Genomic DNA, 170066 nt, shown 5'->3' with positions numbered 1-170066 from the left:
GGCTGGCCGCTCAAACGCGCCGCCCACCGCGTCGCAGACCGCCCATGTGTTCCGGCCGTCACCATCGTTGGCGCCACCAAACCCAAACGGGTCAAGCGGACACCAAAGCCCTAAGTTACCGGTATTGGGTTTAACCTAGGGGTTGCAGGAGCCTAACGGCAAGGGGTGCAGGGGGAGTTGGGGGCATTTGCGGTGCAGGAGCGGGATGATCCGGAGACCGTCGGGCGGCGGGTGCAGCACCTGCGCACGGAACGGGGGCTGACACAGCGGCAGTTGGCGGAGCCCGCTTACACGCCCGCCTATATCTCCACCCTGGAGGCGGGACGGGTGCGTGCCTCCGACGACGCGCTGCGGCACATCGCCGGGCGGCTCGGGGTCGCCTTCGAGGAGCTGGCCATCGGGCGGCCCGCACACCTCGCCACCGATCTGCGGCTGCGGCTCACCGAGGCGCAGCGCACCCTGGCCACCGGGGCGGCCGAGGAGGCGGCGGCGCAGTACGCCGCCCTGTTCGCGGAGGCAGAGGCGCACGCACTCCCGCCGGAGCAGGCCACCGCGCTGCTCGGGCTCGGTGAGTGCGCGCTGGACACCGGAGACCTGGCCGAGGCCCGGGGGCACTTCGAGCGGGCCGAGGAGCGGATGGCGGGCGAACCGCTGCCGGTCCGGGTGCCCGCGCTGCGCGGGCGGGCCGTCTCGCACTACCTCGCGGGTGAACTCCGGTACGCCGTCTACCTGCTGGAGTCCACGCTCGACGAGCTCAACCGCGGCGGTCTGCACGACCCCGACGCCCTGCTGCTCCTGTACGCCAGCGTCATCGGCCCCTACATGGACATGGGCGCCCATGCCCGCGCCGCCCAGGCCGCCGAGTTCGCGCTGGCCCTCGCCCCGCAGGTCGCCGACCCCGCCCTGATCGCCCGGATGCACCGCTCCGTCGCCCGCACGCTGCTCGCCGAGGGCCGGGTCGCCGAGGCCGACGCCTCGCTGGCCAAGGCGGCCGAGCTGTACCGCCAGCTGCAACTGCGCACCGAACTCGCCAACTGCCACTGGATGCGCGGATACGTGTACGCCCAGGACGGTGAACTGGACCGGGCCGAGGGCGAGTTGCGGGAGGCCATGGCCATGCTGTCGGCCACCCGCGCCGCCCTCTACAGCAGCCAGGTCGCCGTCGAACTCGCCGACGTGCTGCACCGGCGCGGAAAGTCGGACGAGGCCGCCGAGCTGCTGCACGGGGTGCTGGGGGACCTGTCCTCCGAGCGCGGCGCCGTGCACTCCGCCGCCGCGCACCGGCTGCTCGGCATCATCGCCGAGGACGCCCGGGAGACGGAGGCGGCCGAGGAGCACTACGTCCGCGCCCTGAGCCTGCTGGAGCGGGCGGGGGCCGCCGGCGACCTCGCCGACCTGTGCCGGCTGCTCGGCGATCTGCTGCGCCGTACCGGGCGCGTGGAGGCCGCGCTGGACGCGTACCGGACGGGACTCGGACACCGGACGGCCCCCGGCACCACGACCCTCGGCCCCGCGCCCGCGCAGCCTCCTCTGTGAGCCTCCCGGGACCGTTTCGGACACGGCGTGGCGGGTAGTCGGTAGGCCCTTCCGACGGGAGCGTCGCCCGCCCGGGTGCTTCGGGTTGTGCCGATGCTGAAGGAGGCGGTGGAAGTGCAGCGGGTCGACGAGGCGATCGTCGAGCGGCTGCGGGGCGTCGCGCCCCGGGCCGTGCCCGGGCGGGTGTGCGCCCTGGCGGTGGAGCTGCTGCCGGTCACCGGCGCGAGCGTGTCGCTGTGCGTCGGGGGGCTGCCCGTCCGGATCGGGGCGAGCGACGAGGTGGCGGCGGACATGGCCGAGCTGCAGGCCACGCTGGGTGACGGCCCGTGCCTGTACGCCGCCGGGATCGCCGCGCCCGTGCTCGCCCGCGATCTCACGGCCCTCCCGGCCCTGCTGCGCTGGCCGGTCTTTTCCCACCAGGCGACGGCCGCCGGGGTCCGGGCGGTCACGTCTATACCGCTGGGCATCGAGCCGGTCTGCGTCGGCACCCTCGACCTGTACGGCGCCGAGCCCGGCGACGTGGACGGCGGCGATCTGCACACCGCCCTGGTCCTCGCGGGCGTGCTGACCGCCGCTCTCCTCGCCCTGCCCCGCGCGGACGAGGACACCGAGCCGTCCGGCAGGGGCGGGCTGAGCGGCCTCACGGGGGAACACGACCAGATCCACCGGGCGGTCGGCATGATCATGGCCCAGCTCCGGGTCCCCGCGGACGAGGCGCTCGACCGGCTGCGCGGGTACGCGTTCGCGCGCGGCCGCACCGTGCTCGACGTGGCGCACGACCTGGTCGGGCACCGCGGGAGCCTGGACGTGGAGTGAGCGCGGGGTGAGCGCGGGGTCAGGCCTGCGCCCGTCCCTGTTCCCGCACCTGGGCGAGACGCCGGCTGCCGAGTTCGAGGGCCTGGCCGACGGCGTCGGACGGCGGGGTGCCGAGAGCGCCCTCGGTGAGGACGATCGCGTCGTCGCCGACCCGCACGACCGCGACGTCCACGGTGAGGGTGGCGGGCTCGCCGTCGTCGCCGACGGTCTCCCCGGTCAGCGTCACCCGCAGACCCTGCCGGTCGTCCCCGACCTGCGGCAGCTCGGCCGCGTAGACCCGGACGGTCTCGGGCCCCGCGCTGGTGGTGGCCGCCGCGAACTGTGCGCACGTCTGGGGCAGCGTCTTCAGCCAGGCCAGCGTGCGGTCCAGGTCGGCCCGTCGGTCGGCGGCCACCTGGTAGCGCAGCTGGGCCTGGTCGTCGCCGTCGTCGAGGGCGGTCACGGCGTACGCCCCCGGCGACTGCCCGAGCAGCTCGTCGGCGTACAGGGCGTCGAGCAGCTGCTGGCATGCCGGGGCCGTGGTGCCCGCCTTCAGCAGCGCGTCCCGCCAGGTCGCGGCCCCCTGGGTCGGGCCCCACGGCACCCCCAGATCCGCCTCCGTGATCAGAGCCGCCCTCGCCTGGGCCGCCGTGAGCGCGGGGTCGGGGGACGGGGAGAGCTGTCCGGCGGCGGAGGCGGCGGGGACCGCCCGCCGCGCCGACTTCTCGTGCTGGCCTGCCAGACAGCCGGAGGCCGTGACCAGCACACCGACGGTGAACACGGAGGCGGCGAGGCGACGGGCCGGGCGGACTGACATGACGGGGCCTCCTGAGCGTGCCGGGGACCGGGTACGTGTGTGATCTCACGGCACCACCCCGCGGCCCCCGCCACCAGCGCGACGAGCCGTCCGGGTGAGGCGCGGCGTCCCGCGCTGAAAATCGATCGACCGTACGTCCGCGCCCTGTTAGCTTCGGCCCATGCAGCGCGCCCTGTCGTACCCCTTCCGCACGACGACGCCGGAGAGTGTCCCGGCGCGCTGACAGCTGACCCAGTCCGAAGCCCCGGGGCGAGTGCCCCGGGGCTTCGTCGTGTCACGGGGTGTTCGCCTCCCTCACCGAGGAGACCACCGTGCACGACCACCGCCGGCTCGGCCGAGAGCTCGATCTGTTCGACACCGACCCGCTGATGGGCGCCGGGCTGCCCTACTGGCTGCCCGACGGCGCCGTCGTACGCCACACCCTGGAGGAGTACGTCCGCGACGCGGAACGCGCGGCCGGGTACCGGCACGTGTACTCGCCCGTGCTCGGGAAACGCGAGCTGTACGAGATCTCCGGGCACTGGGACCACTACAGCGACGACATGTTCCCGCCGATGGAGCTGGGCTCCGAGCAGGTCGTCCTGCGCCCCAGCCTCTGCCCCCACCACGCCCTGATCTACCGCTCCCGCTCCCACAGCTACCGCGAACTGCCCCTGCGCATCGCCGAGCTGGGCGGCATGTACCGGTCCGAGCTGTCCGGCGTGCTCGGCGGCCTCACCCGTGTCCGCGCGATCCAGCTCAACGACGCGCACATCTTCTGCACCCTGGACCAGGCGGTCCAGGAGGCCCGCGCCGCCCTGGAGCTGATCGCCCGCGCCCACGCCGACCTCGGCATCCGCGCCGCCCGGTACCGGCTCTCCCTGCCCGGTGAGGGCGGCAAGTACGTCGCCGACCCGGCGCTGTGGCAGCGGGCCACCGCACTGCTGAAGGAGGTCCTGGCCGAGTCCGGCGTGGACTACGAGGAGGCGGCGGGCGAGGCCGCCTTCTACGGCCCCAAGATCGACGTGCAGATCGCCGACCCCGCGGGCCGCGAATCCACCCTCTCCACCGTCCAGATCGACTTCCACCAGCCCGAGCGCTTCGACCTGCACTACATCGGGCCCGACGGGGCGAGGCACCGGCCGGTGATGGTGCACCGCAGCGTCATCGGCAGCGTCGAGCGTGCCGTCGCACACCTCGTCGAGGAGCACGGCGGGGCCTTTCCGGCCTGGCTGGCGCCCGTGCAACTGGTGGTGCTGCCGGTCGCGGACGAGCAGTACGCGCGCGCCGAGGCCGTGGTGCGGGACGCCGTCGCGCGGGGGCTGCGGGCCGAGCTCGCCGGGCCCGTGCAGGGCAGCCTCGGCGCCCGGATCCGGGCGGCGCGTCTGGTGCCGTACCAGGCCGTGATCGGCGCGCGGGAGGCGGACGGCGGCGAGGCGGCCGTACGGCTGAGGGACGGCCGCCGGCCGGGAACCCTGCCCGTCGCCGGGCTCCTGGACCGGATCACCGCCCGGGTCGCGGCCCGCGGGACCGCGCTCTGGGACTGAGCCGAGGCCCGCGGAACCGCGCTGCGGGACTGAACCCCGCATAGGGTCGGGGCGAGGCAAGAGGCACGAGGGACCAGAGAAGGAGCCCCCGCCGTGACCGACCGGACGACCATCCCCGTGATCATCGACTGCGACACCGGCGTCGACGACGCCCTGGCCCTGCTGTTCGCCGTCCGTCACCCAGGCCTCGACCTGCGCGCCGTCACCTGCGTCGCCGGGAACACGGACGTCGACGGGGTGGTCCGCAACACCCTGACCGTCCTGGAGCAGGCGGGCGCCGGTGACATCCCCGTCGCCCGCGGGGCCGGGCGGCCGCTGATCGAACCGGCCCGCTCGGCCCGGCATGTGCACGGGGAGGACGGGATGGGCGACCTCGGGCTGCCCGCGCCCACCCGGACCGCGGCCGACGTGGACGCGGTGACCCTGCTGCGCCGCGAGATCCTCGCCTCGCCGCGCCCGGTGACCCTGATCCCGACCGCGCCCCTGACGAACATCGCGCTGCTCCTGCGCACCCACCCGGAGGTGACCCGCAACATCGAGCGGATCGTGTTCATGGGTGGCGCGGTGGCCACCGGGAACGCCACGCCGGTCGCCGAGTTCAACGTCTGGCACGACCCGGAGGCCGCCGCGATCCTGCTCACCGCGGGGGTGCCGATCACCATGTACGGGCTGGACGTGTTCACCCGGGTCGTGGTCCCGGGGGCACAGGTGCGGCGGCTGCGGGCGAGCGCGGAACCGGGCAGCCGGCTCGCCGGTGAACTGCTGGCCCACCGTCCCTCCGCCCCCGACCCGGACGGCGACGACCCGGCGGGCGGGCTCGGTGACGCGGGCGCCGTGTGCGCGGTCGCCGACCCGGCCGGCATCGCCACCCGTCTGCTCCCGGTCGAGGTCTCCCTCGCCCCCGGCCCGACCCGCGGCCAGACCATCGTCGACCGCCGGCCGCGCCCCGGGGAGTCCGAGATCCACGACGGCGTACGCGAACAGGCCCTGGTGGACGTGGCGTTGGACGTGGACGTGGAGCGCTACGTGAAGCTGTACCTGGCGACCGTGGAGCGGACCTAGCGGCCGGTCACACCGTGCCGCCGAAGAACACCCGCACCTCCCGGACGAGGCCGTCCCGCACCGTGATCGCCTCGACGTTGCGGTGCCGGGCGCCGGTCTTCAGCTCGTACTCGTAGTGGGCGAAGACCAGTTCGTCGTCGGCCGGGACGACGTGCAGCAGCCGCTGTTCCCTGAGCCGGCCCGGCCGTCGGGAAGCACCGGTCGAAGAACGCGGCCTTGTCGATGTGGTCGTCCTGCGGGCTGGTGAAGGTGAAGTCGTCGGCGCAGAGGGGCAGGGCCGCGGCGCGGTCCTGTGCGAGATAGTGCCGGAACGCGGCCTCGACGACGTCTTTCGGACTGCCGGTCATACGGCCACCGTACGGCCGAACGCCCCGGAGCGGGGGTCTTAGGTGCGTTCGTCGCCGGGGTCGGACCGTTGCCCGTTGACTGCCCATGAGCGTGTTCTGGCGTGGGCGCCGGCTAGCCCACGGTGGGGCTGGGGCTGGGGGTGGCTCCGCCGCCACCGCCGCCACCGGAGAGACCGTCGATGTTCACCGGGGTGGACGTGGCGTTCGGCGGCGGGGTGAGCACGACCTCCGGCTGTCCGGCGGGCGGGGGCGGCGGGGTCAGGTCGGAGTCGGGCAGCTTGGGCGGGGTGGTCTGGTTGAAGAGGGTCTGGTCGAAGTCGACCAGGCCGGTTTTCTCCATCACCGTGATGTGGTCGAGCACGGTGTCGTTGGCCTGGTCGGCCAGGGCGCGCACGAGCGTGTTCTTGGTGGTGGACCGGATCTTCGCCACCGTGTTGAAGATCGAGCCGTGCGTCATCCGCAGGATGTTGGCGAAGTCGGAGTCGAACTTCTTGCCGCTGTCGGACTTCAGCTGGTTGACGAAGCCCTCCTGCTGCGGACTCGCGATGTTGGGCAGCGTGATGTTCAGCATGGGCGCGATCTTGCGGCAGGTGGTGTCGAGCGCGGCGTGCCCGTCGACCAGGTGCTGGCTCGCGGTGATGACCGCCTTCGTGGTGCCCTTCTGCAGCCCGATCTGACCGACCGGGTACTCCCACAGACCGGCCGCGCGCACCTTGACCACGAAGTCCCGGTCGCCCTCGGTCAACGGCCCCCACTGCGTCTGGGCGATGACACGGTCCGGCGAACTGGAGACCTTGCTCACCCCCAGCATGCTCGGGTAGACGAGCGCCACGAGGGTCAGGCTCAGGGCACCGCCCACGAAGAGAGTTCCCGTCGCGTTCCGCGAAAAGCGCACCATGCCTCCTGCCGGTCGTGGATCCCCACCAGCAGTACGGACGACGAAGGGCTTGGACTCTTTTGATTTGGTAAAAACTGAGCCCCCCGGTGTGACCTGGCCGCGGTTGACGGAATGTTGACTCCTCTGCGGGAGAGTCCTGGTGAACTCCCGCCCTAGATTCCCCGCATGCCCCCACAACCTCCCCCGAGAGTTCCCGCCTCTCTTCCCGTCCTCCCCTATCGCAAGCCCACCAAGGGCCGTGACTACTGGGTGCTGGACGACGTGCTGCCCGATGCGGATGCCGTGCGGGAGCGGTGTCTCGGCAAGGACGACTGGGTCCAGGGGTATCCGTACACCTCGGAGACCTGGCCGGGACTGCGCACCATGCCCGGGCTCGAACCCGCCGAACTGGGCCGGGTGGAGCGGCTGGTGAAGCAGGCCACCGGGGCCAAGGAGCTGTGGGTGCAGCAGGCGCCCGGCGGCGGGACCCTCAATCACAACTGCGTGCAGGTGGTGGGAGAAGGGGAGAGCGAGCCCCGGCCCCACACCGACTCGCGTGCGCTGTGCCGGTATGCCGCCGTGCTGTATCTCAACCCCGGTGTGCCCAAGGACTGCGGGACCAGTTTCTACCGGCAGTCGCTGCCCGGCGGACGCCTCGGCGGGAACGTCGTCCAGGCCCCGCACAACAACCTCGTGGAGGCCCTGGGGACGCGGTTCGTCGCGCCCGACGCCTTCGAGGAGGACGTACGGGTGCCGCACAAGTACAACCGGCTGCTCCTCTACAACGCCAACCTCGTGCACAGCGCCACCGGTTACTCGGGCAGGACGCTGGAGGAGAAGCGGATGACCGCCGTCTTCTTCTGGATGGCCTGACCGGACGGTCCGGGTCGGGCGGTCGGGGCGGTCAGTAGCGCAGGGCCGTCCCCACCTCCGGCTTCACCTCGCCCGAGAGGTTGTGCGTGCTGCGGGCCGTCCCCGTCCCCGTCTTGCCCGCCGCCACGTCGCCGATGGTGACGACCACCGTGTCGAGGAGATTGCCGCCCGAGTCCTTGAAACTGACCTGGACGGCGAAGGACTTCGTGGAGTCCGCCGTGTTGTTCGCCGTGACTTCCACCGTGGTGCGGCCGTCGGAGGCGGTGGCGGGCGTGCCGAGCTTCACTTCGTCCTTGGCGTTGACACCGTTCTTCACCTCGCCGAGCCGCCGCCGGGCCTCCGCCGACGCCGACGCGACCACGTCCGAGCCCTTCGAGGCGAGGGAGGACGCGGCCGACGCCGCCTTGCTGACGGCGGCCGACGCGGCCTTGCTCGCGGTGGACGACGCGTTGCCGCCTTCGGAGCAGCCGCTCAGTGCCGTGCCCAACGCCGCCGCCAGCACCAGCGCCGCAACCGTTCGATAACCCGCCATCACGTACGCCTCCATCGGTGTCACTCGGCCAGGCTGTCCCTCCCAGTCAAGATCCGGATCCACGCCACCGCACGTCGACGTCAGCCGTACGGCGCAACACGTCTACTGGTTCGGCCTCACCGGCGGGGCCGGAGGTTCAGCAGCGTCGTCCAGTTCCTGTTCCCGCCGTACTCGCCCGTCCTCACCCGGTTCGGGTGAGGCCATGACGTATCTGCCGTGCGCAGGCTGAGGGCAGCAGAGAGCCGCGGCCGGGTGACGGCCCGGGGCGGCGGGAAACCCGGAGGGAAGACGTGGACACGGTGTACCTCGCGTACGACTATCCGCTGCTGAGCGCGTTCTGGACGATGCTGTGGTTCGTCCTGCTGGTGATGTGGTTCGTCCTGCTCTTCAAGGTGATCGTGGACGTGTTCCGGGACGACTCCCTGAGCGGCTGGGCGAAGGCGGGCTGGCTGGTGTTCGCCATCGTGCTGCCCTTCCTCGGCGTCCTGGTCTACGTCATCGCCCGCGGCAAGGGCATGGGGCAGCGCGAACTCGCGGAGGCACGCAATCGGCAGGCGGCCTTCGACTCGTACGTCCGTGAGACGACGGCCCCGCAGGGCCGCCCGAGCAGCTCGGAGGAGCTCGCCAAACTGTCCGAGCTGCGCAACCACGGTGACATCACGGAGGACGAGTTCCGCCGGGCGAAGGAAATGGTGCTGAGCGGCCAGTCCCCGAGATGAAACGCACGTGAGCGGCGGCCGGAACACCGGATGGGCTCGGCTGGCACTGTTCGCCCTGGCGGCCGGCGTGCTGGTGCCACTGCTGGCGGCCGGGCTGAAGAGCGTGCTGTGGGCGCTGGCCGGCCTCGCCGGGCTGGCCCTCACCGCCGCCGGCCTGTGGTGGGCCCTCGCGCACACCGGAGTCGTACGCGTCGCGGGGATGCTGCTGGCGGTGGCCGCCCCGCTCGCGGTCCTCGCCCTGTACGCCACGCACGGGCTGATCTGGGAGGCCGCCCTCTCCCTGGGCCTGTGGCTGCTGGCGGTCACGGCCGCGCGGATCGCCCTGACGCCCTCGGGAGCTGCTCCCGGACGCCACCGTGACGCGCGTCCCGCCGAGCCGCCGCGCAGTGCGTGGCTCCTGATGAACCCGAACTCCGGCGGCGGCAAGGTGGCCCGCTTCCACCTGGCCGAGCGGGCCCGGGCGGCCGGCGCCCGGGTCGTCCTGCTGGACCCCTCGCAGCACCCGGACGTGGCGGAGCTGGCCCAGCGCGCGGTGGCGGACGGCGCGGACCTGCTGGGAGTGGCCGGCGGGGACGGCACACAGGCCCTGGTGGCCGAGGTCGCGGCCCAGCACGATCTGCCCTTCATGGTGATTCCCGCCGGTACCCGCAACCACTTCGCCCTCGACCTCGGCCTCGACCGCGAGGATCCGGCGGCCTCCCTGGAGGCGCTGACCGACGGCGAGGAGCTCCGGGTGGACCTGGGGTTCGCCGCCGACCGGGTGTTCGTCAACAACGCCTCGTTCGGCACCTACGCGGCCGTGGTGAGCGAGCCCGCCTACCGGAACCGGAAGCTGCGGACGATCCTGCGGACCCTGCCCGACCTCCTCACCGGCGACGAGGCGCCCAGGCTGGGGATGCGGTCGGGGAAGCGGCACCTGGACGGGCTGCAGGCGCTGCTCGTCAGCAACAACCCGTACCGGCGTGCCGCCGACGCGTCCCGTCCGGGCCGCAGAGAAAGCCTGGACTCGGGGCTGCTGGGCGTGGTGTGCGTGCGGGTCGGCAGTACGGCTCAGGCGGCGCGGCTGGTGAGCGGTGCGCACTCGCCGGGCCTGACGCGGCTGACCGCTCGGGAAGTGGTGGTCGAGGCGACCACACCCACCGTCCCGGCCGGTGTCGACGGGGAGCACACCATGCTGCCCGCCCCCGTCGTGTGCCGCATCGTCCCCAGGGCGCTGCGGGTGCGGGTGCCGCGCCGTCGTCCCGGTGCGCCGGTGAGCAGGCCGACGGCCGACTGGCGGCGGGTGCTGCGGCTCGGGCTGCGGCCGGGATGCCGTATCTGAGCCGGGATGCCGTGTCCGAGCGGTGAGCGGGCCTCAGGCCGGTGCGGTGGTCCTGCCGACGCGCCTGGCCACCAACTTGCCCAGTTCCCACAGCACCAGCAGCACCAGCGGCGGCACCAGTGCCCAGCCGAACTGCCGCACGGTGATCTGTGTCGTCCCCAGCAGCCGCTGGAACCCGTCCATCTGGGTGACCAGCACCGCGAGCGCGAACTCCACGAGCATGGCCCAGTTCATCTGCTTGCTGTCGAAGCTCGCGGTGGTCAGGACGGTGTCCCTGTCGCTGCGGCACTCGAGCGCGGCCACGATCAGACAGAGCGCGAAGGAGGTGAACGCGATCGACTGCCCGACGGCGGTGCTGCCGTAGTGCGACTCGCCCAGCTTGATCAGGGCCAGCAACCCGACAGTGATCACCAGCCCGGACAGCCCGACCGTGATCATCACGCTCCTGGTGAGCACGGGCTCGCCGCGCGGCCGCGGCCGGCGCTCCATGAGCCCCGGGCTCTGCCGGTCGAAGCCGAGCGCGAAGCCGAAGGCTGCGTTGACGAAGAAGTGGATCCACAGCACCTGGGGCGGGGTGAAGGGCTCACCGGCGGCGATGTTGAACAGGGTCGCGCCGAGGAACGTCAGCACGAACACGACCAGGAGCACGAGGACGAAGCGGATGTACTTGGTGAGGTTGTCGTAGATCTTGCGGCCCTGCTCCACCGCGAACACGATCGTGGCGAAGTTGTCGTCCGCCAGCACCATCCGCCCGGCGTTCTTCGCCACCTCGGTGCCGGAACCCATGGCGATGCCGATGTCGGCCGCCTTGATGGCCGGGGCGTCGTTGACACCGTCCCCGGTCATGGCCACCACGTCGCCCTTCTTCTTGAGGGTGTCGGCGAGCAGCACCTTGTGCTCGGGGGCGACCCGGCCGACCACCCCGATGCCGTCGATCCGGGCGAGCCGCTCGCTCTCCGGCAGGGCGGCGAAGTCGGCGCCCAGCACGGCCTCGCCCTCGATACCGAGCTGCCGCGCGATGGCGGCGCCCGTGACGACGTCGTCCCCGGTCACCATCCGCACCCGGATGTGCGCGGCCTGCGCGTCGGCCACCGCGGCCCGCGACTCCTTGCGGGGCGGGTCGACCATGCCGACCAGGCTCGTCATCTGCAGTTCGGTGACATGGGCGAGCAGGTCGCCGTCGGGATCGAAGACGGCGGGGTCGAGGTCGCGGCGCGCGGCCGCCATCACCCGCAGGCCCTCGCCGCCCATGCGCTCGACATGCGTCTGGGCCCGCTGCCGCAGCTCCTCGTCCCACGGGACGCCCGTACCGTCCCGCAGCGCGGTGGCGGCCCGGGCCATGACCGCGGGCGCCGCGCCCTTCACGAAGCACCGCACGACCGGGCGGCCCGCCGCGTCCGTGGCCGGGTGGAAGGTGGCCATCAGCTTGTACGAGGGGTCGAACGGCAGCGTGGCCAGCCGGGGCTGCCGGGCCCGGGTGGCGTCGATGTCCAGCCCGGCCTTGTGGCCGAGCACCAGCAGGGCACCCTCGGTGGGGTCGCCGACCACCGCGCCGTCCACCAGCTCCGCGTCGCTGGCCATCACATACGGCAGGATCGCGTCGTCCAGGCCCGGGTTGCTGCCGACGGCGTGGTGGATCCTGCCCTCCAGGCCGTATCCGGTGCCGGAGACGGTGTAGCGGTCGCCGGGGTCGAGAACCTCGACGACCGTCATCTGGTTCATGGTGAGGGTGCCGGTCTTGTCGGAGTTGACCGCTGAGGTGAACCCCAGCGACTGCACCGACGGCAGGTCCTTCACGATCGCCTGACGCCGGGCCAGGTCGACCCCGCCGATCGACAGGATGGTCTGGGTCACCGTGGGCAGGGCCTCCGGAATGGCGGCGATGGCCAGCGAGACGGCGCTCACGAAGAGCGCGTCCCATGCCTCGCCGCGGCTGCGCCCCAGGACGAACATCACGATCATCGTCAGCCCGGCCGCCCCCGTGATCCACAGAGTGAGCCGGTTGAGCTCCCGGTCCAGCGGCGAGGCCTCGCGGGGCGTCGCCGACAGCATCCCGGAGATACGGCCGAGTTCGGTGCCGGCGCCGGTGGCCGTGACGATCACCGTTGCGCTGCCGTGGGTGACCGGCGTGTTCATGAACGCCATGTTCGTGCGGTCGCCTGGTGCCAGATCGCCGCCGGCCAGGGTCGCCGGGTCCTTGGCGGCGGGCACGCTCTCGCCCGTCAGCGCCGACTCGTCGATCTGCAGGGCGCTGGCCGCGACGATCCGGCCGTCGGCGGGGACCTCGTCCCCCGCGGCGAGGAGCACGACATCGCCGACGACGACCTCCTCGGCCGGGATCTCCGATTCCGTTCCGTCCCTGCGCACCCGGGCGGTCGCCTGCAGCATCGACTTGAGCGCGTTCATGGCGCTCTCGGCCTTGCCCTCCTGCCGCATGCCGACGACCGCGTTCAGGACCGTCAGCGCGACCAGCAGGATGCCCGTGTTCCACTCGGCGATCAGGAAGGACACCACGGCGGCGGCGACCAGGACCAGCTGCATGTAGCTGCGGTACTGGGCCAGACAGCGGCGCCAGCCCGGCAGGGGTTTCTCCTCCGGCAGCGCGTTCGGGCCGTTGTTCTCCAGGAGTTCGGCCGCCCGCGCCGAGGAGAGCCCCACGGCCGGATCCACACCGAACGCGGCGGCGACCTCTTCCGGCGGGCGTGCGTACCAGGCCCGGTCCTGTGCCGCCCCTTCGTGCGGGGCATCCGGCTGCGCGGTCATGGCGCGGGCCTCCTCTCAGCCCTTCTTGCCGGATCCCCCGGACGAGACCGAGGCGGCGTACGGGTCCGCGGCGGCGCCCTTGGGCGCCTCGCGCTCCAACTCCCGCTTCACCTGGGCGAGTTCCTGCCGGGTCTCATCGCTGACCTGCGGGTACCGGGGATCGATGCCGATCAGGGTGTGGGCCAGCACCGCGGCGGCGCAGACGCGCGCGAACCACTTGTGGTCGGCCGGTATGACGTACCAGGGGGCCCAGGGTGTGCTGGTGGCGGACAGCATCTCGGAGAACACCCGCTGGTAGTCGTCCCAGCGGGCCCGCTCCCGGGCGTCGGCGGGCGAGAACTTCCAGTTCCGCTCGGGAACGTCGATGCGTTTGAGGAAGCGGATGCGCTGTTCCTCCTTCGACAGGTTCAGGAACATCTTCACGACCCTGAAGCCGTTGTCGGAGAGATAGCGCTCCCAGTCGTTGATCTCCCGGTACCGCCGCTCCCACACGTCTCCGCGGCGGCCCGCCTCCGGCAGCTTCTGCCGGTGGAGGTTCTCGGGGTGCACCCGCACCACGAGGACCTCTTCGTAGTGGGAGCGGTTGAAGATCCCGATCTCTCCGCGCTGCGGCAGATGGCGGTTGTAGCGCCACAGATAGTCGTGGTCGAGCTCCTCGGCCGAGGGCACCTTGAAACTGGTGACGCGCACACCCTGTGGATTGACGCCGCTCATCACATGGCGGATCGTCCCGTCCTTGCCGGCCGCGTCGAGCGCCTGCAGGCACACGAGGACCCCGTAGGTGTCCTGGGCGGCCAGCCGCTGCTGGTAGTCGGAGAGCAGTTCGATGCCGTTGCGGAGCAGCTCGACGCCCTCCTTGTTCTTGCGGGCGCCCGCCGTCTTGTACCCCGGGTCGAAGTCCTCCGCCAGATGCACCTTGGTGCCGGGCACGACCCGCAGGGGCTCTATGAAGTCCGCGATGCGCTCGGCTCTCTCGTCGGCCATCGTCCACCGTCCCTTCCGCCACGCAGGCCCGGCGACACCGCGGCCGCGCACGGGCAGCGTCCCTCCGCCAGCGGCGGGCGGCCTCACCCGCGACGGGTGGTTCGGAGGCTTACGAAGGCGGGTCCGGCTTTGTCGGTCATGGGCATGCCTCCTGGATCCGGTGCGTTTCATGCGGCAGGATGCGCGGGTGAACGACCACATAGCGCAGTCCCCGCCACTCCCCGTCCTGCAGCCGGTCCGAGGTTCCGCCCGGGTCGCCGTTGCCGCTCTTCTGCTCGCCGGTGCCGCCTGGGTGGTCCGGGCGGCATGGGAGATCCGGCTCGCGGTGGCGGGGGAGCCCGCCTCGGGGCCGCCGGACCAGGGAGAGGGCAACCATCGCGCGCTGACGGCCCTGGAGGACTCGTACCACTTCGTCGGTACCGTCGGCGGGGCCGCCGCGCTGATCTGCGCCTTCGCATTCCTGTCGTGGCTGTGGCGGGTCCGGGACAACGCGCGGATCATCTCCGGCCGCCCGGCCCGCTACCTCGGGATCTGGGTCTATCTGGGCTGGATCATGCCCATCATGAATCTGTGGGTGCCCCGCGGACTGGTCGCGGACGTCTACGAGGGGAGCACCGGGGGCAAGCCGGCGCCGCTGGTCCTGAACGTCTGGTGGGTGCTGTGGCTCGTCGGCATGCTCAGCGGGGTCGGGCTGGTGTACGAGGATTCGAGGGACGAGGTCATCGAGCGGGCGTACACGGAGGTGTGGCCCCTGCTGGCGTCCGACGCGGCGGTGGTGGGCGCGGCCGTGGCCGCCGTGTTCGTCGTCCGTGCCGTGACCGCCGCACAGCTGGAGCGCGGGGCTTCGGACACCGCCACGCCGGTCGCGCCCGTCGCGGCGGCCCAGGAGGCGTGACCCCGGCTCGGCCTACGGGTGCGGGGTCCCCGTGAAGGCAGTACGGTCACGCGTCATGAGCACCATTGCCATCGTCGGGGCCGGTCCCGGACTGGGTGCGGCCGTCGCGCGCCGGTTCGGGCGTGAGGGGTACGGCGTCGCACTCGTCGCCCGCGACCGGGCCCGGCTGGACGCCCTCGCCGGGGAACTGGGCGCCGAGGGGGTCACCGCGCACGGGTTCGTCGCCGACGTGCGCGACCCGGAGGCGCTGATGGCGGCCCTCGCCGCGGCGGGCGAGGAGATCGGGCCGGTCGAGGTGCTGCAGTACAGCCCGGTGCCGCAGCGGGACTTCATGCTGCCGGTGCTGGAGACCACGCACCAGGATCTGCTCGGGCCGGTCGAGTTCTCGGTGTACGGGCCCGTCGTCGCCGTTCAGCAGGTGCTGCCCGGTATGCGGGCCCTGGGCCGCGGCACGATCCTGTTCGTCAACGGCGGCAGCGCCGTCGTCCCGCACCCGGACCGTGCGGGCACCTCGATCGCGTTCGCCGCCGAGAGTGCTTACGGCCATCTGCTGCACGACCGGCTCGCCGCGGAGGGCATCCACGTGGCCCAACTCGTCGTCCCCGGCTCGATCGTGCCTGGCCACCCGCGGAAGGACCCCGCCGTGCTCGCGGAGACCCTGTGGGGCATGCACCGGGACCGCCACGGCTTCCGTCACTACGCCGACGACCTCGACAGCTGACCCGACCGCCGCCTCCTCGATCACTTGTTCGACCCCTCCGAATTCCTCGCAGTGTCGGATATCGATTCGTGCGCAACGATGGTGGTAGATCCGGAATGCACCGGAATGCACCGGAGCGCACCCTCTGAAGGGGGTCGAGATGGCTGTTGAGATCCCTCCCCTGATAAAGCCCTCGCGGCTCAGGCGCCGCGGAGGCCTGCTGGGCGAGTGCCTGGCAGAGTTCCTGGGGACCTTCGTCCTCATTTCGTTCGGTTGCGGTGTCGTGGCGATGGCGGTCGCGGCGCTGCCCGGCTCGGGCCGTGCCGCGACGCCCACGACGATCTTCCTGGCGGCGGGTGACTGGCTGCTGATCACCTGGGGCTGGGCCCTGGCCGTGGTCTTCGGTATCTACGTGGCCGGCGGTGTCAGCGGAGCGCACATCAACCCGGCGGTGACGCTGGCGTTCGCCGTGCGCCGCAAGTTCCCCTGGATCAAGGTCCTCCCGTACTGGCTGGCGCAGGTCCTCGGCGCCCTCACCGGGGCGGCGCTGGTCTTCGGCGTCTACCACGACGCGATCAACGCGTACGACGCGGCCTCGAAGGATCCGCATGTGGGCGGGAAGACGCTCGCCACGTTCTCGATCTTCGCCACCTTCCCGGCGCCGTACTTCAACGGCGGCGTCTGGGGGCCGCTGTTCGACCAGATCGTCGGCACCGCCTTCCTGGTCATGTTCGTCGTGGCCGTCATCGACCTGCGCAACACGGCGGTGCAGGCGAATCTCGGCCCGCTGGTGATCGGCTTCGCCGTCGCCGCCGTCGGCATGTCCTACGGGGCGAACGCCGGATACGCCATCAACCCGGCCCGTGACTTCGGACCGCGTCTGCTCACCTGGTTCGCCGGATGGGACGGTTACGCCTTCCCGGGGGACGGAGCATGGTTCAGCAACTACTTCTGGATCCCCATAGTCGGGCCGCTGATCGGCGGCGTGATCGGGGTCCTGGTGTACGACCTCTTCATCAGCGACGTGCTGCACATCCGTGCGGAGCTGGGCGAACTTCCGGAGCCCGGCCGCACGCGTCCCACCATCGAGTGACGGCCCTGTGTGCGGGGTGACCGGTACTCCCGGCCGCCCCCGCTCACGTCCGGGCACGGCCGAGGGTCTCCCGGATCCGGCCGCCGTATTCGACCGGTAAGCGGTCGCGGGCCACATTTGCCGCATGCGCGTGGGTCGCCCGCGAGCTGCCGGTGTCGCGACCCGGCGGTCAGTCGGGTGAGGGTCATCCATGGCCCGGGCGCCATGGAGTCGCCGTATCCGTGCACGGCGGCCGGCTCGGTGCCGGCCCGGTGCGTCGCCGCCCGTGCCCGGGCGCCGCGGCCGCCGGGCCGTCGGGACTTCGCTTCCCCAGCCCTGCGGGCACCTTGACGAGCTGTACGGGAGCGCGCCCGCGCCGTACAGTCACACGGCTCTGTGCATGCCGGGATCAGCGGGGCCATCGCCCCCGACCGGTTGACGGCGCCCTCGCTCCGCCCCGGCCGGGAGCTCCGTACCGAGCTCAATCACCTGGTCGGCGGAATGCGCGTCTTCGCCGCGGCACCCTCCGGCACCGACGCCGGCGCCGCTCATCACGCCGACTGGCTGGGCGACGATTCCCCAGGGCGCCTTCACGGCCGCGGCCGCGCTCGACCGGACCGCCTGGCACCGGCCGGGCGCCCTCGACACCCCGGTCCGCCTCTCTTTCGGCACCCTGCCCGGCCCCACGGCGGCGCTCGTCCACCTCACCGAGCTCCTCGTCCACGGCGCCGACCTCGCCGTCGCCACCGGCCGCGAGGATCTGGTCGACCAACTCCCTTGCGAGGAACTCGGACGCTCCCGCCCACCGGCGGCTGCTCGCCTTCACCGGGCGCGACCTGGCGGCGTGAGGCCGCGCGACCGGGTACCAGAGCGACCCCAGTGACAGGTTCTGGTCAAAATCTGGCCAAGTGCCGGACCTTTCCTCCCTTGAGTGGTCGGGTCTCCTGCGACGGCTGCGTCAATGCCCCGCAAGGGAGGATCCGTTGTCATCACTCACCCGCCGGAGACGTCGGCTCACGATCTGTGCCATCACCGTCTCCGCCGCACTGGTGTCACTGCCCGCAAGCGCCGCACCCGGCAAGAACAGCACCCCCTTCGGCGCCCGCACCCTCGCCCGACTCGCCGCCGAACGAACGCATTCGGCGGGCGGCATCACCCACCAGGTGAAGGCCGCCGACGAGGACGACGGGAACGAGGCCGATGAGATAGCCGAGGGTGCCGACCAGTACGCCGAGGCTCGCACCTCGCCCGGCATCGTCGCGCCGGGCGCCTATGGAGCGGCCTGGAACAGTCTGGGCAAACTGCCCGGCACCGGCGGAGGCTGGCACCACGTCACCGACCTGCCCTACAACTCCGACGACCCCCGCTACCGCGACTTCGACTCCAACTCCAGCGGCGGGGCCGGCAATGTCACCGGCCGGATGGCCGCGATGGCCGCCGACGACGACGGGTACGTGTACGCCGGGAGCGCCGGCGGCGGTGTGTGGCGGTCGCACACCGGCGGCGGGCACTGGAAGCCCATCAGCGACCGGCTGTCCTCGCAGTCCACCGGCGCGCTCGCGCTCGACGGGGCCGGACGGCTGTGGCTGGGTACCGGCGAGGCGACGACCAACGCGGACGCCTACCTCGGCAGCGGCGTCTATGTCCTCTCCCACCCGCACCACGGGAGCTTCTCCATGCGCAGCCGGGTCGGCGGCGACGAACTGGAGAGCACCACCGTCCACGAGCTGCGCTTCGGCGCCGGCAAGGTGTGGGCGGCGACCAGCGAGGGCGTCTGGAGCCACTCCACCAAGAAGCTCACCGGCGCCTGGAAGCTGGAGTTCGCGCCCAACCCCGACTATCTGCCGGGCGGTTCGAAGGCGAGCGACCCCTCCGCGGCGTACAAGAACATCGCCAACGACATCGCGATCGACCCGAAGGACCCCACCAAGGTGGTCCTGGCCGTCGGCTGGCGCAGCGGTGACGACTACAACGGCTTCTACACCAAGGCGAACGGCGCCTGGACGCGGATCACCAGCGGCCTGGGCGACCTGCCCGCCGACGCGGACGGCGTCGGCAACGTCACCTTCGCCCGCTCCGCCGACGGCTCCCGCTACTACGCCGTCGACCAGTCGCCGGAGCAGCTCAACACCAACCCGGACAGCGGCCTGGAGGGCATCTTCGTCTCCAAGTCCGGTTCCCCGACCGGGCCTTGGACGAAGATCGCCGACTACAAGGGCCTCGCGGCCGACGGCTCGGCGCTCACCACCAGCGGCTACATGCCGGGCATCCAGGCCTGGTACAACCAGTTCCTCACCGTCGACCCGAGCGACCCGCAGCACGTGTACGCGGGCCTCGAGGAGGTCCACGAGACCAAGGACGGCGGCAGCACCTGGTCGGCGGTCGGCCCGTACTGGAACTTCGGTTTCCCCTGCTGGAGCATCGACCCCGCCAAGCAGACCGGTGACTGCAACCAGACCACCCACCCCGACCAGCACGGCGTCGCGATCGGCCGCTACCACGGCAAGAGCTTCGTGTACGTGGGCAACGACGGCGGCGTCTACCGGCGTCCGGTCGACGGCGCCCAGGACTCCTCCGGGCACGCCACTGACTGGACCTCGCTCAACGACGGCACCATCGACACCCTCCAGTACTACTCGGTGGGCATCGGCAAGGACCTGGCCTACGGCGGAGTCGCGGTCACCGGCGGACTGCAGGACAACGGCCAGTCCGTCCTGCGCGGCAACGACAAGGTGATGGGCTCCAACTTCGGCGGCGACGGCGGCGACACCCTCACCGACCCCGCCAACGGCTGCAACATCGCCGAGGAGTACGTCTACCTGGCCGTCCAGATCACCCAGAACTGCGCGGTGAACGACGGCAGTTGGACCAGCGACCCGAGCAGGGTCACGTCGTACAACGTCGCCCCGGCCGACAGCGCCACCAGCGAGGCCCGCTTCATCGCCCCGCTCGCGGCCGACATGAAGAACAGCTCGACCTGGATCGCGGGCGGCCGCCATGTGTGGGTGCAGACCCACGGCTACGCCATCCGCAGCGGCTCGGAGTGGACCAGCCTGCACGACCTCGGCGCCGGCCGCACCGCAACCGCCGTCGCGGCCTCGGGCGGCAAGGTGTACGTGGCCTGGTGCGGCCCCTGCAACAACCAGGGCTTCGCCCGTGGCATCGCCGTCGGCAACGAGGACGGCACCGGCTGGCACGACATCACCCTGCCGGTGGACGGGTCCGTGCCCAACCGCTACCTCAGCGGCTTCGCCGTCGACCCGAAGAACGCCGACCACGTGTACCTCGCGGTCAACGGCTTCTCCCGGCACTGGACCGAGGGACCCGGCGCCGGCGTCGGCCATGTCTTCGAGTCCAAGGACGGCGGCACCACCTGGAAGGACATCTCGGCGAACCTTCCCGACGTGCCGGCCAACTCCGCGGTCGTCACGCAGAACGGCGGCCTCGCCGTGGCCACCGACCTCGGTGTCGTCTACCGCGCGCCGGGCCGCACGACGTGGCAGCGCGTGGGCCGGCTCCCGGCCGTCGCCGTGCTCCAGCTGAAGCTGAGCCCGGACGGCGGCACGCTGTACGCGGCCACCCACGGCCGTGGCATCTACACCGTCAAGGTCCGCGACTGCGACTGACGCGAGGTGGAGGGGTGGTTCCGGACGCATCCCGGTTTCCGGGGGCCGGGGTCACCCCTCCCGCGGGTACGGCACCACGCTCAGGTCCAGCGTGAAGGCGACGGCCGGCGCGCCCGCCACGTCCGGTGCCTTCGCCGTGGCGGTGACCTTGGCCGTACCGCCCCGGGTGCCCGCGCAGCGCAGCGAGGCCCGGGCGGTGCCGTCCGGGTCCAGGTGCCATCCGGACGGCAGCACGAAGGCGGGCGCGGAGCTGTGTACGGCCGACCATCGCCTGTCGTCCGTACGGGGCTCGAGGACGAGGGACACCACGGTCCCGGGCCGTGCGCACAGCCTCCGTACGGGCGCGTCACCATGGGCGACGGTGACCTGGGTGTGCCCGGCGGCGCAGCCGCCCGCCGAGGCGGAGGGCGCGGCCGAGGGCGATGACGTGGCCGGGGTCCCGGACGCGGTCCCGGCCGGGGGCGCGGTCGTCCGGGTCGGCGCACCGGACGCCGGTGACGCCGTGCCGCTCCCCGTCCCGGAGGGCCCTGTGGAGGGTCCGCCTGACGATCCCCCGGAGGATCCCCCGCCCCCCGGCCCGCCGCACGCCGCCAAGACGATCACCCCGGCCACCCACCATGCCCCGGTCCACCACCGCATGCCCTTACCTCCCGGCCCGCTTCTCCGGACACCAGCATGCCCCCCGCGAGTGTGATGCAGTTCACGCTTGGACTAGTGTGGTTGGTGAGGGAAGTGATTCCGTTGTCCGTCGCCTGGGACGACATCGGCGGGCTCGTCGATGCCCACGAGCGTTTCCTGGCCGGTGAACGAGTGGACTCGGACGTCCGGAGCCCGGTCCTGGACTCCTGGAAGCGATGCAGGTCCGCGGGGCTCGAGCCGCACCGGCTGCTGCTCCCCTACACATCCGAGCTGGCACTGGACGACCCGCTGCTGCAGGCCGCCGACCCGGTGCTGCAGGACCTCGCCGACTCTCTGGCCGACGTGAGCATGACGGTCGTGCTGTGCGACGCGCAGGCCCGTCTGATCCGGCGCTACGGCGGTGACCCGTGGCTGCGCGCACGCCTCGACGAGGTGCACTTCGCCCCCGGGTTCGACGTCTCCGAGCAGGCCGCGGGCACCAACGGCGTGGGTACCGCGCTGGCCGAGCGGGGCCCGGTCTTCGTCGCGGGCCGTGAGCACTTCGCCGACTGCCTGCTGCCGTTCGCCTGCGCGGGCGCGCCCGTCCGGAACCCGCTCAGCGGCCATATCGAGGCGGTGCTCGACCTCACCTGTCTGCGCGGTGACGGCGACCCCGCCATGCTGGCGCTGGCGCGGGACGCCGCCCACGACATCGAGGCGCGGCTGCTCGGCCAGGCCGCCGAACGGGAACAGGCCCTGCTGACCGCCTACCGGCAGGCCGACGCGGGCGGACTGCCCCCGGCGGCCGAGCCCCCGCCCCCGTCGGCGCGGGGGGCCGGCCACAACGGTGGCGAGATCGGCCGGCTCGACCTCGCCGTGCTGCGGGAGAAGGCCGAGGAGCTCATCGCCTCTCCGCAGCACACCGTCGAGGAGGTCGAGCTCTCCGACGGCCGGACCGCCACCCTGCTGCGCCGTCAGGTCAGGGGAGCGACCGGCGAGACGGGCGCGGTCGTCGAGGCCCGGGTCGCCGGCGGCCCGCGGCTGCGCCATGTGGAGCCCAGGGCGCCCGCGCCGGCACCCCTGGCGGTCCCGGCGCGTTCCGCCGTGCGGGCCGTGGCTCCTGCCGTCGTGCCGCCGCTCGCTCCGGCGCCGCCGGTCCGGCCGGCACCCAGCCGGGGCACGGGGGACGAGGGCGGCACCGATGCCGACGGCTGGCTGCTGCTCCTCGGCGAGGCCGGCGTCGGCCGGCTCGCCGTCCTGGCCCGCCGGCGCCTGGAACTGCTGCACGACGCCGGCGTCCGGATCGGCACCACCCTGAACGTCACCCGCACCGCGGAGGAACTGGCGGAGGTCACGGTCCCCCGCTTCGCCGACTTCACCGCCGTGGACCTGCCGGACGCGGTGCTGCGCGGCGAGGAGCCGGGCCCCCTCGGCGCGGACGCCCCGCTGCGCCGGGTCGCCCTCGGCGCCCTGCACGAGGACTCCCATCTGTACGGCGTCGGCGACACGGTGCGCTACGTGCCGACCACCCCGCAGGCGCGCAGCCTGGAGACCCGCCAGTCCGTGCTCGAACCTGTCCTGGCCGCGGCCGGCGGCTGGATCGCCCAGGACCCGGCCCGGCTGGAGCTGGTGCTCGCCGCCGGGATCCACTCGCTCATCACCGTGCCGCTGCGGGCCCGTGGCACGACCCTCGGCGTGGTGAGCTTCTACCGCGCCGAGCGGCCCGCCCCCTTCGAGGACGACGATCTGTCCCTGGCCCAGGAACTGGCCGCCCGCGCGGCGATCTGCATCGACAACGCCCGCCGCTTCACCCGCGAGCACACCACCGCGCTCGCCCTGCAGCGCAGCCTGCTGCCCCGGGGGCGGCCCGAGCAGAGCGCCGTCGAGGTCGCCTACCGCTATCTGCCCGCGCAGGCCGGGGTGGGCGGCGACTGGTTCGACGTCATCCCGCTGTCCGGCGCCCGGGTGGCGCTGGTGGTCGGGGACGTGGTCGGCCACGGTCTGCACGCCGCCGCCACGATGGGCCGGCTGCGCACCGCCGTGCACAACTTCTGCTCCCTGGACCTGCCGCCGGACGACCTGCTCACCCACCTCGACGACCTGGCCGGCGGGCTGGACCGGGGCGAGGGCTGGGGCACGGCCGACAATGCCCCGGACTCCGGTATCGCGGGCGCGACCTGCCTGTTCGCCGTGTACGACCCGGTGTCCCGGCGGTGCACGCTCACCCGTGCCGGGCACCCGGTCCCCGCGGTCGTGGGACCCGACGGCACGGTGGACTTCGTCGACCTGCCTCCCGGACTTCCCCTCGGCCTGGGCGGGATGCCCTTCGAGACGGCCGAGCTGGAGCTGGCCGAGGGCAGCCAGCTGGTGCTCTACACCGACGGCCTGATCGAGGACCGCCGACGGGACGTCGACACCGGCCTGGACCAGCTCCGTACCGTCCTGGCCTGCGCCGGACGTCCGCCGGAGGACACCTGCGAGGCGGTGCTCGACGCGCTGCTCCCGGCCCGGCCTCGCGACGACGTGGCCCTGCTCGTCGCCCGCACACACGCGCTGGGCCCCGACCGGGTCGCCCAGTGGGACCTGCCCGCCGACCCGGCGGTCGTCTCCCGCGCCCGCGCCGCGGTCACCGATCAGCTCGCCGCGTGGGGCCTGGACGAACTGGCCTTCACCACCGAACTCGTGGCCAGCGAACTGGTCACCAACGTCATCCGGCACGCGACCGGCCCCGTCCGCCTACGGCTGATCCGTGACCGCGCCCTGATCTGCGAGGTCTTCGACGGCAGTGCCACGTCGCCGCGGCTGCGTCGGGCCAGGAGTGAGGACGAGGGTGGCCGCGGGTTGTTCCTGGTCGCCCGTCTCACGGAGCGGTGGGGGACCCGGTCGACGGCCGAGGGAAAGGTCATCTGGACCGAACAGCCGCTGCCGCGGGCGTCGGGTGGGCTCAGCGGTCGGTGGTGATCATTCGGAATCGGGTCCGGGCTCTGTCCGCCCACGGCTGATCCGTGACCGTGCCCTGATCTGCGAGGTCTTGGACGGAAGTGCCACGTCGCCGCGACCGCCCGGCGGGCTCAGCGGTCGGTGGTGAGGACCATTCGGAAGCGGGCCCGGCCCTCGTGCATCTTCGCGACCGCGGCCGCGGTTTCCTCCAGCGGTACCTCCTCGACCCAGGCCCGTACGCCGCTCTGGGCGGCGAAGCGCAGGGTGTCCTGGATGTCGACGGCGGCGCCGGAGGCGTGTGAGTAGACCTTGCGGGCGTTGTTCAGGAGCTGGAGGGGGCTGACGTCGAGGCGGTCGGGTGAGACGCCGACCATCACGAGTTCGCCGCGGCGGCCGAGCCCGTCGATGGTGGCGGACATGGCGTCGGCGTTGGTGACGGTGGCGAGGACCACCTTGGCCCCGCCGAGCGACTCCAGGGCCTGGGAGACGTCACCGGCGGTGCTGTCGACGTAGTGGGCGGCGCCGAGCTTGTGCGCCAGGTCCCGCTTCTCCTGGCCACGGGCGATGGCGACCGTGTCGAAGCCCATCTTCTGGGCGAACTGGACGCCCAGGTGACCAAGACCGCCCAGACCCAGAATCGCGACGACATCACCGGGGCGGGCGGCCGTGTTGCGCAGGGCGTTGAAGACGGTCACGCCCGCGCAGGCCAGCGGTGCGGCCTCGACGGCGGTCAGCTGGTCCGGGATCGCCGCGAGGGCGACGGCGGGCACGACGATGGAGTCGGCATAGCCGCCGGGGTAGGCGACGCCTGGGATCGACAGCCGGGGGCACAGGACGGCGTCGCCGTCGCGGCAGGCGTCGCAGTATCCGCAGCTGCCGCCGTACCAGCCCACCGCGACCCGGTCACCGACCTGCCATCCGGCCACTCCCTCGCCCACGGCGTCGATCCGCCCGGCGATCTCGTGACCGGGCGTCACCGGGAACGTGGTCCCGGGCAGCATGCCCGAGCTGATCAGCAGGTCGGAGTGGCACACACCGCACGCCTCGATGGTGATCCGCACGGACCCCGGTCCCGCCTCTCGCGGGGCGACCTCGACCATTTCCGGTGTGCCACCGGGCGTGGCCACCTGCGCGGCGCGCAGCGGGCCGGTGTAGGAAGTGCTGGACGCAGACATGATCTAACCCTTCGTCACGGCGCGGAGCCTGGTGCGGGCCGCCACACGTACCGGCTTCCTCGGCCTCGGGGCTCCTTCGGCCGCGAGCCGGCCCGGGCGGATTTCCGTGGTCTGCACGTCCGACGATAAGCAGCGGGCGGCCCCCTCGCACGCGCGCGTGCGAGGGGGCCGCTCACCCCCGGCGGGTGAGGCAGGCGCGCCACGGCAGCCGAACGATGGACGGGAAGGCCGGGACGGCGCCTGCCCGGGCGCGGCGGCTCGACCGAGGAGGCTCCGTGGACCGGTATCCGCCCATCGCAGAGCACGGAATGGTCGGCGATCTCCAGACGGCGGCCCTGGTGTCGTCCGGTGGAACCGTGGACTGGTGGTGCACACCGCGCTTCGACTCGCCCAGTGTCTTCGCCTCGCTCCTGGACAGCGAGCGCGGCGGTCACTGCCATCTCGCCGTCGACCTCCCGGAGGGGAACGGACTGACGGTGCGGCAGCTGTACCTGCCCGACACGGCGATCCTGGTCACCCGGTTCATGGCACCCGGAGGCGTCGGCGAGGTGGCCGACCTGATGACGCCGATCGAGTCCACGGCACCGACGGACCGGCACCGTCTGGTCAGGATCGCGCGCGTCGTCCGCGGCAGCCTGCCCTTCAGCTTCACCTGCCGGCCGCGCTTCGACTACGGACGTGCTCCGCACACGCTCACCCTGGACGACGACCGCGGCGCGGTCTTCCGCGGCCCGGGCACCGACCTGCATCTCCAGTCCACCACCGGGGTCGCCCTCCGGGCCGACGGGGACGACATCACCGCCCACTTCACCCTGTCGGCGGGGGAGGCGGCCGCCATGGTGCTGACCAGCACCGTGAGCGGCGGCAGCGTCCCGCCCCGGCCGTCCCTGGGCGGCATCGTCGACGAGGTCGAGGCCTGCCGGGCCTTCTGGCTGTCGTGGCTGCGGGCGTGCACGTACCGCGGACGCTGGCGCGACATGGTGAACCGCTCGGCGATCACGCTCAAACTGCTCACGTACGCGCCCACGGGGGCGCCCATCGCCGCGGCCACCATGGGGCTGCCCGAGCAGGTCGGCGGTGAACGCAACTGGGACTACCGCTACACCTGGGTCCGGGACGCCTCGCTCTCCGTACGGTCCCTGATCGACCTCGGCTTCGAGGAGGAGGCACAGGCCTTCCGCCGCTGGCTGCGCGACCGTATCGAAGCAGGCGGCACCGCCTCCGGCGATCCCCTGCAGATCATGTACCGGGTGGACGGCGACCCCCATCTGACCGAGGAGACCCTCGACCACCTGGAGGGCTACATGGGCTCCCGGCCGGTGCGGGCCGGCAACGCGGCGGCCGACCAGCTGCAGCTCGACATCTACGGCGAGGCCTCCGACGCCCTGGTGATCGGCCGGGACATGGGGGCGATCCGCGGCTGGCGGGCCATCAGCCGGGTGATGGACTGGCTCGCCGACAACTGGGACCGGCCCGATGAGGGCATCTGGGAAACCCGGGGCGGCCGACAGGACTTCACCTACAGCCGGCTGATGACCTGGGTCGCGTTCGACCGCTGCATCCACGCGGCCATCGCCACATCCCGCCCGGCCGACGTCCAACGCTGGACCGAGGCGCGCGACGAGGTCTTCGAGCAGATCGTGGAACGCGGCTGGCACGAGAAGCGGCAGGCCTTCGTGCAGCACTACGACACCGACGTGCTGGACGCCTCGCTCCTGCTCATGCCCCGGGTCGGCTTCATCTCCCCGCGGGATCCGGCCTGGCTCACCACCCTCGACGCCATGGGCGAGGAGCTGGTGAGCGACAGCCTGGTCTACCGCTACAACCCCGCCGCCTCGCCCGACGGGCTGCGGGGCTCCGAGGGGACCTTCAACCTGTGCAGCTTCTTCTACGTCGAGGCCCTGGCCCGGGCCGGCCGGCTCGCCCAGGCCCGGTACGCCTTCGACAAGATGCTCACCTACGCCAACCATGTCGGCCTGTTCGCGGAGGAGATCGGCCCCTCGGGCGAACAACTCGGCAACTTCCCGCAGGCGTTCACCCACCTCGCGCTGGTCACCGCCGCGATGGCGCTGGACGAGCAGCTGAGCGAGGCGGAGACACGGCCGGGAAGCCGTGACGACCTTCCGGTGGCGCAGGGCTTCGCGGTGCCGGTTGCGCCCACGGGCGGAGGTGGTACCGGTGGATGACACGGACCGGGCGAAACAGGCCTCGCCGGGGCAGCGCATTCTCGCCCCGCTGGCGCTGGCCCAGTTCATCTGCAGTTTCGCCGGCTCCAACATGAACGTGATGATCAACGACATCAGCAAGGACCTGGGCACCACCGTGCAGGGCGTGCAGGTGGCCATCACGATCTTCCTGCTGGTCATGGCGGCACTGATGATCCCCGGCGGCAAGCTGACCGACCGCTACGGCCGCAAGCGGTGCCTCCTGGTGGGCCTCGTCGTGTACGGGATCGGGGCACTGCTGAGCGCGGCCGCGCCGGGGCTGGGTGTCCTGATCCTCGGCAACTCGATCCTGGAGGGCGTCGGCACCGCCCTGCTCATCCCGCCCGTCTACATCCTCACCACGCTCCTCTACCCGGACCTGACCTCCCGTGCCCGCGCGTTCGGGGTGATCATGGCGCTGGGCGGCATCGGGGCGGCCGCCGGCCCGCTGATCGGCGGGCTCATCACCACGGGGATCAGCTGGCGGGCGGCCTTCGTGTTCCAGGCACTGGTCATCGTGGTGATCGTCGTCCTCAGCCGCCATATCAAGGACCCGCTGCCGCCCGACCCGACCCGGCCCTTCGACACCGGCGGGGCGGTGCTCTCCGCCGTGGGCCTGGTCCTGATCGTCATGGGCATCCTGGCCGCGGACAACAGCGTGTGGCTGATGCTGGGCCTGCTGGTCCTCGGCGCGCTCGTGCTGTGGTGGTTCTTCCGCTCCGTACGGGCCAAGGAGGAGGCGGGCGAGGAGCCGCTGCTGTCGCTGTCCCTGTTCCGCAACCGCACTTCCGACCTCGGGCTCGTCACCCAGAACGTCCAGTGGCTGCTGCTGATGGGCTCGTCGTTCACGGTGGCCGCCTACCTCCAGGTCGTCCGCGGCTACGACGCCATCCAGACCGGGGTCATCTTCACGGCGGCCACGCTCGGGCTGCTGGTCACGTCGCTGGCCGCCGAGCGCCTCGCGAAGCGGCGCCCGCAGCGGACGCTCATCATGACCGGCTTCGTCACCACCCTCGCCGGCATCGCCGTACTGATCGCCCTGGCCGGCAGCCTCACCAGCGCGTGGGCCTTCGCCCCCGGACTCCTCCTGATCGGCCTCGGCCTGGGCCTGATGCTGACGCCGTCGGTGAACGTCGTCCAGTCGAGCTTCCCCGAGGAGCAGCAGGGCGAGATCTCCGGTCTGTCCCGCAGCGTCTCCAACCTCGGCTCCTCCTTCGGCACGGCCATCGCCGGCACGATCCTGGTCTCCGGACTCACCAGCGGCGCCTACGCCGCCGCGATGATCGCCCTCGGGGTGGCCGGACTGGGCGGCCTCGCGGCGGCGGCCCTCCTGCCCAGGCCTCCCGACGCGCACGGCCCAGGAGGCCTGAAGGTCGCACCACCACGGGACACCACACCACCACGAAGCCGCGGGTGACGGCCGGGTCGCCGCGGGCCGCCGGGACGACGGTGGCTTCGACTCGCGGGACGCGGCACAAAAGGACAGACCCGGGTCGGTGACCCGGGCCTTCCTCTCGCAGCGGTGCTCGGCTACTTCGTGGCCGTCACCTGCAGGGGTGCGAGGTCCGGGCTCGGGATGGAGCGAGTGGTGGTCCCGGACAGTGGCTGGGCGGCGGGGGACACCGGCGCGACCCCCTTGTAGTACGGCGTGTAGACGTAGTGCGTGCCCACGCCGATGGCCGCGCCGATCTTGGGGATGAGGGAGGCGTCGACCGACGACGTCCCGCCGAAGACGGCCACGTGGTGCAGGCTCGACGACATCCACATCAGGTACCGCTTGGTGTCGTACGGCAGCGAGGTGGTGTCGGTCCACAGCAGCGGACCGTAGGTGGCCATCGCCGACGACGCGGAGACGCCGCCGCGCCAGCTGTTCGAGGCGGCCACCGCGGCGTCCGACGGCAGCGACCACCAGAACTGGGCGAGGCTCCTGGCGTTGGACTGCGGCGTGCCGCCCGCGACCCGGTAGTAGCGGTACGAGCTGGGCCAGTGCGGCATCTTGCGGGCCTGGTACGCCTTGGCCAGCGCCGACTCGGAGTCGGTCCCCACCGTGATGATTTTCGTCGTGCTCGGGCTGAACCTGTCCAGGTAGCCGTAGACCGACGAGGTCATGGTCGACCCCTCGGTCAGCAGGACGACCGCGGTCCCGGAACCGCCCAGGGAACCGGCGGCGGAGCTCGCCGCGAGGGCGTTGTGGTAGTCGGTGCCGGTCGCCAGGAAGATGTACTTCGGCGCGCTGGTGATCGCCTTGGCCACGGCCACCGAGGTGGAGTAGCGCGAGGTGCCGTACAGCCGCTTGGCGACGTAGCCGAGCGAGGTCACCTTGGAGGCCACCGAGCTGCTCAGCACCTTGGTGCCGCCGATCAGATAGACCGTCTTGCCCTTCGGCAGCGTGCGCTTGAGCTCGGTCTGCACCGAGGAGTCCAGAGCCGTGCCGGAAGTCATCAGCACCGGCCCGCGCTTCTTGCCGCCCAGTGAGGCCGCGGTGGTGGCGTAGGCCGAGTCGGACTTGCTGATGAGCACGGCCGAGTTGGCGTTCGTCAGACCGGGCGTGCTGGTGCCGACCTTGTTCCAGGTCCACTTGGACGCGGCGATGTTGGTGTCGTAGGTGTCGGCGCCCCAGATGCGGGAGATCGCGTTGTTCCGGATCGGCTGCCAGGCCACGTCCGTGCCGTCGGCCATGGGGACGCGCGTCTCCGTGCCGGTGCCGAGGTCGTGGATCCACACCTGCGGACCGCTGGGGCCGGTGTCCGCGCTGCCGGTGAAGTAGACGTCGTACGCGATCCGGTCGCCCTGCGGCGACCAGGCGGGCCGGTTGTGGTCGGTGGCGTCGGTGGTGAGCCGGGTCAGCCCGGTGCCGTCGGTCTTGACCGAGAAGAGCTGCTTGTGACCGTCGACGGACCGGGTGAACGCGACCGACTGTCCGTCGGGGGACATGCTCGGCTCACGCGCGTCGTCGGCCAGCTTCTTGAACGCCCCGGTGCGGCCGTTGTAGACCCAGACGGCCGGGGTGCCCGCGGCCCCGCAGCTGGTCCCCGTCCGGACGAAGGCGAGCATGCCGTTGACGGCGCCGCTCGGCTTCGAGTCGCAGCCGTCGACGTCGGTACCGAACAGCGCCTTGGGCGTGCGGGTGCCGTCGGCTGCGGTCACCCGGAGCCGGCCGGCGGCCGTGAAGACGATGTCCCCGCCGCCGTACCAGAAGGTCGGGTCGGCCGGATGCCAGCCGCTGCCCGAGGGCATGTTGATGTCGTTGCCGGTGGTCTCCGAGTCGGCCCAGGCCGTGCGGACCTGGTCGCCGTTCACGAACGCGATCTGGCTGCCGTCGGCGGACCAGGCGCCCTGCGATCCGGACGTGCTGAAGCTGTTCGACGAGGTCCCGTCGGTGTTGATCAGGTTCATCCAGCCGCCGCCGTCCGTGTACAGCAGCTTCCCGTCGGTGGCGGGCCAGCTGCCGGAGTCGGCCGCCGCCGGCCCCGGAACCGTGGCGAGGAGCCCCGCGGCGAGCGCGGTGGCGCCGGTGAGCGACGCAAGTCTGCGGCGCGTGCGCGTATTCAATGTGCCCCCACAAGTGAATGGAAGGCTGCCGGACCTCTCCCCCGAGGTGAATGGGCGGCATCGACGAGCCGTCCGCGCGGCAGCGGCGAAACATTAGTGCCAGGCCGTGGCGGGTGCGAAGGCGGGGTCGCCCGATTCACGGGGCGGCTGAATCGGCGCGATGCGGCGAGGAGACAGCGTGCGGCCCGGCACATACAGCGTCGCCATCCACGGCAGCGGGGCGTCCGGGTCGGCGTCCACCACCGGGGCGGTGAACGCCCCGCTCACCCTGCGGGCCGCCGTGACCTCCTGCCGGAACCGCGCACACGGTGACCGTCGTCGCGAAGCGGGCCGGCTATGCCAACGGGACGATGACGTCCAAGTCGGTGAGGGTGGGATGACCTCGACGTCCACGATGTTCTCCACCCCGTCCGACCCTCGCACGGCGGACTACGTGGAGGGCCGCTTCGGCTGAGTCGCTCGGGCGCGGGCGCTACTTGTGCTTCCCGCTGCCCTTGCCGCTGCTCGTCCCGCTGTTCCCGGCCGTGCTGTCCGTGCCGCCGGAGTTGCTGCCGGACGTGCCGTTGCCGGAGGCGCCGGTGTTGCCCGCCGTGCCGTTACCGGCGTCCGCGGAACCCTGGTGCGACTTGCCGGTGCCCGTCGTCCTGCCCGGCGCGCTCGTCGCCCGCGACAGCTGCTCGGCGCAGTACGAGGCGACCTTGGTCCTGCCGCCGGCGGCCGCGACGAGCCGTTGCCAGGCCGTCGCGTCCAGGGCCTTGCCGTGATCCTGGACCTGCTCGTAGGCCCGGCAGTGCGCTTCGGTGTCCTTGGCGGTGGCGGGGCGGTCCGTCCGCCCGTGGCCACCGGAGGAATTCGACGAGGCGGCACCACCCGGCCGGTCCGGGGCGACTGCCGACGGGTGCGCGGTCCCCCGGCCGGTACCGGCACCGTCCGTGGACGAGCCGACGGAGCCGATGGCCGCGACCGCGACACCGCCCAGGGTGAGGCTGGCGAACACCGCTCCGAACGTGATCCTCAGGGGGCGCCGGGCACGCCGTTCCTCGGGCAGCCGCCAGTCGTCCCGGCGCCGGGTACGGGCCCGGTGCGTGCCCCCGGCGCGGACGGCCCGGAAGGCGGCCAGGGCTCGCTGCTCGGCCTCGGGCTCGAGGACGTCCGCGCGGATGGCGGCGGCCAGCACCGATTCCAGCGTGGCGGAGTCGTACGCGTCCCACGACTCGGAGACGGCGCCGCCAGGGTGCACACGTCGACGGCCCGGAACTCCGTCGCCGCTCAGCCGTTCACCCATGTGCGTTTCCGTTCCTGTCCGACAGGTTTCGATCGTTCTGCGTACCGGGCCTGATGCCTGTCCGCTCGCCCGCTGTCGCCTTCGTTGTCATTTCGACTCCCCCAGCGTCCAGGCGGCCTCATCCGTCACACCCTCCACCGCCTCGCTGCCGACGCCCAGCTGGCGGGCTAGGCGTTTGAGGCCCCGGTGGGCGGCCGTGCGCACCGCTCCCGGGCGCTTGCCGAGCACGCGTGCGCTGGCGGGGCCGTCCAGACCGACGACGACCCGCAGGAGAACGGCTTCGGCCTGGTCCCGCGGCAGCCCCTGGACCAGTTCGAGGGCCCACTCGGTGGAGAGGGACTCCAGGGCCTGCTCGGACGTGCTGTGCCGGTCCGGCAGGTCGAGTACGTCCTGTTCGGTGCCGCCCGACCGGGGCCGTACCCGCTGTCGCCGCAGATGGTCCAGCGCCCGGTGCCGGGCGATCGTCGCGGTCCAGCCGCGGAACCCGGCGCCGTCGCCCTTGAAGCGTCCGATGTCGCGGGATATCTCCAGCCAGGCGTCGGAGGCCACGTCCTCCGCGTCGTCACCGACGAGACCGCGCAGATAGCCCAGCAGGCCCGGCTGCACGATCCGGTAGACGACCGTGAAAGCGGTCTCGTCACCGTCCTGGGCCCGCGCGACTGCCGCGCCCAGCTCCCCGTCGCGCTCCTGCGCGCGGCGGGGTTGGCGTACCTGGCCCAAGGCTGTCCTCGTTTGCACCGGTCCGTAGCGATTCCGCATCATCCGCCGCGCTCCGGTCGCATCGACGGCCCTATGGAGACCAGCGTCCGCCGTCACAGAAGTGTCACCACGCCTCAGGCGCCCCGCACGCCCGCACCGGACTTGAGGTGTTTTGCCCGTAACTGCACGGCCGAGGTGTAACAGTTCCGGCCGAGCGCGCTCTTTCCATGCGGACGACCTTGTCGGGTCGGCCAGGACAGGGGTACGGCTCGTGCAGTGGACGGACGAAAGCGGTGGAGCGTACGGCAGTGATCCGTACGGCGGCATCGGATACACGCATGCCCGCGGTCACGAGGGCGTCCGCACCACGATGCCTCCGGAGGCCGGCGAGTCGGCGCGGCCGGTCTTCGTCGATGCCTCGGGGCGCCGCCAGCGCCGCGCGCTCCGCGCCGCCCGGCTGCTGGTCATCCCGGCCGGCGGATACGTCGCCCTGCTGATCGGCGCGCTGCTGGGCGGCCCCAGCATCAGCTCTCCGTTCGTCCCGCAGTCGGACGCGCACCCGGACACGCCCCGGACGACCGCACCCGACCCCGCGTCCGCCACCGGACACTCCAAGGACAGTGCGACCGCCGCGGCGCGGAAGAACGCCGGCTCCGCGGCGCGGCAGACCCCCGGCCGGCCGGCAGCCTCGACCGCCCCCGCGGCCACCGCCGCCCCTTCCACCACCAACACCTCCTCGTCCCGGCCCGGCTCCAAGGCCAACCCCGCCTCCAAGGGACGCGCGCTCGGCTCGTCCCACAAGCCCGTGAAGTGATCCAAGGCCCTGACGTGACCGACCGAGGACGCCACAACGTTTCTGCTCACCGCCGCAGCCGCCGGATCACACCCCGCGCCCACTGGCTGCTGCTCAGCGTGCTCGTGGTGACTCTGTCCACGGCCCTTCTGCTGCAGGGTTACACCCACCACATGTTCGGGATCACGTCGGACGACGTGACCGGCCCCCGAGGCCGGAGCGAAACGGTGCCCGGCAGGGTGACCCACGGCGGCCCCGTGATCGCGAACGCCGCCACCTCCGCGCACACCGCCCGGATGAAGGCCGGCACCGTCGCCCTCACCTTCGACGACGGCCCCGATCCCGTCTGGACTCCGCGCATCCTGGACGTGCTGCGCCGCAACCATGTGCACGCGACTTTCTTCGTCGTCGGCACGGAGGTAGTGGACCACCCGGAGCTGGTCCGACGGATCGTCGCCGAGGGCCACCAGATCGGCATCCACACGTTCACGCATCCCGACCTGGCCCGGCTCGCCCCGTGGCAGCGCTCCCTGGAACTGCGCGAGACGCAACTGGCGGTGGCCGGTGCCGCCGGGGTCACCACCGCGCTGCTGAGACCGCCGTACTCATCGAAGAACGATGCGCTGGACGACGCCGACTGGTCCGTCCTCCAGCAGGCCGACGAGGCGGGCTATGTCACCGTGCTCTCCACCCAGGACGCCGAGGACTGGCAGCGGCCCGGAGCGGGCCGCATCCTCGCCAACGCGACCCCGCACGGCCACGCCGGGCAGGTCGTGCTGATGCACGACGGCGGCGGTGACCGGTCGCAGACCGTCGCGGCGCTCGGCGCCCTGATCCCACGGCTCAAGGCACAGGGCTTCCGTTTCGCGACGGTCGGCGCCGCGGTCGGCATGGCCGGACCCGTCCAGCCCGCCGGACTCGGCGACCGGTTGCAGGGCATGGCCCTCATCAAGGCGCTGCAGGCCGGCGACTGGGCCGTCTGGCTGCTGGGCGTGCTGATGTGCGTGGCCGGGGCGATCAGCGTGCTGCGCGCGGCGGTCGTGCTGGTCGCGGCCCGTCGGCACCGGCGGCTGAGGGCCAAGGGCGGCGGCCGGTCCTGGGGGCCGCCGGTGACCGAGCCGGTCAGTGTCATCGTCCCCGCCTACAACGAGAGCGCCGGGATCGAGGCGGCCGTACGCTCCCTGCTCGCCTCGGACCATCCGGTCGAGATCATCGTGGTCGACGACGGTTCGACCGACGGCACCGCCGACCTGGTGGAGTCGCTCCGCCTGCCGGTGCGGGTGATCCGCCAGCGGAACGCGGGCAAGCCGGCCGCACTCAACACCGGGCTCGCCGCCGCCTCCTTCGACCTGGTGGTCATGGTCGACGGCGACACGGTCTTCGAATCCGACACCGTCCGGACCCTCGTGCAGCCCTTCGCCGACCCCCGCGTGGGCGCCGTCTCGGGCAACGCCAAGGTCGTCAACCGCGGCGGCATGCTGGGCCGTTGGCAGCACATCGAGTACGTGGTCGGGTTCAACCTCGACCGCCGCCTGTTCGACCTCGCCGAATGCATGCCGACCGTACCCGGCGCCGTCGGCGCGTTCCGCCGCCGCGCGCTGCTCGGCCTCGGCGGCGTCAGCGACGTCACGCTCGCCGAGGACACCGACCTCACCATGGCGCTGTGCCGCGCCGGCTGGCGCGTGGTGTACGAGGAGGACGCGAGGGCCTGGACCGAGGCACCCGCGTCACTGAACGCCCTGTGGCGCCAGCGGTACCGCTGGTGCTACGGCACCCTCCAGGCGATGTGGAAGCACCGCGGCGCGCTCGTGCAGCGCGGCGCCGCCGGCAAACTGGGCCGCCGGGGCCTGGTCTATCTACTGCTCTTCCAGGTTCTGGTGCCGCTGCTCGCACCCGCCGTGGACGTCTTCGTCCTGTACGGCCTGCTCTTCCTCGACCCGGTTCCGATCATCGGGTTCTGGCTCGGCTTCCTGCTGCTGCAACTGCTGATGGGCCTGTACGCGTTCCGCCTGGACGGAGAACCCCCGAGGCCGCTGTGGAGCCTGCCGCTGCAGCAGTTCGTGTACCGCCAGCTGATGTACCTCGTGGTGATCCAGTCCGTCTTCACCGCCGTGTCCGGCTCACGGCTGCGCTGGCAGCGCATGGAGCGGTACGGAAGCTTGCAGGCCCCGGTGGGCACAGAGGCTCACCGGAGCGGTCTCACCCCGGAGGAGCCCGGTTTTGCGCAGCCGGTGCCGTACGGCGGCTACGCACAGCCGGCGCCGTACGCCGGCCATCCGCAGCCCGCACCGCACGACACCACCCAGTGGTACTGAAGGGACAGTGATCCGAGCCCATGAGCGGACACCGGCGACGACCGCCGCAGCGCTCCAACGCCGGCCACCGGGCCGCGGGTGAGCACGCGACGTCACGCGGCGCCCGGAGAAGGGCGCCCCAGAAGAAACGTTGGCTCGACTACCCGCGCCGCAGCAGGACGGGCCTGCGCCGCTGGCTGCCGTCGGTGCGCCAGGTGCTGGCGCTCTTCCTGCTCTTCTTCGGCGGCACCGCGGCGCTCGTCGGCTATGCCTACGCCACGGTCACCATCCCCGACCCCAACCCCACGACACTGCTGCAGAACAACGTCTACTACTGGTCGGACGGCACGGTCCTGGCGACCGACGGCAGCGTCAACCGCCAGAACGTCACCCTCGCGCAGGTGCCCGCGGCGGTGCAGTGGGACTTCATCGCCGCGGAGAACGCCTCCTTCTACACCGACCCGGGCATCGATCCGCAGGGCATCCTCCGCGCCGTCGTCCACATGGCCGGGGGCGGCTCCGTCCAGTCCGGTTCGACGATCACCCAGCAGTTCGTGAAGAACACCTACCTGGATCAGTCGCAGACGGTCTCGCGCAAGTTCAAGGAGCTGCTGATCTCCACCAAGATCGGCGCCTCCATGACCAAGCAGCAGATCCTCCAGGGGTATCTGAACAGCTGCTACTTCGGCCGTCAGGCCAACGGCATCCAGGCCGCGGCCCGCGTGTACTACAACCTCCCGGTGGAGAAGCTCGACGTGAGCCAGGGAGCCTTCCTGGCCGCGGCGGTCAACGAGCCGAGCCTCTTCCAGCACGCGGACTCCGATCCCGTGGCGAAACGGCAGGCGGAGGCACGCTGGTCCTGGGTGCTCGACCGGATGGTGGACACCGGCAGGCTGACAACGGCGCAGCGGGCACGGTACGCGGCCGCCGGATTCCCGATGCCCAGGAAGTGGGCGCCGGGCTCGGGGCTCACCGGCCAGACCGGCTATCTGGTCCAGCTGGCCAGGGCGTATGTCCAGCAGCACGACCCGACCGTCACCGACGGCAGCCTGAGCCGGGGCGGCTACCAGATCCACACCACCTTCGACCGGAAGAAGACGGCCGCACTGGAGCGCTCCGTCGCACGGACACGCCGGCAACGCCTCGACCCCGCCCACCGGTCGGTCGACCGGGACGTCCAGGTCGGTGCCGCATCGGTGGAACCCAGGACCGGCAGGATCCTCGCCGTGTACGGCGGCCCCGGCTTCGACCACTCCCACTTCTCGGACAACGCCGACACCTCCGGTGTCCCGGTGGGCTCGACGTTCAAGCCCGTCGTCCTTGCCGCCGCACTCCAGCACGGAGCAGTACTGCGACCCGGCACGTCCCCGGAGCCGATCACCCCGGCCAGCAAGTTCAACGGTGACGACGGCATCAAGATCAAGGACCAGCAGGGCAACTACATCACCGACGACAAAGACCCCACCGGCCTTCTCCACCAGCGCAACGACACTCCCGACCACTGGGGATACATCTCGTTGCGCAAGGCGATGGAGCAGTCGGTCAACACGCCGTACGTGCAACTGGGAGAGGACGTCGGCCACGAGAACGTGGCGAGCACGGCGCAGGCCCTGGGTCTGCGCCCGGCCAGCCTCGCGGCTCCCAGCGCCGGCTTCTACATCGGCACCTCGACACCGAGCGCCATTCGCATGGCGGGCGTCTATGCGACCTTCGCCGCCTCCGGTGAGCAGGCCGCCCCGTACTCGGTGACCAAGGTGACCCACAACGGCTCGGTCCTGCACGGCTTCACCGCCCCCGCCCCCGCACGGGCCCTGCCCACGGCAGTCGCCGACAACGTGACCGACGTACTCCGGGGCGTCGTGGCCCGTGGCACGGGCACCCGGGCCCAGGCTCTCGGCAGGACCGTGGCGGGCAAGACCGGAACCACCGACGACTACCGCTCGGCCTGGTTCATCGGCTACACCCCCCAACTCGCCACCTCCGTCGTCCTCTTCCGAGAGGACCCGAAACACCCGCAGCTGCTGTCCATGGCAGGCGTCGGCGGCCTGGAGAAGGTGTTCGGCGGGGACATCCCCACCGAGATCTGGACCCAGTACATGCACGAGGCCCTCACCGGCCTGCCCGACACGCCCTTCCCCGTTCCGGCCCCCCTCGGCCGCGGCACCGACGAGCCCGGCGCTGCCAAGCCGTCCCCGTCCGACCGCCACGACCACCAGGGTGACGAGAACGGCGGCAAGAAGGGGAGGCCCACGGCAGGCGCCACATCGGACGCCCCGCAACGACCCAAGTGCCATGGGCACCGGTGCCGTTGACGGCCCGGCGCGGTGGAACGGCCAGGACGGGGCGGGCAAGCTCGTCCCGACGGCGGGTGGAGAAGGGCGAGTCGAAGGACCAGGCCGTGTTCGAGACGATCGGCCAGGTGCTGGACTCGACGATCATGCCGCCCGCGAATGCCTCCGCTCTCCACAAGGCGGTCGAGGGGATTCCCGGCGTGACCGAGATCCCCGACGCCGTCGACGCCGCCGGCCGCCACGGCATCGGCATCGAGCGCGAGGACGCCTCCTCCGCGATCCGCAACGAGTGGATCTCCGACAAGGACACGCTCGCCCACCTCGCCGGCACAGCAGCGCGGGGGCCGCACTCCAGCTCCGGGCCGCACTCCAGCGCGTGGCCGCACTCCAGCGCGGGACCGCACTCCGGCGCAGGAACGCACTCCCGCGGCCGTCGCGAACGGCGAGAGCTAGGATCCCGGTCATGGCCCTGACCATGAACGACGTGGACCGGTTCGAGGCCTCCAGGCCCCGCCTGGAGGCCATCGCCTACCGCCTCCTCGGCTCCGCGAGCGAGGCCGAGGACGCCGTGCAGGAGACGTTCCTGCGCTGGCAGGGCGCCGACGTCGACCGCGTCGAGGTCCCCGAGGCGTGGCTGACGAAGGTGCTCACCAACCTGTGCCTCAACCAGCTCACCTCGGCCCGCGCGCGGCGGGAGACCTATGTGGGCCAATGGCTCCCCGAGCCGCTGCTCGCCGGAGACCCGATGCTCGGTCCGGCCGACACCGCCGAACAGCGCGAATCGGTCTCGTACGCGGTCCTCGCCCTGCTGGAGCGCCTCACCCCGAACGAGCGGGCGGTGTATGTGCTGCGGGAGGCCTTCGACTACCCGCACCGGGAGATCGCCGCGATCCTCGACCTCACCGAGGCCGCCAGCCAGCAGATCTTCCACCGCGCCAAGAAGCACGTCGCGGACGGCAAGGCCCGCACCGAGATCGACGAGGCCGCCGCCCGGCGGATCGTGGACGAGTTCCTCGCGGCAGCCACCAGCGGCCGGACCGAGCCGCTCGTACGGCTGCTCACCCAGGACGCCGTCTCCATCGGCGACGGCGGCGGGAAGGTCCCGGCCCGCGCCAAGGCGTTCGAAGGCGCGCTTGCGGTGGCCAAGTTCATGCGGGGCCTGTTCAAGCCCAGCAAGGCCAAGCGCGACCTGGCCGGCGGATCGCCCGAGGTCTACGCCACGACCGCCAACGGCGACCCCGCCGTGGTGGCGGTCCTCGGCGGCCGGGTCATCGGCGTCATGTGCCTGGAGATCACCCCCGAGGGCATCGCCGGGTTCCGCAACCAGGTCAACCCCGACAAGCTCGAGCGCGCGACCCGGCGCTGGGCGGCCGCCGACCACGGCGAGCCCCTGCTCAACGCCTTCTGACCCCGATGTGAGGTGCTTCACAACACGCATCTGTCAGGAAACGGCGGGCCGCCCGGTTCAGGAGGCGAATCCGCCCAAGACAGGAGCACGTCCATGCAGCACCGCATCATCGTCCTCGGAGCCGGATACACCGGAGCCACCGCCGCCGGGCGCCTCGCCAAGCGGCTGCACCGCGATGACGTCGCCATCACCCTCGTCAACGCGGAGCCCGACTTCGTCGAGCGCGTCCGGATGCACCAGCTCGCCACCGGCCAGGACCTCAAGCCCCGGCCCTTCAGCGAGATGTTCGCGGACACCGGCGTCGAACTGAAGACGGCGAAGGTCACCGGCGTCGACGCCGACCGCAGGACCGTCGCCGTCAGCGACGCCAACGGCGCCGAGGAACTGGAGTACGACACCCTCGTGTACGCCCTCGGCAGCGGCTGGAACGACCAGGCCGTCCCCGGCACCGCCGAGCACGCCCACGAGATCGCCGGCCGTCCCGGAGCGCTCCGGCTGCGCGAGCGCCTGGCCCGTCTGGACGCCGGAGCGCCCGTGGTCGTGGTCGGCGGCGGCCTCACCGGCCTGGAGGCCGCGACCGAGATCGCCGAGGCCCGCCCGGACCTCGACGTCGCCCTCGCCGCCCGCGGCGGCCTCGGCGACTGGCTCTCGCCCAAGGGTCGCCGGCACCTGCACAAGGTCTTCGACCGGCTCGGCATCACCGTGCACGAGCACGCCGCCGCCACCGCCGTCGAGGCCGACCGCGTCACCATCGCCGACGGCACGTCCATCCCGGCCGCGGTCACCGTGTGGACCACGGGCTTCGCCGTCCACCCGATCGCGAAGGCCACCACCCTGGAGGTCACCGACACGGGCCGGATCGTGGTCGACGGGACCATGCGCTCGGTCTCTCACCCCGACGTGTACGCCATCGGCGACGCGGCCCTGGTGGCGGGCCCCGGCGACAAGCCGCTGCGGATGTCGTGCGCCTCGGGCGTGCCCACCGCGTGGCAGGCCGCCGACGCCATCGCGGCGCGGCTGACCGGCGGGAAGCTCCCGAAGGTGCCGCTGCGCTACTTCAACCAGTGCATCTCGCTGGGGCGCAAGGAAGGCCTGATCCAGTACGTCACCGCCGACGACCGCGCCGTCCGGGCGGCCCTGACGGGACGCCTCGCCGCCGTCTACAAGGAGCTGGTCTGCAAGGGCGCGGCCTGGGGCGTCGCCAACCCGACCCTCATGCCGACCCGGCGCCGCCGTGTCGTACGGCAGCCGGTCCAGGCGGTCTCGGCGGTCGAGGCGACGGCCTGAGGCGCACGGCGAAACTGCTTCAGGAGAACAGCAGGCGCCAGGTCAGCGGTCCGGGGTGGCCGTCGGCGTCACCGCGCAGTTCCTTGCGTGACTTCTGGAAGTCCCGCACGTTCAGCCGGTCCGCCTCGCCCCAGTTCCTGCTCGGGCCGACCTTGTAGTGGTCGCCGAAGCCGCGCTTCACCAACTGCCTGCCGAGCTGCAGGACGTAGTCGTTCGAGGCCCCCTCGACGAAGTACTTGCGTCCCGGGAACGCGGGGACCTTCGGTTTGGTGGGTGTGGTCGGCTCCGGGGTGTCGTCGTCCAGGTCCAGGTCGGCCTTCGCGTCCTTGATCAGCCGGGAGAAGTCGATCGCTCCCGGGTCGCCATGGTCGTTCTCGGGCACGTGCATGTGCCCGCAGACGCCCTTGAAGTCCGTCCACCGGGCGCCCGTCATCCGCTGCCCGCCGCCCTTCCCGAACGATGTCGGGTACGCGGGCCACGCCTTCGGACCGGACAGCGGTACGCCGTGTTCCTCGTGCATCCAGGCCAGGAAGCGGGCGACACCCTGCAGGGCCCAGTCGGGCGCGTCCGGCCAGTTGATGTGCGCCCGTCCGGCGCCCTGCCACTTCGAGTGGGTCTTCGGATCGCACGTACCGACCAGCTCGACCTGGCACACGTTCAGGGTGTTCGTCTCGACGCCGCCCCGCAGATTGACCAGCGCCCGGGAGGAGGTCTCCACGTCGAAGTGCTGATACCACTTCAGCTTCCTGGCGGCGAGATCGGGGACCGCCGTCAGATTCGGCGCGCTGGCTCCGCCGTCGTAACCGGGCAGATCGGTGCTCTCCGTGGTGTGCAGGACGACGACGTTGACCTCCATCGGGTCCCCGCCGAAGTCGTCCTGATACCAGTTCGCCCGGCTCGCGCCGGGGTAACGCTGCGGTCCCGTCTTGGTGCTCATCACGGACTCCTGAGGTGAGTGTGTCGACCCGGGGGGAACAGGGCCGCCGGAGCAAGGGGCTCGCCGTCCGCGGATGCCGCGCCAGGCGCGCCGGGCCGGACGGAGAACGGGTGCTCGGCATGTCGGACGAGACGGGGCGGCCGTCTTCGACGAGCGGACGATCGAGCGGCGACCGACGCTGCCGGGGCCCCGGTTCAAGGGAGACATTGCCCTTCAGTAATTCGACGGGGCCGAGCACGCCGAATCGCATCGCGTGTCCGTGACGTGAGTTCAACTGGCGGGCCACCCCCGTTGCTCCGCTGTGGTCCGAATGCTGTCCGCGTCGGCCCATGACGATGCTCCTGCGAAGTGTGCCCTCCGCCCGGTCCGGAATGTGCGGGAATCCGACATCAAGGGTGCGTTCGACCGCGACCGGGCCGGGCGGGCCGGCCGGCCGAGAGGCAGCGGCGGCGAGCGCCTGAAAGAGAGTCGATTCCGGGCAACGGCCCGGCAATTACCGCGCGGCAAGCCGGAGTTGCGCGATCGGCCGACCGCCGGACGGACCTCGTTCCTCGGCGCGGTCGCCGATTCGGACGCCGAGATTCCACAAGGAACCCATGCGTAAATCGACGTCGGTTGCCGTCGGCGCCGTGATGGCATTCGCTGGTACCGCGACGGTGGTCAGCGGTTACGACACCGGCGGGCGCGTCTTCGGCACGCGCAGCGTCGCGACGATGCCGGCATGGTCGGACGGCCACAGCCCCGACGGCGTACGGTCGCTCTGCTCGTTCCCGACCAGGTGGATGTTCTTCACCTCGAAGTCGCCGCGGAACAGGACCAGATCAACGGCGAGAGATCGCCCACATCCAAGCAAGCACCCCCAAAAGAAAAATGACCAACGAGCTTGGCGATCAGGTCTTTCACCGCGTTGGTCGAACCCGAATTACATAGACGAGTGCATATAGAAATTTGATGAGTCCGGCGGAACGGGTACGGCCCCCGCCCCGAGCCCGGCCGTCAGGCGTCGAAGCGGCGGCGGGCGGTCTCGATGTGACCGAGGTACCGATGGGTCCAGTCGCACATTGCGTCGACGGTCGCGCGCAGGGCTCGGCCCGGCTCCGTGAGGGTGTACTCGACCCGCGGCGGCACGGTGGGGTGCACGCACCGCTCGACCAGCCCGTTGCGCTCCAGCATGCGCAGGTTCTGGGTGAGCATCTTGTGGCTGATGCCCTCGATCTCGTTGCGCAACTCGGTGAAGCGCAGGGTGCGTTCACCCACCGTTTCGATGATCAGAAGCGCCCACTTATTGGCGACGTCCGAGAAGATCTCCCGCGCCAGCGAGTCCGCGCGCGTCAGGTCTGCTTCGTCCTTGGGCGAGCCCTTGAACTGCTTGGTCACCACGAGGTTCCCCAGTCACCGAAAAGTGCGTTCTTCCATGTCAGCAGTCACTTTCCTACGGTTCCCCAGTAACCACAAGAGACCACGAGCGTCTTTGACGACAAGGAGGCAGGCAGTATGGCCATTACTCTGCTGAACCCCAGCGAATTGCCCAAGATCGACGTCTATCGGCAGGTGTCGATCGCATCCGGGTCGAAACTGGTCTTCATCGCCGGGCAGGTCGCCTGGGACGCCGAGGGGACCACGGTCGGGAAAGGCGACCTCGCCGCGCAGGTCGAGCGGTGCTACGTCAACATAGGCACGGCTCTGGCCGAAGCCGGCGGTTCCTTCGACGACGTGGCAAAGCTGACCGTCTACGTCGTCGACTGGACCCCCGACAAGATGCCCCTGCTCCTGGAGGGAATCTCCCGGGCAGCCGTGAAGCTGGGGGCCACCCCGGTCCCGCCGGCCACGTTGCTGGGCGTAGCGGCCCTGGACGTCCCCGACCACCTGGTCGAGATCGAAGCGACCGCGGTCCTCGACTGAACAGCTGCCGCAACGGCGAACTCGACCTGGCGCGGTTGTGGTGCAGCGGTGAGCCGGAATGCGGCCGAGGGGCGCGAGAGACCTGCCGGCGCCGGCCGCGCACCGAGCACGGCACCGCCGCGGGAGGGGGCGGCTGACTCCGGAGGGCTGCTTACGACATGACAGCGCTCGCGAGGGAGCGCAAGCTGGGAGGAGCGCAGGGGTGACTGGATGTTGCATCGCTCCTGCCCAAAACGTTCGCCGAGTTCGTCGGCGCCGAGAGAAGAAAGCTCGCTCATGCCGCAATCCATGCGCGCGCTCGTAGCCGCAGAGGTCGGCGAGCCGAAGGATGTCCTGCGGCTGGAATCCCGGCCGGTTCCCACGGCAGAAGCCGGCCAGGCGCTGATCCGTGTGAAGGCGACTCCGATTCACGCCAGCGATCTGCACGTGTTGCGTGGCCGCTACGGTTTCTCCCCCGATTTCCCCACTGTCGGGGGGCACATGGAATGCGTGGGTCGTATTGAGGCCCTGGGTCCGGATACCGAGGGACTGAAGATCGGCGAGCGCGTGGTGGTCGTTGCTGTCCCGGCGGTACCCGGGCCGCGTGTGGCCGGCACCTGGCAGGAATACCTTGTTGCCGATACACACAGGCTCCTTCCGGTCCCCCATCTTCTGAGCGACTCCAGCGCGTGTCAACTCGCTGTCAACCCGTTGACCGCGCTGCTCCTGGTGACTCGCGTACTCGACGTACAGCCGGGTGAATGGCTGTTGCAGACGGCCGCGGGCTCCACCGTCGGACGGCTCGTCATTCAGCTGGCCAGGCATCTGGGTATGCGCACGATCAATGTGGTGCGGCGGCGCGCTGCCGTTGAGGAGATCGAGGCGCTTGGTGGCGACGACGTCATTTGCACTGAGGACGAGGACCTGTTGCAGCGTGTGGCCGAGATTGCAGGACCGGCCGGCGTGCGCAAGGCCATCGACTGTGTCGCGGGCGACGTGGGCGCCCAGGTGTCCCAGGCATTGGCTCCGGCAGGAGAGGTCGTGGTCTACGGCGCGCTCTCCACCCATCGGCAGACTGCCCCGGCAGCGCTGACGATCCCGCTGCAAGCACGCTCGGTCATCTACGAGACCAAAGTGGTCCGTGGTTTCTGGCTGAACCGCTGGTTCGGCACTGCCTCACCTGCGGATGCGCTGCGCGCGCTGTCCGAGGTTCGCAGTCTCGTCGCTGACGAAGTGCTGAGCATCCCCCAAGGCCGGCCTTTCCCGCTCGAACGCTTCACTGAAGCCATCTCGTTCGCCGAAGCACCCGCTCATGGCGGCAAACCACTCTTCGTCTTCGAAGACGGCCGGGACGAAGACGACGAGTAGGACGCGGTATGTGGATTGCGGTCCTCGCAACGTGGGGTGGCTTTGCCGTTCGACGGCCAAAGCGCAGAGGGCGGACAGCGCAGCGGCAAGGGTGACCTCTGCTCGCATGCCCACCGAGCGGCGTCGTCGCGAAGGCACACCTCGACGGCGTGCACCGCTCTCCTGAATCTCACGGCTGGGCCGGCGGTATCAGCCCGGTTCAGCCGGCGTCCGGGGAGCCGCGGAACGCCCCGGCCAACACGGGGACCAGCCACCGCTCGATCTGCTCAGGGGGCTCGGCGGCCAGTTCGGTGCCCAGGGGCGCCAACACGAGCCAGTTCAGCAGGCCGGCCGCGCAGCGGATGCGGAAGTCCAGCTCCCGCTCGTCGGCCCCGGGAATCTCCGCCGGACGATGTGTCCCCCCGGGACTGCTGGAACTTCGCTGTCAGCCGGCCCCAGCCCTCAGGGGGGTCGATCCCGACGTGAGCCACCGTCCGCATGACCGCCTGGCACGGATGTGGCACGACCACCTGCTGGGTCGGCCGAGCTTCAACAAAGCTAGTAGCGGAAGCTGGCCTGAGCGCCTCTCACGTGGATGAGGAAGTCGTCGATCGGCTCGTTACCGTCGGCCGGCACCAAAGCCAGGTGCGAGCGTCCACCGCTCTCAGGGCTTGCTCAACCCTTGGTGAGTCGGGCTCCTCTGCCTCTATCGAGTGAGTCCACTCCTCAAGGATTGAGCGAGCGTCCTCCCATGCTGGCGTCCGGGTGAAGCGGCAGCGAAACCAAGGCTGGTCGATCCCGTCGAGCGTGAGTGCTCCGAGCAGAGTGTGCCCCTGCACGAGTTGCCAAGATCGATCGGTCATTGGTCCTCACCTCAAGAGCGATGCGTCGGCACAGTAGCGTGCCGACGCATCTGCTCGTGTGACCTTCTGATCCATAGGATCGGGCATTCCGTTCTGACAAGCGCTGACTGTCGCCTGCTCCGGTCGCCCAAGTTAACGATCACGGGCTTCCGTGTGCAGTCGTTGCCGTCAGTACTGCCGTCAACGCCAAGCACGATCGCCTCGCTGAGCTCTGCCACAACCCACTCACAGCCGCGCCACTCAGGCGCTCCTGAGATCGCGGCGAGGTTCCCCCGCCGGCATCAGGCCCTGCTGTGCCCTCTACTCACCCATAGTCTCTGTTCTGCCCCAAATCGGGTACAGGCTGGTTAGGGTAATCAGATGCGACGTTTACGGGGGTGTGCCGCTGCCTACTCCTCCTTGCCGCTGAACCACTCATGGCCTGTGATCAGTCCGATGATCTGCACAAGGCGAAGCGTCCAGAAGATCCCCGTAAGTGCGGACCCCATCACCGGCTTACAAGCCTTGACGGCCCGCGATCCAGCACGCTGCACCTTCGCTCGCGAGCCTTCCTTCCGTTCGAATGCCATTGGTGCACTCCCGTCACCGTCGCATCACCGCGGGCTGACACCCTTGGTGGAAGTCCTCTTCGACTTATCTGTATGCTCACGGGATTTTGACTCTGGAGCAATGCCACAGAATTGCAGCGGAATAATGCCCGTACGGCATAGGGGGAACTAGATGCCCGGAGTTGACTTTCGACAATTGCAATACTTCATCACTGTGGCAACATGCGGATCTTACGTCGAAGCAGCTCGACGGCTATACATGACACAACCGGCCCTATGGCGCCAAGTTAAGTCGCTCGAAAAGGAACTTGGAGTTCCGCTATTTGAGCGCGCCGGAAACAGGGTTTTCCTCACGACAGAGGGAGCCGTACTACTGAAACACGCGCAAGAAGCACTTCAGTCGGTAGATCGGTTCACATCGATGGCCGACAACCTAAGCAACAACTTGACAGGCGTGGTCCGATTTGGATGCTTCCCTGTCCATATCGACTATTTCTTAGCCCCTCTAATCGGCCGCTTCTTGACGGAAAACAAGCGAGTCAAAATGGAATTTTCCGGACTAGAAGAAGGGCGCAGGGCAGACGTCGCAAGGAATCTCTATGAAGAATTACGAGAAGGCCGAATAGACATTTCGATGGCCCCGGGACCAAGAGTGGACTTCGACGGTTTCAAGGTCTACCGAGTGCACATCGTCGCCCTGTTCCCGAAGGGTCATCCGCACTACGGATCTAAAGAGATACCCATCCGCAACCTGGCTGGAGAACCGCTGCTCACCACTCCCCGAGGCTATTTCACGAGAATGGAGCTAGAACGTGGCGCAACTAAGGCAGGTTTTCACTTAACGGTCACCGTTGAGAGCCCCAATTTGCGAGCCCTGCTCGCCCTTGGAAAGAACCGCGTAGGTGTTCCTGTTGTCGCGGAAGACAATGTTCCAATCGGTGACGACTACAGAGGGAGTGTAGTCGTTTCGCCGGATGGGCCGATTTTTACGGACGTGTGGCTCCACTGGCGCAAGCAGAGTTTGCCCACGCCAGCCTCACTCCTCACGGAATTAATCAGAGCTGAGGCCCAGCGATTTCAGTAACGCTGAGTCGCGCAGCCAGGGAGCAAATCACAAGTTCGCGCTGGCCGGCTTGTCAACGAACCAGGTCACTTTCCCGCCCTGCAACTCAATCTCCCTCGCGACTCTGGCCACTGGAAGATTGGAGATTTCTCCTTCACTTAGCGCCTTGCCAAGTGCGTCCGATTTTCCTGCACCAGACACAAGAATGTGGCATGCCTTGACACCTCCCATCGCCTTCAGTGTCAGAGTCGCACGCTGCGGCGGCGGCTTCGGCGAGTTATAGACACTCGCAACAAGCCTACCTGTCTCTTCGATCTCGTCGAGTCCAGGAAAGAGCGAGAGAGTGTGTCCATCTTCGCCCATACCGAGCCACAGGAGATCTAGCCTGGGAATTTCAGGAGATGCCTGAGGAAGGTCACGGATGAGTACCTCGTAATGGTCAGCCGCTTCTTGAGCAGATACGTCCCCCGCAGGCTTTAGCAAATTTTCATCAGCGAGGGGAAGGTGACGAAGCAGATCCCGTTCGGCCTGCCCCCAATTGGATTCACTATCGTCCAGAGCGACGCAGCGTTCATCACCCATACCAATATTGACACGTGACCAATCAACCGCATCGGCTTGGCCGGCGATCAGTTTGTAGGCGGCCCCAGGAGTCCTGCCGCCGGTGAGGATCCACGTCACGTTTTCATTCTCGTCCAGTCCTTCTTTGATCATCTGAAGTGCCCTCTGCGCTGCAGCTTTTGCCAGGGCCGTTGAGTCGTCAAAGGTCAGCAGTTCCATGATTCCTCCAGAGTGTTGGCTGATTTCTCCTCGCGCACATGGTAGCGAGCCGTGCGTTCAACCGCATCGGCACTTTAGGCAGAGTCTCTATGCTCCGGAGGCATAAGCTGGGACAGTCATAGGCTGATCCTGTGATGCTCTAGGTCAGGATAACGTTTCTTCAGCCCGCAGAGAAGGCTACCCAACACAGCCGCGTGAACTTTAGATCATGGATTCCAGACGCATGTCCACGGCTAGGTAGCCGATCATCACGACCAATGTTTTAACCTCACATTTGAAATAGTCCGGAACTGATGGGTCTGCTGCAGGTTTGGGTGACAGGTTCGGTCACGCGGCCTAGAGGGCCGGTGTGGTCATGACGGTCTCGTATTCGAGCGGGGTCAGTCGGCCGAGCGAGGCTTGTCGGCGGCGTCGGTGGTAGGTGCGTTCGGCCCAGGTCACGATCGCGATCCGCAGTTCCTGACGGGTGGCTCACGTCCGGTGGTCGAGGACGTCCTTCTGCAGCAGGCTGAAGAAGGACTCCACGGCCGCGTTGTCGCCTGCCACCCTGGCCCTTCCTGACGATCCGGCCATCCTGCGGCCGTCGAGGGATGGCCAGGATGCCGCCTATTTCGACTGAGTTCGATTCGCCCAGCCAACGGCAGCCAGCGTGATCAGGATGGCAATGCCTCGGCTGGCGAGCCGAGCTGAGCAAGAACCGCCGTCTTGGTGAAGTCTTGTGGCGAGCCTGGCTGAGCAAAGACCGGCCTCGGAAACAGGTTGGGTGGGAATCGCGTCGCCAGCTCTTGCTTCCAGTTGGTCCACGTGTTGGGAACCCGACTGACTTCCTCGGCAGTGAGAGTCCGGGGAGGCTGGCTGTGCAGGATCGACATGCGTGGGCCGTTCTCGTCCTGGGTCACGAGTACACGGGTCTCCAGAACGTTCGCCGCTGGAGTGAGCCCATGCCCGGTCAGCGTCATCAAGCTGGAGGCGAACCACCGGACCGTGGCTGTGTACCAGTCCTGACCGCCGATGCTGTGGGCAGTCATGTCCGAGGCGCCGTCGAAGGTGAGCGTGGGCGGGTCGAACCACCCCAACGCGGGACGGTCTTCCGTTGCGCTCGCACCGTCCCCGAGCGGGGTGTAGGCAAGACGAAGGTTCAGCCATCCCGTGTCGTCGCTGGGGTCGTACGCCGGCAGGTGGTCGAACGGAGCATTCGTGACTAGTTCTGGGTTGCTTCCGGGCCTGGCTGGCCGCCTTGAACCCGTAGAGAGAGTTGTCACTCAATGTGTGCTGGGGCAGTGTGCTGGGGCTCTGTGATGCGCTCTGCTTGTTGGTGTCCCGCCAGTCGTTTTGCACAACGGGAACCGCGCGGCGTCCGCCTCCTCTGCCCACGCGTCGTAGAACTCAGTGCATGTGACAGACCATTGACTGGTCTTGGCCATAGCTGTCGACTCTACGCGCGTTCTCATACCGGAGCAGGAGTCCTGCCCCTACGGGTCCTCCCTGGGAACATGGGGCTAACCCCCGCGGCTCCATCGTCGGCATGACGTTGCGTCACCCAGTAGTGGGCACCCTGTACTCACAACGAACACTCAGGGGAGGTGTCTCTGATGTCGGTTCTGTGTGCCGCATCCTCACAGCCAGAGACATCGGCAGCGCTCTCGTCAGGCGGTTACTGTCATGGGTCTGCCCGCGACTCTGTAAGTCGTTTTGTGGAGAGCTCACGTTCCATGTCGGGGACTTGGCTCACAGCCTGCTGCCCGCGAAAGGTCACTCATCCATGGCAAACGAACGTCTAGGGTCGCCTGTTTTGGACATCCGGATTGGTGGCCTGCGGCTCACCATTCAACGCGTTCCGATCGCTGCCATTCGCACGATCAGTGCCGTTGCTGCCTCTGCAGTGACGGTCTGGATCGCCCTCCGGTGAGCTAGAGAGCCACTGAACGCACTACTCAATGCCCGGGACCACAAGGCCTCGGGCATTGGTCTGCGTCAGTGACGGCCGTCGACGACGAACTGATCAGCCGCAACCCGTGCCGGGTCAAGGGGCAGGCAAGGAGTCCGCCGCTGAGCGACGCATCGCCACCGTGGCCCAAGTCGACGGCCTGGCCGACGCGATCGGCATCTGCTGGCGTCTCATGGTCTGCCCCGGCGCGTACGGTCCGATGCGTCCCGAGGAACTGGCCAGCCTGCACCGCCGGGACGTCGACTCCGACGGCCTCATGATCCGCGTCCGTGTTGCCGAGCCGGAGCGGACCAACGGTTAGCGTGCTCCTGGCGAGACCAAGTCCGATGCGGGTGTTCGCGTTGTCGTCCTTCCGGCCTTCGTCCACAAGGACGGTGGAGCCGCTCAGGCGTCCCCGCTCCCGCATTGGGAGGGCTGCCTGATGGCCGACAGCAAGGGCAGGCGCCGCCGCTTCGGCGCGATCAGACGACTTCCTTCCGGCCGCTATCAGGCGCGCTACCCGGGGCCTCACGGCGTGATGCGGTCGGCGCCGGAGACCTTCGAGACGATCGCTGATGCCGACGACTGGCTTGCCGAGAAGCAAACCGAGATCCGTCGGGGAGACTGGCGGGACCCGGAGGCCGGTGCCGTGAGCTTCCGTGCCTACGCCGGCAAGTGGGTGGAGGAGCGCGAACTGGCGCCGCTCTCGGACGACCTCTACCGCCATCTCCTCGACAAGCACCTGACTGCGTTTGCCGACCTGGACTTGGATGAGATCACGGCACCGCGAGTGCGCGAATGGCGGGCCGAGCGGCTGCGGGAGACCGGCGCCAAGACGGTCACTGCCAAGGCGTACCGCCTCCTCAAGGCCATCATGGAGACGGCTGTGGACGACGAGTTGATCCAGCGCAACCCGTGCCGGATCAAGGGCGCAGGTAAGGAGAAGGCAGCCGAGCGTCGAATCGCCACCGTTGCCCAGGTCGACGCGCTCGCCGCAGCAGTGGGGATGGGTGGCGGCTCATGGTCTACCTCGGTGCCTACGGCCCGCTGCGGCCGGAAGAGCTGGCCGGCCTCCGTCGACGGGACGTCGACCTCGACACCCTGCGGATCCGTGTTCGCCTCGCCGAGCCGGAGCGCATGAACAGCGGCGCGTCCAAGGCGACACCAAGAGCGAGGCCGGAACCCGGACTGTGATTCTTCCCGCCTTCCTCCACCGGGAGCTCCGCTGGCACCTGGAGTCGTACGCCGAGCCGGGACCCGACGGGCTGCTGTTCGTAGGGGAGAAGGGGGCTCCCTTCCGCCGCAGTACTTTCCGCCGGAGGTGGCCCAGGGCGCGTGAGGTCGTCGGCATGCCCGAGGGCTTCCGGTTCTACGACCTCCGCCACACCGGGCACACCCTGTCCACCCGGTCCGGGGCCACCTTGAAGGACACGACGGTCCGCGCCGGGCGGTCCTCCGAGTAGGCCGCGTTGATCTATCAGCACTCCGACGACGAGCGACAGGAAAAGGTCGCCGTCGGCCTCGACGCCACCGTCCGGAAGGCGCGGGCGGCTGCCGCGCAGAAGGGCCCTGCGCAGCGTTCTGGCACGAATCCGGCACGCGACGACTGATCACGATGGACAGCAAAAAGGCCCGGGTCTCTGACCTGGGCCTTCTCCATGGAGCGGGTGACGAGAATCGAACTCGCGCTCTCAGCTTGGGAAGCTGATGTTCTACCATTAAACTACACCCGCGTAAGACGCCGACGAAGTCGGGATCCGAACGCTCGCTCACTGTACCTCATCGCGGACCCCCGGTGCTCATGCCGTGGGGTCCGAGCGTGTTTCGAGGGGTGGATCCGGCTGCGGGGCACCGGAGTTGGGGCGTACCGTGGGGGCGTGGGAGGGGGTCTCGGCGAGGCCGGAGTGCCGCCTGGAGAGTCGTCTCTTTGATCCCGTAATGTGGCTTTTGTCGTCACGGCAGTAAGCCAGACGCGGCTCTTGGGGAAGGGACTCTAGGACTTGATGGAACGCACCGTCGTCCGCTGTGCCGATGGGCACGTGTTCAGCACCGCTTCGTTCCCGATGCAGCAGGCCGAGCGGCTCGGCCCCGGCCGGCTCCTCCGGTGTCCACGGTGTGCCCGGCTGCGCAGCGTCGTGCCTGTCGCTCTCGAGAAGCGGTAGTAGCTGCAGGGGGGGACGCCGCAGTCAGTCGCAGCGCGTAGTCATCGGCGCGCGGGGTCGTCACGATTGTCACGGCTCCGCGCGCCTTGCGTATCCTCTGGACGTGCTTCTCTCAGACAAGGACATCCGGGCCGAGATCGACGCCGGGCGGGTACGGATCGATCCCTACGACGAATCCATGGTGCAGCCGTCGAGCATCGACGTGCGGCTGGACCGTTACTTCCGGGTGTTCGAGAACCACCGGTACCCGCACATCGACCCCTCGGTCGAGCAGGCCGACCTCACGCGGCTCGTGGAGCCGGAGGGCGACGAGCCGTTCATCCTGCACCCCGGGGAGTTCGTGTTGGCCTCGACGTACGAGGTCGTCACGCTTCCCGACGATCTCGCCTCGCGGCTGGAGGGCAAGTCCTCCCTCGGGCGCCTCGGGCTCGTCACCCACTCGACCGCCGGGTTCATCGACCCCGGGTTCTCCGGGCACGTCACCCTCGAGCTGTCCAATCTCGCCACCCTGCCGATCAAGCTGTGGCCCGGAATGAAGATCGGGCAGCTGTGCATGTTCCGGCTGACCTCCCCGGCCGAGCACCCCTACGGCAGCGAGCGGTACGGCTCCCGCTACCAGGGGCAGCGCGGGCCCACCGCCTCGCGGTCCTTCCTCAACTTCCACCGGACGCAGGTGTGAGCGCGATGAGCGACGCGCGCGAGAACCTGACCTACGAGCGGTTCGGTGTGGCCGTCCGCGAGCTCGCCCAGACCATCGCAGACGACGGGTACGAGCCCGACATAGTGCTCTCCATCGCACGCGGAGGGGTCTTCGTCGCCGGCGGTCTCGCCTACGCCCTGGACTGCAAGAACCTGCACCTGGTGAACGTCGAGTTCTACACCGGTGTGGGGACCACGCTCGAGATGCCCGTCATGCTCGCGCCCGTCCCCAACGCCATCGACTTCTCCGACAAGAAGGTCCTGATCACCGACGACGTCGCCGACACCGGCAAGACGCTGAAGCTGGTGCGCGACTTCTGCCTCGACACCGTCGCCGAGGTGCGGTCCGCCGTGATCTACGAGAAGTCCCACTCCCTCGTGAAGTGCGAGTACGTGTGGAAGCGGACCGACAAGTGGATCAACTTCCCGTGGTCCGTGTTGCCTCCGTGCCGTAAGTCCGGCACGCCGATCACACCGTCGAAAGACGCGCTGTAACGCGCTGAAAAAGGCCTGTGCCTCGTGCTCGCCCGCGTATGAGGCTCTGATCACGTCATCGGATGGGAACGGGACCCGGCGTCCGGCGTCTCCTTCCGTGTGTCGCACGCGATCCGTGAATCGCGGAGTGCCGGCGTCGACACGTGTGAGGACCTGGACGGCCGTTGGGGGAACGCGGTGGAGCACAGGACGCTGGGGCAGCGGTACGAGCTGGTGGAGCAGCTTGGCCACGGTGGGATGGGCACGGTGTACCGGGCCGTCGACCACCGCCTGCGTCGTACCGTCGCGGTCAAGACGCTCTCCGCCGAGCTGGTGCTGCAGCCGCAGTTCCTCGCCCGGTTCCAGCGCGAGGCTCACGCGGCCGCCACGCTCAACCACCCCGGCGTGGCGACCGTGTACGACGTGGGCGAGGACGCGGTGGACGGCTTCACCGTGCCGTACCTGGTCATGGAGTACGTGGAGGGCCGGACCCTCGCCCAGGCACTGGCGGACGGACCGCTGCCGGCCGAGCAGGCGGTGGACGCGGCCGGGCAGGTGCTCGAGGCCCTGCGGCACAGCCACGGCCACGGCATAGTGCACCGGGACATCAAGCCGGCGAACGTCATGCTCACCCGGGCCGGGACGGCCAAAGTCCTCGACTTCGGAATCGCGAAGGCGCTCAGCGAGATGGCGACCCGACTGACCGGGACGGGCGTGGCGGTCGGTACGCCCGCCTATCTGGCGCCGGAGCAGATCGAAGGCCGCGACACGGACCACCGCACGGACCTGTACGCGGTGGGCTGCCTGCTGTACGAGTTGCTGACCGGCCGCCCTCCGTACACCGGGCAGTCGCCGTTCTCGGTGATGCACCAGCACCTGGTGCAGGAACCCGTTCCGCCGTCGCGGCTGCGCCCGGGACTGCCGCCAGGAGTGGACGCGGTCGTACTGCGGGCGCTGCGCAAGCGCCGGGAGGACCGGTTCGCCGACGCGGCGGAGATGAAGGCGGAGCTGGATCGGGCCGCGCGGACACCCACGGCGCCCACGATGCCGGCCCCGACCGCCATGGATCCCCGTGCTCAGGCGGACCAGCCCGAGCCGGCAGAGGCTCCGCGACCCGCCCGGTCCGCGACGCGGTCGGACGGGATCAGGTCCCTGGGGCGGGTGGTGTTCCAGCCCACGCCGGAGGGGATGGTCGCACTCCTCGGAAGCACCCTCGCGGTGGTGGTGTCGCGGTCCGAGATGATCGCCACTGAGCACTTCCCGCTGGTCGCGCTGCTCAGCGGCCTCGCGGGGTGTGTACTGCTGCTGTGGTCGGCCCGCCTGGCGTGTGCCGTGGCCTGGGCTCCGGTGGCGGAGGCCGTGGCGGTGTGGTCGGAGTTCTCCCGCGCCAATATGGGCTGGGAGACGCGGTACGTCGTCATCGCCCTGCTGCTGGGGCTCGTCGCCGGGTTCTGCCTGACCGCCGGCTACCGGGACGAGCGCACGGGCGGGTTCGCACTGATGGCGTTCTGGTTCACGGGGCTGACGTCGGTGTGGTACTTCCTCGACGACCTGCGCAAGATCGGCGTGTTCTACGTCCTGCTCCTCGGGGTCTGCCTCGTCCTCGGCGCCCAGACTCTGAAGACCCGTCTCGCCGATTCCCGCAGCCCCGCGGTCCCGGCCCCGGAGCCGGCCGCCCGCTGAGTCGGTCCCGGCCTCCGGGGCGCGCCGGATCTGCATCGACAAAGGGCCCCCGGCGGAAGCAACGCCGGGAGCCCTTCGGGTGTCTGTGGCCTGCTAGAACGTGCCGAGCTTCACGATCGACAGCAGTGCGATCAGCTGGATCGCCGATGCGCCCAGCGCCTTCGGCCACGGCAGGTCGTGGGAGCGGCTGACCATGAGGGTCAGGAGCGCGGCGGCCGCGACCCAGGTCGCCCAGCCCAGCAGCTGTACGAAGCCCGCGTCGCCGCCGAAGAACATCGCGACGACCAGGCGGGGGGCGTCCGTGATGGAGGTGATCAGCATGGACAGGCCCACCGTGGGCTGCCACGCCCCGTCGCCGCCGAGCTGGCGGGCCAGGGTGTGGGTGACCACGCCCAGGATGAACGCGCTCAGCACCATCGCGACCGCCGTCGTCAGGACGATGGGCACCGCGTTGGAGAGCGTGGCGCTGATCGCGTCCTTGCGGGCGCCGTCGAAGCCGAACACGGCGAGGAGGCCGTAGAGGAACGTCACGACGAGGGCGGGGCCCCACATCGTGTAGTCCCGCATCTGGAGGAAGGTCTGGTTGGGGGCGAACACGATCCCCCGCAGCAGCTCCTTCCAGTGCAGGCGCGGCCCGATCGGGCCGGCCGCGGCGGCCGAGCCCGCCCGGTAGGTCCCGCCCTGGTTGTACGGGTCGTCGACCGAGAACGCCTGGGTGTGGCCCGGGTTGTTGGCCGCGTAGGGGTCAGGGGCGCCGCCCTGGGCCGGGTAGCCGCCGTAGTCGTCGCCGAAGTACTCGGGCCCGTCGCCGGGCCGCCCGCCCGGGTAGCCGCCGTTCGCCTGCGGCCACTGGGCACCGCCGCCGTACTGCGGCCGCTGCCGCGGTTGGGGCTGCGGTGCCGACGGGTAGCCGTGCGACGGTCCCTGCGGCGCCCGTCCGCCGTGCGGTCCCTGCGGTCCCTGTTGTCCTTGCGGGGTGCGGTTGTCCCGGCCGCCGCGTCCGATCCTGAATCCAGCCACGTCTTCGAACGTACCTGTTCCTGAAGAGTGACGTGCCGGGCCCGCCCCTCCGGGTCCGGCTTTGCTGCCGAGCTGTGACATCCCCTAGGGGGTGTCGAGGGCATCCCGTAGGAGGGCTACTGGCCCATGGAGAAGCCCAGTTGTCGGCCTTCGTGACGCCGCCACGGAAGATCTGGACGTCCTTGGCGACGCTGCCGAAGGCCGGGTCGGCCCGGTGGTGGCCGGTGAAGTCGCCGATCGGCAGGGACATGCCGTAGCGGCCGTGGAGGGCGGTCGCGAGGCCGCTCGGGTGGCGGTGTGCGTCGGGGCGCTCCGGATGTCACCGGGCCGGGCCCCGGTGGTGCGGGGCCCGGCCGGCGGAGGGCGTACGGCCGGTCAGTCGGCGAACAGGGCGCCGAACTGGGGGGCGCCCGTCGTGGACACGCCGACCGAGCCCGGGGCGACGGTGTGGACGCCGGTCGTGACGATCTTCGTGCCGTTGGACGGCAGGTACATCACCTGGCCGTCGCCGCTGTTCTCGTACGAGCCCACCAGCAGGTCGGCCTTGCCGTCGCCGTTGACGTCGTCGAGCTTGACGTCCGCGCCGAACAGGTCGGCCTTCTCGTCGCTGCCCGGGACGCCCGCCGTGCTCTGGGCGAAGGCCTGAGCGCCGGAGGCGGTGTTCACTCCGGACGCCGAGCCGTACAGGACGGTGACCTGGCCGGTGTTGGAGACGCCGCCGATGTCCTCGTTCGGGGTGGAGACGACCAGGTCCTGGTAGCCGTCGCCGTTGACGTCGCCCAGGTCGAGGTCCCAGCCGAAGCCGTCGTCCTTCTCCGAGGTGCCGGGGACGCTGCCGGTGTCCTGGGTGATGCCGGTGGTGGTCGCCGGGCCGGAGGCGGAGCCGTAGGTGATGTTCACCTTTCCGCCCTTGGCGGAGTCCGGGATGGTGGTGCCGTTGTCGGTGGTGGCGTCCCAGGAGGCACCGCTGACGATGTCCCCGAAGCCGTCGCCGTTGATGTCGCCGATGCCGGTGACCATGCCGGTCTTGAGCTTCTTGGCGGAGGCGACGCTCAGGCCGTTCGCGGTGCCGGGCAGCCAGTAGTTGGTGTTCCAGCCGTGCGAGGTGGCCGTCTCGTAGCCGTCGACGATCAGGTCGGTGCGGCCGTCGCCGTTGACGTCACCGGCGGTCAGGCTCATCGGGCCGTACGGGAAGTCGTTGGTGCCCGAATGGATCGGCGGCTTGACGGTGGTCCGCCCGCCGGGCGTACCGCCGGTGCTGAAGCCGCCCTTGTAGACGTAGATGGTCGCGGCGGAGCTGCCGACGGCCAGGTCGGCCTTGCCGTCGCCGTCGAAGTCGCCGGCGGCCAGGTCCTTGCCCCAGTAGTCGTGGGAGCCGGTGGCCGGGTCGGGGACGTCGATCCCCTTGCCGGTGAGGCCGTTCGCGGAGCCCCAGAGGATGGCGAGGGCGCCGCCGTTGGTGTCGGTGCCGACCTTCTCGCTGGGGGAGCTCACGGCGAGGTCGTCGTAGCCGTCGCCGTTGAAGTCGGCGTAAGCCAGCTCCCCGCCGAACATGTCGCCGGCCTCCGCGGTGCCCGGGACGCCTGCGGTGTTCTGGCTGATGGTGGTGTGCTTGGCGTAGGTCACGCCGGAGGTGGTGCCGTAGAGCGCGACGACCTGGCCGGCGTTCTTGTGGCCGCCGACGTAGGCGGTGGCCGCCGAGGTGACCACGTCGCCGATGCCGTCGCCGTTGAAGTCGGCCTGCGCGACCTTGACGGAGTCCGCGGCCGTCGCGGTGGCGGCCGAGATCGAGAGCAGACCGCCCGTCAGCGCGGCCGCGGTGGCCGTCGCGAGGGCGAGTCGCAGGTGCGTGTGCATGCGGGGTCTCCTGCGGCATGCGGGGGATGCCTGGCGGGGCATCCGCAGTCGATGGTGTGCGGACCGTCCGCGTTCGCCTCGGGTGGTCCCGGGTTTCATGGGGCGGTCGCCGATCATGAGACCCGCGCCGACTGGCAAGGGTTGTACGGGAGTTCGGTAAATCTCTGCGACGGGTCGTGCCGGGTGGGGCGGCGGCTCGGGCGCGCTACGGCACCAGGAACTCCGAAGTCGAGAAGGTCACCGCGGGCTTCGCCGCCACGAGTCCCTTCTCCACCCCGCGGTAGACGGCCACCGTGTCCTCGGTCTCCCCCCGGTACGTCCGCACCACCAGGTCCGCCCGTCCGTCCCCGTCGAAGTCACCGGTCGTCAGGACGCGGGTGGTCCCGTCGGCGGGCGGGGCGATGGTGACCGTGCCCGACGCTGACAGCCCCTTCGTACGGCCCCGGAGAATGCGCAACCGCGAGCCGCTGGAGACCAGTTCGTCCCGGCCGTCGCCGTCGAAGTCGGCCGCGTCCAGCATCGAGCCGGGCGTGGCGAGGGTGGCGCGGGTGGCCGCCGGAAGGTCGTAGCGCAGGGACGTTTCCGCCATGCCGCCCACCGCCGCGTCCAGTGCCCTGCCCTGGCCGAAGCGGCCGAGGACGACATCGACGCCATTGGGGAGGACGGCACCGGTGCGGGTCGGTCCGTTCGGGCCGCCCAGGAGCAGGGCCGATTTGGCGGTGCCCTCCGCCGTACGGACGACCAGGTCGTCGTAGCCGTCCCGGTTGACGTCGGCGGAGGGGCCGACCGGGACCTCGCCCGGTGACGGAAGCGGCGCGGCTGCCGCGTGCGGGGTGCCCTTGCGGCTGAACGGGCCGCGCAGATACGACAGCCGGCCGCCCGACGCGTGCAGCACCAGGTCGGACTTGCGGTCCCCGTCGAAGTCGCCGCACACCGGCTGGTCGGGCCAGTCGTTGCCGAAGCGGGCGCGGGCGGGGACGGTGAGCTTCACGGCCCTGCCGGTCAGGCCGTTCGAAGACCCGAAGAGGATCTGCAGCGGCACCGGGGGCTGTCCCTGGCCGTCGTACGGCGGATCGGTGGACACGACCAGATCGGTGAACCCGTCGCCGTCCAGGTCGCAGCTCGCCTCCGCGTCGAAGACGGCGGGGAGTCGGCCCCTGGTCGGTGCGGCCTGCGTCTTCGGGCTGAGCAACTGCCGCGCGCCGGGCGTGAGTCCGTGCGCGCTGCCGTACACGATCCCGATGCCCGCGTCGTCGGCGTGGCTCTGCTCCTTGACCAGGTCGTCGAGGACCAGGTCGGGGTGGCCGTCGCCGTTGAAGTCGGCGGAGACCTTGCTGCCCTTGCCGTGCGGTACGGGGATCTTCGCCGGGGCGTCCGCGACGGTCACCGGGGTGTGCTCGGCGGTCCCCGTGTCCGCCGTGGGCCCACAGGCGGCCAGCAGCAGCCCCAGCCCGCCGATCACCGCGGTCACCGCCCCGGCTCTTCCACCCCTGCGCACACGCACCGTCCATCCCGTCAGCACCCTCGCAACGCCTGGGCAATGATGCACGCGTTCGAGACCGGGCGACACCCCGGCGCCCGCGCGGGAGACGGGAGTGCCCGGATCGGCTCACCTGTTCAACGCCGAGTCCACTCCCACGGGATGGCAGTTCCGGTGGCTGCTTGCTGGGCCGGCTCTGCCAGGCGCTCAGCGACGCGAGCCGTCGTCCTCACGCTCCCTGGATTGCCGGATGTAGGAGACTGCTCGCACTTGGTCCGGACTGCGGACCCCGGTGTTCAGAGGTGCCCTGTGCCCAGTGTGGTAAAAATCAACGTCCTCACCGTTCCCGCCGAGCAGCGGGAGACCCTGGAGAAGCGGTTCGCCTCGCGGGCCCACGCCGTGGAGAACTCCGACGGGTTCGAGTGGTTCGAACTTCTCCGCCCCGTCGAGGGCACCGACACCTACCTCGTCTACACCCGTTGGCGTGACGAGGAGTCGTTCCAGGCCTGGATGAAGGGGCCGATGAAGTCCGCGCACCAGGGCGGCGGCGAGGGCGGTGAGCGGCCGAGGCCCGCCGCCTCCGGGTCGACCCTGTGGTCCTTCGAGGTGGTGCAGCAGGCGGGGCCCAAGGGGGCCTAGCCGTAGAGCCGAGGCCGGGCTGCGCGCGGATGAACCCCTGTGCCTTGCGGGGGGGATTGGCAGTTCTGTGCCACGCTTTGGCGGCAGCCGCCTGCTTGACCGCGTACTTTGCAGAGCAGTTCGTGGCGCAGATCCGCCATTCATCGCCGGGGTGGGGGCGGTGAGGCGTGCGAGATGCCGACGCGCCTCTTCTGCCCACGTGCCCTCGGCCCACGTACACGACGGCGCCCCCTGTCCGTGTGGGTCAGGGGGCGCCGTCCGCCTTCCGGGGCCGTTACTTCACCGGCTCCGGCTCCGGCTCGTTCTCGGTCTCCGGCTCGCCCGCCGGGTCCACCGGTGTCCTGACGGAGTCGAGGAGGAGCTGGGCGACGTCCACGACCTGGATGGACTCCTTGGCCTTGCCGTCGTTCTTCTTGCCGTTGACCGAGTCGGTGAGCATCACGAGGCAGAAGGGGCAGGCCGTCGAGACGATGTCCGGGTTGAGGGAGAGGGCCTCGTCGACGCGCTCGTTGTTGATGCGCTTGCCGATCCGCTCCTCCATCCACATCCGGGCACCACCGGCGCCGCAGCAGAAGCCGCGCTCCTTGTGCCGGTGCATCTCCTCGTTGCGCAGGCCCGGGACCTTGCCGATGATCTCGCGCGGGGGCGTGTAGATCTTGTTGTGGCGGCCCAGGTAGCACGGGTCGTGGTAGGTGATGATGCCCTCGACCGGGGTGACCGGGATCAGCTTGCCCTCGTCCACCAGGTGCTGGAGCAGCTGGGTGTGGTGGATGACCTCGTAGTCGCCGCCGAGCTGCGGGTACTCGTTGCCCAGGGTGTTCAGGCAGTGCGGGCACGTGGCGACGATCTTCTTCGCCGACTTCGGCTTCTTCGACTCCGCGGTGACCTTGCCCTCGTCGTCCAGCTCCTCGCCGAACGCCGTGTTCAGGGCCATGACGTTCTCCATGCCGAGCTCCTGGAACAGGGGCTCGTTGCCGAGGCGGCGGGCGGAGTCACCGGTGCACTTCTCGTCGCCGCCCATGATCGCGAACTTCACGCCCGCGATGTGGAGCAGCTCGGCGAAGGCCTTCGTGGTCTTCTTGGCGCGGTCCTCGAGGGCGCCGGCGCAGCCGACCCAGTACAGGTACTCGACCTCGGAGAGGTCCTCGATGTCCTTGCCTACGACCGGGACCTCGAAGTCGACCTCCTTGGTCCACTCGAGGCGCTGCTTCTTGGCCAGGCCCCAGGGGTTGCCCTTCTTCTCCAGGTTCTTGAGCATCGTGCCCGCCTCGGAGGGGAAGGCGCTCTCGATCATGACCTGGTAGCGGCGCATGTCGACGATGTGGTCGATGTGCTCGATGTCCACGGGGCACTGCTCGACGCAGGCGCCGCAGGTGGTGCAGGACCACAGGACGTCCGGGTCGATGACGCCGTTCTCCTCGGCGGTGCCGATCAGCGGGCGCTCGGCCTCGGCCAGCGCGGACGCCGGGACGTCCTTCAGGGCTTCGGCCGAAGCCTTCTCCTCGCCCTCCATCGTCTTGCCGCCGCCGGCCAGCAGGTACGGCGCCTTGGCGTGCGCGTTGTCGCGCAGGGACATGATCAGGAGCTTGGGGGAGAGCGGCTTGCCGGTGTTCCAGGCGGGGCACTGCGACTGGCAGCGGCCGCACTCGGTGCAGGTGGAGAAGTCCAGCAGGCCCTTCCAGGAGAACTGCTCGACCTGGGAGACGCCGAAGACGTCGTCGTCACCGGGGTCGGTGAAGTCGATCGGCTTGCCGCCGGAGGTCATCGGCAGCAGTGCGCCGAGCGAGGTACCGCCGTCCGCGTTCCGCTTGAACCAGATGTTCGGGAAGGCGAGGAAGCGGTGCCAGGCGACACCCATGTCGGTCTTCAGGGCGACCGTGATCATCCAGATGAAGGAGGTCGCGATCTTCAGGCCCGCGAAGAAGTAGGTGAGGTTCTGGAGCGTGGAGACGTCCATGCCCTCCAGCCACGACACCACCGGGTACGAGATGAAGAACGAGGCCTCGTAGCCGTCGACGTGGTGCTGGGCGCCTTCCAGCGCGTGCAGCATGAAGATGCAGATGCCGACGATGAGGATGACGGCCTCGACGAAGTACGCCTGGCCGAAGTTGGAGCCGGCGAAGCGGGACTTGCGGCCCGGCCTGTTCGGCTTGCTCAGCTGACGGATCGCGATCAGGACCGCGATGCCGACCACCGTCATGGTGCCGATGAACTCGACATAGACGTTGTACGGCGCCCACTCGCCGATGACCGGCAGGATCCAGTCGGCCTGGAACAGCTGGCCGATGGCGTTGACGATCGTCAGCAGCAGGGAGAAGAAGCCCACCGCCACGAACCAGTGCGCAATACCGACGATGCCCCAGCGGTTCATCCTGGTATGGCCGAGGAACTCCTTGACCACGGTGAGGGTGCGCTGGACGGGCTCGTCGGTGCGCGTGCCCGCGGGCACGCTCTGGCCGAGCCGCATGAAGTTGTAGATCTGCAGGACGGCGCGGGCGAACAGGGCTACGCCGACCACGATCAGAACCAGCGACACGATGATCGCGGCGAGTTGCATTTCGGGGCTCCTCGGGCCTGCGAGGGACATTACTAAGCGGTAACTTATGCAGTCCGTTCGAGACTACCCGCATCCTTCCTCGCACTGTAGCCAGGAGCGAGGTGATCTGGGTCGCTGAGGGGAGCCTGAGCCGGACAGGCAATCCGATCGTGTTATTCATACCGAATTGCACCATTCACGCCTAATTTAGAGCCGTGCTCTACGGGATCCTCGCCGCCACCTCCGCCCTCCTGCTCACCGCCGTGCTCGCGGCGCTGCTCCGCGCGCCCGGCCTGCGGGCCGGGATCGTCGAGCGGAGGCAGCCGGATCCGGCGCGACGCCGGCGGCCCGTGCCCCTGCTCGGGGGTGTGGCCGTGCTGTCCGCCACCTGTCTCGTCGCCGGGGCGGGGCAGTGGACGCGGGTCGCGCCGCTGGGGGGCGGGGTCGGGAGGCTGCTGCTCGCGGGCGCGGGGGTCGCCCTGCTCGGGCTGGTCGCCGACGTGTGGCGGCTGCGGCCGCGGGTGCTCGCCGCGGGTACGGCGGTCGCCGCCGCCTGCGTCGTGCCGTACGACGAGACCGGTGTGCCCGCGGGCCTCCTGGCCGTGGGCTGGATCGTCCTCGTCGCCTTCGCCTTCCGGGCGCTGGACCACGCCGACGGGCTGGCCGGCACGGTCGGGGTGATCACCGCCTTCGGGGTCGGGGCCTGCGCCGCGGCCGAGGTGATGGACGGGCTGGCCGTGCTGCTCAGCGTGCTCGCCGCCGCCCTCACCGGGTTCCTCATGCACAACTGGCATCCCGCGCGGATCGGGCTGGGCGCGTGCGGATCGCTGTTCACGGGGTTCGTGCTCGCCTCCGCCGCCGTGTTCACCCGGGCCGGGCACGGACTCGGGGACAGCGCGGGTGTGCTGTTCTGCCTCACCGCCCTCGGTACGGCCGACCTCGCCCTGGTGGCCGTGTCGAGGCGCATGGCCCGGCGCTCGCTCCTCAGGAGCGGGCCCGACCATCTCGGCCACCGCTTGCGGCGCCTCGGGCTCACCCCGCCGGGAACCGTCGTCCTCCTCGGCATCGTCGCCTTCTCCGGGGTGCTGGTCGGGGTGCTCGCCCACACCGGCTGGGCCGGGGACGGTGCCGTCCTCTGGGTGGCCGGCGGGGCGCTCGTGGTCGTACTTCTACTCCTTCGAATCCCTGTCTATGGGGTCCGTCGTATGGCATCTTCGCAGGTCACACGGCAGTTGCGTGTAAGGAACGGATAAGAGTTGAGCCCCCATGGCTCAGGTCTGTTGACCCAGTGGCGACCCTCGTGCACACTTGAGTCCGTTCCACTCAAGTCAGCTGGAGGAAATCACCATGGCACGTGCGGTCGGCATCGACCTGGGCACGACTAACTCCGTCGTCAGCGTTCTGGAGGGCGGCGAGCCCACCGTCATCACCAACGCCGAGGGTGCCAGGACCACGCCGTCCGTCGTCGCCTTCGCCAAGAACGGCGAGGTGCTGGTCGGCGAGGTCGCCAAGCGCCAGGCGGTCACCAACGTGGACCGGACCATCCGTTCCGTCAAGCGCCACATGGGCACCGACTGGAAGATCCAGCTGGACGGGAAGGACTTCAACCCGCAGCAGATCTCCGCCTTCATCCTGCAGAAGCTGAAGCGCGACGCCGAGGCCTACCTGGGTGAGAAGGTGACCGACGCGGTCATCACCGTCCCGGCCTACTTCAACGACTCCGAGCGCCAGGCGACGAAGGAGGCCGGCGAGATCGCCGGTCTGAACGTCCTGCGCATCGTCAACGAGCCCACCGCGGCCGCGCTCGCGTACGGCCTCGACAAGGACGAGCAGATCATCCTGGTCTTCGACCTCGGTGGCGGCACGTTCGACGTCTCGCTGCTGGAGATCGGCGACGGTGTCGTCGAGGTCAAGGCCACCAACGGCGACAACCACCTCGGTGGTGACGACTGGGACCAGCGCATCGTCGACTACCTGGTCAAGCAGTTCGCGTCCGGCCACGGCGTGGACCTCGGCAAGGACAAGATGGCTCTGCAGCGTCTGCGCGAGGCTGCCGAGAAGGCGAAGATCGAGCTGTCCTCGTCCACCGAGACCTCGATCAACCTGCCCTACATCACCGCGTCCGCCGAGGGCCCGCTGCACCTGGACGAGAAGCTGACGCGCGCTCAGTTCCAGCAGCTGACCGCGGACCTGCTGGAGCGCTGCAAGACGCCGTTCCACAACGTCATCAAGGACGCCGGCATCTCCCTCGGCGAGATCGACCACGTCGTCCTCGTCGGTGGCTCCACCCGTATGCCCGCCGTCGCCGAGCTCGTCAAGGAGCTGACCGGCGGCAAGGAGGCCAACAAGGGCGTGAACCCGGACGAGGTCGTCGCCATCGGCGCCTCGCTCCAGGCCGGTGTCCTCAAGGGTGAGGTCAAGGACGTCCTGCTCCTCGACGTGACCCCGCTGTCCCTCGGTATCGAGACCAAGGGCGGCATCATGACCAAGCTCATCGAGCGCAACACCACGATCCCGACCAAGCGGTCCGAGATCTTCACGACGGCCGAGGACAACCAGCCGTCCGTGCAGATCCAGGTCTACCAGGGCGAGCGCGAGATCGCGGCCTACAACAAGAAGCTCGGCATGTTCGAGCTGACCGGTCTGCCGCCGGCGCCGCGTGGCGTCCCGCAGATCGAGGTCTCCTTCGACATCGACGCCAACGGCATCATGCACGTCACGGCGAAGGACCTCGGCACCGGCAAGGAGCAGAAGATGACCGTCACCGGCGGCTCCTCGCTCCCGAAGGACGAGGTCGACCGCATGCGTGAGGAGGCCGAGCGCTACGCGGAGGAGGACCACAAGCGCCGCGAGGCCGCCGAGACCCGCAACCAGGGCGAGCAGCTCGTCTACCAGACCGAGAAGTTCCTCAAGGACAACGAGGACAAGGTCCCGGGCGAGATCAAGACCGAGGTCGAGGCGTCCGTCGAGGAGCTGAAGACCGCGCTCAAGGGCGAGGACACCGCCGAGATCCGTACCGCCACGGAGAAGGTCGCGGCCGTCTCGCAGAAGCTGGGCCAGGCCATGTACGCCGACGCCCAGGCCGCGCAGGCCGCGGGCGGCGCGTCCGCCGGCGCCGGTGAGGCCCGCGCCGACGACGACGTCGTGGACGCCGAGATCGTCGACGACGAGCGCAAGGACGGTGCCGCGTGACGGAGGAGACCCCGGGCTTCGAGGAGAAGCCCGACGTCCCCTCCGGCGCCACCCCTGACGACGCCGAGCCGAAGGCCGCCTCCGAAGAGGGGGCGTCCCCGGCCGGGGACGCGAATCAGACAGCCGGCCTGGTGGCCCAGCTGGACCAGGTGCGCACGGCACTCAACGAGCGCACGCTGGACCTCCAGCGCCTTCAGGCCGAGTACCAGAACTACCGCCGCCGCGTCGATCGCGACCGGGTAGCGGTCCGGGAGATCGCCATCGCGAACCTCCTGACCGAACTGCTGCCCGTGCTCGACGACATCGGCCGCGCGCGGGAACACGGCGAGCTCGTCGGCGGATTCAAGTCCGTCGCCGAGTCGCTGGAGACCGTCGCGGCGAAGATGGGACTGCAGCAGTTCGGCAAGGAGGGCGAGCCCTTCGACCCGACGATCCACGAGGCCCTGATGCACTCGTACGCGCCGGACGTCACCGAGACGACGTGCGTGGCGATTCTGCAGCCCGGGTATCGCATCGGCGAGCGCACCATCCGCCCCGCGCGGGTGGCCGTCGCCGAGCCGCAGCCCGGCGCGCAGACGGTCAAGGCCGAAGGTGCCGACGAGGGCACGGCGGCCGACGACAAGGAGAACGGTGGCCCGGAGGAGGGCTGACGTAAACACTGAACGGAAGGAGGGACGTCGGGGATGAGCACCAAGGACTTCATCGAGAAGGACTACTACAAGGTCCTCGGCGTCCCCAAGGACGCCACCGAGGCCGAGATCAAGAAGGCGTACCGGAAGCTCGCCCGCGAGTTCCACCCGGACGCCAACAAGGGCAACGCCAGGGCGGAAGAGCGTTTCAAGGAGATCTCCGAGGCGAACGACGTCCTCGGTGACCCCAAGAAGCGCAAGGAGTACGACGAGGCACGCGCCCTCTTCGGCAACGGCGGCTTCCGCCCGGGGCCGGGCGCGGGCGGCGGCTCCTTCAACTTCGACCTGGGCGACCTCTTCGGAGGCGGAGGCGGCGGCGCCCAGAGCCAAGGGGGCTTCGGCGGAGGCTTCGGAGACGTCCTGGGGGGCCTGTTCAACCGGGGCGGCGGCGCGGGCACGCGCACCCAGCCCAGGCGCGGCCAGGACATCGAGTCCGAGGTCACGCTGAGCTTCACCGAGGCCATCGAGGGCGCCACGGTCCCGCTGCGGATGTCCTCGCAGGCCCCGTGCAAGGCCTGCTCCGGCACCGGCGACAAGAACGGCACACCGCGCGTGTGCCCGACCTGCGTCGGCACGGGCCAGGTCGCGCGGGGTTCGGGCGGCGGCTTCTCGCTCACCGACCCCTGCCCCGACTGCAAGGGCCGCGGTCTGATCGCCGAGCACCCCTGCATGGAGTGCAAGGGCAGTGGCCGCGCCAAGTCGTCCCGGACCATGCAGGTCCGCATCCCCGCGGGGGTGACCGACGGTCAGCGCATCCGGCTGCGCGGCAAGGGAGCTCCCGGCGAGCGGGGCGGCCCGGCGGGCGATCTGTATGTCGTCGTGCACGTGGGTGAGCACCCGGTCTTCGGCCGCAAGGGCGACAACCTCACGGTGACCGTCCCGGTGACGTTCACCGAGGCGGCGCTCGGCGGCGAGGTCCGGGTCCCGACCCTCGGCGGCCCCGCCGTCACCCTCAAGCTGCCTCCGGGCACGCCCAACGGCCGCACCATGCGGGCGCGGGGCAAGGGCGCGGTCCGCAAGGACGGCACCCGCGGGGACCTGCTGGTCACCGTCGAGGTGCGTGTTCCCCAGGACCTGTCGGGGAAGGCTCGTGACGCGCTCGAGGCGTATCGCGAGGCGACCGCGGGTGAGGACCCGCGGGCGGAGCTGTTCGAGGCCGCGAAGGGAGCTTGAGGGTGATGGACGGCCGTCGACGTAATCCGTATGAACTGACCGAGGAGACCCCGGTCTACGTCATCTCGGTGGCGGCCCAGCTCTCCGGACTCCACCCGCAGACGCTGCGCCAGTACGACCGCCTGGGTCTGGTCTCCCCGGACCGGACCGCCGGCCGGGGCCGCCGCTACTCGGCCCGTGACATCGAACTGCTCCGCCAGGTGCAGGCGCTGTCGCAGGACGAGGGCATCAACCTGGCCGGCATCAAGCGCATCATCGAACTGGAGAACCAGGTCGCCGCGCTCCAGTCCCACGTCGCGGAGCTGCAGTCGGCCCTGGACGGCGCGGCTGCCGCGATGCAGCAGCGCGAGGCCGCCGTCCACGCCTCCTACCGCCGGGACCTGGTCCCGTACCAGGAGGTCCAGCAGACCAGCGCGCTGGTGGTGTGGCGGCCGAAGCGGCAGCAGCAGGACTGACACCGACGCATGCGAAAGGGGCCCGGAGGATCTCCTCCGGGCCCCTTTCGCATGCGCATTTCCCGTGCGCTCAGAGCCAGGAGTCCCAGATGCCGTAGGCCCTCTGGTCCCGGATCTCCTCGTGGCCGGCCGGGTCGGTGTAGATCGCCCGGTAGTAGTACAGCCCGAGCCGGTCCTCGTGCACCGAGTGGTCCATGTGGAACTTCGGGTCGTCGACCTTGCCGGTGGCGAACAGGGTCCAGGAGTTCGTGGCCGGGTCCCAGCGCTCCCAGCGGTAGTCCGTGAAGTCACCGCACGGCTTGTCGTAGACGGTGACCCCGCAGCGGACGTACAGCTCCGGGTACTGGCTCTCGCGGACCTCGGTGCCCGTCCAGTCCGGCGGCCGGGTGTCGGGCAGGGTCACCGAGACGTCGGCGGTGTGGAAGGCGTCGACGTCGGTCTCGTGGACGAGACCGGTGCCGTCCGTGGCGGCCACCCGGTAGACATGGGTGGCGCCGTCGGGGACGGTCGGGCAGAGGATCTCGGTCTTCGCCAGCGATGTACCGGTCCAGCAGTTGGCCTCCCACACCGTCGCGCCGGTGTCCGGGTCGACGGCGCTCTGCCACACGTGATAGCCGGTCACGTCGTCGTCGGCGGGCGGCGTCCAGGTCAGACGGACACCGAGCGGGATCTGTTCGGCCGTCAGGTTCCCGACCGGGGCCGGGCGCTGGGTGTCCGGTGTGGTCGCGGTGGCGGCCGGACCGGGCCGCGACTCATGGCCGTACGGGTCGATCGTCACGACCGTGTAGTCGTACGTCGTCTCCGACGCGCCGGAGACGTCCCAGCAGACGCCGTTGATCTGCCTGCTCCCGGCGTACGCGGGGGCGTCGTCGCCGGTCCAGGTCCAGTACGTCTCGGGGTCCGTCGGCGGCAGGTCCTGCGAGCTGTTCGGCTTGCACCCGGTCACGACGCCGCTCGCGCCGGTCGCCTTGTCGGTGCGGACGATCCGGTAGGTGAGCAGCGGCCGGTCCTCGCCGAAGGTCCACGGGTCGGCGCTGCTCCACTCGACCATCACGCCCGCGCCGTACCGGTTCGCGGTGGTCCGGAACGCGGGGACGGCCTCCGGACGGTCGGCCATCGTCAGCGTGACCTCCACCGGGGCGGCCGCGTTGCCCGCCCGGTCCACCGAGCGCACCGCGTACCGGTAGGTGTCGGCGACCGCGAGCTGCCGGCGCGGGACGACGTCGGTGTCCATGGTGGTGCGGACGGCGGTGCCGGTCCCCGTGTCCGTGCCGGGCAGGGCGTCGAGGTAGCCGCCGGTCGCCGGGTCGTACTGGAGGACCTGGTACGAGGCGGCGCCGTCGACCGGGGACCACACCAGGTGGGGCACGCCCGAGCGGTACTCGACACGGGCGTCGGCGGCGGTCGCCGGCGGGGTCATGTCCGAGGTGGTGAACGTGGTGGCGGCCGAGTACACGGACCAGTTCCCGGCGGCGTCGCGGGCCCGGCCCCGGTAGGTGACCTTGCTGCCGTCCGCGCGGTACCCGGTGTCGCAGATCGCGCCCTTGGCGCCGGAGTACACGGTGGTCCAGGACTTGGTCACGGGGTCGAGCCGCTGCATCTCGTACCGGGCGATGTCGGCCGCGTTCTCGGCCGTGGTGACGAGCTCGGGGGCCGAGTAGGGCTGGTTGTCCGGGCAGATGTCCATCTCGACGAACGGCGCGGCCGGCGGGGTCCTGTCGACCGTGGTGACGGGCTGGTCGGCCGTACCCGCTGACTCGTTCCCGGCCTTGTCGTAGGCACGGACCTCGTAGTAGTACGTCGCGCCCGTCTTCGGCACGGTCGCGTCGGTGTACGAGGTGGAGGCGGTCGTCGCGAGCGGCCTGCTGCCGAAGGAGCCGCCCTTGAGCCGCCGGTGGACGCGGTAGCCGGCGAGGTCCAGCTCCTTGTTCTTCGCCCAGCCGATTTTCGCCTTGCCGGTGGCTCTGTCGTAAGTGACCGACATGCCCGTCGGGGTGAGGGGCTTGACCTTGTCGACGGTGGCGGAGGTGCGCGGGGTGTAGGCGAAGCTCACATCGGCGGCGCCGGTCACGTTGATGTAGTCGACGCGGAGGGTGTGCGGGCCCTTGGACAGGGTGAGCTTCAGCGACTTCTTCTGCGTCGTCGAGACGTTCTTCCAGAGGTTGATCTCGCGTTCGCCGTCGACGAAGACGCGGATGCCGTCCTGGGTGGCCGCGGTGAGTGTGAAGGGGCCCCCGGAGCCGAAGTCGCGTGTCACGGTCCAGCGGACGCCGAAGTGGTCCTTGGGCAGGCCGGAGGCGGGGGCGCCGGAGCCCCAGTTCTGGTTGATCGCGGAGTCGCAGTCGGTCTTCTTCGGCGTGCCGGAGAAGGCGGTGTTCGCGTAGAACGTCCGGGTGTACACCGGTGAGGCGCACGTCGTAGCGGCGGACGCGGGGGTGACGGAGACCGCGCTCAGCAGGGTGCCGACGGCGGAGAGCACGACAGCCGTGGCAGTCGAGCGTCTGGCTGGGTTCATTCGGTCCTCTGGTCGAATCGGAGGGCGGCGCACGGCCGCCGGTGATCACGACTCGCGAGGATTGGAGTTGGTTGTACTGATCTTTACCCTCCCGTGAACTTCCGTTGAGTGGAGGGTCCGTAAAGGGTGTTTGGAGGTGATTCCGCTGCACCTTCACAGGTGAAGCGGAGCGTGGTGTTGCGCACTCGTTAAGTAGTTCGCCTTGACGACGGGTGTTGCGGCCGCGTTGTCTTTTCAGACATCTGGGTCGCAAAGCAGCCCCACATCCGGAACGCACCTGAAGTGAGCCCCCGAATGCGTCGTATCGCCATATCTGTGGCAGCCTCCACGATGACCCTCTCGCTCGCCGGCTGCGGCGTGCTGAACGCTTCGGGGAGTTCGACCGACGCAAGCCCGACCAAGGGCAACGACCTCACGGTGGGGCTCCTGCTGCCGGAGACGGCGAACACGCGGTACGGGAAGTTCGACTACCCCATCATCAAGAACAAGGTCGCCGAGCTCACCAGGAAGCAGGGCAAGGTCGAGTACGCCAACGCGGGGGCGAGCGCCGGCAAGCAGTCTCAGCAGATGCAGCAGATGATCGCCGACAAGGTCGACGTCATCCTGCTCGACGCGGTCGACTCGCACGCCATCGCGGGCGATGTGAAGAAGGCGAAGGACGCGGGCATTCCGGTCATCGCGTACGACCGTCTCGCCGAGGGTCCGATCGACGCGTACATCTCCTTCGACAACGAGCTCGTCGGTGAGGTGCAGGCCCGTACCCTGCTGGACGCCCTGGGGTCGAACGTCGACACCTCGGACAAGGTCGTCATGGTGAACGGCTCGCTGACCGACCCGAACGCAAAGCAGTTCAAGCAGGGCGCGCTCTCCGAGCTGACCGGCAAGGTGACGATCGCGGAGACGTACGACACCAAGGACTGGAAGCCGGAGAACGCCACGGCCGAAATGACCGAGGCGATCAACAAGATCGGCAAGGGCAACATCGCCGCCGTCTACTCCGCCAACGACGGCATGGCGGCGGGTGTCATCAAGGCCCTCAAGGCCGCGGGCGTCACCGACATGCCGCCGATCACCGGCCAGGACGCCGAGCTGGACGGCGTGCAGCGGATCGTCGCCGGCGAGCAGTACATGACCGTCTACAAGTCCTACCCGGCCGAGGCCGAGAGCGCCGCCGAGATGGCCGTCGCCAAGGTCCAGGGCAGGGACATCCAGTTCGACGCCCTCACCCAGGACCGCGTCGACAGCCCGACCAACAAGGACATCCCCGCCCAGCTCGTCACCGTGACCGCCCTGACGAAGGAGAACATCAAGGACACGGTCATCGCGGACGGCATCTACAAGATCTCCGACATCTGCACCGCCAAGTACAAGGCGTCGTGCGCGACGATCGGCCTGAAGTAGCCGACGGGGTGTTCACGCCGGTGACCTGGACGCTCCGGAAGCCCGGGTAGCGACCGGGGCACAGGTCAATGCGGCCGAAAGCCAGGTGTTCACCCGCGAGGGTGGGGCGTCCACCAGGGCGTGCCCTTCGCCGGTTGCGCGCCCATCGGCCGGGCGCGCCGGGCGTGTCGAAGTCGGATGTGTGCCGGGCGGCGGCGCGAGGCCCCGTTGGGCGGCCGTGCGTTGTCCGCCGGGGCCCGGCAGGCGTCGTCATCGGTCCGGGGCGGATCGATTTCGGCCACGTGCATGCGTACCCCGCCATTTCAGCCGCCTCACGCGCCGTACGGCCGGCGCGGCGGCCCCGGCCGGACGGGGTGTCCGGGCCGAGGCTGTGTCAGGTGTTCGGGCGCCCGGTGGAAAGCGGGTACTCCGATGCGCCTGTGGCCATGGGTTCACCACCGTCAGCTTGTTGCAACGGGAGGGGAGGAGGCCAGGAGGAAAGGGGTGATAGCGGGGGTTTACGGCAGCCGTGGCGTGGAGAGCCGTGTTGCGGAGCCGCATCCGTCCGCGCATAGTTGCGCCACGGAAGTGGCAGCAAACCGGGGGTGGAATGGGCGATGGCCGGGCACGGAACGGAGGAGCATCCACACGGTGCCGACCGACTGTGCGAGGCCGGGGATCGCGTGTATTCCCGGGCCGTACGGCGGGGCCGCGTGTCGCGCACCGACGCCGAGCCGGTGCCCTGCCTCCTTGAGCTGGCCCTGCTGCACCCCGACCCCGACGACATGGACTGGCTGGTGCCGACCTCCCCGCAGGAGGTCATGACCCGGCTGCTGCGCGGGGTCTACGACGAGGTCAGGGACAGCCAGCGGCGGGTGGGTTCGGCGGTGGCGGCCGTCGAGTGGTACGCCGGTCTCGGGCGTCAGCTCCAGGCATCGGCGTCGCCCTCGACGGAGGGCACGGCGATCCGCGTGCTGGACGGGCTGTCCCGTATCCAGGCCGCGATGGACGAGGCGACCGAGGCCTGTACGACCGAGGTGCTGACGGTGCAGCCCGGCGGCATCCGGCGGGAGGCCGAGCTCACCGAGGGCCTGCACCGCGCGCTCGCGCTGCGCGGCCGGGGCGTGCGCATGCGCGACCTGTACACACATGTGGCCCGGCACGGCCAGGGCCTGCTCAACTACCTGGAGCTGATGGGCGACGCGGTCGAGGCCCGTACCCTGGACGAGGTCATCGACCGGCTGATCCTCTTCGACCGCACGGTCGCCTTCATCCCCGCGAACGCCGACCGCACGATGGCCCTGGAGCTGCGCCACCCGGCGGTGGTCGAGTACCTGGTGACGGTCTTCGAGCGGCTGTGGCGCCTCGCGGTCCCGCTGACGGCCGCGCTGCCGGACACCGGTATCGAGGGCATCTCGCACCGCGAGCAGTCCATCGCCGCGCTGCTGGCGGAGGGCCACCAGGACGCGGTGATCGCCGAGCGCCTGGGCATCAGTGTCCGGACGTGCCGGGCCCATATCGCCCGGCTGTCGGAGACGCTGGGGGCGGCGAGCCGTACCCAGCTGGGCGTGCGGATAGCGCAGGTGGGGCTGGACGGCCCGCCGCGCACCGCCGATGTGGCCGCGGTCGGCATTCCCGATCAGGAATCCCCGAGCGTGCGATGAGACGGCCGAGCCGGGCCCGGCTCTCGCTGCCGAGCGGCGCGGCGAGTCCGGCGATGTGGACGCGGGCGGTACGCACGTTCATGCCCACGGCCACAGCCGGTCGAAGGCCGTCGTGAAGAACCTGAGCAGCGCCGGGTGGCGCACTTTCGGGGCGAGCCGCCCGTCGTCGGCGGGCAGGATCGCCATCGTGCGGTCGATGATCCGCGCTCACCGGTGGCCGCCCTCGCCCGGGATCGAGGTGTCCTGCTTGAGGATGCCCGACTGGGCTATGAGGTAGCCGAGTTGGGCGCGGCTGCCGCTGCCCAGGGCCTGGGCCAGCTTGGCGATGTGTGCGCGGCAGGTGCGTACGTTCATGCCCAGCCGGCGGGCGATGGCCTCGTCGACATGGCCCTCCACCAGCAGTTTCGCGATGGAGTGCTGGATCTCGGTGATGCCGTGGGAGGCGACCTCGTAGGGCCCGCCCATGCTCAGCGGGACCGCGCGGCTCCACATGAACTCGAAGACCTTGATCAGATAACGGACCAGGCCCGGCTGCCGGAGTTCCAGCGCGACCTGCTGGTCCTCGCGTATGGGGATGAAGGCGACGCTCTCGTCGCAGATGATGAGCCGCTCCACGAGTTCGTCGATGGTGCGGTACTCCGCCTTGCCGTCGGCGAGATGGGACGCGTAGGCCAGCTTCTCCGGGCTGTAGCGGGCGGTGTGCTGGTACAGCGTGCGGATTCGGACGCCCCGTTCGATGAGCGGTCTGTCGCGCTCCAGCCCCCGCAGCACGCTGGCCTCGGAGACCCGGTCGCTCGGCTGGATCGTGAGCACTTCGCTCTGGCACTGCTCGGTGGCGAGATTGAGGGCCGCGTTGATACGGTCACCGCCCTCGAGGATGGTGAGCGAGTCGCTGGTCGCCATCACCTGTGTGCTCAGTGACATGAAAGGCTCGAACACGTCGGCGAGTTCGATCGACAGACGCCGGCGTTCTGTTATCTCGCGTTCGATCGGGTTGAGCCGGTGTGCCAGGGCGATCGCCGGGGGTACCGGGCGAAGCCAGTCGGCGTCGTCCGGATCCGGATGGAGCAGGGCGAACTCCATCAGGCAGGGGGCGTCCACGACATCGGACCGAGCGACGCGTCCCGTGCGCAGGGCGACGGCGTAAAGTCGGCGTCCCTCCTCGCACAGATCGGTCACCGAGTGGGGATGTATCGCTTTCGCCCGATTCGTTGCCAAATCTCCACCCCCCAGGGTCCTGAACATGCAGGAACATGATGCACCGATTGTGTGGCCACCACGTGCCCGAATGAGCCATCGTCGTACCTGACGGGGGAAAAGGGGACCTTCAAGTGAGGACGAAGCCGAACATGGGGAACAAAGTGCTTCGCTCGGTACTTGTCGCCGCTCTCTCCGTCATAGCGACTGCCGGAGTGTGGAGTGGCTACTCCGAGGCGAAGGGTGACGTCCGTGCTAACACCACGTGGCCGAGTGTCGTGGCGGATGCCGTGACCACGGGCGAAACCAATGGGCAGATCTCGATGACCGATGGAGCCGGGAGCTGAAGTGACCACTCCACCCGACGACCGATCCTTCCGCCGCGAAATGGCCACCGCCTACCGCTCCGGCTGGCACTTCATCGACCTGGTCACCGCCATCCCCCACAGCGGCGACTCGTTGATGGTGACCGTCTTCGGAGAGCCGGTCGTCGTCACGCGGGACGAGGACGAGGACGTACGGGCCTACCGATGCCTGCGCAAGCCCCGAGGTGCGCCGCAGCCGGTGCGATGCGCCATCCGGTACGGAATGATCTTTGTGAACCTGGACCAGCGGGATCACCGGCTGACCGAGCCGGAGGTCTCGGACGTAAGGACCATCTCGGCCACCCCCCGCAGTGCCTGACGCGATTCCCCCGTCGTAAAAGATCGCTCAGGTACTTCCCCCCGCAGCGGCGTCACCGTGACCTGAACACGGTGACGCCGCTGCAGTTTCCGGCGACATTTCAGGGTATGGGCGCGCTTCCACGGTGACCGAAACCCGCCGTGTGTCACCCCCGCCCCAGCGCCCGCTCCACCTCGATCTCGATGAGCACCCGGTTCGGGTTCGGCGACGGCGTTCTCTCGTAGCGCTCGGCATAGCGGCGCTCCGCCTCCGCGATCCGGTCCGGGTCGGTGCGCACGAAGGCCCGCCCCTCCAGCGTCGCCCAGCGGCGTCCGTCGACCTGGCAGACGGCGACCCGCGCACCGAGGGGATCTGCGGCGAGGACATGGGTCACCTTGGTGCTCGTCCGGTTCGTCAGTACCCGAGCCAGCCGCGCCCCGGGGTCGTATGTCACTCCGACGGGGACGACGTGCGGGCTGCCGTCCGGGCGGAGCGTCGTCAGCGTGCACAGGTGGCGCTCACGCCAGAAGGCGAGGTACGACGCGTTCGGGGCTACCGGGTCCACGGAGTATGTACTCATGGGCCCGGAAGCTAGCCCCTGAAGACCCCCCGCCCCCACCTTGAGTGGAATAGACTCAACTTTGTGTACGCTGGTTAAGTCAGCACTGGGAGAGGCCGACGAGCCGACGCCGAGGAGGAGAACGCGAACGTGGACGCCGAGCTGACCAACAGGAGCCGGGACGCGATCAACACGGCCACCAACAGGGCCGTGACCGAGGGGCATGCGGACCTGACGCCTGCCCACCTGCTGCTGGCGCTGCTGCAGGGTCAGGAGAACGAGAACATCACCGACCTGCTGGCCGCGGTCGACGCCGACCAGGCCGCCGTACGGTCCGGGGCGGAGAAGGCCCTCGCCGCGCTGCCCAGCGTGGCCGGATCCACCGTTGCGCCGCCGCAGCCCAACCGCGAGCTGCTCGCCGTCATCGCGAACGCGGCCGACACCGCGAAGGACCTCGGCGACGAGTACCTGTCCACCGAGCACCTGCTCATCGGCATCGCCGCGAAGGGTGGCGCGGCCGGCGAGGTGCTCTCCCGGCAGGGGGCCACACCGAAGAAGCTGCTGGACGCCTTCCAGAAGGCAAGGGGAGGACGCCGCGTGACCACCGCCGACCCGGAGGGGCAGTACAAGGCCCTGGAGAAGTTCGGCACCGACTTCACCGCCGCCGCGCGCGACGGCAAGCTCGACCCCGTCATCGGGCGGGACCAGGAGATCCGGCGGGTCGTGCAGGTGCTGTCCCGGCGGACCAAGAACAACCCGGTGCTGATCGGAGAGCCCGGCGTCGGCAAGACCGCCGTCGTGGAGGGGCTCGCCCAGCGGATCGTGAAGGGTGACGTCCCCGAGTCCCTCAAGGACAAGCGGCTCGTCGCGCTGGACCTCGGCGCCATGGTCGCCGGGGCCAAGTACCGCGGTGAGTTCGAGGAGCGCCTGAAGACCGTCCTCGCGGAGATCAAGGACTCCGACGGGCAGATCATCACCTTCATCGACGAGCTGCACACGGTGGTGGGCGCGGGCGCCGGCGGCGACTCCGCCATGGACGCGGGCAACATGCTCAAGCCCATGCTCGCCCGCGGTGAGCTGCGCATGGTCGGCGCCACGACCCTCGACGAGTACCGCGAGCGGATCGAGAAGGACCCGGCGCTGGAGCGGCGCTTCCAGCAGGTGCTGGTCGCCGAGCCGACCGTCGAGGACACCATCGCCATCCTGCGCGGGCTCAAGGGCCGGTACGAGGCGCACCACAAGGTGCAGATCGCGGACAGCGCGCTGGTGGCCGCGGCCACCCTGTCCGACCGGTACATCACCTCCCGCTTCCTGCCCGACAAGGCCATCGACCTGGTCGACGAGTCCGCCTCCCGGCTGCGCATGGAGATCGACTCGTCCCCGGTCGAGATCGACGAACTCCAGCGCGCCGTGGACCGGTTGAAGATGGAGGAACTGGCCCTCGACAAGGAGACCGACCCGGCCTCCCGCGAACGCCTGGAGAAGCTGCGCCGCGACCTCGCCGACAAGGAGGAGGAGTTGCGGGGCCTGACCGCCCGCTGGGAGAAGGAGAAGCAGTCCCTCAACCGGGTCGGCGAGCTGAAGGAGAAGCTCGACGATCTGCGCGGCCAGGCCGAACGGGCCCAGCGCGACGGCGACTTCGACACCGCCTCCAAGCTGCTGTACGGCGAGATCCCCGCCCTGGAGAAGGAACTGGAGGCCGCCTCGGAGGCCGAGGAGGAGGCCGCCAGGGACACGATGGTCAAGGACGAGGTCGGCTCCGACGACATCGCCGACGTCGTCGCGTCCTGGACCGGCATCCCGGCCGGCCGCCTCCTGGAGGGCGAGACGCAGAAACTGCTGCGCATGGAGGAGGAGATCGGCCGCCGGCTCATCGGCCAGAGCGAGGCCGTACGGGCCGTGTCGGACGCGGTGCGGCGCAGCCGTGCCGGTATCGCCGACCCGGACCGCCCCACCGGCTCCTTCCTCTTCCTCGGCCCGACCGGCGTCGGCAAGACCGAACTCGCCAAGGCGCTCGCGGACTTCCTCTTCGACGACGAGCGGGCGATGGTCCGCATCGACATGTCGGAGTACAGCGAGAAGCACAGCGTGGCCCGGCTGGTCGGCGCGCCCCCCGGCTATGTCGGCTACGAGGAGGGCGGCCAGCTCACCGAGGCCGTGCGCCGGCGCCCGTACAGCGTCGTGCTCCTCGACGAGGTGGAGAAGGCGCATCCCGAGGTCTTCGACATCCTGCTCCAGGTGCTGGACGACGGCCGTCTGACGGACGGTCAGGGGCGTACGGTCGACTTCCGCAACACCATCCTCGTCCTCACCTCCAACCTGGGCAGCCAGTACCTGGTCGACCCGGTCCTCGGGGAGGAGGAGAAGAAGGAACAGGTGCTGGAGACGGTCCGGACAGCCTTCAAGCCGGAGTTCCTCAACCGGCTCGACGACCTGGTGGTCTTCTCCGCGCTGGACAAGGAGGAGCTGGCCCGGATCGCCCGGCTGCAGATCGACCGGCTGGCCAAGCGGCTGGCCGAGCGGCGGCTCAGCCTGGAGGTCACGCCCGAGGCGCTGGCCTGGCTCGCCGACGAGGGCAACGACCCGGCGTACGGCGCCCGTCCGCTGCGCCGCCTCGTCCAGAGCGCCATCGGTGACCGCCTCGCCAAGGAGATCCTCTCCGGCGAGGTCAAGGACGGCGACACGGTCCGCGTGGACGCCTTCGGCGACGGGCTGATCGTCGGCCCGGCCACCGGCAAGACGCTCTGACGCCTGCGGCCGTGTGACACGGGCGGTGCGGCCCCGTGCCCCCGTGTCACACGGTGAACGCGGTGAAGTGCGCCCGCGCGGTCCGGTGGATCATGTCAGCCGTGGGCTGACAGGCCACGCCGGGGCTTGCCACCCCCCGCCCCGGATGAGGGAGGATGGCGGAATCCGCATGAAGGGAAAATCACGGTGACCATCGACCCGTCCTCGATTCCGAACTTCGGGGGCCAGCCCGAGCCGCAGCCCCAAGGACCGGCGGGCCCCGTCGTCCCGGATCAGGACCTCGTGAAGCAGCTCCTCGACCAGATGGAGCTCAAGTACGTCGTCGACGACGAGGGTGACCTCGCGGCGCCGTGGGAGCAGTTCCGTACGTACTTCATGTTCCGTGGGGAGGCCGAACAGGCGGTCTTCTCGGTGCGCACGTTCTACGACCGCCCCCACAAGATCGACGAGAAGCCCCAGCTGCTGGAGTCCATCGACGACTGGAACCGGCGGACGCTGTGGCCCAAGGTGTACAGCCACACCCACGACGACGGCACGGTCCGCCTCATCGGTGAGGCGCAGATGCTGATCGGCACCGGCGTCGACCTCAACCACTTCGTCTCGTCCACGGTCAGCTGGGTGCGGGCCGCGATCGAGTTCGACAAGTGGCTGGTCGAGCAGCTCGGCCTCGAGGAGGAGGTCAACGAGGCCGAGGAGCCCGGGGACGACGAGGAGTAGAACCCTCGGCAGCCGCGGAGCTACAGCGGGGTGTGGGCGATCACGACCAGATACGCCCCGTACACGAAGGAGAGCCCGGCCAGGGCGCAGACCACCACGGTCGCGTGCCAGGGCCGGGCTCTCGCCGTCCGTACCAGCGCCCGGGCCAGCGGCAGCAGCAGCGGGAAGGCGGGCAGCAGGAAGCGCGGCTTGGACTCGAAGAAGCCGGAGCCGCCGAGCGCGATGAGCAGCAGCACTCCGCTGTGGACGAGCAGCGGGAGCGGCGCGCGGTCGGCGATCAGCAGCGCGTACATCAGCACGGCCGCCGCCACGATCACCATGGTCATGGGGAAGACAAAGCGGTTGCCGTGCAGCAGCAGCTGGCGCACGAAGTGCAGCGACCCGTGCCCGAAGTCGAACCGGGACCCCCACAGCCGCTGCACCTCGAAATAGCCGCCGAGCAGATTCCCCCTGCGCCGGCCGACCCAGAGCACATACGCCGTCCACCCCAGCGGGGCCAGCGCGGCGCCCGTCCACAGCCTGTGGGAAACCCGGCCGCGGCGCCGGAAGGTCCGGTAGGCCTCGCAGACCGCCGCGGCCAGGACGGCGGCGGCGACCGCGAAACCGTTGGGCCGGGACAGCCCGGCCAGCGCCGCAAGGCTCCCCGCCCACAGCCAGCTCCCGCTCAGGACCGCGTACAGCGACCAGGCGGCGAAGGCGGTGAGCACCGGCTCGGTGTACGCCATCGACAGCACGACCGAGTGCGGGAGCAGCGCCCACAGCAGCACCAGTGCCGTGCCCACGGCCCGCCCGTACAGCCGCGCCCCGATCGCGTGGATCCCGCAGGCGGCGATCCCGGCCGCGGCCCACGACACGATCAGCCCGGCAGCGCCCCCGCTCAGCGGCGTCAGGGCCGTCATGACCCGCACCAGCGCCGGGTACAGCGGGAAGAACGCCAGGTCGCTGTGGATGACGGTGGGGTGGAAGTACAGGGTGCGGCCGTAGCCGTGCGCGGCGATGCCCAGGTACCAGAGCGAGTCCCAGGACCGGCCGAGCAGGGCGAGCGGCTGCCTGCCGGTGGCCCACGCGGCCACGGCGAGCACGGCCGTTCCGGCGAGCCGGGCGGCGAGGAACAGCCCGACGGCCACCGCGCTCGCCGCGCCGAGCGACAGCGCGGAGCCCGTGGACAGCCCGGGGCGCGCACGATGCAGCGTCTCGGGCTCGGTGACGGTGGGCGTTGCGACGGTGGTGGCGTGGGTCACACCCGCACATTGCAGGAGGAAACGGGCCGTCGCGACCGATGGGCGGCCGTGCGGGTGCGATTTCACGACGCCCGGCGTGGCTGCGTGACACGGGGCGGCGTGTCCGTCGCGCCCGCACGGCCGCGGGTCGGCGAGGATCGACGGTGACCGACACACCGACCGGAGCGAGGGGGAAGAGTGTTCAGCAAGAAGGAAACGCACATGGTCGTACTGAACGATCTGGACGAGGCGCGCGCCGCGATCCAGCGGGCACTGAACGACGCCACCGGGAGCGACACGGCAGCCGGGCTCCGGCGGGCCCTGGAGATAGTCGACGGGATCGGCGACGGCAGGGACCCGCGCGTGCGCTGGGCCGCCCAGGTGCTCGCCGAGGCCGAACTGGACCCCCGGGAACAGGAGGTCAAGGCCGTCAAGGCACTGCGCGAGGCCCTGCCGGGACTGAGCCTCATCGCGGCCGTGGACCTGCTCAAGCAGACCCAGGCCGCGGCCTGAGTCACAGGCGGCGCAGGCGCTCCACCGCCTCCCGCAGGACCTCTTCCCGCTTGCAGAAGGCGAAGCGGACGAAGGGGGCGCCCGCCTCCCGGTCGTCGTAGAAGACGGCGTTCGGGATGGCCACCACACCCGCGCGTTCGGGCAGGGCACGGCAGAAGGCGAAGCCGTCCTTCTCGCCGAGCGGGCGGATGTCGGTGGTGACGAAGTAGGTGCCGGCGGGCTTGAAGACCTCGAAGCCCGCCTGAGCCAGACCTGCCGCCAGCACGTCACGCCTGGCCAGCATGTCCGCGCGGAAACCGGTGAAGTACGCGTCGGGGAGCGCGAGGGCCTCGGCCACCGCGTACTGGAACGGGCCCGAGGCCACATACGTCAGGAACTGCTTCACCGAGCGCACGGCCGTCACCAGCGCCGGCGTGGCGGTCACCCAGCCGACCTTCCAGCCGGTGAAGGAGAACGTCTTCCCCGCCGAGCCGATCGTCACCGTCCGCTCGCGCATCCCGGGAAACGACGCGAGGGGCAGGTGCTCGGCGTCGTCGAAGACCAGGTGCTCGTAGACCTCGTCCGTCACCACCAGCAGGTTCCGCTCCACCGCCAGCTCCGCGATCGCGGCCAGCTCCTGGCGGGTGAGGACCGTGCCGGTGGGGTTGTGCGGGGTGTTGATCAGCAGTAGCCGGGTGCGGTCGGTCACGGCCGCGCGCAGCTCGTCGAGGTCGAGGCGGAAGCTTCCCCCCTGCTCGAGATGCGGGCGCAGGGTGACCGGGACACGGGTGCCGCCCGCCATGGCGATGCTGGCGGCGTAGGAGTCGTAGTACGGCTCGAACGCGATGACCTCGTCACCCGGTTCGAGCAGCGCGAGGAGGGCGGCGGCGATGGCCTCGGTGGCACCTGCCGTCACCAGGACCTCGGTGTCGGGGTCGTAGGACAGGCCGTAGCGGCGCCGCTGGTGCGCGGCGATCGCGGTGCGCAGTTCGGGGATGCCGGGACCGGGCGGGTACTGGTTGCCGTGGCCCTCGCGCAGGGCGCGTACGGCCGCCTCCCGGATCTCCTCGGGTCCGTCCGTGTCGGGAAAGCCCTGGCCCAGGTTGATCGCCCCGGTCTTCACCGCCAGGGCGGACATCTCGGCGAAGATCGTCGTCCCGAACTCGGCGAGCCGACGGTTGAGCAGCGGGCGTGCGCTGGAGGTCATGCCGGTCATCCTGCGCCGAAGCTCTGGAGTTCCTCAACTCACCTACGCCGACGGGCACCTGCGCAAGTGTCCGCTGCGCCGCCTCTGAGCAGGGGCGGCGCTGTTGTCGACTGTCGTCATCTGTCGACGTCGGCCACGCTCGGACGGCCCACAGACGGCCCACAGACGGCCCCAGGGATAACCCCGGGGCCGCCAGCGTGGCCCCTCGATGCGAACTATGGGCGTGGTGGTCGCTGAGGTCTCCTGGGCTGGCGGGGCACCTGGCTAGAGGCGAAGACGGTTGGCGCTGGTCGGTGGGGTTGCTGTATTCCGCTGATGTACTGCGACGGTCCAGGGGCACCGGCCGAGCAGTCCACGGGCGGACCTCGGGCCCAAGTTCGGTCAGTAGCTAGAACACGGCGATTCCGACCGGGCCGTTGCCGACGCCGATGGTCCTGACCACCCGGTTATTTCCGGTGTTGATCACCGACACTGCGTCGTCGGGGAAACGGGTCACGTAGGCGCGGTCGCGGGCCGGGTCCACCGCCACCTCACTCGGGTTGCTGACGGGGATGGTCGCGACCACCGTGTTCGTGATGGTGTTGATCACCGACACGGAGTCGCCAGCGAAGTTGGTCACGTAGGCGCGGGGGTTGCGCGGGTCCACCCCCACGCCGAACGGACCGTCGCCGACAGGGATGGGGGATCCGATCGTCTGGTCGCTGGTGGTGTCGATCACCGACACGTTGTCGTCGTCGGTGTTGGCCACGTAGGCGCGGGCGCGGGTGGTGTCCACCGCGATCCCTTCAGGGTCTCCGCCGACGGGGATGGTCGCGACCACCGTGTTCGTGTTGGTGTCGATCGCCGACACCGTGTTGTTCCCTTCGTTGGTCACGTAGGCGCGGGCGCGGGCCGGGTCCACCGCCACTTCGAGCGGGACGTTGAAACCGGGAATGGATGTGACCACCGTGTTCGTGTTGGTGTTGATCACCGACACGGTGTTGTCGAAGTCGTTGGCCACGTAGGCGCGGGCGCGGGTCCGGTCCACCGCAATCCCGAACGGGCCGTTGCCGACGGGGATGGGTGACCCGACCACCGTGTTCGTGGTGGTGTCGATCACCGACACGTTGTCGGAGTTGGCGTTGGTCACGTATGCGCGGGCACGAGGCACGTCCACCGCCACCTCGTACGGGTTGTCGCCGACGCCGATGGTCCCGACCACCCGGTTATTCTGGGTGTTGATCACCGACACGCTGTCATCGAGGCGGTTGACCACGTAGGCGGGGTCGCCATGCCCGTGTGAGTCCTGGTCTGCCGAGGCCTGCGGGGCGAGACCGGGCAGCAGGGCGGTGCACAGTGCCGCCAGGGCCCCAGCGACCCATACTCGCCGCGCAAGTCGTGCTGGCCTCGATCGCTTGTTGGGGCGTCGTTCGGGAACGTGGGTGCACTCGTCCCAGGTGCTCTGCATGCATAACTCCTGACTGGGCTGCCACCTCTGTTTCAGTGGCCACTGGTCGCATCCTCAAGTCAGTTCGGCGCCCAGTCGGGCAGGCTCGACGGAACGTGTAGCGAGGTCACCGGGATGGCTGGTGGGTGGTCGGGTGTCGTTGGCCTGCTGGTATTGGGCTCGTTCTGCAAGCTCTGAGGCGGGCACTCGGCCACGCGGTCGACGGAGTCTTAATGACCGAGTCAAGCGGGCTGGCTGCGGGATGAGCTCTAACGAGCCCAGTCGAAAGGCATCGGTGCGCCCTGGGGGATCACCCAGGGATGGGGATAGCAAGCCTGACAGCCAATGCAGCGCGCGACGAACGGACCGACCTCGGGGTTCGTGAGAACGCTGTAGTGGCTGGAGGGCTGAGCCGGGAGCATGTGCCCGTTCGCTGTCGTCTCCAAGCCGGGCCACTCCGGCGAGCATTGGCACGGGTGCTCTAGTGCAAACGAGTCGCCGTCGGGAGTCTCGGCGGTGCGCTTGAAGAGCTTGGCAAAGTTCTCGCGTATCGACACTGCGGCGACTCTTCTCCTTCACTGCGCCCGGCTCTCGGGCCCACGACAGTAACCGAGGCCGGTGGACCCTTGATGACTCGGTCAAGCTGCTGAGACGGCTGGTGTCCTCGCCGGTGGGGTGGCGGTGAAGGGGCGGTTGTCGCGCAGCAGGGCCCAGAGGACGTTGACGCGGCGGCGGGCGAGAGCGATGACGGCGGGGATGTGCTTGTGGCCCTGGGCTCGTTTCTTGAGGTAGTAGGTCCGGTTGGGGCCGTCGCGGATGATGCTGGTCTGCGCGGAGAGGTAGAACACTCTGCGCAGGCGGCGGCTGTAGCGCTGGGGTCGGCGGAGGTTGCCGGTGCGGCGTCCGGAGTCTTTGGCGACGGGGACCAGGCCGGCGGCGGAGGCGAGGTGACCGGCGTCGGGGTAGGAAGCCAGGTCACCCGCGGCGACAAGGAACTCTGCGCCGAGGATGGGACCGATCCCCGGCATCGACTCGATGACGGCGGCCTGCGGATGGGTGTGGAAGGCGTCGCTTATCTGCCGGTCGAGCTGCTTGAGCCGTTCGTCCAGGACCAGCACTTGCGCGGCGAGGTCTGCGGTGATGCCCGCGGCCGTGTCCTGGCCGGGCAGTTGGATGTGCTGGGCATGCGCGGCGGTGAGTGCGGTGGCGGCGACCGTTTCGGCGTGGCGCACGCCTCGTGCGGCGAGCCAGCGGGTCAGGCGGGCCTGGCCGCAGCGGCGTAGGGCGGCGGGGGTCTGGTAGCCGGTGAGCAGGACCAGGGCGCCCTTGTGGTCGGCGTAGTCGAAGGCCGCTTCCAGGGCAGGACTGATGCCGGTGAGCACGTCGTGGAGGCGGTTGAGCAGACGGACCCGGTCGGCGATCAAGTCGGAGCGGTGGGTCGTGAGCAGAGCCAGGTCAGCGGCCCGGTTCGTGGGCACCTCGACGGGGGCGAAGTCCCTCCTCAGAACCGGAGGCCCGCAGCTTCCCGCGTCCGGGGGTGTCCGCATGAGCGCCATAGCTTCGGTGTGGGATCTGCTGGACGCTGTGCCGTCCCGTCCGGCGTGCCCCGGCTGCGGCTGCCGCCTCCCGCTGTGGACGTGGGTGGAACGCCGGGACGGTGACGAACTCACCCATGACGGCCGCACTCCGTGCCCGGAAGGACTCTTCCGGTGGAAGACCGGGGCCGCCGGGTGACCGTGACCTTCCCCGTCCCCCCGGAGGCCGTGGCCGGTGCTGCGGCCTCCCTGGGCACCGACCCTCTGACCCTGGCCGACCTGCTGCGGGTCGCCAACGCGCCCGGCTTCGATCGCTGGCAAGAACAGATCAAGCGCACGGGCGGCTGCTCCAACCCCATCCGCCTGACGGGCCAGACCGTCACCCGCGACGCCAAGACCGGCGACGTTCTGTACTCGTACTCGACGGCGGACGAGCCGGGCGGATGCCTCCGCGTGGCCTGCGGCAACCGCCGTGCCTCGCGCTGCCCCTCCTGCGCCTGGACCTACGCCGGGGACGTCTACCACCTGATGCGCGCCGGGATCACCGGTGACCCCCGGATGGGCATATCCAGGGAGATTGGCCAGCATCCCGGCGTCTTCGCCACTCTGACGGCGCCCTCGTTCGGCCCGGTCCACAACCGCCCGGCCTCCGGCCGTTGCCGCTGCGGCGCCAGGCACGCCGAAGACGACCCGGCCCTGGGCACGGCGCTCGATCCGGCACGGTACGACTACGCCGGGCGGTGCTGTGGAACAACCACGCCGGAGACCTGTGGCGCCGGTTCACGATCTACCTGCGTCGTGAGGTCGCCGCCCGTGCGGGCCTGACCCAGTCGGCCATACGGGAGGTGTGTCGGGTCTCCTTCGGCAAGGTCGCCGAGTTCCAGAAGCGGGGCGCCGTGCACTTCCACGCGGTCATCCGCCTGGACGGTCCGGACGGGCCTGACCTCCCTCCGCCGGCCTGGGCCACGGTCGCGCTCCTGGACGATGCCATCAAGGCGGCTGCTGCCCGGGCCTCCGTTCCGCTCCCCGCGGCCGGGGACTTCCCGGCCCGCACGCTGCGGTGGGGATCCCAGGTCGACGTGCAGGCCATCGGCGGCCTGGAAGGCGTGGAACTGACCGACGGGGCGGTCGCCTCGTACGTGGCCAAGTACGCCACGAAGGCAGCGGAGACCACGGAGACAGTAGACCGCCGGATCGGGGAGCTCTCGGAACTCGACGGGCTGCCCCTGCCCGCGCACACGCGACGGCTGATCTGTGCAGGTCAGGGGCCTTTGCCTCGGTAGAACCCTCTGAAGTTCCTCAACTCTGCTTTGGCGGACAAGGCGGCCGGGCATCCCCGTGTCACGCGGCGGTCACACGGCGGCCGCGCGAGAGCGAGGCGCCCACGGGGGGCCGCTTCGGGGGAACGGAAGGAGGGTGACGCCATGGTCCTCGGCATCATCCTGGCGGTGGTCCTGGTCCTGTTCGTCGGGGCCATGGTGAAGGGATCGCGCACGGACCGGTACGGCAAGAGGTACCGGAGCGGCTCCCGCTCGTCGTCCTCGTCGTCGAACGACAGCGGCAGCTGGTGGGCTGCCGGGAGCGCGGACGGCGGCTCGTCCGGGGGGCACCACGGCGGCCACGGCGGCCACGGGGGCCACCACTCGTGCGGCGGCGGTCACTCCTCGTGCGGGGGCGGCTCGTCCTGTGGCGGGGGCGGCGGATGTGGCGGCGGGGGCGGATGCGGGGGAGGCAGCTGACACGGGGCAGCTGAGCTCCGGAGAACAGGGGGAACCGTATCCGGGCCGCACACCGAGCGCCCGCCGGGAGAAGGCATCCGGCGGGCGCTCCGGCGTATGCGCGGGGCGCCAGGCGCACTCTGTTGTTGAACAGTTGAGCTGTGGAGCCCCCTGAGGGATGGAAACCCCACGAAGTTGGGTAAAAACGCTGTGGCAGCGCCACAGTTCATGATTCCCTCTAAATCACCAACGCAGCCCCTCGGACGCCCTGCAGACGCCTTCTCCCCGGCTGGGCAGGCGGGACCCACCGGGCAGACGCGGCCGATCTCCCGGTACCGACCGAGGTGCGCCGGACCACACTCCCCTTTCTCTTTGCGTGCCAGCGGAGCCGATCCATGCTCACGACCCTGAACACCTCCTACACCGATACGCGCGCGGCCGACCTAGCCTGGGCCCTGGGGCGCGAGCCGCTCCCCGCCCTGGCCACACTCGACCTCGAACTGAGCGGCGCGCAGCTCCAGTTGAGACTCCTCGGAGCGTCCCACCAGGTACTTCTCGAGGAGAAGCAGGGGGGCTGTTCGGAGACGGTGGCGTGCATTCCGGGGTCCAGCACGCCCCTGCCGCTGGGCGTCGCCAAGCGGGTCGGCGACTGGGAGTACGAGTTCGCGGCCCGGGTGGAGGTGCTCTCGCCGGGCTCATTCGCGGGCCGCGCCCAGGAGTTGCTGGCCCTCGTCTCCGACCACCCGCACGGTCTGGCCGGCGTCTTCCCCGGCAGCCCGCACGCCTTCACGGCGCTGCTCGCCCAGCGGCACGAGGGTCAAGTGCACTGGCGTACTTGGCATGCGTATCCGCAGGACGGCCAGCTGGTCGCGACCCGGACGCGGGTGGGCGTAAGGGTGCCGGCGGCTCAACTCAGCTAGCGGGAAGGCCACCGGGGCGAACAGCGCGCAGACACAAACACCTTGCGTGTCAACGTGCTTCACTTCCACACGTGTGGGTGACGAAGCGTACCGAGCGTGTGACGTAACGTCGCAGAGTGATCGAACCGCAGGCGCCCGCCCCACCCGGCACACCGCCGCCCTGGGGCCCTCCCGTGCGGCTGCCCGTGCGGCCCGGGACCGGTCGGTTCCTCGTCCTCGCGTGCGTCTTCGTCTGCGCGGCCTGCGGACTCGTCTACGAACTCGAACTCGTCGCCCTCGCCTCGTACTTGATCGGCGACTCGGTCACCCAGGCATCCGTCGTCCTGTCCGTCATGGTCTTCGCGATGGGCATCGGCTCCCTCGCCGCGAAACGGCTGCGCTGGCACGCTGCCGCCGGATTCGGCGCCGTGGAGGCGGCGCTCGCGCTGATCGGCGGGTGCAGTGCGATGGCGCTGTACGCGGTCTTCGCCTGGACCGGCGGCTGGGGCGGCATGTGGGCCAACGGCCCCCGCTGTCTCCTGGTCGCCTTCTCCCTCGCCATCGGCCTGCTCATCGGCGCCGAAGTCCCGCTGCTGATGGAGCTGATCCAGCGCATCCGGCGCCAGGACGCGGGCGGCGCGGTGGCCGACCTGTTCGCCGCGGACTATGTCGGAGCGCTCGTCGGAGGACTGGCCTTTCCCTTCCTGCTCCTGCCGTTCCTGGGGCAGTTGACCGGCACCCTGCTCACCGGCGCGGTCAACGTCGTCGCGGGCGGTGCCCTGGTGCTCGGGCTGTTCCGCCGCGATCTCACCCGGCGCGCCCGCTGGCTGCTCCTGATCGCCAACGTCACCGTGCTCGGTGTCCTCGCCTCGGCCGCCGTACTCGTCGACGACTTCGAACGGGCGGCCCGGCACGCGGTGTACGGCAAGGACGTACGCGTCGCCCTGCAGACCGACGTCCAGGAAGTGGTCCTCACCGGCGGCACGCACGGCCGCCCGCTCGACCTCTTCCTGGACGGCCGGCTGCGGGTCGGCGGCCGCGACGAGCGCCGCTACCACGAGGCGCTGGTCCATCCCGCGATGTACGGCGCCCACGCGCGCGTGCTGATCCTCGGCGGCGGGGACGGGCTGGCCGTGCGGGAGGTGCTGCGCCACCGGGACGTGCGGCGGGTCGACGTCGTCGAGCTCGACGCGGGCCTCGTCCGGCTGGCCCGCCACGACCCGGGGCTGTCGCGCCTCAACGGGCACGCGTACGACGACGGACGCGTCCACGTCACCACCGCGGACGCGTTCTGCTGGCTGCGCGGGGCGCCCCGGGCGGCGTACGACGTCGTGATCGCCGATCTGCCCGACCCCGGCATCACCGCCAGCACGAAGCTGTACTCGCAGGAGTTCTACGGCCTGGCCCGGCGAGCCCTGGCACCCGGCGGCCGCCTTGTCGTGCACGCGGGCCCCGTCTCCGCCCGCCGCCAGGTCTTCTGGACGGTGAACGCCACGCTGCGAGCGGCCGGCTTCGCCACGGCCCCCTACCGGGTCCCCGGCCACGACTCCGGCTTCGCCGCGGGCCCCGACCGCTCGGCCGGCGCGTCCCGGTCCCCCCACGACTGGGGCTTCGTCCTGGCCGCCACCGGCCCCTCGGCCCCTCCCCTGCGCCTGGACCCGCACGGCCCCCGTCTCCGCACGCTCACCGCGAGGACCCTCGCGACGGATGCCGAGGAGGCGGCGCGTATGCGGCTCGGGGGGCTGCCCGCATCGACCCTGGTGCACCCGCGCTATTGAGCGGGGGCGGCAACCCCCGGTGACGGCGGCCCCAACGCCGGGTGACTCACCAGTGCAGGGGAGGGTACGTACCGCCCCCTCCTGGGTAGGCTTCGCCGACATGGAGCACGAGGTCTTCGTTCCGGTCCCGGTCGAGCGGCTGCGAGAGGCGCTCGCCGACCCCGTGCGGGTCGCCCGGGCGGTTCCCGGGCTCCAGCAGGACGCCGGCGCCGAGCCGGTCGCGGGCCGGCTGAAGGTACGCGTCGGCAGCCACTCCGTCACCTACCGAGGATCGGCCCGGGTCACCGCCAGGGACGACGGCTCGTACGCCGTCGAGGGCGAAGCCACCGAAGCCCGCGGTACCGGCTCCGTCAAACTCGCCCTCACCCTCCGCCTCCGGGACACGGACGGCGGCACCACCGTCACCGTCGACGGCACGGCCTCCGCGGACGGCCGCCTGGCGGAACTGCCGACGGAGCCGGTGACTTCGGCGGCGACCCGTCTGCTGAACCGCTTCATGGAGGGGCTGGCGGCGGCAGCGGAGGAGCCCGAGCCGGAGCCCGAGTCCCGGCCTGAACCAGAGGCCGGCCCCCGCCCTGGCCCCGAACTCGCACCCGAACCCGAGCCCGAACCCGAAGCGGAGCCCGGCCCCGAACTCGACGCCCACGCCTCACTCTTCGACACCGAGGTCCCCCCGCCCTCCCTCGACGCGGGAGGCGACGAGGACCTCCACGACGGCCCCTCCGACGACTTCGCGGAGTCGTCCGAACCACCCGCCGAGGCGGCCCACGCACGGCGCACGATGATCGGCCGCAGCGCCGAAGAGGTCGACCACGCCCCGCCGCGCGGTCGTTACGCCCCCGTACCGGCCCCGCAGACCGTCACCGCGAGCAGCACGCTCCGCTGGGCGGCCCCCGCCGCGGCACTGGTCGTGGCGTCCGCGATCGTTGTGGGCCGGGTTCTGCGCAGACGCCGCTGACCCTTGATCACCCCAGTAGGGTCGTCCCGTGAGTAACAAAGACATCACGCTGACCGCGGGCGACGCGGACGTGACCGTGCAGCCCGGCAACGGCGGCCGTATCGGAGGGCTCCGGGTCGGCGGCGTCGAACTGCTCCGGCAGGGCGAGCGCTTCGGCTGCTTCCCGATGGTCCCCTGGTGCGGCCGGATCAGGGACGGCCGCTTCCTGAACGGTGCCACCGTCCACCGGATGCCGCTCAACTCCCCGCCGCACGCCATCCACGGCACCGTCCGCGACGGCGCCTGGCGCACCGCCCGCGTCTCCGCCGACGAGGCGGTCATCACGTACGACCTGGTCGACCCCTGGCCCTACCCCGGCCGCGTCACCCAGGTGGTCGCCCTCACCGAGGACAGCCTGACGCTGACCATGTCCGTGGAGACGTACGACTCCTCCTTCCCGGCGCAGATCGGCTGGCACCCGTGGTTCAACCGGAACCTGGGAGGCGAGGACGCGCGGCTCGACTTCAGCCCCGGCTGGCAGGAGGAGCGCGGCGACGACCACCTGCCCACCGGCAACCGCATCGACCCGAAGCCCGGCCCCTGGGACGACTGCTTCGGCATGCCCGGCGGCGTCGACGTCACGCTCACCTGGCCGGGGCAGCTGGAGCTGAAGGTCACCAGCCGCGAGCAGTGGGTCGTCGTCTACGACGAGCAGGAGGAGGCCGTGTGCGTGGAGCCCCAGACGGGACCGCCGAACGGGCTGAACACCCTGCCGCGCCTGGTCACACCGCTGGAGCCGCTGGAGGCCACGACCACCTGGACGTGGCGTCGCATCTAAGCTGGTCGGCATGACGGACGTACGTGGCGCGCTGCTGCAGCAGATCAAGGACAAGGCCGTGGTGCACGGCAAGGTGACCCTGTCGTCGGGCAAGGAAGCCGACTACTACATCGACCTTCGCCGGATCACGCTGGACGGCGAGGCCGCTCCGCTGGTCGGTCAGGTCATGCTCGACCTGACCGCCGACCTGGACTTCGAGGCGGTCGGCGGGCTGACGCTGGGTGCCGACCCCGTCGCCACCGCGATGCTGCACGCGTCCGCCGCGCGCGGGAAGGTGCTCGACGCCTTCGTCGTGCGCAAGGTGGGCAAGGCGCACGGTCTGCAGCGCCGGATCGAGGGGGCGGAGGTCAAGGGCCGCCGCGTCCTCGCCGTCGAGGACACCTCCACCACCGGCGGCTCCGTGCTGACCGCCGTCGAGGCGCTGCGCGAGGCCGGCGCGGAGGTCGTCGCCGTCGCCACGATCGTGGACCGGGCGACCGGCGCCGCCGAGGCGATCGCCGAACAGGCCGGGGTGCCCTACGTGTTCGCCTACTCGAAGGACGACCTGGGCCTCGACTGACGCGCGAGGTTGACGCACCGGCTTGACCCGGGGGTGACCACTCCTTGACCAGGGGCATTGAGCATCGGCTCAGGTCTGGAAAGATGGGGACGACGATGACGTCACCCCCAAGGTCTAGGTCAGGGCCGTAAGCACGCAGAACGCCGACCCGCACACTCAAGGAGCGGACAGATGCCCATCGCAACCCCCGAGGTCTACAACGAGATGCTCGACCGGGCGAAGGCAGGCAAGTTCGCCTACCCGGCCATCAACGTCACCTCGACCCAGACTCTGCACGCGGCGCTGCGCGGCTTCGCGGAGGCGGAGAGCGACGGCATCGTCCAGATCTCCACGGGTGGCGCCGAATTCCTGGGCGGCCAGTACAGCAAGGACATGGTGACCGGTGCGGTCGCCCTGGCCGAGTTCGCGCACATCGTCGCGGAGAAGTACCCGGTCAACGTGGCCCTGCACACGGACCACTGCCCGAAGGACAAGCTCGACGGGTACGTGCGTCCGCTGCTCGCGATCTCCGAGGAGCGGGTCAAGAACGGCCGGAACCCGCTGTTCCAGTCGCACATGTGGGACGGCTCGGCCGAGACCCTCGCCGACAACCTCGCCATCGCCCAGGAGCTGCTCGAGCGCGCCCGCGCCGCCCGGATCATCCTCGAGGTGGAGATCACCCCGACCGGTGGCGAGGAGGACGGCGTCTCGCACGAGATCAACGACTCCCTCTACACCACGGTCGAGGACGCCATCCGCACCGCCGAGGCGCTCGGCCTGGGCGACAAGGGCCGTTACCTGCTGGCCGCGTCCTTCGGCAACGTGCACGGTGTGTACAAGCCGGGCAACGTCGTGCTCCGCCCCGACCTGCTGCAGCAGCTGAGCGAGGGCGTCGCCGCCAAGTTCGGCAAGCCGGCCGGCTCGCAGCCGTTCGACTTCGTCTTCCACGGCGGCTCCGGCTCCACGCCGGAGGAGATCGCGACCGCGCTGGAGAACGGCGTCGTGAAGATGAACATCGACACGGACACGCAGTACGCGTTCACGCGCCCCGTGGCCGCCCACATGTTCCAGAACTACGACGGCGTCCTGAAGGTCGACGGCGAGGTCGGCAACAAGAAGGCCTACGACCCGCGCACCTGGGGCAAGGCCGCCGAGGGCTCGATGGCCCAGCGTGTCGTCCAGGCCACGCAGGACCTGCGCTCGGCCGGTATGAAGATCAAGTAATCGCGCGCGGTACTTCCAGGTGAGCCCGGCGTCTGTCTACGGCGCCGGGCTCGCTGTATACCTGGGACATGCCCGGTGTCCGGCTGGCCTCGTCCCAGGGCAGATGGATCCTGCTCACCACGGTGCTCGGCTCCAGCATGGCCATGCTGGACTCGACCGTCGTCAACGTCGCCCTGCCGCGTATCGGTGAGGATCTGGACGCGAGCCTGGCCGCGCTCCAGTGGACGGTCAACGCGTACATGGTGACCCTGGCGGGTCTGATCCTGCTGGGCGGGTCGCTCGGCGACCGCTACGGCCGCCGGAAGATCTTCGTGCTGGGCGTGGTCTGGTTCGCCACCGCGTCCCTGCTGTGCGGGCTCGCCCCGAACGCCACCGTCCTCGTCGCGGCCCGCGCCCTGCAGGGCATCGGCGGCGCCCTGCTCACACCGGGCTCCCTCGCCCTGATCCAGGCCTCATTCCACCCGGACGACCGGGCCAAGGCCGTCGGCCTGTGGTCGGGCTTCGGGGGCGTCGGGGCGGCCGTGGGCCCGTTCCTGGGCGGCTGGCTGGTGGACGGTCCCGGCTGGCGCTGGGTGTTCCTGCTGAACGTCCCGCTGGCCCTCGTGTGCGCCCCCATCGCCGTACGGCACGTGCCCGAGTCCGCCGACGGCGGCAGCCACGGCCGCTTCGACGTCCTCGGTGCGGCCCTGGGCGCCCTGGCGCTGGCCCTGGTGACCTACGCGCTGATCGAGGCCCCGGGCGGGTCGATCGCCGTCGCCGTCACCGCCGTGGCGGGGCTGGCGGCCGCCGTGGCCTTCGTGTACGTCGAGAAGCACAGGCCCGATCCGATGATGCCGCTCGACATCTTCTCGTCGCGCCAGTTCACGGCCGTCAACCTGGTCACCCTGTGCGTGTACGCGGCCTTCAGCGGCTTCTTCTTCCTCACCGCGCTCCAGCTCCAGGTCGTGGCCGGCTACTCGGCCCTGCAGGCCGGTACGGCACTGCTGCCGACCACAGTCCTGATGCTGCTGTTCTCGGCCCGCTCCGGCGCCCTGGCGGACCGCATCGGCCCCCGCATCCCGCTCACCGTCGGCCCGCTCCTGTGCGCCGTCGCGATGCTGCTGATGCTGCGGGTGGGCAAGGACGCGAACTATCTGACCGACGTGCTCCCCGCCCTGCTGGTCATGGGCACCGGCATGGTCACCCTGGTCGCCCCGCTGACCGCCACCGTCCTCGCCTCCGTGGACACCTCGCGGGCGGGCCTGGCCAGCGGCATCAACAACGCGGCGGCCCGCGCGGCCGGCCTCATCGCGGTGGCCGCGCTGCCGCTGCTGACCGGGATGGGCCCGGAGGCGTACCGCTCGGCGGACGCCTTCGAGACGTCGTTCCGCAGGGCGATGCCGATCTGCGCGGCGGTGCTGGTCGCCGGGGCGACCCTGGCCTTCACCCTGGTACGCCGCCCGCCCCCCGACTGCCGCCACCCCGAATGCCGCACACACGGCTGCGTGACAGCACCTCCCCTGGAACGGGGTCCGGCTTCATCCGGCCGACTCAGCGCCTGAGGACGGGACTGCCGTCCCGAGTCCGTGGGGGCGGCGTGGCTCGGCCGCACGCAGCGGATCCGGTGTCCGGAGGGCGAGGGGTGCCGTCCCGATCCCGCACCGACCTGCTGGGAGCGGATGGCTCGGCCGCACTCGGCGCGTCCGGTGTCCGAGGACAAAGAGTGCTGTCCCAACCCCCACCCGCTGGGGGCGGTGCAGCTTGGCCACACTCAGCCCGTGCGGAATTTGAGGGCGAGGAGTGTCATTCCGCTCCGAGGCACCGGCAGGGCACGGCGTAGCTCGGCCGGAACCAGCCCGCCCGGCGTGTGAGGACGAGGAGTGCCCGTCCCGACCCCCACCCGCCCCCCAGGGACGGCGCAGCCCAGCCGAATCCAGCCCGCCCGGCGATTGAGGACGAGGCCGTTCAGGCCGACAGCGGGGGTCTGGGGGCGCAGCCCCCGGGAGGCGGGCTGCTCCAGCACCCTCTGCTCCCCACCTGACCTGCCGACCCCCGGAGGGATCCCGCAGACTTGGAGGCATGAGCATTCACGAGAACCTCCTCGGCGGCCCGCCCCCCACCCACCTCCCCGACGACCCGGAGCCCCGCGAGCTGCTCGCCCAGGGCACCGCGCCGGCGGACGTCGCCGCGAAGTACCCGACCTCCTCGCTCGCCTGGGCCCAGCTGGCCGACGACGCGTTCGAGCGGGGCTCGGTCGTCGAGTCGTACGCCTACGCCCGTACGGGCTACCACCGCGGCCTGGACGCGCTGCGCCGCAACGGCTGGAAGGGCCACGGCCCCGTCCCCTGGGAGCACGAGCCGAACCGCGGCTTCCTGCGCGCCCTGCACGCCCTCGCCCGCGCCGCGCAGACGATCGGGGAGCAGGAGGAGTACGAGCGCTGCACGCAGTTCCTGAAGGACTCCTCGCCGACGGCGGCCCAGACCCTGGGCTGATCGGCGCACACGGTGTGGCCCGTCTGGCACTGGACGGGCCTTGCCGTAACCGGGGGTATTACGGAGGATGCCGGTGGGGACCGGAGCCCCCGTGCCGGAATCGGCAGGGGCGGACCGCTACCCGGAGCAACAATCAGGAGACAGCGATGTCCCAACAGGCTCACCAGTCCCTCGAGACTCAGGAGCCCGAGACCCCGCATCTCGACTTCGCAGGCACGACGCCGTACGAGGACTACGTCAAGGCGGACGTGCTCACCCACCTCCAGCACACCCTCTCCGACGATCCCGGAGAGATGGTCTTCCTGGTCACGACCCAGGTGATGGAGCTGTGGTTCACGGTCATCGTGCACGAGTGGGAGACCGCGGCCGAGGCACTGCGCAAGGACCGGGTCCACGTCGCGATCGACGCTCTGAAGCGTTCCGTACGGGAGCTGGAGGCGCTGAACGCCTCCTGGAAGCCGCTCGGCCAGCTCACCCCGGCCCAGTTCAACTCGTACCGGTCCGCCCTCGGCGAGGGCTCCGGCTTCCAGTCGGCGATGTACCGCCGTATGGAGTTCCTGCTCGGCGAGAAGTCCGCGTCGATGCTCGTCCCGCACCGGGGCGCGCCACGCGTCCACGCCGAGCTGGAGAAGGCGCTGCACGAGCCGAGCCTGTACGACGAGGTGGTACGGCTCCTCGCGCGCCGCGGCCACGCGATCCCCGCGTCCGTCCTGCGCCGTGACGCGTCGCTGCGTCACGAGCCCTCGGAGGCCGTCGAGGCCGCCTGGACCGCCGTCTACTCCGGCGACCAGGACGACGAACTCGCCCGCCTGGGCGAGGCGTTGACCGACGTCGGTGAGCTCGTCTGGCGCTGGCGCAACGACCACCTGGTCGCCACCCGCCGCGCGATGGGCGCGAAGCCCGGCACCGGCGGCTCGGCCGGCGTGGCCTGGCTGGAGAAGCGCGCGCAGAAGAACGTGTTCCCGGAGCTGTGGACGGCGAGGTCCCATGTCTGACCTCGTCGCACGCGCGGAGAAGAGCGCACGCGCGGAGAAGCTGGACGCCGCGGACGAACTCGCGCACCTGCGGGAGCGGTTCATCCTGGATGATGTCGTCTACCTGGACGGCAACTCGCTGGGCGCGCTGCCCGCGAACGTCCCCGGGCGGGTCGAGGACGTCGTCCGCCGCCAGTGGGGCGAACTCCGCATCCGCTCCTGGGACGAGAGCGGCTGGTGGACCGCGCCCGAGCGGATCGGCGACCGGATCGCCCCGCTGGTCGGGGCGGCACCGGGGCAGATCGTCGTCGGCGATTCCACAAGCATCAACGTTTTCAAGGCACTTGTGGCCGCCGTACGGATGGCGGGGGAGGACCGGGACGAGATCCTGGTCGACGCCACGACCTTCCCGACGGACGGGTACATCGCCGAGTCGGCCGCCCGGCTGACCGGCCGTACGCTGCGGCCGGTGACCCCGGCGGAGGTGCCGGACGTGCTGTCCGGGAGTACGGCCGCGGTGCTGCTCAACCACGTCGACTACCGCACCGGCCGGCTGCACGATCTGCCCTCGCTCACGTCGGCGATCCATGCGGCGGGCGCGATCGCGGTCTGGGACCTGTGCCACAGCGCGGGTGCGCTGCCGGTGGGCCTGGACGAGCACGGCGTGGACCTGGCGGTCGGCTGCACCTACAAGTACCTGAACGGCGGCCCGGGTTCACCGGCGTACCTCTATGTGCGCAGCGAACTGCAGGACCGCTTCGACTCGCCCCTGCCCGGCTGGAACTCCCACGCCGACCCCTTCGGCATGCGCGCGGACTTCACGCCCGCGCCGGGTGCCCTGCGCGGCCGCGTCGGCACGCCGGACATCCTCTCCATGCTCGCCCTGGAGGCCGCGCTGGAGGTCTGGGACGGGGTCTCCGTGCAGGCGGTGCGCGCCAAGTCCCTGGCCCTGACGGACTTCTTCCTGGAGTGCGTGGCGGCGTACGTCCCGCAGGGCGTCGTCGAGGCTCTGACTCCGTCGGCCCACGAGGAGCGCGGCAGCCAGGTCGCGCTGCGCTGCTCCCCCAAGCTCTCGACTTCGTTCGAGCCGGGAGGTGCCCCCGTCGCCGGGGACGTGATGAAGCGGCTGATCGAACGGGGCGTGGTCGGGGACTTCCGGCATCCCGACGTCCTCCGCTTCGGCTTCACGCCGCTGTACGTCGGGTTCGGGGACGTCGAGCGGGCGGCCCGGGTGCTGGCGGAGGTGCTCGGGCAACTGCCCCGGTAGCTGCCGGAATCCACTGCCCGGCCCGTGCGCACACGGGCCGGGCAGTGGCGCACACGGGGAGGAGAACCGTTTAACCTCACCCAGCGTGACATCCCCGTGTCCCCGCACGTCATCGGCCTGATACCGTCCCCGCCAACGGCCGATTTCCCACCTGGTCCGCCAAACCCGTTACACCGCTGAGAGGTTGGAGCATGCCGGACGACGCCGCCGCAGCCCGCGCCGCCGCCGAAGAGGAGTCGGCCTTCTCGCACCCGCCGGTCGACCCCGATGTCACAGCGACGTACGGCGACCATCCCGACCAGGTGATCGACTTCTATGTCCCGCGCGGCACCGAGTCAGCGGCACCGGCCTCCCTCGCCCCTCTGGTCGTGGTTCTGCACGGCGGCGCCTGGCGCGCACCGTACGACCGCCGCCACATCACCCCCTTCGCCGACTATCTGGCCCGCCGCGGTTTCGCCGTGGCCAACGTCGAGTACCGCCGCGGCAGCACGATTCCCGCCCAGGGCGGCGGCAGCCCGGTCGCCGGCCGCTGGCCGGACACCTTCGACGACGTCGCCGCCGCGCTGGACGTCCTGCCCGCGCTCGTCCGCGAGGTGCTCCCGCAGGCGGACCCGCGCCGGATGGTGCTCACCGGCCATTCGGCGGGCGGTCATCTGGCCCTGTGGGCGGCGGCCCGGCACGTCCTGCCCGCCGACGCCCCCTGGCGCACGGACCGGCCCACCCCCCTGCGCGGTGTGGTGGCCCTCGCCCCCATCGCGGACTTCACGGTCGCGGAGAAGCTCGACGTCTGCGGTAACGCGGCCCTGCAACTCCTGGGCGGGGACGAGAAGTTCGCGGAACGCCAGCCGTACGCGGACCCGGCCCTCCTGCTGCCCACCGGGATCGCGACCACGCTCGTGCAGGGCCGCACGGATGTGGTCGTGCCGCAGACGGTGGCCGAGTCGTACGCGGAGGCGGCGGCCAAGGCCGGGGAGGTCGTGGGTCTGACGCTGCTGGAGGACGTCGGTCATTTCCCGCTGATCGATCCCGCGGCGGATGCGTGTGCGGTGGTGGCGGAGGAGATCGCGCAACTGGCCTGGTGACGGGGATGCCAGGTTCCTTCGGGGGGCGGCCCGGTCATACCCGTAGTACCTGAGAGCTACGCAGGAGAAGAGTTCCCTGGCGGGACGCGAACGACGAGTCGCGATCCGTAATTTCCCATCCAGACGAGCCCGACGACCGGGCGGGGGACTGGAGGGACGGCGCCATGGGGCGTGTGACGGGGGTTGCGGAGGAGCGAACCGCGGGCGGACGAACCGCGGGTGAACGGGTCGCGGGTGAACGGGTCGCGGGCGGACGGGTCGCGGGCGGACCGACCGAGGGCGGACTGGCCGCAGGGGAACGAGCCGCGCGCGGACGAACCGGCAAGTGGCGCCGAGGTTCCGGAGCGCGGCGTTCCGCTGCCCACCGATGGCGCCGTGCCGTCCTCGCCGTGTTCATCACCGCCGCCGTCGTGGTCCCCCTCTCCGCCGCCGCCCGGCCGGAGGTCCCCGCGCCGGACCCGGCCGTCCTTGCCCCGCCGACGGCGGCCACGCTGGGGGAGGCGTACGCCGCCAACCGTGCCAATGCGGTGGAGGCTGCCGGTATGGCGGCCGCGCACGGCGACCGTCACCGTGCCGCCGCGGACCGCACGCTGGCCGCACCCTCCCGTCAGCTGCTCGTCTTCGACGGCCGAGGCACCGGCCGGGCCACGGAGGTGCTCGGGGACCTGGTCCGGGCCGACCGCATCGCGATCCTGGTCCCAGGCTCCGACACCTCCATAGACACCTACGACCGCTTCCACAGGGCCGCGGCCGCCCTGTACGCCGAGCTCACCCGCCGCGCGCCCGCCGGCAGCCGGGTGGCGGTCGTCGCCTGGCTCGGCTACGAAACCCCGGGCACGATCAGCACCACGGTCACCACCACGAGCCGCGCCGAACAGGCAGCGCCCCATCTGCGCGTGTTCATACGGGAGTTGCGTGCAGTCGTGGGCGAGGAGCCGCGCGTCTCCGCCGTGTGCCACTCCTACGGCTCGGTCGTGTGCGGCCGCGCCGCCGCCGGCCTGGACGTCGACGACCTCGTCCTCGTCGGCAGCCCCGGCACCGGCGCCGACTCCGCGGCCGCGCTGCACACCCCGGCCCGTGTCTGGGCGGCACGCGGTTCCGACGACTGGGTGGCGGACGTGCCGCACGTCAGCGCCGAACTGTTCGACACCACCATCGGCTTCGGCACCGACCCGGTATCCCCGGCCTTCGGTGCCCGCGTCTTCGACGCGGCCGACGCCGACCACAGCGGCTACTTCACTCCGGGCTCGACCGTCCTCGCCAACCTGGCCCGGATCTCCCTCGGCGAGACCTCGGAGGTGACCCGTGCGTGAGCCGACCCTGCGCCGCGCGCTGAACGGCATACGGCAGGGCGCCCGCCGTGTGGACACCGCCACGCCCGCCTCCCGGGACCGTGCCGTCGACGCCCTGCGCGCCTTCGCGATCCTCGGTGTGGTCCTCGGCCACTGGCTGGTCACGGGCCTGGTCGCGGACGACGGCTCGCTGCACGCGGCGAGTCCGTTGCAGCACATGCCCTGGCTGGCGCCCGTCTCCTGGGCCTTCCAGACCCTCGCCGTCTTCTTCCTGGTGGGCGGCCATGTGGCGACCCGTGGCCATGCCTCCGCCCGGGCGCGCGGAACGACCTACGGTGAGTGGCTGCGCGGCCGTCTGTCCCGGCTGTTCGGTCCGGTGGCCGCGTTGCTGGCCCTGTGGACGGTGGCGGCGGCCGGCCTGCTCGTCTCGGGCGCCCGGTTCGAAACGATCCACACGCTCGTCAAACTGGCCCTGTCCCCGCTGTGGTTCCTGCTGGTCTTCGCGGCCCTGACGGCGGCGACCCCGCTGGTGACCCGGCTCAACCCGCTGTGGCCGCTGGCCGTCGTCGTCCATGTGGACCTCCTCCGATTCGGGCTGGGCGGCGTCCCGCCCTGGCTCGGGTGGGTGAACGTGGCGGCGGGCTGGCTGGTGCCCTACACCCTGGGCGCGGCCTGGACCCGCGGCGAGCTCGAGGGCCGCAGGGCGGGCTGGGTCCTGTTGGCGGGCGGTACGGCGGCCACCGCGCTGCTGATCGTGTGGGCGGGATATCCGGCGTCGATGGTCGGCGTCCCCGGTAGCTCGATCTCGAATCTCGACCCCCCTACCCTGGCGGCCGTCACCTTCGGACTGGCCCAGTGCGGGCTGGCCCTGCTGCTGCGCGACCGGCTGCGCCGGGCGATGGCCCGCCCGGTGGCCTGGGCCGCGGTGGCACTGGTCAACCTCTCCGCGATGACGATCTTCCTCTGGCACCAGACGGCGCTCATGGCCACAACGGCCGCGACCCTCCCGGCCGGCCCCCTGCCCGGCCTGCACACCGTGCCGGACCAGCTGACCTGGGTGGCTGCCCGACTGGCCTGCCTCCCCCTGTTCGCCCTGACCCTGGCCCTGTGCTGGACGGCCTTCCGCACCTACGAACAGGGCCCGCGCCGCCCCAGGAACCGTCCTTCCCGGGTGATCCGCCGCCACTCCCACGGGCAGCGAACGGAACCGAAGAAGTCCCGCCGTGCCTAGGGTTGCCGAGATGACCCCCACGGACCCGGCGGCCGCAGACGGCGAGCAGCCACCCCACCCGGCCCAAGCCCCGGTGCCCACCCCCGAACCCGCGCGCGAAACGCTCCTCGACCGCCTGCGCACCCGAATGCGCAGTTGGCTCCGCATCCTGAAGTACCTGATCGCCACGTGGATCGCCCTGGGTATCACCCTGGCCGGCGGAGACGAACTCTCCACGTCCTACGGGCTCGACACGGCAGACGGCCTCCTGGCCGGCTTCGCCCAGGGCCTGGCCGTCGTGCTGTCCCTGTCGCGCCCGGCACCCGCCTGGGGCATCTCCCTGGCCGCGATGGTCGCCACGGCCACGGCGGCCCGCCCCGCCCTCGCCGACGCTCCGCATCCCGGCCCCGACTGGCCCTGGACGACCCCCCAAGTCGTGGCCCACGCCTTCGTGTTCTTCCTTCTCGCCCTACGGCTCCCGATCCGCAGGGCGATCGCCTCACTGGCGGTGTCCGGTCTGGCGACCTTCTTCATCGAAGGCATCATCGGCGGGGCGGGATACACCGCGACCGGCTTGGTCGCGGTCGCCGTCTTCTCCGTGGCCGTCCTGGTGGGCACCGCCCTGCGCGCCCGCAGCGAGGCCCGCACGCAGCTGGTCGAACAGGAGACGATCACCGCGGAGGAACGGGCCCGCCGCACTCTGCTGGAGGAGCGCAGCCGTATCGCGCGCGAACTGCACGACGTGGTCGCGCACCACATGTCGGTGATCTCCATCCAGGCCCAGGTGGCCCCGCACCTGGTGGAGAACCCCTCCGAGGAGCTGAAGGAGAACCTGGCCGGCATCCGCCAGAACGCCCTGGAGGCACTCACCGAACTGCGCCGGGTGCTGGGCGTCCTGCGCTCGGAGAACCCGGACGACCCGGCTCCGGACGCCCCGCAGCCCACCCTCGACCGGATCGACGCGCTCATCGAGAACACCCGGGCCGCCGGCCTGGACGTGGTCACCGACATCCGCGGCGAACCCCGCCCCTATCCACCCGGTGTGGAACTGTCCGCGTACCGGATCGTCCAGGAGGCCCTCAGCAACGCCCTGCGCCACGCACCGGGTTCCACGGTCCGGGTGGAGGTCAGCCACTTCTCCGAGGGCGTCCACCTGGGAGTCATCAACTCCCGCCCCAGCCAACCGGTTCCCTCTTCCCCGGGCACCGGCCACGGCCTGCTGGGCATGAGAGAACGTGCGACCATGCTGGGCGGCCATGTCACGGCGACCCCCACCCTGCACGGCGGATTCATGGTGACGGCTTTCCTCCCCAAGGACTCGCGCGTCGTGGACCGGCCCCCCACGGACCCGTCGGCCGCCGAAGGCGAGATCCCGGCGCAGGGGCCATCCGCTCCCGCACTCGAAAGCCATGCCCCCGCCCCCGACAAAGGAGCCCAGACCTCATGACACCCGTCGGCGGAGACCCCATCCGCGTACTGATCGCCGACGACCAGCAAATGGTCCGCCAGGGCTTCACCGTCCTGCTCAACACCCAGCCCGACATCGAGGTGATCGGCCAGGCGGTGGACGGCAGGGACGCCATCAGCAAGGTCGCCGAACTGAACCCGGACGTGGTCCTGATGGACATCCGCATGCCCGAACTGGGCGGCATCGAGGCCACCCGCCGCATCACCATGGACGACCCCGCCGTCAAGGTCCTGGTCCTCACCACCTTCGACCTGGACGAGTACGTCTACGAGGCGCTGCGCGCCGGCGCCTCCGGCTTCCTCCTCAAGGACGCCTCCGCGGACAAACTCGCCGAGGCGGTCAGAGTGGTCGCCGCCGGAGACGCCCTGCTCGCACCCGGCATCACCCGCCGACTGATCGCGGAGTTCTCCCGTCTGGACGGCTCCCGGCGCGCCCCGCTGAAACAACGCGTCGGCGACCTGACGGAACGCGAGACGGAAGTGCTGGCCCTGATCGCCCAGGGACTGTCGAACGCGGAGATCGCCGAACGGCTGGTGGTGGCCGAGCAGACCGTGAAGACCCACGTCGGCCGCATCCTGGTGAAACTGGGCCTGCGCGACCGCACTCAGGCGGCGGTGTTCGCCTACGAGTCGGGCCTGGTCCGCCCCGGAACCCGCTGAAAACCACCCCTGGCCTGCCCCGCGTAGTACCTGAGGCGGATTCCCAAGGACCCTCTCAGAGGTGACGACCGCGACCCCGGCCGCCGCATACCTTTTTCATCGTGACCGAGACGACGCACATGCAGACGACACCGCCGGGCGCGGCCGCCAGGCCGCGCAGCCCGGAGTTCCGGCTCCTGGCGGACGCCCTGCGGGGGCTGCGGCAGGACCTGTTCCACGACGCATTCGCATATGTCCCGCTGCCCCGTATGCGTGTCGACGGCCGGCTGACCCGCCGTCTCACCGGTCGTTCCCGGGAGTACGCGGCCTGGAGACCACACATGCTGGTGGCCGCCGCGGGCGCGGTGGCGATGCTCAACGGGTTCTGGGGCAGTGGTACCAGCGGTGGGCCGGCCCTGCTGTGCGGTCTCCTCGCACTGCTTCCGGTGCTGCTGACCCTGGCCCGTCCGGTGGGAGCCTTCTGGCTGTCCCTCGCGTCGGCGGCGGTCGCCTCGATCGTGGGCTCGTCCGGGGTCGACTGGCCGTGGCTTCCGGGCAGTTTCTTCGCCCATCTCGTGGTGCTCACGGTGGTGGCGATACGGACCCGCCCGCGCACGGCGGCCTGGATGTGGGTGCTGACCGCGGGCTACGGCTTCACGGTCGAGAGCATCCTGGGCGGGGGCCACTACAACACCAACGTCGGCCCGATGCTCGTGCTCTCGGCGATGATCCTGCTGGCCATCACGGTCTGGCACATACGCCGGGACGCCGCGCAGGAGGTGACCGCCCAGCAGACGGTGACCGCGCACGAGCGCTCCCGCCGCACGCTGCTGGAGGAGCGCACCACCATCGCCCGCGAACTGCACGACGTGGTCGCCCACCACATGTCGGTGGTCGCCATCCAGGCGGAGGCGGCGCCGTACCGGGTGGAGAACCCGCCGCCGGAGCTGGAGAAGGCCTTCGCCACGATCCGGGAGAACGCGGTCGCGGCGCTGACCGAGCTCCGCCGTGTCCTCGGCGTGGTCCGTGCCGAGGACTACGAGGCCCCGGACGCCCCCCAGCCCACCCTCGCCGACCTGGACTCCCTGCTCGACAATGTGCGGGAGGCCGGGCTCGGGGTGGAGAAGACGGTGACCGGTGCGGTGCGCGAACTCCCGCAGGGTGTCGAGCTGTCGGCGTACCGGATCGTGCAGGAGGCACTGAGCAACTCGCTGCGGCACGCGCCGGGGGCGGGCGCGCGCGTCGAGATCGGGTATGTCCTCGGCGGGCTCGGGCTGCGTATAGTCAACGGCCCGCCGCCCGCGCCGGACCTGGTGAAGCCGTCACCTGGCGCCGGACACGGGATCACCGGGATGCGGGAGCGTGTCTCCATGCTGAACGGCGAGATGACGGCCGGCCCGGCGCAGGACGGGGGCTATGAGGTGACGGTGTTCCTGCCGGTCGCCCTGGAGCCCGACCGGGACGACCGTGGAAACGACCGGCGCGACGGGCACGACCCCAGGAACGGTGCATGACGACCCGCACGATCCGCGTACTGATCGCGGACGACCAGATGATGGTGCGCGAGGGCTTTTCGGTCCTGCTGAACGCGATGCCGGACATCGAGGTCGTCGGCGAGGCCGTCAACGGCCGTGAGGCCGTCGAGCGGGTGCGGGAACTCGCCCCGGACGTCGTGCTGATGGACATCCGGATGCCCGAGCTGAACGGCATCGAGGCGACGAGGGAGATCGTCGCCGCGGACGGCACGGCGAAGGTGCTGGTGCTGACCACGTTCGACCTCGACGAGTATGTGTACCAGGCGCTGCGGGCGGGAGCCTCCGGCTTCCTGCTGAAGGACGCCTCGGCCCGCCAGCTCGCCGACGGGGTGCGTGTGGTGGCTTCCGGTGAGGCGCTGCTCGCCCCCTCGGTCACCAAACGGCTGATCACGGAGTTCTCCCGGCTGTCCGAGGCACCGCGGTCGGCCCCCACCGGACAGTCGGCTTACGGCGACCTGACCGAGCGGGAAACCGAGGTGCTGGTCCTGATAGCCCAGGGCCTGTCCAACGCGGAGATAGCCGAGCGGCTGGTGGTCGCCGAGTCCACGATCAAGACCCATGTCAGCCGCATCCTGGTGAAGCTGGGCCTGCGCGACCGCACCCAGGCGGCGGTGTTCGCCTATGAGGCGAGACTGGTCACGCCGGGGTGAGACTCCCCTGGTCACGGAGGGAGGAACCAGGCTAGCGTCCGTCCATGGCAGCTGTTTCCGATCTCGCCTTCGACCCCTGGGACCCGGCGTTCCTCGCCGATCCGTACCCGGCCTATGCCGAGCTGCGGGCGAGGGGCCGCGTGATCCACTACGAACCGACCGACCAGTGGCTGATCCCGCACCACGCGGACGTCTCGGCGCTGTTGCGGGACCGCCGCCTCGGCCGCACGTATCAGCACCGCTTCTCGCACGAGGACTTCGGCCGCACGGCACCCCCGCCGGAGCACGAGCCGTTCCACGTCCTGAACGACCACGGGATGCTCGACCTCGAACCGCCGGACCACACCCGTATCCGACGTCTGGTGTCGAAGGCGTTCACCCCGCGCACGGTGGAGCGGCTGGGGCCGTACGTCGGCGAGCTGGCCGGGGAACTGGTGTCGGCCCTCGTGGCGGCCGGCGGCGGTGACCTGCTGAAGGACGTCGCGGAGCCGCTGCCGGTCGCGGTGATCGCGGAGATGCTGGGCATCCCCGAGTCGGACCGCGCCCAGCTGCGCCCCTGGTCGGCGGACATCTGCGGGATGTACGAGCTGAACCCGTCGCAGGACACGGCGGCCAAGGCGGTCCGGGCCTCGGTGGAATTCTCCGACTACCTCCGGGAGCTGATCGGGGCCCGCCGCAAGGAGCCCGGCGAGGACCTCATCTCCGGCCTGATCGCGGCGCACGACGAGGGCGACCGGCTGACCGAGCAGGAGATGATCTCCACGGCGGTCCTGCTCCTCAACGCCGGCCACGAGGCCACGGTGAATGCGACGGTGAACGGCTGGTGGGCCCTGTTCCGCAACCCGGCCCAGCTGGCCGCCCTGCGCGCGGACCAGTCACTGATCCCCTCGGCCATCGAGGAGCTGATGCGCTACGACACCCCGCTCCAGCTCTTCGAGCGCTGGGTGCTGGACGAGATCGAGATCGACGGCACGACGATCCCGAGGGGCGCGGAGATCGCCATGCTCTTCGGCTCCGCCAACCACGACCCGGCGGTGTTCACCGCCCCCGAGAGCCTCGACCTCACCCGCGGGGACAACCCCCACATCTCCTTCAGCGCGGGCATCCACTACTGCATCGGCGCCCCGCTGGCCCGCATCGAACTGGCGGCATCGATGACGGCGTTGCTGGAGAAGGCCCCCCGCCTGAGCTTGGCGGCGGAGCCGCAGCGGAAGCCGAACTTCGTGATCCGGGGGTTGGAAGGCCTGAGCGTCGAGGTGGGGTGATCACCCGTTCGGATGATCACCGGACGATTCCGAGCGATCGTCACCGGCGGCTCGACAAGCTGGTGCCTGCCTGCGAAGGGAGGCACCATGACGGTTATGGCAGAGCGCGCGTCATCCAGGTTGTCGGTGGACATGTTCGAGCGGATCGCCGAATTCGCCGCTCGTGAGGACGAGACCGTCAGTTTCGAGTTCATCGACGGACGGATCGGGGTCAAGAAGGTGACGAACGGCAACCACGATGAGATCACGATGTGGTTGGTCTTCCAGTGCAAGCATGCGCGGCCCGAACTCACCCTCTACCCGAACCGCGGGCTGAAGGTGGGGGCGTATCGCAACGGTCGGGCCGAGCCTGACGGCGTGCTCGCGCCAGCGGGTCACTACACGGGAAAGGGCAGCTGGGCGGACCCTGACGGAGCGGTCATGGCGGTCGAGATCACGTCCTACGACTCGGACACCCACAACCGCGATCGCGTGGAGAAGCCCCGGGCATACGCCGAGGCGGGTATCCCCGTCTACTTGCTGATCGACCGTGAGAATCTCTCGATCCTGGTCCACAGCAACCCGGACCTGGAGGTCGGGTACCGAGACATCCACGTGGCCATGCTCGGTGACAAGGTCACCCTCCCCAATCCCGTGGGCATCGAGCTCGACACCGAGGAGCTCAAGCGGTACCTCGACTGAGGGCCACTCTCACGTCGTCATGTCCCGTCTCCGCAACGCCGCCAGCCCCCCGCCCACCAGGACCACCGCCACCCCCGCAAGGGTCAGTACCGGGCCCCACTGCATCTGCGCGCCCGGCAGCTTCGGAAGATGGCCGAAGGGGGACAGGCCCAGCACGATCTGCGGTGCGTTCAGGGCCGGGCCGACCCAGCCGATCAGGAGGACGGCGACCGCCACTCCCCAGGCCGCCGTCGCCGCCCGGGGCGCGACCCCGTACAGCAGGACCGCCACCCCGCCGATCACCCACACCGCCGGGAGCTGGACCAGGCAGGCGCCCAGGATCGGGGCGGTCTCCTTGCCGTGGCCGACGGCGAAGCCCAGGCCCGCCAGGAGCATGATCAGGGCCGAGCCGCCGAAGGCGATCGTCAGATGGCTCGCGGCCCAGCGCAGTCGTCCCAGCGCGCAGGCCAGCACCGGTTCCGCGCGGCCCGAGGTCTCCTCGCCGTGCAGGCGCAGTACCGAGGCGACGACATACAGGGACGCGATCAGCCCGAGCATGCCGACCATCGCCGCGAGGAACGCGTCCGTGAGAGCGCTCTGGCCGCCCATCCGCTCGAAGATCTGCCGTGCCTGGTCGTTGCCGCGGACCAGCTCGGCCGCGCCGTCGGTCAGCCCGCCGTAGACGACCCCGGCCAGGAAGAAGCCGATCGACCAGCCGAACACGCTGCCACGCTGCAGCCGCCAGGCCAGCGCGCCCGCCGTGCCGAGGCGGCCGCCCGCCGGACCGGGCCGTGTGGGCAGGAAGCTCATGCCGACGTCCCTGCGCCCGGCGAGGCCGTAGGCGAGCGCGCCCTGCGCGGCTACCGCGGCCGCGAACAGCAGCAGCACCCACCACCGTTCGTCCGCGAAGGACCGCTGGTTCTCCAGCCAGCCGAGCGGCGACAGCCATGTCAGCACCGAGGATCCGTCGTCCGTCGCCGAGTCGCCCGCCGCGCGCAGGACGAAGGCCGCCCCGAGGACCGCCGCGGTCAGCCCCCGGGCGAGGCGGGCGCTCTCCGTCAGCTGGGCGACGATCGCCGCCATCGTGGCGAAGACCATGCCGGCCCCGGCGAGGCCGAGGCCGAAGGACACGGCGCCCGAAGCTCCCTGCCCGGCCAGCCCGGCCATGACCAGCAGCGCCAGTACGGCATTCGCGACGGCCGCCGCCAGCAGCGCCGCCGTGAGGGAGGCCCGGCGGCCCACCATCCCCGACGCCACCAGTTCCTGCCGGCCGCTCTCCTCCTCGTCCCGGGTGTGCCGAATGACGACCAGCAGGCTCATCACGGCCGCGAGCGCGGCGGCGTACACGCCCACGCGCCAGGCCGTCAGCGCGCCGATCGAGGTGTCGAAGACCGGGCCGATCAGGGCGCGGAACGAGGCGTTGGCCTCCATCTGCCGTACCAGATCGGCGCGTTCGGCCGTGGTGCCGTACAGGTTCTTCAGGGTGCCCGGCATGGAGAGGACCATGAGCGCGTTCACCGTGACGAAGACCGGGATCATCACCCGGTCGCGGCGCAGGGCGAAGCGCAACAGGGTTCCGGTGCCCGCCAGTTGGCGGGTTCCGCCACGCGTTCGTACCGCGAGCGTGGTCATTGCGACACCTCGTCCTGGTAGTGGCGCAGGAACAGTTCCTCGAGCGTGGGCGGGATCGAGGTGAGGGACCGAACGCCCGACTCGCTCAGCTGCCGCAGCACGGCGTCCAGCTTGTCGGTGTCCACCTGGAGGCGGACGCGGCGGCCCTGCACATCGAGGTCGTGCACGCCGGGGAGGTGGGACAACCCGTTGGGCGGCCCGGTGAGTTCGGCGCTGACGCTCGTGCGGGTGAGGTGGCGCAGGTCGGCCAGTGAGCCGCTCTCGACCGTCCGGCCGTTGCGGATGATGCTCACCCGGTCGCAGAGCTCCTCGACCTCGCTCAGGATGTGCGAGGACAGCAGGATCGTGCGGCCGCGGTCGCGCTCCTCCTCCACACAGCGCTGGAAGACCTCCTCCATCAGGGGGTCCAGACCCGAGGTCGGCTCGTCCAGGATCAGCAGGTCGACGTCCGAGGCGAAGGCGGCGACCAGGGCGACCTTCTGCCGGTTGCCCTTGGAGTACGTGCGGCCCTTCTTGGTGGGGTCCAGCTCGAACCGCTCGGTCAGCTCTGCCCGGCGCGCCTTGTCGAGGCGGCCGCGCAGCCGGCCGTACAGGTCGATGACCTCGCCACCGGAGAGGTTGCGCCACAGCGTGACGTCGCCGGGGACATAGGCGATCCGGCGGTGCACCTCCACGGCGTCCGCCCAGGGGTCGCGGCCCAGTACCTGCGCGGCGCCCGAGTCGGCGCGCAGCAGGCCGAGCAGAACCCGGATGGTGGTGGACTTCCCGGCGCCGTTGGGGCCGAGGAAGCCGTGGACCTCTCCGGTCGCGACGTCCAGGTCGAGGCCGTCCAGGGCGTGGGTCCGACCGAAGGACTTGTGCAGTCCGGAGACGGTGATTGCCTTCGTCATGGCTCAGAACGTACGCTTCTTTCAGAAATTTGTGAAGTTAAGGAAGTGTATGAAGCTCGGATAGGATGCGGTCATGACGGAATCAGCCGGTACGGAGCGTGACCCGGAGGCGGTGTCGAAGTTCGTCGAGTCCTTCGCGGCACAGCTCGTCGAGGCCGGGATGCAGCGCATGCCGGCCCGGATCTTCGCCGCGCTCCTGTCCTCCGACGCGGGCGCGATGAGCTCCGCCGAACTGGGGGAACAGCTCCAGGTGAGCCCCGCCGCGGTCTCCGGCGCGGTGCGTTACCTGGCGCAGCAGCACATGGTGTCCCGCGAGCGTGAGCCCGGTTCGCGGCGCGAGCGCTACCGGGTGCACAGCAACCAGTGGTACGAGGCCCTGACCAATCGTGAGGCGGTCATCAAGCGGTGGGAGGGCGCCCTGCGCGAGGGGGTCGTCAGCCTCGGCGCGGACACCCCGGCGGGCCGCCGCATGGCCGAGACGCTCGCCTTCTTCGAGTTCGTCGACGGCGAGATCGCGGCCATGATGGAGCGCTGGCGGGCGCACCGGGAGCAGCTCTTCGGGCAGGACTGAGCCCGCACCGGCCTGTCAGGCCCCCGCCCGCTGGGGCACCGTGAGCCCCCAGGCCCCCTCCACGACCTGCCACGTCCGCCTGCGTACCGGGCCCGCCACCTCGGCGTCCGCCCGGTACCGGAAGTCCGGTCCGGCCACGGTCACGGTCCTCCCGGAGGCGCGCAGCGGGGACGCCTCCGCGCCCACCGACGCCGGCCGCACCTCGACCTCGGCCAGGCCGGCCAGTCCGGCCGAGCCGGTCGTCACCGAGACCCCCTCCACCGGCTGGTCCAGGTCGACGAGCGTCACCCCGTCGACCTCCACCCGCAGCCGCGCGGGCCCGGGGCCGGGCACGGAGGTGGCGAGCCGGGAGGGGCGGGCGCCCAGCGTCCGTACGAGGGAGCGGTATGTCGTGCGCAGCCACGGGCGGCCGGGAGCCGCGGGGACCGGCTCCAGCGGCGCGGCCTGTCGCACCTGCACCGGCGGGATCCGCAGCGCGCCGAGCACCACTCCGTCGCTGTCGTCCACCAGCAGGTCCATGCGCCGCTCGACCCCGTCGAGTACGGCCCGCGCCGCGGCCACCGCCCCCGTCGGCACCCCCAGGGTCTCCGCCAGCGCCAGCGCGCCCCCCACCGGCACCACCGACAGCACACATCCGGCCAGCTCCCGCTGCCGGTGCAGCAGGGACACCGCCCGGACCAGCGCCCGGTCGTCGCCGACCACCACGGGGCGGCGGGAGCCGCGCCGCGCCAGCGCGCGAGCGAATTCCTCCGGCCCCTCGGGCAGGCACACCTTGGTGGTCGCACCTGCGCTGAGCACGTCTTTCGCGATCCGTACCGACTCGCCGTCCGTCCGCCGGGCGACCGGGTCGATGACCACCAGCAGCTGATCGGACGTCGCGAAGGTCGCCACCTCGGTCCTGCCTCGCTTCCTCGGGTAGCATCTTTGTGCAAGAGCCCCTTGCGCTATTGCGCCAGGGGCTTCGTCTATTCCGGGGCATCCGGTCCGACGGTTGTGCGACCAACGGCGGTCGCAGTGGTACGCGGCGGTGAACCTTACGCCTACGCCCCTGACCTTGGACATGCCCCGCCCGGAAGGGGTGTACGCGCGTGCCCGCACTTGTGCTGCTCGGTGCTCAGTGGGGTGACGAAGGCAAGGGGAAGGCCACCGATCTGCTCGGTGGCTCGGTGGACTATGTCGTTCGCTACCAAGGCGGCAACAACGCCGGCCACACGGTGGTCGTCGGCGACCAGAAGTATGCACTCCACCTCCTCCCTTCCGGAATCCTCTCTCCCGGCTGTACGCCGGTCATCGGAAACGGCGTCGTCGTCGACCCGTCGGTCCTGCTCTCCGAGCTGAGCGGTCTGAACGAGCGCGGCGTCGACACGTCGAAGCTCATGATCAGCGGTAACGCGCACATCATCACCCCGTACAACGTCACGGTCGACAAGGTGACGGAACGCTTCCTCGGAAAGCGGAAGATCGGGACGACGGGGCGCGGTATCGGTCCGACCTACGCGGACAAGATCAACCGCGTCGGGATCCGGGTCCAGGACCTGTACGACGAGTCGATCCTGGAGCAGAAGGTCGAGGCGGCCCTCGACGTCAAGAACCAGATCCTCACCAAGCTGTACAACCGGCGCGCCATCGCGGTCGACCAGGTGGTCGAGGAACTGCTCGGCTACGCCGACAAGCTCGCCCCGTACGTCGCCGACACGGTCCTGGTCCTCAACCAGGCCCTGGAGGAGAACAAGGTCGTCCTGTTCGAGGGCGGCCAGGGCACGCTGCTGGACATCGACCACGGCACGTACCCGTTCGTCACCTCCTCGAACCCGACCGCGGGCGGTGCGTGCACCGGTGCCGGTGTCGGTCCGACGAAGATCAGCCGGGTCATCGGCATCCTCAAGGCGTACACCACCCGCGTCGGCGCCGGTCCGTTCCCGACCGAGCTCTTCGACGAGGACGGCGACGCGCTGCGCCGCATCGGCGGTGAGCGGGGTGTGACGACGGGCCGCGACCGCCGCTGCGGCTGGTTCGACGCGGTGATCGCCCGCTACGCGACCCGGGTGAACGGCCTGACCGACTTCTTCCTCACCAAGCTGGACGTCCTGACCGGCTGGGAGCAGATCCCGGTGTGCGTGGCGTACGAGATCGACGGCAAGCGCGTCGAGGAGCTGCCGTACTCGCAGAGCGACTTCCACCACGCGAAGCCGATCTACGAGACCCTCCCGGGCTGGTCCGAGGACATCACCAAGGCGAAGTCCTTCTCCGACCTCCCGAAGAACGCCCAGAACTACGTCAAGGCGCTGGAGGAGATGTCCGGCGCCCCGATCTCCGCGATCGGCGTGGGCCCGGGCCGCGACGAGACGATCGAGATCAACTCGTTCCTCTGAGCCCACCCACAGGCGACGCCCTCAGCCGGCCCCGGCGGCCGACTGGGGGCGTGCGTCGTTTCCGGGACGGGGCGAAGGGGGGCGGGGACGGGGGTCCCGGGCGCCCGGCGAGCGCCGGGTCCCCGCCCGCGCTCCGTTCCCGCGCTCCGTTCCCGCGCTCCGCTCCCCGGCTCCGCACCCGCCCCGGCTCCGCACCCGCCCCCGCTCCGCACCCGCCCCCGCCCCCGCACCGCGCCCCCGCTCCGCGCCCCCCGGCAGGATCCCCCGGACACCGGACACCGGACACCGGACACCGGACACCGGACACCGGACACCGGACACCGGACCGCCGGAGGGCCGGGACGCGTGCGGCCGCCACCTCGCGGGCGAACCGGCGCTGGTCCAGGTGTGACGGGTCGTCATGGGGCGGACGCCGCCGGGCCGGGAGCCATTCCAGAACTTGACCTGGACATGGCCTGCCCCTGGTTCACGGTGCGCGGGCTCGCGAGAAGCATCTACGCGGGTAGCCCCGCACGCCGCACGCTCACGATCGCGCCACTCACGCCTCCAGGAGCCTTGAATGCCCGCCCACCCCATGAACCGCAGGCAGTTCATGCACACGTCGGCCGCAACCGGTGCCGCCGTGGCCGCCGCAGGGACCGTCGGCCTGGCCGCCGCGCCCGCCCGGGCCGCCGACCAGCAGTCCGAAAAGGGGCCGCGTACCTGGTCGTTCTCCATCCTCGGCACCACCGACCTGCACAGCCACGTCTTCGACTGGGACTACTACAAGGACGCGGCCTACTCGGACAGCAAGGGCAACTCCGTCGGTGTCGCCCGCGTCGCCACCCTCATCAAGCAGCAGCGCGAGGCCAAGGGCGAGGAGCGCGTGCTGCTCGTCGACGCCGGCGACATCATCCAGGGCACCTCGCTGGCCTACTACTTCGCCCGCGTCGACCCGATCACAGGGACCGACGGCAAGCGGGGCCCCAGGCATCCGATGGCCGTGGCGATGAACCACATGCGCTACGACGCCGCCGCCCTCGGCAACCACGAGTTCAACTACGGCATCGACGTGCTGCGCAAGTTTGAGAGCCAGTGCCACTTCCCGCTGCTCGGCGCCAACGCGCTGGACGCGAAGACGCTGCGGCCCGCCTTCGCGCCGTACACCGTGAAGCGGATCTGCGTCCCCGGCGCGCCCGACATCAAGGTCGGCATCCTCGGGCTCACCAACCCGGGCATCGCCCTGTGGGACAAGGACAACGTCAGCGGGAAGATGGTCTTCCCGGGGCTGGTGGAGCAGGCGAAGAAGTACGTGCCGCGGCTGCGTGCCCTCGGCTGTGACGTCGTCTTCCTCACCGACCACTCCGGCCTCGACGGCTCCTCCTCCTACGGCGACGAGCTGCCGTACGTCGAGAACGCCTCCAACCTCGTCGCCCAGCAGGTCCCGGGCATCGACGCGATCCTCGTCGGGCACACCCATGTCGAGGTGCCGTCGTACACCGTCAAGAACGAGGAGACCGGCGAGGACGTGCTCCTCTCCGAGCCGTACTGCTGGGGCTACCGGCTCAGCGTCTTCGACTTCGAGGTCGAGCTGCACCACGGCCGGTGGAAGGTCACGGGCAAGACGGCCCAGACCCTCAACCCGAACACCGTGGCCGAGGACCCGGAGATCAGCAAGCTCCTGGAGGCCGATCACGAGCTGGTCGTGAAGTACGTCAACACGGCCGTCGGCACCTGCACCGCGGACCTCTCGGCGGCGGAGTCCTGCTGGAAGGACGTGCCCATCATGGACTTCATCCACGAGGTCCAGATGCAGACCGTGAAGGCGGGCCTGTCGGCGTCGGACGCGGCCCTCCCGCTCATCTCGGTCGCCGCGCCGTTCTCCCGCACGGCCGACATCCCGCAGGGCGATGTGACCATCAAGGACATCGCGGGCCTCTACATCTACGACAACACCCTCTACGGCAAGAAGCTCACGGGCGCCCAGCTCAAGGACTACCTGGAGTACGCGGCGAAGTACTACCACCAGGTGCCGAGCGGGACGGCGGTGAACACCGCCACCCTCACCAACGCCAACAACTTCTGGGACTACATGTACGACACCGCGGCGGGCGTCTCCTACGAGATCGACATCGCCCAGGCCGAGGGTTCGAGGATCAAGAACCTCACCTACAACGGCACCGCGGTCGCCGACGACCAGGTCTTCGTCGTCGCGGTCAACAACTACCGCGCCAACGGCGGTTCGGGATACCCGCACATCGCCTCGGCCGGCATCGCCTACAGCTCCACCAACGAGATCCGCCAGCTGATGATCGACTACGTCGTGGCCAAGGGCACCCTGGACCCGGCCGGCTTCGCGGTCACCAACTGGAAGCTGACGCAGGCGGGTACGCCGGTGTTCTGATCCCGGGCGGTCCCGGCGGCACACGGCGCCGCCGGGATCACCTCAGGGAGAGGTAGAGCAGGAACCCGACGTGGGTGAGGTGGAAGAGGCCCATGCAGATCCACTGAACCGGTCGCATCCAGCTTGTGGTCCATGCCGGAAATACCAGGTCGGAAGCCATCATTCCGGCCCGCATCCGATGTGATGCCCGTGCCGGGCGGCGGTCAGCTGAAGACGATCATCGACCCCTGTGCCAGGCTCCGGGTCGCCGCCGCGTGCAGCCCCAGCCAGACGTGCCGTTCGCGCGCGAAGGGGCTGGGATCGTACGGCGCCGGGACGGCCGGCTCCTCCAACTCCGTGGGGGCGCGCGGAGGTTCCGGTGCGGCCGGCGGGTTGGCCGGATCGATGCCGATGGACGGCGCGACGAACTCCAGCTCCCGCAGCAACGTCTGGGAGGAGCCCAGGGGACCGCCGCTCGCCAGCAGCTCGTCGTTCGACAGCGGGTTGGGGAAGTCGACCGGGACATAGGCGCCCGCGTGGTCGTAGTGCCAGACCAGGTGCGACTGCTGGGCGGTGGACTCGAACATCTCCAGGAGCTGCTCGTAGTCGCCGCCCAGCTCGTCCACCGGCGTCACCGGCAGCCCGCACATCTGGAGGAGATAGACCCGGCGCAGGAAGTGCAGCGCGTCGTAGTCGAAGCCGGCCACCGGGGCGACCTCGCCGGACAGGCCCGGCATGTACTGGTACACCGGCACCGGCGGGAGTCCGGCTTCGGCGAGCACCTTGTTGTATTGCGCGAGTTCCTCGGCGAACGGGTTGTCCGGGGTGTGGCACAGGACGTCCACGAGCGGCACCAGCCACAGGTCACAGGCCAAAGAGAGCTCCTCGCATCAGCACGCGTACACGCATTGCAGGGTGGTCAGGGAAGGGTAGTCGGTGCGGCGCAGGCTCAGTCCCCCTCGTGCAGGTCCCATACCCACACACCGTGCGTCCACTTTCCGGTACGGCCGGTGAGCTTGTGCAGGGCCGTGCGCAGCTTGTCGTCATTTGGCTGGGGTGCGACCACCAGGACGCCCGCCTTCCAGTAGGCGAAGTCCCGCCTGGCCTGCGCCTGCCAGTTCTTGCCGATGACCGGGACCACGCCCGTCCAGCGCACGTCCCGGAGCATGTCGGAGGTGTAGCGCGGGGAGGCGCCGTAGATGCCGATACGGTCCTCCCCGTACGGGCCGTTGAAGTAGCCGCCCGGGAGTCTGAAGCCCAGATGGGCGGCCGTCTGCCAGTGCAGGGCCTCCGCGGCGCCGGAGTCGGGCAGCGGCACGGGGACGAGCGACTCGCCCTTGCGGACGTACGACTTCCAGGTCCCGTCCGTGAAGAACGCCGGCACCGCGGCACGCTGCTCGGACTTCAGCGGCGCCGGGACGAGCGGGGCCAGGGCGAGCAGGACCCCGAGGAAGCCGAAGTACATCGTGCCCACGGCACGGGTCGCCACCAGCCGCTCCACCGCGATCGCCAGCAGCATGCCCAGCGCCGGGGCGCAGACCATCGCCACCCGGCCCTCGATCACCGACTCGAACAGCGGCTTGTCCGCCAGCAGGGCCCAGGGGCCGGGGTAGACGGTGTCGGTGAGCGGGATGCGGATCTTCGGGCCGAGGGAGAGCACCGCGGCGGCCACCGTGGTGAACGCCAGCGCCTTGACCAGGGTCTGCTCCCACAGCCGTACGACGATCGCGAAGGCCAGGGCGACCAGTGGCCAGCCGTAGAACGCGTTCTGCTCGGTGGGGTTGAGGGAGAGGGAGTTCGCCATCTGTGCGTCGCCCGCGAACAGTGAGCGCTCGGCGAAGGCGATCAGGGAGAGGGGGCTGTTGCCCGCGTTGTCGCCGTGCAGGACGCTCCGATAGCTCTGCGGGCCGGTGAACTGCCAGTACAGGGGATAGGCGACGAGGGGGAGACAGACCGCCGCGCCGATCAGCAGGCCCTTCAGCAGCGGCCGCCAGGCCTCCCGTGCCACGTCCAGCCGTACGACCGCGTAGGCGGCAGCGAACAGGGTCATGCCAAGCGCGGCGAGCAAAAAAGGTTCCTCGCCCAGGAAGACCTGATAGGCGGCCATCAGGCCGAGCACGATCCCGTCCCGCACCACCCGCGTGCCCGCGCACAGACGCAGGGCGCGGTCGATGATCAGCGGGATCATGAACAGGATCACGAAGTTGGGGTGCGCGTTGGCGTGGCTGACCATCGGGGGCGCGAAGGCGGCCAGCGAGGCGCCCAGGAAGGCGGCCGCCCGCTGCCGTACGACACGTTTCACGATCAGCCAGTACCAGGCGGCCGCGGTCGCGGCCAGGCCCAGCGTCATGCAGACGCTCAGCGCGACCGCGGGGCCCGCGGCCAGGGTGAGCGGCGCGAAGGGGACGGACAGGCCCAGCATGACCGTGTTGGCCATCAGGTTCACGCCGTCGGGAAAGCCCTGGAGATCGGTGAAGAGGGGGTTGCGCAGATGGGCCACGTTGTCAGCGGTCACCGCGAAGAACCACTCCCACTGGTTCTGGTCCTGGAGGGAGTCGGGGAGGTAGCGGTGGTCCGGGTCGAAGACACGGCCCGAGTAGAGGGCCACCGCCAGCAGCAGGAAGAGGATGGTGACCAGGAGGTCGGCGGGGCGCACGGCGCGGGCTCTGAGCCGGGCCAGGTCGGTGAGGACGCGGGCGTAGTCGAGGGGGCCGACCTTCGAGCCGGGCTGGTGGCTCCAGCGGACCGGGACTTCGGTGACGGGCCAGTCGGAGCGGTGGAAGTGCTGGAGCACCTCCACGTCTATGCCCCAGCCGTCGAGCCGGGAGGCGGCGAAGGCCTCACGGGCCCGGTCGCCCTCGAAGAGTTTGAAACCGCACTGGGTGTCCCGTATGCCCGGCACGGCCGTCGCGCGTATCAGGAAGTTCCCGGCACGGCCGAGCAGTTCGCGCAGCCGGTGCTGACGGTTGTCGATCGCCGCACCGGGCACCGAACGCGAGCCGATCGCCGCCGCGTGCCCCTCGCTGAGCGCCTTGTCGAGCCGCTCCAGCTCCTCTATGGGCGCCGCCAGGTCGGCGTCGGTGACCAGCACCCGGTGGCCGCGCGAGGCCGCGACCCCGAGGCGCAGGGCGCTGCCCTTGCCGCGGTTGCGGTCACTGGTGACGAGCCGGACCCGTGGGTGCGCTAATGCCGGTGTCTGGCGGGTGCCGTCGGTCGACCCGTCGTCGGCGACGATCACCTCCCACTCGCCCCAGCGGCCTTGGTTGTCGCTCAGATAGGCCGTGACGGCCTCGAGGGTGGGGCCGAGACGCTCTTCTTCGTTGTAGGCGGGGACGACGACGGAGAGGTCGACCGCCTCGGGGCGGCGGCCGCTCATCCGGCGGCCAGCCGCTCGATGAGGGCGAGGGCGTGCGCGTTGTACCCGGCGACGATCGCGCGGGCGCCCCCGGGGTCCCGGCGGGTCAGGGCGTCCACCAGTTCGGTGTGCCGGGACCACAGGCTGCCGCGCAGGTCGGGCAGGCGGCGCAGGTGCTGCACCGCGCACACCCAGGACTGGACGCGCAGCCGGTTCAGGAAGTCGGCGAGATAGGGGTTGCCGAACAGGGCGCCGAGCTCGCGCCAGAAGCGCAGGTCGTAGCCGATCAGCACGGTCAGGTCACCGGCGGCGGACGCGCGCTGGGCCTCCTCGCCGCGTCGGCGGACCGCGGCGAGGGCTGCCGCCGTACGGGGCTCCTCGGGGTTCGCGAACGGCTTGCGGCCGTCGACGAGGGCCTGGAACATGCCGTCGGTGACCAGGCTGCGCGCCTCGATCATGCCGCGGTAGTCGTCGAGCGAGTACTCCGGGACGCGGAAGCCGCGGTGCTGGTCCGCCTCCAGGATGCCCTGCGCGGACAGGTCGACCAGCGCCTCGCGGACCGGCGTCGCCGAGACCCCGTACTGCTCGGCGATCTCCTTCACCGTGAACGCCCGGCCCGGCTGGAGCCGGCCGGCCAGCACCTCGTCACGGAGGGCGTCCGCGATCTGCTGCCGCAGCGTACTGCGGGTGACGGCGCCGTTGCCGGGCATGGTCGGGGGCTCTCCTCACGCGTATGGGTGACGTGCTCGTCCATATCTACGAGCACGTCACCTTACGCGTTCGAGTTCCCCCTGGTGAGCTTCGGTGTTGCGGTCCTCACTCACACCGTGTATTCGTCGGCCACGCTCAGCGCGGCGTCCAGCGCCGCAAGGCCCTCCTTCAGCTCGGCCTCGGTCACATTGCAGGGCGGGACGACGTGGGTGCGGTTCATGTTGATGAAGGGCCACAGGCCGCGCTTCTTCGCGGCGGCACCGAAGGCGGCCATCGGCGCGTTCGCCTCGCCCGCCGCGTTGTACGGCACCAGCGGCTCCCGGGTCTCCCGGTTCTTCACCAGGTCGAGGGCCCAGAACATGCCCACACCGCGCACCTCGCCGACGCTCGGGTGCCGCTCGGCCAGCGCGCGCAGGCCCGGCTCGACGACGCTCGCGCCCAGGTCCTTCGCGCCCGCGACGACGCCCTCCTCCGCCATCACGTTGATGGTCGCGACGGCGGCGGCGCAGGCCAGCGGATGGCCGGAGTACGTCAGGCCGCCCGGGTAGGCCCGCTTGCCGAAGGTCTCCGCGATCTTCCCGGAGATGGCGACACCGCCGAGCGGCACATAACCGGAGTTGACGCCCTTGGCGAAGGTCATCAGGTCGGGTACGACGTCGAACAGATCGGCCGCGAACCACTCACCGGTGCGTCCGAACCCGGCCATGACCTCGTCCAGGATGAACACGATGCCGTACTTGTCGCACAGCTCCCGCACGCCTGCGAGGTAGCCGGGCGGCGGAACCATGATCCCCGCGGTGCCCGGGATCGTCTCCAGGACGATCGCGGCGATGGTGCCCGGCCCCTCGAAGGCGATCGTCGTCTCCAGGTGCTCCAGGGCACGCGCGCACTCCTGCTCCTCGGTCTCCGCGTAGAAGCGGGAGCGGTAGAGGAACGGAGCCCAGAAGTGGACGACACCGGCGGTGGCGTTGTCGGAGGCCCAGCGGCGGGGGTCGCCGGTGATGTTCACCGCCTGCTGCGTACCACCGTGGTACGAGCGGTACGCCGACAGCACCTTCGCGCGGCCCGTGTGCAGCCGGGCCATGCGCACCGCGTGCTCGATGGCGTCCGCGCCGCCGTTGGTGAAGAAGATCTTGTCCAGGTCGCCCGGCGTCCGCTCGGCGATCAGCCGGGCCGCCTCCGAGCGCGCCTCGACGGCGAAGGCGGGCGCGAAGGTGGTCAGGTGTGCGGCCTGCTCCTGGATCGCGGCGACGATCTTCGGGTGCTGGTAGCCGATGTTGGTGTAGACGAGCCCGCTCGTGAAGTCGAGGTAGCGCTTGCCGTCGTAGTCCCAGAAGTACGACCCCTCGGCGCCGGCGACGGCGAGCGGGTCTATGAGCTCCTGGGCGGACCAGGAGTGGAAGACGTGTGCACGGTCCGCGGCCTTCACGGCGGCGCCGGCTTCGGGGTTCGGCTGAGGGGTCATGCGGGCGAGCGTAAATGTCCGCGATGCGAACGCGATATCGGCGTCCTGTTCCCTGGTCGGGGGGTTTCCGCGACAGATTGTCTGTTACGGAACCGTAGACACCGCCCCGCGCGACCTCCCACACGACCGCACTATTCTCGGTCCGTTGCACACCTACGGGGGGAAGGCGGCGCAGCCATGGAGAAGCTCGGACCCGGTGACCCGCAGCGCATCGGGGCGTACCGGCTGCTGGCGCGGCTCGGCGCGGGCGGCATGGGGCATGTGTATCTGGCCCGGTCGGAGCGGGGCCGTACCGTCGCCGTGAAGCTGGTGCGCGAGGAGCTCGCCGAGCAGGAGGAGTTCCGGGCGCGGTTCCGGCAGGAGGTGCAGGCCGCGCGCCGGGTCGGCGGTCACTGGACCGCCCCCGTGCTGGACGCGGACACCGAGGCCGCGGTGCCGTGGGTGGCCACCGGGTATGTCGCCGGACCCAGCCTCCAGCAGGTCGTCGGGCACGACCACGGCGCACTGCCCGAGCGTTCGGTACGGATCCTGGCGGCCGGGCTCGCGCACGCGCTCAAGGACATCCACGCCGCCGGGATCGTGCACCGGGACCTCAAGCCGTCCAATGTGCTGGTGACCATCGACGGGCCGCGCGTCATCGACTTCGGCATCGCGCGGGCGCTGGAGACCCTGGCCGGGGACGGGCTCACCCGCACCGGCTCCCTGGTCGGCTCGCCCGGCTTCATGGCGCCCGAGCAGGTGCGCGGCGATCGGATCACGCCCGCCTGCGACGTCTTCTGCCTCGGCTCCGTGCTCGCCTACGCGGCGACCGGCAAGCTCCCCTTCGGGGCCGCCAACAGCGGGGTGCACGCCCTGATGTTCCGGATCGCCCAGGAGGAGCCCGACCTGGAGGGCGTGCCCGAGGGCGTCGCCGACCTGGTGCGCGACTGTCTGAAGAAGGACCCGGCCGCCCGGCCGACGCTGGGCCGGATCCTGGAGCGCACCGGCGCCGAGGACACGGTGTCCGGAGGGCGCTCGCGGGATCCGTGGCTGCCGGGGGCGCTGGTGGCCCAGCTGGGGCGGCACGCGGTGCAGCTGCTGGAGGCCGAGGACCCGGAGGCGGCGGCGGAGGGCCCGGCGGGGGAGGACTCCCGGCCGGCCCCGGCCGCGCCTGCGCCCGGCGCGCCTGCACCCGGCGCGCCTGCGCCCGGGGGCGCGCCCGCGCCCGGCTCTCCCGCGCCCGCGCCCGGCCCCGGCGGGGACCGGATGCCCGACCCCACCCCCGCGTGGATCCACCAGCAGACCCCCGCGCCCGGCTCGCCCCCCGAGCATCCCCCCGCTCCCGGCTCGTCCCCCGAGCACGCCCCCGCCTCCGACGACGCCTCCGTGCCGCCCCCGCCCGGGGACCCACGACCGTCCGGCGGGCCGGGGGTGAACCACCTGCCCACGATGGTCGCGGGCCAGACGCCCCCGCCGGGGGCGCCCCCGTCCCACCCGGCGTACGGCTACCCGCAGCAGCACCCGCAGCAGCATCCGCAGCCCTCCGCCTACGGCTATCCGCAGCAGCCCGGCGCCGGTGCCTGGCCCGGTTCCGGGCAGCCGTACAACCCGTACGCGGGCGGCATCGGCTCGACCCCGCCGTACGGCCCGCCGCCGATGGGCTCCACACCGCCGTACGGACCCGCTGGCATTCCGCCGCGGGAGCCGCGCCAGAGCGGCCGGTCCACGGCGCTCCTCGTGGTGATCGCGCTGGTCGTCGCGCTCGCCGCGGGCGGCTCGGTGTACGCGCTGATGAAGGGCGGCGGCAGCGACGACAAGGGCGGGAGCACCGTCTCCCCCGGCCCCACCACCGGCGCGCCCACGACCACAGGACCGACCACCTCCGGGCCCGCCCCGACCACCTCGCAGCCCACCTCCTCGGCACCGTCGGACGGCGCGATCCCGGCCGGGTACCTGGGGACCTGGGAGACGTCGATCGACAACTCCACCGGGCACAACACCCGTGAGCTGACCATCCAGCAGGGTGACGTGGGGGACACGGTCCTCACGCTCGTCGCCGACGGGCCCATCGTGGGCGGCGGCAGCTACCACTGTGTCTTCACCGCGAAGCTGTCCGAACAGCCCAGCGGCAACGGCCCGTTGGAGATCGGCCCGTCCACCGTCTCCTCCGGCGAGCCGCTCTCGTCCTGCTCGCCCGGCGAGGCCACCGAGGTCACGCTGCTGTCGGACGGACGGCTGCGGCGGGCGAAGCAGGGCAACGGGGAGAGCCTGACCTACACGAAGCAGTGAAGCGGTGAGGGCCAACTCCCCTTTTCTGTGGGGTCGTTGAACGCCCGGCGAACTTCAGCCCACGAGCCCGGATTGTCCCCTCGGGCGCACGTACTGTGACCCCACCATTCGACTCCGGGGAGTTGCGGGGGCACCCACATGGAGTGGCTGAGTGCGGAGAACGTGGTGGCCGTGGGGACGGCGGTGCTCGGTATCGCCGCGTCCGCCGGCATGGTCTGGTACGAGCGCCGGGTGCCGCGCCGCAAGCGGATCGGCTACCGCGTGCAGATGGACAACCCGATCGGCGACGACGTCCGTTCGGGCCGCGCCAACCGACGCCTGGGCCTCTTCGACGAGGCCCCGGTCATGGCGGACGCCACGCTCGTCCTGCTCCGCGTGGAGAACGACGGCTCGCAGGGCATCGACCGCGACGACTACACCAGTCCCGAACGGCACGGACTGACCGCGGTGTTCACCGACCGCACCGTCCGGGGCGTGTCGGTCACCCAGCCGACCGACACCGACCATCTGATGGATCACTTCACCCCCGAGCGGGGGTTCGGCTACGAGGGCAACGCCCTGCGCATCCCGCGGGTCCCGCTCAACAGGGGTGACCACTTCAAGCTGCTCGTCCTGCTGTCCGGCGGGGACGTGGGCCGGGAGATCCGGCTCATCGGGGGGATCCGGGAGGGCGAGGTCCACCCCAACCGCAGCGCCACACCCGACGACAAGCCGCCCCTGTTCAGCCGGGCCTCCCGGCTGATCACCATCATGCTCACGGTCTGTGTCGTCACGCTCGCCACCATCGTCGTGGCCCGGGACGACACCCCGCCGCCGATCGGCTGCGAGAAGGGCAGGCTGACGGTCACCGGTTCGACGGCCTTCGCACCCGTGCTGCGGGAGGTGGCTCAGAAGTACGAAGCGGACTGCGAGGGTTCGACGATCACGGTGGACCCGCACGGCTCCACCGCCGGAGTCCGGGAGCTGGAGGCCACCGGCGCCGAGTGGAAGAAGAGGGGCTCCCCGCCGCTGGTCGCCCTCTCGGACGGCCCCAAGCCCAGCGACATGCCGGAGCTGCGCGAGAGCAGGGTGGCGGTGTCGGTCTTCGCGCTGGTCGTGAACAACGACGTGATCCTGAAGAACCTGTCGGCGAAGGACGTACGACGCCTGTACCGCGGCGAGATCACCAACTGGCGGCAGCTCGGCGGCCCGGACCTGCCGGTCCACCTGGTCAGCAGGGACGCCAACTCCGGGACGCGGCAGGTCTTCCAGCGGCGGGTGCTGGGCCGGGGCGAGATCGCCAACTCCTCCGTCGACTGCGTGCACAAGGACGACGCGTCGGCCCCGGTGACCCGCTGCGAGCTGGACTCCACCGACCAGGTCCTGACGGAGGTGGCCAAGCTCCCGGGCGCCGTCGGCTACAGCGAACTGAACCTGGCCACCCGGGCCAAGGGCCTCCACGTCCTCCGCCTCGACGGCAACGAGCCCTCGGTGGACGCGATCGAACACGGCCGGAGCGCGTACCCCTACCGGGAGATCGAGTACGCCTACACCTACGGCCAGCCCCCGGCGGACTCCCTGGTCTCGAGCTTCCTGACGTACCTCTCGCGAGGAAACGGCCAGGACGTGATCCGCACCCACGGCCACATCCCGTGCTGGACCCCGGAGGGCATGAAACTCTGCGGCTGACACAGCCGCCGCCGCAACTGCGGGCAATCGTGCCCCGCAAACGCCAGGGCGCGCGCCCACCCCCGCCCAGCCCCAGCACAGGGCACCTCGTCAGCACCGGACGTGGAACAGACCCCGGCACCCGCTACCGCGGCTCCGGCGGCCGCTGCCGAGGCATATTGGGCCGGGCGGCAGCCCCCGGGGGCAGCGGAAACCGCCCCGGCAACCCCCCCGAGTCCACCCGCCCCCCGGAACTCGCCACAGCCGCCTGGATCCCCAACGGCGCGGACCCGGTCCGGAACTCCACCATCCAGTCGGCCGTCTCGACCCGCACCAGCTCCGTCACGTCCTCGGAGAACCGCCGCAGCACCGCCAGACACCGCTCGGTGGCCTCACTCGCCGTCCCCTCGGCCGGCCCCAGAACCTCCCGCACGCACTCCGACGCCCAGTCGAACTGCAGCACCTGCAACCGCCGCTGCACGGCCTGCGCGGTGGCGACGTCCCTTATCCATCCCGACGTGACCCCGAAGAACCGGTCGACACCGACACACGCCACCGCGACCGTCAGCGCCAGATACCCCCATGGCGCACCCCCGCCGAGCACCCCGGCCAGATCCAGCAGCGGCAGCATGCTCCCGCACACGGCCCCCGTAGCCGCCCCCGCCCGCAGCGCCCGCGCCCCGCGCCGCTTCCACACCCGGTCCGCGAGATACCAGGCCGCCGTCTCCAGAGCACCCCGCTCCACCCACCGGTACAGCTCGTCCAGCCGCTCGGCCGGCTCCCCCCAGTCCCCGAGCGGAAACATCCGCCCGGTCAGGTCGCCCGGCCGCAGCCCGGCCGCCCCCTCGCCCCGCTCGTCCTGAGGCGGACCCTCGGGCTGCATTTCCGGCTGACCCACCCGGCACTCCCTACTGATCGCGACCGGTCACGTTGAGTGACATCTGGATGCTGACGCGCGGCACCAGTCCTACCGCCCAATGGGTGGCGAAGGCGAAGCTTTCGCCTCTTTTCCGCCCGGAAGGAGGTCTTGATCAGGTATAGGACTCACGGCAATCTCACTCGAAAGAGTGGCGGGGCGATGGCTGCGTGGACCACGTAGGCTCGTGCACAACGGAGAACAACGAGAACCGAACCAGGAGCTGATCGTGATTCCCGGTGGTGGCCAGCCCAATATGCAGCAGCTGCTCCAGCAGGCCCAGAAGATGCAGCAGGACCTGGCGAAGGCCCAGGAGGAACTGGCGAACACGGAGGTCGACGGTCAGTCGGGCGGCGGCCTCGTGAAGGCCACGGTCACCGGCGCCGGCGAGCTGCGCGGCCTCGTGATCGACCCCAAGGCGGTGGACCCCGCGGACACCGAGACTCTCGCCGACCTGATCGTCGCGGCCGTCCAGGCGGCCAACGAGAACGCGCAGACCCTCCAGCAGCAGAAGCTCGGCCCGCTGGCCCAGGGTCTGGGCGGCGGAAGCGGCATCCCCGGCCTGCCTTTCTAAGACAGGCCGCGGCCAACTACGGTACGTACTGGAAGACTCCAGGAAGGGCAGTCCGTTGTACGAAGGCGTGGTCCAGGACCTGATCGACGAGCTGGGGCGGCTGCCCGGCGTCGGTCCCAAGAGCGCGCAGCGGATCGCCTTCCACATCCTGCAGGCCGAGCCGACGGACGTACGGCGCCTGGCCCAGGCCCTCCTGGAGGTGAAGGCGAAGGTCCGCTTCTGCGCGACCTGCGGCAACGTCGCGCAGGAGGAGCTGTGCGCGGTCTGCCGTGACCCCCGCCGCGACCAGTCGGTCATCTGCGTGGTCGAGGAGCCCAAGGACGTGGTCGCGATCGAGCGCACCCGTGAGTTCCGGGGCCGCTACCACGTCCTCGGCGGCGCGATCAGCCCGATCGAGGGCGTGGGTCCCGACGATCTCCGCATACGGGAACTCCTGGCCCGTCTGGCCGACGGAACGGTCACCGAACTGATCCTGGCCACGGATCCCAATCTCGAAGGCGAGGCGACGGCCACGTACCTCGCCCGCATGATCAAACCCATGGGCCTCAAGGTCACCCGCCTGGCCAGCGGCCTCCCGGTGGGTGGCGACCTGGAATACGCGGACGAGGTCACTCTCGGCCGCGCCTTCGAGGGGAGACGACTCCTAGATGTCTGACGCCACGCTGCACGCCACGACGCAGAACCCGGACGACTTCGCGGTCCAGATCGCGGATCAGGTCGAGAGTTTCCTGGTGGCCGTCACGGAGGTCGCGAAGGGCGACGAGCCGGACTCGGCGGTTCCCTTCCTCCTCCTGGAGGTTTCCCAACTGCTGCTGGCCGGGGGCCGGCTCGGCGCGCACGAGGACATCGTCCCCGACGAGCGCTATGAGCCCGACCCCGGTTTCGAGCCGGACGTCGACGAACTCCGCGAGAACCTGGCCCGCCTGCTGGAGCCGATCGACGTCTACTCGGAGGTCTTCGACCCCTACGAGCCCCGCACGGCCCCGGTCCCGGCCCGTATCTCCGACGACCTCGCGGACGTCATCACCGACCTGCGCCACGGCATGGTCCATTACCGCGCGGGCCGCACCACCGAGGCCCTGTGGTGGTGGCAGTTCTCCTACTTCTCCAACTGGGGCTCGACGGCCTCGGCCACGCTCCGCGCCCTGCACTCCGTCCTCGCCCACGTCCGCCTCAACCAGCCCCTGGAGGAGCTGAACGGCCTGGACACCGACCAGAGCGTGGGCGACGACACCCTGGAGTTCGAGGCGGGCAAGGTGATGGAGCAGGAAATCGCGGGCCCCCTCGGCATGCGGCCGGCCCACTGAGGTCCGTCATGGTGCAGCTGTCCCCACCCTCACCCCGCTCTGCCGGGGGCATGAAGCCCATGTCACACCCATCACTTGCGTTTCATTGGGCAGGGAAGTCCTTGAGCGGGTGACCGGACATCTCACGATGCGGTTCCCCGGAGGTAAATTTCGGACGCTCGTTAGACTGAGCGGGCAATCGACGGACTGAGCGAGGAGCGCACGTGGGCCTTGTCGTGCAGAAGTACGGAGGCTCCTCCGTAGCCGATGCCGAGGGCATCAAGCGCGTCGCCAAGCGGATCGTGGAAGCGAAGAAGAACGGCAACCAGGTGGTTGTCGTGGTTTCCGCGATGGGCGACACGACGGACGAGCTGATCGATCTCGCCGAGCAGGTATCCCCCATGCCTGCGGGGCGTGAGTTCGACATGCTGCTGACCGCCGGAGAGAGGATCTCCATGGCCCTGCTGGCCATGGCGATCAAAAACCTGGGCCACGAGGCCCAGTCCTTCACCGGCAGCCAGGCAGGCGTCATCACCGACTCGGTCCACAACAAAGCCCGGATCATCGACGTCACGCCGGGCCGGATCCGGGACTCCCTGGACAAGGGCAACATCGCGATCGTCGCCGGGTTCCAGGGCGTCAGCCAGGACAAGAAGGACATCACCACGCTCGGGCGCGGCGGGTCCGACACCACGGCGGTGGCCCTCGCGGCCGCTCTGGACGCCGAGGTCTGCGAGATCTACACCGACGTCGACGGCGTGTTCACCGCCGACCCGCGTGTGGTGAAGAAGGCGAAGAAGATCGACTGGATCTCCTTCGAGGACATGCTGGAGCTCGCGTCCTCCGGCTCCAAGGTGCTGCTCCACCGCTGCGTGGAGTACGCGCGCCGTTACAACATCCCGATCCACGTCCGCTCCTCCTTCAGCGGGCTGCAGGGTACGTGGGTCAGCAGCGAGCCGATCGAGCAAGGGGACAAGAAGGTGGAGCAGGCCATCATCTCCGGTGTCGCGCACGACACCTCCGAGGCCAAGATCACGGTCGTCGGCGTGCCGGACAAGCCGGGCGAGGCCGCCGCGATCTTCCGCGCCATCGCCGATGCCGAGATCAACATCGACATGGTCGTGCAGAACGTGTCCGCCGCCTCCACCGGCCTGACGGACATCTCCTTCACCCTGCCGAAGACCGAGGGCCGCAAGGCCATCGACGCCCTGGAGAAGAACAAGGGCGGTATCGGCTTCGACTCGCTGCGCTACGACGACCAGATCGGCAAGATCTCCCTCGTCGGCGCGGGCATGAAGACCAATCCGGGCGTCACCGCCTCCTTCTTCGAGGCGCTGTCCGACGCGGGCGTGAACATCGAGCTGATCTCCACCTCGGAGATCCGTATCTCGGTCGTCACCCGCGCCGACGACGTGCCGGAGGCCGTCCGGGCCGTGCACACCGCCTTCGGGCTCGACTCCGACACCGACGAGGCCGTCGTCTACGGAGGCACCGGCCGCTGATGGCCGCGACCGGACCGACCGTACGTCCGACGCTCGCGGTCGTGGGAGCGACCGGGGCCGTCGGTACGGTCATGCTCCAGATCCTGTCCCAGCGCAAGGACGTCTGGGGCGAGATCCGCCTGATCGCCTCCCCGCGCTCGGCCGGCCGCAAGCTGGCCGTGCGCGGCGAGGAGGTCGAGGTGGTGGCCCTGTCGGAGGAGGCCTTCGACGGGGTCGACGTCGCCATGTTCGACGTGCCCGACGAGGTCGCCGCGCAGTGGGCGCCGATCGCCGCGGCCAAGGGCGTGGTGGTGGTCGACAACTCCGGCGCCTTCCGGATGGACCCGGAGGTGCCGCTCGTGGTGCCCGAGGTCAATCCGCACTGCGCCCGTCGCCGGCCGCGCGGGATCATCTCCAACCCCAACTGCACGACCCTGTCGATGATCGTCGCCCTGGGCGCGCTGCACGCCGAGTTCGGGCTGCGCGAGCTGGTGGTGTCGTCGTACCAGGCGGTGAGCGGGGCGGGCCGTGCCGGTGTCGAGACCCTGCGGGCCCAGCTGTCCCTGGTGGCCGGTACGGAGCTGGGGACCAGCCCCGGTGACGTACGCCGGGCCGTGGGGGACAACACCGGGCCGTTCCCGGAGCCGGTCGCGCTGAACGTCGTACCGTGGGCCGGGTCGCTCAGGGAGGACGGCTGGTCGTCGGAGGAGATGAAGGTGCGGGACGAGTCCCGCAAGATCCTCGGACTGCCGAAGCTGCCGGTGGCCGTGACGTGTGTGCGCGTGCCGGTGATCACCACGCACTCCCTCACCGTCCACGCCCGCTTCCAGGGCGAGGTCACCGTGGACGGCGCCCGCGAGATCCTCGCCACGGCGCCCGGTGTCGTCCTCTTCGACGATCCGGCCGCCGGTGAGTTCCCCACCCCCGCCGATGTGGTGGGGACCGACCCGACCTGGGTCGGACGGCTGCGGCGGGCGCTCGACGACCCCACCGCCCTCGAACTCTTCGTATGCGGGGACAACCTGCGCAAAGGTGCCGCGCTGAACACCGCGCAGATCGCGGAGCTGGTGGCGGCCGAGTTCTCGTGACGCCGCACGGGGTGTCGTGATGCCCACATCGCACCGGAAAACCCGTGGCTGGGAGCGGATCCATTTGTAGGATCTGTGTAAGACACATGTGGTCCGGATAATGGTCCGGACCACTTGATCCGGGCCCCCTCGGCGTCCGAAGATTTCTCTCCCCGCTCTCCCGCAACCGCGCGAAGGGCGGGGAGCGTCTTTGCGGACGCCCTTCCGGGGCGTGGGGACGCGATGATCCAGGCGTGGGACGCCGGGATCTGGGCGTGGGGACGCTCGTTCATATGGGACATAGGGGAAGTGCGGGACGCATGACGGCAGTTGAGGTTCCGTCGGGTGTGCTGCCGGCCGCGGAGACGCCGTCGGCCGTGCCATCCGGCGCGTCTGACGCAAAAGTGATGCTCGGCGCGTACAACCCCTGTGGGGGGAAGCGTGTCCAACTGGCGTGGCAGAGGTACTCGAATTCAGTGCGGCGACCCGCGGTACGGCCCTTCGGCCGCCCCGTGCGGTGCTGCGGCGCATGCCCGGCGGCATGCCGGTGATTGCGCCCATGCCTGCAGCGCGGCCCGCCCGCATACCGAACCAGCGTGACGGCGCCGACGAGTCCGCGGTGGCCGGCACGACCGTCGACCACCTCACCGAGACCTACCGGGCGCACTACCGCTCGCTGCTCGGACTCGCCGCGCTCCTCCTCGACGACACCGCCTCCTGCGAGGACGTCGTCCAGGAGGCCTTCATCCGCGTCCACTCGGCCCGCAAGCGCGTCCGGGACCCGGAGAAGACCCTCGCCTATCTGCGCCAGACGGTCGTCAACCTCTCCCGCTCGGCCCTGCGCCGCCGCATCCTCGGCCTGAAGCTCCTCTCCAAGCCGATGCCGGACATGGCGAGCGCCGAGGAGGGCGCCTACGACCAGCTGGAGCGCGACTCCCTCATCAAGGCGATGAAGGGCCTGCAGCGCCGTCAGCGCGAGGTCCTGGTCCTGCGCTACTTCGCGGACATGACCGAGGCACAGGTCGCCGAGACGCTCGGGATATCCCTGGGCTCGGTGAAGGCGTACGGCTCGCGCGGCATCGCGGCACTGCGGGTGGCCATGGAGGCGCCGGCATGAGCGAGAGTCCCGAGGGAGGCGATTCCCATGAACGCCACGAGCCCTACGCCTGGCATGAGCCCACGGAACGGCACGAGCAAGAGCACACGCAATCGCACGCTGGGAACGGAACTGTGAACCACGGCCCCGACGACAAGGGCCCCGAGGGGCTCGGCTCGGACGAGCTGGCACTGCGCCGGATGCTGCACTCGGCCGTCCAGGACATCGAGCCGCGCGACGGCACGCTGGACCACCTGCGGCGCGCGGTACCCGCCCGGCGGGCCCGCAAGCGGCAGGCCGTCGTCGGCATGGCGGCCGCCGCCCTGTTCATCGGCACCGCCGTCCCGGCCCTCGTGCATGTCTCCAACTCCGGCGGCTTCGATCCCAACACCTCCAACGCCGGCCAGGCCTCGCAGGCCCAGGGCGGCGTGAGCCAGGGCAAGAACCCGGACGGAGGCGCCAGCACCGCGGGCGGCTCCAGCGGCAAGACCTCGGACAAGGGCCAGGACGGCAAGAAGAACTCCGACAAGGGCAAGACCGGCGGCAACGGCACCGGCTCGACCGGTGGGACCGACCCCTCGGCCTCCACGGGCACGAGCGCCCCGGTGTGCACGGCGGCCCAGCTGGGCTCGGCCACGGGGACCGTGAACGCCCCCGACTCCGTCGGCGTCGTCTACGGCACCTTCCACGTCACCAACGTCTCCACCACCAGCTGTACCGTCGGCGGCGCGGGCAGTGTGAGCACCCTCGCGCAGGGCGCCGCGGACGCCACCAAGATCGGTACGGCACGGCACGCGTCCGGCGACGCGGCGGCCGGCCTGCCCGACCCGTCCCTCGAGGTCACCAGCCTGGTCCTGCAGCCCGGCGCGGCCTACGAGGAGAAGTTCGCCTTCGTGCCCTCGGAGACCTGCCCCACCACCGGCGGCAACAACGGCGGCCCGGACCCCAGCGGTCCCTCTCCCTCGCCGTCGCCCAGCCAGGACGCCGGCGCGAGCGGCGGCACGGACAGCGGCGGCACCACGTCCTCGGGCGTCACCACCCAGCTGTTCACCGAGGACGGCACGGTCGACGGCAGCATCGTGGTGACCCACACCCCGCAGGCGGGCTCGCCCGCGGTCTCGGCCACGGTGTCCAACGCGTGTGCCGGAACGGTCTACTGGACCGGGGTGCTGTCGGCGTCGTAGCCGGTCCGTCTCGGCCGGCCGTCGTCGTACCCGGCGTGCGCCCGCCTCAGACGCCGGACGGGGCGGAGACGCCCTCCTCGTCCGGCACCAGGCCCAGCGCCGCGTCCCGGGCGAACTCCAGCTCGCGGCGCAGCAGCCGGAACCACATGAAGACCACGAAGCCCGCGAAGACGAACCACTCTCCCGTGTAGCCGAGGTTCTGGAACGCCTTCAGATCCAGCTCGGTGTTGTCCGGGGCGGTCGCGGGCACGGCCGTCATCCCGGAGTCGCCCTTGTCGAGCGTGACCCACGCGTCGTACACCCGGTACGGCACCAGGTTCACCAGTGACGCCGAGCTGATCGCCGCCGTCTGCCCGGACGGCAGCCCGCCCTGGGCGCTGACGCCGTTGTCCCCAGGCGTCTCGGAGGCCTGCAGCGCACCGGTGACGGTGACCTCGCCCGCGGGCGGGGCGGGCGCCTTCGCCGCGTCGGCGTTGCCCGGCAGCCAGCCCCGCACCACCGGCAGCGCCCTGCCGGAGTCGGTGCGCAGCAGCGTCATCACATAGAAGCCGCGCCTGCCGTCCAGTTCCCGGCCGGGCACGAGGAACTGCTTGCCGTACCGGCCGGTGGCGGTGACCCGCTTGCCCGACGTGCTCTTGTCGACGGGCAGCAGCTCGGCCAGCGGCCGGGCCGCCTCGGATCTGTCCGAGGAGGCCTGCTCGGTCGCGGTCCGGTGGTCCTGCACCCGCGCCTCGAACCGGCCCAGCTGCCATGACCCCATGAAGATGCAGAACGGGATGGCGAGCAGCACGAAGACGTTGATGCCCCACCAGCGGGGTGTCAGCAGAAACCGGTACACGCCGTCAACGGTACGGGGCGATGGCGCGGAGACGGGGCCGGGGGGCCCGGTGTGCCCTGCGCGCTCGGCCGGCGGGGCCGAGCGCGCAGGGCCGGGTCCGTAGGCGGTGGATCAGCCGACGGTCAGGGTGAACGGGCCGGCCAGGACCGAGTAGCCGTCGTTCGCGAGGTAGTACGCGTCGCACGTGCCGTTGCCCTTGAGCTTGCCGGTGGAGAAGGTCAGGGCGCCGCCGGCGTTGGGGGCGTAGGACCAGGTCAGCGAGGACTGCTGGCCGGGGGTGACGCCCGCCGGGTAGATGCCCACCCAGTTCTTCGCACTCACCTGGGACGCGGACGGCACCGAGTAGCGCAGGGTGACGTTTCCGCCGTTGGTGACCGCGTTCAGGTTGCCGGTGAGGGTCGGGGTCGTCGCGGTGGACGGTGCGAACGCGGCGTTCAGCGGAGTCGCGTAGGCGTCGTTGCCGGTGAGGGCGGGCAGGCCGAGGGCCGACTCGATGGTGCGGCCGATGCCGTAGTGGTCGTAGTGGGCCGGGCTGCTCGTCCCGGCCGGGACGGTACCCTGCGATCCGACGACCGTGGTGACGATGTGGTTGTAGGCCTCGCTGTTGCTCTCGTCCCAGGTCAGGATGAGAAGCGAGCGCTGCTGGGTCCAGGCGGGGGAGGCCAGCACCGGGGCGACCGTCTGCTTCAGCCAGCCGTCCTGTGTCTTCAGGCTGGTGGCACTGCCGTTGCCGGAGGCCTCGCCGTCGTAGTAGTCGTCGGCGGCGATCCAGGAGAAGTTCGGGGTGGTCGCGGCCGACTGGAGGTCGGTGGTCAGCTGCGAGGTGTCGAACAGGTGCGCGGCGCACCGGGAGGCGTTGCCGCTGATGTCGGTGTAGTTGATGAACGGCGCGTCGTCGGGCTCGTAGTAGCGGTCGACGTTGTTGCTGGTGTTGCAGGGGGTGCCCATGCCCTGCTCGTAGGCCTTCCAGCTCTTGCCGGCCGCCTCGATGGTGTCGCCCAGGTTGCGCTGCGGGGAGTTGATGTTGGGCCAGTAGGTGGCGCCCTTGGCGTAGGTGTCGCCGCCGGCGATGGCGAGGTAGTTCTCGTCGCTCGGATGGTAGACGCCGTGGAAGTCGGTCAGCGTGGCGCCCTGGTTCATCAGGCTGTGCATGTAGGGCGTGTCCGCCGGGTCGTTCATGATCGCGGAGTAGTCGGTGTTCTCCATCATGATCATGAACACATGGTCGTAGCCGGGTACGCGCGACACCGGCGGGGTGACCGGGGCCGGCGCGGTGACCGGGGTGTTCAGGGTGAGCGAGAGGTTGTCCAGGTAGCCGGTCTCGTTGGACGTCGACAGGAACTGCACCTCGACCTGGATGGAGCGGGTCCCGGCCGGGACCGGTCCGGTGGCGCTGCGGGAGAGGAACTTGGTGGCCAGCCCCCGGTCGCTCGCGGAGACCGTCGGCAGCTTGGCGGTCGCACCGACCGGGTGGCCGTTCGCGTCGTGGAAATGCAGGCCGACCGCGACGTAGCCGCTGTGGACGGTCCAGCCGCCGAGCCAGCCCGAGAGGTCGTAGCTCACCCCGCCGCCGTCGATGGCCCCGGCCGCCGAGGAGACGTCCACGGTCTGCGTCATCGCGCCGTCGCCGAAGTTGCCGGGTCCGAAGAAGGCCTTGCCGGGCGTCCTGCCGTCGCCGGGCAGCCCGAAGGACCCGGCGGTGTGGCACATGACGTCCAGCCCGCCCGCCTCGGTGGTCCAGCCGGGCGCGGTGGTGGCCGCGCCCCAGTCGTTGGTGCAGTAGCCGCCGGTCTCCGCGTCGCCGTTCACGATCAGATTGCCGCTGTTGCCCGCCGCCTGGGCGGGAGCGGGAGCGGAGACGATCAGTGCACCGAGGAGGGCGATCAGCCCGCCGAAGGATCTCCAGCGCAGTCTCATTCGTGTACCTCGTCCCGTCGATGAGGGTGCCTGAGGGATGACATGAACGGGACATGGGTACCGGCGGCCGCTGTCGGCCGGAAGAACCGCGACCAAACTTGTTCATACAAGTTTGGGGAATGGGGGTGCGCCGCCCGCGCACCCTCCCGACTTCACCCGTACGACTTGGTGCTGATCGGGTTACATAGAGGCATGACCGAAGCAGCAGCCATGCCCGAGTGGGAGAAGCGGTTCCGTGCCCCACGTGTCTCCCTGCCCGACTGGGCGGACGACGCCCCCGACCGCTCCCTGTTCGTGTCCAACGCGACAGGGACGTACGAGCTGTACGCCTGGGACCGTGCGACAGGGGAGCAGCGGCAGGTGACGGACCGGCCGAACGGCACGACGGACGGTCTGCTGTCCCCGGACGGCGCGTGGATCTGGTGGTTCGACGACAAGGACGGCGACGAGTTCGGCGTGTGGCGCCGGCAGCGGTTCACGGGCGGCGAGGACGAGCTCGCCACGCCGGGCCTGAAGCCCTCCTACCCCGCGGGACTCGCCCTCGCCCGGGACGGCCGCACCGCGGTCGTCGGCCGCTCGACGGACGAGGAGGGCACGACGATCCACGTCTCACGGGACGGCGAGGCACCCGTCGAGCTCTACCGCCACCGCGAGTCCGCGTACGTCGGCGACCTCTCCCACGACGGCACGCTGCTCGCGATCGAGCACACGGAGCACGGCGACGCGATGCACTCCGCGCTGCGCGTCCTGCGCCAGGACGGCACACAGGTCGCCGAGCTCGACGACACCAAGGGCGGCGCAGAGGAGCTGGGCCTGGAGGTGCTGGGCTTCGCGCCGGTCGACGGCGACACCCGGCTGCTCATCGGACACCAGCGCCGCGGCCACTGGGAGCCGCTGGTGTGGGACGTGGCGACGGGCGGGGAGACGGACCTGGCACTGGACCTGCCGGGCGATGTGAGCGCGGAGTGGTGTCCGGACGGCTCCGCCCTGCTGATCGCCCACGGCTTCGAGGCCCGCAGCGAACTGTTCCGCTACGACCTGGCCACGCGCGAGCTGACGAGCATCCCGACCCCGCCTGGCTCGGTCTCCGGCGCGACGGCCCGCCCCGACGGCAGCGTGGAGTTCCTGTGGTCCTCGGCCGCAGAGCCGCCGGCGGTCCGCTCGACGACGGGCAAGGTGGTCCTGGACCCGCCCGGTATGCAGTGCCCCGGCTCGGTGCCGGTGGAGGACGTGTGGGTCGAGGGCCCCGGCGGGCGTATCCACGCGCTGATCCAGAAGCCCGCGGGGGCGACCGGCCCGCTGCCGACGGTCTTCGACCTGCACGGCGGACCGACCTGGCACGACAGCGACTCCTTCGCCGCGGGCCCGGCCGCCTGGGTGGACCACGGCTATGCGGTGGTGCGCATCAACTACCGCGGCTCGACGGGCTACGGCAGGGCCTGGACGGACGCGCTCAGACACCGGGTCGGCCTGATCGAGCTGGAGGACGTGGCGGCCGTCCGCGACTGGGCGGTGTCGTCGGGCCTGGCCGACCCCGGCCGGCTGATCCTCACGGGCGCCTCCTGGGGCGGCTATCTCACGCTCCTCGGCCTCGGCACCCAGCCGGACGCCTGGACGCTGGGCATCGCGGTCGTCCCGGTCGGGGACTACGTCACGGCGTACCACGACGAGATGGAGACCCTGAAGGCGATGGACCGCACCCTGCTCGGTGGCACCCCCGAGGAGGTCCCGGAGCGCTACGAGGCGTCCTCCCCGCTCACCTACGTCGACGAGGTCAAGGTCCCCGTCTACATCTCGGCCGGCGTCAACGACCCGCGGTGTCCCATCCGGCAGGTGGAGAACTATGTCGACCGCCTCGCGGCGCGGGGCGCGACGCACGAGGTGTACCGCTATGACGCGGGGCACGGCTCGCTGGTGGTGGAGGAGCGGATCAAGCAGGTGGGACTGGAGATCGACTTCGCGAGGCGGCACCTGACCAAGTAGGCGGCGCCGGGGGCGGGTTCACCTCTCGGCCTACCGAGACGGATGGGTGGGTGGGAGAGCGGGGTCCAGGGGCGGAGTCCCCGGCGGGGTCTGGGGCGGAGCCCCGGGACGGCCGAGCAACTCCGCCAGCCCCCTCCGCGTGGCGGCCAGTACGACCCGCTCCCCGGCACGCAGCACATGGTCGGCCGACAGCGACTGCTGCCCCTCCAGCGCCAGCACCCGCCAGGCACCGGTCCGGAACGCTCCGGCCACCGTCCGCCCCTCCAGCTGGGGGTGCCCCTCGACGTCCACGGCCGCGAAGAGCAGCACCCGGCGCTCGACGGGGATCGCCCCGAGGATCTGCCGGCCGAGCATCGCCCCGGCGAAGGCGGGCGCGGCCAGATGCGTCACGCTCCGGCTCCGGGTCAGCGCACGCGGATGCGCTGCCCGGAGGGTGCGGTACACGGCGGTCGCGAAGTCGTCGTCGTACAGGCGCAGGACCACCCGCAGATCAGGTCGCACGGACCGCGCGTACAGCACGGCCTCCAGATTCGTCGTGTCCGCGCTGGTCACCGCGAGCAGCGCATGCGCCCGATGGATCTTGGCGGCCTCCAGCACCCCCTCCTGGGTCACGTCCCCGAGCACCACCGGCACCCGCAGCCGCCGCGCCGTGGCGAGTCCGCGGGCCTCGGGGTCGGCCTCGACGCACACCACCGGGATGTGCAGCTCCCGCAGCCGCGTCAGCACCCGTGTGCCGATCTTGCCCAGCCCGAGGAGCACCACATGCCCGCCGAGGCCGCGCGGTGGCTTCCGCAGGGCGGACGCGGTCCGGAAGGTGCCGAGCGCCTCGAGCACCGCGGCCAGCAGCACCGGCAGCAGCAGCAACCCGACCAGACCGGACAGAAGTTGCAGGATCTGCCGCCCGAGGGACGCCCCGATGGCCGGGTCGTCGATGGCGAAGAGGTCCAGCAGCGTCAGATAGAAGGCGCGCAGCGGATGGGTTCCCGTCACCAGCCACAGGGCCACGGCCAGCGCGACCACACATCCCACGAGTCCGGCCAGCGACCACCGCAGCCGCCGGGAGAACAGCGAGGCGAACGGCGGTACGACCCCGGCGCGCCCCGCGGGTAACGGCGGCCCGGCGGCGTACGACACCTGCTCCAGTACGACGGTCCCGCGCCCGTCGGCCTCCCGTACCTCCGCCTCGTCGGGCAGCAGCCGCGGTCCCCGCTCCCCGCTGCCCTCGGAGCCGTCCGCACCGGCCGGATCGCTGCTGGTCGCCGACAGCAGCGCCAGTGTGCACAGCCCGGGGTCGACGACCTGCCCGGGGCGGGCGGGCGCACGTTCCACCGCGCGCAGCAGCAGCCCGTCCGTCTGGACGACCTTGCTGGTGCCGGCCACCGCGGTCGCCGCCAGTGCGGGCGCCGCGGTGTCGGCGTCGGACAGCACGGTCGTCGACGCGTCGCTCCCGGAGCCCCCGCTCTCGCCGTCACCGGCCGCCAATGAGGCGGCCTGGTCGAGGAGTTCCTCGATGTGCTGGCCCAACCGCCGGTTGTAGAGCCTGAGGACGAGCCGCAGCCGTGGGTTGAGGCGGCGGGCGGTGAGGGCCGCGCGGATGTTCGTCTCGTCGTCGTCGTACACGAGCGCCAGCGCGGCGGCCCGCTCCACGCCCGCCTCGGCGAGCACCGCCTCGGTCGGCTCGGAAGCCTCCAACAGCCGCTCTCCACGGGCGGGTTCACCGCCGCCCCCGCCGCCGTTGCCGTTGGTCGCGGTCCGTCCCACGGCCGCGTTCACCACCCGGTCCAGCAGCGCCGCCGAGGCCGCCCGGGCCCGCCCGACGACCGGCGGGCGTGCCGTGCGCACGTTCGGCGGTACGACGAGCGTCACCTGCTCGCCGTACACTCCGCGCAGTTCGGCGGCCAGCCGGTGCGCGAGCCCGTCGTCGCCGCACACCACCATCCGGGCCGGCGCACCACCCTGGCCACCCTGATACGGAACGCTCCCCACAAGGGCAAAGAGTGCCCCAACGGGACGGATGGTTCCAGCAACGGGCTGAACGCCCCTGCCCGGACCGCCGTACCGAAGGGGAGGGAGAACAGCGAAGCAGCGCCCGTACGCCGGAGGTACCCGACCCGTGGCCATCACCGAAGAAGCCCCGTCCGGGGCCGCCGCTCGCGACGCGGCGCCCGGCAACGGGTCCGACCAGCGGCCGGAGCCGGTGCCCGACGAGCGGCCTGACAATCGGCCCGGCAAGGGGCCCGACGAGCGGCCCGGCAAGGGGCCCGACAAGGAGGGCTGGCACCTCAACTCCCCGCTCGCCTTGACCATGCTGATGCTGCTGGTGGTGGTGGTGCAGGGGCCGATCCGCGGTGCGCTGTCCACGCCGGTGATGCAGAGCTGGATGACGGTGTTCGTCGCGGTGGTCGTCCAGGCCCTGCCGTTCCTGGCCCTCGGGGTGCTGTTGTCCGCCGCGATCGCCGTCTTCGTACCGCCGTCGTTCTTCGCCCGCGCCCTGCCCGGCCGGCCCGCCCTGGCCGTACCGGTCGCCGGGGTGGCGGGTGCGGTGCTGCCGGGTTGCGAGTGTGCGTCGGTGCCGGTGGCCGGGGCGCTGGTCCGCCGGGGTGTGACCCCCGCCGCGGCGATCGCGTTCCTCCTCTCCGCCCCGGCGATCAACCCGATCGTGCTGACGGCGACGGCCGTCGCCTTCCCTCGGAACCCGGAGATGGTGCTGGGCCGTTTCGCCGCCGGCCTGCTGGTCGCGTGCGTGATGGGCTGGCTGTGGCAGCGCCTCGGCCGCACCGACTGGCTGCGCCTGCCGGCGCACGCCTCGCACGACGGGCAGAGCAAGGGCGAGGCGTTCTGGGGTTCCGTCCGGCACGACATGATGCACGCCGGCGGCTTCCTGGTCCTCGGCGCGATGGCCGCCGCGACGCTGAAGGCGGTGGCCCCGGCGGACTGGCTGCGCACGGCCGCCGACAACCCGGTGTTCTCCGTCCTCGCCCTGGCCGTGCTGGCCGTGGTGCTGTCGATCTGCTCGGAGGCGGACGCGTTCGTGGCGGCGTCACTGACCCAGTTCTCGCTGACGGCCAAGCTGGCGTTCCTGGTCGTCGGCCCGATGATCGACCTGAAGCTGTTCGCGATGCAGGCGGGCACCTTCGGCCGTGGCTTCGCCCTGCGCTTCGCCCCCACCACCTTCGTCCTCGCCATCGTGGGCGCGGTCGTGACCGGGGCGGTGCTGCTGTGAACCGGCAGGCACAGGCGGCGGTCCTGTTCCTCATCGGCGCGGCCCTGCTGCACGCGGGCTTCACCGACCTCTATCTGCGGTACGTCAAGGCGGGCCTGCGCCCGCTGCTGCTGGCGGCCGGTGTCGTACTGATCGTGACCGCGCTGGCGACGGCCTGGTACGAGTGGAAGAACGCGCGCCGGAGGAAGCAGACCGGTGCCAGTGCCGGTGCCGGCGAGGAGGGCCACGGGCACGTCCACCGCGAGCCCCGTATCTCATGGCTTCTCGTCCTCCCGCTCTTCGCCCTCATCCTGGTCGCCCCGCCCGCCCTGGGCTCGTACAGCGCGATGCGCGCCGGTACGGCCCTGCAACAGCCGTACGGCTACATGAAGTTGCCGACGGGCGACCCCGTGCCGGTCAACCTGGTCGACTACGCGGGCCGCGCGGTCTACGACCACGGACGTTCCCTGGGCGGCCGCAGCGTGCGGATCACCGGCTTCGTCGCCGTGGACCGCGCCGGTACGCCGTATCTCGTCCGCATGGCCCTCAACTGCTGTGCCGCGGATGCCCAGCCGGTGAAGATCGGCCTGACCGGGAAGATCCCTCCGGTCCTCCAGCCGGACGCCTGGCTGGAGGTGACGGGCACGTACACCACGAAGCAGACCCGGGACCCGGTCAACGACGGCCCGATCCCGTTCCTGCGGGTCACCGGTTCCAGGCCGGTGCCGACGCCGCACGACCCGTACGACGAGACCTGGAACAACTAGGACGACGCGGACGCTAGTTGACGGCCAGCGACACGGCGAGGGCGCCGAGCACCGTACCCATCAGGTAGCGCTGCACCCGGAGCCAGGAGGGGCGGCGGGCGAGGAAGGCCGCGATGGTGCCCGCCGCCAGCACGATCGTGAGGTTGACCGCAATGCTGACCAGGATCTGGGCCGAGCCGAGGACGAGGCCCTGGAGCAGCACATGGTCCCGGTCCAGGTCGATGAACTGGGGGATCAACGACACGTACATGATGGCGACCTTGGGGTTGAGCAGGTTCGTCATCAGGCCCATCGTGAACAGTCGGCGCGGCGGGTCGTGCGGCACGTCCTGCGGTGCGAACACGGAGATGCCGCCCGGCTTCAGGGCGCTCCAGGCCAGGAAGCCGAGGTAGGCGGCGCCCGCCAGCTTCACCGTGAGATACAGCTCCGGTACGGCGACGAAGACGACCGCCAGGCCCAGGTTCGCGGCGAGCAGATACACCAGGAAGCCGAGGACCACACCGCCGAGGGAGATGATCCCGGCGCGTCTGCCCTGGGTGATGCTGCGGGAGACGAGATAGATCATGTTCGGCCCGGGGGTGAGCACCATGCCGAGCCCCACCGCCGTCACGCCCAGGACCCCGCTCGGATCGACTACGACCGGATCAACCATGAAACGCCCCCTGCCTCGGATCAATTCAATGCCGGAATGCCTCGGAGCGTATTGCAGGGCAATAACTCAGTGCAATGAGAATATTGCTCTCAGTGCAATTCTGTGGTGGGATGAAGGACGCTGTCGGCAGAGGGGGAGAGCACGGTGCGGGACTACCAGAGGGTCGCCGACGCGGTGGCCGAGGAGATCGGATCGGGCAGTCTCCGCCCCGGTGACCGCCTCCCCCCGCAGCGCGAGTTCGCACGGCGGCACGGCATCGCCAACTCCACGGCCACACGCGTCTATCAGGAGCTGGCCCGGCGGGGACTGACGGTGGGCGAGGTGGGACGGGGCACGTTCGTCCGCGCGGCTTCCCCGGCCACCGCCCCCGCGCTCACCGAACCGGCCACCACCCGCATCGACCTGGAGCTCAACTACCCGGTCGTACCGGAGCAAAGCGCACTACTCGCCGAGGGCCTCGGCGGACTTCTCCGCCCCGACGCCCTGGCTCACGCCCTGCGCCCGGCAGGAGCCGCCGCCCTCCCGGCGGTACAGGACTCCGCCGCCGACATCCTCGCCGCCGGCGGCTGGCGCCCCGACCCGGCGCGGATCCTGTTCGCGGGCAACGGACGGCAGGCCATCTCGGCCGTCATCGCCGCCCTGGTGCCGCCGCGCGCGCGACTAGGAGTCGAGGAGCTGACGTACCCCGTCGTCAAGGCGATCGCCACCCGGCTCGGCATCACGCTCGTCCCCCTGCCCATGGACGGAGCGGGACTGATCCCGGAGGCGCTCGAGGAGGCCCACGCCACCGCCCCCCTGCACGCCGTCTACGCACAGCCGAGACTGCACAACCCGCTCTCGCTGACCATGCCCACGTCCCGCGCCGAGCGCCTGGCCGAGGTCCTTCAAAAGCTCGGCATCCCCGCGGTGGAGGACGCCATCTGGTCCTTCCTCCACAACGAACGGCCACCCCTGGCCTCCCACGCGCCCGAGCAGACCGTCCTGATCGACAGCCTGAGCAAGCGCATCGCGCCCGGCCTGACCCTCGGCTTCGTGGTGGCGCCCCCCACCCTGGCGACCGACATCACCGCCACCCTGCGCGCGGCCGGCTCGGCACCCATGAGATTCGCCCTGGAGGCCGCCCACCGCTGGCAGCAGGACGGCGCCGTGCAGAAACTGGTCGAGGCCAAGCAGCGGGAGGCGGCGATACGACAACAGATCGCGGCCCGGCACCTGGACGGTTTCGCGGTGCAGAGCGATCCGCGCTCCTACCACTGTTGGTGGCGACTGCCGCACCGCTGGCGCGCGGACGCCTTCGTCGCGGCCGCCGCCCGCCACGGCATCGGGGTGGTACCCGCGGCTGCCTTCACCGTCGGCGACAACCACGCGCCGAACGCCGTCCGGCTGGGCCTGGCCACACCCCAGCCGGACGCGCTTTCCCAGGCCCTCGCCACCCTCGCCGAACTGGGCCGGTCCGCACCGGAGGACCTCGTCACGGACTGAGACCAGAAGCCTGGGTGGCGACGGGCTCTTCTCAGGACGAGCTGAGACTCTGCCCCTCGGCCTGGGCGATCGTCTCGGCCTCGGCCTCCGCCATGGCGATGGCGAACCCGAACGCCTCGGCGATGTGCCCCGCGGCCGACATGACCCGCGCCGTGCCCACGACGGGGGCGATCGCAACCAGAACGTCCTGCACCTGCTCGGACGTCAGGTTGGCCTCCATCGCGGCGCCCGCGTGAGCGAGGAAGCTGACCGCCGGTGCGTCCATGGCCACGAGCGCGGCGATACGCGTGAGGATCAGCGAGCCTTCGTCCATCCCGCAACGCTCGATCGAGTCGACCGTCATGGCGGCGATCGTGTCCAGAACCGGAGTGTCCGACGTCGTGGCCATCTCCGCACCACCTTCCCAATCCCGTACGGAGCCGACCAGGGCCCCCGCACGTCGGCGACTTGCCCTTCAACGGTAGGAGGGGGGTGGGGTCCGCGCACGTTGAGTTGCGGCTGCGGCTGCGGGCCTTCAGCCGGAGCTCGGGTCGGGCGAGGGCTTGTGGCCCTCGGCGGATGCCGTCGCAGCGGCGGCCTCCCTCACGCCGCCGGCGAGCACCGCTGCCGTGAACGCGATCAACGGGACCTGCCAGCCCCATGGGGCGAATGTGATCACCGGTACAAGGAACATGGCATGGACACAAGACACGGCGAACGCGGCTCGTGCCCAGCCTCCGTCGGCTGCGGGATGATGTGCGGTCGCCCGGTGGCGCCACCACAGTCCGGCTGACACCGCCGCAACGGCGGCCATCACGGCAGCACCCAGCCGTGCCAGATCGGCATCGGTCACGCCGGAGTCGGGCGGGACCGGATCGGCGGTGTGCACGCTCAGCATGACCGCGGCCCAACTGACGGCCGCGCCGGCCAGCAGGAGAGCCAGAACTTCCGCCCGCCGGCCGGCCCAAGACGCCGGGAGACGTGTGCTGTTCGATTCCATGCTTCACCCCATGCCTCGTCCTGACCGCCGTTCGGAGCCGGGACACGTGATCAGCTCAACTGCTGCAGAATATATCGGTAGCCGGTATATGGTCGATGCCTGATCGAACAACCGCTGCGCGAGCCGGACCCTTGCGTGAGGATTCGCACCGGTAGCGGCACGGCTGGGCGTCGAAGTATGGCGGGCGTCTTTGATACGGACCGCCTGAGTCGCATCCCCGCTCCGAAGACCGACCCAGCTTGCGAAAGCGGCCACCCCCGACCTGGGCTCACTGTTACGTTCGTCGAATGGCTGACCTTGTCGGACTCCTGCAGATCCTCGGTGCCGGCAGCGTGGGTGGGCTCGTCACGCAGTACGTAAGCGCCGGCCCCGAACGTCGCCAAGCTCGTGCAGCTGCCCGAGGCGCCATGAGCGCCTTGGAAGAAGCGGTGTGGTCTGAAGGCAGACAAGAGGAGTGGGGGCAGCTCCGCTCTGCTCAGCATGCCTTCGAAGCTGCCGCATTGATTGCTGGCGTTCCTCAGGAAGTCGCCGGCTGGTACGTGAAAACAAGGGCTGCCATCTACAGGGAAAGTCGTCGAAGCTGGGAACAGTATCCCGATCCTGAATACGGTGGAGGAGTCAAGGTCGAGTACCTCCGAGCGCTCAATGAAGCGACTGCCTTGGTCTACGAGGCCCTGTGGCATCCACACCGGTCAAAGCTGCTGTGGCGACGGAGACTCAAGGCGGCGCGAGCCAGGGGGCGAGCGGCTGTCGCAGACTCGTTCACCGCTCTCCGCGCTCTGGAGGATGGGTAAGCGAACATGCCCAACGAGATGGCCTGTCAGGTGAACGAGCTCGAGGTGCGCCCATACCGGCTCACCTTTGGCGACAACGGGCAATGAGCCGTTGGCCCTCGGCACTGAGTAACTGCGGCATGAGCCGACGCAGTGGAGTCGCACGCTGATGGACCCGCTTGAGCATGGCTTGCCGGGTCAGGGTCGAGCCGGGAGGGGACAGGCCGGGCGGGACGCCGGCCCGTCCGATCCACCTGGTCGGCCGGACGGGCCGGCTACCGCGCTTCGCACAATCGCAGTCACTCAGCGCGGCCGCCCCCCGGGTGCCCAGGACGGGGCGGGGGAGAGGATGCGACGCTGGAGTGAGGGGCCCGCGAGTGGAGGTCCGAGTGCGTCTCATCCGGTCCGGGGCCCCGTCCTTCGGCCTGGCGACCATGTCCCGGTGCGGCTCAATGGATACGACGCAGCATCGTGCGGTCAGTCTGTGAGCCCGCCGGCCGGGGGCACCACTCACCGAGCGTCGCCAGGCGGCCCTACCGCGTGGATCCGGCCCGCCGGGACCAGGACCGCGCGACCAACCCGGAAGGCAGGTGCTTCCCATGCGCACGTCGACCCGTATCGCCGGTGTCCTCACCGGCCTGACCCTCACCCTCGGTGGTGCGGTCCTCGCCGCTCCCGCGGTCCGGGCGGACATCCCCGCCTGCACCAAGATGGCCGAACTGGCCGGTGCCACCGCTTCCGACTCCGTCACAGCGGCCTGCAGCCGTGGCGTGGTCGGAGACCTGCAGGGTTGTGTGACCGGGCTGACCGGGGCCGGAGTGGCGGGCGGCGCCGCGACCGGTGCCTGCCGGGCGGCGGCCAACGAACCACGTTAGAGGACCACGCGCCAGCCGCCCGCCGGCACCGGTCGGAGGCAGGTACGGCCCGTCTCCTCCTCAACCCCCGGCCCGCCCGGACACAACGCGGCCCCGGTGGGCAGTCTCGACGCCAAGGACATCGACGTCGCCCCGCTCCTACCGACGCGCACGCGGCATACCGATGCGGCTGGTCGAGGTCGGTGACGTCATGCCTCTCCGGGCCGGGCAGTCACCGCCCGGGCGCGGCGCCCAGCCTCGCCTCGCGGGCCTCATGCGGAGCGCCCATGCTGAGCAAGAGGGCGCCGTCGTCTTGAGACTTGTCCTTCCCGAAGGCCGAACGAAGGCGCCTGAGAGGAGGAGGAAGTCATGCGCATGCGACGAATCCTGGGCCTCGCCCTGGCCGCGGCAACCCTTGCCGGCGTGAGCGCCGTCGGCGCTGTCAGCGCCGGGGCCGCCTCGTCTCCGAACATCTCCAGAGACGACTGCACGGCCGCCGGCGGACAGATCGTGGCACGCCCCTACGCCGGCTACGCCTGCGCGTTGCCTGACGGGACGACGCAGGCGATCACTTGACCGGTCGGCGCACGGCTGGGCAACCAGTCCGGCCGGTGCGCCCGGCGCGCTGGGTATGGAGTGACTGCACCCAGTCCACCGTCGGGTGGATCGCCCGCACCCGTCTCGACACCGCGGCACTCGCGATGGTGGACGCCGACCGTCTGGAAGCCGAGGCCGTCACCGCTTCGAGACGGTCCGCGCCGTCCTGAACACGTTCGCATTCCCTAGCTGTATTGATTCGGATTTCCCAGCTGTATTGATCACGAGCGTTGTTGACACTCGGCAGGTCTTGAACAGGCGCAGAAGAACGAGCAGTCCCGCCGGCCTCGAGCCTGGATGTGCCGACGTGATGGAGTCTTCCTTCTGGCGCGGGCGATGATCGCGCCGCTGTCCGCATTGAGGTGGCTCTTTGCCGATGCCCTGACTCATCCCCACCGTGGAAGAGGTCCAGCAGGTCATCCCGCTCCAACCCGTCCGAGTCAAGGCCGGCCCCGCCGGCATCGCCGACCGGCACGCGGCCCACGGCCCTCTCCGGGGACCTACGAGACGGCGCCGTAACAGCACGACCGCCGTAACAGCACGACCAAGGAGCCGACCGGCACGGTGCACCCGCCGGTCGGCTCCGCCGTGCCCTCGACGACCCCGGGGACGACTCCGTCGTTCGGCCCATCAAGGGCACCGGCTGCAACGCCGAAAAGGATCAAGCGGAGTCGCCCCACCCTCGCGTTCCGGTACGCCTCCGCGCCCCAGGCCGCCCCGATGACTGCGGTCCCGTACCCCGGGCCGACAGGCCCGGAGGAGATCCCCCTTGCGCGTCTTCCTGCCCCTGACCGCCGTCACCACCGCCGCGCTCCTGCTCGTCACGGTCACCGGCGCGTCTCCCGCCGCAGCAGACCGGAACCCGGACGGCACATCACTGGTCAAGGTGTCCCAAGGCGACCCGTACGCGAAGTGCACCATCGGAGCGAGGTCTCCCGACAGCATCGTCTACCCGGCCACCGAGGTCGAGCCGTACCTGTCCGTCGATCCGCGCGACCCGAGGCGCGTGGTCACCGTGTTCCAGCAGGACCGCTGGAACGACGGCGGCGCCCGTGGCCTGGCGGCCGGCTGGACCACGGACGGCCACACCTTCCACCGCAGCACGCTGCCGTTCAGCCTGTGCGCCCCCGGCGGCGCGGACTACGAACGGGCCACCGACCCCTGGGTGAGCACCGGACCCGACGGCACGGTCTACGCCGGCGGGGAGGGCGTCGACTTCACGAAGAGCACGCGCAGCGCCCTTCTGGCAGTCACGTCCCGCGACGGCGGCCGCACTTGGCAGAACCTCACCACCACGCACGTCGACGAGCAGCCGTTCTTCAACGACAAGCCCTCACTCACCGCCGACCCGATCCGCAAGGGCACCGCCTACCAGGTCTGGAACCGCCTCGACAACGACCCACCCGGCCCCAGCACCCTCGACGGTCCCGGCTACATCTCCCTCACCCGTGACGGCGGCCGCACCTGGAGCAAGGCCCGGCCGTTCGTCGACACCAGCACCGTGCCCAACACCCAGACCATCGGCCATCTGATCGTCGCCGACCGGCGCACTGGCACGCTGTACGACTTCTTCGACCGGATCACCTACTCCGACGACCTGAGCACCGTCGTCGAAGCCCGCTACGAGGTGGTCACCTCGACCGACGCCGGAGAGACCTGGAGCGCCCCGGTCACCGTGGCCCGGGACACCTCCGTACCGGAGGTCGACCCGAACGACCCCACGAAACTGCTGCGCGACGGGACCACCTTGCCGAGCCCGGCCGTCGACCCCAAGACAGGCACGCTGTACATGGCCTACGAGGGCTCGGAATTCTCCGGTGGAAAGTTCGACTCCGTCCAGCTTGTGCGGTCCATCGACGGCGGACGCACCTGGGGGACCCCGGAGCTGATCAGCCCCAAGGGCGTTCCGGCCTTCTCACCGTCGATCGCGGTCGCCGAGCGGGGCACGGTCGCGCTCACTTACTACGACCTGCGCTTCCTCAAGCCCGGCAACACCACCACCCTGCCCACCGCCTACCAACTGGCCACGCTGCAGCACGGAAACCCGAAGCTCCGGACCGAACGACGGATCTCGCGGGTCTTCGACTGGCTGCAGGCGCCGTTCTCCGGGGGCTACTTCCTCGGCGACTACCAAGGCCTGGTGGCGGACGGCAAGGGAGTACGGGCGGTGCTCACCGAGACCCACTCCGGCGCACCACAGAACCGTACGGACGTGTACACCAGCAGTCTCCGCACCCGCTGACCGACGCGGACGCCGTCGGCCGGCCCGACCGCCGACGGCTGCAGACAGGCCTCGGACCCACTGCGTGACCACGTTGGGCGGGAAGGTTTGGCCGCGTCCCGCCCGGCGGGGCGGGCCCGCTGCTCTGGGACCGCGTGGTTTCCCGGTCTGTCGGACACGGAAGGGGCACGTTTGCTCCGGCTGCTCCATGGCGTGGCTGACGGTGACCCCGACTACGGCCATGCGGTTCACAACGCCCGCCCCCGCGTGGGGCCCTCCCTCAGGGAGGACGACGAGAGTGCCGGCGGTGAGGTCGTACGGCTCCCAACTCGTCGACAGCTGGCGTACGTCGTCCGGACACACGGCTCGTCCTCGGCGATTCCGAGCCGCGCCGCGATCTCCGCCGCAGAAGGTGCGGCCTACGGCCGCGCAAACCTTGGCAGCTCGCTGCGCTCGCGCGCGACGGCGTTCGGGAACTCCCGCCCGCCGCGTGCTTCCGGGCCGACTCGGACCTGGCGTGCCCGACGGGTCGGCACAGTCCCTGCGACTCTCCCGGCTGCGCTCGCGCGGGAGCGCCCCGCGGCGCGTGGCTGCGGGGCGCCTTGTGGGGTTCAGTCGACCGGCTCCCCGTCGTGCGTACCGCCCTTGCAGAGGTTGCCCGGCTCATTGATCGCGGGAACTCCGCCGCCCTCCCTGCACTGAGAAGGGGTGACGTAGGATGGGGCACCCTGTGCGGTGGCGGCGGTCGCGGTGGCGGCGCCTGTGAGGCCGAGTCCGGCGAGGGCTGCCGTGGCGATGACGGCGGCGAGGATTCGTCGAATGCGCATTTGGTTTCCCTTTCACGGATTGCCTCGGTTGGGGCACTAGTCAGCTTGATCTTCACCCATGTGGGTGGCACGTCATGTTGCGCCATTCGGGTGACATTGCTGTCGGGTGCGGGGTCGGTGACGCGGCCCGTCGGACAGGCCCTGGACGAAGAGGCCAGATCTCTCGGCTCGTCGGGCGCTCCGGTACCGCCGTGACCGAGGAGGTCTACCGCAAGCAGATCCGGCCCGTGATCCAGACCGGTGCCGTGGTCATGGACGGGATCTTCGGCGCCGACCCGCGACGCTCGCAGGCACTCAGAAATCGATGGTCACGCAGATAGACACGCACACAAGACAGGTGAGGCACCTCCCAAATCTGGGAGGTGCCTCACCTGGTACTTAACTGTCGGGGTGGCGGGATTTGAACCCACGACCTCTTCGTCCCGAACGAAGCGCGCTGCCAAGCTGCGCTACACCCCGATGTCGCTGCTTGTCGCGGCGACGACGTTTACTTTAGCCCACTGGTGGCCGGAGACGAAATCCGGTTTTGGCGCGGCGGCGGACAGGGTTCGGGCGGGCGTGGTCGACGGCGATCAGGAGGACGGCGAGGCCGTAGATGGCCAGGCCGAGGAGGAGGGCGTTGGCGAGGGCGCCGCGGTAGCCGTGCTGGTCGACGTTGAGGAAGGGGTAGAGGTAGCGGTCGGTGGTGCCGGGGAGGAGGAGCTCGCCGCGGGCGAGGGAGAAGACCAGGTAGGCCAGGGGGTAGAGGAGCCACGCGGCGGCTTGGCGCAGGTGCAGGCGGCCGGGGGTCGTGAGCAGGAGCCAGTCCAGGACCGCCGCGGCCGGGGCCGCCTTGTGGAGGAGCTGGGCGGCGAGCCACTCGCCGTGCCAGGGCGCCGGCGGCGTCGTCGCGCCCGTCATGGAGAACGGGGGCGTCGTGTGGGCCAGCAGCAGGTGGTAGACGAGGGCCGAGATCACGGCGTAGAGCAGTGCGGCGCCCGTCACGGCCGACGACACGGGGCGGCGGGCCGTCCAGGCCCGGTGGGCGGAGATCAGGAACACCAGCGCCAGCAGGGCATTGGCTTGGACACTGAAATAGCTCATCGCCCGGGCCGGGCTGCCGAGGAGGAGCTCCAGGGTTACGCCGGCGGCCGCCGCCAGGGCCACAAGGAGGCGGAAGGCCGCGGTCAGGGGGCGGGGGACGGGGGGCACCACCGCGGTGGCCGGTACGTGCGAGGGGAACAGTCTGGGCTTGTGCGGGACCGCGGGGAGGTCCGGGATGTCCCTGGGTATCGGGGCGGTCATGCCCTCACGCTAAGCAAAACGCATAAAAGGGGCGATGTGGGCGGGCCGGGTGGGTTACGTGCGCGAGTCCCGCCCGGTCCCGGCGTCCCCGCGGACTACTCCCGGCCCACCAGCGTCAGCAGCGTCGCCTCCGGTGGGCAGGCGAACCGTACCGGTGTGTAGCGGTTCGTACCGCAGCCCGCCGACACGTGCAGGTACGACGTGCGGCCCTCCGCCGTGTGCGTGGACAGGCCCTTCACGCGGTCCGTGTCCAGGTCGCAGTTGGTGACCAGGGCGCCGTAGAAGGGGATGCAGAGCTGGCCGCCGTGCGTGTGGCCGGCCAGGATCAGGCGGTAGTCGTCCGCCGCGAACGAGTCCAGCACCCGCAGGTACGGTGCGTGCACCACGCCCATCGAGAAGTCGGCCGTCCCCGAGGGGCCGCCGGCCACCTGCAGATAGCGGTCGCGCTTGATGTGCGGGTCGTCCAGGCCCGTCAGCTCGACGGAGACGCCCTCGACCTTCAGCACGCCCCGGGTGTTGGTCAGGTTCAGCCAGCCCGCCGCGTCGAAGCCGTCGCGCAGGTCCTCCCAGGGGTTGTGGAGCGCCCCCACGACCGGCGGGTTGCCGTTCAGGCCGTGGTGGCCGCTGGCCTTCTCCAGCAAGTAGCGGGCCGGGTTGCGGAGTCTGGGGCCGTAGTAGTCGTTCGAGCCGAACACGTACGCGCCCGGGAACTCCATCAGGGGGCCGAGCGCGTCCATGACCTCGGGGATGCCCTCCGGGTCCGAGAGGTTGTCGCCGGTGTTGATCACGAAGTCCGGGCGCAGGCCCGCCAGCGAGCGCAGCCAGCGCTGCTTCTTGCGCTGACCGCTCACCATGTGGATGTCGGAGACCTGGAGGATGCGCATCGGGCGCATGCCCGCGGGGAGGACCGGGACGGTCACCCGTCGGAGCCGGAAGGAGCGGGCCTCGAACCCCGCCGCATACAACACACCGGCGGCGCCGGCCGCCGCGATTCCCAGGGGTACTCCGTATCGAGCGCGCATACAACCATCGTGTCAGACCGGACGGCGGCCCCGGGACCGCCCGCCGCCCGAGCCCCCGTCCGATTCGGCGACCGGCGCGCTTCTCGTCGTGCCGAGCGGGCTCCGGCTAAATCGGCAGGCGCCCGGCCTTCCGCACCTGAGACAATCGACGCCATGACCACCACGCTCAAGTCGAAGCTGCACGACGACCTCAACGCCGCGATCAAGGAGCGCGACGAGCTCCGCTCCTCGACGCTGCGGCTGACGCTCGCCGCGATCACCAAGGAGGAGGTCGCCGGCAAGGAGAAGCGCGAGCTCTCCGACGACGAGGTCCTCAAGGTGATCACCAAGGAGGCCAAGAAGCGCCGGGAGGCGGCCGACGCCTTCGCCCAGGGTGGTCGTCCCGAGCAGGCCGAGCGGGAGAAGGCGGAGGGCGAGCTCCTCGCCGCGTACCTGCCCAAGCAGCTGTCCGACGAGGAGCTGGAGCAGATCGTCGCCCAGGCCGTCGGGGAGGCGAAGGCGGCGGGTGCCGAGGGGCCGCGGGCCATGGGTGCCGTCATGAAGATCGTGAACCCGAAGGTGGCCGGCCAGGCCGAGGGCGGCCGTGTCGCCGCCGCGGTCAAGAAGCTGCTGCAGGGCTGAAGCTGCCAGAGGGCTGAAAAGGCCCAAGCTGCTGCCTGGCCGACCGGCCCGGATACGGCGACGGGACCGCACCGTGGGCTTCTGTCCCGGTGCGGTCCCGCTGTGTTTCCGAATCCGACGGCGCGGCCTCAGCCGTGCGTCCCGCCGTTCCTGTTCCCCCCGTTGCTCTGCCCCTGGATGAAGTTGCCCGGGAGGGAGATGGTGGGCGCCGGGAGCGTGCCGCCGTTCGCGCCGCCGTTGGCCGTCCCCGCCGTCGTACCGCCGTCCGTCAGGCCGCCGATGATCCCGCCGATGAAGCCGCCGTTGTCGCCGCCGTGGTCGCGGCCGTGCCCGTGGCCGTCACCGTTGTCGTCGCCGTTGTCGTTGCTGTCCGGGATGTCGACGAGGTTGAAGGACTCGGACGGCTTGCCCAGCAGGGCGCCGCTCATGGCGTCCTTCCAGATGGGTCCGGGGACCTGGCCGCCGTAGACGAGGGGGTGGTAGACGCCGCCGATGGTGATGTTGACCATCTTCACGTTCTGCCGGGCGCTGCCGACCCAGACCGCGCCGGCCATGTTGGGCGTGTAGCCGACGAACCAGGCGTTCTTGCGCTCATCCGTCGTACCCGTCTTACCTGCGCTCTCGCGGTCGGTGAGGCCGGCCTGCTGACCCGTACCGGAGTCGACCACGCCGCGCAGCAGCGTGTTGACCGTGTCCGCGGTGTTCTCGGTCATCGCGCGCGAGCAGGTCGACTTCGGCACCGGGATCGACTTCTGCTCGTTGCCGGCCTTCTGGGTGATCGACTCGATGGCGATCGGCGTGCAGTACATGCCGCGGGCGGCGAAGGTGGCGTACGCGTTGGCCATCGTCAGCGGGGAGATGCCCTTGGAACCGAGCGCGATGGCCGGCGCCTCGGGGAGCTTCTTGCCGTCGCCCTGCACCACGTGCAGCGCGTCGGTCATCTTCACCACCGGGCACAGACCGATGTCGGAGATGAGCTGCACGAAGTAGGTGTTGACCGACTTCGCCATCGCCTCCTTCATGGCGTACGGGCCCTTCTCCGACTCGCTCTCGTTCTCCACCGTGTAGGCGCGGTCGTTGACCCACTGCTTGCCGTTGCACGCCTGCACCGGGCTCGGATAGGGCATCTTGTACGGCGACGAGTACTCCTGGGTCGCCGGCTTGCCGCCCTCTATGGCGGCCGCGGCCACGAAGGGCTTGAAGGTCGAACCGGTCGGGAAGCCGAAGTTGGAGCCGCCCATGTCACGGTCGACCGAGTAGTTGTACTCGGTCTCGTTCTTGCCGTAGCCGTACGGCTTCGACTGGCCCATGGCGAGGATCTTGCCGGTGCCGGGCTCGACCAGGGTGGCGGCCGCGGCGACCTTGTCCGACTTCTCGACGTGCTGCTTGAGCGAGGCCTGGACCGACGCCTGGGACTGCGGGTCGAGCGTCGTACGGATCGTCAGACCGCCGCGGTTCCAGATCTTGGCCCGGGCCTCCTTGGTCTTGCCGAAGACCGGGTCGTTGAGGAAGACGTTCTCCACGTACTTGCAGAAGAAGCCGGCGCCCTTGCCTGCGGTGATGCAGCCGTTCTTGGGCTGGCTCACGTGCAGCCCGAGCGGCTTCTCCTTGGCCGCGTCGGCCTCCTGCTGGGAGATGTCACCGACCTCGGCCATGCGTTGGAGGACGGTGTTGCGGCGCTTGGTGGCCTCCGCCTCGTCGTTCACCGGGTCGTAGCGGCTCGGCGACTGGACGATGCCGGCCAGGAGCGCGGCCTGCTGCAGGCTGAGGTCCTTGGCGTGCTTGGAGAAGTAACGCTGGGAGGCCGCCTCGACGCCGTAGGCCTGCTCGCCGAAGAAGGTGATGTTGAGGTAGTTCTCGAGGATCTTCTTCTTGCCGAGCTTTTCCTCGATCTGGATCGCGTACTTCAGCTCGCGGATCTTGCGGCCCAGGGTCTGCTGGGTGGCCTGCGCGACCTTCGTCGGGTCGTCGCCGGCCTCCTCGATGAAGTAGTTCTTCACCAGCTGCTGGGTGAGCGTGGAGGCGCCCTGGGCGACCCCGCCGCTCTGCGCGTTCTTGTTCAGGGCGCGCAGGACGCCCTTCAGGTCGATCGCGCCGTGCTGGTAGAAGCGGGAGTCCTCGATCGCGACGATCGCCTTCTGCATGTACGGCGAGATGTCCTTGAGGTCCACCACCGTGCGGTCACGGGAGTAGACCGTCGCGATCTGGTGGCCCGCGCCGTCCAGGATGGTGGTCCGCTGGCTGAGCTGTGGGCTCTTCAGATTGGCCGGGATCTCGTCGAAGCCCTGGACCGACCCCTTGGCCGCGAGCCCGAGCGCTCCGGCCGCGGGCAGCGCGATGCCGGCCATCACGGCTCCCGCGAGGACACTGACACCGAGGAACTTGGCGGCCTGCTGCGTTGCCGAGAGGCCACCACCCGAGCGCTTCTTTGGCATGAGGGCAGCCTAATCCGTAGAGATGAGCGATCCGGTGGAGCGGGTGCTTCTCGGGATGTTCGAGTGCCGGATCGTGACATGGGCGACATCCGTCACATCCCGGACCGACAGCCCGCGCCGGGCCGTGGGCGGCATGCGGCGCCTACGTTCTCATTCGCCGGACACGCGTATATGCCTTGGCCTAAGCTGCTCTCAACTGTCACAGCAGTGCGGCCACGTATCAATACGTCCGGCGACCCCGAATCGTTCCGGAGGTAGCCCAATTTTTTTGTGGGCGGCGTGTCCGAATCCGCCTTGTGTGTCATCCGGCGTCCGTTGTGACGTACCACAGCTGTCCCGGTTTGCCGGGATGATCACGCATGTCGCCAGCTCACTCCCGCGGGTGATCTGCCGTTAACCCATAGTCCGTTCGGGCCATTCAAGATTGGGCCCGAAGGGGGTGTTGCGCTGTGCCCACCTTCCGTAACGTCCTCAACTGGCGGCGGTGAATATGCCGCTGCCGCCGTGGGGGAGCCTCGATTCGGGAGAGGACGGCGCCGGTATGGGCTGGGTAACCGACTGGAGTGCGCAGGCTGCCTGCCGCACTACCGATCCGGATGAACTGTTCGTTCAGGGAGCAGCGCAGAACAGGGCCAAGGCGGTGTGCACCGGATGCCCGGTACGCACTGAATGCCTGGCCGATGCGCTGGACAACCGCGTCGAGTTCGGCGTGTGGGGAGGCATGACGGAGCGGGAGCGCCGCGCATTGCTGCGCAGGCGGCCCACCGTGACATCGTGGCGCAGGCTCCTGGAGACCGCGCGCTCGGAATACGAACGCGGGGCCGGGATCGTGCCTCTCGACAGCGATGAGGTGTACGAGAACTACGCAGCGGTGAGCTGAGGGCCCTCCCCTCGGGTCTACACCCAGGGCAACTCGGGCCGGGCACGCGTCACGGGAAGCGGCGCGTCTGGTATGTCCGGTTCGGTGGTACAGGTCGCATGCGGGTCACAGGGTGCGTGTGACGTGTGTCGTACGTCATGGGAAACGGCAGTGGCAATGCCTCGTGTGCCATGCCTCACGCGGCAGGCGCCGGAGTCAGGGCGCCAGAGCCAGGGGAAGTTCCGGTCGGGCACGCGCCCAGGTCAGGGGTCGTCGCGTGCGTGCTCGGGGCAGGGGCATCGTGCATGGGTCAGGGGAGGGCCCGCGTTCCGCTCGTCCGGGTCGGCTCGGGCGGGCCTCTAGGGCAGCTCCGTCCGGCCGGCCGCAAGCCGTTCCCCGATGTTCCGCAGCCCCGTGAGGTCATGCACATCTCCGGGCAGCGCGGCCACCTCCACCACCGCCACCTCGGGGTGGCGCGCGGTGAAGCGGTCACGCGTGCGCTGCTCGCGGGAGAGCAGCTGCATGCGCTCGGCGTGCAGCTTCAGCAGGCCTGCGGTGAGCTGGTCGACTGTGCGCTCCGGGTCCGTGGCGGCGGGGGAGCCTTCGGCGGAAGCCGGTGCTTCGACAGCGGGGGATTCTGAACTGCCGTACGTGTCGGGAGAGTTACGAAGTCCAGCTTTCCCGCCCCCCTGATCCACAATGCGGGGCTCTTCAAGATTTTCCGCGGCGGCGAGCGCACGTTCGGCCGACAGGCGGTCGGCACCGCTGCCGTGGACACGGTTGAGTACCAGTCCGACCAGCGGCATGTCCTCCGCGGCCAGTCGCTCCACGAAGTACGCGGCCTCGCGCAGCGCATCCCGCTCCGGGGCGGCGACCACGAGGAACGCCGTGCCGGGCGCCTGCAGCAGCTTGTACGTCGCGTCCGCGCGGGTGCGGAACCCGCCGAAGGTCGTGTCCATCGCGGCCACGAACGTCTGGACGTCCTTCAGCAGCTGACCGCCCAGCAGTTTGCCCAGCGTGCCGGTCATCATCGACATGCCGACGTTGAGGAAGGCCATGCCCGCGCGTCCGCCCAGCTTCGCCGGGGCCGTCAGCAGCCGGATCAGCCGCCCGTCCAGGAAGGACCCGAGCCGCTTGGGCGCGTCGAGGAAGTCCAGCGCCGACCGGGACGGCGGCGTGTCGACCACGATCAGGTCCCACTCGTCCCGGGCCCGCAGCTGCCCCAGCTTCTCCATCGCCATGTACTCCTGCGTGCCCGCGAAGCCCGCAGAGAGCGACTGGTAGAAGGGGTTGGCCAGGATCGCGGCCGCCCGCTCGGGGTCCGCGTGCGCCTCGACGACCTCGTCGAAGGTGCGCTTCATGTCGAGCATCATGGCGTGCAGCTCGCCGTCGCCGTCGGTGCCCTTCACCCGGCGGGGGACGTTGTCCAGCGAGTCGATGCCCATGGACTGGGCGAGCCGCCGGGCCGGGTCGATGGTGAGGACGACCACCTTGCGGCCGCGCTCGGCGGCCCGCAGCCCCAGGGCCGCCGCGGTCGTCGTCTTGCCGACGCCGCCCGAGCCGCAGCACACCACGATCCGGGTCTTCGGGTCGTCGAGCAGCGGGTCGATGTCGAGCACGCGCGCGGGGGAGAGGCGGTGGCGGCCGCTGTCCTGCGCCTGGGCCGGGTCCGGACTCATGACATCCCCTGCTTCCGCAGCTCGGTGGCGAGTTCGTACAGGCCCGCCAGGTCCATGCCCTCGGCGAGCAGCGGCAGTTCGTGCAACGGCAGGTCCAGCTCGCCGAGGACGGCGCGCTGCTCGTGCTCCAGCGCGTACCGCTCGGCGTACTCGGCCGCCTGGTCGAGCAGCGGGTCCACCAGCTGTTCGGCCTTGCCGCCGCGGCGCGCCCCGCCCAGCCCGGCAGCCGACAGCGACTGCGCGACGGCGGTGCGCGGCACGGTCCGTACGAGTTCCAGGTCGGCCTCGTCCAGCATTTCGGGCCGCACCATGTTCACGATGACCCGGCCCACCGGCAGCCGGGCCGCCCGCAGTTCCGCGATCCCGTCGGCGGTCTCCTGGACCGGCATCTCCTCCAGGAGTGTGACCAGGTGCACCGCGGTTTCGGGCGACTTCAGCACCCGCATCACGGCCTGCGCCTGATTGTGTATCGGGCCGATCTTCGCCAGCCCGGCGACCTCGTCGTTGACGTTGAGGAAACGGGTGACACGCCCGGTCGGCGGGGCGTCCATGACGACGTAGTCGTATACGAACCGCCCGCTCTTGTCCTTGCGCCGCACCGCCTCGCACGCCTTGCCCGTCAGGAGTACGTCCCTCAGACCGGGCGCGACGGTGGTCGCGAAGTCGATGGCGCCGAGCTTCTTCAGGGCCCGGCCCGCCCCGCCCAGCTTGTAGAACATCTGGAGGTAGTCCAGAAGGGCCAGTTCGGGGTCGATGGCGAGCGCATACACCTCCCCGCCCCCGGGGGCCACGGCGATTTTCCGTTCCTCGTACGGCAACGCCTCTGTTTCGAAGAGCTGTGCGATGCCCTGCCGGCCCTCGACCTCCACGAGAAGCGCGCGCTTCCCCTCGGTCGCGAGGGCCAGCGCGAGGGCCGCGGCGACCGTCGTCTTTCCGGTCCCGCCCTTGCCGCTGACGACCTGGAGCCTGCTCACGTCTTCGAGCCTAACCAGTCCGCGGACGGGCTACGCGGGAGGCTGTGGATAACAGGGGCTACAGTCGGCCACATGACCAAGTGGGAATACGCAACCGTGCCGCTGCTCGTCCATGCCACGAAGCAGATTCTGGACACCTGGGGCGAGGACGGCTGGGAGCTCGTCCAGGTCGTGCCCGGCCCGAACAACCCCGAGCAGCTCGTGGCCTACCTGAAGCGGGAGAAGCAGTCGTGAGCGCCGTCGAGGCCAAGCTGACCGAACTGGGCCTCGCCCTGCCTCAGGTCGTGCCACCGCTGGCCGCCTACCAGCCGGCCGTGCAGTCGGGCGTGTACGTCTACACCTCCGGCCAGCTGCCGATGGTCGACGGCAAGCTTCCGGTCACCGGCAAGGTCGGTGCCGAGGTCACCGCGGAGGAGGCCAAGGACCTGGCCCGCACCTGCGCGCTGAACGCCCTGGCCGCCGTGAAGTCCGTCGCCGGTGACCTGGACCGCATCGCGCGCGTGGTGAAGGTCGTCGGCTTCGTCGCCTCGGCCTCCGACTTCACCGGGCAGCCGGGCGTCGTCAACGGCGCGAGCGAGCTGCTGGGTGCCGTCCTCGGTGACAAGGGCGTCCACGCGCGCAGCGCGGTCGGCGTCGCCGTGCTGCCGCTGGACGCGCCGGTGGAGGTGGAGATCCAGGTCGAGCTGGTGCCGTAAGGCACTGCTCACAGGCCCCTCTCGAACATTCGCGCACATCGGGATAGCCTCCGCCCATGGCTAATGGGCAGTGGTATCCCCCGGAGTGGCCGGATCGTATCCGTGCGCTGACGGAAGGCACCCTCACCCCGGTGTCCCCGAAGCGCGCGGCCACGGTGATGCTCCTGAAGGACACCGCCGCCGGTCCGGCCGTCCACATGCTGCGCAGACGCGCCTCCATGGCCTTCGCCGGAGGCGCGTACGCGTACCCCGGCGGTGGCGTCGACCCACGGGACGACGACCACCAGATCCGCTGGGCGGGCCCCACGCGCGCGTGGTGGGCAAACAGGCTGGGCGTCGACGAGCGCGGCGCGCAGGCCATCGTCTGCGCGGCCGTCCGGGAGACCTACGAGGAGGCGGGCGTCCTGCTCGCCGGAACCGACCCCGACTCGGTGGTCGGCGACACCACGGGTGAGGACTGGGAGGCGGACCGCGCCGCCCTGGTCGCCCGCGACCTGTCCTTCGCCGAGTTCCTGGACCGCCGGGGACTGGTCCTGCGCTCCGACCTGCTGGGCGCGTGGACCCGCTGGATCACCCCCGAGTTTGAGTCCCGCCGCTACGACACCTGGTTCTTCGTGGCCGTCCTTCCGGAGGGCCAGCGCACCCGCAACGCGTCAACGGAGGCCGACCACACGGTGTGGATCCGCCCTCAGGAGGCGTCGGACTCCTACGACAAGGGCGAGCTGACGATGATGCCGCCCACCATCGCGACCCTGCGCCAGCTGGCCCCGCACGCCACCGCCGCCGAGACGCTCGCCGCCGCTCCCGCGCGCGATCTGACGCCCGTCCTGGCCCGCGCCCGCCTGGTGGACGGGGAGATCGTCCTGTCCTGGCCGGGCCACGACGAGTTCACCAAGCACATCCCGACCCTTCCGACCGGAGGAGGCATCGCATGACGGACGCCGCGCCTCCGCCCGGCCGGTCCGGGGGCGGAGAATTGATTTCCCGCGTATCCCTCGCGGCGCTGCGCGGGCCGCTGATCGTCGCGCCGGGCACACGGACGACGGCGCCGGAAGGAGCTTCCGCATGACGGACGCCGCAGCCCTCCCCGGCCGGCCCCGTGGTGGTGTCCTCTCCGGTCCCGCCACCGAGCGGGCCGTCAACGTCCTGGCGCCCAACGCCTCCGCGATGACCCTGGACGGCACCAACACCTGGATCGTCGCGGAGCCGGACTCCGACGTGGCCGTCGTGATCGACCCGGGCCCGCTGGACGAGGACCACCTCCGCACCGTCGTGGACACGGCCGAGACGGCCGGCAGGCGCATCGCCCTCACCCTGCTCACCCACGGCCATCCCGACCATGCGGAGGGCGCCGCCCGCTTCGCCGCGCTGACCCGCACGAAGGTCCGTGCGCTGGACCCGGCGCTGCGGCTGGGCGACGAGGGTCTGGCCGCCGGGGACGTGGTCACGGTCGGCGGCCTGGAGCTGCGGGTCGTACCGACCCCCGGCCACACCGCGGACTCCCTGTGCTTCCACCTCCCGGCCGACCGCGCGGTGCTGACCGGTGACACGATCCTCGGCCGCGGAACGACGGTCGTGGCGCACCCCGACGGCCGGCTGGGTGACTATCTGGACTCCCTGAGGCGCCTGAGGTCGCTCACGGTCGACGACGGAGTCCATACGGTCCTGCCGGGCCACGGCCCCGTCCTGGAGGACGCCCAGGGCGCCGTCGAGTTCTACCTCGCCCACCGCGCCCATCGCCTCGCCCAGGTGGAGACGGCCGTCGAGGACGGCTACCGCACCGCCTCCGAGGTCGTGGCCCACGTCTACGCCGACGTGGACCGCTCGCTGTGGCCGGCGGCGGAGCTGTCGGTGCGGGCGCAGATGGACTACCTCCAGGAGCACGGGCTGATCTAGGGAGCTCGCGCAGGGACCCCCATGACGCCGCCGGGCCCGCCCTCCGGGCGAACGACGGGGATTTGACGACAGGCCCTAGCGGCGAGGGGGGCCCGGTCCGGCAGCGGCCGGGGTCGGCACGAGCCGATCCCCCGCCGCTCAGCCGGGCCTGGGCGCCTTCACGCCGTGCACGCGCGCGTACTCCTCGGCGAGCCATGACCCGACGTCGTCGACGTACGACCGCAGGAGGACGGGATCGCCGACCGGCTCGTATCCGTACTCGGCCGCTGTGCGCAGCTGCGCCGCCCGCTGCGGGTAGTACCCGCCGAAGACTTCGGCCATCTCCATCAGGTCGCTGGTCCAGCCGTTCCAGCGGGGCATGACGAGGGTGAACCCGGTGCGCACGAGGTGCCGGGACATGAAGCGTACGAGGGGACGCCGGGCCTCTTCCGAGTCGTCGGCGCCCGCGATCCGCTCGCGCCAGCGCGGCAGGAGGAGAGCGAGGTCCCCATTGGTCTCGCGGGCGAGCAGTGAGTCGGGCCGGTAGCGCGGGAGGTACTCGGCGAGATCCTCCCCGAGGAGCGGAGTGCACAGGCAGGCCACGAACCACCCCAGGTCGTACCGCTCCGGCTCGCTCAGCAGCCGTCCCCGGCCGAACAGGAGCGTCCCCACCCCGTCAATCTGCGGGAACTCCTTGTCAAGCGCGGCGCCGAGCACACGGGCGGCCTCGCGGTCCGCCTCCGTCGGCTCCTCCCGCAGCGCGACCAGCAGATCGAGATCGCTGCGTCCCACGCGCGCGGTGCCGCGTGGGATCGACCCGTAGAGGTATGCGCTGTGCAGCCGTGCGCCGAAGACTTCGAGCAGTCGGTCCCGGGCGACGGCGACGACGGGGCGGAAGTTGTGCGGGACGAGGGCGAGAGAGCCCTCGCGCTCGAGGTAGCCCTGGGGGTCGAGGCCTTTGGAGGGGGCGGTTTTGGCCATGGGCTCACTGTGCCCCCAGGGGAGCGGCGAGGCAGCTCATTTAAGGTCCGGCGTTCGACGAAAACGGGGTGCCGCCCCTCAAGAGGCGGCACCCCGTAGTCGTAAGGCAGGGAAAGGCAGGAATTCGGTGTCAGCGCGACCGCTTGGCGAGGCGCTCGACGTCCAGCAGGATCACGGCCCGCGCCTCCAGGCGGAGCCACCCGCGTTGGGCGAAGTCCGCCAGCGCCTTGTTCACGGTCTCGCGGGACGCGCCGACCAGCTGGGCGAGCTCTTCCTGCGTCAGGTCGTGGACGACGTGGATGCCCTCCTCGGACTGCACGCCGAAGCGGCGCGAGAGGTCCAGCAGGGCGCGGGCCACACGGCCGGGGACGTCGGAGAAGACCAGGTCGGACATGGCGTCGTTGGTCTTGCGCAGACGGCGCGCGACGGCGCGCAGCAGGGCGGTGGCCACCTCGGGGCGGGCGTTCAGCCAGGGCTGCAGATCGCCGTGGCCCAGACCGAGCAGCTTGACCTCGGTGAGGGCGGTCGCGGTCGCCGTGCGCGGGCCGGGGTCGAACAGCGACAGTTCACCGATCAGCTCGCCGGGGCCGACGACGGCGAGCATGTTCTCGCGGCCGTCGGGCGAGGTGCGGTGGAGCTTGACCTTGCCCTCGGTGACGACGTAGAGCCGGTCGCCCGGGTCGCCCTCGTGGAACAGGGAGTCTCCACGTGCGAGGGTGACCTCACTCATGGAGGCGCGCAGCTCCGCGGACTGCTCGTCATCGAGCGCCGCGAAGAGCGGGTTGCGCCGCAGAACGTCGTCCACGAGTTCTCTCCTTGTCGACCTGCTCAGGGGATCTTGCTCCCCCTTGGTACCAGGGGACCGTGCTCCCCATTTTGCCGGACCGTCCAAACAGTGTGATCTGTCACAAGGATGCCGCACAGGTGTCCCGAGGTAAGCGGCAGGGGTCCAATTGGGCGCTGATCTTCTGGGTCCGGGGCGGATGTCGGTGCCGGGCTTTAGGCTGGCCGGGTGTCCAAATCGCCGGTAGAGCACAGGCCAAGGGGGCTGGGCGGGTGGTTGTACGTCGCGATTCCGCTGTGGGCGAACAGAGCCCGGGTGGCGGTAGGAAAACCATAAAAACTGCCAAAACGGCAGCGGCTAAGAAGGAGCCGGTGAAGGTGACGCCGGCGAAGGCGGTGCCCGCGAAGAAGATTCCGGCCGACGAGTCGCGCACCGCCCTGGTCCGCCGCGCCCGCCGCATCAATCGCGAACTCGCGGAGGTGTACCCCTACGCCCACCCCGAGCTCGACTTCGAGAACCCCTTCGAACTCCTGGTCGCCACGGTGCTCTCCGCACAGACCACGGACCTCAGGGTCAATCAGACGACCCCGGCGCTCTTCGCCAAGTACCCCACCCCCGAGGACCTGGCCGCCGCCAATCCGGAGGAGGTGGAGGAGATCCTGCGCCCCACCGGCTTCTTCCGGGCCAAGACCAAGTCGGTCATAGGACTGTCCAGGGCCCTGGTCGACCAGTTCGGCGGTGAGGTCCCGCGCCGGCTGGAGGACCTCGTCAAGCTCCCGGGTGTCGGCCGCAAGACCGCGTTCGTCGTGCTCGGCAACGCCTTCGGGCGGCCCGGCATCACCGTGGACACGCACTTCCAGCGGCTCGTGCGGCGCTGGAAGTGGACCGACGAGAGCGACCCGGACAAGATCGAGGCCGTCGTCGGCTCGCTGTTCCCGAAGAGCGAGTGGACGGATCTCTCGCACCATGTGATCTGGCACGGCCGGCGTATCTGCCACGCCCGCAAGCCCGCCTGCGGCGCCTGCCCCATCGCCCCGCTCTGCCCGGCGTACGGCGAGGGCGAGACCGACCCGGACAAGGCCCGAAAGCTGCTGAAGTACGAGAAGGGCGGCTTCCCGGGTCAGCGCCTCAAGCCTCCGCAGTCCTATCTCGACGCGGGCGGCAGGCCGGCGCCGCCGCTGGGGGCCGCATGACGGAACGATCCGGGTGCCGTCGGGCGTTGGACACGGAAGAACGGGGGTGGCTATGACGCACACGAGCGACACGTGCGGCGACTCGGTGACGCTCAGCAAAGAGGGGCTGCCCGAGTGGCTGGACCCGGTGGTGAGCGCCGTGGAGACGGTCGAGCCGCTCCAGCTGAGCCGCTTTCTGCCGCCGGAGAACGGGGCGGGGCGACAGTCCGCCGTACTGATCCTGTTCGGTGAGGGCGAGCGCGGTCCCGAACTGCTGCTCATGGAGCGCGCCGGGTCGCTGCGCTCGCATGCCGGCCAGCCGTCGTTCCCCGGCGGCGCCCTCGACCCGGAGGACGGCGACCCGTCGGGCGACGGGCCGCTGCGGGCCGCTCTGCGTGAGGCCGAGGAGGAGACCGGACTCGATCCGTCCGGCGTCCAGCTCTTCGGCGTGCTGCCCAAGCTCTACATCCCGGTCAGCGGCTTCGTCGTCACCCCGGTGCTCGGCTGGTGGCGGGAGCCGACCCCGGTCGGTGTCGTCGACCCGAACGAGACCGCGCGCGTCTTCACCGTCCCCGTGGCGGATCTCACGGACCCGGCCAACAGGGCCACCGCCGTGCACCCCCGAGGCCATGCAGGTCCGGCATTTCTGGTCGAATCGGCCCTGGTCTGGGGTTTTACGGCCGGGATCATCGACCGGCTGCTGCACTACGCGGGCTGGGAGCGGCCCTGGGACAGAGAGAAGCAGGTCCCACTCGACTGGCGGTCATGACAGGGTGAACCCCGTGAATGTGCTGGACATCCTGCTGCTGGTCGCCGCCGTGTGGTTCGCGATCGTCGGCTACCGCCAGGGGTTCGTCGTCGGCATCCTCTCGGTGATCGGTTTCCTGGGCGGCGGTCTCGTCGCCGTCTACGTGCTTCCCGTCGTCTGGGACGCCCTGACCGACCAGAAGGAGGTCAGCACGACCGTCGCCGTCGTCGCGGTGGTGATCGTCATCGTCTGCGCCTCCATCGGCCAGGCACTGACCACCCACCTCGGCAACAAGCTGCGCCGGTACATCACTTGGTCCCCGGCCCGCGCCCTGGACGCGACCGGCGGTGCCCTCGTCAACGTCGTGGCGATGCTGCTGGTCGCCTGGCTGATCGGCTCGGCCCTGGCCGGCACGACGCTGCCCACGCTCGGTAAGGAGGTCCGCAGCTCCAAGGTGCTGCTCGGGGTCTCCCGCGCCCTGCCCGCGCAGGCCGACACCTGGTTCGCGGACTTCTCCTCGGTCCTCGCGCAGAACGGCTTCCCACAGGTCTTCAGCCCGTTCGCCAACGAGCCGATCAACGACGTCCGGCCGCCCGACCCGGCGCTGGCGGGCAGCCCTGTCGCCACCCGCGCCCAGAGCTCCATCGTCAAGGTCATGGGCACCGCCCAGAGCTGCGGCAAGGTCCTTGAGGGCTCCGGCTTCGTCTTCGGCGACCGCCGCGTGATGACCAACGCGCACGTCGTCGGCGGCGTGGACGAGCCCACCGTCCAGATAGGCGGCGAAGGCCGCAAGTACGACGCCAAGGTCGTCCTCTACGACTGGGAGCGCGACATCGCCGTACTCGACGTGCCGGACCTGAAGGCGCGCGCCCTGCAGTTCGCGTCCCAGGACGCGGACAGCGGCGACAGCGCGATCGTGGCGGGCTTCCCGCAGAACGGGTCGTACGACGTCCGCGCCGCGCGCGTGCGCGGCCGCATCACGGCCAACGGCCCGGACATCTACCACCGCGGCACCGTCCGCCGCGACGTCTACTCCCTGTACGCGACCGTCCGCCAGGGCAACTCCGGTGGCCCGCTGCTCACGCCCGACGGCAAGGTGTACGGCGTGGTCTTCGCCAAGTCCCTCGACGACGCCGAGACCGGCTACGCGCTCACGGCGGACGAGATCCGGCAGGACATCGCCAAGGGTCGTACGGCGAGCGAGCAGGTGGGCACCGACAGCTGCGCCCTCTAGGTCCTGGACGCCGCGGGCAGGTCAGCCACGGGGGTGACGCAGGCGTACCGAGACCCAGCGGGCCCGGCGGCGCAGGATGCGCGGGATCCCCACCCTGAGGTCGGTGCCCGGCAGCTGCGGGGCGCTTCCCTGGTGGGAGCTCAGACCGCCCGTGGAACGGCGGTTTCGGGGTGCGTCACTGTAGTCGTGCGTCCAGCCCATACCCCGACGTCTGCCCCCACCGCATGGTCGATAACCGCCTCCGAGCCCCTCAATTGGCCTATGCGCCAGGCATGTGGCTGTTCGTAGGACAGACGTTCAATGCGACATACCGGACGCATCGGGACGGTCACCGATCGGGTTCGGGGTCCTTGAGCCAGTTGATCAGTTCGGCGGAGAAGGCGACCGGGTCCTCTTCGTGCGGAAAGTGGCCAAGCCCGTCGAACAGCCGCCAGCGGTACGGGGCCTCGACGTACTCCCCCGAGCCCGCCGCGCTCCGTGTCCGCATCACCGGGTCCAGGGAGCCGTGCAGATGCAGCGTCGGCACACGCACCGGCCGCTTCATGCGGCGGTTGAACTGGATGCCGTCCGGCCGGGCCAGCGATCGCACCAGCCAGCGGTACGGCTCGATCGAGCAGTGCGCCGTCGACGGGATGCACATCGCCCGCCGGTAGGTGTCCACCGTCTCGTCGTCCGGCAGCCGAGGCCCGGACCAGTCCCGGACGAGTCGGCCCACGAGGGCGCCGTCGTCGGCGACGAGCTGCCGTTCCGGGATCCAGGGCCGCTGGAAACCCCAGATGTAGGAGCCGGCGGCCGTCTGCCGGGCGTCCCGCAGCATCGCGGAGCGCCAGCGCCGGGGGTGCGGCATGGAGACGACCGCGAGCCGCCGTACGAGCTTGGGCCGCATCGTGGCCGCCGTCCACGCCAGATAGCCGCCCAGGTCATGGCCGACCAGGGCGGCGTCCGGCTCGCCCAGCGACCGGATCACGCCGGTGACGTCGAGGGCGAGGTTGGCCGGGTCGTACCCGCGCGGTGTGCGGTCGCTGCCGCCCACGCCGCGCAGGTCCATCGCCACCGCGCGGAAACCCGCGTCGGCCAGGGCCGTCAGCTGGTGCCGCCACGTCCACCAGAACTGGGGGAAGCCGTGCAGCAGCAGCACCAGGGGGCCGTCGCCCAGCTCCGCGATGTGAAAGCGGGCGCCATTGGCGGCGACGTCCCGGTGGGTCACCCCTTCGGGGACATCGACGCGTACGACCGAGGTCGCGGAGGGATCCGTCATGACGACGAGCGTCCCACAGCCTCGATGGCCTCGGGCACCCGGTCTTCCAGCGCGGGGCGCTCGGGACGGGGGTGGGGCCTGGCGTTCTGCAGGACGCCCGCCGTCTCCTTCATCGAGGCCGCGACCTTCTGCGGGCCCTGGCTCTTCTTGGCCTTCTTCGCGAAGACCACGCCGATCAGCGCGAGCACGACGGCCACCAGGACATTCGCCGCGAACGACAGCAGGAAGCAGATCGCGAGATTCCAGCCGCTCCAGGTCCGGATGCCGTACGCCAGCGCGAAGTTGAGCATCGGCAGGGAGAACAGCAGGAGCACGCCGGCCGCCGAGAACGCGCCGCCGCTCGTCGCGCCGCGCTTGACGTCCTGCTTCAGCTGGGCCTTGGCCAGCGCGATCTCGTCGTGCACCAGCGCCGACAATTCGGTCGTCGCCGAGGCGAACAGCTGGCCGATGCTGCGTTCGGCGCCGACCGGGCTGCCGTCGGGTGCGCTCATCGCGTTCTCCCTCTTCGTCTTTTGTACCGTCTCGTCAGATCATGCCGGACGGTCGTCGTCCTCGCCTGCCCCGCCCGGCACTTCGGCCAGCCCGTGGCGCGCCGCGGCCTTTTCCCGGGCGATGCGCCGGTGCTCGGCCGCCTTCTGTTCGTAGATCTTCGCCATGCGCAGGTGGTACGCCGGCTCCTCCTGCTCGTAGACGTCCGGGATGCCGTCGAGGTCCTCGTCCCGCTCCTCGTCCTCCCACAGCCTGCGGTACTTGGCGTTGCGTATCTTCAGCAGGACGGTTGCGCAGACGGCCGCCATCAGCGAGCCGGTCAGGACGGCCGCCTTCACCTCGTCGGTCAGCACCGCGTTGCCCCCGAAGGCGAGTTCGCCGATGAGCAGCGAGACGGTGAAGCCGATGCCGGACAGGGCCGCCACGGCGAAGACGTCGGCCCATTCGAGGTCGTCGCCGAGGGACGCCCGGGTGAAGCGGACGGTCAGCCAGGTGCCGCCGAAGATGCCGACCGTCTTGCCGACGACGAGCCCGAGGACCACGCCGAAGGTCTCCGGCTTGGTGAACACGTCGACGAGCGCCCCGCCGGAGACCGACACACCGGCGTTGAACAGTGCGAACAGCGGCACGGCAAGGCCCGCCGACAAGGGGCGTACGAGGTGCTCGATGTGCTCGCCGGGCGAGTGTTGCTCGTCCTCGTGCGTGGTGCAGCGCAGCATCAGGCCCATGGCCACGCCGGCGATCGTCGCGTGGACGCCGCTGTTGTACATCAGCCCCCAGGCGACCAGGGCGAGCGGGACGTACACGTACCAGCCGCGTACGCCCTTGCGCAGCAGCACCCAGAAGACGGCCAGCCCGACGACGGCCCCGCCGAGCGCGGCGAAGTTGATGTGGTCGGTGAAGAAGACCGCGATGATCAGGATCGCGAACAGGTCGTCGACGACGGCGAGCGTCAGCAGGAAGGCGCGCAGGGCGCTGGGCAGCGAGGTGCCGATGACCGCGAGCACGGCCAGCGCGAAGGCGATGTCGGTGGCGATGGGCACGGCCCAGCCCCGGGTGGATCCGCCGTCGGTGATGTTGGTGAGGACATAGACGAGCGCGGGTACGGCCATCCCGCACAGCGCGGCCACGACAGGCAGGACGGCCGCCTTCGGGTCCCGCAGGTCGCCGGCGACCAGTTCGCGCTTGAGTTCGATCCCGGCGACGAAGAAGAAGACGGCGAGCAGTCCGTCGGCGGCCCAGTGGGCGACGGAGAGGTCCAGCCCGAGGGCCTTGGGGCCGAACTGGAAGTGGCTGACGGTCTCGTAGCTGTCGTGCAGCGGGGGGACGTTCACCCAGATCAGCGCGGCGACCGCGGCGATCAGCAGCAGCACACCACCGACGGTCTCGGTCCGCAGCGCGTCCGCGACGAAGGTCCGCTCGGGGAGGGACAGGCGTCCGAGGACCTTGCGGGGGACGGTGGTGCGGGGCGCGGTCACGGGGAGACCTCCGGGTGGTGGGCAGGGCTGAGCACATGCCGACCAGACTTCCCGGCGCACCTTGAGGACCTTGCTACGCCACTGGCGCTTTGCTTAGTTTACCTAAGGTTGTCGGGTGATGCATCCGGTGGTTCCACGTTATGCGCCTGAGGGGCGCCCCGCTTTCGCGCGGGGCGCCCCTCAGGCGGTGTCCCTCCGTCTGCTCAGTCGTCTGCTCAGTCCTCGTTGGGTGCGGCGGGCAGTTTGTCCTGGATGAGGTCCATGACCGTGGAGTCGGTCAGGGTGGTGACGTCTCCGAGCTGGCGGTTCTCGGCGACGTCGCGCAGCAGTCGGCGCATGATCTTG

At 70.6% G+C, this 170066-nt stretch carries 140 protein-coding genes, 2 tRNA genes and 8 pseudogenes; 93 read left to right on the top strand and 57 right to left on the bottom strand.

Annotated elements, in window-relative coordinates:
- Window positions 1-192 precede the first annotated feature (192 nt).
- Together Q8A52_RS38805 and Q8A52_RS38800 are read left to right on the top strand one after the other, a co-directional pair.
- Window positions 193-1536: a helix-turn-helix domain-containing protein gene (locus Q8A52_RS38805; RefSeq protein WP_316760552.1), complete on the top strand. Its 1344-nt coding sequence runs from the start codon at window positions 193-195 to the stop codon at window positions 1534-1536.
- Between the two features lie 93 nt (window positions 1537-1629).
- Window positions 1630-2352 (top strand): GAF and ANTAR domain-containing protein, encoded by a 723-nt coding sequence (locus Q8A52_RS38800; protein WP_316760551.1) that lies wholly within the window; start codon window positions 1630-1632, stop codon window positions 2350-2352.
- Window positions 2353-2371: 19 nt separating this feature from the next.
- Here the strand turns inward: Q8A52_RS38800 and Q8A52_RS38795 are convergent, their stop codons facing one another.
- Window positions 2372-3148, bottom strand: coding sequence for a hypothetical protein (locus tag Q8A52_RS38795; RefSeq protein ID WP_316760548.1), 777 nt, complete (start codon window positions 3146-3148; stop codon window positions 2372-2374).
- Between the two features lie 281 nt (window positions 3149-3429).
- Between Q8A52_RS38795 and thrS the strand changes: the two genes are divergently transcribed.
- Together thrS and Q8A52_RS38785 are read left to right on the top strand one after the other, a co-directional pair.
- The gene (gene thrS, locus Q8A52_RS38790; protein ID WP_316760545.1) at window positions 3430-4674 is read left to right on the top strand and encodes a threonine--tRNA ligase; all 1245 of its coding nucleotides are present in this window, start codon (window positions 3430-3432) and stop codon (window positions 4672-4674) included.
- A 93-nt stretch (window positions 4675-4767) separates the two neighbouring features.
- Window positions 4768-5736, top strand: coding sequence for a nucleoside hydrolase (locus Q8A52_RS38785; RefSeq protein WP_316760541.1), 969 nt, complete (start codon window positions 4768-4770; stop codon window positions 5734-5736).
- Window positions 5737-6195: 459 nt separating this feature from the next.
- On the opposite strand, the gene Q8A52_RS38780 is transcribed toward Q8A52_RS38785, so the two are convergent.
- A complete protein-coding gene (locus Q8A52_RS38780; protein WP_408649330.1) occupies window positions 6196-6942 on the bottom strand; it encodes a DUF4142 domain-containing protein in 747 nt (248 codons plus the stop codon).
- 204 nt (window positions 6943-7146) lie between these two features.
- On the opposite strand from Q8A52_RS38780, the gene Q8A52_RS38775 reads away from it, so the two are divergent.
- Window positions 7147-7833, top strand: a complete 687-nt coding sequence (locus Q8A52_RS38775) for a DUF6445 family protein (RefSeq protein ID WP_316760536.1) — start codon at window positions 7147-7149, stop codon at window positions 7831-7833.
- Window positions 7834-7864: 31 nt separating this feature from the next.
- Here the strand turns inward: Q8A52_RS38775 and Q8A52_RS38770 are convergent, their stop codons facing one another.
- The gene (locus Q8A52_RS38770) at window positions 7865-8365 is read right to left on the bottom strand and encodes a hypothetical protein (RefSeq protein WP_316760534.1); all 501 of its coding nucleotides are present in this window, start codon (window positions 8363-8365) and stop codon (window positions 7865-7867) included.
- A gap of 344 nt (window positions 8366-8709) precedes the next feature.
- Between Q8A52_RS38770 and Q8A52_RS38765 the strand changes: the two genes are divergently transcribed.
- Together Q8A52_RS38765 and Q8A52_RS38760 are read left to right on the top strand one after the other, a co-directional pair.
- The gene (locus Q8A52_RS38765; RefSeq protein ID WP_316760574.1) at window positions 8710-9084 is read left to right on the top strand and encodes an SHOCT domain-containing protein; all 375 of its coding nucleotides are present in this window, start codon (window positions 8710-8712) and stop codon (window positions 9082-9084) included.
- A 7-nt stretch (window positions 9085-9091) separates the two neighbouring features.
- Window positions 9092-10405 carry a diacylglycerol/lipid kinase family protein gene (locus Q8A52_RS38760; protein WP_316760533.1) on the top strand — a complete coding sequence of 438 codons (1314 nt, stop codon included), beginning with the start codon at window positions 9092-9094 and terminating at the stop codon, window positions 10403-10405.
- Between the two features lie 33 nt (window positions 10406-10438).
- On the opposite strand, the gene Q8A52_RS38755 is transcribed toward Q8A52_RS38760, so the two are convergent.
- Together Q8A52_RS38755 and Q8A52_RS38750 are read right to left on the bottom strand one after the other, a co-directional pair.
- Window positions 10439-13168, bottom strand: coding sequence for a cation-translocating P-type ATPase (locus Q8A52_RS38755; RefSeq protein WP_316760532.1), 2730 nt, complete (start codon window positions 13166-13168; stop codon window positions 10439-10441).
- A gap of 15 nt (window positions 13169-13183) precedes the next feature.
- The gene (locus Q8A52_RS38750; protein WP_316760530.1) at window positions 13184-14152 is read right to left on the bottom strand and encodes a polyphosphate kinase 2 family protein; all 969 of its coding nucleotides are present in this window, start codon (window positions 14150-14152) and stop codon (window positions 13184-13186) included.
- A 187-nt stretch (window positions 14153-14339) separates the two neighbouring features.
- Here Q8A52_RS38750 and Q8A52_RS38745 point away from each other — a divergent pair, with 187 nt between their 5' ends.
- The 4 genes from Q8A52_RS38745 (at window position 14340) to Q8A52_RS38730 (ending at window position 20445) form a co-directional block, all read left to right on the top strand.
- The gene (locus Q8A52_RS38745) at window positions 14340-15047 is read left to right on the top strand and encodes a DUF4328 domain-containing protein (protein WP_316760528.1); all 708 of its coding nucleotides are present in this window, start codon (window positions 14340-14342) and stop codon (window positions 15045-15047) included.
- 55 nt (window positions 15048-15102) lie between these two features.
- Window positions 15103-15768: an SDR family NAD(P)-dependent oxidoreductase gene (locus tag Q8A52_RS38740; protein WP_316760526.1), complete on the top strand. Its 666-nt coding sequence runs from the start codon at window positions 15103-15105 to the stop codon at window positions 15766-15768.
- Window positions 15769-15907: 139 nt separating this feature from the next.
- The gene (locus tag Q8A52_RS38735; protein WP_316760524.1) at window positions 15908-16840 is read left to right on the top strand and encodes an MIP/aquaporin family protein; all 933 of its coding nucleotides are present in this window, start codon (window positions 15908-15910) and stop codon (window positions 16838-16840) included.
- 962 nt (window positions 16841-17802) lie between these two features.
- Entirely contained in the window at window positions 17803-20445 is a 2643-nt protein-coding gene (locus Q8A52_RS38730) for a beta propeller repeat protein (protein ID WP_316760522.1), read from the top strand.
- Window positions 20446-20496: 51 nt separating this feature from the next.
- On the opposite strand, the gene Q8A52_RS38725 is transcribed toward Q8A52_RS38730, so the two are convergent.
- Window positions 20497-20754, bottom strand: coding sequence for an acetyl-CoA synthetase (locus Q8A52_RS38725; RefSeq protein ID WP_316760520.1), 258 nt, complete (start codon window positions 20752-20754; stop codon window positions 20497-20499).
- Window positions 20755-21138: 384 nt separating this feature from the next.
- Here Q8A52_RS38725 and Q8A52_RS38720 point away from each other — a divergent pair, with 384 nt between their 5' ends.
- Entirely contained in the window at window positions 21139-24024 is a 2886-nt protein-coding gene (locus Q8A52_RS38720; protein WP_316760572.1) for a SpoIIE family protein phosphatase, read from the top strand.
- A gap of 110 nt (window positions 24025-24134) precedes the next feature.
- Here the strand turns inward: Q8A52_RS38720 and Q8A52_RS38715 are convergent, their stop codons facing one another.
- Complete coding sequence (locus Q8A52_RS38715; RefSeq protein WP_408649329.1) at window positions 24135-25178, bottom strand: alcohol dehydrogenase catalytic domain-containing protein; 1044 nt, start codon at window positions 25176-25178, stop codon at window positions 24135-24137.
- A gap of 275 nt (window positions 25179-25453) precedes the next feature.
- On the opposite strand from Q8A52_RS38715, the gene Q8A52_RS38710 reads away from it, so the two are divergent.
- Entirely contained in the window at window positions 25454-27364 is a 1911-nt protein-coding gene (locus Q8A52_RS38710) for a glycoside hydrolase family 15 protein (protein WP_316760518.1), read from the top strand.
- Entirely contained in the window at window positions 27357-28799 is a 1443-nt protein-coding gene (locus Q8A52_RS38705; protein WP_316760515.1) for an MFS transporter, read from the top strand. Before Q8A52_RS38710 ends, Q8A52_RS38705 begins: the two co-directional genes overlap by 8 nt.
- 113 nt (window positions 28800-28912) lie before the next feature.
- Here Q8A52_RS38705 and Q8A52_RS38700 read toward each other — a convergent pair whose 3' ends face one another.
- On the bottom strand, window positions 28913-30934 hold the full coding sequence (locus tag Q8A52_RS38700; RefSeq protein ID WP_316760513.1) for a cell wall-binding repeat-containing protein: 2022 nt from the start codon (window positions 30932-30934) through the stop codon (window positions 28913-28915).
- Between the two features lie 178 nt (window positions 30935-31112).
- Between Q8A52_RS38700 and Q8A52_RS38695 the strand changes: the two genes are divergently transcribed.
- The gene (locus Q8A52_RS38695) at window positions 31113-31388 is read left to right on the top strand and encodes a hypothetical protein (RefSeq protein ID WP_316760576.1); all 276 of its coding nucleotides are present in this window, start codon (window positions 31113-31115) and stop codon (window positions 31386-31388) included.
- Window positions 31389-31406: 18 nt separating this feature from the next.
- On the opposite strand, the gene Q8A52_RS38690 is transcribed toward Q8A52_RS38695, so the two are convergent.
- A complete protein-coding gene (locus tag Q8A52_RS38690) occupies window positions 31407-32219 on the bottom strand; it encodes a hypothetical protein (RefSeq protein WP_316760511.1) in 813 nt (270 codons plus the stop codon).
- An 87-nt stretch (window positions 32220-32306) separates the two neighbouring features.
- A complete protein-coding gene (locus tag Q8A52_RS38685; RefSeq protein ID WP_316760509.1) occupies window positions 32307-32939 on the bottom strand; it encodes an RNA polymerase sigma factor in 633 nt (210 codons plus the stop codon).
- Window positions 32940-33189: 250 nt separating this feature from the next.
- On the opposite strand from Q8A52_RS38685, the gene Q8A52_RS38680 reads away from it, so the two are divergent.
- The 6 genes from Q8A52_RS38680 (at window position 33190) to Q8A52_RS38655 (ending at window position 40991) form a co-directional block, all read left to right on the top strand.
- Window positions 33190-33732, top strand: coding sequence for a hypothetical protein (locus tag Q8A52_RS38680; protein ID WP_316760507.1), 543 nt, complete (start codon window positions 33190-33192; stop codon window positions 33730-33732).
- A 14-nt stretch (window positions 33733-33746) separates the two neighbouring features.
- Window positions 33747-36026, top strand: coding sequence for a bifunctional polysaccharide deacetylase/glycosyltransferase family 2 protein (locus tag Q8A52_RS38675; protein ID WP_316760505.1), 2280 nt, complete (start codon window positions 33747-33749; stop codon window positions 36024-36026).
- A gap of 20 nt (window positions 36027-36046) precedes the next feature.
- The gene (locus Q8A52_RS38670) at window positions 36047-38317 is read left to right on the top strand and encodes a transglycosylase domain-containing protein (protein ID WP_316760502.1); all 2271 of its coding nucleotides are present in this window, start codon (window positions 36047-36049) and stop codon (window positions 38315-38317) included.
- 86 nt (window positions 38318-38403) lie between these two features.
- The gene (locus Q8A52_RS38665) at window positions 38404-38769 is read left to right on the top strand and encodes a hypothetical protein (RefSeq protein ID WP_316760500.1); all 366 of its coding nucleotides are present in this window, start codon (window positions 38404-38406) and stop codon (window positions 38767-38769) included.
- Window positions 38760-39704 carry an RNA polymerase sigma factor SigJ gene (sigJ, locus tag Q8A52_RS38660; protein ID WP_316760499.1) on the top strand — a complete coding sequence of 315 codons (945 nt, stop codon included), beginning with the start codon at window positions 38760-38762 and terminating at the stop codon, window positions 39702-39704. Before Q8A52_RS38665 ends, sigJ begins: the two co-directional genes overlap by 10 nt.
- 93 nt (window positions 39705-39797) lie before the next feature.
- On the top strand, window positions 39798-40991 hold the full coding sequence (locus tag Q8A52_RS38655; RefSeq protein WP_316760496.1) for an NAD(P)/FAD-dependent oxidoreductase: 1194 nt from the start codon (window positions 39798-39800) through the stop codon (window positions 40989-40991).
- Between the two features lie 19 nt (window positions 40992-41010).
- Here the strand turns inward: Q8A52_RS38655 and Q8A52_RS38650 are convergent, their stop codons facing one another.
- A complete protein-coding gene (locus Q8A52_RS38650) occupies window positions 41011-41928 on the bottom strand; it encodes a peptidoglycan-binding protein (RefSeq protein WP_316760494.1) in 918 nt (305 codons plus the stop codon).
- 373 nt (window positions 41929-42301) lie between these two features.
- Between Q8A52_RS38650 and Q8A52_RS38645 the strand changes: the two genes are divergently transcribed.
- Complete coding sequence (locus Q8A52_RS38645; protein ID WP_316760492.1) at window positions 42302-42532, top strand: hypothetical protein; 231 nt, start codon at window positions 42302-42304, stop codon at window positions 42530-42532.
- Between the two features lie 63 nt (window positions 42533-42595).
- Here the strand turns inward: Q8A52_RS38645 and Q8A52_RS38640 are convergent, their stop codons facing one another.
- Both Q8A52_RS38640 and Q8A52_RS38635 read right to left on the bottom strand, forming a co-directional pair.
- On the bottom strand, window positions 42596-42721 hold the full coding sequence (locus Q8A52_RS38640; RefSeq protein ID WP_316760489.1) for a hypothetical protein: 126 nt from the start codon (window positions 42719-42721) through the stop codon (window positions 42596-42598).
- 203 nt (window positions 42722-42924) lie between these two features.
- Window positions 42925-43308: a winged helix-turn-helix transcriptional regulator gene (locus Q8A52_RS38635; RefSeq protein ID WP_316760486.1), complete on the bottom strand. Its 384-nt coding sequence runs from the start codon at window positions 43306-43308 to the stop codon at window positions 42925-42927.
- Window positions 43309-43422: 114 nt separating this feature from the next.
- Here Q8A52_RS38635 and Q8A52_RS38630 point away from each other — a divergent pair, with 114 nt between their 5' ends.
- The 4 genes and pseudogenes from Q8A52_RS38630 to Q8A52_RS38620 all read left to right on the top strand — a co-directional run bounded on the left by Q8A52_RS38630 (window position 43423) and on the right by Q8A52_RS38620 (window position 47651).
- Complete coding sequence (locus Q8A52_RS38630) at window positions 43423-43830, top strand: RidA family protein (protein ID WP_316760483.1); 408 nt, start codon at window positions 43423-43425, stop codon at window positions 43828-43830.
- 276 nt (window positions 43831-44106) lie between these two features.
- The gene (locus Q8A52_RS38625; RefSeq protein ID WP_316760481.1) at window positions 44107-45177 is read left to right on the top strand and encodes a zinc-dependent alcohol dehydrogenase family protein; all 1071 of its coding nucleotides are present in this window, start codon (window positions 44107-44109) and stop codon (window positions 45175-45177) included.
- A gap of 1562 nt (window positions 45178-46739) precedes the next feature.
- Window positions 46740-46919: pseudogene (locus Q8A52_RS49305) on the top strand (helix-turn-helix domain-containing protein); the annotation flags it as partial.
- Between the two features lie 69 nt (window positions 46920-46988).
- Window positions 46989-47651 carry a LysR family transcriptional regulator substrate-binding protein gene (locus Q8A52_RS38620; RefSeq protein WP_316760479.1) on the top strand — a complete coding sequence of 221 codons (663 nt, stop codon included), beginning with the start codon at window positions 46989-46991 and terminating at the stop codon, window positions 47649-47651.
- 27 nt (window positions 47652-47678) lie between these two features.
- Here the strand turns inward: Q8A52_RS38620 and pgl are convergent, their stop codons facing one another.
- From pgl to Q8A52_RS38605, 3 genes and pseudogenes are all read right to left on the bottom strand, one after another.
- The gene (gene pgl / locus Q8A52_RS38615) at window positions 47679-48410 is read right to left on the bottom strand and encodes a 6-phosphogluconolactonase (protein ID WP_316760477.1); all 732 of its coding nucleotides are present in this window, start codon (window positions 48408-48410) and stop codon (window positions 47679-47681) included.
- 336 nt (window positions 48411-48746) lie between these two features.
- Window positions 48747-49001: pseudogene (locus Q8A52_RS38610) on the bottom strand (integrase core domain-containing protein); the annotation flags it as partial.
- 62 nt (window positions 49002-49063) lie between these two features.
- A complete protein-coding gene (locus Q8A52_RS38605; protein ID WP_316760473.1) occupies window positions 49064-49486 on the bottom strand; it encodes a hypothetical protein in 423 nt (140 codons plus the stop codon).
- 904 nt (window positions 49487-50390) lie between these two features.
- On the opposite strand from Q8A52_RS38605, the pseudogene Q8A52_RS49485 reads away from it, so the two are divergent.
- Window positions 50391-50731 (top strand): annotated as a pseudogene (locus Q8A52_RS49485) (tyrosine-type recombinase/integrase); the annotation flags it as partial.
- 48 nt (window positions 50732-50779) lie between these two features.
- Window positions 50780-51947, top strand: a pseudogene (locus tag Q8A52_RS38595) (tyrosine-type recombinase/integrase).
- A 49-nt stretch (window positions 51948-51996) separates the two neighbouring features.
- On the opposite strand, the gene Q8A52_RS38590 reads toward Q8A52_RS38595, so the two are convergent.
- Window positions 51997-52070: transfer RNA gene (locus Q8A52_RS38590), tRNA-Gly, on the bottom strand.
- Between the two features lie 532 nt (window positions 52071-52602).
- Between Q8A52_RS38590 and dcd the strand changes: the two genes are divergently transcribed.
- The 3 genes from dcd (at window position 52603) to Q8A52_RS38575 (ending at window position 55355) form a co-directional block, all read left to right on the top strand.
- Complete coding sequence (gene dcd, locus Q8A52_RS38585; protein ID WP_316760470.1) at window positions 52603-53178, top strand: dCTP deaminase; 576 nt, start codon at window positions 52603-52605, stop codon at window positions 53176-53178.
- A 5-nt stretch (window positions 53179-53183) separates the two neighbouring features.
- Window positions 53184-53693 carry a phosphoribosyltransferase gene (locus tag Q8A52_RS38580; protein ID WP_316760467.1) on the top strand — a complete coding sequence of 170 codons (510 nt, stop codon included), beginning with the start codon at window positions 53184-53186 and terminating at the stop codon, window positions 53691-53693.
- Between the two features lie 177 nt (window positions 53694-53870).
- The gene (locus Q8A52_RS38575) at window positions 53871-55355 is read left to right on the top strand and encodes a protein kinase domain-containing protein (protein ID WP_316760464.1); all 1485 of its coding nucleotides are present in this window, start codon (window positions 53871-53873) and stop codon (window positions 55353-55355) included.
- A 93-nt stretch (window positions 55356-55448) separates the two neighbouring features.
- Here Q8A52_RS38575 and Q8A52_RS38570 read toward each other — a convergent pair whose 3' ends face one another.
- From Q8A52_RS38570 to Q8A52_RS38560, 3 genes are all read right to left on the bottom strand, one after another.
- A complete protein-coding gene (locus tag Q8A52_RS38570) occupies window positions 55449-56456 on the bottom strand; it encodes a Yip1 family protein (RefSeq protein WP_316760461.1) in 1008 nt (335 codons plus the stop codon).
- Window positions 56457-56750: 294 nt separating this feature from the next.
- Window positions 56751-58232, bottom strand: a complete 1482-nt coding sequence (locus Q8A52_RS38565; RefSeq protein ID WP_316760458.1) for an FG-GAP and VCBS repeat-containing protein — start codon at window positions 58230-58232, stop codon at window positions 56751-56753.
- Between the two features lie 205 nt (window positions 58233-58437).
- On the bottom strand, window positions 58438-59736 hold the full coding sequence (locus tag Q8A52_RS38560; RefSeq protein ID WP_408649327.1) for an FG-GAP repeat domain-containing protein: 1299 nt from the start codon (window positions 59734-59736) through the stop codon (window positions 58438-58440).
- Window positions 59737-60021: 285 nt separating this feature from the next.
- Here Q8A52_RS38560 and Q8A52_RS38555 point away from each other — a divergent pair, with 285 nt between their 5' ends.
- Window positions 60022-60351, top strand: coding sequence for an antibiotic biosynthesis monooxygenase family protein (locus Q8A52_RS38555; protein WP_316760453.1), 330 nt, complete (start codon window positions 60022-60024; stop codon window positions 60349-60351).
- Window positions 60352-60625: 274 nt separating this feature from the next.
- Here the strand turns inward: Q8A52_RS38555 and Q8A52_RS38550 are convergent, their stop codons facing one another.
- Window positions 60626-62908, bottom strand: coding sequence for a (Fe-S)-binding protein (locus Q8A52_RS38550; RefSeq protein ID WP_316760449.1), 2283 nt, complete (start codon window positions 62906-62908; stop codon window positions 60626-60628).
- Window positions 62909-63102: 194 nt separating this feature from the next.
- Here Q8A52_RS38550 and Q8A52_RS38545 point away from each other — a divergent pair, with 194 nt between their 5' ends.
- From Q8A52_RS38545 to Q8A52_RS38525, 5 genes are all read left to right on the top strand, one after another.
- Window positions 63103-64140, top strand: a complete 1038-nt coding sequence (locus Q8A52_RS38545; RefSeq protein ID WP_316760446.1) for an MraY family glycosyltransferase — start codon at window positions 63103-63105, stop codon at window positions 64138-64140.
- Window positions 64141-64234: 94 nt separating this feature from the next.
- Window positions 64235-66079: a molecular chaperone DnaK gene (gene dnaK / locus Q8A52_RS38540; RefSeq protein WP_316760444.1), complete on the top strand. Its 1845-nt coding sequence runs from the start codon at window positions 64235-64237 to the stop codon at window positions 66077-66079.
- Complete coding sequence (gene grpE, locus Q8A52_RS38535) at window positions 66076-66729, top strand: nucleotide exchange factor GrpE (protein ID WP_316760441.1); 654 nt, start codon at window positions 66076-66078, stop codon at window positions 66727-66729. Before dnaK ends, grpE begins: the two co-directional genes overlap by 4 nt.
- A gap of 33 nt (window positions 66730-66762) precedes the next feature.
- A complete protein-coding gene (gene dnaJ / locus Q8A52_RS38530) occupies window positions 66763-67941 on the top strand; it encodes a molecular chaperone DnaJ (protein ID WP_316760438.1) in 1179 nt (392 codons plus the stop codon).
- A 5-nt stretch (window positions 67942-67946) separates the two neighbouring features.
- Entirely contained in the window at window positions 67947-68396 is a 450-nt protein-coding gene (locus tag Q8A52_RS38525) for a heat shock protein transcriptional repressor HspR (protein WP_316760436.1), read from the top strand.
- A gap of 70 nt (window positions 68397-68466) precedes the next feature.
- Here the strand turns inward: Q8A52_RS38525 and Q8A52_RS38520 are convergent, their stop codons facing one another.
- The gene (locus Q8A52_RS38520; RefSeq protein ID WP_316760434.1) at window positions 68467-70911 is read right to left on the bottom strand and encodes a PA14 domain-containing protein; all 2445 of its coding nucleotides are present in this window, start codon (window positions 70909-70911) and stop codon (window positions 68467-68469) included.
- A 294-nt stretch (window positions 70912-71205) separates the two neighbouring features.
- Between Q8A52_RS38520 and Q8A52_RS38515 the strand changes: the two genes are divergently transcribed.
- Both Q8A52_RS38515 and Q8A52_RS38510 read left to right on the top strand, forming a co-directional pair.
- Window positions 71206-72312, top strand: a complete 1107-nt coding sequence (locus Q8A52_RS38515) for a substrate-binding domain-containing protein (RefSeq protein WP_316760429.1) — start codon at window positions 71206-71208, stop codon at window positions 72310-72312.
- 596 nt (window positions 72313-72908) lie between these two features.
- The gene (locus Q8A52_RS38510; protein ID WP_316760426.1) at window positions 72909-73955 is read left to right on the top strand and encodes a helix-turn-helix transcriptional regulator; all 1047 of its coding nucleotides are present in this window, start codon (window positions 72909-72911) and stop codon (window positions 73953-73955) included.
- Here the strand turns inward: Q8A52_RS38510 and Q8A52_RS49295 are convergent.
- A pseudogene (locus Q8A52_RS49295) lies at window positions 73924-74043 on the bottom strand (helix-turn-helix transcriptional regulator); the annotation flags it as partial. The gene Q8A52_RS38510 and the pseudogene Q8A52_RS49295 overlap by 32 nt on opposite strands.
- Window positions 74044-74162: 119 nt before the next feature.
- Window positions 74163-75200, bottom strand: a complete 1038-nt coding sequence (locus Q8A52_RS38500) for a helix-turn-helix transcriptional regulator (RefSeq protein ID WP_316760423.1) — start codon at window positions 75198-75200, stop codon at window positions 74163-74165.
- Between the two features lie 339 nt (window positions 75201-75539).
- Between Q8A52_RS38500 and Q8A52_RS38495 the strand changes: the two genes are divergently transcribed.
- Entirely contained in the window at window positions 75540-75836 is a 297-nt protein-coding gene (locus Q8A52_RS38495; RefSeq protein WP_316760567.1) for a (2Fe-2S)-binding protein, read from the top strand.
- 145 nt (window positions 75837-75981) lie between these two features.
- On the opposite strand, the gene Q8A52_RS38490 is transcribed toward Q8A52_RS38495, so the two are convergent.
- On the bottom strand, window positions 75982-76395 hold the full coding sequence (locus tag Q8A52_RS38490) for a pyridoxamine 5'-phosphate oxidase family protein (RefSeq protein ID WP_316760420.1): 414 nt from the start codon (window positions 76393-76395) through the stop codon (window positions 75982-75984).
- Window positions 76396-76524: 129 nt separating this feature from the next.
- Here Q8A52_RS38490 and clpB point away from each other — a divergent pair, with 129 nt between their 5' ends.
- Complete coding sequence (clpB, locus tag Q8A52_RS38485; RefSeq protein ID WP_316760418.1) at window positions 76525-79122, top strand: ATP-dependent chaperone ClpB; 2598 nt, start codon at window positions 76525-76527, stop codon at window positions 79120-79122.
- Between the two features lie 186 nt (window positions 79123-79308).
- Entirely contained in the window at window positions 79309-79839 is a 531-nt protein-coding gene (locus tag Q8A52_RS38480) for a type III secretion system chaperone family protein (RefSeq protein WP_316760415.1), read from the top strand.
- 20 nt (window positions 79840-79859) lie between these two features.
- Here Q8A52_RS38480 and Q8A52_RS38475 read toward each other — a convergent pair whose 3' ends face one another.
- Window positions 79860-81080 (bottom strand): hypothetical protein, encoded by a 1221-nt coding sequence (locus Q8A52_RS38475; RefSeq protein WP_316760413.1) that lies wholly within the window; start codon window positions 81078-81080, stop codon window positions 79860-79862.
- A 201-nt stretch (window positions 81081-81281) separates the two neighbouring features.
- On the opposite strand from Q8A52_RS38475, the gene Q8A52_RS38470 reads away from it, so the two are divergent.
- On the top strand, window positions 81282-81572 hold the full coding sequence (locus Q8A52_RS38470; protein ID WP_316760410.1) for a hypothetical protein: 291 nt from the start codon (window positions 81282-81284) through the stop codon (window positions 81570-81572).
- 1 nt (window position 81573) lies between these two features.
- Here Q8A52_RS38470 and Q8A52_RS38465 read toward each other — a convergent pair whose 3' ends face one another.
- The 3 genes and pseudogenes from Q8A52_RS38465 to Q8A52_RS38455 all read right to left on the bottom strand — a co-directional run.
- On the bottom strand, window positions 81574-82767 hold the full coding sequence (locus tag Q8A52_RS38465; protein ID WP_316760406.1) for a pyridoxal phosphate-dependent aminotransferase: 1194 nt from the start codon (window positions 82765-82767) through the stop codon (window positions 81574-81576).
- A gap of 379 nt (window positions 82768-83146) precedes the next feature.
- Window positions 83147-84205 carry a YncE family protein gene (locus Q8A52_RS38460; protein WP_316760403.1) on the bottom strand — a complete coding sequence of 353 codons (1059 nt, stop codon included), beginning with the start codon at window positions 84203-84205 and terminating at the stop codon, window positions 83147-83149.
- A 617-nt stretch (window positions 84206-84822) separates the two neighbouring features.
- Window positions 84823-85686: pseudogene (locus Q8A52_RS38455) on the bottom strand (IS110 family RNA-guided transposase); the annotation flags it as partial.
- 261 nt (window positions 85687-85947) lie between these two features.
- Between Q8A52_RS38455 and Q8A52_RS38450 the strand changes: the two are divergent.
- From Q8A52_RS38450 to Q8A52_RS38350, 21 genes and pseudogenes are all read left to right on the top strand, one after another.
- A pseudogene (locus tag Q8A52_RS38450) lies at window positions 85948-86972 on the top strand (replication initiator); the annotation flags it as partial.
- Window positions 86973-87143: 171 nt separating this feature from the next.
- On the top strand, window positions 87144-87458 hold the full coding sequence (locus tag Q8A52_RS38445; protein ID WP_316760400.1) for a hypothetical protein: 315 nt from the start codon (window positions 87144-87146) through the stop codon (window positions 87456-87458).
- Window positions 87459-87832: 374 nt separating this feature from the next.
- Window positions 87833-88357: a DUF2617 family protein gene (locus Q8A52_RS38440; RefSeq protein WP_316760398.1), complete on the top strand. Its 525-nt coding sequence runs from the start codon at window positions 87833-87835 to the stop codon at window positions 88355-88357.
- Window positions 88358-88473: 116 nt separating this feature from the next.
- A complete protein-coding gene (locus Q8A52_RS38435; protein ID WP_316760395.1) occupies window positions 88474-90114 on the top strand; it encodes a polyamine aminopropyltransferase in 1641 nt (546 codons plus the stop codon).
- Window positions 90115-90214: 100 nt separating this feature from the next.
- Window positions 90215-91072 carry an SRPBCC domain-containing protein gene (locus Q8A52_RS38430; protein WP_316760393.1) on the top strand — a complete coding sequence of 286 codons (858 nt, stop codon included), beginning with the start codon at window positions 90215-90217 and terminating at the stop codon, window positions 91070-91072.
- Window positions 91073-91100: 28 nt separating this feature from the next.
- Entirely contained in the window at window positions 91101-91889 is a 789-nt protein-coding gene (locus Q8A52_RS38425; RefSeq protein ID WP_316760389.1) for an aldose epimerase family protein, read from the top strand.
- Window positions 91890-91899: 10 nt separating this feature from the next.
- Entirely contained in the window at window positions 91900-92448 is a 549-nt protein-coding gene (pyrE, locus tag Q8A52_RS38420; protein WP_316760387.1) for an orotate phosphoribosyltransferase, read from the top strand.
- Window positions 92449-92619: 171 nt separating this feature from the next.
- Window positions 92620-93651 carry a class II fructose-bisphosphate aldolase gene (gene fbaA, locus Q8A52_RS38415; RefSeq protein ID WP_316760385.1) on the top strand — a complete coding sequence of 344 codons (1032 nt, stop codon included), beginning with the start codon at window positions 92620-92622 and terminating at the stop codon, window positions 93649-93651.
- Window positions 93652-93719: 68 nt separating this feature from the next.
- The gene (locus Q8A52_RS38410) at window positions 93720-95192 is read left to right on the top strand and encodes an MFS transporter (protein ID WP_316760382.1); all 1473 of its coding nucleotides are present in this window, start codon (window positions 93720-93722) and stop codon (window positions 95190-95192) included.
- A gap of 517 nt (window positions 95193-95709) precedes the next feature.
- Window positions 95710-96123 (top strand): DUF3151 domain-containing protein, encoded by a 414-nt coding sequence (locus Q8A52_RS38405; protein WP_316760380.1) that lies wholly within the window; start codon window positions 95710-95712, stop codon window positions 96121-96123.
- A gap of 146 nt (window positions 96124-96269) precedes the next feature.
- Window positions 96270-97118, top strand: a complete 849-nt coding sequence (locus tag Q8A52_RS38400) for a tryptophan 2,3-dioxygenase family protein (RefSeq protein ID WP_316760378.1) — start codon at window positions 96270-96272, stop codon at window positions 97116-97118.
- Complete coding sequence (gene kynU / locus Q8A52_RS38395) at window positions 97111-98364, top strand: kynureninase (protein ID WP_316760376.1); 1254 nt, start codon at window positions 97111-97113, stop codon at window positions 98362-98364. The genes Q8A52_RS38400 and kynU overlap by 8 nt, the downstream gene beginning before the upstream one ends.
- Window positions 98365-98555: 191 nt before the next feature.
- Window positions 98556-99446 carry an alpha/beta hydrolase gene (locus Q8A52_RS38390; protein ID WP_316760373.1) on the top strand — a complete coding sequence of 297 codons (891 nt, stop codon included), beginning with the start codon at window positions 98556-98558 and terminating at the stop codon, window positions 99444-99446.
- 389 nt (window positions 99447-99835) lie between these two features.
- Window positions 99836-100759 (top strand): alpha/beta hydrolase, encoded by a 924-nt coding sequence (locus Q8A52_RS38385; protein WP_316760370.1) that lies wholly within the window; start codon window positions 99836-99838, stop codon window positions 100757-100759.
- Window positions 100752-101969, top strand: a complete 1218-nt coding sequence (locus tag Q8A52_RS38380; RefSeq protein ID WP_316760367.1) for an acyltransferase family protein — start codon at window positions 100752-100754, stop codon at window positions 101967-101969. The genes Q8A52_RS38385 and Q8A52_RS38380 overlap by 8 nt, the downstream gene beginning before the upstream one ends.
- 127 nt (window positions 101970-102096) lie before the next feature.
- The gene (locus Q8A52_RS38375; protein ID WP_316760565.1) at window positions 102097-103395 is read left to right on the top strand and encodes a sensor histidine kinase; all 1299 of its coding nucleotides are present in this window, start codon (window positions 102097-102099) and stop codon (window positions 103393-103395) included.
- Window positions 103392-104075, top strand: coding sequence for a response regulator transcription factor (locus Q8A52_RS38370; RefSeq protein ID WP_316760366.1), 684 nt, complete (start codon window positions 103392-103394; stop codon window positions 104073-104075). The genes Q8A52_RS38375 and Q8A52_RS38370 overlap by 4 nt, the downstream gene beginning before the upstream one ends.
- 101 nt (window positions 104076-104176) lie before the next feature.
- Window positions 104177-105568: a sensor histidine kinase gene (locus Q8A52_RS38365; protein WP_316760363.1), complete on the top strand. Its 1392-nt coding sequence runs from the start codon at window positions 104177-104179 to the stop codon at window positions 105566-105568.
- Window positions 105565-106239: a response regulator transcription factor gene (locus tag Q8A52_RS38360; protein ID WP_316760360.1), complete on the top strand. Its 675-nt coding sequence runs from the start codon at window positions 105565-105567 to the stop codon at window positions 106237-106239. Before Q8A52_RS38365 ends, Q8A52_RS38360 begins: the two co-directional genes overlap by 4 nt.
- A 44-nt stretch (window positions 106240-106283) precedes the next feature.
- On the top strand, window positions 106284-107504 hold the full coding sequence (locus Q8A52_RS38355; protein WP_316760359.1) for a cytochrome P450: 1221 nt from the start codon (window positions 106284-106286) through the stop codon (window positions 107502-107504).
- 87 nt (window positions 107505-107591) lie between these two features.
- Entirely contained in the window at window positions 107592-108185 is a 594-nt protein-coding gene (locus tag Q8A52_RS38350) for a Uma2 family endonuclease (RefSeq protein ID WP_316760563.1), read from the top strand.
- 9 nt (window positions 108186-108194) lie between these two features.
- Here Q8A52_RS38350 and Q8A52_RS38345 read toward each other — a convergent pair whose 3' ends face one another.
- Together Q8A52_RS38345 and Q8A52_RS38340 are read right to left on the bottom strand one after the other, a co-directional pair.
- Complete coding sequence (locus Q8A52_RS38345) at window positions 108195-109796, bottom strand: ABC transporter permease (protein ID WP_316760357.1); 1602 nt, start codon at window positions 109794-109796, stop codon at window positions 108195-108197.
- The gene (locus Q8A52_RS38340; protein WP_316760355.1) at window positions 109793-110686 is read right to left on the bottom strand and encodes an ABC transporter ATP-binding protein; all 894 of its coding nucleotides are present in this window, start codon (window positions 110684-110686) and stop codon (window positions 109793-109795) included. The genes Q8A52_RS38345 and Q8A52_RS38340 overlap by 4 nt, the downstream gene beginning before the upstream one ends.
- 73 nt (window positions 110687-110759) lie before the next feature.
- Here Q8A52_RS38340 and Q8A52_RS38335 point away from each other — a divergent pair, with 73 nt between their 5' ends.
- The gene (locus Q8A52_RS38335) at window positions 110760-111257 is read left to right on the top strand and encodes a GbsR/MarR family transcriptional regulator (RefSeq protein WP_316760353.1); all 498 of its coding nucleotides are present in this window, start codon (window positions 110760-110762) and stop codon (window positions 111255-111257) included.
- A gap of 15 nt (window positions 111258-111272) precedes the next feature.
- On the opposite strand, the gene Q8A52_RS38330 is transcribed toward Q8A52_RS38335, so the two are convergent.
- Window positions 111273-112148 carry a diacylglycerol kinase family protein gene (locus Q8A52_RS38330; RefSeq protein ID WP_316760351.1) on the bottom strand — a complete coding sequence of 292 codons (876 nt, stop codon included), beginning with the start codon at window positions 112146-112148 and terminating at the stop codon, window positions 111273-111275.
- A gap of 197 nt (window positions 112149-112345) precedes the next feature.
- On the opposite strand from Q8A52_RS38330, the gene Q8A52_RS38325 reads away from it, so the two are divergent.
- Both Q8A52_RS38325 and Q8A52_RS38320 read left to right on the top strand, forming a co-directional pair.
- Window positions 112346-113629, top strand: a complete 1284-nt coding sequence (locus Q8A52_RS38325; RefSeq protein ID WP_316760349.1) for an adenylosuccinate synthase — start codon at window positions 112346-112348, stop codon at window positions 113627-113629.
- 559 nt (window positions 113630-114188) lie between these two features.
- Window positions 114189-116012 (top strand): bifunctional metallophosphatase/5'-nucleotidase, encoded by a 1824-nt coding sequence (locus Q8A52_RS38320; RefSeq protein WP_316760347.1) that lies wholly within the window; start codon window positions 114189-114191, stop codon window positions 116010-116012.
- Window positions 116013-116215: 203 nt separating this feature from the next.
- Here the strand turns inward: Q8A52_RS38320 and Q8A52_RS38315 are convergent, their stop codons facing one another.
- The 4 genes from Q8A52_RS38315 to Q8A52_RS38300 form a co-directional block, all read right to left on the bottom strand.
- The gene (locus tag Q8A52_RS38315; protein WP_316760345.1) at window positions 116216-116866 is read right to left on the bottom strand and encodes a hypothetical protein; all 651 of its coding nucleotides are present in this window, start codon (window positions 116864-116866) and stop codon (window positions 116216-116218) included.
- Between the two features lie 74 nt (window positions 116867-116940).
- Window positions 116941-119367: a dolichyl-phosphate beta-glucosyltransferase gene (locus tag Q8A52_RS38310; RefSeq protein ID WP_316760342.1), complete on the bottom strand. Its 2427-nt coding sequence runs from the start codon at window positions 119365-119367 to the stop codon at window positions 116941-116943.
- Complete coding sequence (locus Q8A52_RS38305; protein WP_316760340.1) at window positions 119364-120056, bottom strand: GntR family transcriptional regulator; 693 nt, start codon at window positions 120054-120056, stop codon at window positions 119364-119366. The genes Q8A52_RS38310 and Q8A52_RS38305 overlap by 4 nt, the downstream gene beginning before the upstream one ends.
- A 110-nt stretch (window positions 120057-120166) precedes the next feature.
- Window positions 120167-121522: an aspartate aminotransferase family protein gene (locus Q8A52_RS38300; protein ID WP_316760338.1), complete on the bottom strand. Its 1356-nt coding sequence runs from the start codon at window positions 121520-121522 to the stop codon at window positions 120167-120169.
- Between the two features lie 177 nt (window positions 121523-121699).
- Here Q8A52_RS38300 and Q8A52_RS38295 point away from each other — a divergent pair, with 177 nt between their 5' ends.
- On the top strand, window positions 121700-123790 hold the full coding sequence (locus tag Q8A52_RS38295) for a serine/threonine-protein kinase (RefSeq protein ID WP_316760336.1): 2091 nt from the start codon (window positions 121700-121702) through the stop codon (window positions 123788-123790).
- Window positions 123791-123928: 138 nt separating this feature from the next.
- On the top strand, window positions 123929-125458 hold the full coding sequence (locus Q8A52_RS38290) for a substrate-binding domain-containing protein (protein ID WP_316760334.1): 1530 nt from the start codon (window positions 123929-123931) through the stop codon (window positions 125456-125458).
- 124 nt (window positions 125459-125582) lie between these two features.
- Here Q8A52_RS38290 and Q8A52_RS38285 read toward each other — a convergent pair whose 3' ends face one another.
- Entirely contained in the window at window positions 125583-126335 is a 753-nt protein-coding gene (locus Q8A52_RS38285) for an SLATT domain-containing protein (protein WP_316760332.1), read from the bottom strand.
- 247 nt (window positions 126336-126582) lie between these two features.
- On the opposite strand from Q8A52_RS38285, the gene Q8A52_RS38280 reads away from it, so the two are divergent.
- From Q8A52_RS38280 to Q8A52_RS38250, 7 genes are all read left to right on the top strand, one after another.
- Entirely contained in the window at window positions 126583-126927 is a 345-nt protein-coding gene (locus Q8A52_RS38280; RefSeq protein ID WP_316760330.1) for a YbaB/EbfC family nucleoid-associated protein, read from the top strand.
- Between the two features lie 55 nt (window positions 126928-126982).
- On the top strand, window positions 126983-127582 hold the full coding sequence (gene recR / locus Q8A52_RS38275; RefSeq protein ID WP_235460829.1) for a recombination mediator RecR: 600 nt from the start codon (window positions 126983-126985) through the stop codon (window positions 127580-127582).
- On the top strand, window positions 127575-128234 hold the full coding sequence (locus Q8A52_RS38270; RefSeq protein ID WP_316760324.1) for a DUF5063 domain-containing protein: 660 nt from the start codon (window positions 127575-127577) through the stop codon (window positions 128232-128234). The genes recR and Q8A52_RS38270 overlap by 8 nt, the downstream gene beginning before the upstream one ends.
- A 203-nt stretch (window positions 128235-128437) precedes the next feature.
- The gene (locus Q8A52_RS38265) at window positions 128438-129715 is read left to right on the top strand and encodes an aspartate kinase (RefSeq protein ID WP_316760322.1); all 1278 of its coding nucleotides are present in this window, start codon (window positions 128438-128440) and stop codon (window positions 129713-129715) included.
- A complete protein-coding gene (locus Q8A52_RS38260; RefSeq protein ID WP_316760320.1) occupies window positions 129715-130782 on the top strand; it encodes an aspartate-semialdehyde dehydrogenase in 1068 nt (355 codons plus the stop codon). The genes Q8A52_RS38265 and Q8A52_RS38260 overlap by 1 nt, the downstream gene beginning before the upstream one ends.
- Window positions 130783-131302: 520 nt before the next feature.
- A complete protein-coding gene (locus Q8A52_RS38255) occupies window positions 131303-131878 on the top strand; it encodes a SigE family RNA polymerase sigma factor (RefSeq protein WP_316760561.1) in 576 nt (191 codons plus the stop codon).
- Window positions 131879-131991: 113 nt separating this feature from the next.
- Window positions 131992-133041 (top strand): hypothetical protein, encoded by a 1050-nt coding sequence (locus Q8A52_RS38250; RefSeq protein ID WP_316760318.1) that lies wholly within the window; start codon window positions 131992-131994, stop codon window positions 133039-133041.
- A 46-nt stretch (window positions 133042-133087) separates the two neighbouring features.
- Here Q8A52_RS38250 and Q8A52_RS38245 read toward each other — a convergent pair whose 3' ends face one another.
- Window positions 133088-133879, bottom strand: coding sequence for an SURF1 family protein (locus Q8A52_RS38245; protein WP_316760316.1), 792 nt, complete (start codon window positions 133877-133879; stop codon window positions 133088-133090).
- 111 nt (window positions 133880-133990) lie between these two features.
- A complete protein-coding gene (locus Q8A52_RS38240; RefSeq protein ID WP_316760314.1) occupies window positions 133991-135796 on the bottom strand; it encodes an alkaline phosphatase family protein in 1806 nt (601 codons plus the stop codon).
- A gap of 192 nt (window positions 135797-135988) precedes the next feature.
- Between Q8A52_RS38240 and Q8A52_RS38235 the strand changes: the two genes are divergently transcribed.
- Window positions 135989-137779 (top strand): S9 family peptidase, encoded by a 1791-nt coding sequence (locus Q8A52_RS38235; protein ID WP_316760311.1) that lies wholly within the window; start codon window positions 135989-135991, stop codon window positions 137777-137779.
- Window positions 137780-137809: 30 nt separating this feature from the next.
- On the opposite strand, the gene Q8A52_RS38230 is transcribed toward Q8A52_RS38235, so the two are convergent.
- The gene (locus tag Q8A52_RS38230; protein ID WP_316760559.1) at window positions 137810-139717 is read right to left on the bottom strand and encodes an NAD-binding protein; all 1908 of its coding nucleotides are present in this window, start codon (window positions 139715-139717) and stop codon (window positions 137810-137812) included.
- A gap of 175 nt (window positions 139718-139892) precedes the next feature.
- Between Q8A52_RS38230 and Q8A52_RS38225 the strand changes: the two genes are divergently transcribed.
- Both Q8A52_RS38225 and Q8A52_RS38220 read left to right on the top strand, forming a co-directional pair.
- Window positions 139893-141002 carry a permease gene (locus Q8A52_RS38225; protein ID WP_316760308.1) on the top strand — a complete coding sequence of 370 codons (1110 nt, stop codon included), beginning with the start codon at window positions 139893-139895 and terminating at the stop codon, window positions 141000-141002.
- Window positions 140999-141748: a TIGR03943 family putative permease subunit gene (locus tag Q8A52_RS38220; protein WP_316760307.1), complete on the top strand. Its 750-nt coding sequence runs from the start codon at window positions 140999-141001 to the stop codon at window positions 141746-141748. Before Q8A52_RS38225 ends, Q8A52_RS38220 begins: the two co-directional genes overlap by 4 nt.
- Window positions 141749-141761: 13 nt before the next feature.
- Here the strand turns inward: Q8A52_RS38220 and Q8A52_RS38215 are convergent, their stop codons facing one another.
- Complete coding sequence (locus Q8A52_RS38215; protein ID WP_316760305.1) at window positions 141762-142400, bottom strand: LysE family translocator; 639 nt, start codon at window positions 142398-142400, stop codon at window positions 141762-141764.
- 144 nt (window positions 142401-142544) lie between these two features.
- Between Q8A52_RS38215 and Q8A52_RS38210 the strand changes: the two genes are divergently transcribed.
- Entirely contained in the window at window positions 142545-143882 is a 1338-nt protein-coding gene (locus Q8A52_RS38210; RefSeq protein ID WP_316760303.1) for an aminotransferase-like domain-containing protein, read from the top strand.
- Between the two features lie 31 nt (window positions 143883-143913).
- On the opposite strand, the gene Q8A52_RS38205 is transcribed toward Q8A52_RS38210, so the two are convergent.
- On the bottom strand, window positions 143914-144270 hold the full coding sequence (locus tag Q8A52_RS38205) for a carboxymuconolactone decarboxylase (protein WP_316760301.1): 357 nt from the start codon (window positions 144268-144270) through the stop codon (window positions 143914-143916).
- Between the two features lie 126 nt (window positions 144271-144396).
- Window positions 144397-144861, bottom strand: a complete 465-nt coding sequence (locus Q8A52_RS38200) for a hypothetical protein (RefSeq protein WP_316760298.1) — start codon at window positions 144859-144861, stop codon at window positions 144397-144399.
- 1372 nt (window positions 144862-146233) lie between these two features.
- Between Q8A52_RS38200 and Q8A52_RS38195 the strand changes: the two genes are divergently transcribed.
- The 3 genes from Q8A52_RS38195 (at window position 146234) to Q8A52_RS38185 (ending at window position 149327) form a co-directional block, all read left to right on the top strand.
- Window positions 146234-146509: a hypothetical protein gene (locus tag Q8A52_RS38195; protein WP_316760296.1), complete on the top strand. Its 276-nt coding sequence runs from the start codon at window positions 146234-146236 to the stop codon at window positions 146507-146509.
- Between the two features lie 348 nt (window positions 146510-146857).
- Entirely contained in the window at window positions 146858-147064 is a 207-nt protein-coding gene (locus Q8A52_RS38190; RefSeq protein ID WP_316760293.1) for a hypothetical protein, read from the top strand.
- 790 nt (window positions 147065-147854) lie between these two features.
- A complete protein-coding gene (locus Q8A52_RS38185) occupies window positions 147855-149327 on the top strand; it encodes a sialidase family protein (RefSeq protein ID WP_316760290.1) in 1473 nt (490 codons plus the stop codon).
- Between the two features lie 174 nt (window positions 149328-149501).
- Here Q8A52_RS38185 and Q8A52_RS38180 read toward each other — a convergent pair.
- Window positions 149502-149719: pseudogene (locus Q8A52_RS38180) on the bottom strand (GntR family transcriptional regulator); the annotation flags it as partial.
- A 198-nt stretch (window positions 149720-149917) separates the two neighbouring features.
- Window positions 149918-150133: a hypothetical protein gene (locus Q8A52_RS38175; protein WP_316760288.1), complete on the bottom strand. Its 216-nt coding sequence runs from the start codon at window positions 150131-150133 to the stop codon at window positions 149918-149920.
- Window positions 150134-150324: 191 nt separating this feature from the next.
- Here Q8A52_RS38175 and Q8A52_RS38170 point away from each other — a divergent pair, with 191 nt between their 5' ends.
- Window positions 150325-150453 carry a hypothetical protein gene (locus Q8A52_RS38170; protein WP_316760286.1) on the top strand — a complete coding sequence of 43 codons (129 nt, stop codon included), beginning with the start codon at window positions 150325-150327 and terminating at the stop codon, window positions 150451-150453.
- Window positions 150454-150518: 65 nt separating this feature from the next.
- Here Q8A52_RS38170 and Q8A52_RS38165 read toward each other — a convergent pair.
- The 3 genes from Q8A52_RS38165 to Q8A52_RS38155 all read right to left on the bottom strand — a co-directional run bounded on the left by Q8A52_RS38165 (window position 150519) and on the right by Q8A52_RS38155 (window position 152439).
- Window positions 150519-150592, bottom strand: a tRNA-Pro gene (locus Q8A52_RS38165).
- Window positions 150593-150625: 33 nt separating this feature from the next.
- Window positions 150626-151417, bottom strand: coding sequence for a Pr6Pr family membrane protein (locus tag Q8A52_RS38160; RefSeq protein WP_316760283.1), 792 nt, complete (start codon window positions 151415-151417; stop codon window positions 150626-150628).
- Between the two features lie 95 nt (window positions 151418-151512).
- A complete protein-coding gene (locus Q8A52_RS38155) occupies window positions 151513-152439 on the bottom strand; it encodes a metallophosphoesterase (RefSeq protein WP_316760280.1) in 927 nt (308 codons plus the stop codon).
- Between the two features lie 153 nt (window positions 152440-152592).
- Between Q8A52_RS38155 and Q8A52_RS38150 the strand changes: the two genes are divergently transcribed.
- Window positions 152593-153060, top strand: coding sequence for a GatB/YqeY domain-containing protein (locus Q8A52_RS38150; protein WP_316760278.1), 468 nt, complete (start codon window positions 152593-152595; stop codon window positions 153058-153060).
- Window positions 153061-153188: 128 nt separating this feature from the next.
- Here Q8A52_RS38150 and Q8A52_RS38145 read toward each other — a convergent pair whose 3' ends face one another.
- The gene (locus tag Q8A52_RS38145) at window positions 153189-155495 is read right to left on the bottom strand and encodes a transglycosylase domain-containing protein (RefSeq protein ID WP_316760276.1); all 2307 of its coding nucleotides are present in this window, start codon (window positions 155493-155495) and stop codon (window positions 153189-153191) included.
- A gap of 541 nt (window positions 155496-156036) precedes the next feature.
- Here Q8A52_RS38145 and wblA point away from each other — a divergent pair.
- Window positions 156037-156375, top strand: coding sequence for a transcriptional regulator WblA (gene wblA, locus Q8A52_RS38140; RefSeq protein WP_067116510.1), 339 nt, complete (start codon window positions 156037-156039; stop codon window positions 156373-156375).
- Between the two features lie 338 nt (window positions 156376-156713).
- On the opposite strand, the gene Q8A52_RS38135 is transcribed toward wblA, so the two are convergent.
- Together Q8A52_RS38135 and Q8A52_RS38130 are read right to left on the bottom strand one after the other, a co-directional pair.
- On the bottom strand, window positions 156714-158033 hold the full coding sequence (locus Q8A52_RS38135; RefSeq protein ID WP_316760274.1) for an ArsA family ATPase: 1320 nt from the start codon (window positions 158031-158033) through the stop codon (window positions 156714-156716).
- Window positions 158030-159007: an ArsA family ATPase gene (locus Q8A52_RS38130; protein ID WP_316760271.1), complete on the bottom strand. Its 978-nt coding sequence runs from the start codon at window positions 159005-159007 to the stop codon at window positions 158030-158032. Before Q8A52_RS38130 ends, Q8A52_RS38135 begins: the two co-directional genes overlap by 4 nt.
- A gap of 72 nt (window positions 159008-159079) precedes the next feature.
- Between Q8A52_RS38130 and Q8A52_RS38125 the strand changes: the two genes are divergently transcribed.
- The 4 genes from Q8A52_RS38125 to Q8A52_RS38110 all read left to right on the top strand — a co-directional run bounded on the left by Q8A52_RS38125 (window position 159080) and on the right by Q8A52_RS38110 (window position 161598).
- Window positions 159080-159241 carry a DUF4177 domain-containing protein gene (locus tag Q8A52_RS38125; protein ID WP_121891618.1) on the top strand — a complete coding sequence of 54 codons (162 nt, stop codon included), beginning with the start codon at window positions 159080-159082 and terminating at the stop codon, window positions 159239-159241.
- Window positions 159238-159702, top strand: a complete 465-nt coding sequence (locus Q8A52_RS38120) for a RidA family protein (RefSeq protein ID WP_316760263.1) — start codon at window positions 159238-159240, stop codon at window positions 159700-159702. The genes Q8A52_RS38125 and Q8A52_RS38120 overlap by 4 nt, the downstream gene beginning before the upstream one ends.
- Window positions 159703-159758: 56 nt before the next feature.
- Window positions 159759-160637: an NUDIX hydrolase gene (locus tag Q8A52_RS38115; protein ID WP_316760261.1), complete on the top strand. Its 879-nt coding sequence runs from the start codon at window positions 159759-159761 to the stop codon at window positions 160635-160637.
- Between the two features lie 130 nt (window positions 160638-160767).
- Window positions 160768-161598 carry an MBL fold metallo-hydrolase gene (locus tag Q8A52_RS38110; protein WP_316760258.1) on the top strand — a complete coding sequence of 277 codons (831 nt, stop codon included), beginning with the start codon at window positions 160768-160770 and terminating at the stop codon, window positions 161596-161598.
- A 138-nt stretch (window positions 161599-161736) separates the two neighbouring features.
- Here the strand turns inward: Q8A52_RS38110 and Q8A52_RS38105 are convergent, their stop codons facing one another.
- Both Q8A52_RS38105 and Q8A52_RS38100 read right to left on the bottom strand, forming a co-directional pair.
- Window positions 161737-162558 carry a nucleotidyltransferase domain-containing protein gene (locus Q8A52_RS38105; protein ID WP_316760256.1) on the bottom strand — a complete coding sequence of 274 codons (822 nt, stop codon included), beginning with the start codon at window positions 162556-162558 and terminating at the stop codon, window positions 161737-161739.
- Between the two features lie 130 nt (window positions 162559-162688).
- Entirely contained in the window at window positions 162689-163363 is a 675-nt protein-coding gene (locus Q8A52_RS38100) for a Crp/Fnr family transcriptional regulator (RefSeq protein ID WP_018547939.1), read from the bottom strand.
- A gap of 311 nt (window positions 163364-163674) precedes the next feature.
- Between Q8A52_RS38100 and nth the strand changes: the two genes are divergently transcribed.
- Genes nth through Q8A52_RS38085 form a run of 3 tightly spaced genes read left to right on the top strand, consistent with a single transcriptional unit; the run spans window position 163675 to window position 166496 of the window.
- Window positions 163675-164535 (top strand): endonuclease III, encoded by an 861-nt coding sequence (nth, locus tag Q8A52_RS38095; protein WP_316760554.1) that lies wholly within the window; start codon window positions 163675-163677, stop codon window positions 164533-164535.
- A 52-nt stretch (window positions 164536-164587) separates the two neighbouring features.
- The gene (locus Q8A52_RS38090) at window positions 164588-165283 is read left to right on the top strand and encodes an NUDIX hydrolase (RefSeq protein ID WP_316760250.1); all 696 of its coding nucleotides are present in this window, start codon (window positions 164588-164590) and stop codon (window positions 165281-165283) included.
- Between the two features lie 13 nt (window positions 165284-165296).
- Window positions 165297-166496 carry a MarP family serine protease gene (locus Q8A52_RS38085; protein WP_316760247.1) on the top strand — a complete coding sequence of 400 codons (1200 nt, stop codon included), beginning with the start codon at window positions 165297-165299 and terminating at the stop codon, window positions 166494-166496.
- 21 nt (window positions 166497-166517) lie between these two features.
- On the opposite strand, the gene Q8A52_RS38080 is transcribed toward Q8A52_RS38085, so the two are convergent.
- The 4 genes from Q8A52_RS38080 to nhaA form a co-directional block, all read right to left on the bottom strand.
- Window positions 166518-166697, bottom strand: a complete 180-nt coding sequence (locus Q8A52_RS38080; RefSeq protein ID WP_316760244.1) for a hypothetical protein — start codon at window positions 166695-166697, stop codon at window positions 166518-166520.
- Window positions 166698-166824: 127 nt separating this feature from the next.
- Window positions 166825-167754 carry an alpha/beta fold hydrolase gene (locus tag Q8A52_RS38075; RefSeq protein WP_316760242.1) on the bottom strand — a complete coding sequence of 310 codons (930 nt, stop codon included), beginning with the start codon at window positions 167752-167754 and terminating at the stop codon, window positions 166825-166827.
- The gene (locus Q8A52_RS38070; protein ID WP_316760239.1) at window positions 167751-168245 is read right to left on the bottom strand and encodes a phage holin family protein; all 495 of its coding nucleotides are present in this window, start codon (window positions 168243-168245) and stop codon (window positions 167751-167753) included. Before Q8A52_RS38070 ends, Q8A52_RS38075 begins: the two co-directional genes overlap by 4 nt.
- Window positions 168246-168284: 39 nt before the next feature.
- Window positions 168285-169721, bottom strand: a complete 1437-nt coding sequence (gene nhaA / locus Q8A52_RS38065; protein WP_316760236.1) for a Na+/H+ antiporter NhaA — start codon at window positions 169719-169721, stop codon at window positions 168285-168287.
- Between the last annotated feature and the right edge of the window lie 345 nt (window positions 169722-170066).

Source organism: Streptomyces herbicida (assembly GCF_032656585.1).
Taxonomy (GTDB): Bacteria; Actinomycetota; Actinomycetes; order Streptomycetales; family Streptomycetaceae; genus Streptomyces; species Streptomyces herbicida.
Note: the sequence above shows the minus strand (reverse complement) of the source record. Positions and strands in the feature narration are given on the sequence as shown.

Coding starts and splice junctions, on each gene's coding strand:
- Q8A52_RS38510 (WP_316760426.1), top strand. CDS start 72,909: ATGGCCGGGCACGGAACGGAGGAGCATCCACACGGTGCCGACCGACTG.
- Q8A52_RS38550 (WP_316760449.1), bottom strand. CDS start 62,908: ATGCAACTCGCCGCGATCATCGTGTCGCTGGTTCTGATCGTGGTCGGC.
- Q8A52_RS38375 (WP_316760565.1), top strand. CDS start 102,097: ATGCGCAGTTGGCTCCGCATCCTGAAGTACCTGATCGCCACGTGGATC.
- Q8A52_RS38400 (WP_316760378.1), top strand. CDS start 96,270: ATGTCCCAACAGGCTCACCAGTCCCTCGAGACTCAGGAGCCCGAGACC.
- Q8A52_RS38625 (WP_316760481.1), top strand. CDS start 44,107: ATGCCGCAATCCATGCGCGCGCTCGTAGCCGCAGAGGTCGGCGAGCCG.
- Q8A52_RS38670 (WP_316760502.1), top strand. CDS start 36,047: ATGAGCGGACACCGGCGACGACCGCCGCAGCGCTCCAACGCCGGCCAC.
- Q8A52_RS38145 (WP_316760276.1), bottom strand. CDS start 155,495: ATGCCAAAGAAGCGCTCGGGTGGTGGCCTCTCGGCAACGCAGCAGGCC.
- Q8A52_RS38750 (WP_316760530.1), bottom strand. CDS start 14,152: ATGGCCGACGAGAGAGCCGAGCGCATCGCGGACTTCATAGAGCCCCTG.
- Q8A52_RS38080 (WP_316760244.1), bottom strand. CDS start 166,697: ATGGGCTGGACGCACGACTACAGTGACGCACCCCGAAACCGCCGTTCC.
- Q8A52_RS38355 (WP_316760359.1), top strand. CDS start 106,284: ATGGCAGCTGTTTCCGATCTCGCCTTCGACCCCTGGGACCCGGCGTTC.
- Q8A52_RS38740 (WP_316760526.1), top strand. CDS start 15,103: ATGAGCACCATTGCCATCGTCGGGGCCGGTCCCGGACTGGGTGCGGCC.
- Q8A52_RS38690 (WP_316760511.1), bottom strand. CDS start 32,219: ATGGGTGAACGGCTGAGCGGCGACGGAGTTCCGGGCCGTCGACGTGTG.
- Q8A52_RS38335 (WP_316760353.1), top strand. CDS start 110,760: ATGACGGAATCAGCCGGTACGGAGCGTGACCCGGAGGCGGTGTCGAAG.
- fbaA (WP_316760385.1), top strand. CDS start 92,620: ATGCCCATCGCAACCCCCGAGGTCTACAACGAGATGCTCGACCGGGCG.
- Q8A52_RS38405 (WP_316760380.1), top strand. CDS start 95,710: ATGAGCATTCACGAGAACCTCCTCGGCGGCCCGCCCCCCACCCACCTC.
- Q8A52_RS38390 (WP_316760373.1), top strand. CDS start 98,556: ATGCCGGACGACGCCGCCGCAGCCCGCGCCGCCGCCGAAGAGGAGTCG.
- Q8A52_RS38445 (WP_316760400.1), top strand. CDS start 87,144: ATGGTCCTCGGCATCATCCTGGCGGTGGTCCTGGTCCTGTTCGTCGGG.
- Q8A52_RS38515 (WP_316760429.1), top strand. CDS start 71,206: ATGCGTCGTATCGCCATATCTGTGGCAGCCTCCACGATGACCCTCTCG.
- Q8A52_RS38235 (WP_316760311.1), top strand. CDS start 135,989: ATGACCGAAGCAGCAGCCATGCCCGAGTGGGAGAAGCGGTTCCGTGCC.
- dnaK (WP_316760444.1), top strand. CDS start 64,235: ATGGCACGTGCGGTCGGCATCGACCTGGGCACGACTAACTCCGTCGTC.
- Q8A52_RS38580 (WP_316760467.1), top strand. CDS start 53,184: ATGAGCGACGCGCGCGAGAACCTGACCTACGAGCGGTTCGGTGTGGCC.
- Q8A52_RS38795 (WP_316760548.1), bottom strand. CDS start 3,148: ATGTCAGTCCGCCCGGCCCGTCGCCTCGCCGCCTCCGTGTTCACCGTC.
- Q8A52_RS38190 (WP_316760293.1), top strand. CDS start 146,858: ATGCGCATGCGACGAATCCTGGGCCTCGCCCTGGCCGCGGCAACCCTT.
- Q8A52_RS38650 (WP_316760494.1), bottom strand. CDS start 41,928: ATGAGCACCAAGACGGGACCGCAGCGTTACCCCGGCGCGAGCCGGGCG.
- Q8A52_RS38490 (WP_316760420.1), bottom strand. CDS start 76,395: ATGAGTACATACTCCGTGGACCCGGTAGCCCCGAACGCGTCGTACCTC.
- Q8A52_RS38075 (WP_316760242.1), bottom strand. CDS start 167,754: ATGACGGATCCCTCCGCGACCTCGGTCGTACGCGTCGATGTCCCCGAA.
- sigJ (WP_316760499.1), top strand. CDS start 38,760: ATGGCCCTGACCATGAACGACGTGGACCGGTTCGAGGCCTCCAGGCCC.
- Q8A52_RS38070 (WP_316760239.1), bottom strand. CDS start 168,245: ATGAGCGCACCCGACGGCAGCCCGGTCGGCGCCGAACGCAGCATCGGC.
- Q8A52_RS38215 (WP_316760305.1), bottom strand. CDS start 142,400: ATGGTTGATCCGGTCGTAGTCGATCCGAGCGGGGTCCTGGGCGTGACG.
- Q8A52_RS38465 (WP_316760406.1), bottom strand. CDS start 82,767: ATGACCGGCATGACCTCCAGCGCACGCCCGCTGCTCAACCGTCGGCTC.
- Q8A52_RS38500 (WP_316760423.1), bottom strand. CDS start 75,200: ATGTTCAGGACCCTGGGGGGTGGAGATTTGGCAACGAATCGGGCGAAA.
- Q8A52_RS38290 (WP_316760334.1), top strand. CDS start 123,929: ATGGAGTGGCTGAGTGCGGAGAACGTGGTGGCCGTGGGGACGGCGGTG.
- Q8A52_RS38470 (WP_316760410.1), top strand. CDS start 81,282: ATGGTCGTACTGAACGATCTGGACGAGGCGCGCGCCGCGATCCAGCGG.
- Q8A52_RS38255 (WP_316760561.1), top strand. CDS start 131,303: ATGCCGGTGATTGCGCCCATGCCTGCAGCGCGGCCCGCCCGCATACCG.
- Q8A52_RS38310 (WP_316760342.1), bottom strand. CDS start 119,367: ATGAGCGGCCGCCGCCCCGAGGCGGTCGACCTCTCCGTCGTCGTCCCC.
- Q8A52_RS38350 (WP_316760563.1), top strand. CDS start 107,592: ATGACGGTTATGGCAGAGCGCGCGTCATCCAGGTTGTCGGTGGACATG.
- Q8A52_RS38320 (WP_316760347.1), top strand. CDS start 114,189: ATGCCCGCCCACCCCATGAACCGCAGGCAGTTCATGCACACGTCGGCC.
- wblA (WP_067116510.1), top strand. CDS start 156,037: ATGGGCTGGGTAACCGACTGGAGTGCGCAGGCTGCCTGCCGCACTACC.
- Q8A52_RS38525 (WP_316760436.1), top strand. CDS start 67,947: ATGGACGGCCGTCGACGTAATCCGTATGAACTGACCGAGGAGACCCCG.
- Q8A52_RS38155 (WP_316760280.1), bottom strand. CDS start 152,439: ATGCGCGCTCGATACGGAGTACCCCTGGGAATCGCGGCGGCCGGCGCC.
- Q8A52_RS38460 (WP_316760403.1), bottom strand. CDS start 84,205: ATGCAGAGCACCTGGGACGAGTGCACCCACGTTCCCGAACGACGCCCC.
- Q8A52_RS38150 (WP_316760278.1), top strand. CDS start 152,593: ATGACCACCACGCTCAAGTCGAAGCTGCACGACGACCTCAACGCCGCG.
- Q8A52_RS38630 (WP_316760483.1), top strand. CDS start 43,423: ATGGCCATTACTCTGCTGAACCCCAGCGAATTGCCCAAGATCGACGTC.
- Q8A52_RS38125 (WP_121891618.1), top strand. CDS start 159,080: ATGACCAAGTGGGAATACGCAACCGTGCCGCTGCTCGTCCATGCCACG.
- kynU (WP_316760376.1), top strand. CDS start 97,111: ATGTCTGACCTCGTCGCACGCGCGGAGAAGAGCGCACGCGCGGAGAAG.
- Q8A52_RS38240 (WP_316760314.1), bottom strand. CDS start 135,796: ATGAGACTGCGCTGGAGATCCTTCGGCGGGCTGATCGCCCTCCTCGGT.
- Q8A52_RS38620 (WP_316760479.1), top strand. CDS start 46,989: ATGGCCGACAACCTAAGCAACAACTTGACAGGCGTGGTCCGATTTGGA.
- Q8A52_RS38655 (WP_316760496.1), top strand. CDS start 39,798: ATGCAGCACCGCATCATCGTCCTCGGAGCCGGATACACCGGAGCCACC.
- Q8A52_RS38195 (WP_316760296.1), top strand. CDS start 146,234: ATGCGCACGTCGACCCGTATCGCCGGTGTCCTCACCGGCCTGACCCTC.
- Q8A52_RS38430 (WP_316760393.1), top strand. CDS start 90,215: ATGGAGCACGAGGTCTTCGTTCCGGTCCCGGTCGAGCGGCTGCGAGAG.
- Q8A52_RS38715 (WP_408649329.1), bottom strand. CDS start 25,178: ATGTCTGCGTCCAGCACTTCCTACACCGGCCCGCTGCGCGCCGCGCAG.
- Q8A52_RS38270 (WP_316760324.1), top strand. CDS start 127,575: ATGTCTGACGCCACGCTGCACGCCACGACGCAGAACCCGGACGACTTC.
- Q8A52_RS38735 (WP_316760524.1), top strand. CDS start 15,908: ATGGCTGTTGAGATCCCTCCCCTGATAAAGCCCTCGCGGCTCAGGCGC.
- Q8A52_RS38765 (WP_316760574.1), top strand. CDS start 8,710: ATGCTGTGGTTCGTCCTGCTGGTGATGTGGTTCGTCCTGCTCTTCAAG.
- Q8A52_RS38410 (WP_316760382.1), top strand. CDS start 93,720: ATGCCCGGTGTCCGGCTGGCCTCGTCCCAGGGCAGATGGATCCTGCTC.
- Q8A52_RS38345 (WP_316760357.1), bottom strand. CDS start 109,796: ATGACCACGCTCGCGGTACGAACGCGTGGCGGAACCCGCCAACTGGCG.
- Q8A52_RS38090 (WP_316760250.1), top strand. CDS start 164,588: ATGACGCACACGAGCGACACGTGCGGCGACTCGGTGACGCTCAGCAAA.
- Q8A52_RS38800 (WP_316760551.1), top strand. CDS start 1,630: ATGCTGAAGGAGGCGGTGGAAGTGCAGCGGGTCGACGAGGCGATCGTC.
- Q8A52_RS38105 (WP_316760256.1), bottom strand. CDS start 162,558: ATGGCCAAAACCGCCCCCTCCAAAGGCCTCGACCCCCAGGGCTACCTC.
- Q8A52_RS38260 (WP_316760320.1), top strand. CDS start 129,715: ATGGCCGCGACCGGACCGACCGTACGTCCGACGCTCGCGGTCGTGGGA.
- Q8A52_RS38495 (WP_316760567.1), top strand. CDS start 75,540: ATGGCCACCGCCTACCGCTCCGGCTGGCACTTCATCGACCTGGTCACC.
- Q8A52_RS38200 (WP_316760298.1), bottom strand. CDS start 144,861: ATGGAATCGAACAGCACACGTCTCCCGGCGTCTTGGGCCGGCCGGCGG.
- Q8A52_RS38305 (WP_316760340.1), bottom strand. CDS start 120,056: ATGCCCGGCAACGGCGCCGTCACCCGCAGTACGCTGCGGCAGCAGATC.
- Q8A52_RS38720 (WP_316760572.1), top strand. CDS start 21,139: ATGCAGTTCACGCTTGGACTAGTGTGGTTGGTGAGGGAAGTGATTCCG.
- Q8A52_RS38520 (WP_316760434.1), bottom strand. CDS start 70,911: ATGAACCCAGCCAGACGCTCGACTGCCACGGCTGTCGTGCTCTCCGCC.
- Q8A52_RS38230 (WP_316760559.1), bottom strand. CDS start 139,717: ATGGTGGTGTGCGGCGACGACGGGCTCGCGCACCGGCTGGCCGCCGAA.
- pyrE (WP_316760387.1), top strand. CDS start 91,900: ATGACGGACGTACGTGGCGCGCTGCTGCAGCAGATCAAGGACAAGGCC.
- Q8A52_RS38135 (WP_316760274.1), bottom strand. CDS start 158,033: ATGAGTCCGGACCCGGCCCAGGCGCAGGACAGCGGCCGCCACCGCCTC.
- Q8A52_RS38110 (WP_316760258.1), top strand. CDS start 160,768: ATGACGGACGCCGCAGCCCTCCCCGGCCGGCCCCGTGGTGGTGTCCTC.
- Q8A52_RS38160 (WP_316760283.1), bottom strand. CDS start 151,417: ATGACCGCCCCGATACCCAGGGACATCCCGGACCTCCCCGCGGTCCCG.
- Q8A52_RS38775 (WP_316760536.1), top strand. CDS start 7,147: ATGCCCCCACAACCTCCCCCGAGAGTTCCCGCCTCTCTTCCCGTCCTC.
- Q8A52_RS38770 (WP_316760534.1), bottom strand. CDS start 8,365: ATGGCGGGTTATCGAACGGTTGCGGCGCTGGTGCTGGCGGCGGCGTTG.
- Q8A52_RS38205 (WP_316760301.1), bottom strand. CDS start 144,270: ATGGCCACGACGTCGGACACTCCGGTTCTGGACACGATCGCCGCCATG.
- Q8A52_RS38565 (WP_316760458.1), bottom strand. CDS start 58,232: ATGCACACGCACCTGCGACTCGCCCTCGCGACGGCCACCGCGGCCGCG.
- Q8A52_RS38370 (WP_316760366.1), top strand. CDS start 103,392: ATGACACCCGTCGGCGGAGACCCCATCCGCGTACTGATCGCCGACGAC.
- Q8A52_RS38755 (WP_316760532.1), bottom strand. CDS start 13,168: ATGACCGCGCAGCCGGATGCCCCGCACGAAGGGGCGGCACAGGACCGG.
- dnaJ (WP_316760438.1), top strand. CDS start 66,763: ATGAGCACCAAGGACTTCATCGAGAAGGACTACTACAAGGTCCTCGGC.
- Q8A52_RS38300 (WP_316760338.1), bottom strand. CDS start 121,522: ATGACCCCTCAGCCGAACCCCGAAGCCGGCGCCGCCGTGAAGGCCGCG.
- Q8A52_RS38115 (WP_316760261.1), top strand. CDS start 159,759: ATGGCTAATGGGCAGTGGTATCCCCCGGAGTGGCCGGATCGTATCCGT.
- pgl (WP_316760477.1), bottom strand. CDS start 48,410: ATGGAACTGCTGACCTTTGACGACTCAACGGCCCTGGCAAAAGCTGCA.
- Q8A52_RS38570 (WP_316760461.1), bottom strand. CDS start 56,456: ATGTCACAGCTCGGCAGCAAAGCCGGACCCGGAGGGGCGGGCCCGGCA.
- Q8A52_RS38440 (WP_316760398.1), top strand. CDS start 87,833: ATGCTCACGACCCTGAACACCTCCTACACCGATACGCGCGCGGCCGAC.
- Q8A52_RS38340 (WP_316760355.1), bottom strand. CDS start 110,686: ATGACGAAGGCAATCACCGTCTCCGGACTGCACAAGTCCTTCGGTCGG.
- Q8A52_RS38295 (WP_316760336.1), top strand. CDS start 121,700: ATGGAGAAGCTCGGACCCGGTGACCCGCAGCGCATCGGGGCGTACCGG.
- Q8A52_RS38360 (WP_316760360.1), top strand. CDS start 105,565: ATGACGACCCGCACGATCCGCGTACTGATCGCGGACGACCAGATGATG.
- Q8A52_RS38175 (WP_316760288.1), bottom strand. CDS start 150,133: ATGCGCATTCGACGAATCCTCGCCGCCGTCATCGCCACGGCAGCCCTC.